We start from the raw sequence: 230,686 nt of genomic DNA on the forward strand, positions 1-230,686 counted from the left end.
TCTCGGTGTCCATAGCAGCCATACATCCGCTACCTGCAGCTGTAATTGCTTGTTTGTAACGTGTATCCTGAACGTCACCACATGCGAATACGCCTGGGATGTTTGTCTCGGATGTACCTGGTGTAGTCAGGATATAACCGTGTTCGTCCGTAGTGATCTGTCCGCCAAGGAATCCGGTGTTTGGTGTGTGACCGATAGCTACGAATACGCCGCTTGCCGGAATCACTTCTTCTACACCTGTTTCGTTGTTCAATACTTTCAGACCTGTTACGCCGTTGTCACCAGCAAGGACTTCAAGTGGTGTACGATTCAAAGCCATTTCTACTTTTTCGTTGCTGCGTGCACGATCCTGCATAATTTTGGAGCCACGCAGTTCTTCACGACGGTGTACCAGCGTTACTTTGGAACCGAAACGGGACAGGAAGCTTGCTTCCTCAAGAGCAGAGTCACCACCGCCGATGACGATGATCTCTTTGTTACGGAAGAAGAATCCATCACATGTTGCACATGTGCTGACACCGCGCCCTACATTCGTTTCTTCACCTGGGATACCCAGGTATTTAGCAGATGCACCTGTAGACAGGATCAATGTTTCCGATACGAGTTCACCCATACCTTCAACTTGAATCTTGAACGGACGCTCGCTCATGTCGATGTTGTTCACCCAGCCTGTACGGAATTCAGCACCGAAACGTTCTGCTTGTTTACGCATGTTGTCCATCAGTTCAGGACCCATGATGCCATCAGGGAAACCTGGGAAGTTCTCCACTTCCGTCGTTGTTGTCAGTTGGCCACCAGGTTGTGGACCTTCAATAACGAGCGGGTTCAAGTTGGCACGTGCCAGATAGATTGCTGCTGTCAGCCCTGCAGGGCCTGTTCCAATAATAATTGATTTATACATGTATAGTTCCTCCCCCGGGTTCTGCAAAAAGGTTAGTCCCTCCGGCATCAAAAGCTGTTGCTTTTGCATACACTAGAACGAAAAGCCTAGATCATGTCCACAAGACCTGCCTGCGTAATGACAATAATCCTATGCAGAAACGGAATTCTAATTTATAATCATTCTAATCTGTTGTTCATTATGATCTCTTTTATGTACGGTGTCAATGCTCGGCAGCGATTATGAAGAAGTCTTCATCAGGAGGGAAAATGGAAGCATGAACGATGCACTCATTGGCAGTATTATATCAGCCATGTCTACTGGCCTAGGGGCCGTACCGATTCTATTTATGCGCAAAATATCGCACCGTCTGCGTGATATCTTGCTGGCATACGCTGCAGGTATTATGACCTCAGCCTCGGTTTATAATCTCATTCCGGAAGCGCTCGGCCAATCGAATCTCTTTGTACTCGCATTTGGTATTATGCTTGGTAGCCTGGTGCTACTGGTGCTCGAGATGAAGATTCCACACGTCGATCTGGAGAATCCCGAGAAAATGCCTTTCAAAATTGAAGCCAAAGCCTTCATGATTATTGCAGCGATTACCATGCATAATCTGCCAGAGGGGTTATCGGTTGGTGTCAGCTACGCAAGCTCGGATGAGAACCTGGGCAATCTTATTGCCTTCTCCATCGGATTGCAGAATGCGCCGGAGGGATTCCTGGTCGCCCTCTTTCTAGTGAACCAGAATATTGGCCGCTTCAAAGCACTGGGCATTGCCACCCTCACCGGAGCAGTAGAGATTATTACAGCGATGATAGGTTATACATTAAGCAGTCTCGTATCCGGCCTTGTCCCTTATGGTCTGGCATTTGCAGCCGGTGCGATGATGTTCATTGTGTATAAAGAACTCATTCCCGAAAGTCACGGCGACGGCAATGCACGAGTGGCAACTATCTCGTTTTTACTCGGACTCATCACGATGATCGGTCTGACCGAACTGTTTTAATTGAAGAATGTATACTTACTATGCACGTTAAACCTTGTTTAAGACTCTTACAGTACAGAAAAAAGAACCCGAGCGAACAGCGCCTAAAGCTGTCGACCGGGTTCTTTTTTTAGCCACAAATGAAGATTCCATGAAATTAATGGGATCGCCTGTAAGGTTGTGATGCCCTCTTCTGATCAGGATTGTATAAATCGAATCAATTCCGAATTGAATCTTTCCAATTCATCATAGAAAGCACCATGACCACTCTCTTCAAAAGCAATCAATTGAGACGAAGCGATGCCTTTATGCATCTGCTCTGCGAATTCGAACGGACAGATCTCATCCTTTTTCCCGTGCAAAATGGCCGTCGGCACCTGAATGGAACTCAGGTCACCTCGTAGATCCTCATCCCGTAGGGCAATTGCACTGCGAATGGTACCATAAGATGAAGCCTCCATACCAAGCGCGTGGAACCAATCCATGAATGGCTGGCTGTGTTTCTTCGCGAAGAACATGCCGCCAAATGTCTCCAGCAACTTCGGACGATCTACAAAAATCGGCTCAATGATCTGCTCGTTCAGCTGCTCTGGAGTCAATCCATACGGATAACCTTCGCGCTGTGTGAACACAGGGGCTGCCGCAGATAACAAGGCCAGCTTGGAGACACCATGTCCCTTATGTCTGGCCATGTAATGTACTGCAATCGCTCCACCCATGGAGAACCCTGCGAGTACCACGTCTTTCAGCTCCAAATCATCGATAACAGCACGAACATCGTCTGCCATCCGATCATAATCATATCCGGTGGAAGGCTTATCTGATAAGCCGTATCCTCTAAAATCTATCGCAATGGCACGAATGCCATGGTTCGGAAGTACGTTCAATTGATATTCAAACATTTTATAATTAACAGGCCAGCCGTGCAAAAAGACAACCGGAGTGCCTTCACCGATATCTTCAACATATACTTTTACATTCGGTTCCACTTGTACATAACGTCCCATATTTCACAGCTCCCTTTGTCCTCGAATGATTGCAACTTTCTCTTCGAATCATTACCCGTTGACCCAAGGTTCAAACGTGAGCCGTTCAACCAGTCGTATACAACCAGCAAAACCAATGAATCATTTTCATCTCCAAATCCGATTAACGTAGCAGCCTAAGCCCATTCAGGATAACCAGAATTGTACTGCCTTCATGACCTACCACACCCAGAGGCAATGCGACGTCTTGGAGGAAGTTACCTGCAATTAAGGCCAGAATAACGGTGATGGCAAAACACATATTTTGCTTCACCGTACGCTGTGCTCGGCGTGCCTGCCCAATCACCCAAGCGATCTCTTCGATATTGTCGTTCATCAGCACCGCATCAGCAACCTCCAATGCAGTTCCACTGCCGGACAATCCCATTCCCATACCCACAGTCGCTGCTGCAAGTGCCGGAGCATCATTGACACCATCTCCCACCATTAGCACTGGACCATACTGTTTGCGGAGCATTTGGACCTGCTTCACTTTATCTTCTGGCAGTAAGTCTGCATAGACCATGCTTACCCCCGTTTCACGTGCAATTACAGAGGCTGATTTGGCTCGATCGCCTGTTAACATCGCAACTTTAACTCCCATCGCTTCAAGCCTTCTCACTGCAGCTGCTGCCTGAGGGCGTACCGTATCCCGCATGGCGATCAACCCAGCCATTTCACCATCAGCCATAACAACGGATACCGTTTTTCCCTCCCCCTCAAGACGGGAACGTACTTCGTTCCATTCAGAAGACTCCATCGATTCCAATCCATTTGTTTTGCCAATACGCCAGAGCACATCGTTTACCGTTCCTTCGATACCCCAGCCTGTTAGCGCCTGTACATGCTCCGCTTCCTGAAGTGTAAGGTTCTCCTTGTTCGCCTGATCTACGATCGCACGAGCCAAGGGGTGCATGGAGATGTTCTCAATCGCTGCTACCGCAGCTAACAGCTGGGCGCGATCTATATTTTCAGCTGTAATAATATCTGTAACTTGCGGGGTGCCCATGGTCAATGTACCTGTTTTGTCAAAAGCAACGACCTGCGTGCGTGCCATATTCTCCATATGGGCACCACCCTTGAAGAGAATGCCACGGCGCGCACTGCTGGACATCGCGGACAACATGACAGGCATGATCGAAGACACCAATGCACAAGGTGATGCAACAACCAGAAATACCATCGCTTTATAAAATGCCTCGTTCCATGTCCAGCCAAGCAGCAGTGTAGTTCCTGCAATCACAAGTAAAGTCACCCCTACAACAATGCGTGCGTATATCCCTTCAAACCGCTCCATAAAACGCTGGGAATCCGGCACTTCTGCCTGCGCTTCTTCCACCATTTTAATGATTTTTCCGAACAGTGACCCTTCAGCCGATTTGGTGACCTCCACGTATAAGGCGCCCTCCCCGTTTACCGTACCTGCATAGACCTCATCCCCCGCAACTTTGTCCACAGGTAGGGATTCTCCGGTGATGGACGATTGATTGATAAAAGAACTCCCCCGGTACACGACCCCATCTGCTGGTATGAGTTCTCCCGGTTTCACCAACAGCAGATCACCTGGCTGGAGATCATCAATAGCCACAAGGTTCATCTGCCCATCCTCAATACGCAGTGCTGTCTCCGGCTTCAGCGCGAGCAACGATGAGATATCCTTATGACTGCGCTCTGTCGCATAACTTTCCAACGCACCACTGAGTGCAAAAATAAAGATCAGCATCGCGCCTTCATTCCAGTAACCAATAGCTGCTGCCCCAAGAGATGCGGCAATCATCAGCAGATTTACATCTAGATCACGGTCCTTGACCAGTGTCTCGATGCCTTCCTTCGCCTTGGTCCACCCCCCCACGGCATACGCCACAATGTAGAGCATGATGGATAAGGTACCAAAATACGGTGCAGTTCCCCAGGCAATCAGCATTAAAAGCCCGCTGCCCAATGCAGATTGCATCTCTTTATTCTGTACCATGGCTCGAAAATCAGGCTTTTTGCCGCGATTGGGGCCAGGTGTTTGGGACGAGCGTTGTTCTGTTTGTTTCTGTCTGTGTAGAGGTTGATGTATCGCTTGCATATAAATCACAATCCTTTCGAATGTTAGATTTGCGGATGACGAGTCTGCCTATTCCGCTCCCAGAAATGAAGTTGTATTGAGAATGAGAGCCATTGTTAATGCCCTAAAAATGACACATGCTGCTGCGGGAATCCCGCAGCAGCATGGTTTTGTGAATGGTTTTGCAATCATCTCGAATGAGAATGATAATCATTTTTGTGCTTATGCAATTATTTTTACCTAATACAACTTTTAATCAGTATATGCCTGTAATCCTCATTTGTAAATGGGTATTTTTCGGACGATTACTTTTACTCCTACATGCATATTCAAAAAGACAAAAAGCCGCTGTTCATAAAGACAGCGGCTTAAAGCATCTATTGATAGGCGTTTGACCAATTTTATAACATATCGCTTAAGTGACACCCAATACCATTTACGCGCCTACACTTGCTCCCTGACTTGCTTTGATCGCTTGCTCCAGATCATGAATAATGTCTTGAATGTTCTCTGTGCCAATAGATAGACGAATCAACTCCGGATTAACCCCTGCGGCAGTTTGTTCATCTTCAGTCAACTGCGCGTGAGTCGTACTTGCCGGGTGAATGATCAGTGACTTGGAATCGCCCACGTTTGCAAGGTGAGAGAACAGTTTAACATTTTCAATCAATTTACGACCCGCTTCCGCACCACCTTTGATTCCAAAGGTCAGAATGGCGCCCTGCCCTCTTGGCAGATACTTCTGGGCAAGCTCGTAAGAATCGTGGCTTGGCAGACCCGCATAACTTACCCAGGACACATCCTCATGTTTCTCGAGGAATTCCGCAACCGCAAGGGCGTTGCTACTATGGCGCTCTACGCGCAGATGTAATGTCTCCAGTCCCTGCAGCAACAACCAGGAGTTAAATGGAGAGATCGTTGCACCCAAGTCACGGAGAAGTTGTACACGAGCTTTGATAATATAAGCAATCGGTCCAACTGCTTCTGTATATACAACACCGTTATAACTGGCGTCCGGCTCCGTCAAACCAGGGAACTTGCCGCTTGCTTTCCAGTCAAATTTTCCGCTATCCACGATAACGCCACCAATGGATGTACCATGACCGCCAATGAATTTCGTTGCAGAGTGAACGACAATATCTGCTCCATGTTCGATTGGACGAAGAAGGTACGGGCTCGGGAACGTATTATCCACGATCAATGGAATGCCATGTTCATGAGCGATCGCTGCCACCGCTTCAATATCCAGTACATTCCCCTTTGGATTACCGATCGTTTCGGCATACAGTGCTTTCGTTTTCTCCGTAATCGCTGCCCGGAAATTCTCAGGATCACTGGAATCCACAAATTTCACGTCCAGACCCAGTTTCGGCAAAGTTGTCGAGAACAGATTGTATGTACCTCCATACAAACTCGCCGAAGACACGATCTCATCGCCTGCACCGGCAATATTCAGAAGCGAAAACGTAATGGCTGCTTGACCAGAAGCAGTAGCCAGCGCCCCAGCTCCGCCTTCCAACGCAGCAATCCGTTGCTCAAATACGTCAGTGGTTGGATTCATCAGACGGGTATAGATGTTGCCAAACTCTTTCAAACCAAACAGATTAGCTGCATGCTCAGTGTCCTTGAAGCCATAGGATGTTGTCTGATACAAGGGAACTGCTCGTGCGTTGGTAGTTGGATCAATCTCCTGACCTGCATGAATTGCCAATGTTTCAAATGAAAGCTCACGTTCGTTTGACATAAATCTGAATCCTCCCTTGATATATACGTTCTATAAGTTCATGATGTCTTGACATGGTGGTGTATGTTTTCCATATTCTCTCACAAGATGTCGCATTTGAAAAGACTTATTTCCGATTTTTCCGATGAGAAATATTAAATATGTATATTATCATTTCTATACCAAAAAAACCTTTGCCCTCGCAAAGGTTTTTCGGCTGCTGATGAAGATGCGCTGCATCACTTTTCAAACCGACTGTCTTTTAGACTCGAACTGCATCCCATACTTCACGCAAATGTTTGGCCGCAGGCACAGCTTGCTCCGCAGTTACACCTTCAAGTGAAATATCGATATGCGGCTTATACGTTTTTAGCAATTCAAAAAATAACGGGTAATCCAGTATGCCTGCCCCAGGTACCGGATTAAACTTCTCTCCCTGTGCATCGAAGGCGACATCCTTGGCATGGATCACAATCATGCGCTGATATAGCGATTCCATCACCTCGCGCAAGAAAGCTCCTTGATCTGCTGCATGTGGTTGTTTGATCAGATTACACGGGTCGAACAGCATTCCCAGATTGGATGAAGGAATCTCTTCAAACAAACGTGTCATATGTTCATGAGTATGAAGGGTATGTGTGGACACAGGCTCAATCGCTGCATGCACGCCCCATTTCTCCGCTTCCTCGGCCAACTCCTCAACCGTTTCTTTCAGCACACTCCACGCCTTCTCTTCATATCCATCCGGATGCGTATCCTGATAGGTGTCCAAGCTTCCGGTCTCCGTTGCGACCATGCTGCAACCGAAATCCCGGGCATAACGCAGATGTTCCTTGAATCGATCAATATCCGCACGGCGGCTTACCGGATCAGGGTCAATCGGATTAATATAACAGCCCAGTACCGCAATCTTCACTCCGCGCTGTGCAAATTGATCTCCAATCTCATTCGCCAGACCGGGGCTCAGCTTGCCATTCGATGAGTCCACATCGGATAATGCTTTGGCAAGTGCCAGCTGTACAGAGTTGAATCCGTTATCTGCAATGGTCTGCGCGAGCTGTGCTGTAGGCTGTTTACCAAATGTATGTGCTAGAATACCAAGTTTCATCTCACTGCCTCCTTATGCTAATCCGATGATCAAGCGATTAACGTGCCATCCAGCCACCATCGACATTCAGCACATGACCATTCAGATAATCCGAAGCGGCAGATGCCAGAAAGACAACCGGGCCTTTTAGATCTTCCGGTGTTCCCCAACGCCCCGCAGGAATACGGGCTGTAATATCCCGGTAACGATTCTCGTCCGCACGGATCTGAGTAGTATTATCGGTTTCCATATAACCAGGTGCGATACCGTTAATCTGGATTCCCTTCCCTGCCCATTCGTTGGCGAGTGCTTTGGTTAAACCGGCAACACCATGTTTGCTGGCTGTGTACCCTGGCACGTTAATCCCACCTTGATAGGACAACATGGATGCAATATTAATGATTTTGCCGCTTCCGCGTTCAATCATATGTCTGCCAGCCAATTGGCTTAGGAAAAATACCGTGTTCAGGTTCAGACCAATGACATCATGCCAGTCCTTCCCTGCATGATCAGCCGCAGGTGTGCGGCGAATGATTCCCGCATTGTTGACGAGAATATCAATTCTGCCTTGGAACGCAAGCGCCTGTTCGAACACAGCCGCCAACTCATCTTCACGACTTAAATCCGCTTCAATCACATAAGCTTTGCGTCCGAGTGCTTCAATGGCACTTGCCGTTTCGGCAGGTTTGGAATAAGAGACCAGCACCACATCAGCGCCTGCTTCCGCCAAACCAATGGCCATCCCTTGTCCAAGTCCTCCCGAAGTACCTGTTACCATTGCAACTTGTCCGCTTAAATCAAATGGGTTCATGAATGATTCCCTCCGCATGGTTGTAATATGCATTTTATCGATCTGTCCGTTCTTTAATCCCATGAATCATGAATGAGGTTAACTTTGATAATCCACTGTGACACCGCTCTGCTCGTATAAGGCAACTGTCTCTTCATCCAAACGATGATCACTGATAATATAGTCCAGTTCCGAACACTGGGCGAAAGTTCGCAGTGCAAATTGTCCGAATTTATAATGATCCACAACACCATATACCTGCTGGGAGGCAGATATCATTGCTTTTTTCAAGGGAACCAGATCTCCCGTGTATATGGATAATCCAAATTCCGGATGAAGTGCTGTCGTGGATATAAAGGCTTTATGAATGTTAAGACCGGAGATAAATGCAGCCGTGTCATCCCCCACCAGCATATTCCGTACACGAGCCCCGCCAGGCACAACCAGTCGTACTTGCTCCTTCTTGGTAAGCTCCGCAATAATGAACAAGTCGTTGGTCACCACCGTCAGCGGCTGATTGTCGAGACGTTTAGCCATCTCCAGCGTGGTGCTTCCACCATCGAGAGCAACGATATCGCCAGGTCGAATGTAAGCAAGGGCCCGTTCAGCAATCTCCGTTTTCTCCGATTGATGCTTCTCGGTAACTCCCCGGCTGTTCAAGATGCCATACTGGTCATTCTGAGCCAGCATAGCACCACCATGAACACGTACGAGTAGACCCATACTCTCCAACTTGTCGAGATCCTCTCGCACTGTTTTCCCAGTCACCTGCAACAGCTCACTCAGATCACTGACGGTTACTTCCTGGCGCTCCAGCAGAGCCTCCATAATTTTTTCATGTCTTTTCAATGGATTCATCCTGATCAACTTCCTATACTACCTGAGTTAATTGAATGAGTGTTCTAGTGTCTACTCTGCCAATTAACTCAGACATCTGTAATTTATTATTTCAGGTCTTTCATCGCTACGCCGTCCATATCTTCGAACGTCTGGTTCTCACCAGCCATCGCCCAACAGAAGGTGTAATTGCTCGTACCCACACCACTGTGAATGGACCAGCTTGGGGAGATGATCGCCTGACGGTCGCGTACAACCAGATGCCGCGTCTCGTTTGGCTCACCCATCATGTGGAATACAACGCCATCCTCAGGCAGATTCCAGTACAAGTATACTTCGGAACGGCGGTTATGGGTATGTGCAGGCATGGTATTCCACATGTTACCCTTGTCGAGTTCAGTAATACCCATTACCAGCTGACAACTCTGAATTCCACCTTCTCCTTGGTGAATGTAACGATAGATCGTACGCTCATTGGAAGTTTCGATGCTGCCCAGATGATTCGGCTGAGCTTGTTCTTGTGTTGCTTTTACTGTTGGATAGGTGTGGTGAGCCGGTGTGGATACAAAATAGAATTGTGCAGGTTGAGCCTTGTCACTGCTCGTGAACACAACTTCTTTCACACCTCTACCGATATAGAGACATTCCTTTGCTCCAATCTCATAACCTTGGCCATCCGCTGTTACTGTTCCATGACCACCTACATTAATGATACCGATTTCACGGCGCTCCAGGAAAAAGTTCGTTCCGATATCCTTCAGGTTCACTTCAAGGGTAATGTCTTTGCTCTCAGGTACAGCCGTTCCCACAATATAACGATCCACATGAGAATATACTGTTACCAATTCATCGGTTGCAAACAGTTGCTCCATCAAAAATTCCTCACGCAGGCGAGATGTATCATACGTTTTCACTTCATTGGGATGTGCAGCATAACGATTTTCCATTATTAATCCATTCCTTTCGTCATTTAAATTAGTTGGGATTGAGTTTGAACATGTTCATATAAGTTCATTTTAGTTCATTATGTATCTTTTGTGTACCTTTATTTTTAAAATGATTTATTTCATTAATAATTAACGATGTTTATTTCTTAATAAGAACAAAAAAAGATCTCCCCAGTCTGTATCACAGACCGGGAGATCTCCTTTGATTCACATATTAATGTGCAACAGCGTTGTTAAGCATGATCCAGATCGAACCAATTACGATGGTCATCATAATCAGCAATCCGAATATAAGTGCCATTACATTCCAGCGTGGTTTTTCTGTTTCACGAATATGCATGAAGAAGAAGAGTTGAACCACAAACTGAAGTGCTGCTGTACCCAGAATCACAATAAGTGTTCCTGTTTTGCCCATCATGTCGTTCAGAACCACCACAAGTGGAATGATTGTCAGTACGACGGACAGAATGAAGCCGATGACATAAGACTTCAGTGAGCCATGTTGTTCATGGCCGTGGGAATCATGTGAGTTGTGCTCTGCCATCTACATCACCCCCATGAGATAGACGATCGACAGAAGGAAGATCCATACGACGTCCAAGAAGTGCCAGTACAAGCTGATAACGTTGATCTTACCACGAGTAACGTCGGTAATCCCACGTTTTTTCAGTTGGAACATGAGTCCGATCATCCAGATCAGACCAAGCGATACGTGAAGTCCGTGAGTACCCACGAGGGTGAAGAATGCACCCGAAGCTGCACTCGTCGTGTAACTGAATCCTTCGTGAACCATCTCAATAAACTCATAAACCTCTAGGGCGATAAAGCTTGCACCCAGAACAGCTGTAACAATCAGCCAGTTAATCAATTGTTTCACTTTACCCTGGTTCATTGCCAGAACGGCAAGCCCGCTCGTAAATGAACTCGTGAGCAAGATAAATGTCTCGGCGATAACGCCAGGCATTTTGATCAGTTCGGACAAAATCGGTCCGCCCGCCGAATTGTCACGCAACACAATGAAGGTTGCGAACAATACGGAGAACAAGATAACGTCGGAAATCAGGAAGAACCAGAAACCGAGAATTTTCATTTCCTGTGGATCATGGTGGCCATGGTCATGACCATGCGCATGATTCTCACCGTGCTTAGCGGCTGCTTGAGCCATCTATACCGACCCCCTTAACGACGCTTCGGTACGCTTAATTTCGTCGACCGGAATGTAATAATCCGTATCGTAAGAGAATGAACGGGCGATCATACAGATGCCTACGCCAGCAAGTCCGAGAATCGCCATCCACAGCCATCCGAATACGAAGCCAAAGCCGGCTACAAACCAGAAGACAGACATAATGAACGGAATCGAAGAATTCTTCGGCATATGAATTGGTTCATATACAGGCTCAGGCGGATGAATGCCTTTCGCACGACGTTCTTTCTCTTCCCACCACTCATCAATATCATCTCCGCGCGGTGTAACAGCGAAGTTGTACTCTGGAGCTGGTGAAGGAATCGACCACTCGAGCGTACGACCATCCCATGGATCGCCGGAAGCTTTAAGTGTTTTGTATTTGCGAATACCGTCTGCAATTTGTGCAACTTGGAACAAGAATCCGACACCCATCAGGAATGCCCCGATTGTGGATACGAAGTTCAATTCCCACCAGCCAGTATCCCAGCCGTATGTGCTCAGACGACGTGTCATACCCATCAGACCGACAGCGTACTGCGGCATGAAGCAGACATAGAAACCAATATTCCAAGTCCAGAATGCCCATTTGCCCAGTTTCTCTTCGAGTTGGAAACCGAACATTTTAGGCCACCAGTAATACAGACCAGCGAAGTATCCGAAGACAACGCCACCGATCAATACTTGGTGGAAGTGGGCAATCAGGAAGTAACTGTTATGGAACTGGAAGTCAGCAGGAGCAACGGATAACAGAACGCCTGTCATACCCCCGACAATAAAGCACGGGATAAAGGCAAGTGTCCACATCATCGGAGTCGCCATGCGAATCCTTCCTCGATACATGGTAAACAGCCAGTTAAATATCTTAACCCCTGTTGGAATAGCAATCAACATCGTAGTTACGGCGAAGAATGCATTCACGTCCGCTCCTGAACCCATCGTGAAGAAGTGATGCGCCCATGTGAAGAAGGACAGGAAGCTGATGATTAACATTGCAAATACCATTGACTTGTAACCAAACAGTTTTTTCCGCGAGAAGGTACTTACAATCTCGGAGAACACACCGAATGCCGGCAAGACGACAATGTATACCTCAGGGTGACCCCACATCCAGATCAAGTTGATATACATCATTGGGTTACCGCCCAGATCAAGTGTGAAGAAATGCGCCCCGGCAAACCTGTCGAGGAATAGCAATGCAAGTGTCACAGTCAAGATCGGGAAAGCAAACAAGATAATGATACATGTGGAGAATACCGACCATGTGAACATCGGCATTTTCATCCATCTCATACCTGGCGCACGCATTTTAATGATGGTAACCAGGAAGTTGATACCGGTAGCCAGGGAACCGATACCCGATATCTGTATACCCCATATATAGAAGTTCTGTCCGACCCCCGGACTGTGTGACAGCTCCGATAGAGGTGGATAACTCAGCCATCCTGCATCCGGTGAACCACCGATAACGAAGGACAGGTTAAACAGCATTGCTCCCAGGAAGAATAACCAGAAGCTTAATGCATTCAGAAACGGGAAGGCAACGTCCCTTGCTCCGATCTGTAATGGCACGATAACGTTAAATAAACCAAACATGAATGGCATCGCCATGAACAGGATCATGATCGTGCCGTGAGTTGTAAAGACCTGATTATAATGTTCAGGATGTAAGAAATCCATGTTAGGCATAGCCAGCTGCAGACGCATCATCAATGCATCCACACCACCACGGAACAACATGATAATGGAAGCAATGATATACATAATACCGATCTTTTTATGATCGACGGTAGTTAACCAGTTACGCCAGAGCCAGCCCCATTTTTTGAAATAAGTCAGCACCGTTACGATAGTTATCATCGTAATACCGATGGCCACGTCTGCTCCATAGATCAGCGGGTCGCCAGTTACGAAAAACTCCGATGCGAACTCTTTAAGTCTCTCTAACATTGGGGGCCTCCTTTCGAATCTTTAGTTAGCACTCTTGTCCTCATCTTGATTGGACACATCGGTTTGACTTTGAATGGCTCCAGAAGCTTCACTTGAACTTCCATGCTTACTGTGAGCACTTTGACCATCGACAACATACTTGGTCACAATATTTTGGAACAATCCTTCTGGGAAGGCAGAATAATAAGCTACATTGCTTGTTCCTGGTTCAGCCAGTGCAGCGTAACCCTCTGTAGTCAATTCCTGAGAATTCTGTTTCACTTCAGCGACCCACTTGTCAAAATCTTCGTCCGATGTAGCATTCACATCAAAACGCATTTCTCCAAAATGCTCCCCTGTGAAGTTAGCACCTGAACCCCAGTACTTGCCTTCATGATCTGCTTGCAGATACAAGGTCATCGCCATACCCGACATCGTATAAATCTGTCCTCCAAGTTGCGGAATCCAGAATGAGTTCATCGGTGAATCCGCAGTGAGTTCAAATTTCACGGGCCGGTCTGCCGGAATATTCAGCGTGTTGACCGTTGCAATCCCTTGCTCAGGATACATAAACAACCATTTCCAATCCAGTGAAGACACTTGGATGGTAATTGGTGCTTTCTCGTGAGCCAACGGCTTCGAAGGCTCCAGATCATACGTGTAACGAATAGTAACAATGGCAAGCAGTCCAATAATAATAATTGGAACCGTCCACCAGATTGCCTCCGCCTTCGTACTATGAGACCAGTTAGGCTCATAAGCAGCTTTGTTATCCGGCTTGTCGCGGTAACGCCATACGATTACGGCAGACAAAATGAGTACTGGCACAATGATGACAGCACACAAAATTGTCGAGATGACAATCAAATCTCTCTGCGAAGCGCCAATTGGCCCCTTCGGATCCAGAACAACGTATTGTCCGCCTGCCAGCATTGGCCAGACAATCAATGCAATTGTAACCAACGTCAGGACAACCGGAATGATAATCCGGATTAGCGACCTAGGTTTCTTGTTCATTTTGATCCCCTCTCCTTAAATTCGCTCATACTGAAAAATCAGTATACTACTCTCTTCCTACTAAAGATATCAGAAATGAACAACTTTTTTGTTCTTGTTAACAAATTTGTCGATTTTACACCTTAAATGTGTGAATTTTTTCTCACAAATCGCTTGCATGGTTGATATTTGTACATTGTAATCTTTACACATCAAGTCACAAAATAAAACCCTTTGCAGTCCCGTTGATCAGTGTCAACGAATCCGCAAAGGGCTTTATTGACTGGATTCCGGGTACTTATCCAGTCTTATTATGAACGAATTAACGCAGGATTATAATCAATCGGCGCCTTCGTCTTCCCGGCGTGTATGAACAAGGCCAATCGCTTTGGCAATTACGTAAATAAACACACTACCTACAAGGAATCCAATACCGACCATCAAGCCAAGATTACGATCATTAAAATCATTCAAATTGATCAGACACATGACCACTCCCGTAATGAGTGCGACCCATGCCAGAACTGTCATCGTCAAGACGGCGCGCCGCATATTTTTGTCTTTGCGCTCCAATTGGCTGACCATTGCTGTCTTCGATGCCATAGTAAACACTTCCTTTTCCCTTTTGTAAGTGCTTTCCTTATACCAATATACCACATCAGTATGAATTTTAGTCAACAAATGTTCAAATTTTATTCGCAATTTGGACACTTTATTTTATTTTCAACTGTTGACAAAACATTATTCAATTTACTGATACTTCTTATAACCCAAAAATCGTATTTTCATAACAGGAACTCTACTTGACCTTATGAAACCTTTATGAACTACTCTTTGATAACTGTAAAAATACAAAAAAGACGGTGCATTGGAATACTCCAATGTTACCGTCTTTTTCTTCATTAATAAGGTATACATGTATAATGCAAACCTGATTTTCCCTTAAAATACTATTGCATTTAATGGGGAACCCCTTAGTTCCTTGTCTCCAGCCAGTTATTCTTAATGACATTCTGATACCAGTAATAACTCTCCTTCGGTGTTCTTACAAGTGAACGATAATCGACATGAACGAGACCGAAGCGCATCCGGTAGCCTTCTGCCCATTCGAAATTGTCCATTAATGACCATGCCATGTACCCTTTCAGGTTAATACCGTCATTAATGATGCGGTGGATTTGGGCCAAATGCTGCTCATAATAGGAAATCCGGCGATCATCGTTAATTTTGCCATTCTCCAAATCATCATTAATACAGGCACCATTCTCCGTGATATATACATCCACATTGCCGTACTTTTGCAAGTAATGCATGAATTCATACAAACCGCGTGATTCCACCGGCCAGCCGATATCTGTCTTGGTCAAGCCCATATCCACTTCTTCCGATTGAAGAACACCCGCTTCCGGATTGAAGCGATTGATTCCCATCGTGTAATAGTTAATGCCGAGCAGATCGATTGGTTGCGAGATAATCTCCATATCGCCTTCCTGTATTGGCACCGTAGCTCCTGCTTCTGCGAACCAGTCCACCATAAACTGCGGATACGTGCCTTTGTAGATCGGGTCTAGGAACCAATCGGTATTGAGCGCAATGGATCGATCACACGCTGCCTGGTCTTCAGGAGATTTGCTGTACGGCTCAGCCCAGCACACGTTCGGAGCGATACCAATCTGACCGGTTGTTCCCAGGCGACGGAACGATTGAACGGCTTTACCATGAGCAACCAGCAATCCATGTGCTACATTAATTGACGTTTGCAGGTCTTTGTTTCCTGGCGCATGAATCCCGAGAAGGTTCGACAGGAATGCGATACACCACGGTTCATTAAACGTTAGCCAAAAGTTGATCTTGCCCGAGAATTCCTTGAAAATCACCTCGGCATATTTCACAAAAGCATCAACCGTTCTGCGGTTGCCCCAACCACCGTCATCCTCCAGCGTTTGTGGAAGGTCCCAGTGATACAGGGTGAGGAACGGTTCGATACCCGCCTCTATCAATGCATCCACGAAGCGATGGTAGAAGTCCAGTCCTTCCCGATTGATCTCTCCATCTCCGTCAGGAATAATGCGCGGCCATGCAATGGAGAACCGGTACGTATTAATCCCGAGTTTCTTCATCAGTTCGATGTCTTCCGCATACCGGTGGTAACTGTCACATGCGACATCCCCATTGTCCCCGTTAAATACTTTGCCAGGTGTGCGAGCAAATGTATCCCAGATGGATACCCCGCGTCCACCTTCCTGTGCAGCTCCTTCTATTTGATAGGAAGCTGTTGCTGTCCCCCATCGAAAATCTTGTGGAAATTGAAAAATGGTCATGGTTAGCTCCTCCGTCTCATGATGACACGCGGATCGTCTGTCCTGCGGTCATTGTTAAAATAGTTACATAATCGCCCTGGGGCGTAAGCTCTGCCTTCGCTTGTTCATTTCCTTCCACACGTAGCGGATAAGTACTGCGAAGGGTTAGTGAATCACTTCGATCTGCTTTGATAACCGCTGACGCAAGCTTGTTGTCCGTCCACGTAATTGCTACCGTATAACCACCTCTAGCACGAAGCCCTTCAACACGACCTTGAGTCCAGAGTTCAGGCAGTGCCGGTAGCAAATGTAACTCGTTCAAGTGGCTCTGTAATAACATCTCGGCGATTCCAGCCGTACCTCCAAAGTTACCATCGATCTGGAATGGTGGATGGTCATCGAACAGATTCGGATGTGTGGATCGGGCCAGTAACGTGCGCACAAACTGATGTGCATGGCTGCTATCCAGCAGTCGTGCATACAGATTGATCAACCATGCACAGCTCCATCCTGTATGCCCACCGCCTTGTGAGATACGACGTTCCAGCGATATTCGTGCTGCTTCCACCAGTTCTGGTGAGTGCACTCGATTGATCTGCTCCCCGGGATACAGTCCATACAGGTGAGAGACGTGACGATGCCCTGGCTCGGATTCGGCAAAATCCTTAAACCACTCCAGCAATTGTCCTTCACTTCCAATACGGAATGGATAGAGTTTGTCCAGCGCCTCACTCCACTCGCTTGCCAACGATTCATCTATATTTAGCTGCTTCGAGGCTTCAATACAACGGCTAAACAATTCACGAATCAAAGTCATATCCATCGTTGAAGCCATGGATATACTGCGTGCCTCTCCAGCTTCTGTCAGAAACTTGTTCTCTGGTGAAGTGGATGGAATTGTAACCAGATATCCCTCAGGTCCTTCCACCAGCCAGTCGAGACAGAACAACGCCGCTTCCTTCATGATGGGGTAGGCACGTTCCTCAAGAAAACGTTGATTACCGGTAAATTGATAGTGCTCCCATAGATGCGAGGTAAGCCACACACCGCCCATCGGCCAAAAAGCCCAGCTTGCATCTCCACCTGTCGGCGTAGAGGTTCTCCAGATATCTACATTATGATGAGCAGCCCATCCACGGGCTCCATACAGAATACGCGCCGTTCTGCGTCCTGTATCACTGAGATCGGTCAACATATCAAACAGCGGCTCATGACATTCACTCAGGTTGCAGACTTCTGCCGGCCAGTAATTCATCTCCGTGTTGATGTTGGTGGTATAATCACTATGCCACGGCGGTTCTACCTGATGGTTCCAGATTCCCTGCAGATTGGCAGGCTGGCTGCCCGGTCGCGAACTAGCCATCAACAAATATCTTCCATATTGGAAATAAAGTGCTTCTAACCCGGGGTCTTGTTCCCCTGCCTGATAGGCCTGCAGCCGCTCATCCGTAGGCAATTCTGCGTTAACCGATGCACCTAAATCAATAGAGACTCTGTTAAACAATGCGCGATGATCTTGTACATGTCTTTCCCGAAGCACTTCGGCACCATGTGTGATCGCTTTGGAGATCATATCCACGCATTCCTTTTCGAGCAACCGGTTATCCTTCACAGGCAACACATCGTAACTTTCAAAGGACGTAGCCGCTGCCAGATAGAAAACAACCTGATCAGCACCCTGAATGTGCAACTTGCCTTCCAGGTTGGAGACCTTTGCGTGCTCCCCTGTTGCCGTAACTGCTACACGTACTGCATATGCGGTTCCCCGATCTTCTTCATACAGGACGGATTCCGGGTGATCTCTGAAATAATTGGATTCCACGTGACTCGGGCAACGGCTAAACATCGTGAGTGCATCTCCTGAGGTCTCAACGCGATAAGGGTGAGGACTGTCTAGCGTAACGCTGGCATTCAAAGCAGCCTTTCGATCCGCAGTCCATATGCAAACCATCAGATTATCCGAAGCACTGGAATACACTTCACGTACATAACGAATTCCTTCCCGTGAATACATCGTGGTAGCAATACCTGACTCCAGATCAAGTTCACGCTCAAATGCTTCATACGAAAGATCGTCCAGACCCTCATGGTGTAACAGAAAATGCCCCATTGGCTGGTAAGCCTCCACGTCACGGCCGAGCATCTCTCGGTTCAACAAGTCCTCAGCTTCACCATACTGTCCAGACATGATTAACTCACGCGTCTGCTTCAAATACCGCTGACTGCTGTATTGAATCGTATCCCGCGGAAATCCTGACCATAATGTATCTTCATTGAGCTGAATTCGTTCATCCGCTGCGCCGCCATACACCATGCCTCCAAGACGGCCATTTCCGATGGGTAGTGCTTCTTCCCAGCGTTTTGCCGGTTGTCGATACCATAAACGGTTGATTTTAGTTAGGTTATTGTGTAGGGACATCATTAACTCCTTTTCCTCAATTAGCTATCAAAGTATTTATGTCATAAAACGTTTTCGGTAAGTGCTTACATTAAGGAGATTATATGTGATTTCCAAATTTGCGTCAATGTAAATCATCACACCTCATCCACATAAAAAAAGGCCCTATTAAAGGGGCCTTTTTTTGTTTCAGCATGGGTTGAGGACAATCCATGTTATTTTATATCTTTTCCTGTCCAAAGGGAGACACGGTCTTTCACCCAAACAGTATATTGTTTCTCCATCTCCACTGCACCTGCTTTGTCCAATTCATCCAGGAAAGCATCATAGGTTGCGTCAAAGTTTGCTGGTGAAGTCAGAACAGCCTCCGGAATACGTTTACGAACGATATCCTGTGTTTTTCGGAACGTTACTTCATAATCTGTACCTGAAGGTACAGACATGTTGTATGCTGCTCCCCATTCCTTGAGCTTCAGATCATCTTCGGAAGGATAGAAATCTTTCCATGTTGTAATACCGTAGGCTTTCAACGTTTCCTTCTCGGCTGCAGTATAACCCGCTTGAATCTGCTCAGGGAAGTTCGTTGTATAATAGTTATCCGTAGAATCTTTCACACCATCGCCGTATCTTGCACTAAAGGCACTATACATCCCGATGCCTGTTTCTTTGCTGAAATTCGAGTTGTCATTGGTTTTGCGATCCTGAATCTCGTCAGGAATCACACGTTTGCCATTTTCGACGTTATAGTGTTGACCTTCAATACCCCAGTTTCTCAGCACTTGTCCTTCATCAGAAGCAAGCCAATCCAAGAATTTGATGATACGTACCGGATCTTTGGCCGAAGTTGTAATCCCGATGCCATAACCGTCAAATCCGGTTGGTTGGAACGTATGATCTACAATATCCTTGTTCAAAGACACGGAGAAGTGAGCATATGTGGCATCGTCCTTGCCTGCTGATTTGAGTGCATTTTCAGCTTCTTGATAGTTCCACTCTTGATCGATCAGACCGAGTACACGGCCACTGGCAATTTTGGACTTATATTGATCATCCTTTTGAACAAATGTATCTTTGTCCAACAGTCCTTCATTATACATTTTGTTCAACCAACGGAAGTACTCTTTCTCTTCTGGACGCTTGTAGTGAAGCATCGCTTCATACGTTTCAGGGTTAATGTAGTATTCACCATCATCAGGGGCACCTGTTGCCTGGAAGGCCGGGTTCGTTACCGTGATCATGATCTTCCAGTCATCTGCATTCAATGTCAACGGAATGGTTGGTTGACCATCAATGGTTGGATGTTTTTCATAATAAGCTTTTAGTACATTCTCATAATCCTCAAGTGTCTTCACTTCAGGGTATCCAAGCTCTTTCAATACTCTTTGTTGAATTTCGAATCCGCCACCTGCATCAAATACAACATTATCTACACCCATGTTTGTTGGGATCGTATATATCGACTGATCTTCCGTGTTATATTTCAGACGGTTCATCTGGTCGCCATAGATTTTTTTCAGGTTCGGAGCATGCTCTTCAATCAGATCGGTCAAATCCAGCATTGCACCTGCATCCACAAGCTTAGACAAGTTACCTTTAGGGAAGATGAGGTCAGGGTAATCACCGCTGGCCGCCATAAGTGCAATCTTCTGATCGCCACCGTTGTTCACATCATACTCAGCTTCAATCGTAACGCCTGTTTGTTTAGTAATCTCTTTACCGACTGCATCTTGCATCTTGTTCCAGGTCGGGCTTGGATCTGCACCGAAGAACGTCACTGTAATTGGTTCAGTTCCACTGGACTCCGTAGTTTCTTTTGTTCCCGAATTCCCGCATCCAGCTGTGACCAGCATTGCACTTGCGAGCATCAACATTGCAAACGTCTTGGGTGTATTACCTTTCATCTTGCCTCTCATTGTCTAGTTCCCCCTATTATTTATGAAGGTTTTATCTGTATAACAGGCTTTATGCCTGAGGATACCACTTTTTTGAATGCGCTTACGACTTATGCTGTAAAAGCCTGATTTTCAAAGATAATTGTCAGCAGCAACTATTTTACAACATTGTTCTTATAACAGACATAAAACGTTTTCGAAACATACTATAAAACGCTTACTGAAAGTGCTTACATGATAGATTATAGGCTATCCATCCGCTTACGTCAACAATAAAAAAAGCCCTTTCTCAAGGGCTTTTTTCGCTATGAAAATCCTTCACTTTAATGCTTGGTTTTCAACCTTATTTCACGTCTTTACCAGTCCAGAGGGATACCCGATTTTTAATCCATACCGTATATTGTTTTTCCATCTCCACTGCACCTGCTTTATCAAGTTCAGCCAAGAGACCATCGTATACGCTGTCGAAGTTTTCAGGTTTGGCAAGAATCGCCTCTGGAATACGTTTGCGTACGATATCCTGTGTTTTTTGGAACGTTACGTTGTAATCCGTGTCAGAAGGTACAGGCATGTTATATGCTGCGCCCCAATCTTTCAATTTCAGATCATCTTCGGAAGGGTAGAAATCTTTCCAAGTTGTAATACCATAAGCTTTCAATGTCTCTTTCTCTGCTGCAGTGTATCCAGCCTGAATCTGCTCAGGGAAGTTGGTTGTGTAATAGTTATCCGTAGCATCTTTCACGCCATCTCCGTATCTCGCACTGAATATATTGTACATACCCACGCCAGACTCTTTCGTGAAGGCAGAGTTATCATTGGTTTTGCGATCTTGTACTTCCGCCGGGATAACGCGTTTGCCATTCTCTACTTGGTAGTGCTTCCCTTCAACGCCCCAGTTTCTCAGGACTTGACCTTCATCAGATGCAAGCCAATCCATGAATTTGATAATGCGCACCGGATCTTTGGCCGAAGTTGTAATTCCAATGCCGTAACCATCAAAACCTGTCGGCTGGAATGTATGGTCCACAATGTCCTTGTTCAGGGACACGGAGAAGTGAGCATATGTTTTATCGCCACCGTTGGACGATTTCAAAGCATTTTCCGCCTCACCATAGTTCCATTCCTGGTCGATCAGACCAAGTACGCGTCCACTGGCAATTTTGGATTTATATTGGTCATCTTTTTGAACAAATGTGTCTTTGTCCAGCAGACCTTCATTGTACATTTTGTTCAACCAACGGAAATATTCCTTTTCCTCAGGACGTTTGTAGTGGAGAACGGCTTCATAGGTCTCAGGATTGATATAATACTCACCATCATCCGGTCCACCCGTAGCTTGGAATGCAGGGTTCGTTACCGTGATCATGATCTTCCAGTCATCTGCGTTTAATGTCAACGGAATAGTCGGTTGACCATCAATCGTTGGATGTTTTTCATAATACGTTCTCAGTACGTTTTCATAATCCTCAAGCGTTTTCACTTCAGGGTAGCCAAGCTCTTTTAATACTCTTTGTTGAATCTCGAATCCGCCCGTAGCGTCAAATGCAACGTTATCTACACCCATATTGGTCGGAATCGTATAGATCGCTTGATCTTCCAAGCTATATTTCAGACGGTTCATCTGATCACCATAGATTTTTTTCAAATTGGGAGCATGCTCCTCAATCAGATCGGTCAGGTCCAGCATCGCGCCTGCATCCACAAGCTTCGACAAGTTGCCTTTAGGATAGATAATATCAGGGTAATCACCACTCGCAGCCATCAAAGGAATCTTTTGATCTCCACCATTATTCACATCATACTCAGCCTCAATTGTAACTCCCGTTGCCTTGGTAATCTCTTGACCGACAGCATCCTTCATGTTGTTCCAGTTCGGACTTGCATCTGCACCAAAGAATGTAAAGGTTACTGGACTGGTTGTGTCTCCGGAATCAACCGGCTTTTCTGAAGCGTTACTTCCTCCTCCATTGCTGCTGCATCCTGCTGTAATTGCAAGAGCACTGGCTAACAGAAGCATTGCGAATGTTTTTGGTGTTTTGCCCTTCATGTGTAATCCCCCTTATGGATATAATGAAGCTGTATATTTGTATAACAGGCTGACCTGCACATACCGTGACCAGATGAAACGAATGTAATTTTCTTGTTCTTATAACATTAGAAGCGTTTTCTGAAAAATGAAAAACTGCCCTACACTACCTTACTTCCTTCCCCTTAGGGAATTTTCACCCTGCAATCAGGCTACATATCACATGATGTACAAGCAAATGTAAGTGCTTTCATAATTGAATAATAATGCCTCTTAAAGTCCTTGTCAATAGTGAATTTATAAAATTGAAAACGTTTTTTAGAAAACGTTTTAGATAAAAAAAGAACCCGTATAATACGGGTTCTTTCTCTTTTTAAATCTGTCTTGCTTATTGCTTATTTAGCCTCTTCACCGCTCCACAACTGAACACGGTTTTGAACGAGTTCTGTATATTGTTTTTCCATGTCCTCTGCTCCTGCTTGGTTCACTTCTGTAATCATGCCATCATAGATGGCATCGAACTGCTCAGGAGTACTCAAAATGGCTTCTGGAATACGTTTCCGGATGATATCCTGGGTTTTCTTAAAGATGACGTTGTAGTTGGAGTCCCCTGGTGTTGGCAGATTGTATGCTGCTCCCCATGGTTTGATTGGGAACTCGTCTTCACTAGGGAACATATCTTTCCAAGTTGTAGCTCCGTAAGCTTTAAGTGTTTCTTTCTCAGCATCGGAATATGCCGCCACGATCTGTTCAGGGAAATTCGTAGTGTAGTAATTGTCCGTTGAATCCTTCACACCATCTCCATAGTGCCCAGAGATATTGGTGTACAGTCCTATACCCGTCTCTTTCTGGAACACAGCTGCATTATTCGTTTTTTGGTCCTGAATGTCGGCAGGAATGACACGTTTGCCGTCCTTCACTTCATACTGTTTACCTTCAATTCCCCAGTTCATCAATACTTGCCCTTCTTCAGAAGCCAGATAATCGAAGAATTTGATCGTACGAACCGGATCCGGATTGGTCGTTGTAATCCCTACACCCCAACCGGATACAAAACCAGGGTCTTGGAAGGTTTGATCCTTGATATCCTCGGAGAGGGTAACCGGGAAGTGTGAATACGTCGCTTCAGACTTGCCCGCGGATTTCAAAGCATTCTCTGCATCGGAATATCCCCAATCCTGGTCAATAACACCAAGAACACGCCCACTTGCAATTTTGGATTTGTATTGGTCTGTTTTCTGGATGAAGCTGTCCTGATCCAGCAATCCAGTGTTATACATATGGTTCAACCAGCGGAAGTACTCTTTTTCCTCTGGACGTTTGTAATGCAGCATTGCTTCGTACGTTTCTGGATCGATGTAATATTCACCATCATCCGGTGCACCCGTTGCCTGGAATGCCGGGTTCGTTACGGTAATCATGATTCTCCAATCATCCGCATCCAGTGTTAACGGGATGGTTGGCTGACCATCAATCGTAGGGTGTTTCTCTTTGTACGCCTTCAAAACATTCTCGTAATCCTGAAGTGTACGCACTTCTGGATATCCGAGTTCTTTCAGTACACGGTGCTGAATTCCAAATCCACCACCTGCATCAAAGTATTTCTGGTCTACCGCATAATACGTCGGCAGCACATAAATAGCCTGATCCTCATTACTGTATTTCAACCGGTCCATGTAATTACCATACAGCTTCTTGAGATTGGGAGCATATTGGTCGATCAGATCTGTCAGATCAAGCATTGCTCCGGCATCCACCAGTTTGCTAAGTTCTCCTTTGGGTGACACGATATCCGGATAGTCTCCGCTCGCCGCCATTAAGGATATCTTATCCTGACCACCACTAACGGCAAATTCACCGTTAAGCGTTACCCCTGTTTTTTCTGTAAGGACTTTACCCACTTCATCCTTCATGCCATTCCAGTTCGGACTGGGATCAACACTGAAGAAATCGAAAGTAAGTGGAGTTGTCTCTGCGCTGGTATCCTTGAACGACGTATCACCGCCGCTTCCTCCACCACAACCTGCGAGTAAAGACATTGCAAGCACTGGTGCCAGTGCAATCTTCATTTTGGAACTTGCCATAATGGTAATCCTCCCTGTTTCATATGTCTGTTTTGTCCGGGACTTTTTTGTCCCTGTCTATAGCTTCATGAATACCACACCGCAGCCCTATACGGTGAAGCGCAGACCAAATGGCTGCGCTTCGGGTATCCTGATGCTTCATTTGTAGATGTACGGCCACTCTATGTGGCAGCCTATACAAGCTTGCTTATGCTTTTACTGCGCCCAATGTCATACCGCCAACAAAGTACTTCTGTAGGAACGGATATACAATCAGGATTGGAACCGTTACAACGATCGTAATCGCCATCTTGATTGATTCAGGTGAAATCTGTGTCATCTGTTGTGCCATGTCATTGGCATTCCGTCCAGCACCTGAGCCTTGCTGCGTACTTTGCAGTACTTTCATCAGCTCATATTGGAGCGTGGTCAGATGTGCCTTCGAACCATTATACAGGTACGTATCGAACCATGCATTCCATTGACCTACAGCCAGGAACAATGCGATGGTTGCAAGTACCGGTTTACACAGTGGCAGGATGATTCTGTAATAGATCGTAAAGTCATTCGCACCGTCCAGCTTCGCGGATTCCTGCAATGCATACGGCAGACCATCAATGAATGAACGGATAATGAAGACGTTAAATGCACTGATCATGCCTGGCAATACATATACCCAGAATGTACCGATCAGGTTCAGGTCACGCATCAGGATGTATACCGGAATCAGACCACCGGAGAAATACATCGTGAGTGCAAGTGTTGTAGAAACAAACTTACGAAGTCCAAAGTCAGGTCTGCTCAGTGTAAAAGCGATCATGGAGGAACTGATCAATCCGAGCACAGTACCTACAAGTGTACGCAGGATGGAGATCTGCAAACCTTGTAACAATCCATCATATTGGAAGATCGTTTTGTAGTTCTGTAATGTGAATTCGCGAGGCCACAAGTAAATCCCGCCACGTACTGTATCTGTCGAGTTATTGAGTGAGATGGCTAGTACGTTAAGGAATGGATATAGTGTTACGATCAGCACCATGGTCATCGCGAGGATGTTGAATATATCGAACAGTTTATCGCCCCGAGTAGCATTGAATGCTTTGTTCGCCATAATGTCGTCCCCTCCCTACATGATGCTTTCTTTGGTGAATTTTTTGAACAAGCCGTTCGCAGTAAACAGAAGGATGATACTGACAACGGAGTTGAATATACCTATGGCTGTACCATATGAGAATCGTCCCATATTCAAACCATAATTGAGCGCGTATAGATCAAGGACTTCCGAGTAGTCTGTGACCAGACTGTTGCCGAGCAAGAACTGCTTCTCGAAACCGATACTGATAAGATGTCCAATCGACATGATCAAAAGTACGGAAATCGTGGTCCGAATGCCAGGCAGCGTGATGTGCCACATTTGTCTCCAGCGGTTCGCTCCATCTACACGGGAAGCTTCATACAACTCTTGGTCAATACCGGTAATTGCCGCAAGATAGATGATGGCATTCCAACCGGTTTCTTTCCACATATCTGAAGCGGTTACAATGTACCAGAACAAGTTCCCCTTGGCCATGAATTGGATCGGCTGGTCAATAATGTTCAGGCCTACCAAAATGTCATTGATAATCCCTCCATCGGTGGAGAGCATCTTGGTAATGATCCCGGCTACAACGACCCAGGATACAAAGTGAGGCAGATAGGATACTGTCTGCACGGCACGTTTGAAGAACATACCTCTCATTTCATTCAGGAGAATAGCGAAGAAGATCGGTACGATAAAACCGACAACTAGTCCCATCAAGCTCATTGCAAGCGTATTCCGAAGTACCAGATAGAAACGTTCATCACTGAACAGCTCTACAAAGTGTTTAAAACCAACCCACTCTTGATCACCAAACGATCTGGCAGGTTTATAATTTTGGAAAGCCATCGTCCATCCCCATAGTGGCAGATAGTTAAATACGAAAACCCAAGCTACGAATGGCAATGACATGAGATAGAGATATTTCTGCTGTTTCATTCTGTCCCAAATTCCGTTCCGCCGATTCTTTAAAGGCGGTTTGGGGTCACTGCTTCTGTTCGCGGAAGCGGATTTTTTTGTTAGCGTTTCCATCTCCGTTCCCCCTCCTCTGTTTTATAGAATAATCATACTCGATAGAGCGTTTTCAAAATACCATCTGGATTTTAGAGAAAATCATATAAAAATTAGATATAGGCATATATAATCAGACATTATTTCGTTAAAATCAGTGATAAATTCTACTTTCAAATGCATTAAAAGCAATATAAAGGTAAAATTAAGTTTTATATGTAATATTCGAAAACGTTTTATAGTAATCGTTTACTTCAACATAAAGGCACACAAAAGGGACCCTTGAAGGTCCCCGTGTCTACAATGTAAATTGAATGGTCTGCAGTTTGGCGATCCCGAGCAATTGTGCAACCGATATGGAGCTTTCCGGTTGAAAGTGATCTCCATGCAGATACGCAAGTATTTCCTGAAATAAATAGGAGGCTTCCGGACGCTTCATTAACGACAGGTTAGTAAAAGGAAGTGAGGACACCAGAATCTTGCCCTTCCCTATAGTTGCCTCAAATGCATAAGCAAGTCGTTTGGCCCGATGGAAGTGGTCCACCACCTCGATCAGCGGCTCCACTCCTGGCAAAGTATCCAAACATATCGCTGGTGTACCATTTACAAGATGATACCAATGCCAGTCGGAAGCTCCATCATGAGGGAAAGAGCCCAGCAGTGGTACCTGATCTCTCAAATACATGCCCATCGTTGCACCAGGCTGTGTAGCGAACATAAGGTAATTCCAGAATACAGGCAGATATTTGGTCTCCACTGAATCATATAGTCCTTCTGCGATTGGCTGTAGCCAAACAGTTCCACCGTTGACTACATAATCAACAACATTGGGTGTTAAGGACTGAGCGATAACCAAGTCGATCTTTCCATGTTTCAACAACCGGAATCCATCGATGTGATCTACGCGATCATTATGCGCTTCACCTAGGAATGGCTGCAACTCTACAACTGTATTCCAGATCCGATTCGAACCCGGATGGGACTGATACAAAGGAAACGACCAGCCATGCCATACATTGGTTGCATGAATGTCCGAATCACCTGACCGCAGCTCTGCTTCAATCCGAAACGCTGCCGCCCCCTCACGAGGCGCAGTAGCAACAATGCTTCCCATTGAAATGACGGACCCACATTGAATATCTCCGGTTCTCCATTCCCCTTCGGTATGTACCACTTCATCGCTAATCAACTTCCAATGTATGGATACATTTTCAAGTGGAACTTTACCATAGTGAGATATGCGAACATCCACATCAATGGATTCTCCAGCGTAAAATGTACGCTCCTTGCAGCTTAGCAACACGACCACATCGGAGTTGAATTGCATGAATTCTTCAGGTGTTGTAATGCCTTTGTCGTCCCAGAATACATCCAGAATACCCGTCGTAGCATGTCCCTGACCCGGAAAATCACGGATATCCAGCAATTGCACGCCCGTAGCATCCGGTGTTCGTCTGATCCGCTCCATGGCTTCTTTTAAGGATCGTACCAGATGTGTACCGCTGGCTTGTTGAAAATGCTCCAGATCTGCCATCATTCCTTTGCGAGTAAGCGATTCCTCAATGGGTAGCAACCAGGAGGGACGCAGAACGCCCGTATATTTGTCTCTTTCCTGAGGCCGCACATACATGGTGTATTGTGCATGTTCATGTCCAATTACCGGATGCTCTGCAAGTCTGGTAACGGCATGATAGTCCAGTGTTGTATCTGGTACAGCAGAATATGCAGACTCCAGCGGGGGATGCCAGTTCAACGACTGAATATAATAATCCCCTTCCCGCCCTTGCGCTGGAAGCTGTCCAAAACCTGTATTATCCGTATATAAACGGGTTGGGTCCATCTCTTTTGCCCTGGAGACCCATGCATTAAGTTCCGGATGGCCATTCGCACCGATAAGTTCATTCCCCATGGAGAACATGACAAATGAAGGATGTCTGTGTAATGACAGGAGCAACCCGTCCAGTTCCTGTGTCAGATAGGTCAACACTTCAGCCGGCGCTGACTGATCTGACTTTTCAAAGAATCGAGACCAATGGGGCAGCTCTGCCTGCACCAGCATGCCCTCTTCATCAGCCGCATCCCAGAAAGGCTCCGGCGCGCTCCACCCATGCAGCCGGACATGATTGAAGCCATACGATCTGGCGACTCGAAACTGGCGAATGTAATGTGCCTTGTCCCAGACGGGATAACCTGTGAGTGGAAAGATGCAGCAATCCACATAGCCGCGTAAATAGACAGGCGTTCCATTCAATTTGAGCTGCTTACCATCTGCAACCAGAGAACGTACACCAAATGTCTGCTCTACCTGATCCAGTTCCCGTTCACCATCAAACAGACGGACCACGGCTTTATACATTTTGGGAGATTCATCCGACCATCTGGCGACAGACTTCTCTGCCCCAAGTTCCAATCGCCAATGATCAATTACAGCTTGGCACTCAGTTGAACCTACTGAGCTTGGATCAGTTGGCGGTCGAGCTTCCAGCTTCACATGAGAACTATATCGATCAAGCCACGTGCCATCAGGATGCTGGATATCCACATGTAATTGAACAGCTCTATCCGCTTTACTTGCGGGAGCGCTTACAGTACAGCCCACCAGAATGGTCCCATGTTCAGCATCGGGTTGAATGCGTAACGTCTCTAGTCGACATGGAGGCAGACAGTCCAGATAAACCCCACCGGTAATTCCACCCCAGGCTGTAGCTGTATGCAATGAATGTATATGGCTTCCGGCCAGCGGAAGTTTCATCGTATTATCCACGCGCATCTCCACCCGATTCACTTCTCCCTGCTTCACCAGAGAGGTGACATTCCACTTTTGTTGATTCACCAGACTATCCTGCTGCCCGGCATAATGCCCATTCATCCAGAGATCCGTTGTCCAGCGAACCCCTTCCAGTCGAAATACATACTGGCAGCCAGGGTCATCTGAAGGAATATGAACATCTTGAGCATACCAGGCCGAGCCTTCATACTCACGTATTTTGGTCCAGGTATCGAGCCTTTCGTATTCAGGCTCTTCTCCGTATCCTTGCTCTTCCCATGAACCGGGAATCTGAATGGTCTCCCATGATGTATTTTCACACTGTGAAGGCGGTAGTATCTTTTGTGCAATATGCTCATCGGGCTCCAGATCCAATCGAAACTGCCATGTTCCATTGAAGTTCAATGTATGACGTGCCTTAGCTATATCAGACAAATTCATATCGTATAACCATCCCTTCACCTGAGTTCTTGTAAACTCAGTCTATGATGTAGTGCCCTCCGTGACCATTGCTTATCATGGGAAGTGCATGGACAATATGATGAAGCTGGAACATGTCAGTGATGTCGAAAACGTTTTATTTTATAAGCAGGGGCAAGGCCCATTACTTCGTACTCATTCCTCGTTTAGGTCAGCCATTGATGCTTTGGACGAAGATTGGGTTCTCGCCTGTTTGTAAGCAGAAGGAGATTCCCCAACATATTTCTTGAATTTACTGTGGAAGTAGTCCACATTCGCATACCCGACTCTCGCCGCGACCTGATGGACCTTCAATCCTTCATCCAGCAATTCCTTGGCCTTTTCCATACGAACCTTGTCCAGGAATGCATTGAAATACTCTCCAGTATGATTCTTGAACAACTTCCCCAAGTAACTGCTGTTATAGTTAAACACTTCAGCAAGTACCTCCAGCTTGAGATTTTCGCCAGGGTTACGTTGGATAAATTCAATCATCTGTTTCAATACAGTATCCTTGCTCCCCCCACCCATACGTTGAATAAGGCGATTAAAATGTTCCAATGCCATGACCTTGAGATCCGACATCGTAAATTGATGATAGACTTCATTAAGCAGAACCGAATGTTCCTGCATAATGGAGTGCATATGTTGATTCGTAGCTGCAAGCTTGTTGAACGCTAGGGAGAACACTTGGGAGAAAGCCGTTTTGATCGCTTGCTCTGTTCGGTGATACGGGACCAAGCGCTCTTCCATCTCAGCCAGTACCCGCATAACGGACTCACTGCTACGGATGTCTAACGCATAATACAGCTTGTCCGCGAGTTCGTCCTCAACGGGCTCATGTGTTCCATCCACAGCTTCAACTCCTGGCTTAGCAACGCCTTTGCCTTCGCTACCTTCAGTCCACAGCATGATGCGCTTCTCTGTGAACAAGAAGCGTTCACCGAGTGTACGATTCGCCTGCGTGAATGAACGCGCGATTTCAGAAGTGAAATGTACGGGTTCACCCGCAGCACCATACATGTGGACCTCCCATTCTCCCAGAAGTCCTTCCAGCTCATCATAAAGAATTCTTGCAGATGACTCGGATGTGATTGTTTCCTTGCTTAACAACCCCAGACCGGAATGGAACGAGAATACGATGCCCCGGTCTTTCTGATCAAACGCTTCAATCAGTTTGCGTTTCATAACACTTCCTCGTTGCAGATCGGGGGCCGCATGCATCTCAAGCAGAATAATCTGATAATGAGGCCAGTGCAGCCCCAGGCTATCTTCTTCCATGCTGCCCGCACCTTCCAAACTGTCAAAGAGCAACGCCTCAATCTGGTGCTCCAGATAGACAGTATCTTCACCAGCTTGACGTGCCATTGTCTCCCGTTCACGGGTCAGGATCGTAGCAATCCGCTCCAGTTCACTGATGATCTCATCTTCATCCACCGGTTTGAGCAGATAACCATCCACACCAAAACTGATGGCTTTCTTGGCATAATCAAAATCGGCATAACCGCTCAATATCAAAAAGTGCGAATCCGGATGATTCCGGCGCACTTCTTCAATCACATCCAGCCCGGTCATACCGGGCATGCGAATATCAATAATCGTCAGATCAGGCTCCAATTCCTCAAACCGGGAGATAGCCTCACGCCCGCTTGCAGCTGTAGCGATGACCTGGAATCCGTATTTTTCCCAATCGATAATGGTTGTCAGTCCCTCACGTATGCTCGGTTCGTCATCCACCAAAAACACTTTATACATGTTGGTCCCCTCCTGCTGGCAAGGTGAAAGAAACCTCTGTTCCTTCCCCATATACACTCTTCATCTGCAATCCATATGGCTCCCCGTACGTCAATGTTAAGCGTTGATGTACATTACGCATGCCGATCCGACTCTTCTCCTGTTCCTCCGGTCCACAGATAAACTGCATCACCTCAGCCAGTCGTTCTGGCGTTATGCCTGCACCATTGTCATCCACACGGATCTGCACAATGTTCTCTACTAAACGAATACTTATATGAACACGGACTGTGCCCTCTTTGTTCTCCAGACCATGGACAATCGCATTCTCAACCAAAGGTTGAATAATGAGAGGCGGAATGTACATCTTCTCCACCTCGGGATCAATGTCAATCTGGAATGCAAGACGGTCGCCGTAACGGAATTTCTGAATTTCCAAATAGGAACGTACCATTTCTAGTTCAGCCCGGAAGGTTGTTTTTCCACTGCCAATCTCCAGACTCTTGCGCATCAGCTTGCCCAGCAGTCTGACGATGTTGGCAATCTCCGCTTCTCCCTTAATATGCGCTTTCATCCGAATGGACTCCAGTGCATTAAACAAGAAATGTGGATTGATCTGGCTCGCCATCATTTTCAGTTTAATCTCTTTTTGGGCGATTTCCAATTGATTGTTCTGTTCTGTCGCTTCTACTACCTGCGTCATGAGTTCATTGATACTTTTCACCATATAGTTGAACTGTCGTGACAATTGTCCAATCTCATCGTTTCCATCAATCCGCGAAGTCACATTCAGATCACCTAATGCCAGCTTGTTGAGGTGTTTACTCAGCCGGAGTAATCGGTTGGAAGTGAGGAACGAGATGATATATACGAATAATAGGGCGATAACGAGCACAAGTGTAATGAAAATCATGCCAATCATGCTGACGGTGTTCGCGTCTTTGACGATATTTTTGGTGGCAAAAACCGAAATAACCTTCAGACTGTTCATGCTCGATCCAGGACCCAACTCATCAATAACAATGTTGGAGGGCTCCCCCCGGAAATCTGCTTCAATGGTTCCCTTTGCCTGATTCTGCAGATCAACGCCAAAATCAAGCTCGTCCAGCGTTTTCCCTACCAGTTCGGTATTTTTTGCTGCAACCACATACCCCTGCTCGTCCGTAATCATCGTCTCAAACTGTTCCTGACGGAGCAATCCATTCAGTTCATCCTGATTGATGACAATCATCAATACGCCCTCGGTCCGATATTCGGCAAAAGGTACTTTGCGTACCAAGCTGAGCTTGTGTACAGGATTATCTTCCTTGTCTGGAATGTAGAACCACCCGATGCTGGTTGTTTTCAATGCCTGTTGGTACCAGTAGCTCTCTTCCGTCTGCTTGTCTACCGGGATGAATTCGAGGTTGTTGATCAATGTTGGGTTAGTTGAGTAAAAACGAATGCCGGCTATCTCACGGTACAAACGCCTGTACTCCTGAAAGTCTTTGTACGCAAGATAAGCCGAGGTTAGCTCCACAACGCTCTTATACCGTTTATTCACGATCTCCTTGAGATCCGCATTAAACATTAAAAGATTGGATATATCCGTTGGTACACGCAGCATCGTCGCCGTCTGGCTCTTGATCTTGTCCACATTGATGATTGTCTGTCCTATCGCATTGTCCAGGGCTTGCTGGCGAAAATAACTGGTCACAGCAAGACCAACAATCAATACCGGAATCATGACAACCAGTACATAGGAAATGAGCAATTTATGCTTTAATTTGAGATTATTGGTGGTTCGTATCAGCCTTTTAAACATGTCTGCACCTTCCGTCATCTGTATAAGCGCTTACATATAAAGAGCAGGATCAGGATGTTCTGTCCTCTAAATTAATCATACCACATAACCGCCAGAATTCGGATTGTCATCACAATGGATATATCTGTTGTCGGGTAACAAGCCAGTATAGTCTCTCATGTTAATAGCGGCTTCTTATGTGGTCGGCCGAGCTTACCACATTATTTTGTTGGTAGGTTAAAAAAGCCAAAAAAGGCACTCCCACAATTGGAAGTGCCTGCTCAGTATAAATTTTATGCGCGTGCTGTTAAGGACGAGGTGTGCTTACCCCGTTCAGGATTAGCTTCGGATGAATGTCGGCGTTCAGTGAAGCGGAAACTGCACAATATTTTTCCTCAGCCATTTGGATGGCTTTCCAGATACGGTAATCCGGGATATCCCCATCGACTTTGAAGATCAGATCAATGGATGTGAAGCCTTTCGGCATCTCTTCGCTGCGTGTCCCCTGCGCTTCAATCTCAATCGACTCAATTTTGTCCAGGAATGCGTCCAGAATCATCGTAATATCGATTCCCATACAGCCGCCGAGACCCGCCAGTAACAATTCCATCGGGGTTGCACCCTTGCTGTCACCACCATAAGCAGCAGTGGCATCCATGCCAACCGCGTAGCCAGACGGTCCTTCGGAAGTAAATGCGCGTTTGCCTTTCCATACGGTTGTTACATTCATGATGTTATCCTTCTTTCTTAAAATAGGTTAAGTTCAAGCGAAAAAGGTTTGCACTTTCCACTCCGATGACAGAATAACCTTCCGATCGCTGTTATCCCCAGATTTTTTTGATTCCCTTCTTCAAGGAGAAAATCAGGGGATAAAGGCGCACGCTCCGCTTCTCCAGGTTTCTTCTGTCCTCTCCGTTCTTGTGCAAAAAGTTTAGTTGAACTGATATCGTTCACGACCTTAAATACCCGCTTAGGATACGTTCGTTCTTCCGATCGCTGTTATCTTCATCAAAATTCAGTAATTTGTTGCAAGAAACGGCGGGTGCGCTCTTGCTTCGGCTGTTCAAAAAAGGCCTGTGGACTTGCTTCTTCCACAATCGATCCATCCGCCATAAAGACGATTTTGTTCGCCACATTACGGGCAAACTTCAATTCATGCGTCACGACCAGCATCGTCATGCCTTCCTCTGCCAGCTCCTTCATGACGGAAAGCACCTCTCCGACAAGTTCGGGATCAAGGGCAGAAGTTGGCTCATCAAACAGCATCACTTCAGGCTCCATCGCAAGTGCACGTGCAATGGCGACCCGCTGCTGTTGTCCACCGGACAATCGGGATGGATATGCATCCTGCTTGTCCGACAGGCCCACGCGATCCAGAAGAATCCGGCCACGTTCGGCCGCTTCGTCACGCTTGATTTTTTTCACCGTCACAAGACCTTCCATGACATTGCCCAGCACCGTCTTGTGCGGATACAGATTGAACTGCTGGAATACCATGCCGGTCTGGCGGCGAATCTCCAATACCCGGGCACGCTGTACACGCAGCGAATCAGCACTTTTAACCACAACACCGTTCACTTCAATCTGTCCTCCAGACAGTTCTTCCAGTCCGTTCAGGCAGCGCAGCAAGGTACTTTTGCCTGAACCACTCGGACCGAGCAATACAACAATATCTTTGGCATCGACATGAAGATCGATGTTCGTGAGCACTTCATTTTGTCCAAAACGTTTGGTAAGTCCGGTTGTTGTAATCATCGGTTCTCTCCTCCCATCAGTAAGCCCGGGCTAACCGGCGCTCCACTTGTTCCAGAATGGCCGAGAAGCCGATACTCATAATCCAGTAGATCACACCGATCGCCAGATAAAACGGCATATTCACATAATATTGCGCTACTAATAGCTGTGCCGAACGCAGCAACTCTGTAACCCCAAGGGCAGCAACAAGTGATGTTTCCTTCAACATGCCAATAAACGTGTTCCCCATCGGCGGGATGGCGATGCGCACAGCTTGCGGGAAGATAATGCGTCTCATTGCTTGAGCCGGGGTCATTCCGGTTGCGTATGCAGCTTCCATCTGTCCTTTCGGTACAGCCTGAATCGCTCCACGGAACGTCTCCGACAGAAACGCACCTGCATTCAGACTTAGTCCCAAACAAGCAGCTGTAAGGGACCCCAGGGTCACTCCATAATCGACCAATCCGTAATAAATGACGAATAATTGCACCAGCAGCGGGGTTCCCCGCATGATGGATACATAAAACCTTGCGATCAGCCTAAGCCATATCGGACCCTTCAGACGAGCAATAGCAACAAGTAATCCGATGATGAATGCAAAAAACATCGAGATCACCGTTACGTATAACGTATAGTAAGCCCCCTTCAGAAAGAAGGGGATATTCTCAAATACCAGTTCCATGGGTTAAATCTCCCCTTCGCCTTACCAGTTCATTATTGCGCAGGCTCTTCACCAAACCATTTTTTGAAGATGGTGTTGTATGTGCCATCATCTTTCATGCCTTTGAGCGCGTCATTCAATGCTGCAACGAGTTCCGGATTGTCTTTGCGAACAGCAATACCTGCCTGGTCACTCTTGATTGGTTCGCCTACGGCTTTGATATTGAAGCCATTAGCGTCCACAATCGGTTTCAGTGCATACATATTGTTAATTGTGGCGTCAATCCGTCCAGCATTCAGGTCTTTCAGTGAAGAGATGACATCGTCATAGGTTTTAATCGTGAAGTCTCCCACTTTAGGCAACACTTCATTACGCAGATACGTCTCATCATTTGTACCCAGACCTACGCCAATTGTTTTTCCTTTGAAATCTTCCAGCTTGGTGATATCGTTATTGTCTTCTTTTACAATGATTTTCACTTGGTTCGTAATATACGGATCACTGAAGTCGAGAACTTTCTTACGATCATCGGTAATGGTCATCTGGCTGATAATAGCATCCAGCTTCTTCGCTTGCAGACTTGGTGTCAGACCAGAGAACTCCTGGGATACAAATTCAACCTTAACCCCAAGACGCTTCGCAACCTCACGTGCGATATCGGCATCATAACCGTCCATTTCTTTCTTATCGTTCAGGAAGTTGTATGGTGCGTATGTGCCCATCATGCCCACTTTAATCACGCCAGCAGACTTGATCTGCTCCAGTTCATTGCTTGCCTGTGCACCATTCGTGCCCCCATTGTCTGTTGCCTTACTTCCACAAGCACTAAGTACCAGCACAGTCATCAGCAGAATCGCTGTCAAAGACCAGCCTTTACGCGTTTTCAATCCATATGTTTTGTTCATTACGTTAACTTCCTCTCATTCGTGTATTGATCTGGGTGTACATTTGGTTACGCTATTGTGATCAAACAGCAGTTGTACCCATTATTCCCTGCTAGTTGTGTAATCATGTGAATCTCTGGTCTCTCGTTGAAAAATAAAGCTGCGGACTTTGCACATGCTTATGTACCCAATAGTCCGTAAAATTCAAAGCTTGCTGCCTCAGCTGCCAACGAAGAAGCTGTCATGGCGGAGAACTTGCTGTGCAACTCATCCGAACCGAACAACCAGCGTGATATCATGCCTTCGATCATGCTTACCAACAGCGCTGCTCGCAGCGGTACATCCATGCCCTGAGGCAACATGCCGAGTTCGATGGCACGTTCCATATTGTGTCGGAACGCAGTCTCGACGGCATTTCGTGTCTCCTCGACCAGTCGTTGTACGGATTCTTCAGTCACGATGCCTTTAAGCAATAGTTCCATAAAATATCGATTCTGTGCGGCGAACATGAACAGGTCAGTGAATAGCCTCTCCGATGCTTTCACCATATCTTCTACCGATCCGGCATCCTTGCGGTATCCTTGTCCAATCGCCTCAAGCAATTCCTCCTTGCCCGTTAATATAATTTCCGAAGCAATGGCTTCTTTGCTTTTGAAATGCCAGTAAAACGTCCCTTGCGCCACACCAGCCTCACGGACGATATCGGAAATTTTCGTCTGATGGTAACCTTGGGTTGCAAAACGCTCCATTGCTATGCGTATTATTTGGTCCCGCCGTTCTTCACCGGGTTCCAAACCGTTGATTTTGGTCATTGCTGTAACCCTCCCGATTGATGAGTCAGTCAGTTAATGTATATCCTATGGGATAACTAGGTTTTTGTCAATATAGTTTTAAACAAATGATTACAAGCATAAGTTGAAGTTGAGTGCATTTGTGATCATAATAGGTGATAGCCTTGTTCAAATGAACAGGCATGGTCAAGCAGGACAGCCTATGCTGTCACCTGCATATCAAGGAGGAAGAGAATTGGACATTATATCATCCATTATTATGGGCATCATCGAAGGTTTGACTGAGTTTTTGCCCGTGTCCTCCACTGGACACATGATTCTGACTGCCCACTTGCTGGGTTTATCGGAGGACAACGAGTCAGTCAAAACGTTTGAGGTGGTTGTTCAACTCGGAGCTGTACTTGCTGTTGTTGTACTGTATTGGAACAAATTCATTGATATGTTCCGCTTCACCGGAGGCAGCAGACCTTACTCCCGCCGCCTCAATCTGGGACATATCTTCCTGGCGATGGTTCCTGCCGTAGTCATTGGACTTGTATTCCGCGACTGGATCAAAGCACATTTGTTTGGTCCGGAGACAGTGCTGTACAGCCTCGTTATAGGTGGTATATTGATGATCGTAGCAGAACGCTGGAGCCGTAAGAGTGAACGAATTACTACCCATGATGTCGATGATATTTCTTACAAACAGGCATTCGCAGTGGGTATATTTCAGATCTTGGCATTGTGGCCAGGCTTCTCCCGTTCCGGATCAACGATCTCAGGCGGTCTCTTTGCAGGGGTAAGCCGCGTAGCCGCTGCGGAGTTCACATTCCTCGTGTCTGTGCCAATTATGATTGGTGCTACGGGATATGACCTGTACAAAAGTATTGATCACCTGAACGGCAGTGATTTCCCGATCTTTGCGATAGGATTCATCGCTGCTTTCATCGTCGCCATGCTTGCGATCAAGACGTTCCTGTCCATTTTGAAAAAATTGAGCCTGACCGTCTTTGCCGTGTATCGCTTCGTCTTGGCAGCCGTGTTCTTTATTATTTTAATGTAACCTTACATTGCAATGAATTAAGACAGGCAAAATCAATGGCGGCCTCACATTCCATTTGGAACGAGGCCGCCATATTTATGTTCTATGTTATGCTTCTGTTCATTCACGATTCCGTTGATCTATGATTTTTGGGCTGCTTAGAAACAGGAATAGCTGTACTTAGATGAAGTCTTGCTCTTCGTGACTTCCTTTTTGGTTGGGTGGGACCATTGGTGATGCCGACTAGGTTCACTATGTATCGTGGACATTCAGATTCATGTTCACTTCTCCAAAAACAGTCTGGCTTAGGACCACTCTTTCACTTGAATGCTCCGGTGTTTCTTCCAATATTTTAATCTTTCACGCAGATTATATCTATTCTCCTTTTGTTGCTGCAGCAATTGCTTGACTCCGATCATCAACAATCGGTATCTTCGGTCATCATTGTGGCTTAATTGGTGCATTTCCTCAAAAATTTCATTTTTCATACGGATCTTGTTCACTCCAAATATTCAGTTTGTTCTCACAGTATACATGGGAGCACTGAACAAATTCTAAACAAGCGCTAGTCCTCAACTTCACTTATTCGAATACACATTTTGCGTGCTGGAATGAAGCAGAGAAAACCCTTCCTGTCGTCGGACAAGAAGAGGTCTCCGTAGTTAAGTTAATTAACAAGCTGCTTTTGCCTTCATACGCTTAAACTTTGGATTCAAGCGTCTCCAGATACTCGGAGATTTGAGCAGGTGTTTTAGCCCATTTGCTATGCAGATGTGCAATTTTCTTGCCGTTTTGGAAGACAAGCAGGCTTGGAATACCGCGTACACCATTTTCTTCAGCAAACGGCTGGAACTTTTCTGCATCTAGGGCATAGAAGGTTTTGTCCGTATGTTGGTCGATAACATCCCCGATAAAACGATCCAGGTTTTTGCAGTCTGGACACCAGGTTGTATCAAATTTAATGACGGTAAAACCATCAGAGTTAATTGTATCCAAATATTGCTGTTCACTTTGAATTCTTTCCATATGTCTTCTCTCCCTTATATGTTGCTTTTAATGGCTGATCTTCATTGTACCTTGTATAGTTACAATTGAAAATAGGCTTAATGGCGTTAGCGATGCTGCTTGTATAGATTAGCGGGACTAAGCTCACGTATTTGCTGAATTTCTACGGTGGTAATTGCAGGCGAATTCGAAGCGGCAATATTGTGCAGCAACTGGTCTCTCGAGCTAGCACCAGGGACAACGGCTGCAACCGCAGGATGGGATAAGGCATACCGAATAGCCGTCTGAGCCATGCTGCGTTGGTCCGTAACAAGACGGCTTAACCCTTGCCGAATGGTATATAGTTGCTCTGGCGTATAGTCCAGATAACCTTTGTCTGCCTTGGCAGATCCGGAATCGGCGAGCACACCGCTAGCTACGGGCCCACGGGCAATTACACTGATTCCCTTTTGTTCCAATAAAGGCAGCACCTCTTCTTCCGCTCTGCGGTCAGCAACACTGTACTGGTTCATCACACTGACGATGGATGCCCTCTTTACATACTCCCGAATCACATTAGGACGAATGGAGGAAATTCCGTAATATCGGATAAGTCCTTCCTTCTTCAGTTCCTCAAACGCTTCGATTGTCTCTTCGATAGGATCGTCCAATGTGCCGCCATGCAGCTGGTACAAATCAATGTAATCGGTCTGCAACCGCTTCAAGCTTTCATGTACAGCCTGCTTAATGTAGGCTTTGGATGGGTCCCAAGACCAGCCCTCTTTGCCGGGCAGACGACGATTTCCTACTTTGGTCGCCACAACGACTTGGTCCCGGCGCCCCTTAATAGCTTGTCCTACAATCTCTTCATTACGTCCTGCGTCGTAAAGATCGGCTGTATCCAACAGGTTGACCCCATGATCCAAAGCCTCATGAATCAGGCCCATTGCGGGTTCCATTTCGGTTCCAAGTGACATACATCCCAGCCCAATCTCCGACACCATCAGTTCGGATGTACCCAGACGATTTTTCTTCATACGTGCATCTCCCTCCATACGTTCTGCAAGTATCCATTGTATCATTCTTGCTGGTAAAAATCGCATTATAGATGAAAGCAAGGGGTTGCTCTCAGATTGCACAAAAAAACCTGGAAGGACTTCATCTCCAGGTTTCTCATGATCATCATGTTCATTCAAACGAAAAACGAACGATCAAAATCTATTTCACTTCCACGCGTGGTCTGGATTGACTTGTTCCATTGGACGAATTGGAGCTTTTCATCATACCCGAGACCGTGCTGAACAGCTTATCTCTTGCTTGTTTGTTCCTCATCAGATAAGTCACACCTGCGCCGATCGCCGTCATCAGTATTCCTCTTCTTTTAGACATGTGCTTCTCCTCCTTCAGGATAAATGTACATCGTGTCTTGTTTGACAATTACCCTTTGGGAGCAAAACGAAACGAAGTACAGGCTTGATCACACAAAAAAAGATGACCTCCGAATCGTTCAGAGGTCATCTTTCAAGCCACATTTGCCGTCCGCTTAATCGGACGGTGTTGCCATATGGGTCATTTCTTCATGTTTGTAGGTTGAACCATCCGCGGTCAGATAAAAGTGTCCGAGGGGATGCAGGTTTTCGTCCAACTCATAGACAAGCGGGATGCCTGTCGGGATATTGAGCGCCACCACGTCTGCCTCGGACAATTGGTCCAGATGCATGACGAGTGAACGAAGCGTGTTACCATGCGCAGAGATCAGCACTCTTTTGCCCGCAGATACCATCGGTTTAATCTCCGCATTCCAGTACTCCAGCACACGCTTGGATGTATCCATCAGGTTCTCTGTAACGGGGATGGTGCACCCGAGCCGCTTGTACTTGTCCAGATCCTGTACATATCGTTCATCGGTCTCATCCAATGCAGGGGGAGATACGTTAACGGAGCGTCTCCATTCCTTCACTTGGTCTTCCCCATACTTCAACGCAGTCTGCTGTTTATTCAGTCCTTGCAGCGCACCATAATGACGTTCATTCAGCTTCCAGGTCTTCGTAATGGGAATCCACATAAGGTCCATCTCATCGAGCGCAATATCCAGTGTACGGATGGAACGTTTCAAGACGGAGGCATAGGCATAATCAAAATCAAACCCTTGCTCCTTCATGATCTTCCCAGCTTTACGAGCTTCTCCGTAACCATCTGTTGTGAGATCGACATCCGTCCAACCCGTAAAACGATTCTCTACATTCCACATGCTCTGTCCATGACGAATCAAAACAACTCTGTACATAACCGTGAACCCTCCTTCCATGGAAACATTACCCTCAAGATGAGCAAGATATGCTTAATTACATTAATAATACGGTGCCATCATGAGGTATACGACGACACCTGTGGAACTGACATACAGCCAGATTGGCATCGTCCAACGTGCAATTTTGCGGTGTTTCTTCAATTGATTCGTCCAGCCCCACACAAGTGTGAACAACGCCAACGGAACGATCAGGGCTGCCAGTATACTATGGGTAATCAGAATGAAGAAATAGATGGAACGAATGATGCCCTCGCCGCCATATTTGGACGTCTCTGGTGAGAGGTAGTGAAACGTCAGATAGGTCACGAGGAATAACAGTGTTGTTGAGAATGCAGCAAGAATAAATCGTTTGTGCAACTTCACATTCCGCTTGATAATAGCAATAAGCGCTGCGAGCAGGAAGATGAAGGTAAAGCTGTTAAACACGGCATTAAACCGTGGCAACACCGTAATATCAAAGGTCACATCACCTTTGTATCCAATGGACGGTGCGAAGAACAATAATAAAATAATGACATTAGCGAGAATGGAAATCGTAATAATGATGCCTGCGAAATTTTTATTGCTCGTCGGGGATGGAATGTTCGGTTCCCCTTTGTTATTTTTGCCCAATGCAAAATCCTCCTCATATCCTAACTTCTATGTTCTATATCATTATATCTCGGCAATTCCGGGCTGTTAAGTGACAACACTCTGAACAAAAACCGTTGCACTCCCCTATAAAATGCCCCTTTGCGGCTGTTTTCAATCAAATCCACCGCAGCTCCCATTTACCCAAGTCTTTATTTGTGGTATAATTAATGCAATTAATCACATACGCGTTGAAACTGGAGGAGCCTGTCACCAAGGGCCCCTCTTTGTCTTTTTCAGGCACAGAACGGCACTTTTCCTAATGCCTTTCTGTGTCTTTTTGTTTTTTGAAGCTGAGAATGGATAGCCCTTGGGCTGGTAAACCTATAAACGCTACTGCTGGAGAGGAGCACACCTATGGAATTTATTTTGGTTCTTGCACTTATTTTAATCTTTACCAAACTTGCCGGTGATCTATCCGTCAGATTGGGTCAGCCGTCGGTACTTGGGAAACTGATTGTGGGTGTCATCCTCGGGCCTGCTATTCTCGGTTGGGTTCAACAAAGTGATTTCGTCCACTATATGGCCGAAATCGGAGTACTATTGTTGATGTTCATCGCTGGACTGGAGACCGATCTGGAACAATTGAAGAAAAACTGGAAAGCAGCCTTTGCCGTTGCTGTGGGTGGTATTATTTTACCATTCATCGGAGGATACGGTTCGGCCATGGCGTTCGGTATGTCACAGACACACGCATTATTCTTTGGACTTTTATTCTGTGCCACGTCCGTCAGCATTTCCGTTCAGACACTAAAAGACATGGATCAACTAAGCTCTCGTGAGGGTACAACAATCCTTGGTGCAGCTGTTGTCGATGATGTCCTGGTCGTTGTGATTCTTGCCGTTATGATGAGCTTGCTGGGTACAGGCGGAGGTGACACATCGATTTCTCTGCTTATCGGTAAGAAGCTGTTATTCTTTGTTATTATTATCGCTGCCAGCTGGTTCCTTGTACCACGCATCATGAAGTGGATGGCACCGTTAAAAGTAACCGAGACCGTCATTACTGCGGGACTGATTATTTGTTTTGGATTTTCCTACTTTGCCGAGTGGATGGGTGTTGCCGGAATCATTGGTGCATTTGCCGCTGGGATCGCCATCTCCCAAACCAACTTCAAACATGAAGTTGAAACCAAACTGGAACCGATCGCCTACGGAATTTTTGTTCCGGTGTTCTTTGTCAGTATTGGTTTGAATGTCACGTTTGATGGTGTGGGTTCACAAATTTGGTTTATTGTCGTTATCAGTATCATCGCGATTGTAACCAAACTTATCGGTGGGGGAGCCGGTGCACGACTGACTGGATTTAATATGTCATCTTCATTGGCCATTGGCTCAGGAATGATTTCAAGAGGCGAGGTTGCTCTCATTATCGCGTCAACCGGACTTGCTTCCGGATTGCTTGATCCGGAGTATTTTACCAGCGTCGTGATCATGGTTATCGTAACCACATTGGTCACGCCTCCTCTGCTCAAAATTACCTTTGCTCGCAAAAAGGGTGAAAAGCGAGTCGAAAAAGGAATTGAAGAATCACATCTTGGTGGATGAGGGCTGGCTGGGCCTGAAGATTGATCACTTTTTCTAAGGAACCCAGTACGTCTTATTTGGTCCTCTGGCTCTCTTTTTCAATTCTAAGAAACATCAGACACTTTATTTTCCAGATTTCCATAGCAAAACGCTGAAAATGGCTGTATATTCCGATATAGCGTTTCTCAGGTTCCTTATATTACTGCTAGTGCTTCGAATCCCTGAATAAGACGTCTCAGATTCCTTAGTTTTTATTGACGCTCTGCGCTTTTTTTCCAAGCATAGGCCCGGACGGACGACGCATATCGGCTCTACGGAGAACTTAATTAAATGTAAACCGCCTTGAAAGGGCGAATACTCTACTTTTACAGCGTCTACATTGCACTCGCACATTAAGGACGGCGTTCACTCACGTTCAAAGTGTAGCACTTATCAGATCCGAATACGCCAGTCTCGATTTGGCTTTCAGACTAAGGGCTGAGATACGGTCTAGTTGAAAGGTATTGAAATCATTCCGTATTTGAAGCTATACTTGATTTAGAAAAGCAATATATCGGTCGTGAAGCACACGCCGCTTTGATCTATTCTTCCCCTTCGACATGAAGGTTGGAGAGGGTCAAAGCGGCTTTTTGTATTTTCACATAACGACTTGAAGCACTATTCACGTTCGTTTTAATTTATTTTATTTTTAGAGGAGATGAAAGACGATGAGCATTGATTTTGATGAGGCTTATGAAGTTTGGATGCACTCCCTTTTGGAGAAGGAGACGAACCCCCGAGTGCTTTCCAGAATAGAAAATGGACTGGAACATAGCACATTGGAATTTTTGCGTTCCGTTTGGTTTCCAGTGATGAAAAACTTTACCCATCTGCAACCCGAATGGGAGGTTCGTGATTTTCATAACGGCTATCGGTATCTGGATCTTGCTTACCTGCCAGGAAACGGTATCAAAGGGGGGATTGAGATTCAAGGTTACGGGCCACATGCTCGTGATCTGGATGTACGGCGTTTCAAAGATTTATGCTGGCGACATTGTCTGCTGACGTTGGATGATTGGATTTTTCTGCCGATCGCGTATCTCTCCATTAAGGATGAACCGAAACGGTGCCAGCAGCTAGTGCTGTCTTTTATGGGAAAATTCATGGCCACAGATGTGCCCCCGTCCCTTAATTGGCTGGAAGCCGAGACTGTTCGTTATGCCAGACGCATTATCCGTCCCTTTGCCCCGTCGGAACTTGCTACGCATCTGCGAATCACAGATCAGCACGCTCGAATAGTTCTTCACAGTCTAATTGTTCAAGAGGTATTACATGTCGCAAGTGGCACACAACGATATCGAACCTACATCTTACGAACATGAGACACGCTATTTCACCCGTACGGCACATGTTCATTTTTTAACGAACTCAGGACACCTTATTATGATGATATGGAGTAAATCAGGGCAATTGGAGGGGCATTTTCGTGAAATAAGGTTTACCGGATTCGTTAGAATTCCAACATGCCTCATATCTCGATAATAAGCTCACCTGAGTTCGTCAGCATTTTTGGATGTGCCCTTTGAAACGTTTTGAAACGCTCAGAGTTACTAGACTACTCTTAAAGCTCAATGCGAACCACTGGAGTTACTGGGGTTTCAGATCCTTGAGTCACTAACGAGTTACATGGGGAGTTAAACGGAAATTTACACGAAGAGTTACATGGAGAGTTACATAATAGAGTTACTTGGAGTGTTATATGGAGAGTTACTTGGATTGTTATATGAATTGTTACACGAAGAATTAATCAGAGAAATAGCTGGATTAGCTCTGAACTTGAACTGCCTGCAATAGCTTATGGGATAGTCTACAGTTCCGAGAAGTAAGTTACTTGAAGTTGATTAAATTACTTAGAAGAGGCCTCCCATCCTACACAGAAAACAAAAAAAGACCACCTTACACTCAAGAGGTCTTCCATCTATGCCCGTTCTGACATCAGGCTGTCCCATTTTAAGTTAACACGCCAACATAAAAACCAATTGAAATAAAGACAGCACACCATACAAATGCGCCGATGCTCGATACCACTACATATCTGCCAATCGCCATACGGCTAATCCCGGAGAAACAGCACATCAGATGACGAATGCCTGGAATGAAATAACCCAGGATGATGGACCAATACCCATATTTGAGAAACCATGACTCCACCCTGCCAAATCGTTTGGCATTCACGCCGACCCACTTGCCGTATTTTTCAATCAGTGGTCGGCCGGCCTTCTTACCAATCGTATAGCTGAGCAGCCCTCCGGTAAATGCGCCACCGAAACTGACGGCGATGGATACCGAGTAATTCAATACCGAGATGGAGGCGAGATAACCGACAAAGGTCATCATCACCTCATCCGGAATCGGCATCCCGATAACGCCAAGAGCCAGTAGTCCGTATATTGCGAAATAACCATATTGACCAATAAATTCTTTTGCAAATTCCATACTGACTCGCTCCTTATTTCGGTTCCACAATATCCTTCTCATGTGAGGCTAGCACTTGTTTTAGAGACGGGAATCGGATTTGGCTCACCATGAGACCGGATAATACAATAATGACAAGATAGGCTACACCGTGTGTGAAATAAGGACTCCAGAGGGCGAAAAAGGACATCAGACCTCCGGCAAATGTAATCGGCATCCCGACAAAACCGCTGCTTGCTGTCTTCTGACAGTTATAACGGGCCAGGCGCAATGCACCGCAAACCGGAAACAATGCGGTCAGTGCCATCCCCAGCACACTCACTTCATTCATGGAGTTCAGGTACAGAATCAGCACAGGGGCTGTTCCGAATGAAACTACATCCGCAAGCGAGTCCAGGGCTTTCCCGAACTCACCCTCACAGTGCAATTTGCGGGCTGCATAGCCGTCAAACAGATCAAAAAACATCGCTACCCATATCATCATCACAGCCAGGGCAAATTCACCATGAATAGCCATAATGACTGCCAGCATGCCTGAACTCAGATTCCCCAAGGTTAAAATCGATGGTAAAGACTTCATAAGAGTTGACTCCCTTTCGTACTAGGCTTTAGGAAAAATAATATAAAAACGGACTCCATCCGGTGTATTCTCCACTCCATAATTGCACCCATGCAGATCGAGAATCTGCTTCGCAATGGCCAGACCGAGCCCGGTTCCCCCCATTTTGCGATTACGTGAGCGCTCGACCCGATAGAACCTCTCCCATATATACTGCCGCTCAGCTTCAGCAATGTGCTCGCCCTTGTTCTCAATGGAAATATGGACAAAACCTTCACGCCTGCTGATCTCAATAGTTATATCGGTATGTGGTATTGCATGACGTATAGCATTCATCATGATATTGAAAATAACTTGCTCCAGCTTGCTGCGGTCACCTTCAACCGTCTGTTCTGTTGTGGATACAAGCACCACATCCAATCCTTTGTCCTTCAGTTGCGGACCCAGACGGCCGGCGATATCTTCAATCATGTCAGCTAGTGCAACAGCATCCGTATTCAATTGAACCGCTGAGGATTCCAGTCGCACCAGATCCAGCATCTCTTCAACCATCGTTTCCATCTTGATCGCCTCATCGGCAATGATCTCAATGTAGCGCTCCCGCTTGCTCTCACTCACGCCGTCCTTCAGCCCTTCGGAATATCCCTTAATGATACTGATTGGTGTCTTGAGTTCATGAGATGCATCGGCAAAAAACTTGCGCTGTCGCTGTTCAATCTGCTGCTTCATTTCCATATCCGTACGCATCTGTGTGTTGGCCTGCCTCAGCTCTTCGAGTGTCTGACCCAATGTCCCCGATAAAGCATTAAGGCTGTTAGACAGACTGCCGATTTCATCGTTACGCCGGATGGGTGATTTCACCGTGAAATCCAGCGTAGACATTTTCTTGGCAACATGGTTCAAGGCCAAGAGCGGCTTCGTTACAATTCGGGACAGAAGCAACGCCAGCAACAGAATCAATATAAATGCCCCAATGCCAAAATATGCATAGAACAAACGTGTTGCCTCATTTGCTTCCCTCATCTCCTGTAGAGAGGTGAGTGAGAAAATCAGTTGCTGCTCAGGTCCGGAACGATGCACTGGAGCAATAGTGATCACATTGCGAACACCACTCCAGCTATCCATCCATTCTTCGTTGAGCATTTTGCCGTTGGCCAACGCAAGTTGGTCTTCTGTGGACAAAGGGAACCGACTATCCAGTGCCTGCACCAGCAATCCCTGCCTCTGGCTCCACGTTGCCAGATTGGGAAGAACTACCTCGGTCAGTACGCCTGACCATTCCTTTACCGGTTCAATGGATTCCTGAAAGCTTTCTGTTCCCCATGCAGCAGAAGTGGCATCCTGGATTTTGTATGGATAGACCATGGACCCGCTGGCTGGGCCTTTCACCGTGAGTTCCTGCCCATATTTCAGATGAGATGTAATCCAGCCAGCATTCTCACTATTGATAAACAAGGACAAGGACACCTTCACGTGACTCCCATCCTGCTGTAACAACGTAATATGGAACGGGTCATTAACCAGTCTTCCGGTATTGGTCAGAATCACCAGATGTGACTGATTCTGACGCATGAACTTACCGGTTTCCTTGGCTAGCTGCAGATCACTCCAATGGCCATTAGAGTATTGCTGTTCGAACTTGGACAGCTTTTTCTTCATACTGCTGACCTTCTGATGCTGATAGAAGTCCGGGAACCAGACCAACTGGGCAAATACCGTTGTTCCATATAGAAGAACCAGACATCCTGCCATGACCAGGAAAAGCTTCATCGTTACGCCATTTCTTCTCATGCTTCTGCCTCGAAACGATATCCGGTGCCAATCACCGTCCGGATACACTTGGCTTCATCACCTAATTTGCCGCGCAGCTTCTTGATATGAGTATCCACAACACGTGAGTCTCCTTCAAAATCAAATCCCCAGATCCGATTCAAAATGGCATCTCGGGACAACACAATGCCTGCATTTCGCACCAAATAAAGCAACAGGTCATATTCCTTTGGCGCAAGCTCAACTTCAACTCCGTCCTTCTCCAGCCGCCGAGCCCATGGATCAAGCGTTACCTGTCCGAAGCGAATGACACCTTGCTCTCGTCCAACTGCGCCTTCAACACGCTTCATTAATGTCTCTGCACGTGCAACCAGCACACGTGGGCTAAACGGCTTGGTGACGTAATCGTCTACGCCCAGCTGAAATCCATGAATTTTATCGTCATCCTCGGACCGTGCAGTCAGCATGATAATAGGTACGGTGGATTGGGATCGAATATGCTCACATAACGTCCATCCATCCATTTCCGGCATCAAAACATCCAAAATGACCAGATCCACCTCATGCAGAGCCAACAGTTCCAATGCCTGTACTCCATGTTCTGCTTCTATAACGTTCCATTGTTCTTTTATGAAATAATCGGCCACAATCTCACGAATGCGGCTTTCATCTTCCACCAGAAGCACTGTTCTGATCATGGCCGACTCTCCTTTTTAGATTTCTGATGATAACATACCTATTCCATGTGTCGTTCATGTGTCCAGACATGTTTTGGAATGAACTCCATGATATATACGATTAATATAAGCCAAAAGTTACTAATTTTTATCAAAATTCGCACAAAAAAGAAGCCGTCAACGAGCAAGCTCTTGCTCATTGACAGCTACTTGGATGAAATCGACGTGTGTTATCCAGAATTGAAGCGCTACTGCGCGCTCACAGGTAACACTTAGCGTTGTTGCTCCAGACGGTGTGCCACATGCAGTGTAGGACCAACAAAACGATTCAACGGGAATCCGCCGGCAATCGCTTTAGTCACGAAGGCTTTACCTTCACGAACAGCCTCTTTCACTGAAAGACCACGAGCCAAGCCTGCGGTAATCGCCGCAGACGTAGTGCAGCCCGCACCATGCGTATATCCAGAGCCGACAACATCGGCTTCAAACCATTCGTAGTTGGTTCCATCATAGAGTAGATCCATTGCTTTACCCGGGCTAATTACACCTCTGTCCTTGATCAGAACATGTTTCGAGCCATGGGCATGAATGGTTGCTGCTGCTGCTTCCATCTGTTCCTTGGAACGAATCGGTCCACTTTTCGCCAGTTGAGATGCTTCGAACAGATTAGGTGTAACCAGATCCGCACCTGGCAACAGGAATTCGATCATCGCTTCCGTATTTTCAGGTTGCAGCACTTCATCTGTACCTTTGCAGACCATCACGGGATCAATAACGATCTGTGGCAGGCCACTGCGGCGAATATGTTTTGCCACCAATTCAATAATATCTACAGAACCGAGCATGCCTGTCTTCATGGCATCAAAACCGATGCCGTCCAGAACCGTGCGAAGCTGGGCTTCAACCACATTTAATTCCACAGGAAAGACCTGGTGATCCCATGTATCGGGCTCCATCGCCACAACTGTAGTCAGTACGGTCATACCATACACACCCAGCTCCTGGAAAGTTTTCAAATCAGCTTGAATCCCTGCACCGCCGCTCGTGTCCGAACCAGCTATTGTTAATGTTTTTGGAATCGTCATGATCGTTGCATTCTCCTTCGTGTCTCAGTTGACATTATCCTATCCCTTGTACGAGCGGATGTCAATGGCATCTGAAGCCATACGGAGCATGGTTTTCAGGATGATTCAGTTCACATCTTTGGTCTCCAGACGAAACATGGACAACGAAGCAATCCATATCCCTACAGCTCCAAGGGTCAGAGGGATAATAATCAGTGAATGAATGGAATACTCCGACCCGTTAAATCCGGAGCAGACAATCAACACCAGCAGAAGGGAAGAGGTCATAGTAGTTGTAACTGAATGCTTACGCATACCAAAGAATAAGGGAATGAGTGCCATGCTGGCTGCCGATAAGGAACTAATACCATACTTCAACAGAAATCCCAACATATCCTGATATGTCAACGAGCCAGGAATGAAAGCGTAGAATTGATTAGCAATCAACAGCAGTGAGCCCATCAACAGGTCGGTAACCATAATCATCACAAAGGTGAAAAGAAACACGATAATCAATTTGGCTGCAATGATTTTATGACGCTGGATTGGATAGGTGAACATCACGTTCATCGTTTTATTTCGATACTCACTGATCACCAGCTTGGATAATAAAGCTCCTGCGAACACGATAAAGGTTGCCCTCACAAACGTATCAATAATCATAAAGGCCATCTGATAATCGGCATAGGCATAATCGTCTGCTCCAATATCCACAAATCCTATCATAATCAGAAAAAGAAGAATGCCCACATTGGCAATACCTACAGCTGCAAAATTCCGCGAAAAGCGGTGCTTCCGCATCTCAAGCCTGATCAGTTTAAGCAACGTCATCATCCCCTTTCACAAGCTTCATGAAATGTTCCTCAAGGGAATGAGCCCGTTTGGATAAGGATTCGATCTCAATGTCATACTGGATCAGCTTGGTGTTTAGTTCCGAAGGAATGATTCCCGGATCATAAATGCGTACCGTGTGGTCATCGACCAATTTATAATTACTCAAACCAAGTTGATGTTCAATGACATAGGTCGCTTTGCGGATATCAACCGCCTGTAGCTCAATGTACTCATTTTGACTTCCCCGAATGCTCTCCATCGATACTTCTTCGACCAAGCGACCACCGCGAATGACACCAACCGTGTCGGCAATCTGCTCTATCTCGCCAAGGATGTGACTTGAGACCAACAGGGTGATGCGATACTCGTTGCTAAGGCGCTTGAACAAATCTCGCATTTCCCGGATCCCTACAGGGTCCAATCCGTTGATCGGTTCATCCAGAATGAGCAGTTCAGGTGTGGTTATGAGTGCACGAGCCAGTCCGAGCCTCTGCTTCATGCCCAGGGAGAAGTCCTTGACCGATTTCTTGCCCGTATCCTTCAACCCTACCATCTCCATCGTGTTGTCGATGATCTTTTTGTTGTAGAATCCCATGTATTCACAGTGAAGCTCCAGATTCTCGCGAGCAGACAATCTATCATAGAAAAAAGGATATTCAATAATGCTGCCCATTCGCTTCAGCACTTCATAGGAGGTCGGCGTAAGCTTCTCCCCAAACAATTCAATCTCCCCTGAGGTGGGTTTGACGAGATTGGTCAGCATCTTCATGATGGTTGTTTTACCTGCACCATTCGGGCCAAGAAACCCATAGATCTCACCTTGCTTAATACTCATATTGACGTTGGATACAACCTCTGCCCCTTCATATACTTTGGTCACATCTATCGTTCGTGCGATATAATTCATCGTCTTGTTCTCCTTTACGTCCCCTGTCCGGGTTCCTATATCTGTATTGTAAAGAGAAAAGTCTGCTTTTTTATTAATCAAATCTTACAAAAACCTTAAGCTTGCCCGATAACACCAAAAACAGTTCTACCAAGCCTTGAAGGTCACTGAAAATACAGTCCGTTGATGTGGCACACTATGTAAATGAATGCTTCCACCCATCCGCTCAACTAACCGCTTCGTGATCGTTAGACCAAGACCGCTGCCCTGATAGAGTCGATTACGGGAATCCTCCAGCGTATACATGCGTTCGAACACACGATTATGCTCACTTTCCGGAATCCCTTTGCCTTGATCCCAGATTTGCAGCGTAACATGTCCACCTGTCGAACGTTCAATAGATAGCCCCAACACCTTACCCTCTGCTCCATATTTCATCCCATTGGTAATCAGATTATCCAACACTCGGTTCAGAGCTTCTTCATTTGCTTGCACGAAGATATCCCCCTCAGGTATCTCCAACTGAACGTGCAACCCGAGCTTCGTCAACATTTCATAAAAGGAGAGCATCTTCACGCGGCTTAATTCGCTTATATTCACCCGACTAAGCACCAGCTCCGTGTCTCCGGATTCCAGCTTCGCCAAGTCAAAAAAGGAATGGATCAAACGCAAAACTTCCTGCGCCTTATCCTGGATTTTCTCCGTCATAATCTTCCGTTCCTGATCGGTCAGTGATGAACTGTGCAGCAAGGTCTCACTGTAACCCAGCACAACTGTGAGCGGCGTTTTCAGGTCATGTGAAATGTTGGAAAGCATATTGCGCATTTCCTTCTCCTGATTCGTATAACCGGCCTTAGCGCGATGCGCATGGTCCAACAGCTGGTTCATGTCTTTCAGAAGCTGGCTAACCTGCTCATCACTGTTGAATACAAGCAAACGCTCAAAGGTGCCTTGATCCAGAATTGCGGATATTTTCTGATGAATATAGGACAGGTGTTGGCTGCGTTTCCGCAATCTCATCCACAATCCAATGACCAGAATGGCTAGAATACCTGTTGTAATAGCAAAAATCAGTGTCATGTCTGCTCCGCCTCCAGCTTATATCCGATGCCCCAGAGTGTCTTGATATACTGGGGATCTGAAGGATCAGCCTCCAGTTTCTCACGCAGACGACGCATATGTACGTTAATGATATTTTCGTCCCCATAGTAATGATCATCCCAGACCGAGGCGTAGATCTGGGCCTTGGTAAACACTTTGCCCGGATGGGTGACCATTAGCTTCAGAATGCCAAACTCCTTGGAGGTTAGCTTGACGGGTGTACCTTCACGCTCCACCTCGTACGTCTCCATGTCGACAACAAGTCCTCCAATGTGAATACGCTGATCTTTAGCCACTTCTGCCACAGGCTGAGCGGTATAATTGGCGCGACGAATGGCAGCTTTAATGCGGGCGGTCAGTTCGATTAACGAGAAAGGTTTGCTCAAGTAATCATCTGCGCCGAAGCCCAGACCGAGCGCTTTATCCACCTCCCCATCCTTCGCAGACAGAATGAGCACAGGCACCAAACTCACTGCCCGAATGGTTTGCAGTACATCCATCCCACTCTTGCGAGGGAGCATCAGGTCCAGAATAACCAGATCATACCGCGGTTGTGACTGGCTGAACTGGCGTTCTGCTTCTAAGCCGTCATATGCATACGTGACGTCGTAGCCCTCTTTTTCCAGATAAGGTCCGACCATTTCACTAATTGAACGATCATCTTCAACAAACAACAAGCGGTGACTTGACACGCGTTTCCCTCCAACATGAACATTTTTCCTATATTACCTCACAGTTTGGTTGAATTGGCAATGACATACGAAAAAACCTGACAGGAAGTACACTTCGATATAAAGTGTGTTTTCCTGCCAGGTCTATGAGCGTTTATCGATGATTGCTTGTTCGTTTAATCTCAATATCCGTTCTCGCTGTGTATCCAGCATAGTCCAATGGTTCCTGCACCTGCATGTATACTCACCACAGGGATGAACGGCATGATTTCGGTCTTTAGTTTGGGGAGCAGATTGGCAATCTGCTTCTTGATCGTGACGGCTTCTTCCTGATTGTTCGCATGCATAATGCATACATGCTTTACTTTCTCCATATCCAGCTTAAGCATATCCAACATGCGATCTTTCGTTCTCTTGAATGTGCGAATCTTCTCATTCACAACCACTTTGCCCTCTTCAAATCGGAGCAGCAGATGGATCTTGAGCAGTTGACTGATGATCAGCTGTGTGCCGGATACCCGGCCACTGCGATGAAGATGCTGAAGGCTCGCTGGTATGAGGTAAAAGGACATGTTATCAATCATTTGTTCAATATTTACTTTGATCTCGGAAGCCGAACATCCCTGCTTCTGCCATTCCAATCCTTGCATAACCATCTCACGAAGAGGATAGGCACCTGCCTTTGAATCAATTGCGGTCACCGTCACTCCTGCAATCTCTGCAGCCTGCATGGACGTATGCAGCGTTCCGCTAAGCGCTGTAGAGCAATGAATCGTAATAATCTCATCGTACTTGTCTTTGAGCGATTCATACAGTTCAATGAACTCGCCAATAGGTGGCTGCGAACTGCTCGCACGTGAAGCCTCCGCAAGTTTCTCATAGAACATTTCAGATGTAATGTCATCGGTTTCCCGGTAACATTCCTCTCCAAATACGATGCGCAGCGGTACGATGTAGATATGATTTTGCTCCGCAAAAACGGGATCCAGTGTACTGGTACTATCGGTGACCCATGCAATTTTCTTCATGACATCCTTCTCTCTTGCCGGATTGTTCGTTCTGTATCCTCAATCGTCAGGCACAAGCCCGGCGGTTTATTTAAAATTTGAATATTTTACATTGTAAACGTTTGCGATACTGCCCCTCAATTATAAATGACTGGACAGACCGTTGTCTTGTGGCGCAATCATGAACGCCCCTATTAATCCCATTATTAGCTAAAAAAATGTCTTGCCTGTGAAGGAATAAATTGGTATGCTGTTGTCCTTCTCTCTTTTTCGCCTTGACTGAAGTGAACGGAAACGCCGTTCAATCCACTTATCGGAGGTGTCACATGCTTTATTTCACTCTGGCTTCCAAAGCCTACTCCCGGAATCTGCAATACCGCGGGGCACACATGGTACATAACTTGGCAAGCGCCATGTTTGGTTACATGTATGCCTGCCTCTGGATCGGCATCGGGGCCGACCATACGCTCGGGGAATACGGGACACAAGGGATGATCAGTTACATTGCATTCACGCAATCCTCTCTCTGGATCTCGGGTTTTCTCACGAATGGATTGGGGATTCCCCTATCCGTCAGGACAGGGCAGATTGCACTGGATCTGATGAGGCCTGTTCATCTGTTCACCCACCTGATGGCACGCGAATGGGGGCAGATTGCCTACCAGTTCGTGTACAAAAGTATTCCAATCTACCTGCTCTTCTCCATTGTCTTTTCCCTGCATTGGCCCTCAGACGTTTCAACACTTGGTTATGCTGCACTTGGTCTTGCCGGCGCCGCATACTTGTCCATCTGTATGAACTACATCATTGGTGTCACGTCGATGTGGACCACAGAGTCCTCCTGGCTTCACTGGGGCAATCACGCGATGATGAATCTGCTGGCTGGTTTTTTCATTCCGCTGGAATGGCTGCCGAACTGGCTTGAACAACTTGCCTGGATATCCCCCTACCCATTCCTTCTCTATGTACCTACCCGAATCTATCTTGGTTTCGAAGATGGCTCCTTGTTATGGGGAACCTTGCTTTGGTGCGTCTTTATGACGTTGATTTGTCTTGTGATCACCCAAGTGTTACGTCGTAAAGTGGAGGTGCAGGGCGGATGAAGCGAACTTCCTGGTTCCATTTATATAAAATGCTCATTCGAACAAGCATCCGCAGCCGGATGCAATACAAGTTCAATTTCATCATGGCGTCCGTACTGGCCGCTTTAATTCAGATCTCCGAGTTCCTGATGGTTGCTCTTGTACTGCACCGATTCGGTGCAATTAAGGGCTGGTCCCTCCATGAGATCGGTTATCTCTTTGCGATCATGACGTTATCCAAAACACTGTATCGGACATTCGGCAATGAGGTGCATCATCTGGAAAAATATCTGGTTAATGGTGAGCTTGATCAACTGTTAACACGTCCCATGCCCATATTGCTGGCACTGCTGCCGCAAAACTTCCGCATCATGGCTGGAGAAGTCCTACAAGGCGGATTCATTCTCTGCTGGTCTTTGACAGGCATGATGCACAGCGGACAGATCGGCTGGATCGCCATTCCCTTCTCCCTGCTCATTATTCTGACGGGAGCAGTCATTCTCTTTTCTATCGGACTCGCGACTGCCACACTCGGATTCTGGACCACACGCATCGAGGAATTACAGACGATTACTGAAGATGCAGCACGAACGGCTGCCCAATATCCGCTAACGTTATATCCCAAATGGATGTCTGGCATTCTGCTAACGGTGATTCCCGTAGGGTTCGTCAACTATATCCCATCACTCTATCTACTGCGGGGTGAAGGAGGAGCGTGGATTCTTATTGTTGTTGCGGCGGTTGCCGTACTGAGCTTGGCTGCAAGTCTGCGTTTCTGGCAATTCGGCTTGACCAAATATCAAAGTACAGGTAGCTAAGGAGGCGAAAAGAATTATGAACATGATCACAGCACGACATCTGCAAAAGGAATTCAAAACTCCTGTTATTCGCGAAGGACGTTTCTCCGGATTACGTACATTATTTTCACGTGAGACTGTGTCCAAGGAAGCAGTATGCGATATCAGTTTTGATATCGGCCCAGGTGAGTTTGTAGGCTACATCGGTCCAAACGGGGCCGGCAAATCTACAACGATCAAAATGCTGACAGGTATCCTGCACCCCACCTCGGGCGAGGTACGGCTTGACGGTATGAACCCGCATCTGGACAGGCGCAGAACCGTGGGTCGACTCGGCGTCGTGTTTGGCCAGCGCAGCCAGCTCTGGTGGGATCTGCCTGTGAAAGATTCATATGATATTCTGGCCGAGATGTACGGCGTCCGGACCGAGGACAAAAAGAAACGGCTGTCCCAGTTCGCCGAGCTGCTGGACCTTGAATCGTTCTGGGCCACGCCTGTCCGCAAGCTCTCGCTTGGACAACGCATGCGTGCGGATCTCGCAGCTTCCATGCTGCATGATCCCGAACTGCTTTTTCTCGATGAACCCACGATTGGACTGGATGTGAACGCCAAACGGAACATACGCCAATTTCTACGTACATTAAATGAGGAGTTTGGCAAAACGATTTTGCTGACCACCCATGACATGGACGACATCGAACAGTTATGCAGCCGGGTCATGGTGATCAACCATGGTCAGCTTACATATGACGGCTCGATCCCTTCTCTGCGTGACACTATCGGTCTGCCGACACTTATCCGAGTTACGTATCGGGGTTCATTTCTTATGCCTGATACCATACCGTCCGCCATTCAGATCACAGCAGTGGAAGGGCAGATTGTCACTGTGGAAGTTAACCGGAAGGAATGGAGAACGATGGACATTCTGAAGCAACTTGAACAATGGGGTGAAATTGAAGATGTGGAGATGAAGGAACCCGACTTCGAAGATATCATCCACCGGGTGTATTAGTTGGCCCATTTTGTGAGGAAATAGGATGAAGACCTGTTCTCACGCCGTTACATGAAAGAGGGACATAGCGTACTGTACTAATGGAGGTGAAGCGTCATGCTTGTGACCAAACATGTCCTGGCAGCATCCAGTGTACACGCCACTCCCTATTTCATCGTACGTGGCATGATGCCGGGACCGGTAATGTTTATTACATCCGGGGTTCACGGGAACGAAACGGCGAGCATGGCTGCTGCGCAAAAACTCGCAGATGATTGTGCGACTGGTCGCCACAGCATTCGGCGAGGGCTGTTAATTATCGTGCCACGTGTGAACCAGCAAGCCTACGCCAAGAAAATCAGAGGCAAGCCAGATCTGAATCGTACGTTTCCACGCCGTATGTCAGGCAAGGCCAAGCATCCGCTCGCTGCTGCAGTTTTTCGTTTGGCGCGTGAACATCGGGCCGATTGGTGGCTTGATCTGCATGAAGCCAATGGAATGTCTCAACTGAGTTCCCGAGTGCTTGGACAGACGTTGATCACCAATCCCGGCAGTCGCACCATTCCAGCTTGCAGGAAAGTTATTGAACGGATGAATCGGTCGATTGCCATTCGTGATCGTCATTTTAACCTGAAGCAGCATGAATTGCCGGGATCTGCCCGTACAGCGGCTTCAAGAGTACTACAAGCCCGTTCTGTTACCGTGGAGACCTGCTGGAGTCTGAAGCGCGCGACCCGTATCAAGTATCAGACGGAGATTGTGCACCATTTTCTGCGTGAAGCGGGCATGTCATGATTAAGACCATTAAGATAGAGATAAAATAAACCTCGAACAGAGCGTGCCCGAAGTACATCTTAAGGCGCTCTTTGTCCGAGGTTTTACAGTTTATAACTCTTTCTTTTGCACCCTGAACGATTGAATATAATTGTCGATATCGTCCTCTGGTGTATGCAACAGTCTAGCCAAATGAATCTGCATCTCTTCCAGATGCTCAATATGCTTCTGAATATCAGCAATTCGGTCACGGACGAGTGTTTTTAACGTATCCTTTTCCATGTCTTCCTGGCTAAGCAGTTGCAGGGTCTCTTGTATCTCCTTTAAGGAGTAACCCAGCAACTGGGCATCCTTAATGAACTTAATTTTGACCAGATAATCCTCGGTATACACCCGGTATCCGTTGGAGGAACGACGGGGAGCAGGCAGAATTCCACTATCCTCGTAGTAACGGAGGGTTGCCATACTCACACCTGTACGCTTGGCCAACATTCCTCTTGTCATGGTTTCCATGCCTACCCCTCCACCCTTCTGCAGACTTATTGTGCTTGTTCGTTACGTATCTTGGTATATTTGGCATCGTAAGTGACCTCAGGAAATTGAGATGCAGGGCCTTGCAATAACGGCTGCTCCTCCCCTTTGAGATACCGGTCAAAGAATGCGAGCGCATAGGATCTTGTTATATCCACATTATGTTCTGGCGTCATGCCTCTGGCAAATAGTTTCGGTGAAATCAATGAAATATCCGTAAAGCTTTGATGAAAGAAATTCTCCACCGTCAGATAATAGGTATCATTCAGACTGCTTGTCATCACATGGTCCAAATCCGGCTCAAACTCAGGGTAGAACACGTTATCTTTGGATGTAGCATTCGGATCGAAGCTTTTAGCCGTTTCGCCAGACATGATGTACATAAAGGGTTGTTTTAATGCCGTCTTGGAGACGCTGCCCCAGAAGCCGCCTTCCAAACTGAGTCCTGCACGTAAACGTTCATCCTGTGCGAGTGCTTCGGCTGTTGTAGCCCCGCCATAAGAGTGCCCCATAATGCCTGTATGATTCAGGTCAAGCTTGCCTTCCAACACCTGATTGGGATCATTCAGATTCCACTGTTCAAGCGTGTCGAGTACAAATCGTGCATCCGCTGCACGAATGCCTACTCCCTCCACATTATATTGATACAGTTCTTCTGACGTTGCAAATTCAGGCCCGGCTTCATAAGACACTTTACGCCCATCGGGGAAGGTAACGCGAGCTGAGGTATACGGATGATCCATACCAACAACAATATAGCCATGGCTGACCAGTTCCTCGACAGCAGTCATGCTCTGGAAACGGGCAGAACGGACACCGGGAGAGAACAGCACCACAGGATAAGAAGGGCTTGCGTCTGATATGGCTGCGCCTTTAACCACATGTGTCGGAATAGTATCAAGGTAGCTGAACACCTTGGGCGGGATACCAAATACCAGACTGATGGCTTCTCCAAGTTCAGACGGGTAAGATTCAGGAGTTATTCCCTTTGCATCCTCCGGGTTCACTGGATACCACACGTTAATCATCAGTTCCCGTTTGTCCCCGTTTTCGGGTGTAAACGTCTCTTCACGGGTTTCATCCACCAATTGCTGCGAAAATGTACCGATCGCAAACTGCCCCGTAGGATCAGGAATCGTAAATGCTGGAAAATACCAAGTGAGCAGTCCTGAGCCAACGCCAGAGACCAGCGCCAGCATCGCAACCAGCGTGAGTTGAAGCCAAGAACGCCATCTTGGTTTCTGCTTCTCTGCAAAATGCCCGGTGACTCTGTTACGATACTCTTTCACTACCTTAATGATTAATACGATGAAGATTATGCCTGCAACAAGATACGTTGGCAGCAGCATCACGCGAAACGAATCTAATATACCGTGAAGCAGCAATGCTAATATCAAGGCAGCCGACATTCCTGCCGCAAGTTTCCGACGCTTTGAGTACATAGGTATACACAACGCTGCGCCAATCGTTACAAGTACCAGTATCCATTCCATTAGTTTCATCATTCATCCTCCAAACATTGTTGATAAAACCAGAATAAACCTTGAAGTATACTTCAAGGTCAAGGCTGAATTTTAGAAACAATTTATCGAGGAATTCGTATATCCCATTTGCGAAGTTCGGTCAATGTACACGTTCCGGACGCGAAAGCCTTAATACCTGTTGAGTTCGGCCCAGGATATATCCGTCCTGTCATTACCTGCTCTCCCTGCTGAATGAACACCTCAATGGAGCTGACATCCATAAAAATATGAAGCTCCAGTTTCCCGTCAAGCAGTTCCACGGTCGCAGCACGTTCTCCCCCCGGCCCTTGTCCGGCTCGCTCGCGATTTAAGCATAGACGACGCTGCTGCACATCATAGGAAATCACGGTTTCTTCATCCTCACCCGTGCGCAGCTTCAATCCGAATTGTCGTGCCTGTTCCGCTTCGAATACAGCATACATTTCGTAACGGTCTCCGCTGATTCCAAGATCAAGATCATGTTCATCACCATTTAGTTGTATACCGTACTGTTCGTTGCCATCAGACCTGTACTGTATAAGTTCGGGAAGCGGCTGGAATATCAATCGGTCTCCTCTACGAATTAGCTGTCTCGGCAGAGTCATCGCTCCAGCCCAGGCATGAGACTTTTGTGTCGGAATTTCCGTTTCCCACGTATCCATCCAAGCCACCATGATTCGTCGTCCCTGTGCATCCTCCATCGTCTGAGGTGCGTAAAAGTCGAAGCCACGGTCCAGCGGAACGTACTCCTCGTATTTCAGTACACCTTGGTCTTCATCCAGCGTTCCCATCATATAAACGGTTGAATGCAAGTTGCGATAGTTATCTCCCTGAGCAGGCATACGCTGCGGAGACATGATCAGCACATCTCGGCCATCCAGTGTGAACAGATCGGGACATTCCCAATTGTCGCCAAGCGTCCCGTCACTCTGGGCCATAATGTTAACATAACTCCAATCCAGCAAGTCCACTGAACGGTATAACAGAATGACACCTTTGCCCGCAGCATCATTCGATCCAAGGACGCAATAGTACACACCGTTTCGTTCAAACACTTTCGGATCACGGAAGTCCTTCGGACTGGTATGCTCTGGGATTTGATCCAGCCGAATGACCGGATTCATTGCGCTTTTGACAAAATCAATTCCATTCTCCGAGACAGCGATATTCTGTGTCTGCAAGTAATCGTTATCCTTGTCGGGTCCAGTCACCACATGCCCCGTGTACATCAGCACCAACTTGCCATCCTGCACGATTGCACTTCCAGAGAAACAGCCTCCACTGTCGTAGCTCTGATCGGGTGCCAGTGCAACAGGTAGATAAGACCACGTAACCAAATCACGGCTCACCGCATGGCCCCAGTGCATCGGCCCCCATACCGGTTCGTAGGGATAATGCTGATAGAACATATGATACATCCCACCGAAGTATATGAAGCCGTTGGGATCATTCATCCAGCCCACTTCTGGCATCAAATGATAGGCCATTCGATAGGTTGGATCAACCTGGTGCCGATGTTCCTTGATATATGCGTTGGCCCGGGCGAGTGTATAACTCTCCTTCGTGTGAGCCGAAGCACTCGTCAGTCCAAGGTCTGTCTCTTGCCTTGTGTCTATTTCCTGTTTCTCGTATCGTTCCTGGTTCATATGTCCTTCACTCCTGTCTCTCTCTATATCACCCAACTGAACTTATTTGATAGCCCCTTGCATGACCCCCTGAATAATGTACTTCTGCGCAAACAGATACACGGTCAGTACTGGCAGCAAGGTCAAGACCAGACCAGCCATCAATGGACCGTAATCAACTGTGTATGTCCCATAAAAATAAAACGTGGACAGCGGCAGCGTACGCTGCTCGGATGATGTCAGCACCAGGGATGGCAGCAGAAAATCATTCCATATCCACAATACATTCAGCACGCTAATCGTTACGGTTGTTGGCAGTAACACCGGCAGTACGATTCGAAAAAAGGTTTGCACTCTGCCGCAGCCATCCATTAGAGCCGCCTCTTCAAGCTCCAGGGGAATACTTTTGATAAAGCCATGATAGATAAATACGGCGAGCGGACTGCCAAAGCCAATATACATGTAGATCAGCGACCACTTGTTATCCAGCAGGCTGAGCGAGCCGTATATTTTAACCAGCGGAATCATAATAGCCTGAAACGGAATAATCATCGCAGCTACCATCAGGAAAAAGAGATACTGGTTCACCTTGCTATTGTGACGAACAAAGTAATGGGCTGTCATCGCCGCAAAAAGAGCAATCAGTAATACACCTGCAATGGTTATGAGCAACGAATTGCTGAAGGCGGATACATATCCCATTTTGTCAAACGCATTGACATAATTATCGAATTGAAAGGAGCTTGGTAACCCTAGCGGATCGGAAGTAATTGCCTGGTTAGCCTTGAACGAATTGACGATGAGAAGTACAAACGGAAATACAAACAAAATCATTACAACGATTAATGCACTAAACTTGATCCAGTTAAGAATCCGCGATTGTCCAGCCATCATGCCTCGACCTCCAGTTTTTTGCTGAAATAAACCTGGAGCAGTGTAATGGCGGCTACAAGGATAAACAGCACAAAGGCTTCTGCCTGCCCCAATCCGTAGTCACGAGCAAGAAAGGCCTGCTCATAGACATGCATGGATACCATCTCGGTGCTCTTGAAGGGCCCGCCACTGGTCAGGGAGACGTTCAGATCATACACCATGAACCCCCGTTGCAGTGACAAAAAGATGCAGACAATAAACGAAGGAACCATCAGCGGCAATACAATACGCGCCAGCATTTTGCGATTACTTGCCCCATCTATACTGGCTGCTTCCATAACATCCTTCGGCACATTCATCAGTCCTGCAATGTAGATAACCATCATATAGCCGGCATACTGCCAAACAGTCACCACAATGAGTGCCCAGAACGCTTTGTCCGGGTCAGCCAGCCAGGAGGTGGAAAACAGAGTGAGGTTCATTTTTTGTCCTGCAAAGACGAGTACCTGATTAAAAATAAACTGCCAGATGAAACCAAGCACGATTCCACCCACCAGATTCGGCAGGAAAAATCCGGCCCGAAACCAGCCCTGCGCCTTCATTCCCCGGGTTACCGCATAAGCGAGCAGGAAAGCAACCGCATTGGTGAGCACAACGGTAATAAATACGTACTCCAGCGTCATCCCGAATGATTTCCAGAACACGGTGTCCTTGAACACACCAATATAATTATCCCAGCCAACAAAGTTTTGATCGATGGCAATGCCATCCCAGTTCGTAAACGTCAAATAAATACCATACAGAAATGGAATAATCATTACTGTAGCAAACGCAAATAATGTCGGGCCAGTAAAGATCAGGCGGGTTCGCAGGCGTGTCCATAATCCTTTTTCGGTCAGCATTGTCAACCTCCACTCTATCCAAATAATTAGCCTAACGGTTATACCGGAAACAACGAACAGACCTCGTGTGCAAGTTGTACATTCATCATCTCCGGCTTACCGCAAGTCTCTCTCTATGTGCTGCTCAGGGCTAAAATTAATTCCTTTATCCTTTATTTCACGTTGCTCCAGTATGCCTGAATTTCGCTCGCAAGTCCGGCACGGTCAATGACGTCAGCCAAGTATTTCTGCATGGACGCACCCAGTTTGGACCAGTGATCCGCAGGGAGTGTACTCATTGATTCCTCGATTTTGCCTGCCTTGATGTATTCACTAATGGACTTGCCAAGCGGATCGGTCGGCTCCAGTGTAATGTTGCTGAATGCCGGAATAATACTGGCTTGATTCACCAGGAAATCCTGACCCTTTTCGTTATAAACAATCCACTCCAAAAATTTCTTCGCAGCTTCCTGTTGTGCTGGTGTGCTCTTTTCCTTATCCAACAATATTCGTTTGGATACGGCAGCAGAGATTTGCGTATTACCGAAATCATCTGCATTATTGCTCACAGGTACTGGCAGGAAGCCGTATTTTCCATCTGCTGTATCAAAGCTTGAAATTTGCGGCCATGCCCAGTTGCCCTGGAACCAGATGCCAACCTCACCCTTGCCAAGCACCTCAGGTCCACGTTCATAAGTTCCGGACAGGGGAGAAGCCTTGTCAATATTGTACGTTTTCATCAGATCAAATGTATCTAACAAGCCATTAAACACGGCGTTGGAAACAAGGTCCACTTGACCTGCCTTCAGATCAGTTATGAATTGATCCACCTTCGCACGGTCCGGGGACTGCCCACCATATGCAAGCCCCAGATAATGCGCACCAAGCGACCAATCCATCGGAGATACAATCAAAGGTGATTTTCCAGTAGCAGCGATCTTTTGGAACAGCTCATCAAGCTGTGCAGTGGTCTGTACAGACTTTGGATCAAATGTTCCACCTACTGCCTGATCCAAAACATTCTGGTTATAGATGAATCCATATCCTTCAATAGAGAACGGGAAGGCATAATTTTTGCCATCAAACGTCGTAGCCGCTGTGCTATTCTCCACAGCGTCCTTCATCCAAGACTCGGATGTGAGATCCAGAACACGATCCTTGAATTTCTCGACATCCCCTGTATCCAGCATCATCATCGTTGTAGGACTGCCGGAAGCATACAAAGCAGACGCTTTTTCAAACGGAGACTGTCCACTGCCTACAGGTACAATTTCTAGTGTGACATTTGGATTTTCGGCATGGAAGTCTTTAGCCGCTTGCTCCAGCTGACTGTTAATTTCCGACTTGGAATTGAGCAAGGTGATTTTGACACTCTCACTGCTGCTCCCCTCTGAGGAGGAGTTGGACTCCGTCGCTGCTTTACTTCCACATGCTGACAATACAAGCATCATAATCAAAGACAATACCGATAATTTCATCATCCATCTCTGTTCTCTTTTCATCTTGTTATGGCCCCCGATCAGTAGTTTAAAAGGAAACGCTTACAAATCGAATTATAATGTCAAAGGTTTGACATGTCAATCGTTTGACATACCATTTAAAAAAAATATTGCGCCTTGATTTTTTCGAGGCAAAAGGACAAACAGGAAAAAACGACCTGTATCAGGTCGTCTCTCTCTCCACTAAGGTAACTGGCAAAATATGCTCCATTCCGATCTTCTCTTCCGCGATCTGGCGGCGAATCAGATCAATCGCCAGCTTAGCCATAGCCTCCACCGGCTGCCTAATCGTTGTTATGCCAGGCACCGTATACCCTGCCGCACGACTGTCATCATAACCTACAATAGCGATCTCATCAGGTACCTTGCGCCCACCTAACACGATCTGCTTCAGCGCATGCACCGCCATCAGATCACTCGTTACAAACAGCCCATCCACCTCCGGGTGTTGTGCAAGCAGCTTATCCACCAATTCCGTATACTGATGCTGATCAAACACATTCAGATCGGTTTCATGAATCATGACCGGCTTGACTCCATGAGCCTGCAATGTATCAACGAAACCTGTCGTCCGGCGATTGGAGAGCATTTGTAATTCCAAATTACCGCAAATATGTGCCAAATGCCGTCTGTTCTTCGAGAGTAGCAATTCAGCAGCCATAACCCCTCCCTGATAGTTATCAGATGAGATAAAAGGGATGTCTTCACCGATCTTACGATCAAAGGTCACAATTGGGGAATGCAGGTTCATATACTCATCGACTTCCAGTGTATGACTTCCCATAATAATGCCATCCACGCGATTCCCCTTGAGCATTTCCACATATTCACGCTCTTTGGAAGGGTCCATGTGGGAGTTGCATAACATAATTTTAAATCCATTCTGGTATGCATGGTACTCAACATAGTTAGCCAGTTCTCCAAAAAACGGATGAGATACATCGGGAATAATCAAGCCTATAACATTGGATTGCTTACGCAGAAGAGAACGGGCAATTTCGTTGGGTCGATAGTTCAGTTCGTCCATGGTTTGATACACTTTATCCCGAGTCTTCTGACTGATATATCCCCGGTTGTTTAATACACGCGAGACGGTAGTTACAGAAACTCCTGCCCTGAGTGCAACATCATGAATAGTTGCCATAACAGCCTCTTTTCCTACAACATTCTTCATACCTTTAACATTATAAACCTATTGCTCACCCTGAACCAAACCCTTGGTATCCGCCCGCTGCTTCATTCCGCCACAATTCTTGCTCTCGGCATGCTATGCATTGCTCCGTGCGTAACATGGACCTGTACCACATACGTACCTGGTTCTTCAAAGGTATGCTGGATTTCATACAGCCCTTCCTCTGTCTCATTGGCAGTAATAGCCCCTTGATTCTCCAGTTCTTCAGCTGTCATCATACCTTGCTCCGGAGATACAGAAGGCGGATCATCAAGCTCATTCCAGATCTGGAATTGCACATTGTCGGCATGACTTAACGGTGCATCTCCCTGTGTAAGCTTCACCTGCAACCGTGTTGGTTTATGAAGAGTAGCCTTCTCCGGAACGTCAAGTTTCACCCGAACCATCTCTGGCATCTCCCCGGAAGCAGCCTGTTCCTCATAGGAGCAGCCAGCGACCAAAAACATTAGCACCAAAAAGGGCATGAACCAACGAGCTTGTACGCTCATCACCATCTATCCTTTCTTATCAAGAAGATTTGGGTGTTTTGCCGATACCCCACAGCATCACAATGATGATAATAAAGGCGATCAGTGCCAGTAGTGGAATGGTGATGAAACCAAACCAGTTCAGATAGTCGGTATAACATGGAACCTTGCCACACGCTACGGCATTACCTGTAGCCGAAAAAATACGCTGGATCGTTACATGATATAACGAAATGCCGCCACCGACGAAACTAAGTGGGAGTACGTATTTCGTGATGCCCACGTCATCCTTAAAGTAGGCAATGCCCAGCAAGATGGTTAGTGGATACATGAATATACGCTGATACCAACACAGATCACATGGAAGATAGCCCTTGATCTCACTAAAATAGAGACTCCCCCCTGTTGCAATAACCGATACCGCCCAAGCAACAAATAACCGGGTATCCACATTTTTCGCTGGACGCTCCGATTTTGATGATGTACTCATTCCTCTGTCCCCCTCTTCATTTTGCTTATGCCAAATTATCATACCTCATTCTGGACTTCATCGGCTATTCCAGCTGTTATGTAGGTCATTCTCGATGATTATACCAAATATTTGAACTTATGGGTGAAACCAAAAAAAGCTGCCGTATGGGGCAGCTCTTTTTGGTTGATTCTGTTATGAAAAACGTTGTATTACATGGATTTAGTCAGTGTAATAGAACCATCTTTTTGTGCCCATTTTACATCCCAGTTCAGAAGTTCAGCAATGAAACGCAGAGGTACTTGCGTACGTCCATCTTTGTTTACGAATACCGTTGCACCCACGTTTTTCTTCACGCCGTTCACTTCCATAACGTTGTTGTTCACCCAGAATTCAAGGGTATCATCGCCAGCCATTACCGTTACTTGTTGTGCTTTTTTGTCCCATTTCACTGTTGCGCCAATACCTTCACTCAAGAAACGCAATGGAATGTAGGTTGTGTTTTTCCAAAGCACTGGTGTGGTATCCATGTTGGTTGTTTTGTCGTTAATTTTCAGCATTTTGCTGTTCAGTTGCATCCATACTGTTGTCATTTCTGGTGCTGGTGCAGGTGTTGCTGGCTCTTGGAATTTGTCGTTAAATTGAGTCACAATTGCGTTACCCAAGGCTTGACCTACACCAAACATCACTTTGAAGCCTTCACGATTCGTTGTGTAAGAAGCATCATAGTTGCCTGCTGCATATTGATTCAATACGTTTTGCACTTGATTTTCATGTGTTGTCAGCGCTTGTTGTCCTGCTGCTTTTGGCAGATTACCAGCTGTTGCGGAATCCAGGAATGCTGCGAATTCTGTTGTAAATCCGTCAATACGTTTCTCTACTGCTGCACGAGCCGCAGCATCGTTGTTTTTCACAGCTTTTACATAATCGCTTTGCGCATTAACGTGATTGGTTACCCAAATTTTCTCGAAAGCATTGGCACCATCGTTACCGTAAACGGAAGCAATCGCTGCTTTGAAGTCAGCTGTGTTTCCAGCTTCAGCTGTAATCAGTGCGTTGGAAGCGGCTGTACGTCCATCATATTCCTCTTGCATTTGCAGAGCCGAAAGCGCAAAGTGCTCGGAAGCCAAATGGTTGAGTGCAGATCTCAGATCAGCTGCTTTTGTATCTGCTTTGCTATTTTCGAATTTCTCAGGCATTTGTGTAGTAATTGCTGTGGAAAGTGCCTTACTTACGTCGAACATTTCTTTGAACCCTTCACGGTAAGCCTTGTATGCATCAGCGTAATCTCCAGCTACATACTCATCAAATACTTTTTGCACGAGATCTTCATGTACTTGCAGAGCTTGTTTGGCTGCTGCTTTTGGCAATTTACCTTCGGTAGCTGTGCTCAGGAACGTGGAGAACTCATCCACGAAACCGTTGATGTTTGCCTGTGCTTGTTTGATGCCAGCCTGGTTGCCCATTTTGGTTGCTTTCACCAAATCATCGGTGTATTTGTTATGAGCACGGAAGATACGTTCGAATTCTTTGGCACCTGCCTCACCATATAGGGAAGCGATTGCTGGCTGCATATCCAGTGCATTCTGGTCGAGTGCTTTGTAGGCTGCATCTGCATCTTTTGCTCCGTCATATGCTTTGGCCATTGCCGTTACTGCGAGTGCAAAGTGTTCGGACAGCAGGTGGTCCAGGTTTGCTCTCAAGTCAGCCGCAGGTGTATTCACGGAAGCTTTCATCATTGTCATTGGTGTCTGTGGAGCGGATGCTGCTCCAGCGATCCCCGGCATCAACAGTGTCAAGCTAAGTACAGGTGCGATAAACTTCTTCATCTTCATTTTCATTACGTGTTCACTCCTCGATTATGTTTTGTGTATAATTTCTTTCCTCGTCGTCGTCTTCATAGGGTGTAACGCAGGGTTTTCTATTCTGGATCACTCTGTGGGCAAAAAAAATTACAGCCTTCAGTGAAGAAAGCTGTAGATGCCTGATGTATCAAGGTTTTTTTGAATTAAAAAAAACTAAAATTATAGTGATCTTTCCGTTCCAAGACTACCTACATACTGTAAGACAGATACTTTATTTCCCTATATTTCTCAATTAAAGCTTACATCAAAGGTTATCCTGAAGTACAATGAAGACATATCAACTTATTCGCGAAGGAGGTCCATTCATGACCTGGTTGCCTTATGTTTTAATTGTCGGTATCGCCTTGTTTGGGGGTATTGCTACCCTGATTATCGGTAATTCCAAAGCCAATCAGACCAGCAACCCCGAATATGATCGACGCACAAAGCAAAACCTCAGTAAACTTTCCTATGTATACGTTGGTGCGATTGTACTTGGTTTTGGCGGACTAGTCCTCTATCTCTTCAACTAGAATGTTTCAATTCAGCAAAGAATACGTTCAAACATGCCTAGCAGCTTCCGTTTTCGTTCTACATCCTCCGTCTCTACACACATGTTTACAAGTTGGAGATAATTCAGAATTATTCTGGATATGTTCGGGGTTTAATATAAAGCCATAAGGGACAGCGAGCCCATTAAATTAAACCAAACCCCAACTTGAAGGAGAGATATATGATGAAAAAGAACATGAAGAAATCCGTAGCAACGATGATGGTACTGGGCATGACATTAACAGGAGCAACGGGCGTATTTGCCGGAACGCAGCTGGAGAAGATCTCGGCATACCTTAACCATGGAATTAGCTTCAATGTAGATGGCGCGGCTTACTCACCAACCGATGGCAATGGCAAAAAACTGGCTCCAATTACCTATAACAACTCTACTTATCTGCCTGTACGTGCGCTTGCCGATGCGCTGCATGTGCCTGTATCCTATGACGGCAAAAAAGGTCAGGTCATTATCGGCCAAGCCACGAGCAATCCTTCGGCCTTGACGAATGTAACGTATAGCGCAGCACAAAAAGAGGCAATTCAAAAGGCTTTTGCACAATTCGATGGGTTCGAGACAGCTTATGCTCCTCAGCAGATGATTGCAGGTGACACGTTTAAAAGTGTAGGGGCAGGTGGCGACGGCGTCAGCTTTGTTTTCAACCATATGAAAGTGGATGTATCTCCAAGAGATTATTCGGACGGTTATACGAGCAAAGACGTGAAACTGTCCAATGGCGTTATCGCCAAATGGTACACACCAGACCAAACGGGCATGCTCACGTTCCAACTGGAAGATCGCTACGTTACCCTTAGCTCGCCGGATCATAAGTTGAGTCAAGCTCAGTTGCAACAAGTCGCTGTCTCTGTTCAAAAATCTAACAGCAACAATGATCAAGGGATCACTGCATTCGCAGATGTGAACTACAGCAAGCAACAATTGGATAACATTCGCAAAGCATTTGCGAAGTTTGACGGGTTTACAACAGCTTATGCCCCACAACATATGGTTGCCGGAGACACGTTCAAAAGCGTAGGTGCAGGCGGCGATGGTGTTAACTTTGTTTTTAATCGCATGAATGTCACGGTATCTCCTAAAGACTACTCGTTCAGCTATGATGGCAAAACGGTTAAACTGCCTAATGGCGTATCCGCCAAATGGTATACACCAGACCAAACGGATATGCTCACGTTCAAGCTGGATGATCGTTATGTAACCCTCAGCTCACCGAATAACCAATTGACTCACACTCAACTGGAGCAAATGGCGGCATCCGTACAAAAAGTGAAATAATTGATGCACCCTTATTATTAAAAAATGGAAATATAATAGCCAAGGCACAGTAATAACACTGTGCCTTGGCTATTTTTATCCGGTTTATCTTCATAACAGGATCTACACTTAAAAAGGGTTTATTGGACAGAAGGCTTGGATTCTTCAGGTTCATCTTTTAGATCGGCAACCTTTATCACCGGGTATGTTTGTACCGCTCGGTCCAAAGTCTGCTTCTCCATCAGTTTTCCATCCAAGACAACTGCGGAGACGCTTGTCGTGTTTCGAATGTCTTCCAGCGGGTTCTTGTCGAGCAGCACGAGATCGGCGAGCTTTCCTTTTTCTACCGTGCCCAATTCCTGCTCTCTCTCCAAATATCGCGCCGGATTCAGCGTTGCCGCCTGTAAAGCCTGTAGCGGGGTGAGGCCGCTCTTAACTAGCAACTCTAGCTCATCATGCAGAGATATACCGTATATAAAGTTAGTCATCTCGAAACTGGAATCACTACCTGCAAGCATAGGCACGCCGGCATCATTCAATTTTTTGACCATGCCTGGCGTTAGGGAATTGATCGCTTCCATTAATTCCGTTTGTTCGGGAGGAGTGGCACGAATCACTTCAGCCCATTGCTTCTGCACGGCCGTCGGTACGTATTTGGACCGCTGATCGATTTCGGTTTTGGCCATATTCACATAGGTAACAACGGTCGGTACAGGCCAGACTCCCTTTTCTTTGAATTTGCGAAAAAGCTTGTTGGCCTTAACAGAATCATAGGATTCAGACGCCTCGATCTCCGCCAATGAATAACCAAGTAAATCGCTCATGTCGGCATTCTTGAAAATATCGTCTTCAATGCTTGAAGTGGCAATAAACAAACCGTGCAGATGCTCTATGCTCTTGAATCCGAGTTGAATGGCTTCAGTGGCACGTACCTCAACCGGCAAATGGCCCACTACCGGCAAACCGTACTTTTGGGCTTCATCTATGACCGCCAGAAACAGAGAACGAGGCAACCAGGAGTATACCTTGATATGATCCGCTCCATGTGCAACGTTAAGACGTACGGCTTCCCGTGCCTGTTCCTCTGTGTTTAAATAAAACATGTGGGGAGCCTCATCAGCTGGACCTCCATTTAAAGTAGATCCCGCATAGACAAGACGTGGGGCAGGCATACCGGCACGCATACTTGTTTTCCATATATCGACGTTCTTCAAAGACGCTCCCATCTCTCGTATCCCGGTCACTCCGTTTGCCAGAAAGAGCGGGAATGCGGTTTTGTAGTTATCTTCCACATGGACATGCATATCCCACAAACCAGGAATAACGTATTGACCTGTAGCATCCCGTACTTGCGCATATTCAGGAATGGCCGTTTGCTTGCTGTTTCCAATGTAACTGATCTTGTTATCCATTATGATAATGGTTTGATCATTGCTTAACTTTCCAGATCTTACATCCACGATCGTTGCATGCTCAAGCACCAGCGTCTGCTTAGTCACAGGCTCAACGCTTGCATATCCAGTATCTGTACCTCCCGTTAATGCAATCAATATTGCAAAGATCCCTAACAGTGACTTTCTGAAGCTGCGTATTTCTTTCTTTAAACCCATGCTTATCCTCCTCGTAAAATAAATCATATCAACCGATATAACTTGATTATAGAGTTCGGATCCTGCTTTTTTATTAATTCATCCTTACAAAAAGCTTACACTCTTGCACGAGCTTAAGGGTTTTGTAAGAATCGAGTAATAAAAATGAAGGCTTTCGTCTTTATAATGATAGATAAAATGACTGCAAGGGACTGTATATAGAGGAGAGCAAAAGTAATGACATTTATTGTACGTAGTATTAACGTCACCAGAGAACTGCGGAAGGGGGTTGGAGTCGTTGCTTAAACTGATCTCGATGGAACTAAAGAAGTACCGGTTCGCCCGTTATATCGGCTATGCCGCCATGGCTAACCTGGCGATCCTTCTGTTCCTGACGATGATAGGTATTAGCGATTATGGGGCACAGGATTACGCTTTTGCCACTTACTCGGAGTCGTTCATGCTAATCGATACCTTTGTCAGAGCAACCTTCATGATATTTGCTGGGGCCCTGCTCTCAACTATGATTGTTGGGGAATACAGAAACAAAACGCTCGGCGTGCTCTTTACATATCCGATCAAACGCCGCAAGTTTATCGCTGCCAAATTGGTCATCATCTTCGTCTTTACGTCCGGAATGATCCTGCTCACTGACGTGCTGATGGGTTCCGTTATGTTTGCCATGGATGGCTTCTATCCTTTCATTGCGGATTCGCTGACGATGGAACAGGTTGGGGCGCTATTGCTTGAGTACACCTTTAGCTCGCTATCTGCTGCCGCAATGTCCCTGATTCCTTTGTTATTCGGGATGCACAAAAATTCGGTTACGGCCACTATGGTTACCTCCATCCTGCTAACGATCATCGTATGCTCCGGATTTAATGGACCGCTGGTATCCATTAACTCCTTCATGGCGATCCATTTGTCGCTTGGAGCCACCGGATTGTTGATTGCCTTACTATCAATGCTTCGTCTAGAGATGAAGGACGTATAGACCGGGGAGAAATCCCCGGTTTTTATATTTGGCCTACATCGGGAACCTCCCTCCCACAGTGAAGATCACAATACCAACTTCGTTAAACGAACAACCCTGCGATAGTACATCGAATCCATGAGATCCTCCCAGTCGAGTTCACTGGCATTAACGTCTCGATAATAGACCGCAGCAGCAGGCAAGAAACCAACCAGAGGCCCTGTACCACCACATATCAGACTCCCGCCGTCTCCGCCTTTGGGCATCACATCCCCAGCCGAATCGAGCGTAAGCTCATATTTGTAGGGATCACCAGCAAACTTTATGCCAAAGAAATTCGGCAGTTCCAGATCATAAGCACGATCATCCTTTTCTTCAACTCGTGAAGAGGCCGTCTCTGCCGATCCATCCACAGTTTCATCCATGCCTTCCACACTTCCAAAATGCCTCAATCTCATCGTATAGTCAAAGCTGTCTCCCCAAGGGAATAACGTGCGACAACCGCCACCATAGATATACTCCCATTCGTCTTCAGTCAGCAGACCAAAGCCCGCCGCTGCTTCCTCTCTCACGACGTCTTCCAGTTCTATTCCCTCGTTGAACCACAGGATTCGCACTTCATCTTCACTTTGGCGAATCAGACGGAATTGTTGATGCAATTCATATTCACGGATCTCCGACTGTTTAAACTGCTCCAGTGCTGCCGGAAAATCAGAATCTTCCTGCGCGAAGGCTTCCTCCTCGGACACTTCAATCCAGCCCAGCGAAATGGTCTCACATTCCACAAGCATGGGCGCAATGTTAACCGTTCTGACAGGTGACATCTGACTCGCCAGAAACGAATCCACGTCCTCTACACCATACTCACTGACCGTTTCATGTAGGTCGCCTGAGGTTTCTTCGTTCATACCATGCTGCCAACGATCCCAGCCGAGGGTTATGCGGTTCCCAGGTACAAATACAAACCTCTCCTCTTCATGCGTAAACACACCTGTCTGGATTCGCTGACCGAAACGTTCAAATGTCTCGAGACCCTCATATACCATACCTTCCGGTAATTGATGAATCAGCTTACGCATCCAAGCCTCTTTGTCCTGGGTATTCAACTCCTGCCACATGTCTCGACCCAAAGCTTCCACAACTCCCCCCGCCTCTCCTAATGCACTTTCAATTCGCTAAAATGCTCCACTGTCTAGCCCAGTACAATCTTCCTTGCCCTGTTTACATTTTTATTTGCCTGCGGCCTGCAACAGTTTCAGCAATAATTCCTTCCGTCTTCCTTCCGCTTTGCGAGCGAGCGTTGTGAGCTTCTCCACCTTGCCGAAGATTGGGTAAAGTACACGTTCCACTTCGTAATGCTCAAGTCCTTGAATCTGCCTAACCAACCGTTCGAGTATTTCATCATTCTCCAGCTCAGTCTGAATCTTCAGCTTCAGACTATCCGTTGAACGACGCAAGCTGGCGACTAACGCAGGTATGGACTGAGCCGTTACACCCTGTTGTTCCACAAATGCCGCAATGAACTTATCCTGAATTAACTGATGCTCATCATCCACTTCGCCCATGTAATATTCAATCAGCGGGAAATACCGCTCATCCACAAGACCCAGTCCAAAGGTTGCATAACTGCCTGGCATACCATTTTTCTCTCCCTCGGTATCCTCGTAAAACTCAAACTCCTGGATAGCCTCACGCGCATACTCTTCCAGGAGTGGATATAGCTCCGGGTACTTCAATGCATTGGCAAAGAATCGGTGCGTATCCGACTTGGCGAGTCCTTTGATCGGCAAATATTGTTTTACACTGGACTTGAGCTTGATCTTATAACTTTTTGGAAAGCCCTGCTTCAACAAATGAGTGATAAAGGTAAGTGCCTGCTGATAGGCACCGGGCTCTTCCTTCCGAATGTGAATGGTCATCAGAGCGAATACATCATTTGCTTTGCATTCCACTTCTTCCGTTTTCACATAAATATCCTCTTTCGCATACGTCCCGCTGCCTTCCGTCATCATCAGTGCCGCACGTCTGCTGCCGAGTTGCTTCGCGAGTTCCAGGTAAGTCTGACCTTCGGCTTTGCTATAATTCGGCTCAAATCGTAGAATCATCACCGCCGCGTATAACAGTAGATCTATCGGTTGAGTCCCGGCTACTTGCGCCTTCTGCTTCTTATCCGACGATTGGTCTGTCTGTGATTCAACATCCCATTCCAACGTCGCTCCTGGCTTAAGCGAATATTCATTGGTACGATATGCAGAAGACTGCACATCATAATACTGTGGCAAGAACTGACTCTCCGCCCATGCCTTCAACGCACGAGTAATATCACCACGATGTTCGGCAAGCGCCTCCGGGCGACCCTGATTCAACTCTTGAATCCGGTCATACTGCCTGAGAATCCATGCCACATCCAGTTCAGGAAACAGTTTAGGGTCAAGCAGATGACGCGTCAAAAAAAAGGATTCTAACGGCTTTGTTGGATATGCACCATTCTCCAGCTTCTGATCAATGTATGTATGAATACGCTCAAGCAACTGCTGCTTTTTCTCTTCATTGATATATTCCAGCAAAGTCAGTTGCAGCTTTCCTTCTGTTGTAGGGAATTTACCACGGAAGGTAAATCGATAGTCAATCAACGGGGAATCGGCCAGCTTGTCCAGTCTTCCCTGAACAACCTCTACTAGCCTAGGTCCAATCTCGTTACGAACCTGTTCCTCGGTAAAGGCTCCTGCCTGCTTCGATTTCAGACCATCATCCAAACCCAGATCTACACTGTCTACTGTAGTCCGTCCAGGTCTATAATCCAGCAAAATATCATTGAAAATGCCCATTTGCAGCGTAGTTCGCTTCACAACACTTTCCAAGTCATCCCGCTGTTCCTGTTCATCAAACCATTCATGAATTGTCGTCATCATCTCTTCCATTGCCTGGTCATAAAGTGTACTCATCGAATCTCCTGCCTTCCCATGCATCTAATGATGTTCATCAACCAAACTTGAACCTCTATGAATCCCGGATCAATCCGAGGCATCTCTGTTATAAATACGTATTGATGTTCGTATACTACCTATTATTTTACTCTCTCAAGTACACGGGGAACAATAAGGCAGCAGGGGGAGAAAAGGTGGTGAAAGATAACCATAAGTGGTATTTAAGACATGCCCTAGTCAAAGAGATCTACGGATGCCTTTCACATCTATGTAGGCTCTCGGTATGCCCTCGCTATCATCATGCCCACGTTGTATAATCATGATATTCCTTTTCAGGAGGTCAGACGAAATGAGCTACAGCAAATACTTCCCTTTGGAAAACTATTTGAATCAGGTTGCAATCACCCTTACATATGCAGAGCTTGAGGAAATTCTCGGATTTAAGTTACCCCCGACAGCCTATAATCGCGAGCAATGGTGGGTGAATAATGCCATGAATCATACACAGGCGCTATCCTGGTTAAATGCCGGATGGAAGGTGGATAATGTGATTTTAGGCAAAAACGTTACCTTTGTCCGCTGCGAGTCATAATATATCTGAGACATACCAAAAAGCAGGTTAGACTGATGAATTCATCAGTTCTAACCTGCTTTGAATATTAATTAACTGTCTTATACCACTCATTCACTTCGGCGGTAATATCATCGCCGCCCATGGATTTCCACTTCGTCACAAACGCATCAAATTCCTCAATGCCCACCTGGCCATAGATGATCTTGCTGAACGTATCCTTCTCCAGCTTGTCGATTGCGTCCTTCTTCATTTTCATCGTCTCGGTTGGAGCTCCCGTGAATTTGTTCTTGATCGCATTATCTTTATTCGCAACGACCACTTCAGCGGCCGCAAATACTTCAGGTTTGTTGGCAATCTTCGTATTTTTCTCAAAAGGAGTCTCTGGCTCTTTGCCCTTCGCAAGTTCCGCCAGCGTATCCATCATCAGATTCGGAATTCGGGCACCATCATACGTAATCGTATATTTGAGTGGTGATACGCCATCCTTCACTTCAGCTTCACCAACGACTTTGCCATCCACGATGTCATAGTCATATCCTTGCGCGAAGCCATGCTCGAACTCGCTGCCTACTTCCGGGTTGGCAAAATTGTCGAATAGATAATTCTGATATGTGAAGAAAATCTCCGGGTTCGCCATGTCTTTGTTAATCAACACAACGCCATTGCTTGCACCAGATCCATGTTGGTGGCTCTCACCTGTTGGCCCAGTAGGTAATGCAATGGCTTTGTACGTGGCACCATCCACATTTTTCTTCACATCATCAATCGGCCAATTTGGCATCCAGTGTGGTCCCACGATAATGCCTGCTTTACCTGCGGTAAACAGTTCTGCTGCCTTGATCTCGTCATACACGCCAGCTTCTTTGGGTAGGTAACCTTTGGACAACCAATCCTTCATTGTCGCGAGGCCTTCCTTCACGCCTGGCTGAATGGAACCATATTGCAGTGTTCCGTCTCCAGCATCATTCCACTGTCCAGGCATCGTGTTGTACATGCCAAAGATCCAGCCGGATTCCGTCATCCAGGTATTCAGCGCATTTTTCATGCCCACCGTCAGACCATACGTATCTTTCTTGCCGTTCCCATCCGGGTCCTGATTCGTAAAAGCATCCATGACCGTAACCAGCTCATCGATCGTTTTCGGTTCTTCCAGTCCCAGCTTCTTCAGCCAGTCTTCCCGGATAAACATGACCGAATCACCATTGTAGGCATAATCGAAGATTGGAATGCCGTAACGCTCGCCCTCATACATGTACGGATACCATTCTTCCGGTGCCGATTCGGATGCCTGTTTCCATGTGTCCGAAGCATACTTGTCAAACAACTCGCCTGCATTCGCAAATTTGCCGGACTCAATTAATTCCCGCACCAGATTGTAGTCTCCCCGAATGGAGACAATATCCGGCAACTCTTCGTTAGCGGAAAGGGACAAGCGCAATTTCGTGTAAAATGCATCATTCGTTACCGATACAGCCCACGGTGTGGTCAGATCGATGCCGAGTCGTTCCTTGGCCCATTTCGTATGCACATTGTTCTGTGCGGTTTCCCCATTCTTGAATTTCGTATCATCATTCCATGCTCGCAGATAACTCATCTGTACCGCAGGTTCATACTTTCCGTCTTGCAGAGCAAGTGGCGCAGCAGCTTCCTTGGCCGGTTCTTCCTTGGCCCCCGAACTACATGCCGTTACAGCAACCATCGTTATTGCGAGTAATGCCGTCATCATTTTTCTATACATGAACTAACCCCTCCTCAGGTAACTTGGATACCCTTATGTGCCAAATGCACCTTACATGAAAAGGATAGTGCAGCCGGGGAGGCAAACATATATCACAATTTCAATGTTCATATCGATTTGTTAACCGTTCCGAAAATCCTGCGGGGTCAGTCCATAATGTTTGCGGAACACCTGAATGAAATAAGGCGTGTTGTTGTATCCCACTTCCTGACCGACTTCATAGATCTTCATCGCCGTATGCTTAAGCAAATGAACCGCACGTTCCATTCTGGAACGGATAATGTAATCACTAATGCCTTCGCCTGTGGATTGTTTGTACATTTTGGACAGATATACCGGGTGCAGATGCACCTCTCCGGCAATGACCTGCAACGACAGATCCTCGCCCAGATGATGATCAATCCATTGCTGCACCTGCCGAATCAGCGTTGATCCGGCATCCTGACCCGCATCGCTGGTGCTCTCAGCCCACTGCTGCATCACAGACCGAGTCCACGTTTCCAGACTACGCAGTGAGATGCCATAACCATCCTTGAGCAACTGCTGGTACTGCTCGCCAAGCACTTCGGCTAACTGCCTTCCTTCCCGATGAGCCATATAGGAGAAAGCCGCCGCCAGATAATGAAAAGCCACATACACATGTTCCGGGAACACACTGTTCGACAGTTCAGCAAAGATCTGATCGATCTTGCGGTGTGCATCCTCCATGCGCCCCGCTTCCAGCAGCGCCGTCAGACCTGGCGGTTCATACAGCGCCGCAAGTGACTTCAACGTGGCTCCATTGGTTCCCGTTGCCGGATTCAGATGTACTCCTTTGCCCGCATCGGCTTGCTTGCGAAGTGCACTGACGGCTTGATGATATAGCTGAGGCACCTGATCTGGAAAACGTCCCATACGACTAACGGACAGGGAAATGGTCGCATTCAGATACTGCCTCACACTGTGAAGCAACCGTTCTCCAAGTCGGCCCATTAGCATTTCCGGTTCGGCTTGGGTTTGTTTGGGACTGGCCATAAAGACCAGATCATCATAGGCGTCATCCGTATGGCAGAGATGATAGGTACTGCCGTAGATCTCTTCCACCACATTGGAGATGGCGTACTTCATCAGTCGAAATGCTCTATGTGTGGGTTGATGGTCATCATACCGGATGAGCAGCAGCTGCATTTTATCCTGTGGCCGGAACCCGATCTCCAATTGCCCCAACTTGCCTTCGAGTTCAGCATCCGCAAATTTATGCCCTAACAGTACATCCTTCATCAGCTCCGCCCGCTTTTCGGGCAGATGCTCCCTTACCGAATACATGGCCCGCTGATGCAGCATTTGTTTCTCACCTTCCAGGCGAATCTGCACGGCGGCCTGCTGCACGGATTCGATCAGTTCCTCATCCCGGACCGGTTTGAGCAGATAACTGACTGTCCCATGTTTGAGCGCCTGCTTCGCATAATCGAAGGAAGCATGCCCCGATAAAATAATACATTTGGTCTGTTCCCACTTTTGCCGAATGTGACTGACCAGATCCAGACCGGACATACCCGGCATGCGGATATCCGTGATAATAATATGGACCTGATGTGTTGCCATATGTTCCAGTGCCTCTTTGACTGAATAAGCTTTGAATACCTGGCCAATCCCGTGTTCTCTCCACGGTATGGAGACAGCGATCGACTCTACTGCGGAATGTTCATCATCCACGACCATCAGATTCATCATGCGGTTGTTCCTCCTCAAACCATCGAATTTCTACACTAAGTCCACCGTAGGGAATCGCTCCAAAATGAAGACCAGACGACAGCCCATAACGCGTAACGAGACGCTGGTGCACATTCCACGTGCCTGTTCCAATCTCCTCGCCCATCGGTTCATTGATCTCCCGTTCCAATTCCGCAATCTCTTCCGCTGTCAGCGTGACACCGTCATTGTCTACAAACAGGCTATATCTTGTATATTTCCGCCCCTCAATATGTTCGGGTACCGCCATCCCCGTTACGACGACATGCCCACTGCCCTCCATCGGCTCAATGCCGTGGATCACCGCATTTTCTACGATGGGTTGAATGAGCAGCCGCGGAATATGGAGCTGCATCAAGTGCTGCGGTACGGCAATCTCGTAGGTCAGCCGGTTGGTCCGCATCTGCTGGATGGACAGATAATGGTCTAATAGCCGGATCTCTTCCTCCACTGTCGTCATGTCATTCTCGCCTCGCGTAATGTAGCGATAGTAATCTCCCAGACTTAGCGACATGGCAATCACCGCTTCCCGGTTGCCAAGCTGGGTCATATTTTTGATATAAAACAGGCAGTTGTACAGAAAATGTGGATTGATCTGTGATTGCAGATGTTTCAGTGTGGCTTCCCGTGAGCGGATACGTTCCTCGTATACCTTCTCGATCAGTTCCTGAATCTGCTCTGCCATATGGTTGAAGCTCTGGGTCAGGTACGCGAATTCATCACGGGAGTGATCGACTGGAATCCGCGTGGACAACTGGCCTTTGCGAATCTGTTGCAGCCCTCTCATCAAGCGATGGATGGGCACCTGAACTTTTCGATACAAAAGCAGTGCAGCCCCGATACTCAGCACGAGCAGTAACAGAATGGAGGTAATAAACATATTTCGGCTCTTATCCATCGGGTTCAGCAGATCATCCAATACCACCGGGTTCACGTACACTGCTTGCAGTTGTTTGGAGTGCACGTAACTGACCAGATACTGTTTGTCGCCCACCTCCAGCTGATGATTACCTTCCCTCTCCGGTCCGTTAAAGGGGATATCTCGCATGATCGCTTCGACCAGTTCGGGGTCTGCCGTACGGTTCAGCAATGGATCGTTACCTGGTACGAGCAAGAAAGGATCTCCGCCCTGCGTTTCTTTAAAATCATCCAACATGGCAACGATGTTCATCGGGTCAAAATCAATCTCCATCACCGTTCGCACGCCTGCGTTCACCGGTTTTTCATTCCACTCGTAGTTATCCGTGAAAAAGTAGGTGAAACTCCCCTTCTCCAGCTGCCATTGGCCAGGTTGCGGGAACGTCAACATCTTCTCATCGTAGACCGTCCGGCTGGACATGGTGGACAACACAAGTTCCGCTTGCGGCAGCACAATGGTAATATCGTTCTTCCAACGGCTGGTGGACTGGTACAACGATAATTTGTCGAGAATATCCAGATAGATGCTGTTTTTCTCATATTGGCTGGTTGAGTCCGTCATGTAGCGGTAATGCAGAATACTCGGATCTCGCAGCAACGTCAGGCCATACAGCGAGAGCTGCTCTATATTTTTATCTACCTGAGAACTGAAATAATTGAACTGGTTCAGACTCGATTGCTGTTTCTCTTCGACGACCATATCCACATTTGCCTGGTTCGCGTACGTATAGAGCAGCAGAATGGGTACAAGCAGGCAGATTAAGAGAATGACCGTCTTCGCAAATACTGTGAATTTCATCGTTTCACCCTGTCCCTGAATTTGAAGTCCTTCTATACCGAAGTCCTATTTTATATTGAAAACCCTTACATTTCTAGTTGATTTTATATTCGCACGCTTTCCTGCAACTTGTAATCCCGTGTTTCCATCAACAAGTTAATATTTCAACATCCGCATTGAAATGTTGTTCTATAGTCCGCCCTTTTCCGTTGCTATAATTCAGTTGCTCCACTCTGTGCAGAGGCTTTCTCGCCTCATGTTTTCAGGGTTGGACGAGATAAAGGAGGGACCCTGATGGCTATCGAACAACCGTTAACAACCCATACGCCGGGACGAAAAATGACACCTCATCCACGCAAACGTACCCGCTGGAATTTCAAACGCACGTGGCCGCTGCATCTGATGCTGCTGCCTGCTGTACTGCTCACATTGCTGTTCGCCTATGTGCCCATGGGCGGCATTATTATTGCTTTTCAGGATTTTAAACCCTGGCTGGGGTTCACTGGCTCCAAATGGGTGGGCTGGGACAACTTCCGGTTCATGTTCGAATATCCCGACAGCGTTCAGGTCATCTGGAACACGGTACTGATCGCTTCAATGAAAATTGTGGCCGGACTTATCGCCCCTGTTGTATTTGCCATTTTACTGAATGAGGTTCGGAACTCCACGTTCAAACGTTTCTCACAGACCTTGGTGTATCTGCCCCATTTCCTATCCTGGGTAGTCCTGGGCGGCATTCTGCTCGATATGTTATCACCGGAAGGTGGACTGGTAAACCAGGTGCTGGCGGCGGCTGGTGTTGAACCAATTTTCTTTCTGGGGGATGGCGACTGGTTCCGTGTAACGGTGGTGGTCAGTGATGTATGGAAGGAATTTGGATTCGGCACGATTGTATTTCTGGCAGCACTTGCAGGCATTAATCCCGCATTGTATGAGGCTTCTGAGGTAGATGGAGCAACGCGGCTCAGACAGACATTACATATTACCCTGCCTGCACTTGTGCCGATGATTATCGTGGTAGGTACGTTATCACTGGGCAATATCCTGAATGCAGGTTTTGACCAGATCTTTAACCTGTACAATCCGCTGGTGTATGAGAAAGGCGATATTATTGATACTTTTGTCTACCGGATGGGGATTCTGAATGGCAAAATGAGCTTTGCGACCGCTGTTGGACTATTCAAATCATTTGTCGCGATGTTCCTGGTCATCTCCGCGTACCGAATGGCGTACAAAATCGCCAATTATCGTATTTTCTAAAAGGGTTAGCATAATGCATTAAGGGGGAATCAAGGTGTATCACAAAACAACCGGGTACCGTATATTCAATGGTTTTAACCTGATATTCATCGCGGCCGTCTCGATCCTGTGCATCCTGCCGCTGGTCCATATTCTGGCCGTTTCCTTCAGTGGTAAGGCGGCAGCATCCGCCAATCTGGTAACACTTTGGCCGATTGATTTTACGGTGGACGCGTACACCAAAACATTTGGTAACAGTAACTTTCTCAGTGCACTCTGGATCTCAGTCCAGCGTACGGTTCTGGGCACACTGCTCAGTATGACACTTGTCTTCCTGACGGCTTATCCATTATCCAAGGAAAGTCTGCACTTCAAGGGGCGCTCGTTATATGCATGGTTTTTCATCTTCACGATGCTGTTCAGCGGGGGATTGATTCCGTCCTATATTTTGATTCAGAAGCTTGGACTGATTAATACGATGTGGGCTCTCATTTTGCCGGGAGCGGTCGCTGTTTGGAACCTGATTCTGATGATGAACTTTTTCCGCAACGTACCGAAAGAACTGGAAGAGGCTGCATTCATCGATGGGGCCAATCATATCACGACCCTGTTCAAAATCTATCTGCCAGTCTCCATGCCCGCGATTGCGACGATCTCTTTATTCACCATGGTAGGTCAGTGGAATTCCTGGTTCGACGGGCTGATCTATATGAATGATGCTTCCAAATATCCACTCGCCACGTTAATGCAGACCATAATCGTACAGCAGGATTTCTCCAACATGAACGTGGATGCAACGCAGCTCCAGAACATGTCTCAGCGTACGGTGAATGCGGCTCAGATCTTTATTGGCGCTCTGCCGATTCTGCTTGTGTATCCGTTCTTGCAGCGTTTCTTCGTTAAGGGAATTGTGCTCGGGGCGGTAAAAGAGTAAGGCAAACACATGGAATCCCGTCATGGGATTCTTCTTCGTTGTATAAGTGCACTCCATAAGCTCATTATTTCAGTTGTTTTGGGATTTTTCTGCCGCGAATAGCGTTGTTATATTCATTAATTAATTCATCCAGCACCATGGATTGGCGAATAACCTCCGGATGCCACAGTTCGGCATATTGATCAGCAATCTGGTAGAGCCTTTGCCGTGCATGTTCGATACATTCCTGAATGGTTTCCGGATTATGTACCATACTCCCGCCCCCTGTTATCCTTGAATATCATCATCCAAAAAAGACCATCTAATATAATATTCGGAACAATAGGGGGTTTGGATTACCCCAAAATTAAAATTTTGGTTATTTTTTCTTATGAAATTTATTATGGCGTGGTTCACATGAACTGATGTTACACATCTGTTCAAATCAAATAAACCGGATCGGCTGTCGCCTCTCCGGTTTTATTCAGCTGAGCTTTTCAATATGTTAGCTATCATGCTTCATTCATCTTAAACCTACGTCATCAAAGCGATTGTGTATCGTCTCTGGAAAGGCACGTTTAATGGCATCAATGGCACGTTGTTCGGTCACTCCTGCCTCTCGGATAAGCTCAATCACGTTCTGCACACATTTCGGTTCCTTCGTATTCCATGAGATTGAATCATTAACTACATCAACAATTTCCGAATACAGTTCTGCGAGCAATGCATACTCATGCATGACATGAACCATCCGATCTGATAGGTACGCCAGCCCTGCAACATAAGAGGCAATGTCCAGTCTTGATCTGGCATAATAGCGCAGTACAGTCGCCGCTTGTTCTGTATCATATGCTCCAGCCTGCAAAGTAGCAGCCATAACCGTATACGCAGCCGCTCCACAGGCATAATCCTGGGAGGGCAGCATGTAGTCATGGGTTTCCCATTTGTATACGGCCTGAATTAATGATTCCTTGCAAACTTCCCATAGATCCACAGATTCATGAGATTCAAGCACCTGATAGTACCAGTATGGCGTACTGTTCCTGCCAAATGAATCATAAGAAAGACGAATGATTTCATTGCCTTTACTTTCACAGATGAATAGCACCTGCTCCGCATCATCATATCCGGCAGCAATGACAAATTGATCATGCCAGAGAATCGCACCTACGCCCCGGTCAATGGACGCCTTGATGTCCAATACGGCCTGCTTCTGATAGAGCGGAAAAGTCGGTTCAAATGAAAATCCACCATGCTGTCCCGTAGTTACGCCAAGAAAATCAGCCGCCACAAAGTTCTCTGCCATCCAGTTGTATGCCGAGATTGATTCTGCGGTCAGACGCCGATCCACCACTAATCGGAATGCACTTGCCGTCATACCTGCAATCATGTGGCGAGGTAAATCCATCCACTGTGTGTGCAATAAAATACGGTACATCGCATCTGTATACGAACCCACACCATTCCATGATAGGTGTGCATCAGCAGAGGTTGGAGCTTGCGGGAAGCGAATCCAGTCCTGCAATACTACTTTTGTCGCCATCATCCTTCACTCCCTTCCTCTCTCATCTATCGTGCTGAATGTGCTCCCCACCGTGGTATAGTAGACCTTTTACGGTCAGGATACTTCCTGGATATCAATCGAAAATAATCAATAGCCTGCTCTTCTAATGCTTTCGCCTTCACTAGTAACTGTGCTAGATCTTCTGTGATATCTGGTCTCAAGACACGTCTATTCTCCTGCTGAACCATATATCCTTTCATTTGGTCAATTAACGTCCCAAGCTGTTCATAACATGTATAAGCCTGATCCAGTTCGTTCCATATCCCTCGAACATCCTGCAGATACATTCTTATTTCGGTTCGCGAATGGCAGAAGGATTCCAAAATATAACCCGCACCCGACTCATCAAAATCCCCACTCCGTAAAGCCAGCACCCACTCATCATATGCCTTTCTACCTGAAGCAATATTCTGATCAGGTAACAGACGATAGGGAATATCCCAATCCTCTATCGCCAGTCGCAGGGATTCCAGCAGCATCTGTTGTTCAGAAATGCGGACCTGATCACCAAATACTTGACAATACCAAAATCCGGTAAAGTTTAAACCGAAATTGTCATACAACAAAATCTGCGGTTCCTTGCTCCATCCGTCTTGCACATAAAAGATGCGGTCACGGTCATCATATCCAGAAATAACACCGAACTCAGGAATCCAGTAGATCACACCAGTGCCTTCATCAATACTGCGTCTCACCCAATTCACTGCATCCTGCTGGTAATAACCAAACGTGGAATGACGTGTACGTCCCCCATCCCAGATCGTGAATATCCCCAGGTTATCAACTCCGGGACGATGTGCTTCCCCCCATTGTCCATACGCTGTAACCGACATGGGAAGTAGTCGGCGATGCACCGCCAGCTTGAAAGCCATGCCTGTATATCCGGCAAGTACATATTTGGAACCTTGAAACTGGCCCGTATGGGTTAGTATCGCATGCAGACTATCCACGTATGATTTGGACTCCCGCTTCATGATGAGGTTATTTAACACGACTTCAGCCAAAGAAAAAGCTCCTCTCCATGGTGGTTTGCCTGATGTATTTACGAGAAACAGCAGCTTGCTCTGCATCTGCTCGTTTGTTGCCTGTTTACAGACTCACTCTATGTTCCAAGCCTGTGGATCAACACTTCTGCGCTTTGCTGAAGCTTGCGTCTAAGCCACCCAGGAGACAAAAGCTCTTCCCATTCGCTAATAAACAAATGCTGCAAGAAAGCGTCCGTGTCATAAAATTCAACCGAATAAATCCGATCGTGGCTTGCCCGAATACGATACCCCTGCCACATCTCCATTTGCTGCACTTCCTTCAAACGAATCTCAGCTACAAACGGTTTTCGCACAGGCAATGATTCTTCCCATCCACCTAGCAAGGCGTCTGATCTATACTCAAATCTCTCATCCGATACCGAAACATGAACAATGCCTTCCAATCGAATGGCCACTTGCTGTACTGGGTCTGCTTCATAACCCACCACGTAATCGGCGTTAAACTGGGATATCATCTTTAATGGGCACAAGGAAAACTGCCGTTCTCCATCATGATCCCTGTAATGAATATGTACTCTGCGCAAGTCAGTTATGGCATGGGACAATAATTCAAAGAATTGCAGTTGCTTCGGTTGCGCCGAAAACACCGGAAGCTCGCTACTTCCCATCTGTTGTTCCTCCAACGTAAAACGCTCCAGCAAATGTGCTACACGTTTCACCGCATCTGCTTGATCATAATCGTAATGTCGATATCGATGCGCCAGATATTTCAACACACGTTGCTCTTCTTCTGTCATATACAAATGGGGCAATCGAAAAGTCTGATCCTCATAACAATAGCCGCGATATTTTGCCATATACACCAAAGGGGCTCGCAGGGAACTTGCCATATATTCAATATCACGCTGAGCCTGACGACGGGAGATTTCAAATTCACGGGCAAGCCAGCTGCTATTCGGAAAACGTCCACCCCGAATCTGTTCGTCAAACCAGTGAATCCGATGCATGTTACTCATCTTCCCGCCCCCGATCTTTTCCGATCCTATTTCACTTATTATATCAAAAGACATGGCCTGTTCCGAAGAACAGGCCTGATATGTCAGACGTGTGCCTTATCCACTCTGGATTGCACTGCTTTGGAGCATTTCTTGCATACTTTCAGACTTGTACCGTCTGTTTTTGTTTGCGTATACAACAATTTTATTCGGGTACTGCTACATACCGGGCATGTTCCCCGGCCCCTGGAAGGAAGACTCCACAAGACGCGTCCTCTTTTGGTTTTTGCCAATGGTTGTGAACCTCTTTTCAATATGGTTTGTGTGTTCACCGTTATTATATATGGCATGGTACGACACAGAATGTCGCAGCAGTTTTAGAGGTGTTTCAGAAAATAAAAATGTCCCCTCTTCGACCTGAAGAAAGGACAACATTTAGGAAAGATCTGTGCTCGACTGAGCTGCGGCCTGCAATAATGGTTGCAGGAGTCCTGGAAAGCGCATTTCCAGATCATCGGACCGCAGGGTGAGAAAATGCTGGGTGCCTTGCACTCTGACCCGAATAACTCCGGCTTCCCGCAGAGTTCGAATGTGGTGTGACATCGTTGACTTCACAACAGGTGCATGAAAATGGCTGCACGGCTGCTCCCCGCTTCTGGCTGCTTCCGCAACAATCCCAAGGCGAGTCGGGTCACTCAGCGCATACAGTACGGAGGAAAGTTCAATATCTGACACCTGTGGATGATGTAAAATTTTCATACGGTAGTCTCCTTTTTTCAGACTATGCATTGTATTCTAACACAGATCCATGATATATTTCTAATGTTCGACACCAATCGAACTTTAATGATTTCGTTATGTAACCCCTGCTGTTAGGCACGGGATTGACATCATACTACATTTTGCAAATGTTACACCCGTTTCTGAAATGTTGCGAAATACACATCACTTTAGGAGGTTTTTATGAACAACACCGCAACCGCATCATCAGGGGAACGGACCGGAATACAGGAAGGATTAATTGTAGGCTTGCTTGGCTTCACCGTTGTACTCGTTGTTATGAATACAATGATGTTTAATCTGGCGCTGCCTAAAATTGCAGCCGAATTCATGCTTACTTCCGTCGCTTCCTCATGGATTGTTACAGGGTATTCCATTGTATTTGCCATCTCCTCGATTACGTTCTCACGTCTATCGGATTTCATACCCATTCGTACATTATTCACAACCGGGCTTACGTTACTTGGTGCAGCATCCGTTCTCGGGTTCTTCAGTAATCATTTCATCATTTTGCTTATTGCACGTCTGATTCAGGCTGCGGGTGCTGCTTCTGTTCCGGGTCTCGCCATTGTGCTGATCACACGATACATTCCCAATGATCGCCGGGGTAAATCGATGGCTGTCATCATGTCCGCCAGTTCACTGGGGCTTGGACTTGGTCCCGTCATTGGGGGAAGTATTACTCAATTTCTGGGATGGCATGATCTATTTATCGTTACGGGACTAACGTTATTCTTGATTCCTGTATTCTTTAAACTACTTCCGCGGGAAACCCCGCAAAAAGGTTCATTCGACCTGCTGGGTGCCGTGCTTCTTGCGATCGGTACTACCGGTGTATTGTTATTCCTGACTTCACGTCAGTGGTTCACGCTTGTTATCGGTGCAGCGGCACTGCTTCTGTTCTGGCTCCGAATTCGGCGCGCGGCAGATCCATTTGTTCAGCCTGCTTTGTTCAAAAACAAGAAATATATGATGCTCAGCTCGCTGGGTATTGTATCGTATATCAATAACTTCTCAACGCTGTTCCTGCTGCCGCAAATTCTGGCGCATCTATATGGACTGACCCCTGCTCAATCCGGACTTGTCATTTTCCCCGGCGCAGTCGTGTCCATGCTGCTGTCCAACCGGATCGGCCGAATGATTGACCGACACGGCAATACGTTGCTGCTGAAGTTTGCACCATGGTTGCTACTCGCCGCAGCCGGATTGTTCGCCTTATTTGCAGACAATAACATCTACGCCATTATGGCTGTGTATGTCCTGCTCAGCGTTGGTTTCTCATCGCTGACCACCAGCGTGTCCAATGAATTGTCTGGTAACCTGACCATGGATCAAGTGGGCGCAGGTATGGGACTGTTCCAACTCAGTCAGTTCTTCAGCGGTGCTTTCAGCGTTGCAGTTACTGGCGTAGCCTTAACGGCGATGCAGAACTTGCCACTCTCCTCGGCGTACACCAATATTTTCTGGGGTATGACCGTGGTCGCACTGGCATCCGTTATTTTCTCTCAGGTGTATCTTAGAATGCAGTCACGGAAAGTCACAGAATCAACTAGTCGGATCTAAAGTCAGCTACTCTACTCCAATAACCAAAAAAACAGCCCCAAGGGCGCATTCATTGCGCTACTCGGGGCTGTTTTTGGGTTGATCGACTTCTCTATTCTTCTACACTGATTATCCTATTCAAACAGGTCCAGACGAAGACGTTTCAGACTTGTATGTTTGATGTACCACTGACCGTCGATTTTGACAAAAGTTTCGTGGTAGTGCCCAAATCCGTGGAAGGATTTGTTCTCATTGCCCTCCGGGAACGTCACCCAATCTTCCATTGGGGAGATAACCTTCGCTTCATTCTCGGATACGAATTCAACTTCCGCGCTATGAACATGATGTACAGTTACGGCAACATCCACCAGATCACGGAATACTTGTACGATGGTGTCGCGACCGGTTAATACCGGAATTGGATTGCCTTCTGTGCTGAAATCGGCCACTGCATCGGGGGCAAACACATCACCCAAGATGTCCCATTGTTTCGTATCAATATAGCGGCAATAACGCGCCTTGGTGTTCCGAATGTTTTCCAGCGCAAGCAATTGTTCCAGTCCTGTGATCGTTGATTGGCTCATGTGTTGTCCCTCCAGAGATGTAAAATGTGATATAAGATCGGATCAATTATGTATGCACCTATACCTTCCTTATTGTACCATTCGACTTCTATTAGGCACAACGATACAAAAAAATCTTCCCTTACCTCTTGTGAGGTTGAGGAAAGATCTGGATATACCTATGGTAGACGAGTTAATCCCATCAATTCAAGCCTCACTTCCAGCCCCAAGCTACTGCTGTGCACTCCAACTTTTCATCTGGGAAGCGAGTTCTGACATTTTCTTATTGTTCAGGAAACTTTCCATCTCTTCTTCCGCCTGAACCATTACCTGCTGGATCAAACAGCCTGCGTTATGATTCTGGGAACATTCGAACAGGGATGCCTGACCTTCAATCGCATGAATGATCTCCAGGAAAGAAGGATCAGGATTTTTACGACTAAGCCGATAACCACCATTGGCACCGGATGTGGATTCGATCATACCCGCCTTAACCAATTTGGTCAATATTTTGGACAGGTAGGTTGGCGATACCTTCTGCAATTCTGCAAGTTGGTGAACACTAACCAGTTGCTCAGGGGCAGTGCTTACAAGATGAAGCATGGTATGCAAAGCATAATTTGTTGCTTTTGAATATTTCATGAGGGCACCTCATTATACACGGATTTAATTTATCCATAATAGACTTGATTGGGCTCTCTGTCAAACTACTACACTTCAAGCGCTGACAACATCGAAAGGATACGAGTTAATTGTGATACAATCCGCGATAATCCGTAGGTGTCATCCCCTCATGAGCCATAAACTGGCGGTTAAAATAACTGGCATTGGGATATCCCGCTTCCTCTGCAATCTGTCCAATGTTGGCCGAGGGCCGTTCCAGTAACCATTGCTTCGCCATCTGTAGTCGTGAACGAGTGATAAACTCCATAGGTGTCATCTCTACAGCACTCTTGAACATCTTGCAAAAGTAATACGAACTCACACCTGCAAGATCTGCCCAGTCCTGTAACAGGAAAGGTTGACAGGCCTCTTGCTGCATCTGTGGAAGAAGCGCAAGTACCCGACTCTCCGCCTTACTTGTGGTACGTGTATTCTTCAAAGGTACCGCATGCTGCACGAACTCGGCGAGTACGGAATAGGTCAATGTGGATAGCTGAGCCGGACGCAGCATGGTATTCTGTTCCGCTTCAGTCAGCAAGGCCAGATGAGCCTCTTCCCAAGAGCTGCGCTGCCGCAATGTCCATAACAGATTACGATGTAACCCCCGTTCAATCATATAATCATGCAGACGTTCACCGTAAAAATGAACCCATCGTACATCCCATGGATCATCTTCACTACTATAATAATGTTGTCGCTGCTGCGGGAAATAAAGTACGGCCTGACCTGCACGAAGTTCATGCTCTACCCCGTCCACTTCCACATATCCCTTGCCCGAAGCAACATAGTGAATATTAAAATTGTTCAGCACACCTGCCTCCCGTAATACGGAATGCTGGGGATGATCCATATAGTGTCCAACGGATTCGGGATAACAAAAATATGGAATATCCTGCAGGGTAAGCAATACGGTTTGTCTCATCATAGCCGGTTCTCCTTGATCAACAATATTGTGTTAACTAAATTCAATATATTATCATTTTAATTCATTGGTCTATTCATTATAATCACAATATACATTTATACACAGGAGGATACAACACATGAATTCAGTTAAAAAATTGCGTTGGGGCATTCTTGGTAGCGCTAGCATTGCTGTGGAATCCGTCATTCCTGGCTTGCAGCAATCCGAGTTGAATGAAGTAACCGCGATTGCCAGTCGAGACGAACATAAAGCCAAACAAACGGCCGAACAACTTGGGATCGACAAGGCTTATGGCAGTTATGAAGCTTTGCTCGCTGACGATTCCATTGATGCCGTATATATCCCACTGCCGAATCATCTGCATCGGGAATGGACGATCCGGGCTGCAGAAGCAGGCAAACATATTTTGTGCGAAAAACCACTGGCTCTGACAGAGCAGGAAGCTCAGGAGATGGTTCAAGCTTGTGCAGATGCAGGTGTGCATCTCGCGGAAGCATTCATGTACCGTCATCATCCACGTTATGAGCAGATCAGGGATATCATCGCCAGCGGTGAGATCGGTGAGATCCGTGGTATTCACAGCACATTTTCATTTAATAACTCCAATGCATCCGGCAATGTCCGCTTTCGGAAGGAGTGGGGCGGAGGTGCACTGTATGATATCGGATGTTATTCCATCAGCGTAGCACGTCTACTACTTGGTCAGGAACCAAACGCAGTTACCGTTATTGGCATGTTCTCCCCACAGCATGATCAGGTCGATATGATGGCTTCCGGATTGCTGGAATTCGATAATCACGTTGGTGTGACGTTTGACAGCAGCATGTGGGCAGCCTTCCGCAACACGCTCGAAGTTCTAGGTTCTGATGGCATCATTGAGGTACCATCGGCCTTTATCGGTCGTCAGGATCGCAGTTCCAACTTCTATGTAACGGCTGGCGGTGAACGCAAAGAGATTGAAGTTCCGCAAGTGAACCACTACTCTCTGCAGGGAGATGACATGGCACGTGCCGTACTTCAAGGCAAGGATCTGCGCTTCGCCCCTTCCGATGCAGTAGCTAATATGAAAGTGCTGGAAGCTTGCCTTCGTTCAGCGGAAGAACGTACACGAATTACACTATAATTGAGAGGATGAACTGACTTATGGAATATATCGAAATTGCTGGTGCAGGTAAACGCGTCTCCAGATTGATTAAAGGAACCGATTATTTCGTGCATAGTGCTTACGATAAAGCAGCTACGAACATGGATGCTTTTCTGTCGATTGGCGGTAACACTGTCGATACAGCACATATTTATTGTGGTGGACAGAGTGAAGAAGTCCTTGGTCGTTATATGAAGGAACGCGGTAACCGTGACCAGATCGTCATTCTTACCAAAGGCGCGCATCATGACCAGAATGGACCACGCGTGAACGCTGATGCCATCCGCAGTGACTTGATGGAAAGTCTGGAGCGTCTTCAGACAGATCATGTAGAGATGTATGCGTTGCACCGGGATGACCCAAATATGCCTGTCGGTGTTATTCTTGAAGCATTAAACGAACATATTGATTCCGGCAAAATCGGCGCAATTGGCGCCTCCAACTGGACCTGGCAGCGTCTCGAGGAAGCCAATGCGTACGCTGCGGCAAATGGCTTGAAGGGCTTCACATTCAGCAGTCCGAACCTCAGTCTCGCCAAAGCAAACGAACCTTTCTGGGCAGGCTGTGTGTCGGCAGATGCAGAGACACTGGCATGGCATGAGCAAACCAAGCTGCCATTGCTATCCTGGTCCTCCCAAGCGCGTGGTTTCTTCACGGGAAGATTCACACCTGAAGTTCGCGATAACGAAGATCTGGTGCGTGTGTTCTACAGTGATGGCAACTGGGAACGGTTACGCCGGGCTGAACAATTGGCTAATTCGAAGAAAACATCACCTATTCAGATTGCACTCGCTTATGTATTGAATCAGGCGTTCCCAACCTGTGCCCTGATCGGTGCTCAGAATCAGGCGGAACTGCTCTCCTGTGACGAAGGGTCCCGCATCACGCTGACTCCTGCTGAAATCGCATGGCTGGATCTGGGAAGTGATGTACCTGCTGGCATCTAATGAGAGCTAAACATTCTATCATTTTTTAAATAATGACTCTAAGAGGCTGATTATCCGCGATAGCACGGATAATCAGCCTTTTCTGTTGTGTAAAAAAAACGATCCAATATTGTAAACCCTATTGCACAATTACTTTATACTGTTCTCTTTCACTCTCTCGGTTGGAGACAAATATAGAAGGACTTACCTCAGAACAGATCTCTGAAGGTAAGTCCCTTATATCATGGATTAAGACATATAGAATGTTAGAAATTGCACTGTCATTCGTATGGATTACAGTTTAACGATCTGACCTGTTTTCTCGGATTCAAATGCTGCCAGGATCACTTGCAGGGAACGTAAGCCCTCTTCCCCGGAAATCGCTGGAGGTGTTTTCGTTACAATGGACTCTACAAATGCGTCAATTACACCACTCGGCACTTGTTTCTCGTTAGTAGCCATGGCACCAACTTTGTACGTCTCAACTGTACCATTGGTCAGCTCAACGATCACTTCATCGCCTTCCACTGTTCCGATCTTCATAACGCCATTCTCACACCACAGCACGGTACTGTTGTCTCCAGCTCTGTATTGCGTCCAACTTGCTACCAGCGTTCCGATCGCACCGCTCTTCATACGCAGCAAACAAGTTGCGTTATCGTCAACTTGAGTACCTTCCTTGTGCAGTGTGCTGATGAAACCAGCCACTTCAGATACTTCATCGTTCAGCAGGTAACGGATGAAGTCGGATTTGTGCACGCCCAGGTCACCCATCGCGCCCATAATAGCTTCTTCTTTACGGAAGAACCAGCTTTCAGCACCGTCCACACTCCATCCTTCCGGACCCGGGTGGCCAAAAGATGTACGGAAATTCAGGACTTTACCAAGTTTGCCGGAGTCGAGAATTTCTTTTGCTTTGACATGAGGAGGCATCAGACGCTGGTTGTGTCCAACCATCAGATACACACCATTTTTCTTGGCAGCTTCAATCATTTGCTCGCCTTCTTCGGTGGAAACCGCCATTGGTTTCTCAACCAATACATGCTTGCCTGCATTGGCAGCAGCAACTGCCATTGGTGCATGCAGATAGTTCGGCGTACACACACTGACTGCATCCACCGTTTCATTAGCAAGCAATTCTTCGTAACTGGAGTAAGCTTTACCTCCATAAGTTTCGGCCATTTCTTCCGCACGTTCCACGATCGGATCGGCAAAAGCGACAAGTTCCACGTTCTCATTGGCAGCGTACTCCGGAATATGTCTACGCTGGGCAATGGCTCCACAGCCGAATACAGCAACTTTAATTTTACTCATGTATATAAGTCTCCTTTGACAAATAGATTAGCATTTTAGCAGCGTTCGATGGTTCTGTTAGAATTGATTCAAATAGTTTTCTTTCAACCAGTTGTAGCTATTGGATACGCTCTCAAGCGGCGGATTCTGACATACGTCTTGTTCCACGATCAGCCATTCCACGCCTGCATTCGTAGCGCCTTCAATAACAGCTGGCAGGTCAACCGAACCTTGTCCCAGTTCCAGCGTTTTCATCTGGCCCTGTTCATCTTTGCTGAAATCCTTCAGATGAAGCAGCGGCAAGCGACCCGCATATTTATTAATATACTCGATCGGATTTTGTCCCGCAAATTGTACCCAACATACGTCCATTTCCACTTTTACCGCTTCCGGTGATGTTTGAGCGAACATGGCGTCAAAGGCATTGGCATCGCCAACCTGCCCATGGAATTCAAAATCATGGTTATGGTATCCGAAGATCAATCCTTGCTTCGCTGCTTCAGCTCCATATTGTTGCAATTCGGCGAACAGCTTGGTCCAGCCTTCTGCATTCTCAGGACGATCCTCTGGCATCAGGTAAGGACAAATGATATATTGTGCACCAATTGTTTTCAGGTAATCGATTTGTTTCTGCAAGTCTTCGCGCATCGCATGTAGTGAAACGTGACTGCTGAAGCCTTTCAGCCCAAGTTCATCTAGTAGCGCTTTCATTTCCTCAGCTGGAATATCACCATATCCGGCAAACTCCACACCTTCATATCCAAGGGCCGCTACCTTACGCAACGTACCACGAAAATCTGCTGCAGTTTCATCACGGAGTGTAAACAATTGCAAACCAATATTAAGTTTTTTCATGTAGGATACACCTCTGTTCTCAAATTTGCTTTCATTGCTCTATCTGGTATCATCCTAACGCAAAACAGGCTAGAATGAACATATACAATATAGTCAGAACATGAACTATCTGGTCAAATTTTATTTCCATCATTTTGCATCTATTTTAATGTACCCATTTGAATGCATGCAGGATGTACATATTGGGGGATTTTATCTTTGGATACGTTAGAGACATCTGTGCTGATCTGTGACTACTCATACCACTATAAAGCGTTCACTCATAATATGAAGGGCGAGCTGCAAACCTATCTGTTCCGTCTGCAGACCGAAGGTTCGTGCAAAGTGTATGTACAAGATGAAGAATTCAGGATGACTAGCGGGGATCTGCTGCTGCTCAAACCTGGCGACGACTATCATCTCGTGGTGGATGAACCACATAAGGAAGGACGCTTGTCCAGCGGAGATTATTATCTGTTCTGCGAGGGCAGTTGGATCGAGAACTGGTGGAAAAGGCAGCAACGTTCCACCGTGAGCCGGATTGGACTTGATGATAAGCTCATCAGCCTGTGGAGAAATATGTTGCTTGAGAAACGCCGCGGACCTCTTGAGGAAAATGCAGAGCTAAAGGATGCGTTACTGCGCGGATTATGTCTATATATTGACCGGGCAATCAAAGAGAATATTCAGACCGATCGGGCAGTTTCCTCTGCGCTGAAGTTAAAACGTTATATTGAGGAGCATGCCACGGTTACGTTCAAGCTTGAGGAAGCGGCACGTTATGCCGGACTCAGCCTGTCCCGTGCAGTCCGTTTATTCAAGGAACATTACAATCAGACCATGATTCAATACGCGATTGAGATCCGTCTGAATGCGGCGCTGGAACGCATGAAATACAGTGAAATGACCCTGGAGCATATTGCCGAATCCTGCGGATTTGCGAGCTACTCCTATTTCCACCGGGTATTCCGGGCACACTTCGGTGTGTCTCCGGCCGAGTATCGGGACAAAGAGCATATCATTGTTCAGGATGAGGCATTACAACAGCGAACGTGACCTTGGAATCATATATGAACGTTTTATATGATATATTATAGTAGAATATACCTAATTAAAAGGAGTTGTTTATTCTTTGAGAATGAAAATTTTAAATTGCTTGCTGATCGCAAGTATGATTAGTTCAATGTTGGCACTGAGTAGTTTCGCCAATTTTAAAAGTCTGCCTGCACCACAATGGACAAGCACGATTCCCGATCGCGGATGGAGCACGGGTCAGTACACATCGCCAACAATTACAACAGATGCAGAAGGAAATCAGCATATCATTGGCTTAAAGGAAAAAGGAAATCAAGGTTTTCTAGAAAATATGGATGGAAAAACAGGTGAAATAAAGTGGTCCATACCACTGAATGGAACTTACAATGTATCCAATGATGGTTATCTATTTATGTTTGAGAATAATCAGATCACCGTAATGAATCTGGCAACAGGTTACACGATTTGGACTAGAGAACTGCCGCCTGAATTTAAAGATTATAACTATTATGGCGAGAAATATCCAAGCAAGAATGGCACGTTATATGCAACTATTGCATCACGCGATGGGAAAAGTAGTACAATCTATCATTATAATTCAGAAGGTCGAAAAACTAAAAAGTACACCCTGCCATACTCGGAAATTCAGATTGATGGAGATTATCTCTTCGCTAAAACTTATAGTGATGATCCCAATACCTACGTAATAAACTTGGATACTGGCAAAAAAATAAGAACTTTCCCGAATGGAAAAAATTTTGTCCCTGTTTCTGTTATGGGAGATGGTACACTTCTCTATCAGAATATCGTCAAAAACACGCTGCACGTCAAAGCTTATAGCCCTAAGGGAACATTGAAATGGAATAAAAAATTTTCGTATGAACATTCCAAAACTGACCTTGTAATTATTCAAAGCAACTTCTTGTTATTTGACAGAAAGAAAAACAAACTCACTCTTTATAATTCCAAAGGTGCTCTATTAGCAAGTAAACCATTTGATTATAAGTATGATTACATAAGAGATTTTATAGAAGTCTTTAAAATTGCCAGCGATCAGAAGAGTTTTATGTACACTGTTAAGAAAGGAAATAATTATGAACACCAACTAATTGATTCTAGTAATTTAAAGATTATATCCCGAATTCCTTTTAATATGAATGATAGAGACCACATGGGAGACAGATACTCCTTCATTTTAAATAACAGAACTCAAATTTACTTATTAGATAACATTGAAAAGAATATTTCCAAGTATAATTTGAAATAATGTTGTCTTTCCCTTAACTTATGATTAGACAGAAACCCGCTCTTTTGAAGAGGCGGGTTTTTATGAATTCAAAGAATCACATTTTATTTTTCATATTTCCCTCATGACGCATCCCAATCTAACCTGTATAGTTAAAACCAAAGGCTTCTTACAGTTTCAAACAATCACACAATTATAATAGATTACCCTAGTACTGGAGCGATACATATGCTAACCCACCCGCGCAAAGTCCTCATCATCGAGGATGAACCGGATATCTCACGTATTTTGCGAGATTATTTGACCAAAAATCAATATGAAGCTGTTGTTGCAGCCACTGGACAAGATGGGCTTCAGATTATGGAGCTTATTCAACCAGATTACATCATTCTGGACATTATGCTTCCGGACATGGACGGGATCGAGGTGTGCCGCGAGATTCGACGGCGCAATAATATCCCCATCCTCATTCTAAGTGCCCGAGGCAGTGATACGGATAAGGTACTTGGTCTTGGATTTGGCGCAGATGACTATATGACTAAGCCCTTCTCGCTGAGTGAACTTTTAGCACGGATTAATGCCCACTTTAGACGTTACGACAGCATGACCTCAGACATGGACAGAACTGATCTACTGCGCCTTGGAAATCTTGTGATCGATAAAAAAGCCTACAAAGTTACATTGAACGGATTGGAAGTGTCTCTGTCTGCCAAGGAATTCGAGTTACTTCATTATCTGGCAAGCCATAAAAATCAGGTATTCTCCAAAGCCCAGTTGCTTGACGCCATCTGGGGATATGCAACCTATGGTGATGAAAACACCGTAACCGTGTACATTCGCAGACTGCGGGAAAAAATCGAGGAAGACCCCTCACATCCAATTGTTCTAAAGACAGTGTGGGGTGTCGGTTACAAATTCATTTATGAATAATCGAGATTGGAGACATCCACATGTCATTAAACACCTGGTTCAGACGCTGGCTGTTAACAACACTTAGCCTTCTGATTATTATAAGTATCCTCGCACTGGCGTTAATACTATTCCAAAACCGAAATTCGGAACAATCCAATCCGTCCATAAATCAGGTTCGGCTCAAGATTAATCCAACTCTGTTCGCTCTGGAGCAAAATCATCAACACCTGGACAAACAAACTACCCGAGAAGACATACGTTCCATTGCCAGAGAAAGCGGGATTCTACTTACCTATGTGAACCTGGATGGAACCGTAGCTCTGTCCTCCGATCCCACCTCTGAAGGAACCCAGGTTAATCTGCGTTCTTCCCTTCATTATGATCTGCCTCATGCCGCGCAGACTGTGGACGATAGTGAATCACTTGATATTGCGTTTCCCGTGATGGACGGTCCCGTGGGAAGTCAGATCGGCAATGCTATCTTTTCCATCCCCCAAGCTATGGTTACTGTTCAGAAACCGATGACTTTTACGGTTATATGGATTAGCGTACTACTACTCCTGTCAATGATCCTGGGCTTATTTTTATTTTGGATGAAAAGAATTCTGGACAAGCTGCTCCTCTCTCCCATTCATCATTTGAAGCTCCATGCGGAATCCATCATCAAAGGGAATTATGATGATCAGATCCAGTACAACAGGACAGACGAAATGGGCGGCCTTTACGCCATGTTGGATTTGATGCGCACAGAAATCAAACATATGAACGAGTTGCGCATCCAGCAGGAACAAGCACAAAAGGAACTCATCACTAATATATCTCATGATATTAAAACACCGATTACCACGATAAAAGCATACATAGAAGCTATTGAGGAAGGGCTGTGTAACGATCAGGAAACGCTGATGGAATATATGAGAGTGATGCGGACACATACGGATAAAACGGCCCGACTTGTGGAAGACCTACTGGTTCATGCACTTCAGGAACTAGGGCAGATCTCTGTGGAACCTCGTGAAATGTACATTGGTCCTGTCCTTGAAGCTATGTTGAAGCCTATTAAACATGTTGTTGTTACGAAAGGTCTGATCTACGACGGACCTCATTCCAACCATATCCCCAATGTGTTGGTCGCAATCGACCCTATCCGAATTGAACAGGTGATCTCCAATCTTGTCGCCAATGCTCTCAAGCATACAGCTCCCGGAGACACGATACGTATAGCCACGGAACTGGAATCCGGGTACTTGAAAGTGACCATCGCCGATTCGGGTCAGGGCATACGTGTGCAGGATATGCCGTTTGTTTTCCAGCGTTATTTCAGAGGACAAGCGAGTCATGCAGACCAACGTGTGCAGGAAGGTACGGGACTGGGACTTTCCATCTGCCAAAGCATTATTGATGCACACGGAGGCCATATTTCCTTCACTAGCAAAGAAGGAGAAGGTACGACCTTCCGATTCTATCTGCCGATCTGCTGAGCCACACTGGCGTGGCTATTTTACCAAATGCCTTTAATTTCAGCTTCAACTTGGAAGTCAGTAATACTTTATTCATAATTTGATAAGGCTTCCTCAATATCCCTCCGCTAGAATGAATCCTATACTGCACTCGGGAGTGATTCGACTTGCCTAAGAAAGCGATTATCCGTGCACAGAATCTGTGCAAGACGTACAACAGCGGAAGTGAGCAACATCATGCCATCCGTAATGTCGATCTCGATATCTATGAAGGGGAATTCACGGTCATCATGGGTAACTCTGGCTCTGGCAAATCAACCCTCTTATATCTGCTTAGCGGACTGGATCAGATTACAGCTGGTGAGGTTTATTTTCGTGACCAGCGGATCGACGCTTATGGTGAACGAGAAATGTCAGACTTCCGCACGCGCCGAATCGGTTATATTTATCAAAGTATAAACTTGATCCCGGACCTTTCCATCAAAGAGAACATTGCTTTACCGGGATATATCGCTGGAAACAAAAAGAAAGACATCCAATCCAGGGCTACTGAGCTGATGAATGTCATGGATATTGATGGACAGCGTAACCGCCTCCCCTCCCAGACGTCTGGAGGACAGCAGCAACGAGCAGCCATTGCACGAGCTTTGATCAATTCGCCGGATATCATCTTTGCGGATGAACCGACCGGAAGTTTGAACCTGGAACACGGCACCGCCGTTCTGGATATCCTTACGGATATTCATCGAAAAGGACAGTCCGTAGTTATGGTTACGCATGATATTAAGGCAGCCTGCCGGGCAGATCGTCTGATCTATATTCAGGACGGCAAGATAGGCGGAATCCTTGAGTTTGACACCTATGACGAACATCAAATTCAGGATCGTGAAGCGATCATCTTCGCTTTGGTTACGGGGAAGGAGTAACCTATGGCAGTCATGTTTAAACTTAGTTTGTCGTATCTGAGTAAAAATAAAATACAAAATACGTTAATTGCGCTGCTCCTGCTACTCTCGACACTTCTTGTATCTACAGCTATTGTCATACTGGCGAATACGGGCAATCAGTTTCAGGAAATGCATACCCGTACCCATGGATCTCATCAGATCCTGACGTTTGAGAAAGGACTGAATGACCCAGAAATTGTGCACGCCTGGTGGGCTTCCCAAGATGGGGTTGAGGTATCCCCATTGCTAACGTATCGCACATTATCAGGCATCGTTTTTAATGAAACGGACATTCCCAACCTGTATCTATATATGTTTAATACGCCTTTACCGCCATGGGATGTGGATGAGCTTATGTTCTCAAGTGGGATGCCTACTACACTTCCCGAGCAAGGCTCCGTCTGGATACCAACGTCCATGGCGAATGCCTACCAAATCTCAGTAGGCGATACCATTGGTTTCAAAACCGGCTCAAGTACACTGAATCTGAAGGTGTCCGGAATTGTAATCGATGTACCATACGGAGCCCCTTTCTCCAATACAGCACGGGTCTGGATGAATCCTACCGACTATCAACATGATTTCGCGACACTCGCAGGCAACGAACATCACATGATCGGCATCCATTTTAACGATTACAGCATGAATTCGGAGTATTGGGAACGATACAATCGTGAGACAGGAACTCCGTTTCTGGAATCCAAAATGGAGTTCGAAGCGATCTCCTCTTTCTATCTGATTATTAACCAGGTTATTGGCTTCATTATGATCTTCATGGGCGTTGTCATGCTCTCCATCGCTTTGATGACTATCGGGTTCACAATTTCGGATGCCATACTGGCCAATTACAGAACGATAGGTATTCTCAAATCACTCGGGCTAACTGCCCGGAGAACGATAGGCACCTATGTTATTCAATATGCGATGCTATCTATCGCAGCCATTATCCCAGGACTTGCACTCAGCGTATGGATCTCCAAGTGGATCATTAATATATCCGCGTCCTCTCTTCGAGTGAACAATCAGAACATTCCAGTCCAAGGGTTGGACGCGGCCATACTGGCTGGTGTGCTTCTATTTGCTTTAGTGATTTTGTTTACTGTGTTATACGCCAAAAAAGCACGCAGCATCCAACCCGTTCAGGCGATTCGTTATGGTATGTCGGAAACAGATCACAGCCGGATGGCCAGTAGAATGAATTCGCCATGGGCACAACACTGGGTCGGGTTCACACGAATGCCTGTGACCGCGGTCCTCGGACTTCGACATGTTTTCAAAAACACCAAAAGTTCTGTTCTTACACTTTTACTGACCACCATGGCTTCCTCTGTACTGGTCTTAGGATATGTGCTGCTGACCAGTATAATCGGAATTGAACAGACAGCAGCTAAATGGGGGTATGACAATGCCAACATCGCAGCAGTAGTGGTAAACAGAAGTACATTCCCGAAGGCTGAGCTGAAGCAAGCGTTAGAAGAGGATTCAAGGATAAGCAATGTAGGCTGGCAAGGGAACATCACTGGTGTAATTAGCCCGGAGTCTTCGGCAACAGTAAAGGGTCAATCCATTAGTCTTAACTTGAGTGTACTAGACGGGAGTTATCAGGAGCTTGGATTCGAAACGTTGAGAGGGAATAACCCACAGCACGTGAACGAAATTGCCATTGGAGTAAGTATCGCCAAAACATCGAACAAAGATATAGGTGATCTCATCGACATCTATATTGAAGGAGAAAAGCGGACATTCCTCATTACAGGCATCTATCAGGCCATCGCCAACATGTCTGTTTCAGGTCGAATCACCATTGATGCCATGAGAAGTGTGAACCCGGGTTATGGTGAATTTGATGCTATCTTCATTAATGTTAATAATATGGCACAAGCGGATAAGGTTGTCGGGGAGTTGAATGAGCAATTTAAGGACTTCGCTTCGGTAATCACCCAGAAGACATTGCTTGATTCGGTTTACGCGGAAGCTGCAAACATCCTGATCTATCCGATGAGCCTGATTGGATTGATGTTTATCCTTGTGACGTTCATCATTATTTTCAGTACCTGCCGGATCAATATCCGCAAAGAGAGCAGAACGTACGGGATATACAAATCGCTAGGAATGACATCCCGTCAAATTCGGTTATCAGTCACCATGGGGATGGTCCTGCTATCCGCTATGGGAGCCATACTAGGCATGTTTCTTGGCGTATATGTACTGCCTCTTCTGCTCGAAATGGTCCTTTCCGGTTATGGTATCGTGCAACTTCCACTGATCCTGCATTGGGGTGGAATGATACTGTTCGCCTGCCTAAGCATCGTTGCAGCAGGTCTTGGCTCATGGTTCTCTTCCCAGATCATTCGGGAAACATCGCCACGTATGCTGGTTATCGAATAATCTAATAAGGATTCTCTAACATTATAAAAAAGCCCTTCCACACCTCTATAGGATGTGAAAGGGCTTCTCATAATGATATGATTTATTTTCGCCACTTCTTCGCAAGCTCGTCAATCTGATGCGGTGTTGTACGGCAGCAGCCGCCAATAATCCGTGCACCCGCAGCAACCCACTGTTCCGAAGCATCACTCATACTGCCACAGGAACCCTGCCCACTCCACGTCTTCGTTGCTGCATCGTATACTTCCCCCGAGTTCGGATACACAATAACAGGTTTATCGCTGGCACGGCTCAAAATACTCACGGCTTCCGTCACCACTTCCATAGGAGCACAGTTCAGGCCAATCGCAGCAATCTGCGGCTCGGAGCCAAACGTCTGTGCACATGTCTTAAGCGGCGTACCTTCGCTGATGCTTGTCCCATCTTTTAATGAAAAGGATAGCCAGGCATAGGCATGAGGAAACTCCTTCAGCAAATCAACCAGCACCTGTGCTTCCTGCAAGGATGGTATGGTCTCAAAAGCCAAAATATCAGCACCCGCTTCAAGCAACGCGGCCATCCGCGGACGATGGAATGCAGCCAGCGTTTCATCTGATACACCGTAGTGACCGATGTACTCCGATCCATCAGCTAGATAAGCGCCGTAGGGTCCAACGGATGCAGCAACCAACGGTCGTGGCCGAGCCAAGCACCCGGTCCCCAAGACATCAGACGTTTGTTGTGCTGTTCCGAGGACCAGATCACCATCCAGTTTGGCTTCCGTATTATCAACTCCGTCTTCCTGCACTTCTGCCCATACGTCATCTCTCGCCTGTGCAGCCAGTTCCACCGTCTTGCGAATCAGGTCCAACGATGCTTGCTCGCCGATGCCTCTCTTGCGGAAGCCATCCACTGTCGCCTGATAACTGGATGTAATCGCACAGTCGGCTCCTGCTCGAAAATAATCCGTATGGACCTGAACAATAACATCCGGATTCTCAAGCAACACACGAGCAGACCATAATGGATCATCCAGATCACATCCATGCTGTTCGAGTTCCGTCGCCAGCGCTCCATCCAGAATCATGACCGGATGTTCACGAAGGATCTGTTCTATGGGGTTAGTCGGTTGTGTTTGTGTCATGTACTTGTCCTCTTTTCTTATTCACACGTTCTGTCAAATAATAAGCTGCGTAACATACTGCGATAAATGGAACCCCACAATACAGCGCAATTCGCTGTGTCGGGTCGAAGGCAATACCTATGCATGAAGCCAGGCATAATATAAATGAAACAATCGGTACCACCGGATACAGTGGTGTACGGTAGACCAGATCCTTGACCGCATGTCCTTCCCGGATATACTGTCTGCGGAACATGTACTGGGAAGCGCTGATGCTCATCCATACGGCAACGACAGCCAGACCTGATATGGAGACCAGCGTAATATACACCGTACCTGGCGCAATAATGCTGGACAGCAGAGCCAGTGCACCACCCACCATACTGATCAGAAGTGCATTCAGCGGTACCCCGCGCTTGGTCAATTTGGCAAACCACGGAGAGATCGTTCTTTTGTCAGCCAGAGACCAGAGCATCCGTGAAGATGCATAGAGGCCCGAATTGGCAGCAGAGAGAATCGCCGTCAGAATAACAAAGTTCATAATATCTGCAGCGTAGGGTACACCCACCCGCTCCATTACCGCTACAAAAGGACTTTCCAATACACTGGCGTCCGACATGGGCAGCAAGGCCGACAAGATAACAATCGTTCCGATGAAGAAAATAACCAAACGCCACAGTGTGGTATAAATAGCTTTGGGAATCGTCTTTTCTGGATTCTCCGTCTCCCCGGCGGCAATACCGATTAACTCAGTGCCTGAGAATGCAAAGTTAACAGCAAGCATAGTCATCAATATCGCTGTAGCCCCATGAGGGAACCACCCGGATGCGGTAATATTTGATAGAAATGGAGCCGGTTCAGCATCCGCCATGGGAATGAACCCAAACATGGCTGCACCACCGATAATAATGAAGATTACGATGGTAACTACTTTGACAGATGAGAACCAGAACTCGGATTCCGCAAAAAGTTTTACCGTTAAAGCATTGAACAAAAAGATCATCAGTGCAAAAAGTGCGCTCCATATCCATACATTTACCGATGGGAACCAACGCTGCATAAGCAGACCGGCGGCTGTGAATTCAGAGCCAAGCGCAACAGTCCAGGTTAACCAGTACAACCAAGCCACCGTGTAGCCTGTTGCTGGTCCAATATATCTTGCCGCATAACTATGAAATGCTCCCGTCTCTGGCATATGAACAGACAGTTCACCAAGACAGAGCATCACCAGATATACTACGATCGCTCCAATCAAGTAGGAAAGAATAGTTCCCAGTGGTCCCGCCTGCTGAATCGTATAACCCGAGCTCAGGAATAATCCCGTTCCAATGACGCCACCCAGAGAGAGCATGACCACATGCCGTGCCTGCATTTTCCGCTGAAAATGCCCTTTGTCGTTGTTGTTCTCCATACCTGCTGCTCCCTACTTCTTCATCCAGAAAAACAAAAAAGACCCACTCTTCCTAAAGAGTGCGCCGTTACTGACAAATAAAAACAAACGCTCCTATCTATCAGGCTGTTCACCCGCTGGAATTAGCACAGTATCCTTCAGATCTGTTGCTGAGGTTTCTAAGGGCCAGTCCCTCCACCTCTCTGGATAAGAAAATGATTTTTTATAAATATAGCGATTGATTATGAATGTGTCAATATTTATATCATAAATGGCACATCTCGCTATTCTGTGGAAGACCCTGGATTGGTAATAGTGGTCTTTACCTCATACGTGATCGGCACGGTACTGAAAATTTTATCCCAATCACCTTTGACTTTCTTCCATGTCTTTGGATGTTTAATACGCAAGCTGTCCCGAAAATCCGCTACATCGACTTTATAAGTATGCTGAAGTTTGTACAACACCTGACGAATCTGTTGTTCGGCCAGCTCAGCAAAATCCTTTTCCAATTCTCTTAGATATTCACCTTTTTCCTCTTCCTCGGGAGCGCGCCAATCCTCCATCAGCCAGCCTTCGGATTCAGTCTTCACATGGAATGAAATATCATTGCCGACCACCTTGGGAATAATTTTCACCTTTTTCTTCTTGATTTCATATACCACGGTGAATCCTTGCTTGTTATGTGTTTTTAAGACACCTCCTTTTTTTTTGGAATTGAGCCATGACAAACCCTCAAGATCTGTTTGACTAAGTTCTCCAATGAATTTCGTTGTTTTTCCATCAAAAATGCTACCTCCAGAGAACTTGTCCTCTCCATGGGAATTCAACACATTTTGCAGCAGAAAGCTGGAACCGGACTGCATCTGTGCATCTAACTTAGACAATAATACAGGATCCAATATTTTGTTGGACAAGTACGAATTGTTCGTAATTCCTGTGAGATAAAATGCCGGAATCCGAGACGGGTCCTGTGAAGTCAACACATCTAATGCAGAATGATGACTGATTAGCACCAGGCAGTTCGGTCGAATATCATTATCCCGTAGTACAAAATCAAGCAATTGGTCCAAACCATATTTTTTGGCAATATCCTTGGAAACGACGATAACTTTCAGATGATGTCCAATAAGTGGTCGATCCCGCCTTAACGCAAACTGACGGAAGATTTGCAACATGGAATCTCCACTGAGCTGTTCATTGGCATAGGATGTTTTGCCGGAAGAAGGAGAACCGGATTGCTGGCTCGATTGACTGTTGGAGAAGCCCGGAGCGATCTGCACCGTGGCAGTTACATAGTTCTTCTTAGGATATGAGCCTCCTTGAGCAGCGATGTCTTTCTCGAATTCCGTCTCTTTGCCGACATCGATTCCAAGACCAACATAGAGACTTAGATCCTCTATTTCCCGACTGCTCCAGCATCCGGACAGCGTCAATAGAATACAAAAGGCAGAAGCTAAACGTAAGAGCATACGGAATGGCATCATGCATGTTTGCCTCCTTTTTTGCGAATCAGACTTATCAACAGTAACACCATAGGAAGAATGCCAAATAAAAACACAGATGCATTACCCAGCATATCTCCAAGTGCAAAAGTATCATCCACCGTTTTGGGCATCATGGCTGTCACATAAATGAATGGAAGCAGACCATACATAATCCCCTTCATTTTTTTTGAACGGAACAAATCACGAATACCCACCGAAGCACAGTAATGTGTGATCGCGGTAGTCGAAAAAATCTGCATAATCCAAATGACCAGCAATAAGGATTCAAATCGTTCGAATATTAATCCCTGTATCTCGAAGCTTCTCACCAAATCCAGCGTTGGCCAGGTTCGAGTTTTGATTCCATCCAGGGACAGGCTACCTACAACCATGACAACCGTAATCAAATATATAATGGTGGATATAAGTATGCCCCAGCTCATCGCCTTATTGCTTTTCTTCGGATTTTTCATATAAGCAGTCATGATTAGCATCACCTCATACCCCGTATATGATAATAGAGAAGGCTTAAGTCCTTTGAAAACAGGCATAAGACCTTCGCCGAGCACTGGTCTAAGATTTCCAATCTCAAATAGCTGATTACTCAGCAGAATTTCAATGACAAATATAATGATTGTAATCGGTAGAATAATCTCGAACACCCGTATTATGACACCAAGTCCGCCTGAGATCATATATATACCGATCCACATGAAGACCATAACAATCGCCCATGTGGGCGTACGTTCAAGCAAATACATCCCTGTTACTTCAGCCATGACTCTAATTTCGAATGCGGCAATCACCATAAAATACATAATCATGGCAAATCCCAATATGTAAGCAATCCAGCTCCCCGTAATTTCACGGGTGAACTGGAATACCGTTTTCCCCGGAAATCTGCGACACAAGGTAACCAGAATAATGCCGACACCTGCAATAATCAGTCCCGACAGAATAATGGATATCCAGACATCCGGTGTTCCGACAGCCTTACTGGTCGTTCGAGGTAACGTCAGGATCCCGGCACCAAGCATGTAATTCACAATAATTATAACGGCCTGTGTCGTGGTTATCTTTTGTGGGGAGCCATTCACTTTAGTTCACCTCCAGAGCTTCTGTAGATGGAAAATTTGATTACTTTTTACGATCCTCATCGAGCGGATTTGTCATTTTGGGACGCATTCTCATCATGTTCAACGGAGCACGAATAACGAAATCCTTCCATTCATTGATGTGATAAGGGACGGCCGGAGCTACGTAAGGTACGCCAAAGCTTGAGAGCCGTGCCAGATGCGTGCACACAAGCAGGAAGAACATAACCACGCCATACAAACCAAGAACTGCGGCACTAAACATTGCGGCAAATCTCAGAATTCGCAGAGTTAGCCCTGCACTATAGACTGGAATGGTAAAGGAAGAGATCGCCGTAACCGCAACGACAATAACCAGGAATTGGCTTATGATTCCTGCTTGTACTGCTGCTTGTCCAATAATCAGACCTCCCACGATACCCATCGCTGGCGCAATCGGTTTAGGCAGCCGTATCCCTGCCTCTCTCAGAATTTCAATGGAAATTTCCATGATCAGTACTTCAATGATCGAAGGAAACGGTACCCCTGTCCGCGTTTCAATAATCGTCAGAACCAGCTTGGTCGGGATAAGACCAGGGTGGAACGAAATAAACGAAATATAGAGTGCAGGAGCGAGCAATGCCAGCATCGCAGCTACAAAACGCAGCATACGTAAAAAGGTTCCTGGAATCCAACGTTCATAATAATCTTCGGGAGATTGAAGCAGCATGCTAAAGGTCACGGGTACAACAAGTACAAATGGCGTTCCATCCAACAAAATAGCTACCCGACCTTCCAGCAAAGCACCCATTACCCGGTCAGGCCTCTCCGTATTTAGTACCTGTTGAAAAGGACTTAGGGTACTGTCTTCGATGAGTTGCTCCACATAGCCTGATTCCAGCATCGAATCCATATCCATCTCTTCGATTCGCTTACAGACTTCAGTAACGAGATTGGGATCGGCAATATCCTGAATATAGGCTATCGCCAATTCTTTTTTGATCCGTGAACCCACTTCAAACTTTTGAATAAAGAGACTCTGATCACTTCCGTAACGACGTAAAATGCCTGTGTTATCGCTTAATTGCTCTGTAAAACCAATCCGGGGCCCACGAATCAATCCCTCTGACAGAGGCTCATTCACACCTCGACTTTTGATCTTGTGGCCTCCAATTAATAAAGCACCTGGCAACCCATCAACCAACAGTGCATTTTTTCCGAAAAGCACGCCAATTGAGAGCTCTTGGAGAGACGAAGTCTCCTCAACCAGGCTGACAGGAAGTAATTGATCCTTCAGGTATGCCGACAACAGATGTGCATTGTCTGGATGAAGAAACCCCTCCTGCTTAAGTAGGGGAACGCCCTCTAACATTAACGGGGAAATCAAGTGATCATCTACCAAGTCCTGATCTACCAGACCTTCGGTATAGATGACTGCAGCCCGTGTATTCGTTCCCCTAATCGTAAATTCCCGAATATGAACATCTGCATTTTGTCCGAAGCTTTCTTTCACGCTAATCAGATTGGTACTATACTTCTCCGTTAACTTAATATTGGCATAATGGCCTGTCTCGGTTCCTTGACCCTGGCCTTTGGCTGCTGGAGAGATATCCTTCGAGGATATCGAGGGTTTCTTAGAACGAGAGAAGCTTCCGCGCTTAATGGCGGCATTGATCCAGCGCGTAGTCATGGTAATGCCAATTGGAATAATGAAAACCAGGAATGCCTGAATCCATATGGGCCCTTCTGGCACGTAGGATAGAATTGTTGACCACATGTTCCCACCCCAACATTTCTCTGCATGCGAAGCTGCAGGTATTCCCAAGTATTGTGTCCCTGTTTGATCACAATAATTCCCGTTTTTTTGCGGACCATCTAACCTAAAATGCGTCAAAGACAAACCCGTAATCTCATTGTGTGTGTAGTAATCTACCCAAAGACAAAAAACGGTTCCTCTGTGAGGAACCGCTAACAATTAATAATATTATATTCTTATACGATTCTGGTTACATGCTCTGCCTTGGCATCTAACAAGTGAGCCGATGCAGCGATTGCCATGAAGTCATTCAAAGCAATTTCAATCTGCTGCTGGCTCCGCTCGACGTATTCCTCTACTTTTTTGGTGCCACCTGTAATATTACCAATTTCCTTGGTTATTCCAGTAACGCTATCACGGATCTCATTGATCGAACTCTCCACCATTGCGGATAGTTTCTTGACTTCCTTTGCCACAATATCGAATCCTCGTCCGTATTCCCCGGCATGTGCAGCCTCAATGGCGGCATTTAATGCAAGCAACTGTGTCTGTGATGAAATCTCGCGTATGGTTCGTACCACGCCCTGAATCGATCCCGCTTGTTCCTGAAGATGAGTCAGTGTCGCACGGTTAGTGGCCGACACCTCTGAGATATAGGAGATACTGGACATTAATTCCTGGCTCCGTTCAATGCCTACATCTGCCTGCCCATTCAGCTCATGTGACATCGTTTTCAGCTCATTCACTACGACTGAGATGTTTTTCTGACGGTTGGTGATGTTGGTAGCGATTTTGGAGACACCCAGTATCTTCTGATTCGTCTCATCGTACACCGGCATATACGTCGCCTCAAGCCATACGGGATTCCCCTTTGCATCTTTGCGTTTCACCTTATCTTGAAAGCTTACTCCACTATATATGCTCTTCCAGAAAGCCTCATATTCCAAACTTTTCGCTAACTCCCCGAAGCAAAAATGTTCATGTTTCATTCCGTACATTTCATCTACCGTATATCCCATGGTCTGGGCAAAAACTTCATTCACATAAGTTACCCGTCTATCCAGATCGAATCGAATAATAGCCAGACTTTTCTCCATCGCCTTGATGACCAGTGCATCGGTTACAACATCTTTCTTTTCCATAGCTAATATAGGCACTTGATAACCCCCACAGTTCATTCCATAATAGATAGCCTTTAACTAGCAAAACAACAATCACAACAACATATGTATCCATCAGGTTCTAATGACTCTACTATTGATACCCAATTTGCAGCATTTTGGATCACCTGTTGTCATTTATTTTTTTATAAGAGAAACTGCTGCACTATATCCGCTGACAACCACTTATTCCATCCGTAAAATGTCTCTGTATCTACTTTTACGTATCGTAACATAAAGCAAAGCAGCATACACTTCTGTATTTCTAACATTTTTTCTGTTTTTTAGTAACCGCTATTACCCTTAGATACTGTATGTCCGCAGGGTAGGAGATCAGTTCGATCAGCATGCCCCTCGGCGCCATTCCATACACAAACTAACTGCCATCACTCATTCCCCTCCCATGTGCCATCAAGGGAACATTACATCTCGGGGTTCAAGTCTCCAGATCAACACGTTCCACCTTTTCATTCTTCTTATATTGGGTGGGTGACTCGCCCATCGTCTTCGTGAACAAAATAGTGAAATAATTAGCATTCTGGTAACCCAAAATATGTGCAATTTCACTTACCTTCATATCCGATGAGGTTAGCAGCCGCTTCGCTTCTCCCATTCTTCGATAGACAATATAACGAATTGGGGAATCATTATATTTGTCCTTGAACACATGAGATAAGTAATAAGGATTCATATGAAAGTACGCAGCGATGTCCTGAAGCTTCAGGTGCTGAAGATAGTTATCATCGAGAAATTCCTTGATCCTTACGGCGAGATGATCCGAATCTTGTTTTTGTGAGGCATTGGGTTGAGCTAACCGCTGAACTATGGCAAGCATTACGCCAAGCAGTCCTTCACAGATTTTGTCATAGCCCGTCTTTTGATTGGAGGATTCCTCATACATGAACTCGAACAGATCGCCAATCCTTCTAGCGTATTCCTTCGTTTCGATATACGGAGACGCGTGTTCAGGAATGATATGCTCTGTTTGCGTTCCATCCGAATAGATATTCGCTATTCCACAATAATAAAGACTGAGTGGACATTTGGGAGAGGTGCATTGTTCATGAATTACACCTTGGTTGTAGATTAACAGATCGCCTTTTTTGACCGTATATGGATATCCGTTAATTTTAATAACACCTTCTCCATCGGACACATACACCATTTCACTGATATCCTCATGCATGTGACTTGGAAAATTCCAATTGGGATTGCCCTGCACTTTTCCTATATATAACAATCTGGAGGATTCTTCTTTGCTTGTATCGATCATTCCTGTCTCCTCCTGCATTCGCGTCTGAATTATTTTCTAGATGTATTAATATACCCCTTTTACCACAGCAAGATCTATAATTTCTCAGAAAAATAAAGCAAGATCTTTTATTGTCTTCCCTTCCCCATTTTCTTATGATGAGTCATGCACCTTTTTATCCATACCATGTCAAGGAGTCGAGGTAGATTGAAAAAACTGATTTTTTATATCATCGCTATTGCAACAGGAGCTCTTCTAAGCTTTGAAGGGGCACTGTATGGCAAACTTGGAGAACAAGTCGGCACACTGGAAGCTGATTTCTATAACTTCTTCATGGGGGCAATTATTTCACTGATTCTACTGATTTTCTTCGGTAGAGGAAACCTCGCTGCCATCACCAAATTTCCAAAGTGGAACCTGCTTGGTGGTTTGCTTGGGGTCACCTATCTGCTTACATTAGTCATTGGTGTTCCCATTGTGGGTGTAGGGATCTCCATGATTGCCATTGTTGTCGGGCAGATGGTGACCAGTATTCTGATCGATCATTACGGATGGCTGGGGAGCAATCGCAAAGCAGTAGGAAGCAAACGAATTGCCGCCTTGGTACTTATGTTGGGTGCGCTAGCTCTTACTTTATTCTAGAGGAGGATTACGATGGGTATTGGTTTATTGATTGTTGTTGTCACCTTGGTGGGTGGAGCTGTACTTAGTGCGCAGTCCTCGATCAATGGTACGATTAGCCGAAATATCGGTCTGCTGGAGACGGTTTTCTTCACGTTTGCGTCAGGTACACTGATTCTGGCTGTACTCATTAATTTTTTTGGCAGTGGACATGTACTCGACTTACTTCATGCGCCCAAATTACAGCTTTCTGCGGTTTTCCTTGGTTTCGGATATTTATTCCTGTCCACATTGGCTGTAAATAAACTGGGCGTGACCCCTGCTAATCTTACGGCGATTGTAGGTCAGATTGTTGCCGGTTTTATCATCGACGCCCTGGGGCTTTTCGGTGGTGAATTCATTGCATTCTCTTGGCAGCGAGCTGTCTCACTTATCCTGATGCTCGCTGCATTAGCTCTGATTTTCAGTGAAAAGAATGACCAAGCTCAAGCGGTAACGCTTAGCAAATAAATGATCGGTAATTCTCGATATTTGATATCCAGTGACATTTGGATTTCCCAAACTTTTGGTTGCTCAAACGACATTGTATAGATATAGAAGAAAGAAGAGCATATGATGTCATGGCTCTTCTTTCTTGATGTTTTTTAAGTTAAAAATCATGTACCGTCACACATAGCTGAATCGCAATGCCAAACGGGTCCCGTACAATGCCATAACCTGGGCTAAATTCATTTTGCTCATAAGGTACCAGTACCTTCACGCCCTCATGTTGCATCAGAGAATGATACAGTTGATCAATCGTATGTTTATCCTTGGATTGGATACATAATGAAGTGTTGTTCCCTAGCTGCCATGCTCTCTCCGTGTCCATTGCTTCTTCCGCAATCATGACTTTGTTAACCCCAATCTCAAGTACCGAGTGTGTAATATACTCATCTTGACCGGCAGGGTACTCGAAGCCCGGGTTCATCTCCTTCATCTCTTGATAACTTTTTTTGAATATGACTTTAGCGCCCAGAAACTCCTCATAAAAAGCAATGGCTGCCGCCGCATCCCCGTTCATCGACAAAAATGGTACCACTTCAAAGTTCATGTTATTGCCTCCTTGTTCCTATTGAATTACACTTATCACTATAACAACGAAAGGTGCCATACCATGGCACCATTAAGAGGGTTAGATATGAAAAAATCAGAACGCATGAACCAGATGCTGCGCTATATTAATCAAAAACAACAGTTCACCCTGCAAGATCTTATGCAGGAGTTTCAGATTTCCAAACGAACCGCGATTAGAGATATCGCTTCATTGGAAGAGTTGGGTGCGCCCATCTATGTCGAATATGGACGCTACGGCGGATATCGACTGCTGCAACAGATGCAGCTGCCTCCCATTTCGTTCAATACGGGTGAGCTTCATGCCCTTTATTTTGCGATGCAGGCCCTCCGAAGCTTCTCCAGCTTACCCTTTGAGGTCTCTTTCCGTACCATTCATGAGAAATTTCTGAGCGCGTTATCCGACAAGCAACGACAAAATATTGAGAATATCCAACACCGGGTTTCCTTCCGACATACGGAGCAGATCCGAGATAGTGCACATTTGGAGTTTCTGTTGATGGCTGCTGTGCAGAATATAGTGATCCAGGTTACTTACGCTAATCAGCGGATATCCCCTGGTCATAGGCCATCCCCTGCGAATCTTGCAGAGTCTGAACAATCAGATCCATCATCCCGCACGTCCAACACCAGTATTCGCACCATCCAACCCATAGCACTCTATGCGAGGAAAGGCTACTGGTATTGCCAGGCTTATGATCTGCAAAAAGAAGCGTACCGGGTGTTCCGTTGTGACCGGATCATATCAGCCGAAGTGTCCGACATTGAACCTTTGGCTCACGTGATTGAGCTTCATGCACAGGATACCCATTTGTTATGGAAACCATCACCAGATGTTATTCCATTTCAATGTCGGATTGACGAAGCCGGGGTTGAACTTTTCCGGCAAGAACATTTTCCCTCCATGCAGATCATACACGTCAACGAATCGGGCAGTGAACAGGCACACATGCTTCTTGCAGGTTCGTATGAGCCTCATGAACTTAATTTCATAGTGAGATACCTCGCAGGATTCGGTAAATCCATTCGAATTATGGAACCCGACACGTTAAAGGAATCATTGCGACATTATTATATGGACTTGTTAGATCATGTATAAAGACTATATTTCTACACCCATTTTACTTCACATGACTTTTAGCTCCGCTTCTGGCCAACAACTTCCGTGCTCTTCTTATTGCCAATAGCTATTTGCACGATGATCTGCAGTACAATGATGATAGCCAAACCATAGAATGCTTGCACCAAGCTGCCTGTCAGGTCGTGAAGCAAACCAATTGCCAGCGGCCCAAGTGCGCCAAGAATATAACCACCAGATTGCGTCATGGCAGACCAGCTGCTGGCTTCCTGAGCATTGCTTGTCTCATCAATCGGCAGCATCAGTGCAATCGGGAATAACCCACCTGCACCAATCCCAAGCGGGATCGCCGCGAGCCACGGACTGACAGAGAGATTCAGCATCAGGACCCCTATCAATTCCAACAACGCACATCCAACAAGCCAGAACACACGTCTTTGGTATCGGTGTACAAGCATGGGAATGAATAACGTTGAGGGCAGTGATATTAACGTAAATAACGTTTGGACGTTGCCAGCAGTCTCTTGGCTATATCCCAGACCCTGAATCGCTGGTGCAAGCCAAGCGGTTAATGAATAGAAGATCGCTGCCATCAGTCCGAAGAATAAGGTCAGCACCCATGCACGCTTGTTCTTCATTGGTAGTGGCGCATGAATGACAGACGGAGTTTGTCCGGATTGTCGATCTTTACGCGCAGACCAGGCTAACTTTAACCAGATCGGCAATGCAATGACTGCAAGTAATGTCCATGTGGCCAAAGACCCTCTCCAAGACCCACCCAGCATATGCTGAAGCGGAACGGATAATCCTACACTAATGCTGGCCCCCATCACCATCGCAGTAGAGTAGATGCCGACCATGGCTGCTACTCGGTTAGGAAAATATTGCTTAATGAAGCTGGACAACAGCGGCCCTGCCAATGCAATCCCTACACCGGACAAAAAAGAAGTAAACATCATCAACGGAGTTGCACCCACGAACAATCGTAATCCTGTACCTATCCCAATAAAAATTAAAGCCAGTACAATAGCACCCTCGTTCCCCCACCTTCGACTTAATCTTACGGAGAACGGAGCGAATATGCCCATACATAATACCGGTAGTGTTGTTAACAGACTGGCCGTCATGCCACTCAAACCCAGATCATTCTGTATGGTACTCATCAGAGGAGATATGGAAGTAATCGGTGGTCTTAAGTTTAGTGAAGCCAGAATCAGTGCCAATACAATATAAAGTAGTTTCATTATGAATCACCTCATGGTAGTAATATCTTTGCCCTTATCCAAGATCCAAATCATTAATGACATGATCTTCGAGTGGTATAGGATTAAGTATAGAATCATTAGAATGATTGAACAATACTATTATTTCTATTAAAATGATTACTAAAACCAATGATACGAGGTGATTCCCCATCGAAATTCGTCAGATGGAAAACTTTATTACCGTGTGCGAGGAGCTTCACTTTACTCGGGCGGCTGAGAAACTTGGTATATCTCAACCTACGTTGAGTCAACAAATACGTGGGTTGGAGGATGAACTTGGTGTTCCTTTGTTTGACCGTGTCGGCAAAAAAATTGTGATGACCCAGGCAGGTACCCTATTTCTGGAGCACTGTGTACAGATGATTCGGCATTTACAGAATACCCAGGATGCGCTAGCAGAATTCCGCAATGATCAGCGGGGACGATTGGTTATCGGTGTTCTTCCATCCGATTTGGATTACCGTATCACTCCATTGCTCGTTGATTTTCATGCCCGGTTCCCCAAGGTGCAATTGAAGGTTATTTCTTCGATCTATGTCGTGAATCAAGTGTTGGAGAATGAAGTCGACATCGGTATAGAGATCACATCTGCCCCTGATGATCGGCTTGTACGCATTCCTTTGTGCAGTGAAGAATATGTACTTGTCGTTTCCGAGAATCACGATTGGGCTGACCGCAGCACGATTAAAATTCAGGAGTTACGTGATATTCAAACGGTGATGTTCCCCGAAGGATTTACCGGCAGGGAATTAGTCGATGACTATTGTCGTAAATATGGTTTTAGCCTTAATACCATCATGGAGACCAGTTCGGCAACCTCCATCATTAGTCTGGTCAAAGCCAACGTTGGAGGAACACTGCTGCCTTATCCTCTGATCCAAGCCATGAATGAATCCACGCTAAGATGCATTCGAATTACAGATGATCCACCATACCGACACTTTGAGATCATCCATCGGTCCGACCGTTACCTGACGCAATCGGCTAAGGCATTTATTGAGAAAACGATCGAGTATTTCAATCAATGATGAATTTAGAAGGAGAGGTATTGAATTGAAAATAAGAGAAGTTAGTTTGTTGACACATCAGATCGAGGCCATGAGAGAGTTTTACGGTAGACTACTGGAGTTGGAGCTTGTGGAGGATGATACAACATTCGTTTCATTCCGTGCAGGAGACTCGGTCCTTGCATTCAAGAAGGCACCGGAGGAAGAGAATCCATACTATCATATAGCGTTTACGATTCCAACGAATACACTCGCTGATGCAAAAAAGTGGGCCCAAAACCGTAACATTCCGTTGCTTTCCAAGGATGGACAAGATCAATTTTATTTCCCCTACTGGGATGCAACAGCCTTCTATTTCTATGACCCAAGCGGCAACTTGATGGAATTCATCGCTCACCACTCACTCGATAATGCAGTCGATGAAGCTTTCGAAGCGAAGCATCTGATATGTATTAGTGAAATCGGTCTGCCTGTGGATGATGTTCCTGAGACGATGAGCACATTGAATGAGCATTATCACCTTAATCCCTTTGCGGGAGATGGGAAGAAATTCTCCCCCACGGGTGATGCAGAAGGTATGTTTATTGTGATTGATAAAAAGATGCCCTGGTTCCCAGACGGGCGGATGCCCGGTGTATTTGCCACTGAGGTGAAGGTGGAAGCTGGCAAGCCCGGTAATCTACATTTACAAAAGGGTCGGTACTCTATTGTTTCAATATGATGTAAAAATATACTGACTGAGAAGCTCAAGAGGTACGTCCCGCTCAGTACTTACCAAATCCATCCTCACACGTGATATCCGATTCAAGAAGCTCGTACAGAGTTTGTTTGGAATTCTCTAATTTTTTTTGCACCTCTTCAATTTCTGATATTCTCGCTTGGATGATGCTTGCCTGATCTTTACTTGAAAACCCATTTTTAGAGATCATCGATTGGATCTCATGAATCGTAAAGCCTACAGCCACACATTGTTTCACCACATCCAGATGCTGAATAATGCTCTGCGCATATTTCCGATAGTTATTTTGATCTCTAAGCACATGTTCATCCGTGATAATACCTATTTTCTCATAGTACCGAATCGTGGAAATCGGAAGGTTTACACTGTTCGCTACTTCACTAATCTTCATCTAAATCGCCCCGTTTCTTCTTCTTGCTATAAAGTATACTTCATAGTTTACAATCCTCATAGTGAGACGGATGCAGATATAACCACCGATATCCTAATCTCACCAATATAGATATGAGGAGAGATCGATATGAATACAATTACCGGCCAATTCAACAAAACCAATGATTTTGATACCATCGTCTTGGAGCGCCATTCCGTTAAAGCTTACGACCCTGAAGTGAAAATCAGCCGCGAGGAGATGACCGAAATATTGGCGAAAGCTTCACGTGCCCCCTCGGCGATTAACATGCAACCGTGGCGTTTTCTTGTCATCGACAGTGCTGAAGGCAAAGAAAAGCTTGCACCACTGGCCTCTTTTAACCAGACACAGGCACTAACGTCTTCCGCTGTCATTGCCGTATTTTACGACGCTAACAATGTTGAGTACATGGAGGAGATTTTCAGCAAATCGGTGGAACTTGGATATATGCCACAAGACATCATGGATATGCAGATGCAGCAGGTACAACCTTATTATGCAAACATAACTCCAGCCGAACTGCGTGATATGAACCTCATTGACTCAGGCCTCATATCCATGCAACTCATGCTCGTTGCCCGTGCTCATGGCTATGATACGAATCCTATGGCCGGTTATGATAAAGCCCAGATTGCTGAGGCCTTCGGTCTGGATAAAGAGCGTTTCCAGCCCGTGATGTTGATCTCCATAGGTAAAGCAGCCAAAGATGGTTATCCTTCCTATCGTCTCCCGGTTGAAACGATTACGAGTTGGGCGTAACCCATAGCTTTACACATTCCTTCTTATCTAGACCACTGTTAATATAGAAAACGCGTACTTGTATTTAAATAAAAAAGAGGTCCTATGACCATATTTTATGTCATTAGGACCTCTTCTATATGCCTTCAATTTTATGTTAGTGATACAGAGATTTGGTCTTATTTAGAGATTTTATGTGGCGAGTTTTGTACGATCCGTTGTTCTACGATCCACCATCTATCCATTTCAAGAATCTATGGTTCCATATGTTTTCATAAAAAGAAATGGTTTCTTTTCCAGACATCCATGGATTATCCAAAGTGGAAGTGCCATTCTGTATCATATAGTTGTCGTATCCCAATCCATGAGCATATTTTATTGTAGCATCCATACAGTATTCTGTTTGGGCGCCACAGAACTCGATACGACTTACAGCTAATTGGTCCAATAGACTTTTCAAATTTGTTTCGTAGAACGAATTCGCATGCATTTTCTGCACAAAAAAATCTTGCTCTTGAACATCAAGATCGGCATGTATCGCCCATGGTTCTTCTCCTGGCACTAATGCTTCATCACAGTGTTGAACAAATATAATCGGTTTATGTATTTCTCTATACAAAGTAATTCTTCTATTCACTCTATTCAGTAAGTTATTCAAATCATACAAATGATTTCCATCATAACAAACGCCATTTTGTAGATCGACCACGATCAACACATCCGCACATGTCTCCATCATTTTAACCTCTCTTCGTTTGCAATATGTTCATTCAACTTAGATCTATTGATGATGAAAATTCCTATAATCAGTATACTGAATAACAAAAAAAGATGATATGACCAGGTCATATCATCTTTTTAAATACCTATTTACTTTTAAAAAATAAATTCAGAATCAACCTTACTCAACCGTTACGCTTTTCGCCAAGTTACGTGGTTTATCCACATCGTGACCCAGTGCCAGGGAAGCGTAGTATGCCAGCAATTGCAGCGCAACTACAGACAGAGCCGGGCTCAAGAGTGGCAGCGTCTTAGGAATCGCAAACGCTTGGTCTACGGATTTCAGCAATGGTGCTACGTGCTCTTCGTACGTAATCGCCAGTACATCCGCGCCACGTGCTTTCACTTCTTTGATATTGCTCACTGTTTTCTCAAGTACGTTCTCCTGCGTTGCCAGGGCAATAACAGGGATACCGTCTTCGATCAATGCAAGCGTACCGTGTTTCAACTCACCTGCAGCATAAGCTTCGGAGTGAATGTAAGAGATCTCTTTCAGTTTCAACGATCCTTCTTGAGCTACTGCATAGTCAAGACCACGGCCGATGAAGAAGAGATGTTCATGTTTGGAGATTTGCTCTGCATATCCTTTGATTGCATCCGCTTGTTCCAACATGGATTCCACTTGCTCAGGCAATGCTTGCATCGCTGCCAGCGTGTGTGCAATTTCTTCTGCAGTTTGAGTACCACGAACTTGTGCAAGGTACAGACCAAGCAAGTTGAACGCGATCAACTGTGAAGTATACGCTTTGGTAGAAGCTACAGCAATTTCAGGACCTGCCAATGTTGCGATAACATCATCTGCATCACGTGCAATGGAGCTGCCCACGACGTTTGTGATTGCAAGTACATGTGCGCCATTGGATTGTGCTTCACGCAATGCAGCAAGCGTATCGGCAGTTTCACCAGATTGGCTCACTACGATTACGAGTGTATCTTTGTGCACGATTGGGGAACGGTAACGGTACTCGGAAGCCACATCTGTTTCAACCGGAATACGCACCAATTGCTCAATCACTGTACGTCCAACCAGACCTGCATGGTACGCTGTACCACATGCAATGATTTGAACGTTACGGATATTTTTAATTTGTTCTTCAGTCATTTTCAACTCAGGAAGTTGAACTTTTTTGCCTTCATTATCGATGCGACCCAGCATAGTATCACGATATGCTTTTGGTTGCTCATGAATTTCTTTCAGCATGAAGTGCTCGAATCCGCCTTTTTCTGCGGTTACAGCATCCCAATCGACACGAATCATTTCCCGAGAAATAAAGTTGCCTTCAATCGTCATCAATTCGACAGCATCATGTGTCAATACAGCCATTTCACCATCATTAAGAATGTACACGTTACGTGTATGTTCCAGAATTGCCGGGATGTCGGAACCAATGAAGTTCTCGCCTTCACCAATACCGATAATCAATGGACTTGCTTGACGCACAGCTACGAGTTTCTCAGGCTCATGCTCAGTCAACACACCCAGTGCAAATGCGCCACGCAACAACGTGATCACTTTTTGTACTGTTTTAACGATATCACCATTGTATTCACGTGCGATCAGATGAGAGATAACCTCAGTATCTGTCTCGGAAGTGAACGTATGACCTTGAGCCATCAATTCGTCCTTCAGATCCAGGTAGTTCTCAATAATACCGTTATGCACAACAGAGAACTTCTGACTTCCATCTGTGTGTGGATGAGAGTTCTCATCCGATGGTTTACCATGAGTAGCCCAACGTGTGTGTCCGATTCCGGCACTACCTACCAGTGGTGCACCATCCAGCTTCGCTTCAAGGTTCGCAAGGCGACCCAGAGCTTTCGTGATTTGCAGACCTTCTGGTGTGAATACCGCAATACCTGCAGAATCATAACCACGATACTCGAGTTTCTTCAATCCTTCGACCAATACCGATTGAGTGTTCTTATTACCAATATATCCAACAATACCGCACATAGTTTATTTCCTCCGTTTGTATATGAATACTGTGTCACGAAGAGAAACAGGCAGAGGCGGCATATCGGAAAAATGAGTGATTGCCTAGCGTTTCATGAATACTTGGTACTTATTCAATTATCAATGATCAGAGCGATCTCGTGTCGCCCCGCTGTCATCATAAGCTGTTATGAATGCAATCATGAATGTACATCATTTTCCCGTCCGCGTACTGTTTACGCTCTTCACGCACATTCATTTGAATTTTAGTATGACTCTTGCACCTGCACCGGCGCGTTGTGTGGACAGTCACCTCTCCATTTTCCGCAATCCGGTTTACGGCTCTGGTGCTTCACCGGGAGGTCCCCGCCGAACAATCCGAACACCTCCACCTCGTCAGCTTGATTGCCGTTGATGTTAATCAGCCTTCCCTCACCCTCGAAGAAATTCTAAGTTCAACATCTTCCCGCGCAACTCCAAGCTCTGGCGCTTGTGTAACTGTAACCTTACGTTCCTCACTTTCTGTGTCTGAATGACGACTCCACTCATTATATGCACGTCAGGTCCATTTTGCAATGGAGCAAAGTACCTGTGACAATTTCAGCATATTTACCCACAATCCCGACCGGATAATCGGACCTATGGTCTCATCAGGCCGGGACGCAGGAATATTCATCCTTAGAGGAAATTCAAAAAGTCCGCTTTTGATTACGAATCATGCCTAATGGCATTATCAGCATCGAAGTTGAAATTCAGCCGAAATAAGCAGGAGGCTTACGAAGTATGTTTCCTTTGGAAACATTGTGGTTGCTCACGTAGTTTGCCTACGCTCCGCTACTCCATTTCTATCTTCATTCCATCTTCTCGGTACTGAAAACCAGACTTTTTGAACACGTACCAATCCCCAATCCTATACCAATTCTTTTTGAACTACATCTGCGATTTGAGACACAAATTGTTCAAGTTCGTCTTTGTCTGGTCCTTCCGCCATAACACGGATCAGAGATTCTGTTCCAGAAGCACGAACGAGCACACGTCCATTATCGCCAAGTTGTTGTTCTACTGTAGCAATAGCTTGCTCAATTGCAGAATTGCCCTCATATTTGCTCTTATCTTCAACACGCACATTCACCAATACTTGTGGGTACTGGGTCATTAGCGCTTTGAGCTCACTCAGTTTTTTACCGGAAGCCTTGAGCGTATCCACGAGTTGAATCGCAGTCAGCATGCCATCTCCCGTTGTATTGTAATCCAGGAAAATAACATGGCCAGATTGCTCTCCGCCTAGGTTGTAACCGCCGCGACGCATTTCCTCCATCACATAACGGTCACCTACTGCAGTTTTAGCTGTTTTCAGTGCAAGTTTCTCTGTTGCTTTGTAGAATCCGATGTTACTCATAACCGTTGATACAACGGTGCTGTCCTTCAACTTGCCTGCACGATTCATGGCATCACCACAGATACACAGAATGAAGTCTCCATCCACCTCAGCGCCAGTCTCATCAATAGCAATCAGACGATCTGCATCCCCGTCAAAAGCAAGACCCAGATCCGCTTTATGTTTGAGCACTTCCTGTTTCAGGTTCTCTGGATGCGTTGAGCCACATTGCTCATTAATATTCAGGCCGTTTGGCTCAGCACCAATGGCAATGACTTCTGCACCAAGTTCACTGAATAATTTCGGTGCCAGCTCATAAGCTGCTCCGTTCGCACAGTCCAAAACAATTTTAAGACCAGAGAACGACTCATTAACCGTCGTTTTCAGGAAGTCGAGGTAACGATAACGGGATTCCTCATCCATCGTTACTGTACCTAGACCGCCACCCACTGGTCGTGGCAATTGATCTGTCTCCGCATCCATCAGCTCTTCAATCCGGTTCTCTGTCTCATCGGACAGCTTGAAGCCATCTCCCCCAAAGAACTTGATACCGTTATCCTCTACAGGATTGTGGGAAGCCGAGATCATCACACCTGCGTCAGCTTTCAGCAAACGTGCAATATATGCTACTCCCGGAGTGGATACAACGCCCAGACGAATTACATCAGCGCCAATGGACAACAGACCTGCAACCAGTGCGGATTCCAACATCAATCCCGAGATACGAGTATCCATGCCAATAACCACTTTTGGTCTTTCCACACCACCTGCAAGCACGTAACCACCACAACGTCCAATGCTGTAAGCAAGCTCTGCCGTTAACTCTTTATTGGCAACTCCTCTTACACCGTCTGTACCAAAATATTTCCCCATGATTTAACTCCTTCTATTCGCATCATATACGAGCACTAATATTATTTTTTGAGAATTTTAAAATTAGAACGTTTACGGATTCGTGCCACTTTTACTGCCAGTACCGCTGTTATTATTATTTAAATTACCTCGACTGTTTGTATTCCCCTGTTGGCCCTGATCCTGAGTATCCGTATTCGATTCCGTTTCTTCTTCATCAGGAACAGGCTCAGTTCCCCCATTTTCGACCTCGGCTGGTGAAGGGTCAGGTGCTACCGTTCCCTCGTCAGTCGGCTCTTCGCTAGGAGTAGTCGTTGTGTCTTCAGCCTTTTCACTAATTTTGACCGTTGCACTCAGAGCATTGGACGATTCATCCAGTTTGGCAAAACGGGGCAGGTCGGCTTCAAGCTTGATCTCATGCGTTCCAACCGCAAGTCCAGCAAGATCACCTGTCAACTTGATATCCTCACTACTCAGACCCTCAAGCATGCTTGGTGAGCCTGTGAGTGTAAGGTTCAGACCGCCGCTTCGAGGCGTAACCAGCGTCCCTTCCAGTCCATTTCCCGCACCGGTAAGTGTGATGGGGACGTTCGGAAAGACTTTCGTTGTCTCCTCTGCCTCGTCAAATGGTGATATGGTTACCTTGAGCTGAATCGAACTAGGCTCGATTTTCTCAAAACCGGAAGGCGGCGTCAAGTCCACGTTAACTGTCGATGTACCCGACTGATCAAACTGGGTAAGATCAAGGGTTACTTGGTCGTAGGACTGTATACCCGCAAGCGCATCCTCAGATCCATAAACCGAGACTTCTTTCACGCTAGGCTCTACTGTGGAGAGAACCAGGCCTTCTGGTAGCTGTCCCGAATATTTGATTCTTAAGGGTATAGATGTATAGGGCTGACTGACCGGAACTCGGACTTCAACCGTTTGAGGCGTTATAATCGCGTTTTCAAGGACCTTACCTTCAGCATCATATGCTTGAAGTTTCACTTTTTTCTGTATGACATCTTCCTTGGCATCTTTTACGCTCAGACTGCCCTGGACCTTCGCTACTGCCTCGAGTTGCCCTTCCGGCAGAGTTACCTTGACCGGCGTCGAAGGTTCAATCACGGGCGCTCCAGCGCTGTATCCGGCGGATGGTTCCCCTTCGGGTACAATATTCACATTGAAGGATTTGGTGCCCAATTTTTCTACATTCACGGTAACCATGGAAGGCTCCATACTTACTACTTCCACCCCGGATGGCAAATCAGGTACAAGCGGCAGTGTATTCGACCCATCTTTCACTTGGCTCAGATCCACCAGTACCTTGTAATCGTCATTGGTAAAAATCGATGTGAGCATCGAACGCTGTCCTTTAATCTCCAACCGGACCTCATCCGTACTTAAAGAAGTAAGCACATAGCTGTTGCTGTCTAATCCATAAGGTTGAACAGGCACCGTACGTTCCACAACCTTATTGGTTGTGCCTGTTGTAATCGTAGGGGTGGTTGGTACTTCATCCAGATGAATCATGAACCAGAGCAGCAGACTCACCGCAAGCGCAAGTATTTTGGCGAAGTTATTATTGTTAAACCACTTATCCATTGTTACGTCCTCCCTTCCGTTTCCAGAAGGTTGTCCAACCATTCTTTTTCAGATTGGATGTAGGGCGCAACTCCTCATACAGTTTGGCAATCAGTGATTCTTCCTTAATATCACGAACGACCTGTCCGTTCATTGCCAGTGATACTTGTCCGGTCTCCTCGGAGACAACCAAACAGATCGCATCTGCAACTTCGGTGATCCCGATGGCTGCACGATGGCGTGTCCCCAATTCTTTACTGATAAACGGATTCTCTGATAATGGCAAATAACAAGCTGCCGCCGAAATCTGTTTCCCTTGTATAATGACGGCTCCATCATGGAGCGGTGTATTTGGAATAAAGATGTTAATCATCAGCTCCGAGCTGACCAGAGAGTGCATCTTAATACCCGATTCTGTGTAATCGTTCAGACCCGTTTCACGTTCAAATACGACCAATGCGCCGATTTTACGCCGTGACAGATAATTAACAGACTTAATAATTTCACCAATTAACACCGTTAACTCTTCATCACTCGCTGCCGCTGAACGACCAAATAGCTTACCGCGTCCCAATTGCTCCAGACCACGACGCAGTTCCGGCTGAAAGATAATGAACACCGCAACGACACCAAACGTAAACATTTGGTTCATTAACCATTTGAGCGTATACAGGTTTAGCCACGTACTTAATGCCCAGATCAGCACAAGGAACAGAATTCCTTTCAGGAGCTGAACAGCACGTGTACCCCGCACAAGCAAAATCAGTTTGTACATAATATAGGTAACGATCAATATATCGATAACGTCCTTAATGGACTCTGTCCACGTTAAGTCAGCAAAATAATTCATAAGCCAGCCCCCGCTATCCCCATTGATGAGTAAACCCTGATCTCATATTAACCCATTAGGATTTTATATAATCCTTTGTCTGCGCATTTTTGCATCATTCGATATATACAAAATGCTTATCTATATGTAGTAGTATGTTCTCTTTAGTATCTAGGTTATAACGTTAACGTTCAGGTTGCAAGTTACGGCAGTCTCAAACTGCACATAAACATCACATTTACCATGAATTACAAAGTTTACGTATAAAAAAAGAGTACCCCATGCAATCTGGAGGTACCCTGCTTGGTATATACCATTGAAGATTTTACCCTGTTCTAGCGATAAGCCACTTCATTTACCATATTGGTTATTTTGTACCAGACCCAGTCCAGCGCTTGATCAATACTTTTCACCTGACCCGAAATATGCGCCGTTGAAGCCTGAAACAGTTGTCCGTCGATAACCGTCAGATTGCCGTTCACATCACCATATACTTGTGCGGTTCCATTTTCTATCGTAAGATCGCCAGCAATTGACTTACCTTCAGGAACAATAACCGTGTTACCCTGAATCACGATCTGGTCCAGATTATTTCCCTTAACAACCATTTCGTTATTCTGATTCCAGAAATTCAAGGCGCTAAAGAGCATCACGACCAAAAAGAAGGCTGCCGCCGTCAGCGCGGGATGTCCTTTGACCCATTTGAGCCATATTTGCTGTCTCTTGGGCTGGGGCAGAGCATTCATAATTCGATTGGTCAGCTCATCAGAGGCAGACGGTGAATAGTGTTTCATGGCAAAGAGTAGCATTTCCGTCTGTTCCAACTCTTTAAAGCGCATGCGACAATCCGGACAGATCACCAGGTGACTTTTTAATTCAACCTTCTGGGCCGGGGACAACGACTCATCCAAACATTCATGCATTAAAGAGACGGCCGAGTTGCAATCCATATGAGAGCCAATCCTTTCTTAAATCACTTAGTCCATGAGCCATTAAAAAGCACGCATAAGACTTGCATACATTACATACGCATCCGTTTCGGATATGTTTCAAATAATTTTGCCCATATTTCAAGGCGTATAACATTTATAACTTGTATTCCAATTTTTTACGTAGAAAATCACGGCCCCGATGAACGCGTGTCTTGATCGTTGTTACGGGCATACCTGTCACGTCACTGATTTCCTGTAACGACAAGTCCTGTAAATACCTTAGAATCATAACGGACTTATACTTGGCTGGCAAACTGTCAATGGCTTCACGAATGAGCGTTTGCGTCTCTGACAGCAGTGCCTCACTCTCTGGTGTACGATCATCACTCGGAAGCATCGCATAACCATCCGATCCTTCCTGATCATTCAGTTCAGCATCCAAAGAGTATGAAGGTTTCTTTCTGCGCAGTCGGTCAATACACAGATTGGTGGCGATCCGGTAGATCCAGGTTGAAAACTTCTGGTTCGGATCATACTTCTCCATATTGCGAAACACACGCAAAAACGTCTCCTGCACAACGTCCTCAGCTTCATGACGATTGTTCAGCATCCGATATGCCAAATGAAACAGCTTGTCCTTATATAGTTCAACGATTTCTGCGAAGGCTCTCTGGTCGCCTTTAAGCACCAGTCTCACAAGCCTATTCTCCAAATTGTCCACCCTTATTCCCCCAGACATGCTGATGGGTCTTCCGTCTTCTGATACCCGTCCACACTTGTAATTCACCAATCAAATCGTAAATCAACTTTGGTCAAAAATCAAGACTGTATGACAAATATCCGCCAAAAACAGTAAAAACGGGAACTCCCGCAGGAGTCCCGTTTCATCTCTCACTCCGTAGAGGAGAGAATGGAGCTATTATTCAACAACATAATGGGTACTTTGTTACATATAATTTTTCAGATGCAGCAGTTAAATCCTCAACCTGTATTACGCAGCCCTGCAGCGATACCATTGATTGTCAGCAACACTTCTCTGAGCAGTTCCGTATCGTCCTCACCACGTTCACGCATATCTCTGAGCTCACTCAGAAGCTGGACCTGCATGTAGGACAACGGATCAACATAAGGGTTACGAAGACGAATGGATTCTTGAATAACCGGTACATCATCCAGAATTTCAGCTTCTCCGGTAATTTTCAGAATAAGCTCTTTTGTAAGCTTGAATTCAGATTCGATTTGTCCATATATGCGATCCCGTGCTTCCTTGTTGGAAGTCATGGCTGAGTACTCTTTGGCAATTACCAGATCTGCCTTCGCTACAGCCATCTGAACCGTATCAATCAGCGTGCGGAAGAATGGGAAGCTTGCATACATTTCTTTTAGGACAACCAGATTTTCCTCTTTATCCTGATAGAAACTTTGTAGCCCTGTTCCTGCCGCATACCATGCTGGAAGCAGATAACGACTTTGCGTCCAAGCAAATACCCAAGGAATTGCTCTCAGATCTTCGAACTTGTCGCTACCTTTCCGTTTGGACGGACGCGAACCAATATTCAGTTCACCCACCTCTGGAAGCGGTGTGGATTCCTTGAAGAAGGTAAAGAAGTCCGGATCACGGAAAATCAAATCCTGATATTTCGTCAAAGATACTTGTGAAATCTCTTTGATGATGCTGTCCCAATGACGCTCGGATTCTGATTCTTGCGGCTCAAGACCATTCAGTGCTGCTGTAATCAGTGCAGAAGTTGCCTGCTCCAGACTACGGTATGCAATTCCCTGAAGGGAGTAACGAGAAGAAATAACCTCTCCCTGCTCTGTAATCTTGATGCCTCCACCAATGGTATGGGGTGGTTGAGCAAGAATACTGCGATTGAGTGGCATGCCGCCACGTCCAAGAGCTCCGCCACGTCCATGGAAGAACTTCAACTTAACGCCGTGTTCATTACCTACAGCCGTGATCGCATTCATTGCTACACGCAGTTCCCAGTTGGCTGTAACCACTCCGCCATCCTTGTTACTGTCGGAATAACCTAGCATGATTTCATGTAGTTCATTCCGTCCTTTTACGCTTGCACGGTATACAGGAAGGTTAAATAGCTTCTGCATAATGTCCGAAGCCGCATGAAGGTCATCAATCGTTTCAAACAGCGGTACCGCTTGAAGTGTAGATACAACCTCACCATTGTTTCCTTTGGTGAATAAGCCTACTTCCTTGGCAAATACCATAACCTCCAGCAAGTCACTTGCGCCCTGTGTCATACTGATCAGGTAACTTGTGATACAGCCGGTCCCAAATTCGTTCTGGGCACGCTTAATGGTACGGAAAACATCCAGACACTCTTTGGTTCCCTCCGTGTATTGGTGATAAGGAGAAGTAAGCGGACGGGGATCATCAAGCAAACGAGCAAGCAGATCGATTTTACCGTCCTCAGTCAGACGCGCATAATCTTCTACAATGTTCATTTTCGCCAAAATCTCCGACATCGCATTTTCATGTTCCTGACTGTGCTGACGCACATCCAATGCTGCGGTATGGAAACCAAACAACTCAACTTGACGAATCATTTTGCGAATAGTTGTATCCGCTACGTAATCGGCAAAATGATGGCGCAGACTTCGATCAATAATCATCAGATCATCAATCAAATCCTGAGCGCTATGATAACGGTCAGCCTGACCTAATTTGTTCTCATCCAATACATTGTTCAACTTGGCAATCATATAGGCCAATTTGATGCGGTATGGCTCTTTTTCATTCCGCCACATATCCACTTTTTTCAACGTTACACAACTACGGTCCTGCTCAATCGACTGCACCAGCTCATCCGATACGTGGATGATGTTCGTGCTGAAGCTGAGATGGCCCATAAGTTCAATCATAATCCGTTGGTATTCACGCAAAGCGAGCTTGCGCTGCATCAACAACGTCTGCCATGTTACATCTGAAGTTACCGAAGGATTTCCATCCCGGTCTCCACCGATCCAGGAACCGAACCGCAAATACGTCGGCACATGCCAGTCATGGTCAGGGTAAAATTTGTTCAGGCAGCGTTCCAGCTCCTGATATACATCCGGAAGTACGTGGAACAACGTTTCATGAAAGTAGTACATCCCGTTCCGCACTTCATCAAGTACAGTCGGTTTGCGGTCGCGAAGTTCATCTGTCTGCCAGAGTGTAATAACCTCATTCAGCAGTTTCTCACGCAACTGTTCACGTTCACGCAACGTCAGCGTAGGATTATCAAGTAGCATGACATCTTCGGATATCCGTTTGTGGATGTCCAGAATAACCCGGCGCATGGCTTCGGTTGGATGAGCTGTCATAACGAGTTCAAGCGACAAATCGTCGAGAATCTCTTCCACCTCTGTATGAGACAATCCACGTTCCTTAAGATCCTGTACTGCTTTCTCAATCGATCCTGGCTGCACAGCGTCCCCTGCAGAACGTTCATAATCCCGTTTACGCCGGATCCGATGGTTTTGTTCAGCAATATTAACTAATTGAAAATAAATAGCGAATGCCCGAATAACCTGATGACGATTGTCCGAGTCTAATTCCTGGATCATCGTTTTGAACTCTGCATAGAGTTCTGGCAGAAATTCTGCACGCAACGATTTGCTCGTTTCCCGAATCTTCTCAACGATATCTAGAAGCTCCGTGCCGCCTTGATGGACAAGAACTTCTCCGAGTATATTGCCCAGGAACCGCACGTCTCGCCGAAGCAGGTTGTTGGATTGGCTTTTGCTGGCGGTTACCATAGTTTCAGTCATGCTTATCCTCCCATCTGATCGTTCCATTCGTACACGCAAATTTGACACCTTCATAACATCATACAATAAAATGGTACGAAAATCTTCATTTTTCTACTAGAAAAAATGGGGATTATCCCCGATTTACAGCACAAAAACACGCTTTTTTATTCATTTTCTTGTTCTGCTTCAATTAATGGTCATATGCTGTCGCATGATACCTTTTTCACATACTTTAGATAAACCTAAGGTCTCATACCTATACCTAAAAACTCATAAATATACAATTAATCTAGATATGAGTAACCGTACATGTTTATAAGGTAAAACCGCATAATTTCATTATTTGTAACCAGGTTCATACAAAGAAACATGACCGGCAAAGCAAGCTTTTGTATACTTTACCACAGTGACGCAATAAATTAAAGATGTAAATATAATTTTCTTCATAGTACAGTCTGCTTTTAGAAAAGTTTCTTATGTATTTTGTCCTAACATACTGTAATTAAAGGATAACTTTACAGATCATTCCTACATAGTTTTCTTGTCCTCTTGGGCAGATTAATCTGTAGCTCTAAAAAATAGGAGGACTCAACTTAATGAAAAAAGCTACAACGATTATTGCTTCTGTGCTTCTCGTCGCCTCTTTAGCTGGTCCTGCTGCTGCTGATAATCATATGACCAAAGGAATGGACACCAACGGTTCACGTGTCCAGTCTTATCAGGACAGCAACTACATGAATCGCACAAATACCAACATGAACATGAACATGGATGGGAACTACCGCAACAATGGTGACTATCGTACGAACAGTGTTCGTGCTAACGCCGCAACAACCAATCGGGATAATGGCATGGATTGGGGCTGGCTCGGTCTGCTGGGACTCCTCGGTTTAGCAGGTATGCGTAGAAGAGTAACCGATCACAACGAGCGCTAATTGGCCCAAATCCCAGTCTAACTGATGCTCTAAAAGCATCTTCTTCCCAAATAGTAAACATAAGAGCCAAGCGACCCTATTTAGCATACAGAGGTCGTTTTGGCTCTTTATCATAAACCTGTAAAGCTACATAATATAACTGCTTCTTCGCGCATAAAAAAATAAAAAACTCTCCGCATATGTGGAGAGTTTTTTATAAATAATGTAAGCGGGTGATGGGAATCGAACCCACGCTATTAGCTTGGAAGGCTAAAGTTCTACCATTGAACTACACCCGCATAATAACAATCGGGATGACACGATTTGAACATGCGACCCCCTGGTCCCAAACCAGGTGCTCTACCAAGCTGAGCTACATCCCGATATTAATGAAAATAATGGCGCGCCCTGAGAGATTCGAACTCCCGGCCTTTTGATTCGTAGTCAAACGCTCTATCCAGCTGAGCTAAGGGCGCAAATATTGGAGCGGAAGACGGGAATCGAACCCGCGACCCTCGCCTTGGCAAGGCGATGCTCTACCGCTGAGCCACTTCCGCAAATAAAGGATGCGCGTGGAGGGACTTGAACCCCCACGTCAAAGACGCTAGATCCTAAGTCTAGTGCGTCTGCCAATTCCGCCACACGCGCATATAATGGTGAGTCATGAAGGGCTCGAACCTTCGACACCCTGATTAAAAGTCAGGTGCTCTACCAACTGAGCTAATGACTCATAAAATGGCTGGGGATATAGGATTTGAACCTATGCATGACGGAGTCAAAGTCCGTTGCCTTACCGCTTGGCTAATCCCCAATAATTAGATGGTGGAGGCTGAGGGGATCGAACCCCCGACCCTCTGCTTGTAAGGCAGATGCTCTCCCAGCTGAGCTAAGCCTCCATCTATATGACCCGTAGGGGATTCGAACCCCTGTTACCTCCGTGAAAGGGAGGTGTCTTAACCCCTTGACCAACGGGCCCCATTTCCAAAGCTCTCAACCGGGATCGAACCGGTGACCTCATCCTTACCATGGATGCACTCTACCTACTGAGCTATGAGAGCAAATGGCTCCCCGAACAGGGCTCGAACCTGTGACAACTCGATTAACAGTCGAGTGCTCTACCAACTGAGCTATCAGGGAATAATATGCATTTGCAGGGCAAATGCAATTCATCGTACAACGTCCACATGCAGAGCCTGTTTTCTATGTATGATGAAAGAGTTCGCTTGGCGGCGTCCTACTCTCCCAGGACCCTGCGGTCCAAGTACCATCGGCGCTAGAGGGCTTAACGGTCGTGTTCGGGATGGGTACGTGTGGAACCCCTCCGCCATCGCCACCAAACGCATAGCTTACATTTCAGAGATCGTTCTCTGAAAACTAGATTCGAAACGAAACATGCGAATGATCACTTGCATATTTGGATAAGCCCTCGACCGATTAGTACTGGTCAGCTCCATGCATTGCTGCACTTCCACCCCCAGCCTATCTACCTCGTCGTCTTCAAGGGGTCTTACATACTGGGAAATCTCATCTTGAGGGGGGCTTCACGCTTAGATGCTTTCAGCGTTTATCCCGTCCGTACATAGCTACCCAGCGGTGCTCCTGGCGGAACAACTGGTACACCAGCGGTACGTCCATCCCGGTCCTCTCGTACTAAGGACAGCTCCTCTCAAATTTCCTACGCCCACGACAGATAGGGACCGAACTGTCTCACGACGTTCTGAACCCAGCTCGCGTACCGCTTTAATGGGCGAACAGCCCAACCCTTGGGACCTACTTCAGCCCCAGGATGCGATGAGCCGACATCGAGGTGCCAAACCTCCCCGTCGATGTGGACTCTTGGGGGAGATAAGCCTGTTATCCCCAGGGTAGCTTTTATCCGTTGAGCGATGGCCCTTCCATGCGGTACCACCGGATCACTAAGCCCGACTTTCGTCCCTGCTCGACTTGTAGGTCTCGCAGTCAAGCTCCCTTATGCCTTTGCACTCTTCGAATGATTTCCAACCATTCTGAGGGAACCTTTGGGCGCCTCCGTTACTCTTTAGGAGGCGACCGCCCCAGTCAAACTGCCCACCTGACACTGTCCCCGCACCGGATTACGGTACCAGGTTAGAACCTAGATACGATCAGGGTGGTATCCCAACGTTGCCTCCACGCAAGCTGGCGCTCACGCTTCAAAGGCTCCCACCTATCCTGTACAGATCGTACCCAAATTCAATATCAAGCTGCAGTAAAGCTCCATGGGGTCTTTCCGTCTTGTCGCGGGTAACCTGCATCTTCACAGGTATTAAAATTTCACCGGATCTCTCGTTGAGACAGCGCCCAAGTCGTTACGCCATTCGTGCGGGTCAGAATTTACCTGACAAGGAATTTCGCTACCTTAGGACCGTTATAGTTACGGCCGCCGTTTACTGGGGCTTCGGTTCACAGCTTCGGATTGCTCCTAACCACTCCCCTTAACCTTCCAGCACCGGGCAGGCGTCAGCCCGTATACTTCGCCTTACGGCTTCGCACAGACCTGTGTTTTTGCTAAACAGTCGCTTGGGCCTTTTCACTGCGGCCCCCTCGTGCTATTCACACTACCGGGGCACCCCTTCTCCCGAAGTTACGGGGTCATTTTGCCGAGTTCCTTAACGAGAGTTCTTCCGCGCGCCTTAGAATACTCTTCTCGCCTACCTGTGTCGGTTTGCGGTACGGGCACCTTCACCTGGCTAGAGGCTTTTCTTGGCAGTGTGAGATCATGACCTTCGCTACTACAATTTTCGCTCCCCATCACAGCTCAGCCTTAATGATGTGCGGATTTGCCTACACATCAGCCTCACTGCTTAGACGGACATCCATCAGTCCGCGTCACTACCCTACTGCGTCCCCCCATTGCTCATAACGGCTTACGGTGGTACAGGAATTTCGACCTGTTGTCCTTCGACTACGCCTTTCGGCCTCGCCTTAGGTCCCGACTTACCCTGAGCGGACGAGCCTTCCTCAGGAACCCTTAGGCTTTCGGCGGATCAGATTCTCACTGATCTTTTCGTTACTCATACCGGCATTCTCACTTGTATAATGTCCAGCGCTCCTTACGGTACACCTTCAACCCTTATACAACGCTCCCCTACCCCTGATGCAAAGCATCAAGCCATAGCTTCGGTGGTGTGTTTAGCCCCGTTACATTTTCGGCGCAGAGTCACTCGACCAGTGAGCTATTACGCACTCTTTCAATGGTGGCTGCTTCTAAGCCAACATCCTGGTTGTCTGTGCAACTCCACATCCTTTCCCACTTAACACACACTTGGGGACCTTAGCTGATGGTCTGGGCTGTTTCCCTTTTGACAATGGATCTTAGCACTCACTGTCTGACTCCCGGAAGTAAGTCTATGGCATTCGGAGTTTGACTGAGCTTGGTAACCCTTGCGGGCCCCGCACCCAATCAGTGCTCTACCTCCACGACTCTGTTTTCCGAGGCTAGCCCTAAAGCTATTTCGGGGAGAACCAGCTATCTCCGAGTTCGATTGGAATTTCTCCGCTACCCCCACCTCATCCCCGCACTTTTCAACGTGCGTGGGTTCGGGCCTCCAGTGCGTGTTACCGCACCTTCACCCTGGACAGGGGTAGATCACCCGGTTTCGGGTCTACGTCCACGTACTATGTCGCCCTATTCAGACTCGCTTTCGCTGCGGCTCCGGCTCTTCACCTTAACCTTGCACGGGAACGTAACTCGCCGGTTCATTCTACAAAAGGCACGCCATCACCCCTAAAACGGGCTCTGACTTTTTGTAAGCACACGGTTTCAGGTTCTATTTCACTCCCCTTCCGGGGTGCTTTTCACCTTTCCCTCACGGTACTGCTTCACTATCGGTCGCTAGGAAGTATTTAGCCTTGGCAGATGGTCCTGCCGGATTCATACGGGGTTTCACGTGCCCCGCACTACTCGGGATCCGTCTCGGAGGGAACAGACTTTCAACTACAGGGCTTTTACCTTCTTTGGCGGGCCTTTCCAGACCTCTTCGCTTAACCGGTTCCTTTGTAACTCCATGTGAGACGTCCCACAACCCCAAAGAGCAAGCTCTTTGGTTTGGGCTTCTCCGCGTTCGCTCGCCGCTACTGACGGAATCACTATTGTTTTCTCTTCCTCAGGGTACTTAGATGTTTCAGTTCCCCTGGTATGCCTCTACACAACCTATGTATTCAGTTGTGAGTAACTGGAAATTACCCCAGCTGGGTTTCCCCATTCGGACACCCCCGGATCAAAGCTTGCTTACAGCTCCCCGAGGCAGTTTCGTTGTTCGCCACGTCCTTCATCGGCTCCTAGCGCCTAGGCATCCTCCGTGTGCTCTTAGTAGCTTAACCATTGCGCTTGTGTTCGAGCTGTCGCTCCGCTTGGTTTGCTTGCGCAAATCCAAAAGTCGTTCCATTTCGATCACTCGCTCCAGCAATCTACCGTTTTTATTGAAACTTGTTATGCACAAGTTCAGCTAAAAAGGAATGTTCTAATTCGCATTTACTTTCGTTTCGATATCTAGTTTTCAAAGAACAAACTTGTAAATCATTTTTGGTGGAGCCAAGCGGGATCGAACCGCTGACCTCCTGCTTGCAAGGCAGGCGCTCTCCCAGCTGAGCTATGGCCCCACATAAAGTTTAAAGGTATAGATGGTGGGCCCTGGTGGACTCGAACCACCGGCCTCACCCTTATCAGAGGTGCGCTCTAACCAACTGAGCTAAGGGCCCACATTATATATACTATTTTTGAACCCAGAATGGGTTACGCTTGGCGGCGTTCTACTCTCCCAGGACCCTGCGGTCCAAGTACCATTGACGCTGAAGGGCTTAACGGTCGTGTTCGGGATGGGAACGTGTGGAACCCCTTCGCTATCGCCACCAAACGTTTGAGAGTTTGAGCTCTCAAAACTGAGCAACGAGTGAGTAACTAGCCGACCTGGCTAGATTTTATATTTGAATGTTTCCGTTACAGGAAACGATTCTCCATAGAAAGGAGGTGATCCAGCCGCACCTTCCGATACGGCTACCTTGTTACGACTTCACCCCAATCATCTATCCCACCTTCGGCGGCTGGCTCCTTGCGGTTACCCCACCGACTTCGGGTGTTATAAACTCTCGTGGTGTGACGGGCGGTGTGTACAAGACCCGGGAACGTATTCACCGCGGCATGCTGATCCGCGATTACTAGCAATTCCGACTTCATGCAGGCGAGTTGCAGCCTGCAATCCGAACTGAGACCGGCTTTTTAGGATTCGTTCCACCTCGCGGCTTCACAGCCCGTTGTACCGGCCATTGTAGTACGTGTGTAGCCCAGGTCATAAGGGGCATGATGATTTGACGTCATCCCCACCTTCCTCCGGTTTGTCACCGGCAGTCACCTTAGAGTGCCCACCCGAAATGCTGGCAACTAAGATCAAGGGTTGCGCTCGTTGCGGGACTTAACCCAACATCTCACGACACGAGCTGACGACAACCATGCACCACCTGTCTCCTCTGTCCCGAAGGAAAGATACATCTCTGCATCGATCAGAGGGATGTCAAGACCTGGTAAGGTTCTTCGCGTTGCTTCGAATTAAACCACATACTCCACTGCTTGTGCGGGTCCCCGTCAATTCCTTTGAGTTTCAGTCTTGCGACCGTACTCCCCAGGCGGAGTGCTTAATGTGTTAACTTCGGCACCAAGGGTATCGAAACCCCTAACACCTAGCACTCATCGTTTACGGCGTGGACTACCAGGGTATCTAATCCTGTTTGCTCCCCACGCTTTCGCGCCTCAGCGTCAGTTACAGCCCAGAGAGTCGCCTTCGCCACTGGTGTTCCTCCACATATCTACGCATTTCACCGCTACACGTGGAATTCCACTCTCCTCTTCTGCACTCAAGTCACCCAGTTTCCAGTGCGATCCGGGGTTGAGCCCCGGGATTAAACACCAGACTTAAATGACCGCCTGCGCGCGCTTTACGCCCAATAATTCCGGACAACGCTTGCCCCCTACGTATTACCGCGGCTGCTGGCACGTAGTTAGCCGGGGCTTTCTTCTCAGGTACCGTCACCTTGAGAGCAGTTACTCTCCCAAGCGTTCTTCCCTGGCAACAGAGCTTTACGATCCGAAAACCTTCATCACTCACGCGGCATTGCTCCGTCAGGCTTTCGCCCATTGCGGAAGATTCCCTACTGCTGCCTCCCGTAGGAGTCTGGGCCGTGTCTCAGTCCCAGTGTGGCCGATCACCCTCTCAGGTCGGCTACGCATCGTCGCCTTGGTGAGCCGTTACCCCACCAACTAGCTAATGCGCCGCAGGCCCATCCCCAAGTGACAGATTGCTCCGTCTTTCCAGTTTCCTTCAGGCGAAGAAAACAACTATTCGGTATTAGCTACCGTTTCCGGTAGTTGTCCCAAACTTGAGGGCAGGTTGCCTACGTGTTACTCACCCGTCCGCCGCTAAGCATCAAAGAAGCAAGCTTCTTATCAACTCCGCTCGACTTGCATGTATTAGGCATGCCGCCAGCGTTCGTCCTGAGCCAGGATCAAACTCTCCAATAAAGTATTGAAAAGAGCGATAAGCTCATTTTGAATCTGACGAGATTAAAAATCTCATTTGTGCTCCAGTCGATCCAAGCCAAGGCTTGTTTCAACTTTCGCGTTCATTCTGCAAGCAGAATGTTTACTCACTCGTTGTTCAGTTTTCAAAGATCAAACATTCAATTTAGTGCTGTTTTTCATGTTGTCGTCGTTTCAGCGGCGACTTTTATAATATATCATGTTCAAGTTCTCTTTGCAAGCATTATTTTTCCGATTATTTTCAATCGTTTCATTTTCATGCTTGTTTTGGCGAACCGCTCCTAAAAAAGGAACGAAAATTAATTTACCATATGAATTTAGAAAGGTCAACCCTTTTTCGACAAAAAGTATGATCCCCTCAACAATTTCACACTTTCACGGTTCAGAGGTACAGCCCCCGCTATTAAGAGCCGCACCTCACTTCAATTACTGTGAATCGAATATATGACTAGCTGCAGCATTAAGGCTTCGACTTTTTCAGCTTCCCACCCCTTGCATACTTGGACAACTCTTTTGGCGGGGCAAATCGCGCATACATGCGGAACACAGTCTTATATCGGCTCGCAATGGCGTATTTAATCTCTTGGTCAAGACGATTATCACTCAGATCAAAAAGCATCTCATCTAATTCTTTACGCAGCACATAGTCTAGTTCCTTGCATTCCTTCTCGTTAAACAGCATACCCAGCATTAGAGTTCTCCTTTTTGTGCATAGCCTCTTTATCACACACCTTCACAAGTTCCATGCAGCACCCCGTGCATTCACTTTTGTGAGTGCTGCTGGAACCCGTTTTATTGTTATGGTCAACTTTTTGCAAATTTATGAATGCCAACCATCACAAAATTTTACCCCCTCACCAGAGTATAGGTAAGTGTGCTTTCAATGATTGCTGCAACAAGAAGCAAGATAACAACCCAGAAGGATGCCGTTAACGTCCTATTCATGAATGCTCTCCACCGGGTACCCAACGTATTTCGTTTGTCACTTCCAAGTTCTACAAGACTTTTAATAACCAGACCACCAAACTTCAGTCCGAATGCGCAAGCAATAATAATGACGGGAATCTCAATAATGCCATGCGGAAGCAGGCCTTTAACCACAATATCATAGAAAGTTGCTCCATAATTCATGGTGGTGTGCACTACAAATCCAAGGACCATCCCATTGATTAGCAGGAAGATGACGGGCAGAATACCGAAAAATATACCAGCGTAGATGACGAGCACACTTTTGATTGCATTATTAAAAAAGATAAACAGGAAGAAGTTCCACTGCACATTCCCCCCCTGCTCCAGCCGCTCACTAACTTCACGTAATCCTCCAATTTGATTCAACAACAGCTCTTCCAATGGCCCTGTGCTCACCCATCCTGCCCCTATTCCAACAGCAAACAATACCACGGACCAGATTAATGCACTGCGGATGGAACCAAGATCTCTAAGAAATGTACTGAATTTTAACATAATAACCTCCTGTAGAATCTAAAATGATGGACAAACAAGGTGCCGTTACGAATAACTGGGGAGTACGAGCATACATTGGAGAGTAAACAAGCATTTCTTATGGGAGAGGGGCGCTTATTGAAATGAACTCGTTCTATGTATTTAGCGGCAAAAAGATTAAACGGTACCTGATTGTCCTCGTTGCTGCCATCTTTGCGATCGGTATTATTTATCTGGAGAGAGGCAATGTCTCCGTATTCTCGGAGGAAGCACCATCAGCCGTCTACAGCGTTCCAACCGAGAAGAAGGTAATTGCACTTACCTTTGACATTAGCTGGGGAGATAAACGGACAGAGCCGATTCTGAAAGTTCTTCAGGAGAATAAAGTGCAAAAGGCAACCTTTTTCCTTTCCTCCCCCTGGAGCAAGACACACCCCGAAATTGTTACTGCCATCAAAGAGGCAGGATATGAAATTGGCAGCCATGGTCACAGACATGAGAACTACAGCAGCCTGACCGAGGAAGAAATTCGCAAAGAAATTTCGACAGCTCATAGCATTTTAACCGATTTAACGGGAAAAGAACCGAAATTACTGCGTCTGCCCAACGGGGACTTTGACAAGCGAGTGCTTCAGGTAGCCAATAGTCTGAATTATCAGGTTGTTCAGTGGGATACCGACTCTTTGGATTGGAAAAACCCCGGAGTACAGACCATTGTTGATCGCGTAGTAAGCAAAGCACATCCAGGGGACATCGTACTGCTGCATGCAAGCGATTCTTCTAAACAGACTCATGAGGCACTTCCTGTCATTATCGACAAATTAAAAAATCAGGGCTATGAATTCGTAACTGTATCTGAATTGCTTAACCATTCCAGTGTGGAAGGTAAGGAAGTTCGTGATCAAGCCAGTGGTCAGTAATTGGCAGATTGCCGGATCTACAGACTCCATACGAGCTTAAAAGTTGAAAAGAGCTAACCAGGTTAGCTCTTTTTGGTATGTTTTATACTAAACGAAATTTATGCTCGACTTTCATTCAACTGTTCTGCCTTTCCACTTACGCTGGGCTTCGCTGGTACATCCACAAGCCTATGCAATATCAGCATTTGGTATGCATTACATAAGAGCAAGGGTACCACAATAAATATGGTTGCCGCATTCACATCAATACGCAATACGCCAATCGTCTCCACTATGGTGACCGCAATCATGAAGAACAGTGTAGGTACAAGCGCGGAGAGATGAGTCAGCTTTACTTTAACGTAAGCGGTAACAATTGCAGCCGCCAAAATAATGATACCCAACACAATATCCGACATGCGCTCCCGGTCTCCGCCAACAAACAGGCGTAAAAACATTACGTCAAGCAGCGCTAGAACCGTTAGTACAATCTGCACGATCTGCCAACTACGCTTAGGAAATACACCTTTACCCATGTAATTCAATATTAGATATGCAAAGAAACCCATTTGTGAATACACGCTGATCATAACCCCTGATCCAAATAGGATCAAAAGATACAGAAGAAAATCATTTAATCCATTTGTTTTCTCCCCGTTCACCAGCATCATAATCAATCCTGTACCTAATGCTCCCGCTGCCCCAATAAGCAAGGCTGTCCAAAACAGGAAAAACCATTTACGTAAATTCAAATGTTTTCCACCCCCGAGTGTTTATTTTACCAACCTTCTCAGCAAAAAACCATCATTGCTCAACATATTTCGCCCTTTCCCATCACATACTACATCCAGTATCTAATCAAGGAGGGATTGTACACATGAAACGGCCTTTGTGGCAGCTATGCTGTGTCGTACTGGGGCTATCCGTCATGCTTGCCGGCTGCGGTTCAGATCAGAGTTCTTCGCCTCCTCAGGGCAGTTATAAAGAGATGAAAACAATGGTTGTAGATATTTTGAAAAGTGACGAAGGCAAGAAAGCAGTGGAGGAAGCTCTTACAGGTCAGAGCTCATCCAGCGGAAACAGCAGTTCGGAAGAAGGTGGCGGTTCAGGTGGTGCTTCGGGATCCATTGGTATGAAAATGTTAATGCCTGTGCAATCTTCGGAACAAATACGTATTGCAGTAAAAGATACCATCACAGCTCCCGAATATAAGAAGGAATTCGAAAAGATCATGACTGATCCGCAGTTTGCGGGGGAATTTGCCAAGGTGATCAACGCACAAAGTAAACAACTTCATATGCAATTGATTAAAGATCCCACATATCAAAAGTCTGTTGAAGACATCATGAAGTCACCTGAGGTATCCAAAATGTTCATGGATATGACAAAGACTCCAGATTACCGTAAACAGACGATGACTGTCATGCAGGAAGTGATGCAAAACCCATTGTTCCGCATGGAAGTACTCACTTTGCTCAAGAAAGTTGTACAGGAAGAGTTGCAACCGAAAGTGGAAAGTGGCGGAAAACAGGGGGAAGAGCAAGGCGGACAGCAAGACGGTCAGGGCCAAGGTGGTAGTGATGGCGGAGATGGTGGAAGCAGTGGAGATTCGGGCAGCGGAGGTTCTTAAACAGTAGGTGTTTAATTGCGCACCACAGATACTGAAAAGCCTGCATCCAAGTGGACGCAGGCTTTACTTGTATTTATAACACCCAACCCTTAAAACTGGGATTCAATGGACCGGGCCACTTCATCGTAGATAACCCCTATACGAGAATCTGCTTTGTAAACGGAAGGTGAGAAATCAGGCTCAGAAGGATGATTATCCGGCGTGCCTAGTGGAATCTGGGCAAGCAAGCTTGTGTGCAGACTTTCCGCAAGTCTTCCCCCGCCTCCACGTCCAAAGACATAATCCTTCTCGCCGCAACGGCCGCATTCATAATAAGCCATGTTCTCAACCACACCAAGCAACTCATGATCGGTCTGAATGGCCATTGCACCCGCACGTGCAGCGACAAAAGCTGCTGTTGCATGTGGCGTGGTCACAATAATTTCCTTGCTTTGTGGCAACAACTGATGCACATCCAAAGCAACATCTCCCGTACCTGGTGGCAAATCCAGTAACATATAATCCAACTCGCCCCACTGGACATCAGTAAAGAATTGACGCAACATCCGGCCGAGCATGGGTCCTCGCCAGATCACTGGATTGTTCTCCCGAATAAAGAAGCCCATGGACATCACTTTGACTCCGAAACGTTCAACCGGTTGGATAACGCCATCTTCAACGACCGGATATTCTTCAATCCCCATCATGTCAGGTACACTGAAGCCGTAGATATCCGCATCAATCAAGCCTACTTTCTTGCCTTGACGTGCCAAGGCTGCAGCGAGATTAACGGTCACCGTTGATTTACCAACGCCACCTTTACCACTGGCCACTGCAATAAAACGAACCCCTGATTCAGGACTTAACAACTCATGTCCATCCAGGCCCGCTGCGTGACCTTTTACGAGCACTTCGTCCCGATCCGGCTCTTTATCAGGTTGTCCCATATTCAGGCTCTCACGATCATGCTCAGAAGCTGCACGTACGCGAATATGTACATCCCTCAGTCCGTGCTGGGACAACAAATTACGTGCTGCATCACTCAAGGCTGTTGAATCCTCAGGTCGATTTTCCAGTGTCACTATGGTCAGAGCCACATGATTTTCTTTCACCATAATATCTCGAACCCATTCCAGTTCGGTCAGACTTACTCCCAATTGTGGTTCTTGTAATGGCTGTAATAGTTCAAGTATCTGTTCTTTTGATAACATCAGACAGCACCTCAGCTTTATCTATTGGCATGTAATTAGGTATGCTGATCCAATTATATCATTACCTTTCTTATTCTGACTAACTTTTAGGCCGTTCTCCTGAGGAATATCTGAGAATCCCATTATAGATCGATGCAGCTACCTTGCGTTGATAAGCTTCATCAGCAAGCATACGTGCCTCTTCCGGATGAGAAAGGAAGCCCACTTCTACCAGTGCTGAAGGAATCTTCAGAGCCTGTAACAGGTAAACCGTGTTTACCGTTTTGGCGATTCGATCTGTATTCTCCAGATTACGAACCATCTCTTGTTGAAGCAGATTAGCCAAACCTTCGTTATCCGGATGGTTAGGTGAATAGAAAACCTGCGCTCCACTCCATCGGTTGGATGGGACACTGTTCATGTGAATGCTAATAAAGAGATCTGCTTGCTTATCCTCTATCCGCCGTACTCTTTGTTTCAGATCTTCCGTCTTTCGTTTGGAGTACCCCTTGGTGTCCGTTTCTGCCAAATCTGTGTCTATCTCTCGTGTCATAACCACCAAGGCCCCAGCCTGCTGCAAATAATCTCTCACATACAAGGCAATAGACAGGTTAATATCTTTTTCAATAACCCCCTGCTTACTTACCGCTCCTCCATCTGGACCTCCGTGCCCTGCATCAATAGCAATGACTTTGCCTGCCATCGGTAAACTCCAGTAGCCTGACGTCTTGGCAGAAGGCAGCTCATAAGACATCACCGCCACTAACATGGCCAGCAGACAGAGGCTCAGCATGACCCTTTTGATTGTTTTTAACCTAATCCAGACTACAAAGTGTTTCCCCATATTTTTACGCATAAAAAAACCACCTCGTCCCTATAAATGACTCTAATCATCTATATGGGACAAGATGGACAATTATACCGCTAGGACCGGACTTGCTCCGTCATTCCTTCAATCAGCACCTCAGCTACCTCAGGACATGTAAATTCAGGAGGAGGGCACTTACCGTTCCGGAGCAACCCGCTTACTTTGGTGCTGGAAAGCGCCATGAGGTGCTCTTTATCATGTGGACAAGTTTTGCTGGATGCTTAGTGCGTCTACAATCTCCATAGCGCTCTTTTGAATGTACTCATGAGTCCCGCTGGACCGGATTACGTGTCTGAAAGCCGACTACTGTCTTCCAACAATTGCTCCCGTTCTTTTCCTTGTACGACACGCCGAACCAGCGCACCTCCATGTGACAGAATTGATGTCATCTTGTCAGTTTCTTGTGTATCTATTATTTATGAAGGCCACATTCCGTTTTATCATTACCAGACCAGCGCCCAGCACGAGGGTCCTCACCAGGCATAACCTGACGTGTGCAATGCTCACAGCCAATACTCGGGTAGTTCTGATCATGAAGAGGATTATACACAACGTTATTATCACGAATATATTGCCATACATCCTCTGTGGTCCAATGCGCAATCGGATTAAACTTCATCAAGCCAAATTTAGTATCATATTCAACCTTCTTGGAGTTTGCACGAGTTGGTGCTTGATCTCTACGAATACCTGTAATCCATGCATCATACTGAGAAAGAATTCGTGTTAACGGTTCAACTTTGCGAATGTTACAGCACGCATTTGGATCAGACTTCCACAATTCTTCACCGTGTTGAGCTGCCTGTTCTTCCGGAGTAATCTTAGGTGACACGCGTACAAACTCAAGGTTGTAATTCTCTTGCATCTTATCCCGTGTTTCGTATGTTTCTTTGAAGTGGAAATCAGTATCCAAATAAAAAATATCTGTCGATGGGCTGATCTTCTGCAACATATCTACAAGTACAACATCTTCCGCACCAAAGCTACATGCAAAAGTGATATTAGGAAATGTTTCAATAGCATACCGAATAATATCCTCTGGACTCGCCAGCTCCAGTTCCTCTGCCTTCGTGCGTGCCAATTCTTCTTTCTCCAATAAGTTCATCTGCGTATTTTCCCCCATTCTGCATTTCAATACACGTTAAAGCCGACTAATCTAATATGAATTATGTTTAGTATAAATCTTTCATTGTGGATGTCAATGCCTGCCATATGGTAAAATAGATCATTTTTTTCTCTTTTTGATCGTTGCTATCGCAAATAATTTGGTTCAATTTATCCTTTTCTCTGTTCATGAGATAAAAAAGTGAACTTGGCCCAAGTCATTGGGCTGGTTAGAATATATTTCAAAGCCTAGAAATGCTTTGCTGGTGCTGAGTTTGAACAGTTTATATCGCCAGGAAAAGCATCAGATTATCAATCATCGATTAACATGAAATAAAGAGAAGAAGAAGTTATAAGGAGTTCAGCGTGACAACATATATCATATGATATGTGAGAGACTTTTATGGTTTCCATAAGAAAAACTGATGAAATTTAAAGTGAAGAATAAAGTTTTGAAGAGCAAACCGAATACATTCAATAAAGCAGGCTTGAGCCCTAATAGATGATTTTATAAAGAGCTGTTTTAGAACGTGTGGGAAACGATGGGAATGAGCATAGCGTATCATCATAAACGATTTATGAGGTGTAGTGAGGTTTAATAAGAAGCATTAACTCAGATATGAAAAAACTGTATTAAGGAACATTAATGAAGACATTTAACACATATGTGCGACAATGAACAGTCATGCGGACACATATGAGTGTTATGGCTTAAGCGGATATATATATTATATGCGAAATCTTCATGAAGATATAAAAAAGCCTTTGGCCGAGGCCAAAGGCTTTTAATATTAACGTTTGGAGAACTGAGGTGCGCGACGAGCCGCTTTAAGACCGTATTTTTTACGCTCTTTCATACGTGGGTCACGAGTCAGGAATCCTGCTTTTTTCAGGGATGCACGGTATTCCGGATCTGCTTTGAGCAGAGCGCGGGAGATACCATGACGGATTGCGCCGGCTTGACCGGAGATTCCGCCACCATGAGCAATAACAAGAACGTCATAGTTGTTGAGCGTTTCTGTCAAGTTCAGTGGTTGTTTTACGATCAGTTTGAGTGTTTCCAAACCGAAGTATTCATTAATATCACGTTTATTGATGACAATGCGTCCTTCACCCGGTACAAGGCGAACACGTGCTACCGAATGTTTACGACGACCTGTCCCATAGTATTGTACTTGTGCCATGAAACTGTCCTCCTTTTAATTAACCGCGAAGTTCGTAAACTTCTGGTTTTTGTGCTGCATGTGGATGCTCAGTGCCTCTGTACGCTTTAAGTCTCAACTTCATTTTCTCGCCCATGCGAGTTTTAGGAAGCATACCGCGAACAGCCAATTCCAACATACGCTCAGGTTTGTTTTTAACCATCTCTTCAGCAGTAGTTACTTTCAAACCACCTGGGTGCATCGAGTGACGGTAGTATTTTTTACCTTGCATTTTCTTACCAGTCAATACGATTTTCTCAGCATTGATGATAACAACGAAATCGCCAGTGTCCACATGTGGAGTGAATTGTGGCTTGTGTTTGCCGCGAATCAAAGCAGCTGCTTCGCTCGCCAAACGTCCGAGGGTTTTGCCTTCAGCATCAATGATGTGCCATTGGCGCTCAACTTCGTTAGGCTTCGCCATGTACGTAGTACGCATGAAAAGTTCCTCCTTAAAATGTTCAAAATCATCATTTTCATTTATCTTCGTTCGTTAAGTTATAACTTTAGGTGTTGATGGATTGTAAATTTGATGTGAACCTCTTAATTGGGGCTGTGGGAAAGCCATTAAGAAAACACAACTTTTATATTACATGATAGGCGATTAAATCGCAAGTGTTAATTAAGCTTTTCACTCACCAATTTTAATCTTTTGTATATTCAAGATCCCAGAGCATTAAACCGCAGCTAACTGCAGTAGGTCCTGCAGCAGATCGATTACATGCAGCAATCATATTCGGTACATCAGAGGCTTTCCGTTTGCCCTCTCCGATCTCCAGCAGTGTGCCTACAATGATTCGAACCATATGCTGCAAAAAGCCGTTACCACTCACATAAATGTGAATGACACCCTGATCACGCGGATGGTCTCTGCACATTGATCGGTCCACTTCAATCCATGCTTCGTATACCGAACGGACATGATTCTCTTTCTGAGACTTGCGTGAAGCAAAAGAGGTATAATCATAGGTCCCTATGAAATGTCGTAAGGCCTCCTGCATTGCCGTAATATCAAGCTTCGCATGATGATGATACTGCAGTCTTCTGTTGAATACATCCGGAAACTGATTCGCATTGACTGTGTAACGATATGTTTTCTTTTTCGCTGCATAGCGAGAATGAAAATCAGCCGAAACTTCAATCGCATCAATAACGACAATATCGGAGGGTAATCTGGAGTTGAGCGCAATACACCAACGTTCAATCGGGATCTGGGATTCCGTAGGAAAATTGAAGATCTGTCTGCGAGCGTGAACGCCTGCATCTGTTCGGCCTGAACCTGTAATTTTAACCTTCTCACCGGTTAAAGCACGAATCGCATCTTCAAGATGATCCTGAATGGTATTCCCACCCGGCTGTACTTGGAAGCCGTAATAGGCAGTGCCATCATAAGTTAACGTCATACATAAGTTCCGCATTAATACCACACCTTTGTTCCATACTATACATATCCCTATCCCGAACAGCAAAAGAAGCCCCTTACGGAGCTTCTATTACAGCACGAATTCCGAAATGAAGAGAAAAAAAGGGTTAATCCAGAATCGTTGATTCTGTCCCCTTTCCTCATCTCATCTGTTTTACGCGCGGTCTACCAGTTCCAAGTAAACCATTGGCGCTGCGTCACCACGACGAGGTCCCAGTTTCAAGATACGAGTGTATCCACCTGGACGCTCAGCGTAACGACCGGACAATTCGCTAAACAGTTTTTGGATTGCATCTTGCTCACCATCGATAGTTTCGCGGCGAACATAAGCTGCCACTTGGCGACGGGCATGAAGATCTCCCTTTTTCGCTTTAGTGATCAGTTTTTCAGCAATAGAGCGAACCTCTTTTGCTTTCGCTTCAGTTGTCTGAATGCGTTCGTATAAGAACAGGTCGGTTACCAGGTCACGGAACAAAGCTTTACGTGCGCTGGAATTACGGCCCAACTTTTGGTATGCCATTGTTTTCCCTCCTTCACTTCAAGCACTCGGCTGTCTATTCTTCTGTACGGAGTCCCAAACCAAGTTCCTCAAGCTTCTCTTGAACTTCTTCCAAAGACTTGCGTCCGAGGTTACGGACTTTCATCATGTCTTCTTCCGTTTTCGTAGTCAGCTCTTGCACGGTATTAATACCGGCACGTTTGAGGCAGTTGTAGGAACGAACAGAGAGATCCAGCTCTTCGATCGTCATTTCGAGTACTTTTTCTTTTTTGTCTTCTTCTTTTTCGACCATGATCTCTGCATCTTTCGCTTCGTCTGTAAGACCCACGAAGAGCATCAAATGCTCAGTCAAAATTTTAGCGCCAAGGCTTACAGCCTCTTCAGGACGAATACTTCCATCAGTCCAAACTTCCAACGTGAGCTTGTCATAGTTGGTCACTTGACCGACACGCGTATTTTCCACAGCGTAGTTAACGCGACTGATCGGGGTGAAGATGGAATCGACTGGGATGACGCCGATCGGCTGGTCATCGCGTTTATTCCGATCTGCCTGGACGTAGCCGCGACCGCGATTGGCAAAAATACGCATGTGAAGTCTCGAACCTGGTCCGAGCGTAGCGATGTGCAGATCCGGGTTAAGGATTTCCACATCGGAGTCAGCACGGATATCTCCAGCCGTAATTGCTCCTTCGCCTTCAGCATCAATCTCGAGCACTTTCTCCTCATCCGAATGAATCTTAAGCGACAAAGCTTTCAGGTTAAGAATAACCTCCGTAACATCTTCCATTACGCCAGGAACTGTAGCAAATTCATGCAGAACGCCATCGATTTGAACCGAAGACACTGCCGCACCCGGCAGTGACGAGAGCAAGATTCGGCGAAGCGAGTTTCCAAGCGTCGTACCGTATCCGCGCTCAAGCGGTTCTACTACGAATTTCCCATAGGTGCCATCATCGTTGACGTCTACCGTCTCAATTTTCGGCTTTTCGATTTCAATCACTGCAATACCCCTCCTTCAAAACGTCGGTCCTCTATGAAACATTTACCTTCTCTTGCGAAAACATGTAGTAGTATGCCTAAACAACCATTATTAGCAGATTGTGCCGGAAATATACCACACGCAGGGGCAAATCTCATTAGACACGACGACGTTTTGGAGGACGGCATCCGTTATGCGGGACTGGAGTTACGTCTTTGATCAGGTTAACTTCAAGACCAGCAGCTTGCAAAGAGCGGATCGCTGCTTCACGGCCTGCGCCTGGTCCTTTAACCATAACCTCAACGGCTTTCATCCCATGTTCCATTGCAGCTTTGGCAGCAGTCTCAGCAGCCATTTGTGCAGCAAACGGAGTCGATTTACGGGAACCTCTGAATCCGAGACCGCCGGAGCTTGCCCACGAAATTGCATTTCCGTGAGGATCCGTAATAGTAACGATAGTGTTATTGAAAGTGGAACGGATATGTGCCACGCCAGATTCAATATTCTTACGGTCACGACGTTTAGTACGTACGACTTTTTTCGGTTTAGCCATTTTCTCTTATCCCCCCTTATTATTTCTTCTTGTTCGCTACTGTACGACGAGGACCTTTACGAGTACGAGCATTCGTTTTCGTACGTTGTCCACGAACAGGCAGACCACGACGATGACGAACTCCACGGTAACAACCGATCTCCGTCAAACGTTTAATATTCAAAGAGATTTCTCGACGCAGGTCACCTTCTACTTTGACCTCTTTATCGATACTTTCACGCAATTTGCTGACTTCATCTTCCGTCAAATCACGAACACGAGTGTCCGGATTGATGCCTGTTGTGCTCAGAATTTTCTGGGAAGTCGTTTTACCGATTCCGAAAATATAAGTCAAGGCGATCTCAACGCGCTTATCACGTGGCAAATCCACACCAGCTATACGTGCCATTTTACGCTACACCCCCTTCTTTAACCTTGTTTTTGTTTGTGTTTCGGATTTTCACAGATAACCATAACATTCCCTTTGCGGCGAATGACTTTGCATTTTTCGCAAATCGGCTTGACCGAAGGTCTTACCTTCATGTGAATTACCTCCTCAAAGTTTTGCTAAGCAAAACCCTCTTCGTAAGCATTGACCTTGTTCTACTATTGTAAAACCGGCTTCGAAGCTTTCGCAAGTTTTGCCGGGCAAAACCCGCTTCATAAGCTTCACAGTTCATTGCAACTGTCTACTACTATTTACGGTAAGTTATGCGACCTTTTGTTAAATCATAAGGCGACAACTGAACAACTACTTTGTCTCCAGTCAAGATACGAATAAAGTGCATCCGTAGTTTTCCGGAAACGTGAGCGAGAATTTGATGACCGTTCTCAAGCTCAACCTTGAATGTTGCATTCGGTAGCGGTTCAAGAACCGTACCTTCCACTTCAATGACATCTTCCTTGGCCATTAGTCAGTCTCCTTTCTCTTCAGCTTGAATGTTGGTGGATTCCAGAAATGAATGGACCGCATAGCGGAGCTTTCCATTTGTCACCCGACCACTCTCGTTTAAACTGTTCACAACCTCGCTGCTAATCATGGGCTGGAGTTCAAGATGAAGAAGATTCTTCTTCTTGGGTTGATCAAACTTACGTTTGTCTCCATCCGCGATATATACGAACTTACTGTCCGCTATAGCAACAATTACTGCGGCTTGGTCCGCATTGCGGCCTTTACGGATCTTCACAAGTTGACCGAGCTGCGGATTAGACTGACTGTTCATGCCTCATCACCTACGCATTCAGTTTCGTGAAAATTTCCATACCATCTGGTGTAACTGCTACGGTGTGTTCAAAGTGGGCACATAACTTTCCATCAACCGTGACGACAGTCCAGTTATCTTCCAACGTTTTCACATACCGTCTTCCTACGTTAACCATCGGCTCTATGGCCAGCACCATGCCCGCTTTGAGCCGTGGTCCCCGATCGGGAAGACCATAGTTCGGAATCTGTGGTTCTTCGTGCAGATCTGCGCCTATGCCGTGACCGACATATTCACGAACAACTGAGAACCCTTCATCTTCAATATATTTCTGAATCGCATGAGATATTGTAAACAAGCGAACGTCCGGTTTTACCAGCGCCAGACCTGCGTATAACGAAGCCTCGGTAACGTCCAGAAGACGACGGGCTTCTTCGGAAATACGGCCGACCGGATAAGTCCAGGCGGAATCTCCATGATACCCCTGGTACTGCGCGCCAATGTCAAACGTAACGATATCGCCCTCGTTCAACTTGCGTTTGCCGGGAAATCCATGTACCAACTCTTCATTTACTGAAGCGCACACACTGGCAGGGAAACCGTTATAACCTTTGAAAGACGGCACAGCTCCTTGACTGCGGATATATTGATCAGCCATATGGTCAAGTTCACCAGTCGTAATACCGGGAGCGATATGCTCTGCCAAGAGACGATGCGTTTCCGCAACAATTCTCCCTGCTTCCCTCATCAAGCCCAGTTCCGTTTCGGACTTACCAATGATCATCAATTAACCTCTCAGTAAGGACACGATTTCTTGAGAAACTTGATCGATATCCTGTTCTCCGTTCACTTGACGAAGAAGACCTTTAGTCTCATAGAACGTGAGGAGTGGTGCTGTTTTGTTGATATACTCGTCCAGTCGTGTACCTACACTCTCTTCATTATCATCAGAGCGTTGATACAACTCACCAGCGCATTTATCACAAATACCTTCCTGCTTAGGCGGATTGAATACCACATGATAAGTGGAACCACAGTTTTTACAAATCCGACGACCCGTCAAACGAGCGAGTAATTTGTTGCGATCCACTTTCAGGTTGATTACATGATCGAGACCTGAGTTCAATCGGTCCAGAATGCCATCGAGCGCTTCTGCTTGTGACAGGGTTCTTGGAAATCCGTCCAAGAGGAAACCTTCTCTGCAGTCAGGCTGCTGCAAACGTTCTTCAACGATGCCAATGGTTACATCATCTGGTACAAGCAATCCTTGATCCATATATTCCTTGGCTTTCAGGCCAATGGGAGTTCCCTGTTTGATCGCTAGACGAAATGCATCGCCTGTTGAAATATGGGGAATACCGAACTCTTTCACGATGACGTCTGCTTGTGTTCCTTTTCCTGCCCCAGGAGGGCCCATGAATAGGATGTTCACGTTATGTCACTCCCTCCAAGACTACCCTACATCAACAAACAGCACAATAGGTGCCGGCAAGTAAATCTTCACTCGACCGGTACCTATTGCCTATTTATTGATAAAACCTTTGTAGTGGCGTTTGATCAATTGGCTTTCGATTTGCTTCATCGTATCCAGCGCAACACCGATAACGATCAGGAGGGATGTTCCTCCAATTTGCGCAGATTGAGGCAAACCAGAAAGTGCCCCTAAGAATACAGGCAGAACGGAAATGACTGCCAAGAAGATGGCTCCGGCCATTGTCAAACGAGTCATGACACGGGTCAGATATTTCTCGGTTGCTTTACCCGGGCGAATGCCTGGGATGTAACCGCCGTTCTTTTTCATATTATCAGCCATCTGCTGTGGATTCATCTGTACGAAAGTATAGAAGAATGTGAAACCGAAGATCATCACAACATACAGTAACATACCCAGAGGTTTGTGTGTAGTCAGATTCTGTCCGATCCACCGAGCCCAATCGTGATCTGCCCAGAAGTTAGCTATGATCGTTGGGAACATCAACAGCGATGAAGCAAAGATGACAGGGATAACACCTGCTGCATTAATTTTCAGCGGGATATGTGTATTCTGTCCACCGTACATTTTGTTACCTACGACACGTTTAGCGTACTGTACAGGAATTTTCCGAATCGCCTGCTGAATGTAAATGACCCCTATGATGATCAGCACAATAACAATTGCGATGATTACACCTTTAAGAATATTCATAAACAGTTGGTCAGGTTGGATAAAGTCAGATTCGATCGTTTGTTTGATAATATTAGGCACCGTAGATAGGATACCTGCAAAGATCAAGATCGAAATTCCGTTTCCTATGCCCTTCTCGGTGATTTGCTCACCCAGCCACATCAGGAATGAAGTACCGGCCGTAAGTACAATCGCGATCAAGATATAATCTGCAAATGTAGCGTTAGGCACCATCTCTGTATTGTACAAGCGGTTGAATCCGATCGACGTACCAAACGCTTGAATCAATGCCAGCCCGATGGTTAAATAACGGGTCAACTGTGCAGATTTCTTCTTACCTTGTTCACCTTGCTTTGCCCACTCCGCTAATTTAGGAATAACGTCCATGGAAAGCAATTGTACTATGATAGACGCAGTGATGTAAGGCACGATCCCGAGCGCAAATATCGAGAACTGGAAGAGCGCTCCACCCGAGAACGTATTGAGAAGTCCAAAAACTTCTTTACCCGCAGAATTTGTCGCTTCGAATACATCTTTATTAACTCCCGGTACGGGAACAAAGGATCCGATGCGGTAAATGATCAGTACAAAAAGGGTAAATAATACCCTTTTGCGCAGATCTTCAACCCGCCAGATATTCTTTAGGGTCTTGAACATTAAATCACCTCAGTTGTACCGCCGGCAGCTTCAATTTTCTCAATAGCAGATTGAGAAAACTTATTAGCTTTAACAGTCAGCTTCACAGTGACATCACCGTTACCCAGGATTTTGATTCCGGATTTAGCGTTTTTAACTACGCCATTCGTCATCAAGAATTCTGGAGTTACTTCAGTACCCGCAGCAAAACTGTTCAGGTCTTCAGTATTCACAACTGCATATTCTTTGCGAGTTGGGTTTACAAAACCACGTTTTGGCAAGCGACGATACAATGGATTTTGTCCACCTTCGAAGCCTGGACGTACTCCACCGCCAGAACGAGCGTTTTGTCCTTTGTGACCGCGACCTGATGTTTTACCTGTACCACTACTTGGACCGCGACCAAGACGTTTACGTTCTTTGCGGGATCCAGGAGATGGTGAAAGCTCATGTAACTTCATCGTTCGTTGCACCTCCTTAAAGATTTGTGGGATTAACCCGTTTTTAAGCTTCTACTTCTTTAACAGCAACCAAGTGGCTTACTTTGTTAATCATACCACGGATGGCAGGATTATCGTTTTGTACCACTTTGCTATTGATTTTGCGCAAACCCAATGTTTTCACAGTTGTTCTTTGCGTCTCCGGACGTCCGATCAAGCTGCGGACGAGGGTAATTTCTAATTTAGCCATGAGAATTCCCTCCTTAACCCAGAAGCTCTTCGACGGATTTTCCGCGCAGTTTAGCCACGTCTTCAGCACGCTTCAAACGGGACAAACCTTCCAAAGTCGCATTGACCATGTTCATGGAATTCGAAGAACCCAGAGATTTTGTCAAAATGTCACCTACACCAGCAAGTTCGAGAACCGCACGTACAGGACCACCAGCGATAACACCAGTACCTTCAGATGCTGGTTTCAACAGCACGCGTCCTGCGCCGAACTTACCTGTTACCAAGTGAGGAATCGATGTTCCTACGAGTGGAACGTGTACAAGGTTTTTCTTAGCGTCTTCAATACCTTTGCGAATTGCATCAGGTACTTCGCCCGCTTTACCGATACCAGCTCCAACCCAGCCGTTGCCGTCGCCGACTACAACCAGTGCGCTAAAGCTGAAACGGCGTCCGCCTTTTACTACTTTAGCTACGCGATTAATATTTACAACTCTTTCAGTCAGTTCCAAAGTATTCGGATCTACACGCAAGTCGTTAACCTCCTTTTGAAAAATATCTTAAAACTCAAGTCCTGCTTCACGAGCCGCTTCAGCCAAAGCTGCGATACGACCATGGTACAGATATCCGCTACGGTCAAATACGATGTTGGAAACACCTTTGTCTTTCGCACGTTTAGCAACGAGTTCGCCAACTTTACGAGCTGATTCAACAGATGCACCATTTTTGATGTCAGTGCTCAATTCTTTGTCTACGGTAGACGCGGAAGCGATTGTTACACCAGCAACATCATCGATGATTTGAGCATACATATGTTTACCAGAACGGAATACGTTCAAACGAGGACGTGCTGCCGTTCCTTGGATTTTCTTACGAACACGAAGGTGTCTTTTCAGACGAGCCTTATTTTTATCTGGTTTCGTAATCATCTCAAAGATTCACTCCTTTCAGGTTACCTCGCTGGCTTCAAAGCAGAAGCCACGGGGTATATTAGAAACACACGAAGCAAGCAAGCCGAAAGCCGCGCAAAGGCGGTAAGAGAAATCTTATTTCTTCTTACCGGCTTTACCTTCCTTACGGATGATACGCTCGCCTTCATATTTAATACCTTTACCTTTGTATGGCTCAGGTTCACGTACGGAACGGATTTTAGCAGCGTAAGCACCTACACGCTCTTTGTCGATTCCGCGAACGATGATTTTTGTATTCGAAGGTACTTCGAATTCAATTCCCGCTTCCGGTGTAATTTCAACCGGGTGAGAGTAACCAACGTTCAGAACGATTTTATCTCCGGATTTGCTTGCACGATATCCGACCCCAACCAATTCCAGAGATTTCGCGAATCCTTCAGTAACGCCGCTCACCATATTGTTTACAACGCTGCGCGTTGTGCCGTGCAAAGAACGGTGAGTTTTGTTATCGGAAGGACGCACAACTGTGATTTCGTTATTTTCAACTGTAACCTTCATGTCTTTATGAAGCTCACGAGTCAAAGTTCCTTTTGGTCCTTTTACCGTAATAACGGTGTTGTCCAGGGTGATGTCTACACCACTTGGTACTGTGATTGGTTTGCGACCAATACGAGACATATGTTGCACCTCCTATCTTGTGACGTTATATTACCAAACGTAGCAAACGACTTCTCCGCCGGATTTCGATTGACGAGCTTCTTTGTCCGTCATGATACCTTTGGATGTCGAGATGATCGCGATTCCCAGGCCACCAAGTACACGAGGTACTTCATTGCTTTTCGTGTAAACACGAAGACCAGGTTTACTGATTCTTTTCAGACCAGTGATAACGCGCTCGTTATTTTGACCGTATTTCAGGAAAACACGGATAATCCCTTGTTTGTTATCATCGATAACTTCAGCGTCACGGATGAAACCTTCACGCTTCAGGATATCGGCGATTTGTTTTTTCATTGTCGAAGCAGGCATTTCTACCGTTTCGTGACGAACAGTGTTCGCGTTACGAATACGAGTAAGCATATCTGCAATTGGATCAGACATAGTCATTGTGAGTTAACCTCCTTCCCGTTCAGGACTTTTTACCAGCTTGCTTTTTTCACGCCAGGGATCTGGCCTTTATAAGCTAATTCACGGAAGCAAATTCTGCAAATTTTGAACTTTTGCAGGACCGAATGTGGACGTCCGCAACGCTCACAGCGTGTATATGCACGTACTTTAAACTTTGGTGTACGTTGTTGTTTAACTTTCATCGAAGTTTTTGCCACTTAGCCTGACACCTCCTAAATAATTTCGGAGAAAAGGGAGTCTTTCCAGACACCCGGAAACGTTATGCCAACATTACTTAACGAAAGGCATTCCCATTTGCGTGAGCAATTCGCGGGACTCTTCGTCTGTTTTCGCCGTTGTTACGATGACAATATCCATACCGCGGACTTTATCAACTTTATCATACTCGATCTCTGGGAAGATCAATTGCTCTTTCAGACCCAGTGTGTAGTTACCACGTCCGTCGAAAGCTTTGCTCGATACACCGCGGAAGTCGCGGACACGAGGAAGCGTAACGTTGAACAGTTTATCGAGGAAGAAGTACATACGCTCGCCGCGCAATGTTACTTTCACACCGATAGGCATATTCTCACGCAGTTTGAATCCTGCGATTGATTTTTTTGCACGAGTGATTACAGGTTTTTGACCTGCGATCAGTTGCAAATCGTTTACTGCGGAATCCAACACTTTGGAGTTTTGGACAGCGTCGCCCACACCCATGTTGATAACGATTTTCTCGATTTTCGGCACTTGCATTACCGTTGTATAGTTAAACTTCTGCATCAAAGCAGGAGCGATTTCTTGCAGGTAACGTTCTTTCATTCTTGATGCCATGAATCATAGCCCTCCTTTCTCATTCGGTTCAATTAGTCGATAATTTCTCCGGAACGTTTAGCAACGCGCACTTTCTTTCCGTTATCCAAAACTTTGTAACCTACACGGGTTACTTTTCCGCTCTTCGGATCGATGTGCATTACGTTGGAAACGTGAATCGGAGCTTCCTTCTCGATAATGCCGCCTTGCGGGTTTTGCTGGTTAGGCTTCTGGTGTTTTTTCACCATGTTAACACCTTCCACAAGGACGCGGTTCTCACGAGGATAAGCAGCGATGACACGGCCTTTTTTACCTTTGTCTTTACCGCTGATCACCATAACCGTATCTTCCTTTTTAACGTGAAGTTTGTTGTTATGGGATTCCAGAACTTTTTTCACTCTTGGCATTTCGTACACCTCCTGTTTCTAACATCACGAGATTAAAGCTTTAGATTACTTCTGGAGCCAAGGAAACGATTTTCATGAAGTCTTTATCGCGAAGTTCGCGAGCAACTGGTCCGAAAATACGTGTTCCACGTGGGCTTCTGTCGTCTTTTACAACAACCGCTGCATTTTCATCAAAACCGATGTAGGAACCGTCTTTACGACGTACAGAACGTTTCGTACGAACGACAACCGCTCTAACTACATCACCTTTTTTGACAACGCCGCCTGGTGTTGCTTGTTTAACAGAACAAACGATCAGATCACCGATTTGAGCTGTACGACGTCCCGTACCGCCGAGTACGCGGATACACATCAGTTCCTTCGCACCGGAGTTGTCAGCCACAGTCAAACGTGTAAATGGTTGAATCATTTAGTATTCCTCCTTTCAGCAGTGCTGCTGAGCATTAGATGATAACCGCTTTTTCTACGATTTCAGTAAGTCTCCAGCGTTTATCTTTCGAAAGCGGACGAGTCTCCATGATTTTCACCGTGTCACCGATTTTCGCAGTGTTTTCTTCGTCATGTGCTTTGAATTTTTTAGTAACCTTAATGCGCTTATGGTACAAGTTGTGTTTTTTGTAAGTTTCTACAGCAACAACAATTGTTTTGTCCATTTTATCGCTGACCACTTTACCAGTTTGCACTTTACGTGCGTTACGTTCTTCGCTCATTGTTGGCCTCCTTCCTGATTACGGACGGATTGTCCATCCTATCCCTAATTAACCGATTCCCAATTCTCTCTCACGGATAATGGTTTTAGCACGAGCTATTTCTTTCCGCACATCACGGATGCGAGTCGGGTTATCCAGCTGACCGGTAGCTAATTGAAAGCGGAGGTTAAAGAGTTCTTCTTTAAATCCGGCAATCTTTTGCTCGATTTCAGCAGAGGTTAGGTTGCGAAATTCACTAGCTTTCATTTGCTTCACCACCCAATTCTTCACGTTTCACGAACTTCGTTTTGATTGGCAGTTTGTGAGCGGCAAGACGCATTGCTTCGCGTGCAATTTCCTCCGGTACACCAGCAAGTTCAAACATGATCTTACCTGGTTTCACTACTGCAACCCATTTTTCTACGTTACCTTTACCGCTACCCATCCGAACCTCGAGAGGCTTTTGAGTGATTGGTTTGTCTGGGAAGATTTTGATCCAAACTTTACCACCACGTTTGATGTAACGAGTCATTGCAATACGAGCCGCTTCGATCTGACGGTTCGTAATCCAAGCCGGTTCCGTAGCTTGCAGACCGTATTCGCCAAAGTTCAGAGTCGTTCCGCCTTTAGCTTGGCCTTTCATATGTCCACGTTGTTGCTTACGGTGTTTTACGCGTTTTGGTACCAACATGATTAGTTGCCTCCTTCCTTAGCAGCTTGTTTCTTAGCCGTAGGAAGAACCTCTCCACGATAGATCCATACTTTTACGCCAATACGTCCGTAAGTAGTATGAGCCTCTGCTGTACCATAGTCAATGTCAGCACGCAGTGTGTGCAGTGGAACAGTTCCTTCGCTGTAGCCTTCAGAACGTGCGATCTCAGCACCGCCAAGACGTCCGCCTACTTGAGTTTTGATACCTTTAGCACCGGAGCGCATAGTTCTTTGAATCGCTTGTTTCAGAGCACGACGGAAAGAAACGCGACGTTCCAATTGTTGTGCAATGCTTTCAGCTACAAGAATAGCGTCCAAGTCTTGGTTTTTAATTTCAGAAATGTTGATGTGTACTTTTTTACCGCCAGCAATTTTCGTAATTTGATTACGAAGATTTTCAACTTCCGAACCACCTTTACCAATTACCATACCTGGTTTAGCAGTGTGAATCGTTACGTTTACGCGGTTAGCCGCTCTCTCAATTTCTACACGAGATAAAGCGGAGTCTTTCAATTTATTTTTCAGGAATTCACGAATTTTCACGTCTTCCATCAAAAGATCACCGAAGTCTTTGCCTGCATACCACTTAGATTCCCAGTCACGGATAATTCCGACACGGAGTCCGACTGGATTTACCTTTTGGCCCACACATTTCCCCTCCTTCTACTTCTCAGATACCACCAAAGTAATGTGGCTAGTACGTTTGTTAATACGACTTGCACGTCCCATTGCACGAGGGCGGAAACGTTTCATTGTCGGTCCTTGGTTCACGTAAGCTTGCGAGATAACCAAGTTGTTAACATCCAAAGAATAGTTATGTTCCGCATTCGCAATAGCGGAGTTAAGCAACTTCTCAACGATTGGAGAAGCGGATTTCGGAGTGTGACGGAGAATGGCAACCGCCTCACCTACTTGCTTGCCGCGAATCAAGTCAACAACGAGTTGAACTTTACGAGGAGCAATCCGGATAAACTTAGCATGTGCTTTTGCTTCCATTGTGTAACCTCCTCTCAAACATTAAAGATGTTCATTTATCTTCTTGTTTTCTTATCATCATCAGTATGGCCTTTGTACGTACGGGTTGGAGCGAACTCACCCAGTTTGTGTCCAACCATGTCCTCAGTTACATACACTGGCACGTGTTTACGACCGTCGTAAACGCCAAATGTGTGTCCGATGAATTGTGGGAAAATTGTAGAACGACGGGACCAGGTTTTGATAACGTTCTTCTTACCTGAAGCTTCCATCTCTTCTACCTTTTTGAGCATGTAGCCATCAATGAATGGCCCTTTTTTCAAACTGCGACCCATGTGGAGATCCTCCCTTCAAACGTAGCTATTGTGCATCCGCAGATGCCTCACGAAGTTATGCACAGTGTGTATTACTTCGTGCGGCGGCGAATGATGTATTTATCAGAAGCTTTATTTTTCTTACGCGTTTTGTAACCAAGAGTAGGTTTACCCCATGGTGACATTGGCGATTTACGTCCGATTGGAGCACGACCTTCACCACCACCGTGTGGGTGATCGTTAGGGTTCATTACTACACCACGAACCTCAGGACGTTTACCCAACCAACGGCTACGACCGGCTTTACCGATTTTGATGAGCTCGTGGTCTTGGTTACCAACAGATCCGATTGTCGCACGGCAAACTTTCAAAATACGACGAACTTCTCCGGAAGAGAGACGAACGGATACGTATTTTTCTTCTTTACCAAGCAATTGAGCTTCTGTACCAGCAGCACGAACCAATTGTCCGCCTTTACCTGGTTTCAACTCGATGTTGTGGATAACGGTACCTACTGGAATGTTTTCGAGTGGCAGTGCGTTACCGATTTTAATGTCTGATTCAGGTCCGGAGAATACTTGATCTCCAACTTTCAAACCTTTAGGAGCGATGATATAACGCTTTTCACCATCAGCATAATGAATCAGAGCGATGTTAGATGTACGGTTCGGGTCATACTCAATCGTAGCAACGCGGCCCGGTATTCCATCTTTAGTACGTTTGAAGTCAATGATACGGTATTTACGTTTGTGTCCACCACCATGGTGACGAACTGTAATTTTACCTTGGTTGTTGCGGCCTGCTTGTTTGCTCAACGGGGCCAACAACGATTTCTCCGGCTGATTTGTGGTGATTTCCTCAAATGTAGAAACGGACATGTTCCGTCTTGCCGGGGATGTTGGTTTATACTTTTTGATTGGCACTGGGTTTCCCTCCTTACTTCAAAAATTCAATTATACAGTTTCAAAGAACTCAAGCGTTTTGCTGTCTTTTGTCAGCGTTACAAACGCTTTTTTCCATTCGCTTGTATATCCGGAATAACGTCCGTACCGTTTTGGCTTAGCTGGAACACGAAGCGTGTTCACGTTTTTCACTTTTACGTTGAAAATAGCTTCTACTGCCTTTTTGATCTCGGTTTTGTTTGCACGGATATCGACTTCAAATACATATTTCAAGTCATTCATCATGTCAGCAGTACGTTCCGTAATAATCGGACGTTTTACAATATCACGAGGATCCTTCATTACGCGAGCACCTCCTCTACCTTCTGAACTGCTTCTTTCGTAATGATCAATTTGTCGTGCGAAAGCACGTCAAGAACATTAATGCCGTCAGCAGCTACGAATTTCACGCCTGGAATATTCCGTGCGGAAAGAGCTACATTATCATCATAGCTAGGAGCTACGATCAAAGCCTTACGTCCCACTTTGAGGTTACTCAAGATGGCTGCAAATTCTTTAGTTTTAGGCGTGCTCAACGCGAGAGCGTCCAAAACGATAATGTCATTGTCAAGCACTTTGGATGAAAGGGCTGATTTGATCGCCAAACGACGAACTTTCTTAGGCAGTTTATACGCATAGCTCCGTGGTGTTGGACCAAATACGATACCGCCGCCTTTCCATTGTGGTGAACGAATTGAACCTTGACGAGCGCGACCTGTACCTTTTTGTTTCCAAGGCTTACGTCCGCCGCCACGTACTTCAGAACGTCCTTTTACTTTGTGGGTACCTTGACGAAGGGAAGCGCGTTGCATAAGAACTGCATCGTACAGAACGTGTTGGTTCGGTTCAATTCCGAAAACCGCATCATTCAATTCTACTTCGCCTACTTGGCTACCATCTACATTGTAAACTGATACTTTTGGCATTTTGTGTTCCTCCTTTCTTCAGTGGTTATTTTTTCACCGTTTCTTTAACTTTGATGAGACTGTTTTTCGGTCCAGGAATGGAACCTTTCACGAGCAACACGTTACGCTCAGCGTCTACTTTAACTACTTCAAGACGTTGAATTGTAACTGTATCATGTCCCATGTGTCCTGGCAGGCGTTTGCCTTTAGGAACGCGGTTAGCTTGGATCGAACCCATCGAACCCGGGCCACGGTGATAACGAGAACCGTGAGACATAGGTCCAGTGCTTTGTCCCCAACGCTTGATTACGCCGGCAAAACCTTTACCTTTAGAAACACCCGTTACGTCAACGAATTCGCCTTCAGCGAAAATGTCAGCTTTCAGTTCTTGGCCAACTTCATATTCAGCGATGTTGATACCGCGAACTTCACGAACGTAGCGCTTAGGGGCAGTGTTTGCTTTTTTAGCGTGACCTGCTTCTGGCTTGTTAGCATTTTTCTCTTTCTTATCGGAGTAACCGATTTGAATTGCTTCGTAGCCATCGTTCTCAATGTCTTTCTTTTGCAAAACAACACAAGGGCCTGCTTCGATAACCGTTACTGGAACAACGTTACCTTCAGGAGTAAATACTTGAGTCATTCCGAGTTTTTTTCCTAAGATTGCTTTCATGTTGACACCTCTTTTCCTCTATACATGGTCTTTGTTGTAGCTTGTATTACAATTTAATTTCGATATCTACACCGGACGGCAGATCCAAGCGCATCAAGGCATCCACAGTTTGTGGAGTCGGGTTAACGATGTCGATCAAACGCTTATGTGTGCGTTGTTCGAATTGTTCCCGAGAATCCTTGTACTTGTGCACCGCACGAAGAATAGTAATGATTTGTTTTTCAGTAGGAAGCGGAATCGGACCGGATACACCTGCACCCGAACGTTTTGCTGTTTCAACAATTTTCTCCGCGGATTGATCAAGAATTCTGTGGTCGTAAGCTTTCAAACGAATACGAATTTTTTGCTTTGCCATTTTAGTCCCTCCTTCTATCGCCCAATTTTTTATCGGACATACTCCGTGAAAATTTTCTAGCCACTGTCCCATGGCAAAGGGGCCGGGTGTGCCAGTAACCTCTCACATCATCGCAACGTCACAGAACAACATTCATTATTATATAGAAAAGATAGGCGTATTGCAAGCATATTTAAGAAAAACATTTAAACTTATCTTTTCTGATGAAATGACTTCGTTTATTGTAGTGTTTATCTTCAATATCCAGGCTGCCTTGCCAATCCTTCTAAACTCGTAAATGATGTTCATTTTATATGACGCAGGTTCCGAAACTTTACACATAATAAAAGAGTTCTTTATCCGATGTCGGATAAAGAACTCTTCCGAAGCTTCGTTACAATACAATGTTACTCGTTCCAGTACACTGTTGCATATGCTTTATTCAGCGTTAAGCCGAATTATTTTTGGATCGATGCTACGGAACCGGCACCTACTGTACGTCCACCTTCACGAATGGAGAACTTAGTTCCTTCTTCAATCGCGATTGGGGAGATCAGGGAAACAGTAACTGTGATGTTATCACCAGGCATTACCATTTCAGTACCTTCAGGCAAGTTGATGATGCCTGTTACGTCAGTTGTACGGAAGTAGAACTGTGGACGGTAACCAGTGAAGAATGGTTTGTGACGTCCGCCCTCTTCTTTAGTCAAAACGTAGATTTGAGCTGTGAATTCTGTGTGAGGCTTAACAGAACCCGGTTTAGCCAAAACTTGGCCACGCTCGATGTTGTTACGGTCAACACCACGAAGAAGTGCTCCGATGTTGTCACCTGCTTGAGCGGAATCCAGCAATTTGCGGAACATCTCAACGCCAGTTACAACAGATTTTTTAGTTTCTTCAGTGATACCAACGATTTCGATCTCTTCGCCGACTTTAACAGTACCACGCTCTACACGGCCAGTAGCAACAGTACCACGACCAGTGATAGAGAATACGTCCTCGACAGGCATCAAGAAAGGCTTGTCAGTTTGACGCTCAGGCAGTGGGATGTAAGTGTCGATTTCTTTGAACATCTCAACGATTTTTTGAGCCCATTCGCCATCTGGGTTAGCCAGTGCTTCACGAGCAGATCCACGAGTGATTGGAGTATCGTCACCTGGGAACTCATATTCGTTAAGAAGGTCGCGAACTTCCATCTCAACCAATTCCAACAACTCTTCGTCTTCAACCATGTCACATTTGTTCAAGAATACAACAATGTAAGGTACGCCTACTTGACGGGAGAGCAAGATGTGCTCACGAGTTTGTGGCATTGGGCCGTCAGCTGCGGATACTACCAAGATAGCTCCGTCCATTTGTGCCGCGCCAGTGATCATGTTTTTAACATAGTCGGCGTGACCTGGGCAGTCTACGTGAGCGTAGTGACGAGTGTCAGTTTCGTACTCAACGTGTGCTGTGGAGATAGTGATACCGCGCTCGCGCTCTTCTGGAGCTTTGTCGATTTGGTCGAATGCTACAGCAGCACCGCCGTAAGTTTTGGACAATACAGTTGTGATTGCAGCAGTCAGAGTTGTTTTACCGTGATCGACGTGACCGATAGTACCGATGTTAACGTGGGGTTTATTACGTTCGTATTTAGCCTTTGCCATTTGAACGTGGCCTCCTTAAAATTATAATTTTATGTTTTCACTGAATGATGTGCTCCGAAATGAATTCTTATGCACTTACATCCAGTGTGAGAAAACTACTCGGTGCCTTTTGTTTTGGCAACGATTTCTTCAGCGATGCTCTTAGGAACTTCTTCATAATGAGAGAGTTCCATGGAGAACACGCCGCGTCCTTGAGTACCGGAACGAAGAGTTGTAGAGTAACCAAACATTTCAGACAAAGGTACCTTAGCACGGATGATTTGAGCTCCACTACGGGAATCCATACCTTCGATGCGGCCACGACGGGAGTTCAACATACCCATTACGTCACCCATGTACTCTTCTGGAACTGTTACTTCTACTTTCATGATAGGCTCAAGCAGAACTGGTTTACACTTGTCTTTAGCCGCTTTAAGCGCCATTGATCCGGCAATTTTAAATGCCATCTCATTGGAATCGACATCATGGTAAGATCCGTCTACGATTGTAGCCTTAACGTCAACAAGCGGGAAGCCTGCGATAACGCCGTTTTTCATTTGCTCTTCAATCCCTGACAGTGCAGGTTGAATGTATTCTCTAGGAACGGAACCACCGACAACCTTACTTTCGAACTGGCTGCCTGTACCCGGCTCGAGAGGTTCGAATTCAACCCATACGTGACCGTATTGACCACGACCACCGGATTGACGTACGAATTTACCTTCAACGCGCGCTGGAGCACGGAATGTTTCACGGTAAGCTACTTGTGGTTTACCCACAGTAGTTTCAACCTTGAACTCACGACGCATACGGTCGATGATAATATCAAGGTGAAGCTCACCCATACCTGCCAAGATAGTTTGACCTGTTTCTTCATCAGTATGAGCACGAAGAGTTGGATCCTCTTCAGTCAACTTACCGAGAGCAACACCCATTTTGTCTTGGTCAGCTTTGGTTTTAGGTTCAACGGCGATTTCGATAACCGGATCAGGGAAGTTCATTGACTCCAAGATAACCGGATTTTTCTCATCACATAGTGTATCACCTGTACCGGTATCTTTCAAACCTACGGCAGCTGCAATATCACCGGAGTAAACTTCAGTGATCTCTTGACGGCTGTTCGCATGCATTTGAAGGATACGACCGATACGCTCACGTTTGTTTTTAGTTGCATTCAATACATATGAACCGGATTGAAGAATACCGGAATATACGCGGAAGAATGTCAATTTACCAACGTAAGGGTCAGTCATGATTTTGAATGCCAATGCGGAGAATGGCTCTTCATCAGAGGACTTACGAACTGCTTCAGTTCCATCTTCAAGATGACCAGTGATTGAAGGTACATCTGTTGGAGCTGGCAAGTAGTCGATAACAGCATCCAACATCAGTTGAACACCTTTGTTACGATATGAGGATCCACAGATAACAGGGAAGATCTTAACATCTACAACACCTTTACGGAGAGCGCCTTTGATCTCTTCAATAGAGATTTCTTCGCCTTCCAGGTATTTCATTGTCAATTCTTCATCCAGTTCTGCAACACGCTCAATCAATTCATTACGGAGTTCTTCAACTTGCTCTTTAAATTCCGCAGGAATTTCTGTTTCTTCGATATTTTGACCAAGGTCATCTTTGTACATATGAGCCTTTTGTTCAACAATATCGATAATACCGATGAAATCATTTTCAGCGCCAATTGGAAGCTGAATCGCAACAGCGTTCGCTTGAAGGCGATCACGCATGTCGGATACAACGTTCAAGAAGTCAGCACCGATGATATCCATTTTGTTTACATATGCGATACGAGGTACGCCGTACTTGTCAGCCTGTCTCCATACAGTTTCAGACTGAGGCTCAACGCCTTCTTTCGCACTGAATACACCAACTGCTCCGTCCAATACACGAAGGGAACGTTCAACTTCAACAGTGAAGTCAACGTGTCCCGGGGTATCAATAATATTAACGCGGTGGCCTTTCCAAGCAGCGGTAGTTGCAGCGGAAGTAATCGTAATTCCGCGCTCCTGTTCCTGTTCCATCCAGTCCATTGTCGCAGCGCCTTCGTGTACTTCACCGATTTTGTGCGTACGTCCTGTGTAGAACAAGATCCGCTCAGTTGTCGTGGTTTTACCCGCATCAATATGAGCCATGATCCCGATATTACGTGTATTTTTTAAGGAGAACTCTCTAGCCATGAAATGGGTCTCCCTTCAAAATAGAAGTTTTTTATTGTGAACTGAATCCTACCAACGGTAGTGAGCAAACGCTTTGTTCGCTTCAGCCATTTTGTGCGTATCTTCACGTTTTTTAACGGAAGCGCCTGTGTTGTTGGAAGCGTCGATGATCTCAGCCGCCAAACGCTCTTCCATTGTTTTCTCACCGCGGTTGCGGGAGTAGTTCACGAGCCAACGTAGTCCCAGAGCAGTACGTCTCTCTGGTTTTACCTCGATTGGTACTTGGTAGTTGGCACCGCCGACACGGCGAGCTTTAACTTCCAGGACTGGCATGATATTCTTGATTGCTGCTTCAAATACTTCCATCGGGTCATTACCCGTACGTTCTTGAATCAACTTGAACGCATTATACAGAATGCTTTGAGCAACACCGCGTTTTCCGTCGAGCATGATGCGATTGATCAAACGAGTAACCAACTTGGAGTTGTATACCGGATCTGGCAACACGTCTCTTTTCGTAACTGGACCTTTGCGTGGCATGGATATCCCCCTTTCTTTCTTGTTCAGCAGACCCTGTACCTTCCAGACCTAAGCCAGAAGGCTTTCAGGTTCTCTGCTTATAATGGTTTAGGCTTTTTTAGCTTTTGGACGTTTTGCACCGTATTTCGAACGAGCTTGCATACGGTTGTTTACGCCTGCAGTATCGAGAGCTCCACGAACGATGTGATAACGAACCCCTGCAAGGTCTTTAACTTTACCTCCGCGGATCAATACCACACTGTGCTCTTGAAGGTTATGTCCGATTCCCGGGATATAAGCAGTTACCTCGAGACGGTTCGTCAAACGAACACGGGCATACTTACGAAGTGCAGAGTTTGGTTTACGTGGAGTCATTGTACCTACACGAGTGCAGACACCACGTTTTTGTGGGGCACTGATGTTAGTAGATTCACGTTTCAAAGCGTTGAATCCTTTTTGCAAAGCTGGAGATTTTGACTTCTCAACTTTTGCTTGACGTCCTTTACGAACCAGTTGGTTAATAGTTGGCATGTGATTGCCACCCCCTTCCTCAAATATTCATGTTTCTTTATAAACCTCTTTTCGCTAAGTCCACAGACCCAGGCGGTTCATAAAAAGACAAATGAAAAGTTTTTGCCTTGGAGAATCCCTAAAAGTTCTCGGACAAAAACGTTCCTTACACTATCATTTTACGACAGCAGCCATAGCTGCTCCCACTCCAATCCCGCAAGCTTTGCCGAGATTTTTCATTGTATCCACTTTCGTGTACTTTACATTGTGTTGTTCACACAAGGCAATGATTTTGGAAGTGAGCTGCGGATCACTATCTTCTGCGACATAGACTTCAGAAGCCATACCTGTCTGCACCATCCGCATGGTCTGTTTGGTACCTATTTTGACATGAGCATCTTGCAAGGCTTTTTCATTAGACATTGTGCATTCCTCCGAATAGAACCATGTACAATCAGCTGCCCACGCACCTTTGATATATTAGCATCTAGCGCAAGCATTGTCAATGCTAATCCTAAAAGATTTTATAAAAGTTTACGTACATCAGGATTCGTCCGCCTGCACTATACAAGCGTCCACCTCCTGACGTACAAAACTTTCATCCTCTCTAAATGAGAAGAAATCTATTTAATCAACCGAAACTGGCTCGAGTTCTTCTACTGAAGATTGGCCATCTTCTGGCTCAGCAAACTTGATGCTGCGGTAACGGTGCATACCTGTACCTGCAGGGATCAATTTACCGATGATTACATTTTCCTTCAGACCGAGCAACTGATCGACTTTACCTTTGATCGCTGCATCTGTCAGTACACGTGTAGTTTCTTGGAACGAAGCCGCTGAGAGGAACGAGTCTGTTTCCAGGGATGCTTTCGTAATACCGAGCAGGATTGGTTTAGCAACCGCTGGCTCTTTATCACTAAGAATCGCAATTTTGTTAGCTCTTTCGTACTCATGCGTATCTACGAACGACCCTGGCAACAGCGTTGTATCCCCTGCATCTACGATGCGGATTTTACGCAGCATTTGACGGATCATAACTTCAACGTGTTTGTCATTGATTTCTACGCCTTGGTTACGGTATACGCGCTGTACTTCCTGCAAAATGTAGTTTTGTACGCCACGTACGCCTTTAATGCGCAGCATTTCTTTTGGATCGATGGAACCGTCTGTCAACTCATCACCAGCTTCAATTTCCATGCCTTCGCTTACGCGCACACGGGAACCGTAGGTAACAGAGTATACTTTGGACTCCGCTTCACCTTGAATTTCGATTTCACGACGATCTTTCGCTTCGCGAATCTCTTTAACTACACCATCAATTTCACTGATCGTTGCTTGACCTTTAGGATTACGAGCTTCAAACAACTCCTGGATACGCGGCAAACCTTGCGTAATATCGTCTCCGGCTACACCGCCGGTGTGGAACGTACGCATTGTCAACTGTGTTCCTGGCTCACCAATGGATTGTGCTGCAATAATACCAACTGCTTCACCGATCTCCACATGTTTACCTGTCGCAAGGTTACGACCGTAACACTTCTTGCAGACACCATGACTTGCACGGCAGCTGAGTACGGAACGGATTTGCAATTTGGTTACGCCCGCTTTGATGATTGCCTCTGCTTTGTCGGAGTCAATCAATTCATTACGACCCGCAATGATTTCTTTCGTTTCCGGATGACGAACTGTCTCGAAGCAGTATCTGCCTTCAATACGGTCATAGAGATCTTCAATAACCTCTTTACCATCCTGGATACGACTTACCGTAAAGCCTTTATCTGTACCACAATCATCATCACGCACGATTACGTCTTGGGCTACGTCTACGAGACGACGAGTCAGGTAACCTGAATCGGCTGTACGCAGGGCTGTATCCGCCAAACCTTTACGCGCTCCGTGAGTGGAGATAAAGTACTCGAGTACTGTCAGACCTTCACGGAAGTTCGATTTGATTGGGAGTTCGATGATTCGACCAGACGGGTTGGCCATCAGACCACGCATACCGCCCAATTGGGTGATTTGCGATTTGTTACCCCGTGCTTTGGAGTCTACCATCATCATGATCGAGTTGTAACGGTCCATGGACTTCATCAGAATCTCAGTGATGTCATCTTTGGATTTTGACCAGATATCAATGATACGGTCATAGCGCTCTTCATTCGTAATCAGACCACGACGGTACTGATTCGTAACGATTTGTGCTTTATCTTCAGACTGTCTAAGAATTTCAAACTTCTCAGGCGGAACGATAACATCAGATACCGCAACCGTGATACCGGCACGGGTAGAGTATGTGAATCCAAGTTGTTTGATTTTATCCAAAATAACGGCTGTTTCCGTTGTGTGATAAATTTCGAAACAACGTGCAATGATGGAACCGAGATATTCTTTGCCGACACCGCCAGCCAGAGGAGCATTCATAATAGCCTCTCTGAGGTCAGCACCTTTTTCATATACAAATGAGTGATCTGCAGTACCTTGGTACAGGTTCGCACGAGTCGCATCATTGATATACGGGAAGCTTGCCGGGAAAATTTCATTGAAGATAATTTTACCGATAGTAGTCAACAACATTCCTTCTTGTTGCTCTTCCGTGAAGCTTGTTTTACCAAGCGCCTTAACCGGAATAGCTACACGAGCGTGCAGACCAGCAGTACCACGTTGGTATGCCGATACAGCTTCGTTCACTGTACGCAGGATCATACCTGTGCCCTTTTCTTCCTTGTTGTCCATAGTGAGGTAATAAGAACCAAGCACCATATCCTGGGAAGGAGTAACAACCGGTTTACCGTCTTTCGGGTTCAAAATGTTTCCTGATGCAAGCATCAGGATACGTGCTTCCGCTTGAGCTTCAGCGGACAACGGAACGTGCACGGCCATTTGGTCACCGTCAAAGTCGGCATTGTATGCCGTACATACGAGTGGGTGAAGACGAATTGCTTTACCTTCAACGAGAATCGGTTCAAACGCTTGAATACCGAGTCTGTGAAGCGTAGGGGCACGGTTCAACAGAACCGGATGCTCCTTGATTACTTCTTCAAGAACATCCCATACTTCAGGACTTACACGCTCAACTTTACGTTTCGCGCTCTTGATGTTGTGGGCAAGCCCTTTATTTACAAGCTCTTTCATAACGAAAGGCTTGAACAATTCAAGTGCCATATCTTTTGGCAGACCACATTGATACATTTTCAGATAAGGTCCGACAACGATAACGGAACGACCAGAATAGTCAACCCGTTTACCGAGCAAGTTCTGACGGAAACGTCCTTGTTTACCTTTCAGCATATGGCTGAGGGATTTCAATGGACGGTTACCAGGACCCGTTACCGGGCGACCGCGACGACCATTATCGATCAATGCGTCAACTGCTTCCTGCAACATCCGTTTTTCATTTTGCACGATAATATCTGGCGCGCCCAGATCAAGCAGACGTTTCAGACGGTTATTCCGGTTAATTACACGGCGATACAAGTCATTCAGGTCAGACGTTGCAAAACGTCCACCGTCCAACTGTACCATTGGACGAAGTTCCGGCGGGATAACAGGAAGTACATCCATGATCATCCACTCTGGCTTGTTGCCAGAATTACGGAAAGCTTCGATAACTTCCAGACGTTTGATTGCACGATTACGACGTTGTCCTTGCGCAGTCCGGAGCTCTTCTTTCAGGAACTCGAGCTCTTTGTCTATGTCAAGATCTTGAAGCAGTTTTTTAACCGCTTCTGCGCCCATGCCAGCCTGGAAACCATAACCGTATTTTTCACGGTAGCTGCGATATTCTTTCTCGGACAACAGCTGTTTTTTCTCCAGTGGAGTTTCTCCTGGATCCGTTACAACATATGATGCAAAGTAGATAATCTCTTCAAGAGATCTTGGAGACATATCCAGAGCAAGACCCATACGGCTCGGAATACCTTTGAAGTACCAGATATGCGATACCGGAGCAGCGAGCTCAATATGGCCCATCCGTTCGCGACGTACTTTCGCACGTGTTACTTCAACCCCACAACGATCACAGACAACGCCTTTATAACGAACGCGTTTGTATTTACCGCAATGACATTCCCAGTCTTTTGTAGGGCCAAAAATCTTTTCGCAGAACAGCCCTTCTTTTTCCGGTTTCAACGTACGATAGTTGATCGTTTCCGGTTTTTTCACTTCTCCGCGGGACCAAGAACGAATTTTCTCTGGGGAAGCAAGCCCGATCTTCATGTATTCGAAATTGTTGACGTCCAACAAGGAGCAACCCTCCTTAACCAATTCCTGTAATCTAGGTTACGCCCTCTCCGGCCGAAGCCGGAGCAAGACGCGAGCCTGATGAAAAACGCCGGTCATCATGCGCTCGAAGCGAATTATTCCGCTCCGACCTCTGTACCCTCAAGGTTGAGGCTGAGCTTATCGCTCGCAGCGTCATCTTCATCGTCCATTTCTCTCATTTCAATCTCTTGCTCATCTTCACTCAAAATCTTAACGTCCATACCCAAGCTTTGCAGCTCTTTGATCAATACTTTGAATGATTCAGGAACACCTGGTTCAGGAACATTCTCGCCTTTGACAATGGATTCATATGTTTTAACCCGACCAACAACATCATCGGATTTAACAGTCAAGATTTCTTGCAGTGTATAAGCAGCACCGTACGCCTCAAGCGCCCATACTTCCATCTCCCCGAAACGCTGTCCACCAAATTGGGCTTTACCACCCAATGGCTGTTGCGTAACAAGTGAGTAAGGACCCGTGGAACGGGCATGGATTTTATCATCAACCATGTGTGCCAATTTGATCATGTGCATGACACCAACGGTAACTTCACGTTCAAACTCTTCACCTGTACGACCATCATACAGGACGGTTTTACCATTACGTTGCATTCCTGCTTCTTCCATCGTATCGAAGACATCATACTCCTTCGCTCCGTCGAATACAGGAGTTGCTACGTGAATACCCAGTTGCATTGCGGCCATACCCAAGTGAACCTCAAGTACTTGACCGATATTCATCCGGGACGGTACGCCCAGTGGGTTAAGAACGATCTGAACCGGTGTACCGTCTGGCAGGAAAGGCATATCTTCTTCCGGCAAGATGCGGGCCACGACCCCTTTGTTACCATGACGTCCGGCCATTTTATCACCCTCGGAAATTTTCCGTTTTTGAGCGATATATACACGAACGAGTTGGTTAACACCTGGAGGCAGTTCATCACCGTTTTCACGGGTAAATACTTTCACGTCTACTACGATACCGTCGGTACCATGTGGTACACGTAAGGAAGTATCACGTACTTCACGTGCTTTCTCACCAAAGATCGCATGCAGGAGACGTTCTTCTGCTGTCAGCTCTGTTACACCTTTAGGTGTTACTTTACCAACCAGAATGTCGCCAGCACTGATCTCAGCACCGATGCGGATAATACCGCGCTCATCCAAGTTACGCAACGCTTCTTCCCCAACGTTAGGGATGTCACGTGTGATCTCTTCAGGTCCGAGCTTGGTATCACGTGCTTCAGACTCATACTCCTCGATATGGATGGATGTGTATACATCTTCCTTAACGAGTTTTTCACTGAGCAAGATCGCATCCTCGTAGTTGTAACCTTCCCAAGTCATGAAGGCAACAACAACGTTACGTCCCAGAGCCAATTCACCCATTTCCGTTGAAGGACCGTCAGCGAGGATATCGCCAGCTTTGACAGCAGCACCTCTTTTGACAATCGGACGCTGGTTAATGCATGTTCCTTGGTTCGAACGCATAAATTTGTGTAATTTATATTTAACGATATCGCCTTTAACTTGCTGACCGTCCACTTCTTCAACACGACGGAGCCAAATCTCGTTCGCAGAAGAACGTTCAATAATTCCGTCATAATCGGAGACAATACATACACCAGAGTCTTTTGCAGCTTTGTGCTCCATACCTGTTCCTACAAGTGGTGCTTTAGGAATCAAGAGTGGAACCGCCTGCCGCTGCATGTTAGATCCCATGAGTGCACGGTTGGAGTCATCGTTCTCAAGGAACGGGATAAGCGCTGTAGCGACGGATACAACCTGTTTAGGAGATACGTCCATGTAGTCAACTCGCTCACTCGGCATCGTAAGGATGTTATCCGACTGTTTGTTGTAACGTACAATGATCGCTTCTTCTTCAAATGTACCGTCTTCGTTCAACTTCGCATTCGCTTGCGCGATGACATAGTTGTCCTCTTCATCCGCTGTCAGGTAATCAATTTGCTCGGTCACAATACCTGTCTTCGGATCAACCCAACGATATGGAGCTTCAATGAAGCCATATTCATTCACACGGGCGAACGTTGACAAGGAGTTGATCAAACCGATGTTTGGTCCCTCTGGAGTCTCGATTGGACACATACGGCCATAGTGGGATGGATGGACGTCACGCACTTCCATACCTGCGCGCTCACGCGTCAAACCACCGGGTCCGAGTGCGGACAAACGACGTTTATGTGTCAACTCACCCAACGGGTTCGTTTGATCCATAAACTGTGACAATTGAGAGCTACCAAAGAACTCTTTAATGGATGCAATAACAGGACGTATGTTGATCAATGCCTGTGGTGTAATGACGTTGGCATCCTGAATGGACATTCTCTCACGAACCACACGCTCCATACGGGACAAACCGATACGGAATTGGTTCTGCAGGAGTTCACCCACTGAACGCAAACGACGGTTACCCAGATGATCGATATCATCCGTGCTACCAATTCCCTGCAGAAGGTTAAGGAAATAACTGATGGACGAAATAATATCCGCCGGAGTCACGTTTTTAACGGACTTGTCAATGTTTGCATTGGCAATCAGTTTGACCACTTTACCATCTTCAGTTGGTGAGAATACATCAATCGTTTGCATAGGGATATCATTGGCATCCAAAACGCCGTTACCCACGTGATACGTGCGGAATCCAACGCTTTTCTCCAGATACGGCATGATTTCATCCAACAAACGACGATCAACCATTTGGCCTGCTTCAGCAATGATTTCACCTGTTTCAGCGTCAACAAGTGATTCAGCCAAGCGTTGGTTAAACAAACGGTTTTTGATGTGAAGTTTTTTATTCATTTTGTAACGACCTACATTAGCAAGGTCATAACGTTTTGGATCAAAGAAACGTGCTACGAGCAAGCTTTTCGCATTATCCAATGTTGGTGGCTCGCCCGGACGAAGACGCTCGTAGATCTCAATGAGTGCTTTCTCCGTGGAATCCGTGTTGTCTTTGTCCAGTGTGTTGCGGATATATTCGTCATTACCGAGCAGATCCAGAATCTCAGCATCTGTGCCAAAACCAAGTGAACGCAGGAGAACCGTAACCGGTATTTTACGTGTACGATCGATCCGGACGTAAACAACATCCTTCGCGTCCATCTCCAGTTCGAGCCAAGCGCCGCGGTTAGGAATAACTGTAGCGGTATACGTTTTTTTGGCGTTTTTATCTACTTTGGTACTGAAGTAAACGCTAGGAGAGCGAACCAACTGGCTGACAATAACCCGTTCCGCACCATTAATAATAAATGTGCCCGTGTTGGTCATCAGCGGGAAATCTCCCATGAATACTTCCTGCTCTTTGACTTCGCCGGTTTCCTTATTAATGAGCCGGACTTTGACCCGAAGCGGTGCTGCATAAGTAACGTCACGCTCTTTCGCGTCGTCTACTGTATACTTCGGTTCACCGAGACTGTAATCGATAAATTCCAAAATCAAGTTGCCTGTGAAATCCTGGATCGGCGAGATATCCTGGAACATTTCGCGCAACCCTTCCTCCAAAAACCAATCATATGATTTTTGTTGGATTTCAATCAAGTTAGGAACTTCGAGTATCTCGTTAATTCGTGCATAACTGCGCCGAGTGCGTCGACCATATTGAACAAGATGTCCTGCCAACTTAAACTCACCCCTCAATGTCTACTCACTTTAAAAATTTCGTTGCGAACCTCTGTTTGTAACCTTATAATGGTACACATACAGAGCAAAGCAATGCATCCACAAATAAAGAAAAGCCCTTACTCGAAATGTCGTTCGAAAAAAGAGCAACTTTGATCGGCGGATGTCTTTCCAAAACATTCTTATCCCCAGTTTGCCCAAAATGTACATATTATACGCCAAACGTAGGCATAATAAGCCCGTTCGGCGTAAAAAAAGGTTGACATTTTTAGTTAGCTAAAGCCAAGTAGGGCATCTTAATACTGACATTTTACAATAATACCACGGCCTGAATTTCAAGTCAATAGTCCTATGGCAAAAAAAATGATCCCCTGCTTACTTTACAAACTCGGATTCAGCTTTTAGTAGAATCCTCTTCCGATTTCATCGCTTTGAAAATCCGGTAGCCTTTATCCTTCGTCACTTCTTCCACTCTTCCAAACAAAGATTCCAACTTCGCTTTTGCTGATGGAGCCCCTTGTTTCTTCTGAATGACAATCCACAACGAACCACCTACCTTCAGATGACGATGTGCCTGTTCGAAAATAGTATGAACCGTCTCTTTCCCAGCCCGTATAGGCGGATTGGTTAAGATAACGTCAAAATCTTGCTTTTTTACTTCAGCCAGTAGATTACTTTGCAATACGGTAACATTGTTAATCCCGTTCGCTTTTGCATTTTCCCTGGAAAGTTCAACGGCTCTCTCGTTGATATCGATCATGGTGACATGTCCGTCCGGTACAAGTTTGGCTGCTGTAAGACCCATCGGTCCATATCCACAACCCACATCGAGAACATGAGCCCCTGATGGCAACTCTATCGCATCAATCAATACTCTGCTGCCATAATCGATTCCGTTTTTGGAAAACACACCGGCGTCCGTCACGAATCGCAGACTGAATCCGCGAAGAATCGCTTCAGTTGCTCTGCGATCATGCGCTACTTGCGGTTTGTCCGAATAATAATGATTGGACATGTCCTCACTCACTTTCCATTTACAATTACAGCAACAAACCCCTTGATATAAGTCAAGGGGTTTGTTGTTTTGTTCATCTAGCTTATAAAAGCTAAATTATTTAACTTCGATTGTAGCGCCAGCTTCTTCAAGCTTAGCTTTAACCGCTTCTGCTTCTTCTTTAGCAACTTTTTCTTTCAATGCTTTTGGAGCGTTGTCAACCAGTTCTTTTGCTTCTTTCAGGCCAAGACCTGTGATTTCGCGAACTGCTTTGATAACGTTGATTTTGGAAGCACCAGCGTTAGTCAAGATTACGTCGAACTCGGATTGCTCAGCTTCAGCAGAAGCAGCGCCTGCACCTGCAGCAGCTACTGGAGCTGCAGCAGTTACGCCGAATTCTTCTTCGATTGCTTTAACAAGATCGTTCAATTCCAGTACAGTCATGCCTTTGATTGCTTCCAAGATTTGCTCTTTACTCATGAGTGAACCTCCATATATAATATTATTTTTTTTAATTCATTTGCCGCCTAAGCAGCGTTCAGATCAAGTTGCTTACGCGCCTTGCTCTTCTTTTTCTGCAACTGCTTTAACCGCAAGCGCGAAGTTGCGCACTGGCGCTTGAAGCACGCTGAGGAGCATGGAAAGGAGTCCATCGCGGGATGGCAATTCTGCCAACGCCTTAACTTCTTGTACTCCGATTACGCGACCTTCTACGATAGCACCTTTCAATTCCAGTGCATCGTTCTTTTTCGCGAAGTCGTTCAGAATTTTAGCGGGAGCCACAACGTCGTCTGCGCTGAATGCAATTGCAGTAGGACCTGTAAGAACACTATCGAGTTCTGTCAGTTCTGCTGCTGCAGCTGCACGGCGAAGCAACGAGTTTTTCAGCACTTGGAATTCGATCCCTGCTTCACGAAGTTGCTTACGCAACTCAGTTACTTGGGCAACGTTCAATCCGCGATAGTCAACAACAACAGTTGTAACGCTCTCGCGCAATTTTGCTGTTACTGCATCAACGGACTCTTGTTTTGCTTGAATCACTTTTGCGTTTGCCAATCTGTACACCTCCTGGTCAAATTTATCCCATTAAGAAAAGCCTCCGTAGAATCACGAAGGCTTGATATATACTCATCATCGATTTGCATCGTTCTAAGTTCTATAATCACACCTCGGCAGGAAATTAAGCCTAATGGCACCTACTGTCTACGGCAAGCATATTCAAATGTCAACGGTCAGTCACTCGGACTCACAACTTTTATATCTTATCAAAAACAGGACAAGCCTGTCAAGAGATATTATCTAAAAGCTGCTGCGTTCACGCGTGCTCCAGGGCCCATCGTGGAAGAAAGACTAACATTCTTCAGATAAACACCTTTTGCTGCCGCTGGTTTAGCACGATTCAGAGCTTCCATGAGAGCTTTGAAGTTCTCATTAAGTTGCTCAGAAGAGAAAGAAGCTTTACCAATCGGTGCATGAATTTGACCTGCACGATCCAGACGATATTCGATTTTACCGGCTTTAATTTCTTGAACAGCCTTAGTTACATCGAAAGTTACCGTTCCGGCTTTAGGGTTAGGCATCAGACCTTTACCGCCGAGCAGTCGGCCCAATTTACCTACTTCACTCATCATATCTGGTGTCGCTACGCAGACGTCGAATTCGAACCAGCCTTGTTGGATTTTGTTGATCATGTCTGCATCACCAACATAGTCCGCGCCAGCCGCTTCCGCTTCTTTCGCTTTGTCACCTTTTGCAAATACCAATACGCGTTGTGTTTTACCTGTGCCGTGTGGCAAGACAACAACACCACGTACAGCCTGGTCTTGCTTACGAGGGTCTACACCCAAACGAACTGCCGCTTCGATTGTTTCATCGAATTTTGCAGTAGCTGCCTTTTTCACAAGCTCTACAGCTTCTGAAGGCTCGTAAGTTGCTTCGCTGTCAATCAGCTTAGCAGCTTCCAGGTATTTTTTACCGTGTTTAGCCATGTTTTATTCCTCCTTTGTGGTGTTAGCGGATATACCTCCCACATCAACCGGTCGCGAATCGACCGGTTTTACGAAGCCATGTTTCTTATGAAAATTAGTCTTCGATGGTGATACCCATGCTGCGGGCAGTACCTTCGACCATACGCATAGCGGACTCAACGTCTGCTGCATTCAGGTCAGGCATTTTTGTTTCTGCGATTTGACGAACCGCATCACGTTTAACAGTAGCAACTTTTTTCTTGTTCGGTTCTCCGGATCCTTTTTCAACTTTAGCTGCCACTTTCAACAGAACTGCTGCTGGTGGAGTTTTAGTGATGAAAGTAAAGGAACGGTCTTCGAATACAGAAATTTCAACTGGAATAATCAATCCTGCTTGATCAGCTGTACGAGCGTTGAATTCTTTACAGAATGCCATGATGTTGACACCTGCTTGACCCAAAGCTGGACCTACTGGTGGCGCTGGATTTGCTTTACCTGCTGGAATCTGCAGTTTTACCATTTTGATTACCTTTTTTGCCATGATTGACACCTCCTTGCAAAATAGTGGTTAACGGGCCTTGCAGCCCTCCCACAAGAAACTTGAAGAAACTATATCTTCTCCACTTGGGTATATTCCAACTCAAGCGGTGTTTCCCGTCCAAACATGTTCACGTGCACTTTCAACTTGCTTTTGTCTACCAAAATTTCTTCCACGGAGCCTACGAAATTCGCAAAAGGACCGACTTTAATACGCACGGATTCCTTAATATCGAACTCAATTTTCGGCTTAGGTTCAACCATGCCCATGTGCTTCAGAATTTGTTCCACTTCTTCAGGCAACAAAGCAGTTGGTTTGGACCCAGAACCTGTCGAACCGACAAATCCTGTAACACCTGGTGTGTTGCGAACAACATACCAAGAATCATCCGTCTGTACCATTTCCACCAAGACATAACCCGGGTAAACTTTACGCATAACGGTTTTTTTCTTACCGTCCTTGTTTACCACTTCTTCTTCCATAGGAACAAGAACGCGGAATATCTTGTCTTCCATGCCCATAGACTCGACGCGTTTTTCCAAATTGGCCTTGACCTTGTTCTCATACCCTGAATAGGTATGAACGACGTACCATCTTTTTTCCATATCAAGCCACCGGAACCCTTCTTAAATAATCGCTTCGATCACAAAGGAGATGCCAATGTCAATGACCCAAAAAAACAGCGTCATAACCACAACAGTACCAAGTACGATCAATGTGTAGTTGGTCAGCTCTTTACGATTAGGCCAGCGAACTTTTTTAAGTTCAGCCCAGCTTTCTGAGAAAAAGGAAATCAGAGATTTGAAACTTCGTTTCACGCCGACACCTCCAAAAACTATCTGGTTTCGCGATGAGAAGTCTGCTCGTTACAAAACTTGCAAAATTTCTTCATCTCCATGCGGTCGGGGTGATTACGCTTGTTTTTTGTCGTAGTGTAATTTCTTTGTTTGCAGTTAGTACAAGCCAAAGTAATAATTACCCGCATGATGTACACCTCCCGAAGACTTCCACATTCAAGCAGAGTCTCTAAATTGATCCTGAAAAAAAGCCATAAATTTAGGCCTACCTAAAACACTTTATCACAAGGGTATAACCATGTCAATGAAAGAATAGCCTTTCATTCATTGGGTATTACTTCCGTACAACGTACATTCGTTTCGCATCTCTGTTTTTCTCTTCTCCTATACGGACCGAGCGATTACTAGTATAAACATTCTTTGATTTTATAAACTTGAGACAGTAAAAAAAGACTCAAACACCGAGCCTTTTCCATCAACGACAACATGTGTTCAATTATCTCGAACTTCCAGGTACTTTTCAAGTTTGCGCTTGACGCGCTGAAGTGCATTATCAATGGACTTCACATGTCTGTCCAAATCTACTGCAATCTCTTGATAAGATCTCCCGTCCAGATACAACATCAATACTTTACGCTCCAGATCACTTAGAATCTCGGACATTTTATCTTCCAGGCCCACAAACTCTTCCTGATTGATGATTAATTCTTCCGGATCACTGACCTGGGTTCCACAAATCACATCGAGTAACGTACGATCAGACTCTTCGTCATAAATGGGCTTGTCCAGAGATACATAAGAATTAAGCGGAATATGCTTCTGACGTGTTGCTGTCTTAATTGCCGTGATAATCTGTCTTGTAATACACAGTTCAGCAAAAGCCTTGAATGAAGCCAACTTGTCCCCTTTAAAATCTCGAATGGATTTATAGAGGCCAATCATTCCTTCTTGAATAATATCTTCCCGGTCTGCCCCAATCAGAAAATAAGATCTAGCCTTGGCGCGTACAAAGTTACGATACTTGTTAATCAAAAACTCTAACGCTTCGCTTTCGCCTTCACGGAAAGCTTCGACAATGTCTTCGTCACTTTGGTAATCATACTTAGATAACATGATATCTTTGAGGTCGACACTCACAGACAATCCCTCCGGCTGCAACGCAAGGTACCCCGTTACTCTACTCTATGAAATATAGGATCAGTATATATGATGGTACCTCACACCGTCAACCACGCTCTGCCTAAAAAAGAACATCAATAACATAAATGTCAAGAGTTTCAATATTCTAATTTTTGTAAAAACGAACTGTTATTCCCTGCGCCACCGCTCAAACTCTTTCAATACATCCGGACTCAACTTGCCCCCGAGTGTGTTACGCGTGGTCTTCGCCTGATCTTCTTCCAGTCGTTTTTTTAATTCTTTTTCGTTCTGCTCAACCTCAATGAGCAGTTCCCTTGCAGATACGCGTAGCGCTCCCTGTCCGAAAATGACATGTTGCTCTACCATATCGCTCGTAGCCACATAGATTTGGCGTCTTCGCATGCTTAGTTCCCGAACGAGTCTCTCAATGCATTCGTCTGCCGTCTCTTTTTCCTTTGTAAAATATATCTGCACTTTGCTCTGTGTAAAGGATTTACCGAGTCCAGGCACGAGGTAGGCGTCAAACACAACAATGACTCGCCGGCCGGAGAAAGCCTGATAGTCGGCAAGACGAAAGAGAAGCCTGTTGCGCGCCTCTTCTAGCCCACTTTCTGCCAGTTTGGTTAACTCCGGCCAGTCGCCAATCATGTTGTACCCGTCTACAAGAAGCACATCACGGGAATCAGCCATACCTTCTATTCCTGCGCTTGACGCGAGCGGAGCACTTCATACATGACAACACCCGCTGCCACGGAAGCATTCAAGGAGTTAATCTGACCTTGCATCGGTAATTTGATCAGTACGTCGCATTTCTCACGAATAAGTCGTCCCATTCCCTTGTTTTCATTCCCGATTACCAGTGCAACAGGGCCAGTAAAGACTCCATTACCAAAGACACCTTCATGAGCCGTGACATCTGTCCCTACAACCCATACACCTTCCTCTTTGAGGCGATCAATGGTCTGACCAAGATTACTTACACGAGCCACTGGCACGTACTCCACAGCGCCTGCTGACGTTTTGGATACCGTTGCTGTTACTGCTGCCGAGCGACGTTTGGGTACAATAACGCCATGTGCACCCGTGCAGTCCGCTGTCCGCAAAATCGACCCCAGGTTATGAGGATCTTCGATCTCATCCAGCAGAATCAGGAAAGGATGCTCATTCTTCGCTTTCGCTGCGGCAAGAATGTCTTCTACCTCCACATAAGCGTATGGTGCAGCTTGTGCAACTACCCCCTGATGCTGAATGCCTGGTACCGTTTGATCCAGCTTACGCTTGTCCACATGTTGAATGACAATACCTAGTTTTTTGGCTTCCGAGATAATAGGTTGAGTCAGATGTTTCTGTGCTGTATCGGCAATCCATATTTTATTAATGGTCCGGCCTGAACGCAGCGCCTCCGTCACGGAGTGTTTACCCGCGATCCATTCTTCTTCCATCGTTGTTCGTTCCTCTCTGTAATGCGTTGTTTTGTTGAAATTTCTATTTTTTTGTCGGCGAAGACGATTGTTGTTCCGCGTGTTCAATGCCAAGCCTAATCAGTTCAATCATGCGATCATGATGACCACTGCTGTAGAGATAACCAATGAGACATTCAAAAGCCGTGGCATGTCTATACTCCAACACATCTGCATTTTTGGGTACACTACCCGACTTGGCATTCCGCCCTTGCCGGACAATATCGCGTTCTTCCTCTGTCAGTTCAGCCTCAATCATTGCAAGAATGCGGCTCTGTGCCTTCGCTGATACCAATCCGGTTGCACTACGGTGCAGATGATTGGGACGCATGTTGGCTTTCGACAATAGATATTGACGAACAGCTACCTCATATACCGCGTCACCAATATAGGCCAGTGCAATAGGTGGAATCAACTTCGCAGGTCTGGACGGAGAATACGGGAACCATCCTCCCTCCGTGACCTGCTCCTGTTGTTTTGGTGTATTTGGATGTCCTTCGCTCATTTGCGCCGCCATCTCATACCCTGCGCCGTATCCTCAAGCAGAATGCCCCGTGCAGACAACTCATCACGAATTTCATCCGCTCTTGCCCAGTTTTTGGACTTGCGCGCTTCTACACGTTCTTCAATCAGCTGTTCTACTTCCTCATCTAGAAGTTCTGCCTCTCCATCTGTATAGATGCGAAGCACAGCATTCAATTCACTGAACAATTCAAGGAGCGCACGTATGTCTGCCGCATTGACAACTTCCTGCTGTAACAGTTGATTGGCTTCCCCTGCCCACTCAAACATAGCAGTGATCGCATCAGGAGTATTGAAATCATCCTGCATCTTCTCATGATATTGCTGACGGATTTGGTCGAGTCTTGCCGCAAACTCTGCTGTGATATCCTGATCTACGGTTACCGCGCTCAGACGATGGTTCAGGTTACCTACAGCATTCGCAATCCGGTCCACACTATTCTGTGCCTGCTCCATCGTATCATCCGTGAAATTCAACGGGTTACGATAGTGGGTAGACAACATAAAGTAACGAATCGCTTCGCGTTTATATTGATTCCGCAAATCTTTAACAAGAACACCGTTACCGAGTGATTTCGACATCTTCTCGTTATCAATCCGGATGAAACCATTATGCATCCAGTAGTTCGCAAGTGGTTTACCTGTTAACACCTCGGATTGGGCGCATTCGCACTCATGGTGCGGGAACTGCAGATCCTGTCCACCCCCGTGAATGTCCAGTGTGTCCCCAAGGTACTCCCTAGCCATGGCGGAGCACTCAATATGCCAACCTGGTCGACCATCGCCCCAAGGACTGGACCAATAGATCTCACCTGGTTTTGCAGCCTTCCAGAGCACGAAATCTTCGGGATGCTCTTTGCGCTCGTCCACACCTACACGGATTCCAAATTGCAGCTCCTGTAAATTTTGCTTCGATAGCTTACCATACTCGCTGAATTTGCCTGTACGGTAATAGACGTCACCGCCATTTTCGTATGCGAAACCTTTTTCAACCAACTCACGGATAAAATCAATAATGAGCGGCATGTTTTCCGTTACTCTCGGGTTGCTACTTGCCTTGGGAATACCCAATCCCTCAAGGTCTTCATAGTAGGCTGCAATAAACTTCTCCGCGACGTGAGGAACGTCTGTTCCAAGTTGTTCGGCTTTGCGAATCAGCTTATCGTCCACATCCGTGAAGTTCACCACATAGTTTACATCATGTCCTGTCTGTTCCAGGTATCCACGAACCGTGTCGAAAAAGATAACCGGGCGTGCATTTCCAATATGAATATAGTCATATACCGTTGGTCCGCAGACATACATTTTTACTTTCCCTGGCTCTTGGGGAACAAATTCTTCTTTTGTACGACTCATCGTATTATAAATCTGAAGCGTCATGGTCACTTATCCTTTCATCCTATACTGCCTTTATTTATTGTATCACGTATCATGCACAGTCTCATTTGCACGGGCATTCTGCAGTGTACGTACTTCTTCCTGCAATCGTTCGAGTTCTTTTTGCATACCACGCAAGGAGTCAACGACCGGATCGGGCAATTGTTGACTGAGGCGGTCTACCCGTCGGCCATCCTGTTTAACAATTCTGCCCGGTATACCTACCACGGTACTATTGGAAGGGACCTCCTTAAGCACAACAGAGTTCGCCCCAATGTTGCTTTGATCCCCCACGCTAAATGAACCCAGCACCTTTGCTCCAGATGAGATAACCACATTATTACCAATGGTCGGATGTCTCTTTCCTTTTTCTTTCCCTGTTCCGCCAAGCGTAACCCCCTGATAGATAACAACATCATCGCCAATCTCACATGTTTCTCCAATAACGACGCCCATTCCATGGTCAATAAACAACCGATTCCCGATCGTAGCTCCAGGATGTATCTCAATCCCTGTCATAAAACGGCTAACCTGCGAAATGAACCTGGCCACCGAGAACCATCTTCGCTTGTATAAAAAATGAGCCATCCGGTGTGCCCATATCGCATGCAGCCCTGAGTAGGTTAGTACCACTTCAAACCAACCTCGGGCCGCCGGATCGTTTTCAAACACCGCCTGGATATCTGATCTGATCTTCTTGAACATGCTCGTTCCCCTCTTGTTCAGGTTCCCGTCCTCCGGCTTACCGGACGGCGCGTTCCTTTGGTAGTGTACTGCACACTCGCCTAAACAAAAAACGCCCCTGCAGCATTTAGCTGCAGAGGCGTTTATCGCGGTCCCACTCTGCTCGGTCCATTCTTAAATAGAATGAGCCCTCAAGCGGTTTGGTAACGGAAACCAATCGTCACAACCTATCCTAACGTTTTCCCATGTCATGATCGATAAAGGCGGGGCTGGATTCGGCTGTGCAGCTCACGGGCGCATTTCGACTGATGGACAGTGGATGGTTCACAGCCACCGCAATCAAAGAAATCTTTCTTTGCTGCGGGACCATCCTCTCTGAATCTGCCCGGGTCAGTCTACTCCTCCCGATCTTTGCTGTTCTATTAGATAAATCATATCAATTATTCGTTGTGTTGTTATTATAGCGAAAAGGCCTCAGACTGACAACAGTCTCCTACGTAATCCATACCTGAACAGACTGTGCAGATTCCGATTAAACGGAATGCCCCTCGGATAATCTTATTTTACTTGTGCGCGCAATCGTTCGATCACTGTATCACGACCCAGAAGCACGATCGTTTGATTCAGATCCCGTCCATGCGTCTGTCCGGTCAAGGCTACACGAATTGGCATAAAGAGCTGTTTGCCCTTAAAGCCGGTTTCTTTCTGTACTTCCTTGATCAATGCAGCCATTTTGCTTGGCGTGAACTCTTCACTTGCCTGCACTTTATAGGCAAATGCCTTCAGCACAGTCGGCACCTGCTCTTCAGCGAGAACTGCGGCACCTTCAGTTTCCAACTCAATCTCCGAACGGAAGAACACTTCCGACAATTCTACGATATCGGATGCGGCATTCATCTGTTCCTGATAGAGATGCACGAGGGTATGCGCCCACTCTTTTTGCTCAGCGGATAGATCACCAGGAAGACGTCCTGCTTTTTGCAGATGCGGAATGGCCATTTCGGCAATCCGTTCCGGGTCAGCATGTTTGATATAGTGGTTGTTCAAGTGAGCCAGCTTGTGCGTATCAAATACCGCCGGGCTCTTGGACAGGCGTTTCGTATCAAAAATGGAAATCAGTTGTTCTTGCGAGAAGATCTCTTCCTCCCCTTCCGGCGACCAGCCGAGCAGGGAAATGAAGTTAAACATCGCTTCAGGCAAATAGCCGAGCTGATCATACTGCTCAATAAACTGAATCACGGATTCATCCCGTTTACTCAGCTTCTTGTGATTTTCATTCACGATCAGCGTCATATGGCCGAATTGCGGTGGCTCCCAGCCCAGCGCTTCATAGATCATCAGTTGACGCGGCGTGTTCGAGATGTGATCTTCCCCACGCAGGACGTGGGAGATCTTCATCAAGTGATCATCCACAGCAACAGCATAGTTGTACGTGGGAATGCCGTCTTTTTTCACAATGACGAAGTCACCGGATTCCTTGCTGTTGAACGAGATTGTACCTTTAACCATGTCATCAAACGTATATACGCGCTCTTCGGGCACACGGAAACGAATACTCGCTACGCGGCCTTCCGCTTCAAATGCACTAATCTGCTCTGGAGTCAGATCACGGTGTTTGCCTGAATAACGCGGTGTTTCTCCACGTGCTGACTGCTCTTCACGCTCTTGCTCCAATTCCTCTTCCGTGCAGAAGCAAGGGTAAGCCAGACCTTTATCCAGCAATTCCTGTGTATATTTACGATAGAGGTCCAGACGTTCCGTTTGACGGTATGGTCCGTATTCTCCGCCCACATCAATACTTTCATCCCACTCGATTCCGAGCCATTTCAGGTATTTCAGCTGGCTTTCTTCACCACCAGCAATATTCCGTTTTACGTCCGTATCTTCAATACGAATAATGAATTTACCGTTATTATGTTTGGCATATAGATAGTTAAACAGCGCCGTACGGGCATTCCCGATATGCAGATGTCCTGTTGGGCTCGGCGCGTAACGCACACGAATTTCCGTGCTCATATGATCCCCTCCGTCATGAATTAATTGATGATATCACACACGAACCAGGCAAACAACGGATTGAGCAGCAATGCCCTCTCCCCGTCCCGGGAATCCCAGTTGCTCTGTCGTTGTTGCTTTCACGTTCACCAGTGTTACATCCGCTTCCAGTGCCTTGGCAATAACCTCAGCCATCTGCGGGATGTAAGGAGCCATCTTCGGCTTTTGGGCAATAATCGTTGAATCGATATTGCCTAACCGATATCCGCGATCCTTCACAAGCTGCCATACATGCTCCAGCAATTTCAGGCTGTCGGCATCCTTGAATTCCGGATCGGTATCCGGGAAGTGCTTGCCGATATCCCCAAGTGCCAGCGCACCCAAAATGGCATCACTTATCGCGTGCAACAGCACGTCTGCGTCCGAGTGACCCAGCAGTCCTTTTTCATAAGGAATCGTTACTCCGCCAATAATACACGGGCGTCCCTCTACCAGCTGATGTACATCAAATCCCTGTCCTACACGTATCATCGCTTCTTCTCTCCCCCCAGCAAAAACGCAGCGTATTGCAAATCTTCCGGCGTTGTTAATTTGATATTTGTATAATTGCCTTCCACAACCTTGACCGACATACCCTGACGTTCAGCCAGCATGGCGTCATCTGTTCCCAGAAATCCGTCCTGCTCGGCTGATTCGTAGGCGGAGAGCAGGGAAGAAAGACGAAAAGCCTGCGGGGTTTGAATGCTCCACAGACTGCTGCGATCTGGTGTCGCCGTAACGACTCCCTCCGCATTCACTTGTTTGATCGTATCCTTCACGGGAACCGCCAGTACAGCTGCTCCACCACCGGCTATGGCAGCCGCCATGCATCCCTTGATCTGCTCATGGTTCACAAAAGGACGTACCCCGTCGTGAACGAGAACCCAATCCGTCCCAAGTGCCTCAAGGCCTTTATGGACAGAATGTTGTCTCTCTTTCCCTCCGGGGATAACATGGACACGTGAATCCAGTTGGTATTTTTTTACCCAATCCTGGCAGCGTTCAACATCTGCAGCTCCTGTGACCAGCACCATCTCGCGGATCTCGTCCAGCGCAGCAAATACCTCAAGCGTATGTATGAAAACGGGCTTGTCCTGCAGCAACAGAAACTGTTTGCTCTCGGTCGTCCCCATCCGGGTTCCGCGACCTGCTGCCACAATGACAACGCCCCACCCTTTATCCATGCCGCAATCCCTGCCTTGTCTGTCAGTTTATCGTTCAAAGATACACAATATCATTCAACGATACACTACCCATCATACCGCTTTATTGGGCTTTTTCCAACAGTTTCGGCTTGGCAAAAATCATTCGTCCCGCTGAAGTCTGCAACACACTGGTCACGAGCACTTCCATCATCATGCCAATATACTCGCGTCCGCCCTCCACAACGATCATTGTGCCATCATCCAGATAGGCTACACCTTGACCATGCTCCTTGCCATCCTTGATGATCTGCACCATGATCTCCTCACCTGGCAGAACAACTGGCTTCACCGCATTGGCGAGATCATTAATGTTCAGCACAGACACACCCTGGAGTTCGCACACTTTGTTCAGGTTAAAGTCATTGGTGACCACTTTGCCCTGAAGCACTTTAGCCAGTTTGACCAGTTTGCTGTCCACCTCGGAGATTTCCTCGAAATCCCCTTCGTAGATCAGTACTTTTACATCAAGTTCCTTCTGGATTTTGTTCAAAATGTCCAATCCTCGACGTCCTCTGTTCCGCTTGAGCAGATCCGATGAATCGGCAATATGCTGCAGCTCCTCCAGAACGAATTCCGGAATGACGATCGTGCCTTCAATAAATCCGGTTTTGCATATATCCGCGATACGCCCATCAATAATAACACTGGTATCCAGAATTTTATGTTCTTCCATCCGTCTATCCTCGTCCACCTCGGGATGACCCCATCGCCCAGACATCCAGAATGCCCCCAGATCATCTTTCTTCGCCATGGCAAGGGTGTAACCGGAATAAGCACCAATCACCGTCAGTGCCACTTGCAGCACTTCTCCTGCTGTTCCCATCCATCCCACAACAGGGTATAACAACAAAGCCACCAGCAAGCCAGCAACGGTACCTGCGGCACCTGCAGCCAGTTCATTCATAGGTACTTTTGCCAATGATTCGATTCCACTATGCAGTCTGTCTGCCATCAATGTTCCACCGATATTACATACAGCCATAAACATTACAGCTCCCAGCAGCGTCGATATACCAGCTCCCAGTAATCCTGCGGACTGAATCCATTCCGCCATCCATGGGACCGATTTTCCTGCCAGATGATATGCCGTGTAGCCGAACCATGCACCGCACAATCCTGTAAAAGTTAAAATGCCTTTTTTCCACATTAGTCCCTGCACCTCCTTCAATGTATCTTGATCTTGATATCCAGTATGATCCAATTCCTAATTTGCTAATCCCTTCCGGAAGAACTTTTTGGAAATGTTGCAATCGTCAGTTGAAAGTAGGTAAATTATTGGCATATAATGAATTCAATTCATATCCCGAGGTGAGTGGCAAAAATGAGTACGCTAAGTTTACAGGCTTTCCAGGATCAAGTTTCTGAACTGTTGTTGCGTCATCGCAGCCTGATTGATGTACTGTCCAAAACGGGACAAGCCGGAGCGTCTGTTAACCGTGCCGTGTCCAAAGCCATTACCGAATGCGGCTGCATCGAGCTGCACGCCACCAAGCAGAAATATGCCCCGGAGAGCGATATCGCTCAAACCAAGGGCCTGCTGGAAACGCATGTGGAAGGTGAATTGTGTGAGAATTGCCGAGAGGTCATCAGCTCTGAACTAGGGCGGAACCTGTTCTACATGTCGGCTCTCTGCAATCTGCTGGACATTAACATGGAAGAGGTCGTAAATCACGAATCACAGAAGTGTTCAACGTTAGGGATGTTTAATCTGTCGTAAGAAGATATGTATGTCGTTCGCAAGGGTTTCTTTTACCGTAAATAGATTGAATAAACAAAAAGCACGCATTCTCCAATGCAGGAGAGTACGTGCTTTCTTTGTCTAGTGTCTGTTACCAAGGTTACTTAACGATCGGAAGGACGGGATGATTTCTCATCCTTGCGCTTTTTCGCCCGACTACGCGAGGCCGCTGTTCGCAGGTTATGCTTCATTCCATACAAGGCGTATAACACCAACGGAATAAAGATCAATTTGGATAGCTGCTCCGGGAAAATCACGGCTACGGCTATGGCAAATAACACAACCCATGGGGCAATCCAGATTGCCTTGCGTGGCAACCCGACCTTTTTGAAATTGGGATATTTAAGCGAACTGACCATCAGATACGATAACAGCAATGTAGCAATCATCATGCTGATGGGACCGATATCCTTGTTAAACAAGGACAATGTGGCCAGCACTCCGCCGGCTGCCGGAATCGGCAAACCTGTGAAGTACCCGGGGATCCCCGGACGAACATTAAACCGGGCAAGACGAATCGCCCCACAGATCGGAAAAGCCGCTGTTGCAATCCAGGCGAGGATCGGCATCGAATCTTGAAACGACACCATAAATATGATCAGGGCTGGTGCGGCACCAAAGGAAACCATGTCAGACAAGGAATCAAGTTCCTTGCCGAATTCGCTCTGGGCATTGAGTGCACGTGCCACTCGGCCATCCAGACCATCCAGCAGCATCGCTACAATGACCATAATGGCAGCCAAACTGTAATTTCCATCAATCGCAAGCAAAATTGCCATCATTCCAAGAAACAGATTACCCAGGGTAAAGAGATTCGGAATGAATCTGGTTAGCATCGTTGTTTCACCTCATCCATTTCAAGCCTTTATATAGGCAAAACCTTACATCTGTCTGTCGATAAACATCTGCTCCTGCAAACGTTTGAGGCCTTCCTTAATGGTCCGGGCTCGAACTTCACCAATACCGTCCACTTCGTCCAGTTCTTCAATTGTAGCCATAATAACATGAGGTAGTTGTTCAAATTGATCCACCAGGTTATGGATAATGACATTGGGCAGACGGGGGATCTTATTTAATACCCGGAATCCGCGAGGTGCAACCGAATCCTCTGAAGTGGCCGCTGATGAAGGATAACCGAGCAGACGGACAATATGGTGTGCATCCAGTAATTCATCGTCCGACAATCTTTTCAGTCCTACTATAATTTCACGGATTTTGTCATCACTGTCGTCACGGGCATAGTCTTTATACAACAACCAGGCTTCTTCTTCCGTTGTACCCACAAGCTCTTCCATTTGCATGGAGATGAGTCGTCCCTCATTCCCGAGTTCATGAATGTATCGTTTGATCTCCGTTTTGATCCGCATCACCATCTCGGTACGCTGAATCACATTGACCACTTCAGGAATCGTCACCAATTCCTCAAATTCAGAGGCACTCAGATTCGTAAGGGACTGTGTTAATACCGCTTTGTATTTCTCCAGGGTTTGAATCGCTTGATTCGCTTTGGTCAAAATAACCCCGATTTCCTTGAGGGAATAACGAAGTGTTCCCTGATACAAGGTAATGATATTCCGGCGCTGTGATATGGATACGACCAATTTACCCGTTTGCTTCGCTACACGCTCTGCCGTCCGGTGACGAATGCCCGTCTCTGATGAAGAGATTGAGGAATCGGGAATTAACTGGGTATTGGCGTAAAGAATACGCTTCAAATCTTCGCTAAGAATAATGGCTCCATCCATCTTAGCGAGTTCGTACAGATAGTTGGGGGAGAAGTCACAGTTAATCGAGAATCCCCCATCCACCACTTCCATGACTTCAGGGCTGTATCCTACAACAAGCAGTGCGCCCGTCTTGGCGCGCAGCACATTTTCCAGACCTTCGCGGAAAGGTGTACCTGGTGCGATCAGCCTTAATAATTCATTCATATTATCCAATTGGCTCGAATCTTTCATCTTGTTATGCCCCCTAATCTAAAGCAACCGCTAGTGCATCTGCCACGGTATTCACACCGATCAGTTGTATCCCGCGAGGATGTTTCCAGCCCTTTAAGCTTTTTTCTGGTAAAATAACACGCTTGAAGCCCAGCTTCGCGGCTTCCTTCACTCGTTGTTCTGCTCGTGATACGGCTCGAACTTCACCTGTGAGACCAATCTCGCCAAAGATGACGTCATCCGGCTTGGTCGGTACATCTCTCAAACTGGAGGCAATGCTGACCGCAACCGCCAAATCTACCGCGGGCTCATCCAGCCTTACTCCACCAGCCACGTTAAGATATGCATCCTGGGTTTGTAAAAACATGCCCATCCGTTTCTCTAGCACGGCAATGATCAGATTTAATCGATGCAAGTCTACTCCTGTTGCCATACGGCGGGGAGAAGGGAAATGGGTGGTCGAGATCAACGCCTGCAATTCCACGAGCAAAGGACGTGTGCCCTCCATGCTGGCAACTACCGTAGAACCCGCTACACCCAGTGGCCGTTCCGACAAAAAGAGTTCTGACGGGTTGCCCACCTCACGAAGTCCATCCTCGCCCATCTCAAAAATGCCAATCTCATTGGTTGAACCAAAACGGTTCTTCACCGCACGCAACAGTCGATACGTATGATGCCGTTCTCCTTCAAAATAAAGCACGCAATCCACCATATGTTCTAACATACGTGGACCGGCAATGGCACCTTCTTTGGTAACATGCCCCACAAGAACCGTTGCAATGCCTCTGCCTTTGGCAATCCGCATGAACCTAGACGTACATTCCCTTACCTGGGCTACACTACCCGGCGCACTGGTAACTTCGGGAAGATACACCGTCTGAATGGAGTCGATGACAAGAAAATGCGGCTGGATCTGATCCACCGCTTCCTCTACACGTTCCATATTGGTTTCACACAGCACATACAACTCGGCAGAGAGTGCCCCGAGACGATCCGCCCGCAATTTGGTTTGCTTGACTGATTCCTCACCAGAAACATATAACACACGTAGACCCGAATGCGTCAAAGCATGAGACGTCTGCAACATCAACGTTGATTTACCGATACCTGGGTCTCCACCCACCAGAACGAGTGAACCTGGAACGATTCCGCCACCCAATACCCGGTTCAACTCGCCGATTCCAGTCTGTACACGCGGTTCCTGACCGCTATCTATATCTATGATAGGAAGCGGTTTATCTTTACTGTCAAACAGAGGAGAATTTCTCCCTTGTGTTTTGACCACCGTCTCTGTTTCTTCCACCATTGAATTCCATGACTGACAACCCGGACACTTCCCGTACCACTTGGGGGCTTCATAGCCGCATTCCGTACATTGAAACTTGGTTTTAACTTTGGCCACTTCAGCACTCCTATAATTTAGTTTTATAACAGCATTTTGCATTATTCGACGAATTTTGCCCAAACTCCCTGACGTGCAGGGTCACTAAAAGTTTACCATTGTTTGAGATTTTTCGTAAAGGATTATCGCAAACTTTACACATGTTCCTGACATAATCATGTCCGTCTTCTGTCCAAAATGCAAAAAATCCTCCCCGGCCGAAGCCGAGAAGGATTAACAATCAATACAAGCTTGAGTTCATTCTCCATAGCTTGTTACATATTATTTGGTTTCGATTTCCTCGTTAGAAGGAACAATCACGTCTTTTTTCGTTACTGACAGTGCACCGTTCTCTTCGTCAATGAGTAGTGAATCCCCTTTGGTTACGTTGCCTGTAAGCAACTCTTCAGACAATTTGTCCTCGATATGCTTCTGGATTGCCCGACGAAGCGGACGCGCACCGTAGGCTGGATCGAAGCCTGCTTTGGCAAGGAATTCCTTGGCATTGTCGGTAAGTTCGAAGTCAACCTCATATTCACGCAGCCGTTTGCGAAGCTCCTCACTCATGAGCGTAACAATCTCTGCAATGTGTTTCTGTTCCAGAGAGTGGAATACGATAATTTCATCAATCCGGTTAAGGAACTCTGGACGGAAGGATTTCTTCAGCTCATCCATGACTTTACCCTTCATGTTATCATAATCCGCACCTGCATCCACAACTGCTGTGAAACCAAGTGTCGAGTTACGTTTGATCGCTTCAGCACCCACGTTGGATGTCAGGATAATTAGCGTATTCCGGAAGTCAACAACGCGACCTTTGGAATCGGTCAGACGACCATCCTCAAGCACTTGCAGCAAGATATTGAATACTTCCGGATGTGCTTTCTCGATTTCATCGAGCAGGACAACGGAATATGGTTTGCGACGAACTTTCTCTGTCAGCTGGCCACCTTCTTCATATCCAACATATCCTGGAGGCGCACCGACGAGTCGGGAAGTCGAATGCTTCTCACCATACTCGGACATATCAATACGGATTACTGCATTTTCATCACCAAACATCGCTTCAGCCAGAGCACGAGCAAGTTCTGTTTTACCTACCCCTGTAGGACCGAGGAAGATAAATGAACCCATCGGACGTTTTGGATCTTTAAGTCCTGCACGCGCACGACGAACCGCACGACTGACCGACTTCACAGCCTCATCCTGGCCGATGACACGTTCATGCAGAATGGATTCCAGATTCATCAGGCGCTGTGTCTCTTCTTCTTTCAGCTTGTTCACCGGAATTCCTGTCCAGTTGGCTACCACTTGTGCGATATCCTCAGGTGTTACTTCGGAATCCGTGCGACCTTGTTTTTCTTTCCATTGGTTCTTCGTTACATCCAGCTCTTCACGGATTTTTTGTTCCGTATCACGCAGAGCGGCTGCTTTTTCGAACTCCTGGCTTTGAACTGCAGCGTCTTTTTCCTTGCGGATATCTTCCAGACGGCTCTCCAGCTGTTTCAGGTTTGGTGGGATCGTGTAAGAGTTCAATCTTACTTTGGAACCCGCCTCGTCAATCAGGTCAATCGCTTTGTCTGGCAGGAAACGGTCTGTGATGTAACGGTCAGACAGCTTAACCGCCTGCACAATCGCTTCGTCCGTAATTTTCACGCGGTGATGCGCCTCATAACGGTCACGCAAGCCGTGCAAGATCTGAATCGCTTCTTCCGGAGAAGGCTGATCTACAGTAATCGGTTGGAAACGACGCTCAAGCGCTGCATCCTTCTCGATGTATTTGCGATATTCATCCAGTGTTGTTGCACCGATACATTGCAATTCTCCACGGGCCAGAGCCGGTTTCAAAATATTAGAAGCATCGATGGCACCTTCAGCTCCGCCTGCGCCAATCAAGGTATGCAATTCGTCGATAAACAGGACAATGTTACCTGCTTGGCGAATCTCATCCATGATTTTTTTCAGACGATCTTCGAACTCACCACGATATTTGGTTCCAGCAACTACTGAACCCATATCCAGGGTCATTACACGTTTGTCGCGCAATGTTTCGGGAATCTCATTGGCAATGATTTTTTGTGCAAGGCCTTCAGCAATCGCTGTTTTACCTACACCTGGCTCACCGATCAATACCGGGTTGTTCTTCGTACGACGGCTGAGTACCTGGATGACACGTTCAATTTCTTTGCTACGTCCAATAACCGGGTCAAGGTTATTCTCTCTGGCGTATGCCGTGAGGTCACGTGCCAGACTGTCCAGCGTTGGTGTGCTGACATTGGCAGGTGTTCCATTATGGCTGGATACAGCTTCACTGCTGCCAAGCAACTGTAACACTTGTTGACGTGCTTTGTTCAGGCTGATACCCAGGTTATTGAGCACACGTGCTGCAACACCCTCGCCTTCACGAATCAATCCGAGCAGGATATGCTCTGTGCCTACATAGGTATGGCCCAATTTACGAGCTTCATCCATAGACAACTCAATTACTTTTTTCGCACGTGGCGTATATGCAATGTTGGTAGGCTGCTCTTGGCCACGGCCAATCAGCGTTTCTACTTCATCCTGAATTTTTTCCAATCCGAGTCCCAGGCCGATCAGTGCTTTGGCTGCGATGCCTTCGCCTTCACGAATGAGGCCGAGCAAAATATGCTCAGTACCGATGTTATTATGACCGAGACGGACAGCTTCTTCCTGCGCGAGTGCGAGCACCTTTTGGGCCCGTTCCGTAAATCTTCCAAACATCATATCTCCTGCACCTCCATGGTTTTGGATAAAACGAGGGGTTTCAAAACATCCCCGTCGTATTCTTCATATCATTTTTGTTTGCAGCCGTGCTGCGAATAAAGTCATTCGGCATCGTACATGCCTTATTATATAAAAGCCGCAATGCGGCATGAAACCATAATTCAATAAAATATCAGAGTAAGCTAGGACTGCTTCGCTGCATTGATCGTATCACGAATCAACTGAGCTCGATAGATGTCACGCTCATCTGTGCGCATATCTTCCCCGAATGTTTTCTGCAAAAATCCCGGCTGTGTCATCACATTCAACTCATTCATGACCGTGATCGACAGTCCATCCAACAAGCCGAGATCCACGCCAAGGCGTACATCCGATAAGCGCTGTGCTGCTTCCTTGGAATCAACAATAGCTGCATGAGACAATATGCCGTAAGAACGCATGACACGATCCGTAATTCGAAGTCTGGAGTCGGTAATTAACCGTTCTCTGGCTGTACGTTCATGACCAATCATCTGTAACACAACACCATGCAGGTTCTCGATGACTTCCTGTTCGGTCTGTCCCAGTGTAATCTGATTCGAGATCTGGAACAGGTTACCCATAGCTTCGCTGCCTTCACCGTATATGCCTCTTACAGTCAATCCCACTTGGGAAACTGCGGTTAAAATACGGCCAATCTGCTGCGTCATCACCAGGGCAGGCAGGTGCATCATGACAGATGCTCTGACACCTGTACCTACATTCGTAGGACAACTGGTTAAGTATCCTCTGCGATCATCAAAAGCATAATCCACGTGCGCTTCAAAAGCATCATCTATTGCGGAAGCTTTCTCCCAGGCTTCTTTCACCTGGAACCCCGGATAGAGGCACTGGATACGAAGATGATCCTCTTCATTAATCATAATACTGACAGACTCATCCTCACTGAGAATAACCGCACCATGTCTGGATTCATTCGCAAGACTTGGACTGATGAGATGTTTCTCCACCAGCACCCGTTTGTCGAGTTCGTCAATATCGATTAGATCCAAAGTATGAAAATCCCCAAAGGCATGAACATCGTCGTATTGAAGTACTTCGCTCAGCTTATTCAGTACCTCTTCCGATTGCTCATTGGAAGCCAGCATCGGAAACGGAACATGCTGAAGGTTGCGCGCAATCCGGACACGGCTGCTTATCACAATTTCGGAATCAGCCGCATCACTGCGCATCCAGTCGCTGAGCGCCTTCTCTGTAAAGCGCAGATTAGGCATTACGCATCCCTCCTACTCATGACAAACTTTACTCCTGAGCTATTCCTTTTTCAAGTTCTCGAATCTGGTCACGGATCTGAGCCGCCTCCTCAAATTCCTCTTGGGCGATGCTCTCTTGGAGCTCACGCTTCAGATCAGCAATTTGACGTTTCACCTTGATGCGACCACCAGCTCGTGCAGGTACTTTACCTACATGGGACGTACTACCATGAACCCGCTTGAACAAAGGGTCCAGACGGCTGTCAAAATATTTATAACATGAACTGCAGCCAAATCGGCCTATCTTACTGAATTGTGCGTACGTCATACCGCACTCTTCACACTGAAGTGCCTTTGCAGGTGGTGTTCCTGCCGATCCACTTTTGCCGGCTGGATCAAAATCAAGTAACCCGGACAACAAGTTGTGAATGGAAAATCCACCTGCTGTTCCAGGAATCATTTCCCCTTTTTCACGGGCACATGACTCACAAATATGGAATTCCGTCTTCTCTCCATTTACGATCTTCGTAAAATGCAGTGTCGCCGGACGTTTATTGCATTCTTGGCACAGCATAATGATGTACCTCCTTTGACCCCGATAGTTTTCATTTACCGAGCAAAGATATTAGCATCGCCTTTAACATTCTGGCACGAATTTGATCCCGGTAAGGAAGTTTGACCAATATAACCTCTCTAGATACAGCAGCTCGCATCAACCCAGCTTCACGCTTGCTCAAGAAACGTGCTTCTTCCAATTGATAAATCAAACCTTCGGCAGCTGTCTGCCCGATCTCATCACCAATACTATGGTGCAAATGGTTATGCAGAGCTGATTGGGCTGGTAATTCAATGCGCTGTATGCGAACATAACCACCACCGCCACGTTTACTCTCTACCAGGTATCCCTTCTCGAGTGTAAAACGTGTGCTGATGACATAATTGATCTGGGAAGGTACACATGAGAATTGATCTGCCAGATCATTACGCTGAATTTCAACCATTCCTTCGGGACTTTCATGCAAAATACTCTTCAGATATCGTTCGATAATATCAGAGATATTACGCATCCAATCATCCTCCACTGTCTGAAACGTTAAGTCAATAAGGACCCACACGCCCCCACAGAGTACACCTTCTCTACCCATTTAACCAATCAGGGAAACAGCGAATCTTGCTTCCACAGGAGTCAACAGGAGAGCGAAGGAAGCACGAAGGTCCTTTAATATTCCCTTGATCCTCCGATGAGATGAATCACGTATAGTGGCGATCATGCATCAGATTGTAGAAAGAAAGCTACTTAAGTATTAAACCTTTAGTTGACTTTGACTTTCTTTGACTTTATATACATTATAGCATATTTTGTGGGTTTGCCAAGTGGGGTCACTATTCATTTTTTACGATTTTACACGAAATATTCCCCAGACACAAAAAAACCTCTCCAAAATTGCTGGAGAAGTCCTTTTGTCTTTCAATTACGTCTTATTTGTATATAAGCTAATCCAGTTAAATCGAGTAGTGGAAGTAGTCATCAGAAGAAATCGAGTAAATAGGTTTCTCGTTCAGGAATCGCTTGTTCTAAAGCCTTGATAGCTGCGTTCGGTCCGTGAATTCTTCCCATTCGTGCCATTTCTGTTGGTCTGCGATATCCCATCAGCACCGCAGTAAGGGATTGAATATCTACCTTAATAGTCTGATCATCAGTAACTGGCTCCGAAGTTTTCCATATGGATGCTGTTCCATTCATTGCTACGTTCAATTGCCATACTCCTTCATTCCACGGAGCGTGGGAATCCTCTACCTGTAGAACAATCTGAACTGGTGAGTCCTGACTTGCAAATGGATATTGAGATATAAACTGTTCCACACTAACGATACGCGCCATAAAATAAGGTACGATCTCCTGCTGAATCCGTGGATTATCCAACTGGAAAGCAAGCGTATCACTGGCAGGTGCCTGTAACGTAACTTCCTGGATCATGGAATCATGGTTAGCAATAAAGGTCCATAGTCCTTGCCTAGCCTCTTCATTTAGATAGATAATCTCTTTAATGGTAAACTTATTTTCCTTAACCTCATATAAAAGATAACCTTGTGCTGCATTAGCTTCATCGTAATATACAGCCTTTTGGCTGCTTCCATTAACCAGAACTGAATTCTCCCACCTTGCATCGTCCCGTACCAGCGTTCCGTTATAGCGTTCAGCATAAGCACTGTATACTTGCTTTAATACACTGAGGCCCGGATCCCCACGCCGAATTGTTCCAGGTGTCGCTTTTTTCGAAGGCAAATGAGCAGTTGGCACTTTATACCGTTTAAATTCAACATATGTCTCCCATCCATACTTTCGATAGAAACCAAAAGAGAATGGATGCAAGAACGATATACTTTGTTTGTTACGATTCATTTCTTCCAACGCATGCTTGAGCAGACCCGCTACCCAGCCTTTGCGTCTATATTCTGGCCAGGTGGCTACACCCGCAATACCGCCCATCTCGAACGATCTACCATGAATATAGGTTTGAAAAGGAATAATGTGAAGTTTGGCTCCTAACTGCCCATCCTCATATACACCCCATATATCCTGTGACGAAAATTGACTCCGCCGTTTTTCTTTTTGTTCTTCACTCATTACTACTTGAAAAGCGTATTCGGAGAGTGCCATCGCCGGTTCAAAATCATCTACCGTCAATTTTTGAATTTCCATGTCTTCCTACACCTCATTCACTAGAGTTGTTATCAATCCATGATGGCCTGATATCTGATATATGTACCCCTTTGAGTGTGTCAGAGGATTCCTATAAAGTCAAATAAGAGATGCATGCGCATCCCTTAAAATAAACAAATAAAAACCACCACCGAATAACATCGGCAGTGGTTCTTCGCTTGGCGGCGTCCTACTCTCCCAGGACCCTGCGGTCCAAGTACCATCGGCGCTAGAGGGCTTAACGGTCGTGTTCGGGATGGGTACGTGTGGAACCCCTCCGCCATCGCCACCAAACGCATAGCTTACATTTCAGAGTTCGTTCTCTGAAAACTAGATTCGAAACGAAACATGCGAATTACAACTTGCTATTGGATAAGCCCTCGACCGATTAGTACTGGTCAGCTCCATGCATTGCTGCACTTCCACCCCCAGCCTATCTACCTCGTCGTCTTCAAGGGGTCTTACATACTGGGAAATCTCATCTTGAGGGGGGCTTCACGCTTAGATGCTTTCAGCGTTTATCCCGTCCGTACATAGCTACCCAGCGGTGCTCCTGGCGGAACAACTGGTACACCAGCGGTACGTCCATCCCGGTCCTCTCGTACTAAGGACAGCTCCTCTCAAATTTCCTACGCCCACGACAGATAGGGACCGAACTGTCTCACGACGTTCTGAACCCAGCTCGCGTACCGCTTTAATGGGCGAACAGCCCAACCCTTGGGACCTACTTCAGCCCCAGGATGCGATGAGCCGACATCGAGGTGCCAAACCTCCCCGTCGATGTGGACTCTTGGGGGAGATAAGCCTGTTATCCCCAGGGTAGCTTTTATCCGTTGAGCGATGGCCCTTCCATGCGGTACCACCGGATCACTAAGCCCGACTTTCGTCCCTGCTCGACTTGTAGGTCTCGCAGTCAAGCTCCCTTATGCCTTTGCACTCTTCGAATGATTTCCAACCATTCTGAGGGAACCTTTGGGCGCCTCCGTTACTCTTTAGGAGGCGACCGCCCCAGTCAAACTGCCCACCTGACACTGTCCCCGCACCGGATTACGGTACCAGGTTAGAACCTAGATACGATCAGGGTGGTATCCCAACGTTGCCTCCACGCAAGCTGGCGCTCACGCTTCAAAGGCTCCCACCTATCCTGTACAGATCGTACCCAAATTCAATATCAAGCTGCAGTAAAGCTCCATGGGGTCTTTCCGTCTTGTCGCGGGTAACCTGCATCTTCACAGGTATTAAAATTTCACCGGATCTCTCGTTGAGACAGCGCCCAAGTCGTTACGCCATTCGTGCGGGTCAGAATTTACCTGACAAGGAATTTCGCTACCTTAGGACCGTTATAGTTACGGCCGCCGTTTACTGGGGCTTCGGTTCACAGCTTCGGATTGCTCCTAACCACTCCCCTTAACCTTCCAGCACCGGGCAGGCGTCAGCCCGTATACTTCGCCTTACGGCTTCGCACAGACCTGTGTTTTTGCTAAACAGTCGCTTGGGCCTTTTCACTGCGGCCCCCTCGTGCTATTCACACTACCGGGGCACCCCTTCTCCCGAAGTTACGGGGTCATTTTGCCGAGTTCCTTAACGAGAGTTCTTCCGCGCGCCTTAGAATACTCTTCTCGCCTACCTGTGTCGGTTTGCGGTACGGGCACCTTCACCTGGCTAGAGGCTTTTCTTGGCAGTGTGAGATCATGACCTTCGCTACTACAATTTTCGCTCCCCATCACAGCTCAGCCTTAATGATGTGCGGATTTGCCTACACATCAGCCTTACTGCTTAGACGGACATCCATCAGTCCGCGTCACTACCCTACTGCGTCCCCCCATTGCTCATAACGGCTTACGGTGGTACAGGAATTTCGACCTGTTGTCCTTCGACTACGCCTTTCGGCCTCGCCTTAGGTCCCGACTTACCCTGAGCGGACGAGCCTTCCTCAGGAACCCTTAGGCTTTCGGCGGATCAGATTCTCACTGATCTTTTCGTTACTCATACCGGCATTCTCACTTGTATAATGTCCAGCGCTCCTTACGGTACACCTTCAACCCTTATACAACGCTCCCCTACCCCTGATGCAAAGCATCAAGCCATAGCTTCGGTGGTGTGTTTAGCCCCGTTACATTTTCGGCGCAGAGTCACTCGACCAGTGAGCTATTACGCACTCTTTCAATGGTGGCTGCTTCTAAGCCAACATCCTGGTTGTCTGTGCAACTCCACATCCTTTCCCACTTAACACACACTTGGGGACCTTAGCTGATGGTCTGGGCTGTTTCCCTTTTGACAATGGATCTTAGCACTCACTGTCTGACTCCCGGAAGTAAGTCTATGGCATTCGGAGTTTGACTGAGCTTGGTAACCCTTGCGGGCCCCGCACCCAATCAGTGCTCTACCTCCACGACTCTGTTTTCCGAGGCTAGCCCTAAAGCTATTTCGGGGAGAACCAGCTATCTCCGAGTTCGATTGGAATTTCTCCGCTACCCCCACCTCATCCCCGCACTTTTCAACGTGCGTGGGTTCGGGCCTCCAGTGCGTGTTACCGCACCTTCACCCTGGACAGGGGTAGATCACCCGGTTTCGGGTCTACGTCCACGTACTACATCGCCCTATTCAGACTCGCTTTCGCTGCGGCTCCGGCTCTTCACCTTAACCTTGCACGGGAACGTAACTCGCCGGTTCATTCTACAAAAGGCACGCCATCACCCCTAAAACGGGCTCTGACTTTTTGTAAGCACACGGTTTCAGGTTCTATTTCACTCCCCTTCCGGGGTGCTTTTCACCTTTCCCTCACGGTACTGCTTCACTATCGGTCGCTAGGAAGTATTTAGCCTTGGCAGATGGTCCTGCCGGATTCATACGGGGTTTCACGTGCCCCGCACTACTCGGGATCCGTCTCGGAGAGAATCAACTTTCAATTACAGGGCTTTTACCTTCTTTGGCGGGCCTTTCCAGACCTCTTCGTTTAACTGACTCCTTTGTAACTCCATGTGAGACGTCCCACAACCCCAAAGAGCAAGCTCTCTGGTTTGGGCTTCTCCGCGTTCGCTCGCCGCTACTGACGGAATCACTATTGTTTTCTCTTCCTCAGGGTACTTAGATGTTTCAGTTCCCCTGGTATGCCTCTACATAACCTATGTATTCAGTTATGAGTAACTGGAAATTACCCCAGCTGGGTTTCCCCATTCGGACACCCCCGGATCAAAGCTTGCTTACAGCTCCCCGAGGCAGTTTCGTTGTTCGCCACGTCCTTCATCGGCTCCTAGCGCCTAGGCATCCTCCGTGTGCTCTTAGTAGCTTAACCATATCGCTCCGGTTTCGATCGCTCGCTTCCCTTGTTTTGGACTGCGTCCAAAGCCAAAAGTCGCTCCCACTCGATACCATCGCAACAGCAATTAACTACCGTTTTTATTGAAACTTGTTATACACAAGTTCAGCTAAAAAGGAATGTTCTAATTCGCATTTACTTTCGTTTCGATATCTAGTTTTCAAAGAACAAGCCAAATAGATGAAATTGTTTGGTGGAGCCAAGCGGGATCGAACCGCTGACCTCCTGCTTGCAAGGCAGGCGCTCTCCCAGCTGAGCTATGGCCCCTCAAATTCCATCAAAACTGAACAAATGGATAAGTAACTGTGTTGCTGTTGCAGGTTCTAAGAACCTACATATTTGAATGTTTCCACTCGGGAAACGATTCTCCATAGAAAGGAGGTGATCCAGCCGCACCTTCCGATACGGCTACCTTGTTACGACTTCACCCCAATCATCTATCCCACCTTCGGCGGCTGGCTCCTTGCGGTTACCCCACCGACTTCGGGTGTTATAAACTCTCGTGGTGTGACGGGCGGTGTGTACAAGACCCGGGAACGTATTCACCGCGGCATGCTGATCCGCGATTACTAGCAATTCCGACTTCATGCAGGCGAGTTGCAGCCTGCAATCCGAACTGAGACCGGCTTTTTAGGATTCGTTCCACCTCGCGGCTTCACAGCCCGTTGTACCGGCCATTGTAGTACGTGTGTAGCCCAGGTCATAAGGGGCATGATGATTTGACGTCATCCCCACCTTCCTCCGGTTTGTCACCGGCAGTCACCTTAGAGTGCCCATCCGAAATGCTGGCAACTAAGATCAAGGGTTGCGCTCGTTGCGGGACTTAACCCAACATCTCACGACACGAGCTGACGACAACCATGCACCACCTGTCTCCTCTGTCCCGAAGGAAAGATACATCTCTGCATCGATCAGAGGGATGTCAAGACCTGGTAAGGTTCTTCGCGTTGCTTCGAATTAAACCACATACTCCACTGCTTGTGCGGGTCCCCGTCAATTCCTTTGAGTTTCAGTCTTGCGACCGTACTCCCCAGGCGGAGTGCTTAATGTGTTAACTTCGGCACCAAGGGTATCGAAACCCCTAACACCTAGCACTCATCGTTTACGGCGTGGACTACCAGGGTATCTAATCCTGTTTGCTCCCCACGCTTTCGCGCCTCAGCGTCAGTTACAGCCCAGAGAGTCGCCTTCGCCACTGGTGTTCCTCCACATATCTACGCATTTCACCGCTACACGTGGAATTCCACTCTCCTCTTCTGCACTCAAGTCACCCAGTTTCCAGTGCGATCCGGGGTTGAGCCCCGGGATTAAACACCAGACTTAAATGACCGCCTGCGCGCGCTTTACGCCCAATAATTCCGGACAACGCTTGCCCCCTACGTATTACCGCGGCTGCTGGCACGTAGTTAGCCGGGGCTTTCTTCTCAGGTACCGTCACCTTGAGAGCAGTTACTCTCCCAAGCGTTCTTCCCTGGCAACAGAGCTTTACGATCCGAAAACCTTCATCACTCACGCGGCATTGCTCCGTCAGGCTTTCGCCCATTGCGGAAGATTCCCTACTGCTGCCTCCCGTAGGAGTCTGGGCCGTGTCTCAGTCCCAGTGTGGCCGATCACCCTCTCAGGTCGGCTACGCATCGTCGCCTTGGTGAGCCGTTACCCCACCAACTAGCTAATGCGCCGCAGGCCCATCCCCAAGTGACAGATTGCTCCGTCTTTCCAGTTTCCTTCAGGCGAAGAAAACAACTATTCGGTATTAGCTACCGTTTCCGGTAGTTGTCCCAAACTTGAGGGCAGGTTGCCTACGTGTTACTCACCCGTCCGCCGCTAAGTATCAAAAAAGCAAGCTTCTTATCAACTCCGCTCGACTTGCATGTATTAGGCATGCCGCCAGCGTTCGTCCTGAGCCAGGATCAAACTCTCCAATAAAGTATTGAAAAGAGCGATAAGCTCATTTTGAATCTGACGATTCATTGTGAATCAAAAGTTACTATCCATTTGTTCAGTTTTCAAGGAACTTGTATGTCCGTTTTTGTTGATGTTTGTCAACCGGACAGGAATCTTATCATATCATGTTAACTAACTTACTGTCAACACTTTGTTTTTGTCACCTTTCAAGTGATTATGACAATCATTCGTTTGAAGCGACAAGAAATAATATATCATGTCATGATTTATTTAGCAAGCATTTTTTATCAACCATCTATTATCATAAAATCTTCTTAAACGGCACCGTGCTTCCAACCTATATGCGACACATTAACACAATATCTGAAACAAAGATGGAGATTTTAGAAAGGCTGCTCTATATCTAAGGAAACGATCATTTCTATATACATTGTATACTTCTATAACCACGAATAATAAGGATCTAAATAAAGATTAGCTAGAGCCCCGATCGGTATAACACCCTTGCCCTCCTGTTGGTTTGAAGAAAGTGATCCAAAAACTCTATAATAAGGTATATAGATATAGGGATAGGATAGGTAAGCAATTAAATGTAACTCTTCATGTGGTGTGGTTAATTCCTAAACATACGTTAACTGTCTCATACGAACTTTTAACTCAGATATCGCACTCCATTCACAACCGGCTATTACATAACCAATTTCTGAATAAACTCATTACTAAATCTATATGGGGTGATCACACTTGAAACAATGGCTGAAGAATAGACGCAAAGGTTACGGCAAAAAGTTGGTTTCCATCCATGCTTGGAATGCCTGGATTGTTGTAATCCTTGCTATATCAGGTCTTGTGTTAGTTGGAGGCTTTTGGCGTGAGATCCTTGGAATCGGGCGTGTATGGTTAAAATGGCTTCATATCATCGTTGGGCTAGCTATGCTGGCACCCGTCGTATATTACTTGATTTTGGCCGGAAAGCACTGGAAACAGCTTCGTAATAGACCTTGGCAAAGGGTGAACACCGTCTTTGTTCTTGCGCTGCTGGTAGGATGGCTACTCTCAGGTATAGTATTATGGCAGTTCAAGCTGGCTGGACCCCGATGGTCGAATGCTGCACTCTTGATCCATGACCTGCTGACTTGGGTGGGCTTACCTTATATTATCTATCACTCAATAACTCGGACCAAATGGTTAAAGGACCCTGCACGTCGTGCGGTTAAAACCACTACAACTTCAACACGAGCTCAAAATGCAGCTGATCCAGCTGATTCAATATTAGATGAAAAAGAAACTCCGGCTGCTATATCTTCTTCCCAGTTTGATCGTAATCCCGAGAGAGATTCTCTCAAACCAGAGCAGCGACCTCAACCTGTGTATACACGCCGAGCTTTCATCCGTTCTGCCGTGGGGGTTGGTCTTGCTGTCACACTCGGACCTACTTTTATATCCTGGGTAGGACGCAATCTCAAAATTGATAACAGTATCGACAGTATGCTGGAGAACGATCCTAACCGTATGGTTCCTTTGCCACAACCGCTGTCTGCATCTTCACCTCCCATTGGAGGCGGAGCTGAAGGTCATTTCCGCGTATATACGGTTACGCCCATACCTTCCTTCTCCAATGCTAACTGGTCTTTCCGTATTGATGGATTGGTTGAACGGGCACAGGTCTGGAACTGGGAACAGTTCGTGAAGCTCGCGCGTACCGTACAGGTTAGTGATTTCCACTGTGTAACAGGATGGTCTGTGTATAAAAATACCTGGGAAGGGATTTCACTTGCACAGCTTTTGAAGCAAGCCGGGGTCAAACCCGAGGCTCATAGTGTGAAGTTTTATTCCGGTGATGGTGTGTATACAGATGCGATTACAATGGATCAAGCACAAATGGAGGATATTATGGTGGCTGTCATGCATGATGGCAAACCCATCCCAGCTGATCTTGGCGGTCCGGTACGGCTCGTCATCCCTCAAATGTATGCATACAAATCAGTAAAATGGTTGAATCGCATTGAACTCATCGACAGTGAACATATTGGTTACTGGGAAGAGCGAGGATATGACAAGGATGCATGGCTTACAGGCGCATCTCAGCGCATCCCTAATAATATAACTGGATCATGATCGGTTCAGTTAAAATTGATTGATTGTTCATACGTTGTATTAATCATTTCAATAACAGCAAAAGCCCCCGACCACGTATCCGTGTCTTCGGGGGCTTTCTTATAGAAACTCTTTTGTTCGTTTATCCTCTAACCCTGTGGGTTCAAAAGGCGTACAAGTTCGTCCTCATCCTCAATCGTTGAAATACCCAGATCATGAGCTTTGGTCAATTTGCTACCTGCCTTCTCTCCGGCAATCACCAGATCTGTCTTTTTCGATACACTACCAGTCACCTTCGCTCCGAGCGCTTCCAGTCTCTGCGTCGCCTCTTCCCGCGTCAATTGGTGCAGCGTTCCGGTCAGGACGACCGTTTTACCACTGAAGAAGGAATCTTCCACAACAACAACTTCTGACACCTCAGGTGCCTGGGCTTTCACACCCAAGTTGAGCATCTTCTCAATCGCAGCCTGTGTAAACGGATCTGCAAAGAAAGTTACGATACTCTCCGCCACAATACCACCAACGTCAGGTAGTTCAACCAATTCTTCTACAGTTGCATTCATAATGGCGTGCAGATCTCGGTAATGATCCGCAAGCATACGTGTGGTAGATTTACCTGTGTTCGGAATACCCAGTGAGTATAGGAACGAAGCCAGATCACGATCCTTACTGAGCTCTAGCGCAGCGAGAAGGTTGTTCGCTTTCTTTTCGCCAAACCGTTCCAGCTTCACCAGATCATCAAACTGTAATGTATACAGGTCAGCAGGCTCACGCACGTTCAATTCATCGTACAGCTGAATCGCTGTTTTCTCACTGAATGTCTCAATATCCATGGCATCACGGGAAGCAAAATGGGAAATACGCGCCACCGTCTGTGGTTTACATGCCAGTCTGTTGTTACAGAACAGGTGCGCTCCACGTTGCTCGAGCGGGAATCCACATGCTGGGCACTGCTCAGGGAAGACGATCTCCTCGCCATCACTTTCCTCAGTCACTTTACCCAAAATTTCTGGAATGACATCATTGGAGCGGCGAATAAAGACCCGAGTGCCCAGAGCGAACTTCAGATTTTTGCGCTCAATATCGCCAACATTGTTCAGGGTACAGTTCTGTACCGTTACCCCGGCAAGTTCAACCGGTTCTACGCGTGCCAGCGGAGTTACTTTGCCAGTACGCCCCACATTCCATACCACAGCATTAAGAACTGTCGTGGTCTCTTCTGCCTCGAATTTATATGCTACTGCCCAGCGAGGGAATTTATCGGTATAACCCAATACCTCGCGGGTACGCATGTCTGTAATTTTGATAACAGCTCCATCGATCAGATAGTCTAACTGACCCCGATTCTCCTGAATCGCAGCCAATTGTTCCATCACATCATCAAACTCATGGAAATAAGTAATCGATGGATTCACCTTGAAACGGTTCTCACGCAAGAAGTCCATCATCTGCTCATGATTGGCGAACTGAATGTCATCCGAATAACCTACGTTATAGAAATAAGCATTCAGTCTACGCTCAGCCGTCGCCTTTGGATTCAGGTTACGAAGTGCTCCCGCTGCTGCATTCCGCGCATTCTTGAGCGGTTCTGCCGCTGTCTCGTTGTATCGCTCCAGGACAGACAGGTTCATGATACCTTCACCCTGTACTTCAATCGTGCCGCTTGTGTAAGGAATTTTGAGCGGAACCGATCTGATTGTTCTCACCTGGGCCAAAATACCTTCGCCTACAGTACCGTTCCCTCGTGTAGAGGCTTGCACCAACTCACCGTTGGTGTACGTCAGGTTCAGCGTCAATCCGTCAAACTTCAACTCAATGACATAACCTGGTTCCGGTAAAGGCGTATCGGGATTTTTACTGTTATAATCATTAATCAGTTTCAGTACACGGGTATTCCAGCTGCGCAGCTGCTCAATATTTTGCGCTTTGTCCAGACTCCATAATGGGGATAAATGGCGATGTGGGGTAAATCCCTTGAGCAGTTCACCACCCACACGCTGGGTTGGAGAATCAGGCAGAACCATGCCGCTTTCCTGTTCCAGCGTAACCAGTTCGTCGTACAGAAGATCATACTCCTTATCGCTGATCTGTGGCTGATCCATCGTGTAGTACTGATAATTATGCTGGTTCAGCTCGGTAACGAGTTGCTCCATCCGGTGCATCGGGTCCATACAGGGCCATCCCTCCGTTAATTTGATCTATATATGTAGAACGAACACTCCTATTGCACTTGAACAACGATAACAGAATAACTTTTCAATCACTGGTGTCACTATATAATTTCAATTAATGATTATCCACACTGACACTCCGATAACAGAACAACTTTCCGATCGCTGTTATCCCCAGATTTCTTTTAATTCATGTTAAAAGGTAGAAATCAGGGGATAAAGGCGAACGCGTAGCTTCTACAAGTTATTTCTGTTCTCTCCGTTACCGTGCCGATGTTACATTGAATTTATACAGATTTCTAATCATATCAGTCAAGTCAAGCTTAGAAATGACATGACAAAAACGATGAAGATGCTTAAGAAGCAGTTTTCCTTAGAAAAGTTATTTCTGTTCTCTCCGTTTTAGTGCAAAAGGAGGTTTCGTTCTTATTCTACTTTGGTAATCGGGGCAAAACCGGCAAGCAAACGTTTCACGCCAACCGGAGCCGGGAATGCAATCTGCAGTTCGGTGTCATTCCCTGTCCCTTTGACTGCAACGATTGTGCCTGTCCCCCATTTGCCATGCTGCACTTTGTCTCCTGCCTTAAACCCTGCTTCACCATTCGAAGCTGCCGGCTTGGAAGCCGATGATGGCGTAGAGTATGTCGGGCGGGAAGTACTTGTAGTCACACGCGAAGTTGGCGTGGATGAGGTAGCAGATGAACCGCTCTTGCTTTGATGATCAAAGAGCTTGGTGCCACCACCGAAGTTACTTCCTCCACTGGAACCTAGTCCCCGTCCACCATATGAGCCGCCTCCGCTACTGCCACGGCGGTAACGATCACGAGCCATGGAAGTGTCTTCCTTCAGCTCATCCGGAATTTCGTCCAGGAAGCGGGAAGGTGGATTCGCTGTGGTGCGTCCAAACAAGGTACGCATCTGGGCACACGACAGGAAGAGTTGCTCTTCTGCACGAGTAATCCCCACATAAGCAAGTCGGCGCTCTTCTTCCAGCTCTTCATTATCCATAAAGGCACGGCTGTGCGGGAAGACTCCTTCCTCCATACCCACGATAAAGACAACCGGAAACTCCAGACCTTTGGCACTGTGCATGGTCATCAGGGTAACCGCATCACTCTGATCCTCTTCATCATCGTTCATGCTGTCGATGTCCGCAATCAATGCAAGATCGGTGAGGAACGATACAAGTGTTTTGTCTTCATTATTTTTCTCAAATTCCATGGTTACAGACAGGAACTCATCAATGTTCTCCAGTCGTGCACGAGATTCGAGTGTATTTTCATTTTGCATCTCAAGACGATATTGACTCATCTCCAGGATCTTCTCGGTTAATTCAGTTACAGACAGATATTCTACCATCTGATGCAACGCAGCAATCATGTCATAGAACTCCACCAGCGCATTACGCGTACGACCAGCAAAACCAAGATCATCCACAACCTGAAGTACTCGGAAAATGGAAATTCCACGCTCTCCTGCCGCAGCCGCCAGCTTCGCTACTGTTGTATCCCCGATGCTACGCTTCGGTACATTAATAATCCGGGTAAGACTGATATCATCGTCGGGGTTGGATAACAGGCGCAGATACGCCAGAATGTCCTTGATCTCTTTGCGATCATAGAACTTGATGCCGCCGACAATCTGATATGGAATATCAGACTTGATCAGAATTTCCTCTATAACCCGGGACTGGGCGTTGGTACGGTACAAAATGGCATGGTTTTGATAGGATTTGCCGTTCTTCACATTTTTACTAATCTCGGAGGTTACAAAGTACCCCTCATCATGTTCGGAATCCGCACGGTACACCTTGATCTTCGAACCACCCTCTTTGTCCGTCCACAGTTTCTTCGGCTTACGCCCTGTATTCAGGCCGATCACTTCATTCGCTGCATTCAGGATATTGGACGTAGAACGATAGTTCTGTTCCAGCAAAATCGTATTTGCTTCTGGGTAGTCTTTCTCAAAGTTCAGGATATTGCTGATATCGGCCCCGCGCCAGCGATAGATCGACTGGTCACTATCCCCTACAACACAGATGCGGTGGTGACTGTCAGCAAGCATGCGGCACAGCATGTACTGTGCACGGTTCGTATCCTGATACTCGTCCACGTGAATGTACTGGAATTTCTTTTGATAAAAGTCGAGGACTTCCGGTACTTCCTTGAACAGTTGAATCGTCTGCATAATAAGATCATCGAAATCGAGTGAGTTGTTGGCTCTTAACCGTTTCTGATACATCTTATAAATTTTGGCTACAATACCCTCGAAATAGTCTCCTGCCTGCTTCTCATATTGTTCCGGACTGATCAGTTCATTCTTGGCCGTACTCATCATCGATTGAACTGCTTTGGGCTCGAATTTCTTCGTATCGATATTCTGGTCTTTCATACAGCTACGAATAACAGATAATTGGTCCGATGAGTCCAAAATACTGAAGTTGGAAGTAAAACCGATACGTTCAATATCTCGGCGCAAAATACGCACGCACATGGAGTGGAACGTGGATACCCAAATGTCGCGGCCCTGGGAGCCACCTACGAGTTGGGAAACCCGATCCTGCATCTCACGAGCGGCTTTGTTCGTAAAGGTAATCGCTAAAATGCCCCACGGAGGTGCTTTCCGTGTTGCAATGAGATAGGCAATCCGGTGTGTCAGCACCCGGGTCTTGCCGGAGCCCGCTCCGGCCATAATCAGCAGCGGGCCATCCGTCGCCTCGACGGCTTGCCGTTGAGGGGTGTTAAGCCGTGCAACGGCATCATGTATATTTACAGGTTGCATGCATGCATGCTCCTTTCGTTGGTTGGTCTATAAAGCAAAATTAATAGGTTACACTCGCCACTCCGATGACAGAATAATCTTCCGATCGCTGTTATTCCCGGATTTTTCGATCTACTTTTTCAAAGGTGAAAATCCGGTAATAAAGGCGAACGCTCCGCTTCTCCAGCTTATTTCTGTCCTCTTCGTTCTCGTGTAAAAATTAGTTTAGCTTATATTTAAGGGTAGTAAAAAAAAAGAGAAAACTTCGTTTTTGTGTAAACATAGTTCCTTTATACGAATTTCCTACTCGTGTAAACGACATTACGCTCATATAACTTCTTAAACTTAGTAAGGGCAAAGTTCTATTTTAACAGATCATAAGGGGAAAATGGGGGAATGGTAAACTAAACCGATTAAATGGTTCCTTTTACAGCCAGCACCGTCTCAAGTGCCTTATTCAAATCGCTGTACACAATGTTGCCTACCACGATGGTATCTGCAACCTGAGCAGCTTGCGCGGCTTTCTCCGGATCATCAATTCCGCCGCCGTAGATGAGATGTGCCCGCTCCAATTGTCTGTGTGTCTCACCAACAAGCTCCATATCTCCGAACGTTCCGCTGTACTCCATGTATACAATAGGAAGATGGAGCAGACGTTCCGCAGCCTGGGCATATGCCACCGCAGCTCCTGTCGTCAAATCCGTATCCGCACCCGTCAACCGCGCTACCGTGGAGTTTGCATTAAGCACAATATAACCCTCGGCAATCAACAGATCCCATGGGATCAGATAACCGTAACGCTCTATAGCCTTCTGGTGGTGCCCAATCATCCATTTGCTGTCCGTTGCATTCAGCACCATCGGGATCAGATATCCGTCAAACCCGGGAACAACAGCCTCCAGATCGGATACTTCAAGCACACAGGGCAGCTCATAGCGACGCACACGGGACATCAGGTCTACCGTGTTATCATAAGTAATTCCTGAAGATCCACCGACGATAATTGCATCGGTCCCCGACATGCAGACCTGATCAAGTTCTTCGTCCGTAATCTCCCGGTCCGGGTCAAGCTTAAATACATGTCTCCACTGCTTAATCATGTCTATCAACGAACATTCCTCCAGAGGTTCTTCTGCATCCTAGAAAGCTTGTAAACTAAGTCTAAGTCAGCAGACAGTGAGTGTCAATGTTCGTATAAAAAGGGGAACAGAAAATCACAGACATTTCCCTGTTCTGGTATGGAAAAGCCTGTGATTTGGATTTTGTAATGATTGTAATTACGACATTTTACGGTTTCCAGGCAAACCGTGTATTCATCTCATCCAGTTCCTGCTCCGTCAGCACGTCCGAGTAAACCCCATACACACCCCACTTCTCATAGTTAGCCACCTGTTCAGTGTCATTGATGGTGTGCACGTAAGTAACTGAGCCTGCACTATTAAGCTTGGCGACAAAATTCTGGTTTACTTTATATTCCGGCATGGTCACGGCATCAATATCATTTTTTTGCACAAAATCAACAACCTGATCTTCTGTATCCTGTGTGGCGTATAACGTATAGATAATGGAAGGGAATGCATAGACTTCTTTCACCGTTTCAAGCATGGGTTCGTTGTAGATCTGTACAACCACGCGATCAAGCACGGAGGGATCATGTTCTTTGGCAGCATCCACGAGGGATCTTAACACCTGCTGTATATCTTCATCCTTCTGTTCTTTGGTATCGGTTACGATATACATATCCGGGTATTTAGCCAGTACATCTATAATGCCGTCGGCATCCATGGGTTGGTACATACCCAGAATAGGCGTATTCATGAACTCATCATGTGTCAGCGCCCCGGCTTGTTTTTCCTCGGGAAGCTCTTGGTCCTGTCCTAGCATTTTACTCATATTAGCGGTCCACTCATGTCTGGCTACGGCTTTGCGATCCGAGGTCAGCATAAAGTCGATCTCAAAAACACGTGTGCCTTTCTCGTAATTGGCAATCATCGCTTCATAGGCGTTGGTATATGGTTGATCCCGAATGCTGCCCATCGCATGGGCAATTAATCTATAAGCGGTAAATCCGTCCCGTTGTTCCTCACTCTCGCTTTCATAGGCGAAAAAGAGTGTTCCTACGGTAACGATCAGTAGTATTAACACGGCGGCAATGCGTTTCATATCACATTCACATCCTCAGTACCTTTTTGTTAGCTAACTACCCGAATTGAGGAGATGTAAAACAAAATAGCCGCTTGAAGGCGGCTGTTAAATAGAGGATATATTTTAGATAAATCGCGGACCATCAACATGCTCAGTCCTTTTGCTGTGCACTCAACTCATTCAAAAATGCAATCAGCGCCTCACGCCAGTGTCTCAGAGGTTGCAGACCGTTCGTTCGAATCGCCAAATGATCCATGACCGAGTATGCAGGACGAGGGGCAGGACGCGGAAACTGTTCAGTTGTGCATGGTGTAAGTTCGGCTGTAGGCTCGAATACACTCTGCTTACTGGCTTCTTCTCTTATTACCTTTGCAAACTCGTACCATGTGCAAGTTCCTGAATTGGAAGCATGATAGATGCCATACTTTTCACTTACGGAAAGGAGATGGATGAATCGGGCAAGATCCACCGTATAGGTAGGTGAACCTTGTTGGTCATGAACCACTTGAAGTTGTGGACGCTTCACCATAAGTTCCAGCATGGTTTTGACAAAATTATTGCCATGCACGCCAAACACCCATGATGTTCGAATGATAAACCATTGCGTACACAAACTTTGAACCAGCCGTTCCCCGGCAAGCTTCGACTTGCCATAAACACTCTGTGGATTCGTTACATCGTACTCCTGGTATGGTGTGCTCCCGCTCCCATCGAATACATAATCGGTACTGATATATACCAGCTTTGCTTTCACACTCTCGGCGGCAACTGCAATATTTCTAGTACCTGATGCATTGATTGCGAATGCTGTATCCTCATCTGCCTCAGCCTGATCGACAGCCGTAAAAGCAGCGCAATGAATAATGATGTGCGGTCGGAACGTTGTAATTATATCTGTGCACTGCTGTTGATCGGTAATATCCATCTGCTTCTTGTCACAGGCCAATACCTGATGACCCTCTGCTTCGAAGGTCTTCACCACATCATAACCCAGCTGTCCGGCTGCGCCAGTCACCATAACTCTATAATTCATTTGGATGAATCACCCATCCGTTTACCGTACTGAAGCTGAACATAGTCCTGATATGTGCCTGATTGAATTCTCGTCCACCAGTCTTGATGCTTCAGATACCATTGGATCGTCTCCTTGATCCCTGTCTCAAAATTGTGGGCGGGTTGCCAGCCAAGCTCTGTACGTATCTTGGTAGGATCTATACCGTAACGTCGGTCATGTCCCAACCGATCTTGTACATATTGTATCAAACTCGCTGGCTTACCCAGTTGCTCCAATACGCTCTCCACAATGTATATATTAGTACGTTCATTATTACCACCAATGTTGTACACTTCTCCAGATTGTCCATTATGAATTACCAGATCAATCGCGCTACAGTGATCCTCGACATAAAGCCAGTCACGAATATTGAGCCCGTCACCATATACCGGAATGGCTTCATCATTTAATGCCCGGGATATAATCAGCGGAATCAGTTTCTCCGGGAATTGAAAAGGCCCATAGTTATTGGAGCAACGTGTAATATTTACGGGAAGTCCAAATGTTTCATGATAGGCTCTTACAAGCAGGTCCCCGCCAGCTTTACTTGCAGAGTAAGGACTGTTTGGCATCAAAGGTGTATTTTCAGTAAATAAACCTGTTGGACCTAGTGATCCATATACCTCATCCGTCGATACCTGAACAAATTTGGTGACTTGATATTTCTTTGCCGCATCCAGCAGAACCTGAGTACCCATCACATTGGTACGTACAAAGATATCCGGGGACAGAATACTTCGATCCACATGAGACTCGGCAGCGAAATTCACAACCACATCGATGCCTTGGGAAAAAACAGTTTCCATCTGCTGTACATCTGCAATATCTGCTTGGATGAAGGTATATCGGGGATTGGACTCTACCGTATGCAAGTTCTCCAAGTTCCCCGCATACGTTAATGCATCCACATTGATAATCTCATAACTCGGATGTTCACGAAGCATATATAGCACAAAGTTGCTGCCGATAAATCCGGCCCCACCCGTAACCAGTAGTTTCATGCTGTCACTCTCCCTCTGCCTCCAGATACAGAAGTATCTGAATAGTCTGATTAATTAGTCGAAATTCAGTTCAGCATCTTTCAGTAAAGGATGCTTCTGATCCTTCTCCGATAATATAGGTTTCGTCACAGGCCAATCAATGGCGAGTGCCGGATCGTTCCACAGAATTCCACGGTCATGTTCAGGAGAATAATAGGCGTCCACCTTATAAGTTACCTGGGAATGAGGCACCAAGGTACAGAATCCATGAGCAAAGCCATGAGGAACAAGCAGCTGCCGCTGGTTATACTCACTTAGAATGACACTTTTCCATTGACCAAAGGTAGGGGATGAAGTGCGGACATCCACGATCACATCATATATAGCCCCAGATATAACCCTCACCAATTTAGTTTGCGCTTTGGGCTGAAGCTGGTAATGAAGCCCACGTAAAACACCTGCTTCAGCCGACAAGGATTGATTGTCCTGAATAAAGACGTGCTGTATTCCCTGTTCATGCAGAACCTGCTCATTATAACTCTCCATAAAATATCCACGGTGATCACCATAAATCTTGGGTTCCAAGATGGCAGCGCCATCCATAAACAGCGGAAGTACCTTCATGACATCCCTCCGTTTTGCTGTTGACATCATTTCTTCATATTGACTATGTATATGTAAAGTGTCAGGTAAGTGTTTGTTCATTGGCCTGTATAATCCTCATATTTACCCTTCCATAAAATAAATTAAAGCCCAGCCGCGATATCATTCTTCGGCTGGACTTCAAGGACATGCAGTAACCAATTATTGACCCTTTACAACCTGTTCCAAATACTTCAAAAGATCTTTCCGCAGATCCGGGCGCTGCAATGCGTAGTGAATCGACGTTTCGATAAAACCCAACTTCTCACCAACATCATGACGCAGTCCATCAAAATGATACGCGATAATCTGCCGCTGTTCATTCAATCGGGATAAGGCATCCGTGAGCTGAATTTCGCCCCCAACGCCAGCAGATTGTTGACCTAGTATTTCAAAAATATCCGGTGTAAGAATGTAACGTCCCATAATAGCCAGGTTGGATGGAGAATCTTCAGTTTTTGGTTTCTCAATTAGGCGGCGAGCACGAAAGACACGATCATCGGTAGGGGTCAACAACTCTCCGTCCACAATCCCGTAGCGAGATACCTCATTCCAATCAACTGGCTGTACACCAACAATCGGAGATTGCAATTCATCGTAGACCTCGATCATCTGCCTCAGACAGGGATGGTCCGATTCCACGATGTCGTCCCCTAGCAGGACGGCAAAAGGCTCGTTGCCGATAAACTTGCGGGCGCACCAGATGGCGTGACCAAGTCCCTTCGGTTCCTTTTGACGGATATAATGGATATCTGCCATCTCGGAGGGTTTACGTACTTCGTTAAGCAAGTCCCACTTCTGTTTGTCCGCCAGGTTCTGCTCCAGCTCAAACGAATAGTCGAAGTGATCTTCGATGGCCCGCTTCCCTTTACCTGTCACAATAATGATATCTTCAATACCTGAAGCAACGGCTTCTTCAATAATGTACTGGATCGTTGGCTTGTCCACGATGGGCAGCATTTCCTTAGGCATCGCCTTGGTGGCAGGCAGAAACCGGGTACCCAGCCCTGCGGCTGGAATAATCGCTTTGCGAATACGCACACGAACCTACTCCTTTTGCTAAACAAGTTGAACTAAAAGTTATTTACACTGACACTACGATAACAGAACAACCTTCCGATCGCTGTTATCCCCCGATTTTTTAATTCACTTTTACAAAGGTTAAAATCTGGTAATAACATATGCTTCCGATGCAGCTTTCTTTCAGAAAGCTTTTAGGCGAAGTGTACGCTTTCGAAGTAGCTTTCTTGCAGAAAGCTTGTAGCTCCGCTTCTCCAGTTTTTTCTGTCCTCTACGTTTCTCGTGTAAATCATTAGTCCATCTTGTATAGTTTCATATATTTAATGATTCTTATTGCTACGATGCTTGGACTTCATTATACCATCAACAATTCGCGAATATCCTGTTCGGATAAGGTTGTTGATCCGCCGTCTCCCGGCTCAATCACTTCGGCAATCAAGTCCTTCTTCCGTTGCTGGAGTTCCAGAATCTTCTCTTCGATTGTACCTTCGGTAACCAAGCGGATGACTTGCACCACCTGTTTCTGTCCCATACGATGGGCACGACCAATCGCCTGCTCTTCCACCGCGGGATTCCACCACAGATCATATAATATAACGGTATCTGCACCTGTTAAGTTTAATCCGGTACCGCCAGCTTTCAGGGAGATTAAGAACAGTTCAGCTTCACCCTCATTAAATCTGTGACACATCTCGACACGGCTCTGCGCAGGGGTCTGACCATCGAGGTAAAACAGGTTTTTTCCCTGTGCCGCGAGTGTCTGACGAATCAGGTTCAACATGCTCGCGAATTGGGAGAAAATAAGAATACGTTTGCCTGCGGCCAAACAATCCTCGACCGTTTCAAGCAACTGCTCCATTTTCCCAGAATCGCCTTGATAGCCTTCGACAAAGAGGGCCGGATGGCAGCACAACTGACGCAAACGGGTGATGCCTGCTAGAATTTTGATACGATTCTTCTGGAATCCATTATCCTCCATGTCCTTCGATGCTTCATCCTGAAGCTGGGAAAGGTATGCAGCGTACAGTTTCTTCTGTTCAACCGTAAGCTCTGACCGCTGTACCGTTTCAATCCGATCAGGCAATTCTTCCAGCACATCCTTCTTCAGGCGGCGCAGAATAAACGGACGTACCATCCGCGAGATCCGTTCCGGTGGAAGGTCGCGGAATCTTCTGTAGCTTGGAAACAGTCCAGGGAATACCGCTTCGAAAATGGACCACAATTCATCCAGCGAGTTCTCCACAGGTGTGCCTGTAAGTGCAAAACGGCGCGGTGCCTGAATTTGTTTCACTGCCTGTGCAGTCTGGGAGGAAGCATTTTTAATCGCCTGAGCTTCATCCAGAATGAGTGTATGAAATGTCCGGCCAAGGTAGGTGTCCAGATCCCGACGTAACAAAGGATACGATGTCACAATCACATCTGCCTCATCCATGCCTGAAAGCATATTGGCTCGTTCTTCTTTCTGCCCGGCTGCGATCAGGACGTTCAGATGCGGGGCAAACCTCGCAAACTCGTTAGCCCAGTTATAGGTCAGCGAAGCAGGAGCCACGACAAGTACCGGAGGATGAATGACTTTCGTTCGGACCGTCAATCCGTCCTGCTGCATCGTGGACCATGAGCCATCCGTATTCTCTGAAGTATCCAAAGGGAGCCCAGCTTCGGGATCAATGCCGGCAGTCGCCAACGTTTCACCATCCCATAATGATCCGCTCTCCCGGTACTTATCACTACCCGTATGGTCAGCGTTGTACTCAGGCTTCTCCTGAAGTACCGCTGTGATATAGGCGATGCTTTGCAACGTTTTGCCAAGTCCCATATCATCCGCGAGAATGCCGCCAAAACGATAATAAGCGAGGGTACGCAGCCACTGGTATCCGCTGTTCTGATAATCCCGTAGGATGGGGGTTAATGCTTTTGGTAATGCAAAATCCATCCGCTCGGGATCTCGGAGATCATCGAGGAAACGTTTCAGGGAGCCTCCCCACTTCACATGACCAGAAACCTCATCCCTGCCTGGCAATTGCAACGCCCGAACAGCTGGCAGCCGGATATGGCTGCTCTTGATGTCATCTGCTCCAAGTCCAAGCGAATCAGCCATGTGAGCGAAGCTGTCTGCACCTTCATTTTCAAGCGAGAGAAAGACTCCGCTCTTGAGACGGAAATACGGTTTCTTTTCCACAATGCGGCGCATGAGTTCCTGAAGTTCCTGTTCGTCCACACCTTCCATCTCGAATGAAATCTCCAGCCAGTCCAATCCTCTTCCCAAATCTGCTCGTACTTTCGGCGGTGTTGGATAGGATTGCACCATCGCCTTCACGGCGTTTGGCATGTAGATATCTACCTGTTTCTCAAGCTCAGGCAACAGATGATACATAACATCATAGATGGCATCTTCGCGTTCGCTCGCCCAGACACTACCCTCCCTTTCGAGAAAGGATCGATCAAGCCGTTCAATCAAATTCCGCTCTTTGTAACGATCACGCACCAAAATGACCTTTTTCTCTTCTTCATCTATCAAATACTCTGCCAGCGGATTAATAACCATAACCTCATAGTCGAATTCCAGACGTGCTGTAATACGTTCGCGGTAGAAGTCGATGTACAGTTTCGGTGAAAGTTCCGGTTCCGCGATCTGTTCACGCACCTGCGAATCAATGGACAGATGTCCAAGCGTACGCAGTTCAGGCACAACATGTTGCACAAATTCATCCACCTGCTGGGTCGAAATATCAATGCTCTCCTTAATCCCATATGAAGTGAGTGCCGCACTCAAGTCCTCCAGACTTCGCATCTGCATCGGCTCCAACATGTGCAACTGTCCTTCCACCACAGCAGCATCATAAGCAGGGAGAAGAATCAGCTCACGCAGTCCGGAAATCTCAAGCTGATACCCTTCATTCGTTCCCTGGGCAATCCGGTAAAACAAAGGCAATACGCCCTCACCGAGTGTGAGTGGTCCATTAGCAAATCCTGTACCCTCCATCCGACTGTCGGCCTGTAGTAGCAATTCCAGCAATGGCTTCCATACGAGCGGAGCAATCAGTATATCCCGTCCATCTGATGCCCCCAAATAACCGGAAATGGATTCGCGATAGGCCTCTTCACTCTGCCTCATTCGAATAAGCATCGAGAGTATGGCCTGATCCTGCGGAGTGAACACATGCATCAATGGATCATAGTGGAACAGTTTGGTAAATGACATGGGCTCGCCCTTTTCGATGCAATTCAGGAATTGCTTCACTTTTTGCACCACATACAGACGTTTGTTTCCCACTTTCAGTTCAAGAGCAAGTTTCCCCCCACCCTTATGAACCTGTATCAGCTTACATATAAACTGAACCTGTAACTCTTCCCGCAGGGAGGAACGGTTAACAGGGGCAGTGTATTTACGGTCATTTCCATGCAGCGGTCTCCGTTCCTTGGCAAACATGGACAGAATCTGATCCGCCGTACGGTAAGAAGGTTTATCTGCCGAGCGGCCCCACCCCGAAGCTGAACTTGGCCGACCTGCTTGGGCAAAATGAACGGGAGCACGCTCTGGAGCAACATTCAGTTGCTCACGTTGTGAATCAGGCTGGGGTCGCTCCCACTTGCTCTCTTCGACCAGCGTCCCGACCCTGGACTTGGAAAATGTGCTGGAATGGGTATTAGCCCCTTGGCCTGTAGCAGGTTGAGGGGTCTTCCCCGAGGCAACTGTGGCATTGCGATCCTGCTGCTCACCCCATTCGTGAATAGCCAGCAGAACAGCAGCGACATGTTTACAGTAGTCATAATGCCTGCCGTCACCTGGACAACTGCAGCCTGCCACAACCTCACCCGTTCCATCTATATCCACGGTCACCTGATAGCGCTCCGATCCACGCACCTGTGCTTCATAATGAAGCTGATCTTCACTGACCACCAGATTGGTCACCCTGCCAGATTGGTTATAATCTTCTCCGCGCTTGAATGCCGTGACCCCGCACAGCAATTTGATATCCATAATTGTGAATGGCGCCACGCTTCTTCGCCTCCTGTGTCATGATGTAAAAAAACCCCAAGAGCTCCTTGAAGCAGAGATTGGGGTTCCTTCATGCTGTAACTGTTGTTGTACCATACACTCTAATTATTTCACCAATTGACCACGTGTAACGCCCAGTTGATTCGTTGCTTTGAGTGTTTTCCACACTTGTGTACCACTGATCTCGCCGCGCAATGCACGGTTGTACAGATCAATGACTTCGCGTACCTGCTCCGGTGTCTCTTCCAGGAATTCCACACGGTAGCGCGATACACCCAGATCCATAAAGTTGGTCAGATACTCGGCACCTGACTGCTCCACTGCATTGTATACCGTATTACGACAGCCTTCATCCACACGTACCGGGTGGGACATACCAATTCGGTCTTGCAGGGATGCACGTTGTTCCTCACAAGGACGTCCACAGTTCGTATAGTCCGTTCCCTCACTCATAAACGTACAATATACACAGTGCTCGGTGTGGAACATCGGCAAATGCTGATGGATAACCACTTCGGTCTGACTTGTACGGGAGTGGCCCAGCAAATCAACCATTTGTTGAATGTTCAGGTCATAGGATGGCGTAATCCAGTCACATCCGGCTTCCAGGAACAATTCAACGGCTTTGTGATTGGCGATGTTCAATGAGAAGTCGCCGATCAGCTCCGGGTGCGTTGCATCCGGGTTTTCCATCCGATGGCGAAGGTAGAAGTACAGTGCACCTGTATTACGTACCAATACTGCATCCGGCTTCAGACGCAGGATGTTGTTGTGATATCCGTTCTCCCCAGGCATGTGAATACGCGGTGTTGCCAGCGCGATCTTGCGACCAGCGGCATGCACAGCTTCCACGGCTGCCGGGAACTGCTTGATAAACTCGAAGTCGGCATAGATCATGCCGATACCCGCTTCGATCGCTGCCTCCACTTGTGGCAGGCTGCGACAGAGCGCGGTCAGCTCTGCTTGACCGCGAGCGACTGGCGATGCCGGTTTAACCGAATCACCGTACACATCGACCGCCCGTTTCACGTAGACAGGTGGTTTAGGACGTTCACCCGCAAGTTGTTCTACAGCCTGACGGCGAATGTTATTCAACTCGCGCATCGGGATGATGACATCACCGTGCAAGTTGACGTCCATTCCCTCCAACTGGAACACGGTGCCTCCCAGACGTCCGAACTGCTCTTCGAGCAATTCATGCGTCATTGGACGCTTCTGTGCAATGTCCAGTTCCATCTCGGAATCAATCCGGACAGTCGTACCTTTCTGCACGTCTGTCCACCAAGTGCTAAGCGGCTGACCTGGGCTGCCGATGACCTTCACCTTCACGGGGAATACACGGAACGGTTTCTCCGTCTCAAAGCTTTGACGCAGACGTTTGTCCAGCGCCGGGTCATTCGTTTTCCACACTTTGTCGCCAACTTTCACGCGGCGCAGATCCACGTCACTACGGCCTGGCACAACGTCAACGATCCAGCCCTCTTCGGCTTCGCCTTCGAGTTTTACACCTTTGCGACGCACATCGTATACCCGTCCGCCTTCTTCCTTCTTCGTTGGGTCTCCAGCGTCAAATACGATCCCGTCTCCACGTTTCACGGGTGCATCCAGCTTCAGGACCACACCATCGCGCAACACTTGATCTACACGACCAAGGTAGACACCACGGCTTTTCGGGAACGTTCCATCCACCAGTTCTTTGTTGTTCGTACCGCTCAGGAAACCATGCGTGAATCCACGGGAGAAGCTTTGCTGCAATTCGCGTACTTCTTCCTTGCTTGGCGGTGTGTTATCTCCATCAAAATAACGGTCAATCGCTTTACGATATTTACTTACCACGTTCGCTACGTATTCCGGCGTTTTGAGACGTCCTTCAATTTTGAAAGAAGTCACTCCTGCTTCGATCAGTTCCGGCATCAGATCAATCGCTGCCAGATCCTTCGGAGACAACAGATAGGCTACATCACCCATCGGCTTGTGCACTCCATCCACCATTAGATCGTATGGAAGACGACAAGCTTGTGCGCACTCCCCGCGGTTCGCCGAACGTCCTCCCCACATTTCGGAAGTCAGACATTGCCCCGAGTATGAGACACACAGCGCACCGTGAACAAATACTTCCATTGGAAGCTTCGCCTGTTCGCCGATTTTCTGGATCTGCTTCAGGTTGTTCTCCCGTCCCAGAACGACACGTTCCATATCAAACGGCTTCGTAAACTCGACCGCTTCCGGTGACGTAATCGTCATCTGTGTTGAACCGTGAATCGGGAAATCCGGCGAGATCTCGCGGATCATCTTCACCAGACCCAAATCCTGAACAATTACAGCGTCTACACCAGCATCGACACATGCATCAATCAGTTCTTTGGCATCCGTCAATTCATTTTCAAAAATCAATATATTAAAGGTCAAGAAACCTTTTACGCCATAACTGTGCAAAAACGCCATAATCTCCGGCAGCTCGTCCATGCGGAAATTGTTCGCCCGTGCCCGTGCATTAAACTTTTCGACTCCGAAGAAAATTGCATCTGCGCCATTGGCTACCGCCGAACGCATACAATCCCAGTCACCAGCAGGTGCCAGAAGTTCAACGTCTTCTCTTCGTATTGTTGCTGTTTTCATGTAGATCCTCCCCATAGCCGGCTATCCGCCGGATTTCATCCCTATATCCTTAAACGCCTGAACATACCAAGCTTAAAACTGCACCTTATCGGGTACACCTACATTGTCACGGTATTTACTATATCTATCTATTATGTCTGTATTGCCTGAACTCCAAGCTTACAGTCATTCATATTCACCAGATCAGCAGTCATAACTCCTGAACTAGTATAGTGTACCACTTCTGCACCGACTCTTCTACGTTTTCCTGAAAAAACCGTTTACCATTTTCATTTCCAGCACGACGAAAAACCGAAAGGTCTTTAGACCCTCCGGCTTCACTACAATTTTATTTAATAAAAGTAAATGAGTTCACTGCTTTTTCCAAGGCTGCCGCCTGAACTTCTGTCTTGTTGGCATCATTCAGGCCACTTGTGATCGTATAGGTCGTTCCGTCCTTTTCAAACACGATCTGGCGACCCGCATATGGCACGCCTTTGTCCAGCTCATGATACGTGAAGGAAAATGCAGGCACACCCGCAAACGTCAGTTCCTCACTGCGAAGCAGCTGAAAGTTTTTCCTCGTTTTGGTGGCTTCAGCGTAAGCTTCTCTCAGTTGACTGACCGTCATCTCGATCGACTTGTCTTCACTCGCCGCAATGGAGAATTCTCCGCCCGTGAAGGTGTACACCACAGGTGAATACTCAAAACGATCACTGTAAGGTGTCCAGTAACGCGGAATATCCACACTGTATTTATAACGTTTGGATGTACGCGTAAGTGTCTTCGTTTTGTCCGTCAAATACGGATCTTCATCCAGCTGACCGAAATTATCGGCAACCGTATCAAAATCAATCTCGACACTCTTCATAATCCGTTCAAACCATGCCCGATCTGCACTTTGCTCTTCCGGGAATGTATACTCTGCATAATATCGATACCCATTCTTCTGCAAAAGAACATCGAATTCGGTCTGCCAGCCGCCGCCAAAGTTATAACGGAATTCGTTCACCTCGGCAGTCTCTCCCGAGATATCCATCGTATATGAGCCAATTGGCTCATAACTCTCTGGTGTAAATGTCTCGCGCATCCACTTATCCAGTTGGCCGCTCCAGTCTTTGACCGTTGTACCTGCTTTCGCCGAAGTGACACGCCATTGCAGATATGCACCATCTTTGGCTTCATAGATCATCTGATTGTTGTCGATCGACCAGCCCGCAGGAATCTTCAATTCAATACCATAGTCATCATTCCATGCGGAGCGCATGCCGTTATCTACAGTGGAGAGATCCTTGATCGTTCGATCCGATTCCGCATAGGTTGGCTGGAATGAATTGAGCAGCGCTGCACGTTTGCCCAGATCCTTATAATTCAGGGCTTCGTAATCTGCGAGGTACACATCATATTGACGGCCCTCGTTCAGATACTGACGCATCTCCCACAACATGCCATCTACATCTTTCACAATGATGCGTGCATAAGGCGTTTTACCTTTCGACACCGCTTCACGATCCAGCACCGTATCTCCCGATTGTTTGGCCTCCTGGACAAGTTGCTGCAACAAATCATCCGCATCCAGAGCCACGTCCTGATCGCTGACGTACACCTCAAGATAATAACTGTTGTCCGCAGCGCCAAAAGTCATCATGCGCTCCTGCTCACCGGTCTGGAAAACCATAAGGTCTGCCGGATAGTTAATGGACCAGCCGTAAAAGCTGTTGCCAATTCTGGTTTTGCCTTCATCCGGATGAAGGCCGTCCTCATGGTCTACCGAATCATCGGTTTGCAACAGACGAATCACCATTTCTCCGGAACTGTTCGGAGCTAGCGTTGCTCCAATCCCGGCGGCAACCGGACGAAGTGGAACCATAAGTACGCCATTCACCATCTTCGGAGCGGCACCCATCTCATGCTTTACACCATCTACCCAGGCACTTGAACTGCCAATCGTTAGGGTAACCGTGTGCGGACCTTCCTTGATTTTGACAATATCATTTTTCTCCAGCCGGATTTCACTGCCAAATGCTTTTTTGAATACACCGACAGGTACCATCGTCACACCCTTGACCTTGTAAGGTTTGGCTATGGCCTGCTTATCACCGTTAATATAAGCTCTCGTGCTGCCCGCTTTGACCCGTAATTCACTTGTCGTCAGATCAGATGCCCATACAGGTAATGCCGCTCCAATGGTTAGCATCCCGGTTAATACACCTGTGCTTAGCACACGTATCCATGACTTTTTCATTCCGTTCTTTCGTCCTCTCTCCATCCGGGCTGATCGCCGGGCTTTATTGTTCTTCATCTGCAAGGAACGCTTCATCTTCCTCGTCTACGATGTCTGCGCGATCAGCAAGTACCAACGTGCGGGTGACGATATCGCCATCCGATTGCATCAATAGCTTTACCTTTTGCCCAGGCAGATACGTTTTAAGCAACTCATTGATATCTACTACGGAGGAGACACGTGTACCTGCCAC

The 230,686-nt window shown here is 46.4% G+C and carries 208 protein-coding genes, 14 tRNA genes, 7 rRNA genes, 1 pseudogene, 1 riboswitch and 1 other annotated feature (2 of these 232 running past the window's edge); of the genes and pseudogenes, 34 read left to right on the forward strand and 196 right to left on the reverse strand.

What is annotated here, in order from left to right; all coding sequences use genetic code 11:
- On the reverse strand, positions 1 to 901 hold the 5' portion of the coding sequence (gene trxB / locus MKX40_RS26310) for a thioredoxin-disulfide reductase (protein ID WP_105601888.1). It extends 41 nt beyond the left edge of the window; 901 of the gene's 942 nt are visible here — the first part of the coding sequence; it begins with the start codon at positions 899 to 901; its stop codon lies off the left edge, out of view.
- 256 nt (positions 902 to 1,157) lie between these two features.
- On the opposite strand from trxB, the gene MKX40_RS26315 reads away from it, so the two are divergent.
- Positions 1,158 to 1,889 carry a ZIP family metal transporter gene (locus MKX40_RS26315; RefSeq protein ID WP_253440965.1) on the forward strand — a complete coding sequence of 244 codons (732 nt, stop codon included), beginning with the start codon at positions 1,158 to 1,160 and terminating at the stop codon, positions 1,887 to 1,889.
- A 176-nt stretch (positions 1,890 to 2,065) separates the two neighbouring features.
- Here the strand turns inward: MKX40_RS26315 and MKX40_RS26320 are convergent, their stop codons facing one another.
- From MKX40_RS26320 to MKX40_RS26450, 27 genes are all read right to left on the reverse strand, one after another.
- Positions 2,066 to 2,875: an alpha/beta hydrolase gene (locus MKX40_RS26320; RefSeq protein WP_339237787.1), complete on the reverse strand. Its 810-nt coding sequence runs from the start codon at positions 2,873 to 2,875 to the stop codon at positions 2,066 to 2,068.
- A 142-nt stretch (positions 2,876 to 3,017) separates the two neighbouring features.
- Positions 3,018 to 4,967, reverse strand: a complete 1,950-nt coding sequence (locus MKX40_RS26325; protein ID WP_339237789.1) for a heavy metal translocating P-type ATPase — start codon at positions 4,965 to 4,967, stop codon at positions 3,018 to 3,020.
- A 415-nt stretch (positions 4,968 to 5,382) separates the two neighbouring features.
- Positions 5,383 to 6,690 carry a homocysteine synthase gene (locus MKX40_RS26330; RefSeq protein WP_339237791.1) on the reverse strand — a complete coding sequence of 436 codons (1,308 nt, stop codon included), beginning with the start codon at positions 6,688 to 6,690 and terminating at the stop codon, positions 5,383 to 5,385.
- Between the two features lie 241 nt (positions 6,691 to 6,931).
- The gene (locus MKX40_RS26335; RefSeq protein ID WP_339237793.1) at positions 6,932 to 7,777 is read right to left on the reverse strand and encodes a sugar phosphate isomerase/epimerase; all 846 of its coding nucleotides are present in this window, start codon (positions 7,775 to 7,777) and stop codon (positions 6,932 to 6,934) included.
- Positions 7,778 to 7,814: 37 nt separating this feature from the next.
- Positions 7,815 to 8,567: a 2-dehydro-3-deoxy-D-gluconate 5-dehydrogenase KduD gene (gene kduD, locus MKX40_RS26340; RefSeq protein ID WP_339237795.1), complete on the reverse strand. Its 753-nt coding sequence runs from the start codon at positions 8,565 to 8,567 to the stop codon at positions 7,815 to 7,817.
- A 78-nt stretch (positions 8,568 to 8,645) separates the two neighbouring features.
- A complete protein-coding gene (locus tag MKX40_RS26345; protein ID WP_339237797.1) occupies positions 8,646 to 9,404 on the reverse strand; it encodes a DeoR/GlpR family DNA-binding transcription regulator in 759 nt (252 codons plus the stop codon).
- 86 nt (positions 9,405 to 9,490) lie between these two features.
- Positions 9,491 to 10,330: a 5-dehydro-4-deoxy-D-glucuronate isomerase gene (kduI, locus tag MKX40_RS26350; protein ID WP_036606918.1), complete on the reverse strand. Its 840-nt coding sequence runs from the start codon at positions 10,328 to 10,330 to the stop codon at positions 9,491 to 9,493.
- Between the two features lie 214 nt (positions 10,331 to 10,544).
- Entirely contained in the window at positions 10,545 to 10,874 is a 330-nt protein-coding gene (gene cyoD / locus MKX40_RS26355; RefSeq protein WP_091019256.1) for a cytochrome o ubiquinol oxidase subunit IV, read from the reverse strand.
- Complete coding sequence (cyoC, locus tag MKX40_RS26360; protein WP_253440979.1) at positions 10,875 to 11,495, reverse strand: cytochrome o ubiquinol oxidase subunit III; 621 nt, start codon at positions 11,493 to 11,495, stop codon at positions 10,875 to 10,877.
- Positions 11,496 to 13,466, reverse strand: coding sequence for a cbb3-type cytochrome c oxidase subunit I (locus MKX40_RS26365; RefSeq protein WP_124118137.1), 1,971 nt, complete (start codon positions 13,464 to 13,466; stop codon positions 11,496 to 11,498).
- Between the two features lie 21 nt (positions 13,467 to 13,487).
- The gene (cyoA, locus tag MKX40_RS26370) at positions 13,488 to 14,462 is read right to left on the reverse strand and encodes a ubiquinol oxidase subunit II (protein ID WP_339237801.1); all 975 of its coding nucleotides are present in this window, start codon (positions 14,460 to 14,462) and stop codon (positions 13,488 to 13,490) included.
- A 318-nt stretch (positions 14,463 to 14,780) separates the two neighbouring features.
- The gene (locus tag MKX40_RS26375) at positions 14,781 to 15,044 is read right to left on the reverse strand and encodes a hypothetical protein (protein ID WP_091038518.1); all 264 of its coding nucleotides are present in this window, start codon (positions 15,042 to 15,044) and stop codon (positions 14,781 to 14,783) included.
- Positions 15,045 to 15,415: 371 nt separating this feature from the next.
- Positions 15,416 to 16,762 carry a GH1 family beta-glucosidase gene (locus tag MKX40_RS26380; RefSeq protein ID WP_339237803.1) on the reverse strand — a complete coding sequence of 449 codons (1,347 nt, stop codon included), beginning with the start codon at positions 16,760 to 16,762 and terminating at the stop codon, positions 15,416 to 15,418.
- 16 nt (positions 16,763 to 16,778) lie between these two features.
- On the reverse strand, positions 16,779 to 19,163 hold the full coding sequence (locus MKX40_RS26385) for a glycoside hydrolase family 95 protein (RefSeq protein WP_339237805.1): 2,385 nt from the start codon (positions 19,161 to 19,163) through the stop codon (positions 16,779 to 16,781).
- Between the two features lie 191 nt (positions 19,164 to 19,354).
- Positions 19,355 to 21,040, reverse strand: a complete 1,686-nt coding sequence (locus MKX40_RS26390; RefSeq protein ID WP_339243209.1) for an ABC transporter substrate-binding protein — start codon at positions 21,038 to 21,040, stop codon at positions 19,355 to 19,357.
- A gap of 334 nt (positions 21,041 to 21,374) precedes the next feature.
- Positions 21,375 to 23,078 (reverse strand): ABC transporter substrate-binding protein, encoded by a 1,704-nt coding sequence (locus MKX40_RS26395; protein ID WP_339237807.1) that lies wholly within the window; start codon positions 23,076 to 23,078, stop codon positions 21,375 to 21,377.
- Positions 23,079 to 23,452: 374 nt separating this feature from the next.
- Positions 23,453 to 25,141: an ABC transporter substrate-binding protein gene (locus MKX40_RS26400; protein WP_339237809.1), complete on the reverse strand. Its 1,689-nt coding sequence runs from the start codon at positions 25,139 to 25,141 to the stop codon at positions 23,453 to 23,455.
- A 187-nt stretch (positions 25,142 to 25,328) separates the two neighbouring features.
- Positions 25,329 to 26,231 (reverse strand): carbohydrate ABC transporter permease, encoded by a 903-nt coding sequence (locus MKX40_RS26405; RefSeq protein ID WP_278298248.1) that lies wholly within the window; start codon positions 26,229 to 26,231, stop codon positions 25,329 to 25,331.
- Positions 26,232 to 26,246: 15 nt separating this feature from the next.
- Positions 26,247 to 27,230, reverse strand: coding sequence for a sugar ABC transporter permease (locus MKX40_RS26410; RefSeq protein ID WP_339237813.1), 984 nt, complete (start codon positions 27,228 to 27,230; stop codon positions 26,247 to 26,249).
- Positions 27,231 to 27,507: 277 nt separating this feature from the next.
- Positions 27,508 to 30,417, reverse strand: a complete 2,910-nt coding sequence (locus MKX40_RS26415; RefSeq protein ID WP_339237815.1) for a sugar-binding domain-containing protein — start codon at positions 30,415 to 30,417, stop codon at positions 27,508 to 27,510.
- A 174-nt stretch (positions 30,418 to 30,591) separates the two neighbouring features.
- Positions 30,592 to 32,190 carry a response regulator transcription factor gene (locus tag MKX40_RS26420; RefSeq protein ID WP_339237817.1) on the reverse strand — a complete coding sequence of 533 codons (1,599 nt, stop codon included), beginning with the start codon at positions 32,188 to 32,190 and terminating at the stop codon, positions 30,592 to 30,594.
- Entirely contained in the window at positions 32,183 to 33,973 is a 1,791-nt protein-coding gene (locus MKX40_RS26425; protein ID WP_339237819.1) for a histidine kinase, read from the reverse strand. The genes MKX40_RS26420 and MKX40_RS26425 overlap by 8 nt, the downstream gene beginning before the upstream one ends.
- Positions 33,974 to 34,259: 286 nt before the next feature.
- Positions 34,260 to 34,682: an OsmC family protein gene (locus MKX40_RS26430; protein WP_017692209.1), complete on the reverse strand. Its 423-nt coding sequence runs from the start codon at positions 34,680 to 34,682 to the stop codon at positions 34,260 to 34,262.
- Between the two features lie 278 nt (positions 34,683 to 34,960).
- The gene (locus tag MKX40_RS26435) at positions 34,961 to 35,707 is read right to left on the reverse strand and encodes an amino acid ABC transporter ATP-binding protein (protein ID WP_339237821.1); all 747 of its coding nucleotides are present in this window, start codon (positions 35,705 to 35,707) and stop codon (positions 34,961 to 34,963) included.
- Positions 35,708 to 35,723: 16 nt separating this feature from the next.
- Positions 35,724 to 36,368 carry an amino acid ABC transporter permease gene (locus MKX40_RS26440; protein ID WP_339237823.1) on the reverse strand — a complete coding sequence of 215 codons (645 nt, stop codon included), beginning with the start codon at positions 36,366 to 36,368 and terminating at the stop codon, positions 35,724 to 35,726.
- Positions 36,369 to 36,400: 32 nt separating this feature from the next.
- Complete coding sequence (locus MKX40_RS26445) at positions 36,401 to 37,234, reverse strand: transporter substrate-binding domain-containing protein (protein ID WP_339243211.1); 834 nt, start codon at positions 37,232 to 37,234, stop codon at positions 36,401 to 36,403.
- 176 nt (positions 37,235 to 37,410) lie between these two features.
- Positions 37,411 to 38,043: a TetR/AcrR family transcriptional regulator gene (locus MKX40_RS26450; RefSeq protein WP_339237825.1), complete on the reverse strand. Its 633-nt coding sequence runs from the start codon at positions 38,041 to 38,043 to the stop codon at positions 37,411 to 37,413.
- Positions 38,044 to 38,224: 181 nt separating this feature from the next.
- Between MKX40_RS26450 and bacA the strand changes: the two genes are divergently transcribed.
- Positions 38,225 to 39,067 carry an undecaprenyl-diphosphate phosphatase gene (gene bacA / locus MKX40_RS26455; protein WP_339237827.1) on the forward strand — a complete coding sequence of 281 codons (843 nt, stop codon included), beginning with the start codon at positions 38,225 to 38,227 and terminating at the stop codon, positions 39,065 to 39,067.
- A gap of 284 nt (positions 39,068 to 39,351) precedes the next feature.
- Here the strand turns inward: bacA and MKX40_RS26460 are convergent, their stop codons facing one another.
- From MKX40_RS26460 to MKX40_RS26485, 6 genes are all read right to left on the reverse strand, one after another.
- Positions 39,352 to 39,534 carry a hypothetical protein gene (locus MKX40_RS26460; protein ID WP_339237829.1) on the reverse strand — a complete coding sequence of 61 codons (183 nt, stop codon included), beginning with the start codon at positions 39,532 to 39,534 and terminating at the stop codon, positions 39,352 to 39,354.
- Positions 39,535 to 39,745: 211 nt separating this feature from the next.
- The gene (locus MKX40_RS26465; RefSeq protein WP_017692202.1) at positions 39,746 to 40,072 is read right to left on the reverse strand and encodes a thioredoxin family protein; all 327 of its coding nucleotides are present in this window, start codon (positions 40,070 to 40,072) and stop codon (positions 39,746 to 39,748) included.
- An 86-nt stretch (positions 40,073 to 40,158) separates the two neighbouring features.
- A complete protein-coding gene (locus tag MKX40_RS26470; protein ID WP_339237831.1) occupies positions 40,159 to 41,067 on the reverse strand; it encodes an aldo/keto reductase in 909 nt (302 codons plus the stop codon).
- Positions 41,068 to 41,248: 181 nt separating this feature from the next.
- Positions 41,249 to 41,419 carry a hypothetical protein gene (locus MKX40_RS26475; RefSeq protein ID WP_339237833.1) on the reverse strand — a complete coding sequence of 57 codons (171 nt, stop codon included), beginning with the start codon at positions 41,417 to 41,419 and terminating at the stop codon, positions 41,249 to 41,251.
- A 154-nt stretch (positions 41,420 to 41,573) separates the two neighbouring features.
- A complete protein-coding gene (gene gpmA / locus MKX40_RS26480) occupies positions 41,574 to 42,317 on the reverse strand; it encodes a 2,3-diphosphoglycerate-dependent phosphoglycerate mutase (RefSeq protein WP_339237835.1) in 744 nt (247 codons plus the stop codon).
- 63 nt (positions 42,318 to 42,380) lie between these two features.
- Positions 42,381 to 42,953 (reverse strand): DUF420 domain-containing protein, encoded by a 573-nt coding sequence (locus tag MKX40_RS26485; protein ID WP_017692198.1) that lies wholly within the window; start codon positions 42,951 to 42,953, stop codon positions 42,381 to 42,383.
- A gap of 375 nt (positions 42,954 to 43,328) precedes the next feature.
- Between MKX40_RS26485 and MKX40_RS26490 the strand changes: the two genes are divergently transcribed.
- On the forward strand, positions 43,329 to 44,519 hold the full coding sequence (locus MKX40_RS26490; RefSeq protein ID WP_339237837.1) for a cation:proton antiporter: 1,191 nt from the start codon (positions 43,329 to 43,331) through the stop codon (positions 44,517 to 44,519).
- A gap of 686 nt (positions 44,520 to 45,205) precedes the next feature.
- Positions 45,206 to 45,859, forward strand: a complete 654-nt coding sequence (locus MKX40_RS26495) for a transcriptional regulator (protein WP_339237839.1) — start codon at positions 45,206 to 45,208, stop codon at positions 45,857 to 45,859.
- Between the two features lie 628 nt (positions 45,860 to 46,487).
- Here MKX40_RS26495 and MKX40_RS26500 read toward each other — a convergent pair.
- The 10 genes from MKX40_RS26500 to MKX40_RS26545 form a co-directional block, all read right to left on the reverse strand.
- Positions 46,488 to 46,973, reverse strand: a complete 486-nt coding sequence (locus tag MKX40_RS26500) for a DedA family protein (protein WP_339237841.1) — start codon at positions 46,971 to 46,973, stop codon at positions 46,488 to 46,490.
- Between the two features lie 13 nt (positions 46,974 to 46,986).
- The gene (gene pssA, locus MKX40_RS26505) at positions 46,987 to 47,532 is read right to left on the reverse strand and encodes a CDP-diacylglycerol--serine O-phosphatidyltransferase (protein WP_253441014.1); all 546 of its coding nucleotides are present in this window, start codon (positions 47,530 to 47,532) and stop codon (positions 46,987 to 46,989) included.
- A 21-nt stretch (positions 47,533 to 47,553) separates the two neighbouring features.
- The gene (locus MKX40_RS26510; protein ID WP_339237846.1) at positions 47,554 to 49,302 is read right to left on the reverse strand and encodes a HAMP domain-containing sensor histidine kinase; all 1,749 of its coding nucleotides are present in this window, start codon (positions 49,300 to 49,302) and stop codon (positions 47,554 to 47,556) included.
- The gene (locus MKX40_RS26515; RefSeq protein ID WP_339237848.1) at positions 49,299 to 49,979 is read right to left on the reverse strand and encodes a response regulator transcription factor; all 681 of its coding nucleotides are present in this window, start codon (positions 49,977 to 49,979) and stop codon (positions 49,299 to 49,301) included. Before MKX40_RS26515 ends, MKX40_RS26510 begins: the two co-directional genes overlap by 4 nt.
- Positions 49,980 to 50,230: 251 nt before the next feature.
- A complete protein-coding gene (thiD, locus tag MKX40_RS26520; RefSeq protein WP_278298228.1) occupies positions 50,231 to 51,043 on the reverse strand; it encodes a bifunctional hydroxymethylpyrimidine kinase/phosphomethylpyrimidine kinase in 813 nt (270 codons plus the stop codon).
- 105 nt (positions 51,044 to 51,148) lie between these two features.
- Positions 51,149 to 51,847 (reverse strand): ABC transporter permease, encoded by a 699-nt coding sequence (locus tag MKX40_RS26525; RefSeq protein WP_339237851.1) that lies wholly within the window; start codon positions 51,845 to 51,847, stop codon positions 51,149 to 51,151.
- Complete coding sequence (locus MKX40_RS26530; RefSeq protein ID WP_339237853.1) at positions 51,840 to 52,763, reverse strand: ABC transporter ATP-binding protein; 924 nt, start codon at positions 52,761 to 52,763, stop codon at positions 51,840 to 51,842. The genes MKX40_RS26525 and MKX40_RS26530 overlap by 8 nt, the downstream gene beginning before the upstream one ends.
- Before the next feature lie 126 nt (positions 52,764 to 52,889).
- Positions 52,890 to 53,822 (reverse strand): sensor histidine kinase, encoded by a 933-nt coding sequence (locus MKX40_RS26535; protein WP_339237855.1) that lies wholly within the window; start codon positions 53,820 to 53,822, stop codon positions 52,890 to 52,892.
- Positions 53,819 to 54,535, reverse strand: a complete 717-nt coding sequence (locus MKX40_RS26540) for a response regulator transcription factor (RefSeq protein WP_339237857.1) — start codon at positions 54,533 to 54,535, stop codon at positions 53,819 to 53,821. The genes MKX40_RS26535 and MKX40_RS26540 overlap by 4 nt, the downstream gene beginning before the upstream one ends.
- 161 nt (positions 54,536 to 54,696) lie before the next feature.
- Complete coding sequence (locus tag MKX40_RS26545; protein WP_339237859.1) at positions 54,697 to 55,542, reverse strand: DegV family protein; 846 nt, start codon at positions 55,540 to 55,542, stop codon at positions 54,697 to 54,699.
- 305 nt (positions 55,543 to 55,847) lie between these two features.
- Between MKX40_RS26545 and MKX40_RS26550 the strand changes: the two genes are divergently transcribed.
- From MKX40_RS26550 to MKX40_RS26565, 4 genes are all read left to right on the forward strand, one after another.
- Entirely contained in the window at positions 55,848 to 56,624 is a 777-nt protein-coding gene (locus tag MKX40_RS26550; protein WP_339237861.1) for an ABC-2 family transporter protein, read from the forward strand.
- The gene (locus MKX40_RS26555; protein WP_339237863.1) at positions 56,621 to 57,421 is read left to right on the forward strand and encodes an ABC-2 family transporter protein; all 801 of its coding nucleotides are present in this window, start codon (positions 56,621 to 56,623) and stop codon (positions 57,419 to 57,421) included. Before MKX40_RS26550 ends, MKX40_RS26555 begins: the two co-directional genes overlap by 4 nt.
- Before the next feature lie 22 nt (positions 57,422 to 57,443).
- Positions 57,444 to 58,412 carry an ATP-binding cassette domain-containing protein gene (locus MKX40_RS26560; protein WP_339243212.1) on the forward strand — a complete coding sequence of 323 codons (969 nt, stop codon included), beginning with the start codon at positions 57,444 to 57,446 and terminating at the stop codon, positions 58,410 to 58,412.
- Positions 58,413 to 58,508: 96 nt separating this feature from the next.
- Positions 58,509 to 59,186, forward strand: a complete 678-nt coding sequence (locus MKX40_RS26565) for a succinylglutamate desuccinylase/aspartoacylase family protein (RefSeq protein ID WP_339237865.1) — start codon at positions 58,509 to 58,511, stop codon at positions 59,184 to 59,186.
- A gap of 90 nt (positions 59,187 to 59,276) precedes the next feature.
- On the opposite strand, the gene MKX40_RS26570 is transcribed toward MKX40_RS26565, so the two are convergent.
- The 10 genes from MKX40_RS26570 to MKX40_RS26615 form a co-directional block, all read right to left on the reverse strand.
- Entirely contained in the window at positions 59,277 to 59,678 is a 402-nt protein-coding gene (locus tag MKX40_RS26570; protein WP_339237867.1) for a MerR family transcriptional regulator, read from the reverse strand.
- Between the two features lie 26 nt (positions 59,679 to 59,704).
- Entirely contained in the window at positions 59,705 to 61,201 is a 1,497-nt protein-coding gene (locus MKX40_RS26575) for a lipase (protein WP_339237869.1), read from the reverse strand.
- Positions 61,202 to 61,281: 80 nt separating this feature from the next.
- Positions 61,282 to 62,844: a glycoside hydrolase family 32 protein gene (locus MKX40_RS26580; protein WP_339237871.1), complete on the reverse strand. Its 1,563-nt coding sequence runs from the start codon at positions 62,842 to 62,844 to the stop codon at positions 61,282 to 61,284.
- 42 nt (positions 62,845 to 62,886) lie between these two features.
- Positions 62,887 to 63,714, reverse strand: a complete 828-nt coding sequence (locus MKX40_RS26585; protein ID WP_339243214.1) for a carbohydrate ABC transporter permease — start codon at positions 63,712 to 63,714, stop codon at positions 62,887 to 62,889.
- A complete protein-coding gene (locus tag MKX40_RS26590; protein WP_091019202.1) occupies positions 63,714 to 64,598 on the reverse strand; it encodes a sugar ABC transporter permease in 885 nt (294 codons plus the stop codon). The genes MKX40_RS26585 and MKX40_RS26590 overlap by 1 nt, the downstream gene beginning before the upstream one ends.
- Positions 64,599 to 64,750: 152 nt before the next feature.
- The gene (locus tag MKX40_RS26595) at positions 64,751 to 66,079 is read right to left on the reverse strand and encodes an ABC transporter substrate-binding protein (RefSeq protein ID WP_339237874.1); all 1,329 of its coding nucleotides are present in this window, start codon (positions 66,077 to 66,079) and stop codon (positions 64,751 to 64,753) included.
- 160 nt (positions 66,080 to 66,239) lie between these two features.
- Positions 66,240 to 67,220, reverse strand: a complete 981-nt coding sequence (locus MKX40_RS26600) for a LacI family DNA-binding transcriptional regulator (protein WP_339237876.1) — start codon at positions 67,218 to 67,220, stop codon at positions 66,240 to 66,242.
- A 92-nt stretch (positions 67,221 to 67,312) separates the two neighbouring features.
- A complete protein-coding gene (locus tag MKX40_RS26605; protein WP_339237878.1) occupies positions 67,313 to 67,756 on the reverse strand; it encodes a FixH family protein in 444 nt (147 codons plus the stop codon).
- Between the two features lie 19 nt (positions 67,757 to 67,775).
- Positions 67,776 to 68,225, reverse strand: coding sequence for a disulfide oxidoreductase (locus MKX40_RS26610; protein ID WP_339237880.1), 450 nt, complete (start codon positions 68,223 to 68,225; stop codon positions 67,776 to 67,778).
- Between the two features lie 191 nt (positions 68,226 to 68,416).
- Entirely contained in the window at positions 68,417 to 70,045 is a 1,629-nt protein-coding gene (locus MKX40_RS26615) for a copper amine oxidase N-terminal domain-containing protein (protein ID WP_339237882.1), read from the reverse strand.
- A 329-nt stretch (positions 70,046 to 70,374) separates the two neighbouring features.
- Here MKX40_RS26615 and MKX40_RS26620 point away from each other — a divergent pair, with 329 nt between their 5' ends.
- Both MKX40_RS26620 and MKX40_RS26625 read left to right on the forward strand, forming a co-directional pair.
- A complete protein-coding gene (locus tag MKX40_RS26620; RefSeq protein WP_091019193.1) occupies positions 70,375 to 70,581 on the forward strand; it encodes a hypothetical protein in 207 nt (68 codons plus the stop codon).
- 200 nt (positions 70,582 to 70,781) lie between these two features.
- A complete protein-coding gene (locus MKX40_RS26625; RefSeq protein WP_339237885.1) occupies positions 70,782 to 71,891 on the forward strand; it encodes a hypothetical protein in 1,110 nt (369 codons plus the stop codon).
- 119 nt (positions 71,892 to 72,010) lie between these two features.
- Here the strand turns inward: MKX40_RS26625 and MKX40_RS26630 are convergent, their stop codons facing one another.
- Positions 72,011 to 73,480, reverse strand: a complete 1,470-nt coding sequence (locus MKX40_RS26630) for an amidohydrolase family protein (protein WP_339237887.1) — start codon at positions 73,478 to 73,480, stop codon at positions 72,011 to 72,013.
- A gap of 277 nt (positions 73,481 to 73,757) precedes the next feature.
- Between MKX40_RS26630 and MKX40_RS26635 the strand changes: the two genes are divergently transcribed.
- Complete coding sequence (locus tag MKX40_RS26635) at positions 73,758 to 74,453, forward strand: ABC transporter permease (protein WP_339237889.1); 696 nt, start codon at positions 73,758 to 73,760, stop codon at positions 74,451 to 74,453.
- Between the two features lie 65 nt (positions 74,454 to 74,518).
- Here the strand turns inward: MKX40_RS26635 and MKX40_RS26640 are convergent, their stop codons facing one another.
- Together MKX40_RS26640 and MKX40_RS26645 are read right to left on the reverse strand one after the other, a co-directional pair.
- A complete protein-coding gene (locus tag MKX40_RS26640; RefSeq protein WP_339237891.1) occupies positions 74,519 to 75,571 on the reverse strand; it encodes a hypothetical protein in 1,053 nt (350 codons plus the stop codon).
- Between the two features lie 90 nt (positions 75,572 to 75,661).
- Positions 75,662 to 77,377: a DUF6138 family protein gene (locus MKX40_RS26645; RefSeq protein ID WP_339237893.1), complete on the reverse strand. Its 1,716-nt coding sequence runs from the start codon at positions 77,375 to 77,377 to the stop codon at positions 75,662 to 75,664.
- Positions 77,378 to 77,708: 331 nt separating this feature from the next.
- On the opposite strand from MKX40_RS26645, the gene MKX40_RS26650 reads away from it, so the two are divergent.
- Positions 77,709 to 77,951: a hypothetical protein gene (locus tag MKX40_RS26650; RefSeq protein WP_339237895.1), complete on the forward strand. Its 243-nt coding sequence runs from the start codon at positions 77,709 to 77,711 to the stop codon at positions 77,949 to 77,951.
- A gap of 67 nt (positions 77,952 to 78,018) precedes the next feature.
- On the opposite strand, the gene MKX40_RS26655 is transcribed toward MKX40_RS26650, so the two are convergent.
- The 3 genes from MKX40_RS26655 to MKX40_RS26665 form a co-directional block, all read right to left on the reverse strand.
- A complete protein-coding gene (locus MKX40_RS26655; protein WP_339237897.1) occupies positions 78,019 to 79,671 on the reverse strand; it encodes an extracellular solute-binding protein in 1,653 nt (550 codons plus the stop codon).
- Positions 79,672 to 79,791: 120 nt separating this feature from the next.
- Positions 79,792 to 81,384 carry a response regulator gene (locus MKX40_RS26660; RefSeq protein WP_339237899.1) on the reverse strand — a complete coding sequence of 531 codons (1,593 nt, stop codon included), beginning with the start codon at positions 81,382 to 81,384 and terminating at the stop codon, positions 79,792 to 79,794.
- Positions 81,359 to 83,119 carry a histidine kinase gene (locus MKX40_RS26665; RefSeq protein WP_339237901.1) on the reverse strand — a complete coding sequence of 587 codons (1,761 nt, stop codon included), beginning with the start codon at positions 83,117 to 83,119 and terminating at the stop codon, positions 81,359 to 81,361. The genes MKX40_RS26660 and MKX40_RS26665 overlap by 26 nt, the downstream gene beginning before the upstream one ends.
- Positions 83,120 to 83,437: 318 nt before the next feature.
- On the opposite strand from MKX40_RS26665, the gene MKX40_RS26670 reads away from it, so the two are divergent.
- Both MKX40_RS26670 and MKX40_RS26675 read left to right on the forward strand, forming a co-directional pair.
- On the forward strand, positions 83,438 to 84,358 hold the full coding sequence (locus MKX40_RS26670; RefSeq protein ID WP_124118238.1) for an ABC transporter permease subunit: 921 nt from the start codon (positions 83,438 to 83,440) through the stop codon (positions 84,356 to 84,358).
- 34 nt (positions 84,359 to 84,392) lie between these two features.
- On the forward strand, positions 84,393 to 85,271 hold the full coding sequence (locus MKX40_RS26675; RefSeq protein WP_017692164.1) for a carbohydrate ABC transporter permease: 879 nt from the start codon (positions 84,393 to 84,395) through the stop codon (positions 85,269 to 85,271).
- A gap of 64 nt (positions 85,272 to 85,335) precedes the next feature.
- Here MKX40_RS26675 and MKX40_RS26680 read toward each other — a convergent pair whose 3' ends face one another.
- The 6 genes from MKX40_RS26680 to MKX40_RS26705 form a co-directional block, all read right to left on the reverse strand.
- Entirely contained in the window at positions 85,336 to 85,524 is a 189-nt protein-coding gene (locus MKX40_RS26680) for an aspartyl-phosphate phosphatase Spo0E family protein (RefSeq protein ID WP_253441053.1), read from the reverse strand.
- A 249-nt stretch (positions 85,525 to 85,773) separates the two neighbouring features.
- The gene (locus MKX40_RS26685) at positions 85,774 to 86,796 is read right to left on the reverse strand and encodes a hypothetical protein (RefSeq protein WP_339237902.1); all 1,023 of its coding nucleotides are present in this window, start codon (positions 86,794 to 86,796) and stop codon (positions 85,774 to 85,776) included.
- A gap of 23 nt (positions 86,797 to 86,819) precedes the next feature.
- Positions 86,820 to 87,818 (reverse strand): hypothetical protein, encoded by a 999-nt coding sequence (locus tag MKX40_RS26690; protein WP_339237903.1) that lies wholly within the window; start codon positions 87,816 to 87,818, stop codon positions 86,820 to 86,822.
- Between the two features lie 98 nt (positions 87,819 to 87,916).
- A complete protein-coding gene (locus MKX40_RS26695; protein WP_339237905.1) occupies positions 87,917 to 88,816 on the reverse strand; it encodes a WYL domain-containing protein in 900 nt (299 codons plus the stop codon).
- A gap of 83 nt (positions 88,817 to 88,899) precedes the next feature.
- Positions 88,900 to 89,088, reverse strand: coding sequence for a hypothetical protein (locus MKX40_RS26700; protein WP_076253532.1), 189 nt, complete (start codon positions 89,086 to 89,088; stop codon positions 88,900 to 88,902).
- 142 nt (positions 89,089 to 89,230) lie between these two features.
- Positions 89,231 to 89,554, reverse strand: a complete 324-nt coding sequence (locus MKX40_RS26705; RefSeq protein WP_339237907.1) for a helix-turn-helix transcriptional regulator — start codon at positions 89,552 to 89,554, stop codon at positions 89,231 to 89,233.
- A gap of 204 nt (positions 89,555 to 89,758) precedes the next feature.
- Here MKX40_RS26705 and MKX40_RS26710 point away from each other — a divergent pair, with 204 nt between their 5' ends.
- Positions 89,759 to 91,138: an MFS transporter gene (locus MKX40_RS26710; RefSeq protein ID WP_339237909.1), complete on the forward strand. Its 1,380-nt coding sequence runs from the start codon at positions 89,759 to 89,761 to the stop codon at positions 91,136 to 91,138.
- A gap of 113 nt (positions 91,139 to 91,251) precedes the next feature.
- Here MKX40_RS26710 and MKX40_RS26715 read toward each other — a convergent pair whose 3' ends face one another.
- From MKX40_RS26715 to MKX40_RS26725, 3 genes are all read right to left on the reverse strand, one after another.
- Positions 91,252 to 91,701 (reverse strand): nuclear transport factor 2 family protein, encoded by a 450-nt coding sequence (locus MKX40_RS26715; protein WP_339237911.1) that lies wholly within the window; start codon positions 91,699 to 91,701, stop codon positions 91,252 to 91,254.
- Positions 91,702 to 91,911: 210 nt separating this feature from the next.
- Positions 91,912 to 92,322: an Rrf2 family transcriptional regulator gene (locus MKX40_RS26720; protein ID WP_091019160.1), complete on the reverse strand. Its 411-nt coding sequence runs from the start codon at positions 92,320 to 92,322 to the stop codon at positions 91,912 to 91,914.
- 106 nt (positions 92,323 to 92,428) lie between these two features.
- Positions 92,429 to 93,268: a helix-turn-helix domain-containing protein gene (locus MKX40_RS26725; RefSeq protein ID WP_253441065.1), complete on the reverse strand. Its 840-nt coding sequence runs from the start codon at positions 93,266 to 93,268 to the stop codon at positions 92,429 to 92,431.
- Positions 93,269 to 93,386: 118 nt separating this feature from the next.
- Here MKX40_RS26725 and MKX40_RS26730 point away from each other — a divergent pair, with 118 nt between their 5' ends.
- Positions 93,387 to 94,391 (forward strand): Gfo/Idh/MocA family oxidoreductase, encoded by a 1,005-nt coding sequence (locus MKX40_RS26730; protein WP_339237917.1) that lies wholly within the window; start codon positions 93,387 to 93,389, stop codon positions 94,389 to 94,391.
- 20 nt (positions 94,392 to 94,411) lie between these two features.
- Complete coding sequence (locus MKX40_RS26735) at positions 94,412 to 95,359, forward strand: aldo/keto reductase (RefSeq protein WP_339237918.1); 948 nt, start codon at positions 94,412 to 94,414, stop codon at positions 95,357 to 95,359.
- A 273-nt stretch (positions 95,360 to 95,632) separates the two neighbouring features.
- Here MKX40_RS26735 and MKX40_RS26740 read toward each other — a convergent pair whose 3' ends face one another.
- Both MKX40_RS26740 and MKX40_RS26745 read right to left on the reverse strand, forming a co-directional pair.
- Complete coding sequence (locus tag MKX40_RS26740; RefSeq protein WP_339237919.1) at positions 95,633 to 96,652, reverse strand: Gfo/Idh/MocA family oxidoreductase; 1,020 nt, start codon at positions 96,650 to 96,652, stop codon at positions 95,633 to 95,635.
- Between the two features lie 57 nt (positions 96,653 to 96,709).
- Positions 96,710 to 97,486, reverse strand: a complete 777-nt coding sequence (locus MKX40_RS26745) for a sugar phosphate isomerase/epimerase (protein WP_036606781.1) — start codon at positions 97,484 to 97,486, stop codon at positions 96,710 to 96,712.
- Between the two features lie 198 nt (positions 97,487 to 97,684).
- On the opposite strand from MKX40_RS26745, the gene MKX40_RS26750 reads away from it, so the two are divergent.
- The 6 genes from MKX40_RS26750 (at position 97,685) to MKX40_RS26775 (ending at position 105,453) form a co-directional block, all read left to right on the forward strand.
- Complete coding sequence (locus tag MKX40_RS26750; RefSeq protein ID WP_339237920.1) at positions 97,685 to 98,521, forward strand: AraC family transcriptional regulator; 837 nt, start codon at positions 97,685 to 97,687, stop codon at positions 98,519 to 98,521.
- Positions 98,522 to 98,597: 76 nt separating this feature from the next.
- On the forward strand, positions 98,598 to 99,767 hold the full coding sequence (locus MKX40_RS26755) for a hypothetical protein (RefSeq protein WP_339237921.1): 1,170 nt from the start codon (positions 98,598 to 98,600) through the stop codon (positions 99,765 to 99,767).
- A gap of 207 nt (positions 99,768 to 99,974) precedes the next feature.
- Entirely contained in the window at positions 99,975 to 100,676 is a 702-nt protein-coding gene (locus MKX40_RS26760; protein ID WP_339237923.1) for a response regulator transcription factor, read from the forward strand.
- A 20-nt stretch (positions 100,677 to 100,696) separates the two neighbouring features.
- Positions 100,697 to 102,139, forward strand: a complete 1,443-nt coding sequence (locus MKX40_RS26765; protein WP_339237925.1) for a HAMP domain-containing sensor histidine kinase — start codon at positions 100,697 to 100,699, stop codon at positions 102,137 to 102,139.
- A 146-nt stretch (positions 102,140 to 102,285) separates the two neighbouring features.
- The gene (locus MKX40_RS26770; RefSeq protein WP_339237927.1) at positions 102,286 to 103,044 is read left to right on the forward strand and encodes an ABC transporter ATP-binding protein; all 759 of its coding nucleotides are present in this window, start codon (positions 102,286 to 102,288) and stop codon (positions 103,042 to 103,044) included.
- A gap of 3 nt (positions 103,045 to 103,047) precedes the next feature.
- Positions 103,048 to 105,453, forward strand: coding sequence for an FtsX-like permease family protein (locus tag MKX40_RS26775; protein ID WP_339237929.1), 2,406 nt, complete (start codon positions 103,048 to 103,050; stop codon positions 105,451 to 105,453).
- 82 nt (positions 105,454 to 105,535) lie between these two features.
- Here MKX40_RS26775 and mmuM read toward each other — a convergent pair whose 3' ends face one another.
- The 7 genes from mmuM to MKX40_RS26810 all read right to left on the reverse strand — a co-directional run bounded on the left by mmuM (position 105,536) and on the right by MKX40_RS26810 (position 114,694).
- The gene (gene mmuM, locus MKX40_RS26780; protein ID WP_339237931.1) at positions 105,536 to 106,576 is read right to left on the reverse strand and encodes a homocysteine S-methyltransferase; all 1,041 of its coding nucleotides are present in this window, start codon (positions 106,574 to 106,576) and stop codon (positions 105,536 to 105,538) included.
- Positions 106,554 to 107,966 (reverse strand): S-methylmethionine permease, encoded by a 1,413-nt coding sequence (mmuP, locus tag MKX40_RS26785; RefSeq protein ID WP_339237933.1) that lies wholly within the window; start codon positions 107,964 to 107,966, stop codon positions 106,554 to 106,556. Before mmuP ends, mmuM begins: the two co-directional genes overlap by 23 nt.
- Before the next feature lie 90 nt (positions 107,967 to 108,056).
- A riboswitch (SAM riboswitch) is annotated at positions 108,057 to 108,159 on the reverse strand.
- A gap of 70 nt (positions 108,160 to 108,229) precedes the next feature.
- Positions 108,230 to 109,432, reverse strand: coding sequence for a Ger(x)C family spore germination protein (locus MKX40_RS26790; RefSeq protein ID WP_339237935.1), 1,203 nt, complete (start codon positions 109,430 to 109,432; stop codon positions 108,230 to 108,232).
- Positions 109,429 to 110,529 (reverse strand): GerAB/ArcD/ProY family transporter, encoded by a 1,101-nt coding sequence (locus MKX40_RS26795; protein ID WP_339237937.1) that lies wholly within the window; start codon positions 110,527 to 110,529, stop codon positions 109,429 to 109,431. The genes MKX40_RS26790 and MKX40_RS26795 overlap by 4 nt, the downstream gene beginning before the upstream one ends.
- Positions 110,530 to 110,569: 40 nt before the next feature.
- Positions 110,570 to 112,282, reverse strand: a complete 1,713-nt coding sequence (locus MKX40_RS26800; protein ID WP_339237939.1) for a spore germination protein — start codon at positions 112,280 to 112,282, stop codon at positions 110,570 to 110,572.
- 215 nt (positions 112,283 to 112,497) lie between these two features.
- The gene (locus MKX40_RS26805) at positions 112,498 to 113,418 is read right to left on the reverse strand and encodes a PAS domain-containing methyl-accepting chemotaxis protein (RefSeq protein WP_339237941.1); all 921 of its coding nucleotides are present in this window, start codon (positions 113,416 to 113,418) and stop codon (positions 112,498 to 112,500) included.
- Between the two features lie 439 nt (positions 113,419 to 113,857).
- Complete coding sequence (locus tag MKX40_RS26810; RefSeq protein ID WP_339237943.1) at positions 113,858 to 114,694, reverse strand: AraC family transcriptional regulator; 837 nt, start codon at positions 114,692 to 114,694, stop codon at positions 113,858 to 113,860.
- Between the two features lie 186 nt (positions 114,695 to 114,880).
- On the opposite strand from MKX40_RS26810, the gene MKX40_RS26815 reads away from it, so the two are divergent.
- Together MKX40_RS26815 and MKX40_RS26820 are read left to right on the forward strand one after the other, a co-directional pair.
- Positions 114,881 to 115,315, forward strand: a complete 435-nt coding sequence (locus MKX40_RS26815; protein ID WP_339237944.1) for a DMT family transporter — start codon at positions 114,881 to 114,883, stop codon at positions 115,313 to 115,315.
- 12 nt (positions 115,316 to 115,327) lie between these two features.
- Positions 115,328 to 115,804 carry a DMT family transporter gene (locus MKX40_RS26820; RefSeq protein ID WP_339237946.1) on the forward strand — a complete coding sequence of 159 codons (477 nt, stop codon included), beginning with the start codon at positions 115,328 to 115,330 and terminating at the stop codon, positions 115,802 to 115,804.
- A gap of 139 nt (positions 115,805 to 115,943) precedes the next feature.
- Here the strand turns inward: MKX40_RS26820 and MKX40_RS26825 are convergent, their stop codons facing one another.
- A complete protein-coding gene (locus MKX40_RS26825) occupies positions 115,944 to 116,387 on the reverse strand; it encodes a VOC family protein (protein WP_339237948.1) in 444 nt (147 codons plus the stop codon).
- Positions 116,388 to 116,474: 87 nt separating this feature from the next.
- On the opposite strand from MKX40_RS26825, the gene MKX40_RS26830 reads away from it, so the two are divergent.
- Positions 116,475 to 117,506 carry a YafY family protein gene (locus MKX40_RS26830; RefSeq protein WP_339237950.1) on the forward strand — a complete coding sequence of 344 codons (1,032 nt, stop codon included), beginning with the start codon at positions 116,475 to 116,477 and terminating at the stop codon, positions 117,504 to 117,506.
- 38 nt (positions 117,507 to 117,544) lie between these two features.
- Here the strand turns inward: MKX40_RS26830 and MKX40_RS26835 are convergent, their stop codons facing one another.
- Positions 117,545 to 118,729, reverse strand: a complete 1,185-nt coding sequence (locus tag MKX40_RS26835) for an MFS transporter (RefSeq protein WP_339237952.1) — start codon at positions 118,727 to 118,729, stop codon at positions 117,545 to 117,547.
- A 185-nt stretch (positions 118,730 to 118,914) separates the two neighbouring features.
- Between MKX40_RS26835 and MKX40_RS26840 the strand changes: the two genes are divergently transcribed.
- Positions 118,915 to 119,778, forward strand: coding sequence for a LysR family transcriptional regulator (locus MKX40_RS26840; RefSeq protein ID WP_339237954.1), 864 nt, complete (start codon positions 118,915 to 118,917; stop codon positions 119,776 to 119,778).
- 25 nt (positions 119,779 to 119,803) lie between these two features.
- The gene (locus MKX40_RS26845; RefSeq protein WP_339237956.1) at positions 119,804 to 120,478 is read left to right on the forward strand and encodes a VOC family protein; all 675 of its coding nucleotides are present in this window, start codon (positions 119,804 to 119,806) and stop codon (positions 120,476 to 120,478) included.
- A gap of 43 nt (positions 120,479 to 120,521) precedes the next feature.
- On the opposite strand, the gene MKX40_RS26850 is transcribed toward MKX40_RS26845, so the two are convergent.
- Entirely contained in the window at positions 120,522 to 120,887 is a 366-nt protein-coding gene (locus tag MKX40_RS26850) for a MerR family transcriptional regulator (protein ID WP_339237958.1), read from the reverse strand.
- 129 nt (positions 120,888 to 121,016) lie between these two features.
- On the opposite strand from MKX40_RS26850, the gene MKX40_RS26855 reads away from it, so the two are divergent.
- Positions 121,017 to 121,667, forward strand: a complete 651-nt coding sequence (locus tag MKX40_RS26855) for a nitroreductase family protein (protein ID WP_339237960.1) — start codon at positions 121,017 to 121,019, stop codon at positions 121,665 to 121,667.
- 202 nt (positions 121,668 to 121,869) lie between these two features.
- Here MKX40_RS26855 and MKX40_RS26860 read toward each other — a convergent pair whose 3' ends face one another.
- The 8 genes from MKX40_RS26860 to ppc all read right to left on the reverse strand — a co-directional run bounded on the left by MKX40_RS26860 (position 121,870) and on the right by ppc (position 133,690).
- On the reverse strand, positions 121,870 to 122,382 hold the full coding sequence (locus MKX40_RS26860) for a cysteine hydrolase family protein (RefSeq protein ID WP_339243215.1): 513 nt from the start codon (positions 122,380 to 122,382) through the stop codon (positions 121,870 to 121,872).
- Between the two features lie 165 nt (positions 122,383 to 122,547).
- Positions 122,548 to 124,380, reverse strand: a complete 1,833-nt coding sequence (gene glmS, locus MKX40_RS26865; protein ID WP_339237962.1) for a glutamine--fructose-6-phosphate transaminase (isomerizing) — start codon at positions 124,378 to 124,380, stop codon at positions 122,548 to 122,550.
- A gap of 889 nt (positions 124,381 to 125,269) precedes the next feature.
- Positions 125,270 to 126,610, reverse strand: coding sequence for a phosphoglucosamine mutase (glmM, locus tag MKX40_RS26870; protein ID WP_339237964.1), 1,341 nt, complete (start codon positions 126,608 to 126,610; stop codon positions 125,270 to 125,272).
- 72 nt (positions 126,611 to 126,682) lie between these two features.
- Positions 126,683 to 128,176, reverse strand: coding sequence for a CdaR family protein (locus tag MKX40_RS26875; protein ID WP_339237966.1), 1,494 nt, complete (start codon positions 128,174 to 128,176; stop codon positions 126,683 to 126,685).
- On the reverse strand, positions 128,169 to 129,005 hold the full coding sequence (cdaA, locus tag MKX40_RS26880; protein ID WP_017692119.1) for a diadenylate cyclase CdaA: 837 nt from the start codon (positions 129,003 to 129,005) through the stop codon (positions 128,169 to 128,171). The genes MKX40_RS26875 and cdaA overlap by 8 nt, the downstream gene beginning before the upstream one ends.
- 314 nt (positions 129,006 to 129,319) lie before the next feature.
- Entirely contained in the window at positions 129,320 to 129,934 is a 615-nt protein-coding gene (locus MKX40_RS26885) for a zf-HC2 domain-containing protein (RefSeq protein ID WP_339237968.1), read from the reverse strand.
- 136 nt (positions 129,935 to 130,070) lie between these two features.
- The gene (gene sigW, locus MKX40_RS26890; RefSeq protein ID WP_264933311.1) at positions 130,071 to 130,637 is read right to left on the reverse strand and encodes an RNA polymerase sigma factor SigW; all 567 of its coding nucleotides are present in this window, start codon (positions 130,635 to 130,637) and stop codon (positions 130,071 to 130,073) included.
- Positions 130,638 to 130,897: 260 nt separating this feature from the next.
- Positions 130,898 to 133,690 carry a phosphoenolpyruvate carboxylase gene (gene ppc, locus MKX40_RS26895; RefSeq protein ID WP_339237973.1) on the reverse strand — a complete coding sequence of 931 codons (2,793 nt, stop codon included), beginning with the start codon at positions 133,688 to 133,690 and terminating at the stop codon, positions 130,898 to 130,900.
- A 578-nt stretch (positions 133,691 to 134,268) separates the two neighbouring features.
- Between ppc and MKX40_RS26900 the strand changes: the two genes are divergently transcribed.
- Complete coding sequence (locus MKX40_RS26900; protein ID WP_339237975.1) at positions 134,269 to 134,607, forward strand: WGxxGxxG family protein; 339 nt, start codon at positions 134,269 to 134,271, stop codon at positions 134,605 to 134,607.
- 207 nt (positions 134,608 to 134,814) lie between these two features.
- Here MKX40_RS26900 and MKX40_RS26905 read toward each other — a convergent pair.
- The 19 genes from MKX40_RS26905 to MKX40_RS26995 all read right to left on the reverse strand — a co-directional run bounded on the left by MKX40_RS26905 (position 134,815) and on the right by MKX40_RS26995 (position 142,600).
- Positions 134,815 to 134,885: transfer RNA gene (locus tag MKX40_RS26905), tRNA-Gly, on the reverse strand.
- A 10-nt stretch (positions 134,886 to 134,895) separates the two neighbouring features.
- Positions 134,896 to 134,969 (reverse strand) — tRNA-Pro (locus MKX40_RS26910).
- Positions 134,970 to 134,985: 16 nt separating this feature from the next.
- Positions 134,986 to 135,062: transfer RNA gene (locus MKX40_RS26915), tRNA-Arg, on the reverse strand.
- Between the two features lie 6 nt (positions 135,063 to 135,068).
- Positions 135,069 to 135,143, reverse strand: a tRNA-Gly gene (locus MKX40_RS26920).
- Positions 135,144 to 135,153: 10 nt separating this feature from the next.
- Positions 135,154 to 135,234: transfer RNA gene (locus tag MKX40_RS26925), tRNA-Leu, on the reverse strand.
- Positions 135,235 to 135,240: 6 nt separating this feature from the next.
- Positions 135,241 to 135,316 (reverse strand) — tRNA-Lys (locus tag MKX40_RS26930).
- Positions 135,317 to 135,322: 6 nt separating this feature from the next.
- Positions 135,323 to 135,397: transfer RNA gene (locus MKX40_RS26935), tRNA-Gln, on the reverse strand.
- A 9-nt stretch (positions 135,398 to 135,406) separates the two neighbouring features.
- Positions 135,407 to 135,482, reverse strand: a tRNA-Val gene (locus MKX40_RS26940).
- 7 nt (positions 135,483 to 135,489) lie between these two features.
- A tRNA-Glu gene (locus MKX40_RS26945) sits at positions 135,490 to 135,561 on the reverse strand.
- A 10-nt stretch (positions 135,562 to 135,571) separates the two neighbouring features.
- Positions 135,572 to 135,644 (reverse strand) — tRNA-Thr (locus tag MKX40_RS26950).
- 3 nt (positions 135,645 to 135,647) lie between these two features.
- A tRNA-Asn gene (locus tag MKX40_RS26955) sits at positions 135,648 to 135,723 on the reverse strand.
- Between the two features lie 84 nt (positions 135,724 to 135,807).
- Positions 135,808 to 135,924: ribosomal RNA gene (rrf, locus tag MKX40_RS26960) — 5S ribosomal RNA — on the reverse strand.
- Positions 135,925 to 136,000: 76 nt separating this feature from the next.
- Positions 136,001 to 138,927, reverse strand: a 23S ribosomal RNA gene (locus MKX40_RS26965).
- Between the two features lie 203 nt (positions 138,928 to 139,130).
- Positions 139,131 to 139,206 (reverse strand) — tRNA-Ala (locus tag MKX40_RS26970).
- 22 nt (positions 139,207 to 139,228) lie between these two features.
- A tRNA-Ile gene (locus MKX40_RS26975) sits at positions 139,229 to 139,305 on the reverse strand.
- A gap of 38 nt (positions 139,306 to 139,343) precedes the next feature.
- Positions 139,344 to 139,460: ribosomal RNA gene (gene rrf / locus MKX40_RS26980) — 5S ribosomal RNA — on the reverse strand.
- Between the two features lie 106 nt (positions 139,461 to 139,566).
- Positions 139,567 to 141,118 (reverse strand): 16S ribosomal RNA (locus tag MKX40_RS26985).
- The 16S, 23S and 5S rRNA genes sit together here with 13 tRNA genes alongside, the layout of an rRNA operon.
- Positions 141,119 to 141,596: 478 nt before the next feature.
- Entirely contained in the window at positions 141,597 to 141,827 is a 231-nt protein-coding gene (locus MKX40_RS26990; RefSeq protein WP_017692114.1) for a hypothetical protein, read from the reverse strand.
- A 155-nt stretch (positions 141,828 to 141,982) separates the two neighbouring features.
- Entirely contained in the window at positions 141,983 to 142,600 is a 618-nt protein-coding gene (locus tag MKX40_RS26995; protein WP_339237977.1) for a stage II sporulation protein M, read from the reverse strand.
- Between the two features lie 122 nt (positions 142,601 to 142,722).
- Here MKX40_RS26995 and pdaB point away from each other — a divergent pair, with 122 nt between their 5' ends.
- Positions 142,723 to 143,499 carry a polysaccharide deacetylase family sporulation protein PdaB gene (gene pdaB, locus MKX40_RS27000; protein ID WP_036607219.1) on the forward strand — a complete coding sequence of 259 codons (777 nt, stop codon included), beginning with the start codon at positions 142,723 to 142,725 and terminating at the stop codon, positions 143,497 to 143,499.
- A gap of 98 nt (positions 143,500 to 143,597) precedes the next feature.
- Here the strand turns inward: pdaB and MKX40_RS27005 are convergent, their stop codons facing one another.
- Positions 143,598 to 144,230, reverse strand: a complete 633-nt coding sequence (locus MKX40_RS27005; protein ID WP_339237979.1) for a KinB-signaling pathway activation protein — start codon at positions 144,228 to 144,230, stop codon at positions 143,598 to 143,600.
- 125 nt (positions 144,231 to 144,355) lie between these two features.
- Between MKX40_RS27005 and gerD the strand changes: the two genes are divergently transcribed.
- Positions 144,356 to 145,108 (forward strand): spore germination lipoprotein GerD, encoded by a 753-nt coding sequence (gerD, locus tag MKX40_RS27010; protein WP_339237981.1) that lies wholly within the window; start codon positions 144,356 to 144,358, stop codon positions 145,106 to 145,108.
- A gap of 89 nt (positions 145,109 to 145,197) precedes the next feature.
- Here the strand turns inward: gerD and MKX40_RS27015 are convergent, their stop codons facing one another.
- The 63 genes and pseudogenes from MKX40_RS27015 to MKX40_RS27325 form a co-directional block, all read right to left on the reverse strand.
- Complete coding sequence (locus MKX40_RS27015; RefSeq protein WP_339237983.1) at positions 145,198 to 146,298, reverse strand: Mrp/NBP35 family ATP-binding protein; 1,101 nt, start codon at positions 146,296 to 146,298, stop codon at positions 145,198 to 145,200.
- 79 nt (positions 146,299 to 146,377) lie between these two features.
- Positions 146,378 to 147,133, reverse strand: coding sequence for an N-acetylmuramoyl-L-alanine amidase CwlD (gene cwlD, locus MKX40_RS27020; RefSeq protein ID WP_339237985.1), 756 nt, complete (start codon positions 147,131 to 147,133; stop codon positions 146,378 to 146,380).
- A gap of 68 nt (positions 147,134 to 147,201) precedes the next feature.
- Positions 147,202 to 147,372 (reverse strand): annotated as a pseudogene (gene sat / locus MKX40_RS27025) (sulfate adenylyltransferase); the annotation flags it as partial.
- Between the two features lie 185 nt (positions 147,373 to 147,557).
- A complete protein-coding gene (locus tag MKX40_RS27030) occupies positions 147,558 to 148,250 on the reverse strand; it encodes a phosphoadenylyl-sulfate reductase (RefSeq protein ID WP_339237987.1) in 693 nt (230 codons plus the stop codon).
- Positions 148,251 to 149,040: 790 nt separating this feature from the next.
- Positions 149,041 to 149,433, reverse strand: a complete 393-nt coding sequence (rpsI, locus tag MKX40_RS27035) for a 30S ribosomal protein S9 (RefSeq protein ID WP_017692105.1) — start codon at positions 149,431 to 149,433, stop codon at positions 149,041 to 149,043.
- Between the two features lie 19 nt (positions 149,434 to 149,452).
- Positions 149,453 to 149,890 carry a 50S ribosomal protein L13 gene (rplM, locus tag MKX40_RS27040; protein ID WP_024633564.1) on the reverse strand — a complete coding sequence of 146 codons (438 nt, stop codon included), beginning with the start codon at positions 149,888 to 149,890 and terminating at the stop codon, positions 149,453 to 149,455.
- Between the two features lie 205 nt (positions 149,891 to 150,095).
- A complete protein-coding gene (truA, locus tag MKX40_RS27045) occupies positions 150,096 to 150,869 on the reverse strand; it encodes a tRNA pseudouridine(38-40) synthase TruA (RefSeq protein WP_339237989.1) in 774 nt (257 codons plus the stop codon).
- Between the two features lie 159 nt (positions 150,870 to 151,028).
- Positions 151,029 to 151,394 (reverse strand): 50S ribosomal protein L17, encoded by a 366-nt coding sequence (gene rplQ / locus MKX40_RS27050; RefSeq protein WP_017692102.1) that lies wholly within the window; start codon positions 151,392 to 151,394, stop codon positions 151,029 to 151,031.
- A gap of 34 nt (positions 151,395 to 151,428) precedes the next feature.
- Positions 151,429 to 152,373, reverse strand: coding sequence for a DNA-directed RNA polymerase subunit alpha (locus MKX40_RS27055; RefSeq protein WP_017692101.1), 945 nt, complete (start codon positions 152,371 to 152,373; stop codon positions 151,429 to 151,431).
- Positions 152,374 to 152,509: 136 nt separating this feature from the next.
- Entirely contained in the window at positions 152,510 to 152,905 is a 396-nt protein-coding gene (rpsK, locus tag MKX40_RS27060) for a 30S ribosomal protein S11 (protein WP_017692100.1), read from the reverse strand.
- Positions 152,906 to 152,924: 19 nt separating this feature from the next.
- A complete protein-coding gene (gene rpsM / locus MKX40_RS27065; RefSeq protein WP_062329455.1) occupies positions 152,925 to 153,293 on the reverse strand; it encodes a 30S ribosomal protein S13 in 369 nt (122 codons plus the stop codon).
- A 20-nt stretch (positions 153,294 to 153,313) separates the two neighbouring features.
- Positions 153,314 to 153,427 carry a 50S ribosomal protein L36 gene (gene rpmJ, locus MKX40_RS27070; protein WP_003333770.1) on the reverse strand — a complete coding sequence of 38 codons (114 nt, stop codon included), beginning with the start codon at positions 153,425 to 153,427 and terminating at the stop codon, positions 153,314 to 153,316.
- 152 nt (positions 153,428 to 153,579) lie between these two features.
- Positions 153,580 to 153,795, reverse strand: coding sequence for a translation initiation factor IF-1 (gene infA, locus MKX40_RS27075; protein WP_017692098.1), 216 nt, complete (start codon positions 153,793 to 153,795; stop codon positions 153,580 to 153,582).
- A 3-nt stretch (positions 153,796 to 153,798) separates the two neighbouring features.
- Entirely contained in the window at positions 153,799 to 154,107 is a 309-nt protein-coding gene (locus tag MKX40_RS27080; protein WP_091039171.1) for a KOW domain-containing RNA-binding protein, read from the reverse strand.
- Positions 154,108 to 154,117: 10 nt separating this feature from the next.
- A complete protein-coding gene (gene map / locus MKX40_RS27085; RefSeq protein ID WP_036607191.1) occupies positions 154,118 to 154,870 on the reverse strand; it encodes a type I methionyl aminopeptidase in 753 nt (250 codons plus the stop codon).
- Positions 154,871 to 154,873: 3 nt separating this feature from the next.
- Positions 154,874 to 155,518, reverse strand: coding sequence for an adenylate kinase (locus tag MKX40_RS27090; protein ID WP_339237992.1), 645 nt, complete (start codon positions 155,516 to 155,518; stop codon positions 154,874 to 154,876).
- A gap of 90 nt (positions 155,519 to 155,608) precedes the next feature.
- Complete coding sequence (gene secY, locus MKX40_RS27095) at positions 155,609 to 156,907, reverse strand: preprotein translocase subunit SecY (RefSeq protein WP_339237994.1); 1,299 nt, start codon at positions 156,905 to 156,907, stop codon at positions 155,609 to 155,611.
- Positions 156,907 to 157,347 carry a 50S ribosomal protein L15 gene (rplO, locus tag MKX40_RS27100; protein ID WP_062836188.1) on the reverse strand — a complete coding sequence of 147 codons (441 nt, stop codon included), beginning with the start codon at positions 157,345 to 157,347 and terminating at the stop codon, positions 156,907 to 156,909. Before rplO ends, secY begins: the two co-directional genes overlap by 1 nt.
- A gap of 43 nt (positions 157,348 to 157,390) precedes the next feature.
- A complete protein-coding gene (gene rpmD / locus MKX40_RS27105) occupies positions 157,391 to 157,576 on the reverse strand; it encodes a 50S ribosomal protein L30 (RefSeq protein WP_017692092.1) in 186 nt (61 codons plus the stop codon).
- A gap of 13 nt (positions 157,577 to 157,589) precedes the next feature.
- Entirely contained in the window at positions 157,590 to 158,087 is a 498-nt protein-coding gene (rpsE, locus tag MKX40_RS27110) for a 30S ribosomal protein S5 (RefSeq protein WP_017692091.1), read from the reverse strand.
- A 27-nt stretch (positions 158,088 to 158,114) separates the two neighbouring features.
- Positions 158,115 to 158,483 carry a 50S ribosomal protein L18 gene (gene rplR, locus MKX40_RS27115; RefSeq protein ID WP_017692090.1) on the reverse strand — a complete coding sequence of 123 codons (369 nt, stop codon included), beginning with the start codon at positions 158,481 to 158,483 and terminating at the stop codon, positions 158,115 to 158,117.
- Between the two features lie 117 nt (positions 158,484 to 158,600).
- The gene (gene rplF, locus MKX40_RS27120) at positions 158,601 to 159,143 is read right to left on the reverse strand and encodes a 50S ribosomal protein L6 (RefSeq protein ID WP_017692089.1); all 543 of its coding nucleotides are present in this window, start codon (positions 159,141 to 159,143) and stop codon (positions 158,601 to 158,603) included.
- 30 nt (positions 159,144 to 159,173) lie between these two features.
- Positions 159,174 to 159,572 carry a 30S ribosomal protein S8 gene (gene rpsH / locus MKX40_RS27125; RefSeq protein WP_017692088.1) on the reverse strand — a complete coding sequence of 133 codons (399 nt, stop codon included), beginning with the start codon at positions 159,570 to 159,572 and terminating at the stop codon, positions 159,174 to 159,176.
- Positions 159,573 to 159,604: 32 nt separating this feature from the next.
- On the reverse strand, positions 159,605 to 159,790 hold the full coding sequence (locus MKX40_RS27130; RefSeq protein ID WP_013312154.1) for a type Z 30S ribosomal protein S14: 186 nt from the start codon (positions 159,788 to 159,790) through the stop codon (positions 159,605 to 159,607).
- Between the two features lie 73 nt (positions 159,791 to 159,863).
- Complete coding sequence (gene rplE / locus MKX40_RS27135; protein WP_253441169.1) at positions 159,864 to 160,406, reverse strand: 50S ribosomal protein L5; 543 nt, start codon at positions 160,404 to 160,406, stop codon at positions 159,864 to 159,866.
- Between the two features lie 32 nt (positions 160,407 to 160,438).
- Positions 160,439 to 160,792: a 50S ribosomal protein L24 gene (rplX, locus tag MKX40_RS27140; protein WP_017692086.1), complete on the reverse strand. Its 354-nt coding sequence runs from the start codon at positions 160,790 to 160,792 to the stop codon at positions 160,439 to 160,441.
- Between the two features lie 40 nt (positions 160,793 to 160,832).
- The gene (gene rplN / locus MKX40_RS27145) at positions 160,833 to 161,201 is read right to left on the reverse strand and encodes a 50S ribosomal protein L14 (RefSeq protein WP_017692085.1); all 369 of its coding nucleotides are present in this window, start codon (positions 161,199 to 161,201) and stop codon (positions 160,833 to 160,835) included.
- Between the two features lie 34 nt (positions 161,202 to 161,235).
- Positions 161,236 to 161,502, reverse strand: coding sequence for a 30S ribosomal protein S17 (gene rpsQ / locus MKX40_RS27150; protein WP_017692084.1), 267 nt, complete (start codon positions 161,500 to 161,502; stop codon positions 161,236 to 161,238).
- A gap of 48 nt (positions 161,503 to 161,550) precedes the next feature.
- Positions 161,551 to 161,748 carry a 50S ribosomal protein L29 gene (gene rpmC / locus MKX40_RS27155; RefSeq protein ID WP_017692083.1) on the reverse strand — a complete coding sequence of 66 codons (198 nt, stop codon included), beginning with the start codon at positions 161,746 to 161,748 and terminating at the stop codon, positions 161,551 to 161,553.
- The gene (gene rplP, locus MKX40_RS27160) at positions 161,738 to 162,172 is read right to left on the reverse strand and encodes a 50S ribosomal protein L16 (RefSeq protein ID WP_017692082.1); all 435 of its coding nucleotides are present in this window, start codon (positions 162,170 to 162,172) and stop codon (positions 161,738 to 161,740) included. Before rplP ends, rpmC begins: the two co-directional genes overlap by 11 nt.
- 2 nt (positions 162,173 to 162,174) lie before the next feature.
- Positions 162,175 to 162,840, reverse strand: a complete 666-nt coding sequence (gene rpsC / locus MKX40_RS27165) for a 30S ribosomal protein S3 (protein WP_339237997.1) — start codon at positions 162,838 to 162,840, stop codon at positions 162,175 to 162,177.
- Positions 162,841 to 162,855: 15 nt separating this feature from the next.
- Entirely contained in the window at positions 162,856 to 163,188 is a 333-nt protein-coding gene (rplV, locus tag MKX40_RS27170) for a 50S ribosomal protein L22 (RefSeq protein WP_024633583.1), read from the reverse strand.
- Positions 163,189 to 163,223: 35 nt separating this feature from the next.
- The gene (gene rpsS, locus MKX40_RS27175) at positions 163,224 to 163,502 is read right to left on the reverse strand and encodes a 30S ribosomal protein S19 (protein ID WP_062836183.1); all 279 of its coding nucleotides are present in this window, start codon (positions 163,500 to 163,502) and stop codon (positions 163,224 to 163,226) included.
- A 71-nt stretch (positions 163,503 to 163,573) separates the two neighbouring features.
- A complete protein-coding gene (rplB, locus tag MKX40_RS27180; RefSeq protein WP_017692078.1) occupies positions 163,574 to 164,404 on the reverse strand; it encodes a 50S ribosomal protein L2 in 831 nt (276 codons plus the stop codon).
- A 30-nt stretch (positions 164,405 to 164,434) separates the two neighbouring features.
- Positions 164,435 to 164,725 (reverse strand): 50S ribosomal protein L23, encoded by a 291-nt coding sequence (gene rplW / locus MKX40_RS27185; RefSeq protein ID WP_017692077.1) that lies wholly within the window; start codon positions 164,723 to 164,725, stop codon positions 164,435 to 164,437.
- The gene (gene rplD / locus MKX40_RS27190) at positions 164,725 to 165,348 is read right to left on the reverse strand and encodes a 50S ribosomal protein L4 (protein WP_339237999.1); all 624 of its coding nucleotides are present in this window, start codon (positions 165,346 to 165,348) and stop codon (positions 164,725 to 164,727) included. The genes rplW and rplD overlap by 1 nt, the downstream gene beginning before the upstream one ends.
- 25 nt (positions 165,349 to 165,373) lie before the next feature.
- Positions 165,374 to 165,997 carry a 50S ribosomal protein L3 gene (gene rplC / locus MKX40_RS27195; protein WP_053779208.1) on the reverse strand — a complete coding sequence of 208 codons (624 nt, stop codon included), beginning with the start codon at positions 165,995 to 165,997 and terminating at the stop codon, positions 165,374 to 165,376.
- A gap of 46 nt (positions 165,998 to 166,043) precedes the next feature.
- A complete protein-coding gene (gene rpsJ, locus MKX40_RS27200) occupies positions 166,044 to 166,352 on the reverse strand; it encodes a 30S ribosomal protein S10 (RefSeq protein ID WP_017692074.1) in 309 nt (102 codons plus the stop codon).
- Positions 166,353 to 166,789: 437 nt separating this feature from the next.
- The gene (gene tuf, locus MKX40_RS27205; RefSeq protein ID WP_062836181.1) at positions 166,790 to 167,980 is read right to left on the reverse strand and encodes an elongation factor Tu; all 1,191 of its coding nucleotides are present in this window, start codon (positions 167,978 to 167,980) and stop codon (positions 166,790 to 166,792) included.
- 95 nt (positions 167,981 to 168,075) lie between these two features.
- Positions 168,076 to 170,154: an elongation factor G gene (fusA, locus tag MKX40_RS27210; RefSeq protein ID WP_339238003.1), complete on the reverse strand. Its 2,079-nt coding sequence runs from the start codon at positions 170,152 to 170,154 to the stop codon at positions 168,076 to 168,078.
- Between the two features lie 48 nt (positions 170,155 to 170,202).
- Positions 170,203 to 170,673 (reverse strand): 30S ribosomal protein S7, encoded by a 471-nt coding sequence (gene rpsG / locus MKX40_RS27215; protein ID WP_018753997.1) that lies wholly within the window; start codon positions 170,671 to 170,673, stop codon positions 170,203 to 170,205.
- Between the two features lie 87 nt (positions 170,674 to 170,760).
- Positions 170,761 to 171,183 carry a 30S ribosomal protein S12 gene (rpsL, locus tag MKX40_RS27220; RefSeq protein ID WP_017692070.1) on the reverse strand — a complete coding sequence of 141 codons (423 nt, stop codon included), beginning with the start codon at positions 171,181 to 171,183 and terminating at the stop codon, positions 170,761 to 170,763.
- 153 nt (positions 171,184 to 171,336) lie between these two features.
- A complete protein-coding gene (locus MKX40_RS27225; protein WP_047841123.1) occupies positions 171,337 to 171,585 on the reverse strand; it encodes a ribosomal L7Ae/L30e/S12e/Gadd45 family protein in 249 nt (82 codons plus the stop codon).
- 204 nt (positions 171,586 to 171,789) lie between these two features.
- Complete coding sequence (rpoC, locus tag MKX40_RS27230) at positions 171,790 to 175,404, reverse strand: DNA-directed RNA polymerase subunit beta' (protein ID WP_339238005.1); 3,615 nt, start codon at positions 175,402 to 175,404, stop codon at positions 171,790 to 171,792.
- Between the two features lie 113 nt (positions 175,405 to 175,517).
- A complete protein-coding gene (rpoB, locus tag MKX40_RS27235) occupies positions 175,518 to 179,063 on the reverse strand; it encodes a DNA-directed RNA polymerase subunit beta (protein WP_339238007.1) in 3,546 nt (1,181 codons plus the stop codon).
- A 394-nt stretch (positions 179,064 to 179,457) separates the two neighbouring features.
- The gene (locus MKX40_RS27240) at positions 179,458 to 180,078 is read right to left on the reverse strand and encodes a class I SAM-dependent methyltransferase (RefSeq protein WP_339238009.1); all 621 of its coding nucleotides are present in this window, start codon (positions 180,076 to 180,078) and stop codon (positions 179,458 to 179,460) included.
- 96 nt (positions 180,079 to 180,174) lie between these two features.
- Positions 180,175 to 180,537: a 50S ribosomal protein L7/L12 gene (gene rplL / locus MKX40_RS27245; protein WP_278298116.1), complete on the reverse strand. Its 363-nt coding sequence runs from the start codon at positions 180,535 to 180,537 to the stop codon at positions 180,175 to 180,177.
- Between the two features lie 72 nt (positions 180,538 to 180,609).
- Positions 180,610 to 181,113, reverse strand: coding sequence for a 50S ribosomal protein L10 (rplJ, locus tag MKX40_RS27250; RefSeq protein ID WP_278298115.1), 504 nt, complete (start codon positions 181,111 to 181,113; stop codon positions 180,610 to 180,612).
- 23 nt (positions 181,114 to 181,136) lie between these two features.
- Positions 181,137 to 181,284, reverse strand: a sequence feature (ribosomal protein L10 leader region).
- A 68-nt stretch (positions 181,285 to 181,352) separates the two neighbouring features.
- Positions 181,353 to 182,045 carry a 50S ribosomal protein L1 gene (gene rplA / locus MKX40_RS27255; protein WP_017692063.1) on the reverse strand — a complete coding sequence of 231 codons (693 nt, stop codon included), beginning with the start codon at positions 182,043 to 182,045 and terminating at the stop codon, positions 181,353 to 181,355.
- Positions 182,046 to 182,139: 94 nt separating this feature from the next.
- The gene (gene rplK, locus MKX40_RS27260) at positions 182,140 to 182,565 is read right to left on the reverse strand and encodes a 50S ribosomal protein L11 (protein ID WP_017692062.1); all 426 of its coding nucleotides are present in this window, start codon (positions 182,563 to 182,565) and stop codon (positions 182,140 to 182,142) included.
- Positions 182,566 to 182,633: 68 nt separating this feature from the next.
- Positions 182,634 to 183,167 (reverse strand): transcription termination/antitermination protein NusG, encoded by a 534-nt coding sequence (gene nusG, locus MKX40_RS27265; protein WP_024633599.1) that lies wholly within the window; start codon positions 183,165 to 183,167, stop codon positions 182,634 to 182,636.
- Positions 183,168 to 183,188: 21 nt separating this feature from the next.
- Positions 183,189 to 183,380 carry a preprotein translocase subunit SecE gene (gene secE, locus MKX40_RS27270; RefSeq protein ID WP_017692060.1) on the reverse strand — a complete coding sequence of 64 codons (192 nt, stop codon included), beginning with the start codon at positions 183,378 to 183,380 and terminating at the stop codon, positions 183,189 to 183,191.
- A 17-nt stretch (positions 183,381 to 183,397) separates the two neighbouring features.
- The gene (rpmG, locus tag MKX40_RS27275) at positions 183,398 to 183,547 is read right to left on the reverse strand and encodes a 50S ribosomal protein L33 (RefSeq protein WP_072735843.1); all 150 of its coding nucleotides are present in this window, start codon (positions 183,545 to 183,547) and stop codon (positions 183,398 to 183,400) included.
- Between the two features lie 304 nt (positions 183,548 to 183,851).
- Entirely contained in the window at positions 183,852 to 184,496 is a 645-nt protein-coding gene (gene sigH, locus MKX40_RS27280) for an RNA polymerase sporulation sigma factor SigH (protein ID WP_017692059.1), read from the reverse strand.
- A gap of 171 nt (positions 184,497 to 184,667) precedes the next feature.
- The gene (locus MKX40_RS27285) at positions 184,668 to 185,189 is read right to left on the reverse strand and encodes an NYN domain-containing protein (RefSeq protein ID WP_036607162.1); all 522 of its coding nucleotides are present in this window, start codon (positions 185,187 to 185,189) and stop codon (positions 184,668 to 184,670) included.
- Between the two features lie 5 nt (positions 185,190 to 185,194).
- The gene (rlmB, locus tag MKX40_RS27290) at positions 185,195 to 185,941 is read right to left on the reverse strand and encodes a 23S rRNA (guanosine(2251)-2'-O)-methyltransferase RlmB (protein WP_339238014.1); all 747 of its coding nucleotides are present in this window, start codon (positions 185,939 to 185,941) and stop codon (positions 185,195 to 185,197) included.
- A gap of 43 nt (positions 185,942 to 185,984) precedes the next feature.
- On the reverse strand, positions 185,985 to 186,464 hold the full coding sequence (locus tag MKX40_RS27295) for a ribonuclease III domain-containing protein (protein WP_339238015.1): 480 nt from the start codon (positions 186,462 to 186,464) through the stop codon (positions 185,985 to 185,987).
- Positions 186,461 to 187,861, reverse strand: coding sequence for a cysteine--tRNA ligase (cysS, locus tag MKX40_RS27300; protein WP_339238017.1), 1,401 nt, complete (start codon positions 187,859 to 187,861; stop codon positions 186,461 to 186,463). The genes MKX40_RS27295 and cysS overlap by 4 nt, the downstream gene beginning before the upstream one ends.
- A gap of 42 nt (positions 187,862 to 187,903) precedes the next feature.
- Positions 187,904 to 188,563, reverse strand: a complete 660-nt coding sequence (gene cysE, locus MKX40_RS27305; protein WP_339238019.1) for a serine O-acetyltransferase — start codon at positions 188,561 to 188,563, stop codon at positions 187,904 to 187,906.
- Between the two features lie 537 nt (positions 188,564 to 189,100).
- On the reverse strand, positions 189,101 to 190,558 hold the full coding sequence (gene gltX, locus MKX40_RS27310; protein ID WP_339238021.1) for a glutamate--tRNA ligase: 1,458 nt from the start codon (positions 190,556 to 190,558) through the stop codon (positions 189,101 to 189,103).
- Positions 190,559 to 190,591: 33 nt separating this feature from the next.
- Positions 190,592 to 191,068 carry a 2-C-methyl-D-erythritol 2,4-cyclodiphosphate synthase gene (gene ispF, locus MKX40_RS27315; RefSeq protein WP_339238023.1) on the reverse strand — a complete coding sequence of 159 codons (477 nt, stop codon included), beginning with the start codon at positions 191,066 to 191,068 and terminating at the stop codon, positions 190,592 to 190,594.
- A complete protein-coding gene (ispD, locus tag MKX40_RS27320; protein ID WP_339238025.1) occupies positions 191,065 to 191,760 on the reverse strand; it encodes a 2-C-methyl-D-erythritol 4-phosphate cytidylyltransferase in 696 nt (231 codons plus the stop codon). The genes ispF and ispD overlap by 4 nt, the downstream gene beginning before the upstream one ends.
- Positions 191,761 to 191,842: 82 nt before the next feature.
- Complete coding sequence (locus MKX40_RS27325) at positions 191,843 to 192,928, reverse strand: PIN/TRAM domain-containing protein (RefSeq protein ID WP_339238027.1); 1,086 nt, start codon at positions 192,926 to 192,928, stop codon at positions 191,843 to 191,845.
- Between the two features lie 174 nt (positions 192,929 to 193,102).
- Here MKX40_RS27325 and MKX40_RS27330 point away from each other — a divergent pair, with 174 nt between their 5' ends.
- On the forward strand, positions 193,103 to 193,498 hold the full coding sequence (locus MKX40_RS27330; RefSeq protein WP_017692049.1) for a hypothetical protein: 396 nt from the start codon (positions 193,103 to 193,105) through the stop codon (positions 193,496 to 193,498).
- Positions 193,499 to 193,623: 125 nt separating this feature from the next.
- On the opposite strand, the gene pssA (MKX40_RS27335) is transcribed toward MKX40_RS27330, so the two are convergent.
- The 12 genes from pssA (MKX40_RS27335) to MKX40_RS27390 all read right to left on the reverse strand — a co-directional run bounded on the left by pssA (MKX40_RS27335) (position 193,624) and on the right by MKX40_RS27390 (position 208,763).
- Complete coding sequence (gene pssA / locus MKX40_RS27335) at positions 193,624 to 194,355, reverse strand: CDP-diacylglycerol--serine O-phosphatidyltransferase (RefSeq protein WP_339238030.1); 732 nt, start codon at positions 194,353 to 194,355, stop codon at positions 193,624 to 193,626.
- A gap of 45 nt (positions 194,356 to 194,400) precedes the next feature.
- Positions 194,401 to 195,477, reverse strand: coding sequence for a DNA integrity scanning diadenylate cyclase DisA (gene disA / locus MKX40_RS27340; protein ID WP_062836168.1), 1,077 nt, complete (start codon positions 195,475 to 195,477; stop codon positions 194,401 to 194,403).
- A 13-nt stretch (positions 195,478 to 195,490) separates the two neighbouring features.
- Positions 195,491 to 196,858: a DNA repair protein RadA gene (gene radA / locus MKX40_RS27345; protein ID WP_036671578.1), complete on the reverse strand. Its 1,368-nt coding sequence runs from the start codon at positions 196,856 to 196,858 to the stop codon at positions 195,491 to 195,493.
- Positions 196,859 to 197,119: 261 nt separating this feature from the next.
- A complete protein-coding gene (locus MKX40_RS27350; RefSeq protein ID WP_339238032.1) occupies positions 197,120 to 199,582 on the reverse strand; it encodes an ATP-dependent Clp protease ATP-binding subunit in 2,463 nt (820 codons plus the stop codon).
- A 182-nt stretch (positions 199,583 to 199,764) separates the two neighbouring features.
- Positions 199,765 to 200,835, reverse strand: a complete 1,071-nt coding sequence (locus MKX40_RS27355; RefSeq protein WP_339238034.1) for a protein arginine kinase — start codon at positions 200,833 to 200,835, stop codon at positions 199,765 to 199,767.
- Between the two features lie 28 nt (positions 200,836 to 200,863).
- Complete coding sequence (locus MKX40_RS27360; protein WP_339238036.1) at positions 200,864 to 201,388, reverse strand: UvrB/UvrC motif-containing protein; 525 nt, start codon at positions 201,386 to 201,388, stop codon at positions 200,864 to 200,866.
- A gap of 31 nt (positions 201,389 to 201,419) precedes the next feature.
- The gene (locus MKX40_RS27365) at positions 201,420 to 201,881 is read right to left on the reverse strand and encodes a CtsR family transcriptional regulator (RefSeq protein ID WP_062836165.1); all 462 of its coding nucleotides are present in this window, start codon (positions 201,879 to 201,881) and stop codon (positions 201,420 to 201,422) included.
- Between the two features lie 461 nt (positions 201,882 to 202,342).
- The gene (locus MKX40_RS27370) at positions 202,343 to 203,518 is read right to left on the reverse strand and encodes a GNAT family N-acetyltransferase (RefSeq protein WP_339238038.1); all 1,176 of its coding nucleotides are present in this window, start codon (positions 203,516 to 203,518) and stop codon (positions 202,343 to 202,345) included.
- Between the two features lie 177 nt (positions 203,519 to 203,695).
- Positions 203,696 to 203,812: ribosomal RNA gene (gene rrf / locus MKX40_RS27375) — 5S ribosomal RNA — on the reverse strand.
- Positions 203,813 to 203,886: 74 nt separating this feature from the next.
- Positions 203,887 to 206,813: ribosomal RNA gene (locus tag MKX40_RS27380) — 23S ribosomal RNA — on the reverse strand.
- A 215-nt stretch (positions 206,814 to 207,028) separates the two neighbouring features.
- Positions 207,029 to 207,104 (reverse strand) — tRNA-Ala (locus MKX40_RS27385).
- A gap of 107 nt (positions 207,105 to 207,211) precedes the next feature.
- Positions 207,212 to 208,763 (reverse strand): 16S ribosomal RNA (locus MKX40_RS27390).
- Between the two features lie 723 nt (positions 208,764 to 209,486).
- Here MKX40_RS27390 and MKX40_RS27395 point away from each other — a divergent pair.
- Positions 209,487 to 210,860: a molybdopterin-dependent oxidoreductase gene (locus MKX40_RS27395; protein ID WP_339238040.1), complete on the forward strand. Its 1,374-nt coding sequence runs from the start codon at positions 209,487 to 209,489 to the stop codon at positions 210,858 to 210,860.
- Between the two features lie 128 nt (positions 210,861 to 210,988).
- Here MKX40_RS27395 and ligA read toward each other — a convergent pair whose 3' ends face one another.
- The 12 genes from ligA to MKX40_RS27455 all read right to left on the reverse strand — a co-directional run.
- On the reverse strand, positions 210,989 to 213,010 hold the full coding sequence (ligA, locus tag MKX40_RS27400; RefSeq protein ID WP_339238042.1) for an NAD-dependent DNA ligase LigA: 2,022 nt from the start codon (positions 213,008 to 213,010) through the stop codon (positions 210,989 to 210,991).
- Between the two features lie 426 nt (positions 213,011 to 213,436).
- Entirely contained in the window at positions 213,437 to 215,791 is a 2,355-nt protein-coding gene (gene pcrA / locus MKX40_RS27405; RefSeq protein WP_339238044.1) for a DNA helicase PcrA, read from the reverse strand.
- 392 nt (positions 215,792 to 216,183) lie between these two features.
- Entirely contained in the window at positions 216,184 to 216,879 is a 696-nt protein-coding gene (locus tag MKX40_RS27410; RefSeq protein WP_339238046.1) for a heptaprenylglyceryl phosphate synthase, read from the reverse strand.
- Between the two features lie 178 nt (positions 216,880 to 217,057).
- The gene (locus MKX40_RS27415; RefSeq protein WP_339238048.1) at positions 217,058 to 217,933 is read right to left on the reverse strand and encodes a phosphatidylinositol-specific phospholipase C/glycerophosphodiester phosphodiesterase family protein; all 876 of its coding nucleotides are present in this window, start codon (positions 217,931 to 217,933) and stop codon (positions 217,058 to 217,060) included.
- A 133-nt stretch (positions 217,934 to 218,066) separates the two neighbouring features.
- Positions 218,067 to 218,948, reverse strand: coding sequence for a dTDP-4-dehydrorhamnose reductase (rfbD, locus tag MKX40_RS27420; RefSeq protein ID WP_339238050.1), 882 nt, complete (start codon positions 218,946 to 218,948; stop codon positions 218,067 to 218,069).
- Positions 218,945 to 219,970 carry a dTDP-glucose 4,6-dehydratase gene (gene rfbB, locus MKX40_RS27425; protein WP_339238052.1) on the reverse strand — a complete coding sequence of 342 codons (1,026 nt, stop codon included), beginning with the start codon at positions 219,968 to 219,970 and terminating at the stop codon, positions 218,945 to 218,947. Before rfbB ends, rfbD begins: the two co-directional genes overlap by 4 nt.
- 54 nt (positions 219,971 to 220,024) lie before the next feature.
- On the reverse strand, positions 220,025 to 220,573 hold the full coding sequence (gene rfbC / locus MKX40_RS27430; protein ID WP_339238054.1) for a dTDP-4-dehydrorhamnose 3,5-epimerase: 549 nt from the start codon (positions 220,571 to 220,573) through the stop codon (positions 220,025 to 220,027).
- 180 nt (positions 220,574 to 220,753) lie between these two features.
- Positions 220,754 to 221,632 carry a UTP--glucose-1-phosphate uridylyltransferase GalU gene (galU, locus tag MKX40_RS27435; RefSeq protein ID WP_339238056.1) on the reverse strand — a complete coding sequence of 293 codons (879 nt, stop codon included), beginning with the start codon at positions 221,630 to 221,632 and terminating at the stop codon, positions 220,754 to 220,756.
- A gap of 334 nt (positions 221,633 to 221,966) precedes the next feature.
- Positions 221,967 to 225,611 (reverse strand): DEAD/DEAH box helicase, encoded by a 3,645-nt coding sequence (locus tag MKX40_RS27440; RefSeq protein ID WP_339238058.1) that lies wholly within the window; start codon positions 225,609 to 225,611, stop codon positions 221,967 to 221,969.
- A gap of 105 nt (positions 225,612 to 225,716) precedes the next feature.
- A complete protein-coding gene (locus MKX40_RS27445) occupies positions 225,717 to 228,230 on the reverse strand; it encodes a U32 family peptidase (protein ID WP_124116478.1) in 2,514 nt (837 codons plus the stop codon).
- Between the two features lie 328 nt (positions 228,231 to 228,558).
- Complete coding sequence (locus MKX40_RS27450; RefSeq protein ID WP_339238059.1) at positions 228,559 to 230,454, reverse strand: stalk domain-containing protein; 1,896 nt, start codon at positions 230,452 to 230,454, stop codon at positions 228,559 to 228,561.
- A gap of 43 nt (positions 230,455 to 230,497) precedes the next feature.
- A protein-coding gene (locus tag MKX40_RS27455) for a trypsin-like peptidase domain-containing protein (protein WP_339238061.1) crosses the window boundary here: on the reverse strand, positions 230,498 to 230,686 show its end. It continues 981 nt past the right edge of the window; only the last 189 of its 1,170 coding nucleotides appear in the window; its start codon lies off the right edge, out of view; its stop codon occupies positions 230,498 to 230,500.

This window comes from Paenibacillus sp. FSL R5-0517 (assembly GCF_037974355.1).
GTDB lineage: Bacteria > Bacillota > Bacilli > Paenibacillales > Paenibacillaceae > Paenibacillus.

Bases quoted from the DNA above. Each gene is read 5' to 3' on its own strand.
- MKX40_RS26315 (WP_253440965.1), top strand. From the start codon at position 1,158: ATGAACGATGCACTCATTGGCAGTATTATATCAGCCATGTCTACTGGC.
- MKX40_RS26320 (WP_339237787.1), bottom strand. From the start codon at position 2,875: ATGGGACGTTATGTACAAGTGGAACCGAATGTAAAAGTATATGTTGAA.
- MKX40_RS26325 (WP_339237789.1), bottom strand. From the start codon at position 4,967: ATGCAAGCGATACATCAACCTCTACACAGACAGAAACAAACAGAACAA.
- MKX40_RS26330 (WP_339237791.1), bottom strand. From the start codon at position 6,690: ATGTCAAACGAACGTGAGCTTTCATTTGAAACATTGGCAATTCATGCA.
- MKX40_RS26335 (WP_339237793.1), bottom strand. From the start codon at position 7,777: ATGAAACTTGGTATTCTAGCACATACATTTGGTAAACAGCCTACAGCA.
- kduD (WP_339237795.1), bottom strand. From the start codon at position 8,567: ATGAACCCATTTGATTTAAGCGGACAAGTTGCAATGGTAACAGGTACT.
- MKX40_RS26345 (WP_339237797.1), bottom strand. From the start codon at position 9,404: ATGAATCCATTGAAAAGACATGAAAAAATTATGGAGGCTCTGCTGGAG.
- kduI (WP_036606918.1), bottom strand. From the start codon at position 10,330: ATGGAAAATCGTTATGCTGCACATCCCAATGAAGTGAAAACGTATGAT.
- cyoD (WP_091019256.1), bottom strand. From the start codon at position 10,874: ATGGCAGAGCACAACTCACATGATTCCCACGGCCATGAACAACATGGC.
- cyoC (WP_253440979.1), bottom strand. From the start codon at position 11,495: ATGGCTCAAGCAGCCGCTAAGCACGGTGAGAATCATGCGCATGGTCAT.
- MKX40_RS26365 (WP_124118137.1), bottom strand. From the start codon at position 13,466: ATGTTAGAGAGACTTAAAGAGTTCGCATCGGAGTTTTTCGTAACTGGC.
- cyoA (WP_339237801.1), bottom strand. From the start codon at position 14,462: ATGAACAAGAAACCTAGGTCGCTAATCCGGATTATCATTCCGGTTGTC.
- MKX40_RS26375 (WP_091038518.1), bottom strand. From the start codon at position 15,044: ATGGCATCGAAGACAGCAATGGTCAGCCAATTGGAGCGCAAAGACAAA.
- MKX40_RS26380 (WP_339237803.1), bottom strand. From the start codon at position 16,762: ATGACCATTTTTCAATTTCCACAAGATTTTCGATGGGGGACAGCAACA.
- MKX40_RS26385 (WP_339237805.1), bottom strand. From the start codon at position 19,163: ATGATGTCCCTACACAATAACCTAACTAAAATCAACCGTTTATGGTAT.
- MKX40_RS26390 (WP_339243209.1), bottom strand. From the start codon at position 21,040: ATGAAAGGTAATACACCCAAGACGTTTGCAATGTTGATGCTCGCAAGT.
- MKX40_RS26395 (WP_339237807.1), bottom strand. From the start codon at position 23,078: ATGAAGGGCAAAACACCAAAAACATTCGCAATGCTTCTGTTAGCCAGT.
- MKX40_RS26400 (WP_339237809.1), bottom strand. From the start codon at position 25,141: ATGGCAAGTTCCAAAATGAAGATTGCACTGGCACCAGTGCTTGCAATG.
- MKX40_RS26405 (WP_278298248.1), bottom strand. From the start codon at position 26,231: ATGGCGAACAAAGCATTCAATGCTACTCGGGGCGATAAACTGTTCGAT.
- MKX40_RS26410 (WP_339237813.1), bottom strand. From the start codon at position 27,230: ATGGAAACGCTAACAAAAAAATCCGCTTCCGCGAACAGAAGCAGTGAC.
- MKX40_RS26415 (WP_339237815.1), bottom strand. From the start codon at position 30,417: ATGAATTTGTCTGATATAGCTAAGGCACGTCATACATTGAACTTCAAT.
- MKX40_RS26420 (WP_339237817.1), bottom strand. From the start codon at position 32,190: ATGTATAAAGTGTTTTTGGTGGATGACGAACCGAGCATACGTGAGGGA.
- MKX40_RS26425 (WP_339237819.1), bottom strand. From the start codon at position 33,973: ATGTTTAAAAGGCTGATACGAACCACCAATAATCTCAAATTAAAGCAT.
- MKX40_RS26430 (WP_017692209.1), bottom strand. From the start codon at position 34,682: ATGAATGTAACAACCGTATGGAAAGGCAAACGCGCATTTACTTCCGAA.
- MKX40_RS26435 (WP_339237821.1), bottom strand. From the start codon at position 35,707: ATGATTACAACAACCGGACTTACCAAACGTTTTGGACAAAATGAAGTG.
- MKX40_RS26440 (WP_339237823.1), bottom strand. From the start codon at position 36,368: ATGGAACTGGTATTTGAGAATATCCCCTTCTTTCTGAAGGGGGCTTAC.
- MKX40_RS26450 (WP_339237825.1), bottom strand. From the start codon at position 38,043: ATGACCAAAATCAACGGTTTGGAACCCGGTGAAGAACGGCGGGACCAA.
- bacA (WP_339237827.1), top strand. From the start codon at position 38,225: ATGCTGTCACCTGCATATCAAGGAGGAAGAGAATTGGACATTATATCA.
- MKX40_RS26460 (WP_339237829.1), bottom strand. From the start codon at position 39,534: ATGAAAAATGAAATTTTTGAGGAAATGCACCAATTAAGCCACAATGAT.
- MKX40_RS26465 (WP_017692202.1), bottom strand. From the start codon at position 40,072: ATGGAAAGAATTCAAAGTGAACAGCAATATTTGGATACAATTAACTCT.
- MKX40_RS26470 (WP_339237831.1), bottom strand. From the start codon at position 41,067: ATGAAGAAAAATCGTCTGGGTACATCCGAACTGATGGTGTCGGAGATT.
- MKX40_RS26475 (WP_339237833.1), bottom strand. From the start codon at position 41,419: ATGTCTAAAAGAAGAGGAATACTGATGACGGCGATCGGCGCAGGTGTG.
- gpmA (WP_339237835.1), bottom strand. From the start codon at position 42,317: ATGTACAGAGTTGTTTTGATTCGTCATGGACAGAGCATGTGGAATGTA.
- MKX40_RS26490 (WP_339237837.1), top strand. From the start codon at position 43,329: ATGGAATTTATTTTGGTTCTTGCACTTATTTTAATCTTTACCAAACTT.
- MKX40_RS26495 (WP_339237839.1), top strand. From the start codon at position 45,206: ATGAGCATTGATTTTGATGAGGCTTATGAAGTTTGGATGCACTCCCTT.
- MKX40_RS26500 (WP_339237841.1), bottom strand. From the start codon at position 46,973: ATGGAATTTGCAAAAGAATTTATTGGTCAATATGGTTATTTCGCAATA.
- pssA (WP_253441014.1), bottom strand. From the start codon at position 47,532: ATGAAGTCTTTACCATCGATTTTAACCTTGGGGAATCTGAGTTCAGGC.
- MKX40_RS26510 (WP_339237846.1), bottom strand. From the start codon at position 49,302: ATGAGAAGAAATGGCGTAACGATGAAGCTTTTCCTGGTCATGGCAGGA.
- MKX40_RS26515 (WP_339237848.1), bottom strand. From the start codon at position 49,979: ATGATCAGAACAGTGCTTCTGGTGGAAGATGAAAGCCGCATTCGTGAG.
- thiD (WP_278298228.1), bottom strand. From the start codon at position 51,043: ATGACGATTCCAAAAACATTAACAATAGCTGGTTCGGACACGAGCGGC.
- MKX40_RS26530 (WP_339237853.1), bottom strand. From the start codon at position 52,763: ATGAATTATATCGCACGAACGATAGATGTGACCAAAGTATATGAAGGG.
- MKX40_RS26535 (WP_339237855.1), bottom strand. From the start codon at position 53,822: ATGACACTGATTTTTGCTATTACAACAGGTATTCTAGCCATTCTGGTC.
- MKX40_RS26545 (WP_339237859.1), bottom strand. From the start codon at position 55,542: ATGAAGAAAATTGCATGGGTCACCGATAGTACCAGTACACTGGATCCC.
- MKX40_RS26550 (WP_339237861.1), top strand. From the start codon at position 55,848: ATGCTTTATTTCACTCTGGCTTCCAAAGCCTACTCCCGGAATCTGCAA.
- MKX40_RS26555 (WP_339237863.1), top strand. From the start codon at position 56,621: ATGAAGCGAACTTCCTGGTTCCATTTATATAAAATGCTCATTCGAACA.
- MKX40_RS26560 (WP_339243212.1), top strand. From the start codon at position 57,444: ATGATCACAGCACGACATCTGCAAAAGGAATTCAAAACTCCTGTTATT.
- MKX40_RS26565 (WP_339237865.1), top strand. From the start codon at position 58,509: ATGCTTGTGACCAAACATGTCCTGGCAGCATCCAGTGTACACGCCACT.
- MKX40_RS26570 (WP_339237867.1), bottom strand. From the start codon at position 59,678: ATGGAAACCATGACAAGAGGAATGTTGGCCAAGCGTACAGGTGTGAGT.
- MKX40_RS26575 (WP_339237869.1), bottom strand. From the start codon at position 61,201: ATGATGAAACTAATGGAATGGATACTGGTACTTGTAACGATTGGCGCA.
- MKX40_RS26580 (WP_339237871.1), bottom strand. From the start codon at position 62,844: ATGAACCAGGAACGATACGAGAAACAGGAAATAGACACAAGGCAAGAG.
- MKX40_RS26585 (WP_339243214.1), bottom strand. From the start codon at position 63,714: ATGGCTGGACAATCGCGGATTCTTAACTGGATCAAGTTTAGTGCATTA.
- MKX40_RS26590 (WP_091019202.1), bottom strand. From the start codon at position 64,598: ATGCTGACCGAAAAAGGATTATGGACACGCCTGCGAACCCGCCTGATC.
- MKX40_RS26595 (WP_339237874.1), bottom strand. From the start codon at position 66,079: ATGAAAAGAGAACAGAGATGGATGATGAAATTATCGGTATTGTCTTTG.
- MKX40_RS26600 (WP_339237876.1), bottom strand. From the start codon at position 67,220: ATGGCAACTATTCATGATGTTGCACTCAGGGCAGGAGTTTCTGTAACT.
- MKX40_RS26605 (WP_339237878.1), bottom strand. From the start codon at position 67,756: ATGAGCGTACAAGCTCGTTGGTTCATGCCCTTTTTGGTGCTAATGTTT.
- MKX40_RS26610 (WP_339237880.1), bottom strand. From the start codon at position 68,225: ATGAGTACATCATCAAAATCGGAGCGTCCAGCGAAAAATGTGGATACC.
- MKX40_RS26615 (WP_339237882.1), bottom strand. From the start codon at position 70,045: ATGAAAATGAAGATGAAGAAGTTTATCGCACCTGTACTTAGCTTGACA.
- MKX40_RS26620 (WP_091019193.1), top strand. From the start codon at position 70,375: ATGACCTGGTTGCCTTATGTTTTAATTGTCGGTATCGCCTTGTTTGGG.
- MKX40_RS26625 (WP_339237885.1), top strand. From the start codon at position 70,782: ATGATGAAAAAGAACATGAAGAAATCCGTAGCAACGATGATGGTACTG.
- MKX40_RS26630 (WP_339237887.1), bottom strand. From the start codon at position 73,480: ATGGGTTTAAAGAAAGAAATACGCAGCTTCAGAAAGTCACTGTTAGGG.
- MKX40_RS26645 (WP_339237893.1), bottom strand. From the start codon at position 77,377: ATGAGTACACTTTATGACCAGGCAATGGAAGAGATGATGACGACAATT.
- MKX40_RS26650 (WP_339237895.1), top strand. From the start codon at position 77,709: ATGAGCTACAGCAAATACTTCCCTTTGGAAAACTATTTGAATCAGGTT.
- MKX40_RS26655 (WP_339237897.1), bottom strand. From the start codon at position 79,671: ATGTATAGAAAAATGATGACGGCATTACTCGCAATAACGATGGTTGCT.
- MKX40_RS26660 (WP_339237899.1), bottom strand. From the start codon at position 81,384: ATGATGAATCTGATGGTCGTGGATGATGAACATTCCGCAGTAGAGTCG.
- MKX40_RS26665 (WP_339237901.1), bottom strand. From the start codon at position 83,119: ATGAAATTCACAGTATTTGCGAAGACGGTCATTCTCTTAATCTGCCTG.
- MKX40_RS26670 (WP_124118238.1), top strand. From the start codon at position 83,438: ATGACACCTCATCCACGCAAACGTACCCGCTGGAATTTCAAACGCACG.
- MKX40_RS26680 (WP_253441053.1), bottom strand. From the start codon at position 85,524: ATGGTACATAATCCGGAAACCATTCAGGAATGTATCGAACATGCACGG.
- MKX40_RS26685 (WP_339237902.1), bottom strand. From the start codon at position 86,796: ATGATGGCGACAAAAGTAGTATTGCAGGACTGGATTCGCTTCCCGCAA.
- MKX40_RS26695 (WP_339237905.1), bottom strand. From the start codon at position 88,816: ATGAGTAACATGCATCGGATTCACTGGTTTGACGAACAGATTCGGGGT.
- MKX40_RS26705 (WP_339237907.1), bottom strand. From the start codon at position 89,554: ATGAAAATTTTACATCATCCACAGGTGTCAGATATTGAACTTTCCTCC.
- MKX40_RS26710 (WP_339237909.1), top strand. From the start codon at position 89,759: ATGAACAACACCGCAACCGCATCATCAGGGGAACGGACCGGAATACAG.
- MKX40_RS26715 (WP_339237911.1), bottom strand. From the start codon at position 91,701: ATGAGCCAATCAACGATCACAGGACTGGAACAATTGCTTGCGCTGGAA.
- MKX40_RS26720 (WP_091019160.1), bottom strand. From the start codon at position 92,322: ATGAAATATTCAAAAGCAACAAATTATGCTTTGCATACCATGCTTCAT.
- MKX40_RS26725 (WP_253441065.1), bottom strand. From the start codon at position 93,268: ATGATGAGACAAACCGTATTGCTTACCCTGCAGGATATTCCATATTTT.
- MKX40_RS26730 (WP_339237917.1), top strand. From the start codon at position 93,387: ATGAATTCAGTTAAAAAATTGCGTTGGGGCATTCTTGGTAGCGCTAGC.
- MKX40_RS26735 (WP_339237918.1), top strand. From the start codon at position 94,412: ATGGAATATATCGAAATTGCTGGTGCAGGTAAACGCGTCTCCAGATTG.
- MKX40_RS26740 (WP_339237919.1), bottom strand. From the start codon at position 96,652: ATGAGTAAAATTAAAGTTGCTGTATTCGGCTGTGGAGCCATTGCCCAG.
- MKX40_RS26745 (WP_036606781.1), bottom strand. From the start codon at position 97,486: ATGAAAAAACTTAATATTGGTTTGCAATTGTTTACACTCCGTGATGAA.
- MKX40_RS26760 (WP_339237923.1), top strand. From the start codon at position 99,975: ATGCTAACCCACCCGCGCAAAGTCCTCATCATCGAGGATGAACCGGAT.
- MKX40_RS26765 (WP_339237925.1), top strand. From the start codon at position 100,697: ATGTCATTAAACACCTGGTTCAGACGCTGGCTGTTAACAACACTTAGC.
- MKX40_RS26775 (WP_339237929.1), top strand. From the start codon at position 103,048: ATGGCAGTCATGTTTAAACTTAGTTTGTCGTATCTGAGTAAAAATAAA.
- mmuM (WP_339237931.1), bottom strand. From the start codon at position 106,576: ATGACACAAACACAACCGACTAACCCCATAGAACAGATCCTTCGTGAA.
- mmuP (WP_339237933.1), bottom strand. From the start codon at position 107,966: ATGGAGAACAACAACGACAAAGGGCATTTTCAGCGGAAAATGCAGGCA.
- MKX40_RS26790 (WP_339237935.1), bottom strand. From the start codon at position 109,432: ATGATGCCATTCCGTATGCTCTTACGTTTAGCTTCTGCCTTTTGTATT.
- MKX40_RS26800 (WP_339237939.1), bottom strand. From the start codon at position 112,282: ATGTGGTCAACAATTCTATCCTACGTGCCAGAAGGGCCCATATGGATT.
- MKX40_RS26810 (WP_339237943.1), bottom strand. From the start codon at position 114,694: ATGATCGATACAAGCAAAGAAGAATCCTCCAGATTGTTATATATAGGA.
- MKX40_RS26820 (WP_339237946.1), top strand. From the start codon at position 115,328: ATGGGTATTGGTTTATTGATTGTTGTTGTCACCTTGGTGGGTGGAGCT.
- MKX40_RS26825 (WP_339237948.1), bottom strand. From the start codon at position 116,387: ATGAACTTTGAAGTGGTACCATTTTTGTCGATGAACGGGGATGCGGCG.
- MKX40_RS26830 (WP_339237950.1), top strand. From the start codon at position 116,475: ATGAAAAAATCAGAACGCATGAACCAGATGCTGCGCTATATTAATCAA.
- MKX40_RS26835 (WP_339237952.1), bottom strand. From the start codon at position 118,729: ATGAAACTACTTTATATTGTATTGGCACTGATTCTGGCTTCACTAAAC.
- MKX40_RS26840 (WP_339237954.1), top strand. From the start codon at position 118,915: ATGGAAAACTTTATTACCGTGTGCGAGGAGCTTCACTTTACTCGGGCG.
- MKX40_RS26850 (WP_339237958.1), bottom strand. From the start codon at position 120,887: ATGAAGATTAGTGAAGTAGCGAACAGTGTAAACCTTCCGATTTCCACG.
- MKX40_RS26855 (WP_339237960.1), top strand. From the start codon at position 121,017: ATGAATACAATTACCGGCCAATTCAACAAAACCAATGATTTTGATACC.
- MKX40_RS26860 (WP_339243215.1), bottom strand. From the start codon at position 122,382: ATGGAGACATGTGCGGATGTGTTGATCGTGGTCGATCTACAAAATGGC.
- glmS (WP_339237962.1), bottom strand. From the start codon at position 124,380: ATGTGCGGTATTGTTGGATATATTGGTAATAAGAACACTCAATCGGTA.
- glmM (WP_339237964.1), bottom strand. From the start codon at position 126,610: ATGGGGAAATATTTTGGTACAGACGGTGTAAGAGGAGTTGCCAATAAA.
- MKX40_RS26875 (WP_339237966.1), bottom strand. From the start codon at position 128,176: ATGGATAAGTGGTTTAACAATAATAACTTCGCCAAAATACTTGCGCTT.
- cdaA (WP_017692119.1), bottom strand. From the start codon at position 129,005: ATGAATTATTTTGCTGACTTAACGTGGACAGAGTCCATTAAGGACGTT.
- MKX40_RS26885 (WP_339237968.1), bottom strand. From the start codon at position 129,934: ATGGATTGCAACTCGGCCGTCTCTTTAATGCATGAATGTTTGGATGAG.
- ppc (WP_339237973.1), bottom strand. From the start codon at position 133,690: ATGACTGAAACTATGGTAACCGCCAGCAAAAGCCAATCCAACAACCTG.
- MKX40_RS26900 (WP_339237975.1), top strand. From the start codon at position 134,269: ATGAAAAAAGCTACAACGATTATTGCTTCTGTGCTTCTCGTCGCCTCT.
- MKX40_RS26990 (WP_017692114.1), bottom strand. From the start codon at position 141,827: ATGCTGGGTATGCTGTTTAACGAGAAGGAATGCAAGGAACTAGACTAT.
- MKX40_RS26995 (WP_339237977.1), bottom strand. From the start codon at position 142,600: ATGTTAAAATTCAGTACATTTCTTAGAGATCTTGGTTCCATCCGCAGT.
- pdaB (WP_036607219.1), top strand. From the start codon at position 142,723: ATGAACTCGTTCTATGTATTTAGCGGCAAAAAGATTAAACGGTACCTG.
- gerD (WP_339237981.1), top strand. From the start codon at position 144,356: ATGAAACGGCCTTTGTGGCAGCTATGCTGTGTCGTACTGGGGCTATCC.
- MKX40_RS27015 (WP_339237983.1), bottom strand. From the start codon at position 146,298: ATGTTATCAAAAGAACAGATACTTGAACTATTACAGCCATTACAAGAA.
- cwlD (WP_339237985.1), bottom strand. From the start codon at position 147,133: ATGCGTAAAAATATGGGGAAACACTTTGTAGTCTGGATTAGGTTAAAA.
- MKX40_RS27030 (WP_339237987.1), bottom strand. From the start codon at position 148,250: ATGAACTTATTGGAGAAAGAAGAATTGGCACGCACGAAGGCAGAGGAA.
- rpsI (WP_017692105.1), bottom strand. From the start codon at position 149,433: ATGGCACAAGTACAATACTATGGGACAGGTCGTCGTAAACATTCGGTA.
- rplM (WP_024633564.1), bottom strand. From the start codon at position 149,890: ATGCGTACTACGTACATGGCGAAGCCTAACGAAGTTGAGCGCCAATGG.
- truA (WP_339237989.1), bottom strand. From the start codon at position 150,869: ATGCGGAACTTATGTATGACGTTAACTTATGATGGCACTGCCTATTAC.
- rplQ (WP_017692102.1), bottom strand. From the start codon at position 151,394: ATGGCATACCAAAAGTTGGGCCGTAATTCCAGCGCACGTAAAGCTTTG.
- rpsK (WP_017692100.1), bottom strand. From the start codon at position 152,905: ATGGCTAAACCGAAAAAAGTCGTACGTACTAAACGTCGTGACCGTAAG.
- rpsM (WP_062329455.1), bottom strand. From the start codon at position 153,293: ATGGCACGTATAGCTGGTGTGGATTTGCCACGTGATAAGCGCGTTGAG.
- rpmJ (WP_003333770.1), bottom strand. From the start codon at position 153,427: ATGAAGGTAAGACCTTCGGTCAAGCCGATTTGCGAAAAATGCAAAGTC.
- infA (WP_017692098.1), bottom strand. From the start codon at position 153,795: ATGGCCAAGGAAGATGTCATTGAAGTGGAAGGTACGGTTCTTGAACCG.
- MKX40_RS27080 (WP_091039171.1), bottom strand. From the start codon at position 154,107: ATGAACAGTCAGTCTAATCCGCAGCTCGGTCAACTTGTGAAGATCCGT.
- map (WP_036607191.1), bottom strand. From the start codon at position 154,870: ATGATCATTGGTAAGTCCGAAACGGAACTGGGCTTGATGAGGGAAGCA.
- secY (WP_339237994.1), bottom strand. From the start codon at position 156,907: ATGTTCAAGACCCTAAAGAATATCTGGCGGGTTGAAGATCTGCGCAAA.
- rplO (WP_062836188.1), bottom strand. From the start codon at position 157,347: ATGAAGTTACATGAGCTTTCACCATCTCCTGGATCCCGCAAAGAACGT.
- rpmD (WP_017692092.1), bottom strand. From the start codon at position 157,576: ATGGCTAAATTAGAAATTACCCTCGTCCGCAGCTTGATCGGACGTCCG.
- rplR (WP_017692090.1), bottom strand. From the start codon at position 158,483: ATGATTACGAAACCAGATAAAAATAAGGCTCGTCTGAAAAGACACCTT.
- rplF (WP_017692089.1), bottom strand. From the start codon at position 159,143: ATGTCTCGTATTGGTCGCAAACCAATCACAGTACCAAGTGGTGTAGAC.
- rpsH (WP_017692088.1), bottom strand. From the start codon at position 159,572: ATGACTATGTCTGATCCAATTGCAGATATGCTTACTCGTATTCGTAAC.
- rplE (WP_253441169.1), bottom strand. From the start codon at position 160,406: ATGGCATCAAGAATGAAAGAACGTTACCTGCAAGAAATCGCTCCTGCT.
- rplX (WP_017692086.1), bottom strand. From the start codon at position 160,792: ATGCCAAGAGTGAAAAAAGTTCTGGAATCCCATAACAACAAACTTCAC.
- rplN (WP_017692085.1), bottom strand. From the start codon at position 161,201: ATGATTCAACCATTTACACGTTTGACTGTGGCTGACAACTCCGGTGCG.
- rpsQ (WP_017692084.1), bottom strand. From the start codon at position 161,502: ATGAGCGAAGAACGTAACGCACGTAAAGTGCAAACTGGTAAAGTGGTC.
- rpmC (WP_017692083.1), bottom strand. From the start codon at position 161,748: ATGAAAGCTAGTGAATTTCGCAACCTAACCTCTGCTGAAATCGAGCAA.
- rplP (WP_017692082.1), bottom strand. From the start codon at position 162,172: ATGTTGGTACCAAAACGCGTAAAACACCGTAAGCAACAACGTGGACAT.
- rplV (WP_024633583.1), bottom strand. From the start codon at position 163,188: ATGGAAGCAAAAGCACATGCTAAGTTTATCCGGATTGCTCCTCGTAAA.
- rpsS (WP_062836183.1), bottom strand. From the start codon at position 163,502: ATGGGTCGCAGTTTGAAAAAAGGGCCATTCATTGATGGCTACATGCTC.
- rplW (WP_017692077.1), bottom strand. From the start codon at position 164,725: ATGAAGGATCCTCGTGATATTGTAAAACGTCCGATTATTACGGAACGT.
- rplD (WP_339237999.1), bottom strand. From the start codon at position 165,348: ATGCCAAAAGTATCAGTTTACAATGTAGATGGTAGCCAAGTAGGCGAA.
- rplC (WP_053779208.1), bottom strand. From the start codon at position 165,997: ATGAAAGCAATCTTAGGAAAAAAACTCGGAATGACTCAAGTATTTACT.
- rpsJ (WP_017692074.1), bottom strand. From the start codon at position 166,352: ATGGCAAAGCAAAAAATTCGTATTCGTTTGAAAGCTTACGACCACAGA.
- tuf (WP_062836181.1), bottom strand. From the start codon at position 167,980: ATGGCAAAGGCTAAATACGAACGTAATAAACCCCACGTTAACATCGGT.
- fusA (WP_339238003.1), bottom strand. From the start codon at position 170,154: ATGGCTAGAGAGTTCTCCTTAAAAAATACACGTAATATCGGGATCATG.
- rpsG (WP_018753997.1), bottom strand. From the start codon at position 170,673: ATGCCACGCAAAGGTCCAGTTACGAAAAGAGACGTGTTGCCAGATCCG.
- rpsL (WP_017692070.1), bottom strand. From the start codon at position 171,183: ATGCCAACTATTAACCAACTGGTTCGTAAAGGACGTCAAGCAAAAGTT.
- MKX40_RS27225 (WP_047841123.1), bottom strand. From the start codon at position 171,585: ATGTCTAATGAAAAAGCCTTGCAAGATGCTCATGTCAAAATAGGTACC.
- MKX40_RS27240 (WP_339238009.1), bottom strand. From the start codon at position 180,078: ATGTCCAATCATTATTATTCGGACAAACCGCAAGTAGCGCATGATCGC.
- rplL (WP_278298116.1), bottom strand. From the start codon at position 180,537: ATGAGTAAAGAGCAAATCTTGGAAGCAATCAAAGGCATGACTGTACTG.
- rplA (WP_017692063.1), bottom strand. From the start codon at position 182,045: ATGGCTAAACACGGTAAAAAATACCTGGAAGCTGCTAAGCTGATTGAC.
- rplK (WP_017692062.1), bottom strand. From the start codon at position 182,565: ATGGCAAAAAAGGTAATCAAAATGGTAAAACTGCAGATTCCAGCAGGT.
- nusG (WP_024633599.1), bottom strand. From the start codon at position 183,167: ATGGAAAAAAGATGGTACGTCGTTCATACCTATTCAGGGTATGAGAAC.
- rpmG (WP_072735843.1), bottom strand. From the start codon at position 183,547: ATGCGGGTAATTATTACTTTGGCTTGTACTAACTGCAAACAAAGAAAT.
- MKX40_RS27285 (WP_036607162.1), bottom strand. From the start codon at position 185,189: ATGGCTGATTCCCGTGATGTGCTTCTTGTAGACGGGTACAACATGATT.
- rlmB (WP_339238014.1), bottom strand. From the start codon at position 185,941: ATGGAAGAAGAATGGATCGCGGGTAAACACTCCGTGACGGAGGCGCTG.
- MKX40_RS27295 (WP_339238015.1), bottom strand. From the start codon at position 186,464: ATGAGCGAAGGACATCCAAATACACCAAAACAACAGGAGCAGGTCACG.
- cysS (WP_339238017.1), bottom strand. From the start codon at position 187,861: ATGACGCTTCAGATTTATAATACGATGAGTCGTACAAAAGAAGAATTT.
- cysE (WP_339238019.1), bottom strand. From the start codon at position 188,563: ATGTTCAAGAAGATCAGATCAGATATCCAGGCGGTGTTTGAAAACGAT.
- gltX (WP_339238021.1), bottom strand. From the start codon at position 190,558: ATGAGCACGGAAATTCGTGTGCGTTACGCGCCGAGCCCAACAGGACAT.
- ispF (WP_339238023.1), bottom strand. From the start codon at position 191,068: ATGATACGTGTAGGACAGGGATTTGATGTACATCAGCTGGTAGAGGGA.
- ispD (WP_339238025.1), bottom strand. From the start codon at position 191,760: ATGGATAAAGGGTGGGGCGTTGTCATTGTGGCAGCAGGTCGCGGAACC.
- MKX40_RS27325 (WP_339238027.1), bottom strand. From the start codon at position 192,928: ATGTGGAAAAAAGGCATTTTAACTTTTACAGGATTGTGCGGTGCATGG.
- MKX40_RS27330 (WP_017692049.1), top strand. From the start codon at position 193,103: ATGAGTACGCTAAGTTTACAGGCTTTCCAGGATCAAGTTTCTGAACTG.
- pssA (WP_339238030.1), bottom strand. From the start codon at position 194,355: ATGCTAACCAGATTCATTCCGAATCTCTTTACCCTGGGTAATCTGTTT.
- disA (WP_062836168.1), bottom strand. From the start codon at position 195,477: ATGAAAGATTCGAGCCAATTGGATAATATGAATGAATTATTAAGGCTG.
- MKX40_RS27350 (WP_339238032.1), bottom strand. From the start codon at position 199,582: ATGATGTTTGGAAGATTTACGGAACGGGCCCAAAAGGTGCTCGCACTC.
- MKX40_RS27355 (WP_339238034.1), bottom strand. From the start codon at position 200,835: ATGCCTAATCTGCGCTTTACAGAGAAGGCGCTCAGCGACTGGATGCGC.
- MKX40_RS27360 (WP_339238036.1), bottom strand. From the start codon at position 201,388: ATGCTGTGCCAAGAATGCAATAAACGTCCGGCGACACTGCATTTTACG.
- MKX40_RS27365 (WP_062836165.1), bottom strand. From the start codon at position 201,881: ATGCGTAATATCTCTGATATTATCGAACGATATCTGAAGAGTATTTTG.
- MKX40_RS27370 (WP_339238038.1), bottom strand. From the start codon at position 203,518: ATGGAAATTCAAAAATTGACGGTAGATGATTTTGAACCGGCGATGGCA.
- ligA (WP_339238042.1), bottom strand. From the start codon at position 213,010: ATGGACCCGATGCACCGGATGGAGCAACTCGTTACCGAGCTGAACCAG.
- pcrA (WP_339238044.1), bottom strand. From the start codon at position 215,791: ATGCAACCTGTAAATATACATGATGCCGTTGCACGGCTTAACACCCCT.
- MKX40_RS27415 (WP_339238048.1), bottom strand. From the start codon at position 217,933: ATGAAACGCATTGCCGCCGTGTTAATACTACTGATCGTTACCGTAGGA.
- rfbD (WP_339238050.1), bottom strand. From the start codon at position 218,948: ATGAATTATAGAGTTATGGTGACTGGCGCAGCCGGACAGCTGGGTTAT.
- rfbB (WP_339238052.1), bottom strand. From the start codon at position 219,970: ATGAAACTACTGGTTACGGGTGGGGCCGGATTTATCGGCAGCAACTTT.
- rfbC (WP_339238054.1), bottom strand. From the start codon at position 220,573: ATGAAGGTACTTCCGCTGTTTATGGATGGCGCTGCCATCTTGGAACCC.
- MKX40_RS27445 (WP_124116478.1), bottom strand. From the start codon at position 228,230: ATGAAAACAGCAACAATACGAAGAGAAGACGTTGAACTTCTGGCACCT.
- MKX40_RS27450 (WP_339238059.1), bottom strand. From the start codon at position 230,454: ATGAAAAAGTCATGGATACGTGTGCTAAGCACAGGTGTATTAACCGGG.